The following is a 175,660-nucleotide window of genomic DNA, read 5'->3' on the forward strand; positions in this document are numbered from 1 at the left end:
CCAGACCTGACGGCCTCGATCTCACAGATGAGCCGGCTTATGGCGACCCTTGATGAACTCTCGCGCAAGGTCAGAAAGATGTTACGGGCTTCGTCGTGAGGGTGCAGTCGCAAGCCTGGCTGAGGTCATGCGGTGCCTTGGCCACATCCAGAATGCCTTTCTGGCTGGGCCACTTGGATGCCCTTCGTTGAACCGGTGCGGTAGAAGGCTTCGAGCTAAAGGAGCAACAGCAAAGTGACGGCTCACCGCCTCTTCATCGGGCTTTTGAAGTTTTCCGCAGCCGCGGCTGCGGTTCGGTCGGCATAACTCGTTTGGGGAATGGCGCGCGCAGCGATGGAAGTTTAAAGACTGGCGCACGGTGGCAGCCGTTGGGATATTCGATGCGTCGGCACGAGGCGACGCTCGAATATCCCTCGCCCATCATTCCGGCTCACGCGCCACCGCGGTCGTCAAGCCAAGAGCGCAGCCGCGCACCCTTTGCGGTGTCACGGCGACGTCGCCCACACCATTTTGTCGAACGCAAGGTGCCGATCAATGAAATAGCGCGCCCACTCGGTCGGCATCGATTGACGATCGATTGCGAGATCAGCGCAATACACTCCTCGATCGCGAGCTGCCGGGATATAGCGGTTACTTCTCGACGGTTGCCGACGACATCAGCAAGAGCGTCGGCGGTGCCCAGACAAGCCTCATCGATCGCCAGCCCCTGCCTTGTGCAGAGCTGTCGCCCGGCGCTCGCGGAAGCGAGCCTCAACATCAGCATCCTCGACATCGGGTCGCGTGTCCTCGAGAGCCTGCAACACCTTGGCGCGGAACCAGGCATCGTGGGCGTCACTGCTACCAACCATTTCCAGCGGTAGTGAGCCTTCGTTCGCCGTCCGAGTTAGAAGGATTCCAACAGCATCCGAGACGGTCAACCCCATGTTCTGTAGGACGGCCGTGGCGCGGTCCTTAATATCAGCATCAATCCGCGTCTGGACGAGTGCATTTGCAGCCATCACATATCTCCTTCCCAAAGCATCAATGTAGTGCAACTGCATGACATATCCGGTAGCGTCGCGAAGAGTGAAACGCGCGGCCTCGGCGATCTCGTCAACGAAGCACGAACCGAGAACATTCGATCTTTACTATTTGGCGAGAATGCGCGTGTGCTCGCAGCAGTGGTGGATGATGTGGGACAATAGCCCGCAAATTCCCGTCCGAGGTAGGTCGACGCTTCTCTGCAGGCAGAGCCTGTATTTCTCCTAATGCTGCCAAGATTCGATGATGAAGAGGTCGGCGAGACTGTTCAAACAACCGATCTCGTGGTGCGCTCGATGAGACTTCGTCCCGGTGACGATGTCCGGTGCCAGGCTCAGGGTTACCTCCGCGCTCTCGCGGGCGGCGTCTGTCGGAGACCAAGAAGCGGATCTGGTTGTACAGGGCGCGAGCTGCCTTGCGGCGCGCAAACTACGCGAGAAACTACCTGCGCTTCTGGTCGAGATCGTCGGACCCGGGAAAAACGCTTTGGTCTTTGATCCCGGAGAAGCTGTGCCCGCGTTGAAGGGCCATTTAACCGACGAAATCATAGAGAACCTCGGAACGTGCACCGCGCTTCATGGGGCCTTGCTCGCAAACCGCAGTGGTGCGGTTCTTCTCTGTGGGTCGCCGGGCTCTGGCAAAACGACCTTGGCATTCGCGATGATGCAACGGGGATTTCAAAGTCATGCGGACGGAGCGATAACGGGTGAAAAGCGTAGCAGCGTACGCGGTAGAGCCCTGCGCGAAAGGCACTTCTTTTCAGCATCTATATCGTCTGATATATTGTGAGAAAGAAACAAACGCATTACTTTCTCAACCATGTTTATCTTCGATTTTTGTAAAGCCCGGCCCGGTCTAGATAATAAAACCGTTGGGAACGATACTTTTCGAATGCTTCAATTATTTTGGACGCCTCATTTCTATGAGGGGGAGAGAAATGAAGAGAACTGAAAGATACGATAAAAGTACGGCGGACTCGGATGGTCGCCGAGAGTTTCTTAAAAGCTGCGGCCGTTTCGCGGCGGTAACTCCGCCGACGGTCATTCTTCTCCTTTCAACGAGTCTCACTTCGAACGCTATTGCAAAATCTGGAGGAGGCGGCGGACATGATAGTGGAAGTGGCGGGCACGATCGGGGTGGCGGCGGACATTGATGCCTCGTCCGCTCTCAGTAAGTACACGATCAACGCAGGAAATGATGTCAATCCGGGTGCTTGCCGCCTTTTCCTTGAATGGCGTGGCTCGGCTTGTTTGGACAGGCCCTAGCATGTCCGGCTGGCTTTAGCCTGTGTTTCTGTGTGCAAATTTGGCTCTGACCTTCGGTGGTCGGCGTCGGCGAATGACGCCAGGCGGCGCAATCATCGCTGCGGCACGATCATGTGTCGAAGCGTTGGGTGCTAGGAGAGAATTGAAAACCTTAAAAAGCGCAACAATGCCGGACGCCTTTAGCGGGGTCTGCGGTTGCCCTGCCCATCCTCTTGGCAAAGGCAGATATGATCCGTGTTTCGCTGTTCAATTGGAATAATCCGCCGCGCAAAATCAGGAGAGTGGCATTTTCGGTTCGGAGTGGCAGCGCTGTTTGGCATTGAAAATGTCCAGGTCGCCGCGCATCTCATGCCAACGAAGCCAATCGGCTTCGCGGCATCAGCAAAGAATGAGCGTACCGAGCGCCGGCAGCAGCGCGGTCAGAGCCAGTTCGCGCGCGGTTTGACCCGTTAAAGCCTCGTCTCGGAGGATCAACATCGCGAAGGCCAACGGCGACTCGGGAAGCCTAGGCCCGGCAAGTAGCCCCGTTTGATTGGGGGATCGCAGACAACGAGGTTTTCAGAACCTCGCCATTTACATGCCCTCACCGCTCCCCTGAGGAAGCAGTCGATTGAGCCCATTGAGTCGGCGTTATTGGAGCACGCCACTTACACTTCGTGGTCTCTCATCTTCAACTGCAGGGACACCACTTTTCTGAACCGTGATCGAGGCCGGGTACGGCAAGACCACCTTGGCCGCACGAAGACGACGACGAACATGTGATCTTGATCCGCCGGCCAGTGACGGCGTTGAAACGGGGGATCGATGAAGCCGGCCTCAACGACGGGGCGGTGTTCCGACGCATTGAAGCGGCCTCCGCAGTGGAGGCGCAATGCCAACGTCTCAGTCTACAACGTTTCCAGCTGCGGCGGAATACCGGCCCCTAACAGCCAAGCATCATCGAAGTTACCCGCTCGGCTATGATACGTGCACAACTACTCAATTTAGTTGCGATGAAATCTAACTTCGGCTGCGCTACACTCTCCCGTGAAGTATGATGGAGGACGTTTTGCCATTCAGGCCAATTTGGGCGTGCTGTCTGGGTCTGCTAACCGGAGCGATCCTTGGCTATCTGACTGGATTTGGCGCGGGTATGGGAATGCCGGAATTAGGGCCAGAGTTAGTCGGACTAATCGGCGCAATCGCCGGAGGTATTGCAAGCGTGGTTGCCATCGGATGCCTTGAGGAGAAGTGATCAAATGTCCCTCAGAACTGCGCGTGTTCAGATCGGACTAGGCTGGGCCCTAATGATTATCGGTGCGCTCCTGAGCGTAAACTTAATGACAGACATGGGTTTGGTTATCTGGGGCATTGGATTGGTCCTACAGATCGTCGCCTCGATTATGTATCTCGCTTCGAAGACCGGCGGGGGCCGTCTCGGGGGCGCATGAATCAATCGCGCCCTCGGTTTTGGCATTTGCAACCGCGCGTTAGCCATCGTGCAAGCAAACAATACATCTTCACTAAGCGGGCCTCGGCCTAAATCATAATCGTCGCATTTCGAGATCAGTGCATTGCGATACGGCTGCAAGATCCGTATCGCCTGGCATGAACCGGCGAATGCGCTTGTTCACGTTTTCCACCGCACCTTTCTGCCAAGGCGCACTGGAGTCGCAAAACCAAACCTCATCCAGCTTGCAAGCCATCTCAACGACCAGTCGCCTTCGTCCGACCTGACCTAGAGATACCGATTCGGCTGTCTGCAACCTCTGTTGCATGGTAGTATCGTCTCGTTTCCCCTGAAAGAACGGACCAGGGAGCACGGCCATGGAAGCTAAGGCCCTCCGACTGCTAATCGGTTTGGCTACCTGCAGCCTTGTTTTTCCCCATTCAGTCGGCGCGCAGGAGGCGATCTACATCGTTCGGCACACTGATCCGCCGTCAACACTGAACCTCGATGAGATTCGCGACGAAACCCCACTGTCGGAGTCCGGACAAAAACGGGCCAAGACGCTAGCTGAGCGATTGAAAGATGCAGGCATCACCGTCGTCTATGCCACGCAAGCCAGGCGCACGGTCGAGACAGCCGAGCCTCTGGCGAAGGCCCTTGGACTCGAAATCCGTGTTCATTCCTATGAGGACAGTGGCGGCTTGGTCCGACTACTTCGCTCAGAGCACGGCAAGGACAAAGTGCTTGTTGTGGGGCATTGGAGCACCATTCCAGAGATTCTCGCGGCGCTGGGAGATTCCGAGGAAATCAAGATTGAACGAAGTGCGTTCGACAATCTGTTCGTGGTTATCCCGAAAGGGGAGCAAGCGCCGGTCGTGCTGCATCTTCACTACTGAAAACTGAAGCTAGAAACATCAAACCCTCAAGCGAGCGATTTCACGGGAGGTGGCGTCCCGGACTACACCCCGCCGTTCTTCTTGCCCGCAGTTCGCTGATCTTCGGATGTCTATTGTCGGTCCGAAATTGTTGGCCTGGAAACTCCTGCCGAAGACTCGATCGGCGGCTGGCGACAATGCTTGGTCCAACAGCGGCGACAAGGCATCATCGAAGCGTCTACGCCGCATCCCCATACACGTTGCATTGGCGGCAACGTTCGGCATCATCATCGCAGTCACCGCGGCAGCGCTGGTCCTCGCCCTGGAAAGCGGCCGCCAGAACACAGTCGCGCTCGTCCGCGACCGCAGTGAGCGAATTATGGACACGATTGTGGAACGGACCCGATTGCACCTCGATCCAGCCCGCGACCAGTCCGAATTCTTGGCCAGACTTTACCTCGACGGCGAAATCGACCCGCAGGACGAAGATGCCTCTATGAGCCAACTTCGGGCGGCACTCGCCGGCCTCCCGCAGATCGCTGCGCTCGCCGTCATCCGCACCGATCTGACGCAGCTACGCGTCGAGCGCAATGGCGACGAAGTCGTCTTGCGAAAGATCGACATGCGTACCGTGCCCGGCCTGGACGATGCGTTTGAGATGGCGCGGCGCGCAGGCCGCCCGGTCTGGGGAGAGCTTCTCTGGAGCGAACGGCTGAAGCAGCCTCTCGTCAATGTTCGCACCCCGTTGTGGCATGAACGTTCTTTTCTCGGGATCTTGTTGACCACGGTCACGGTCGCAGAGCTTTCACGCTTTCTCGCCGAATCGCCCGCGGGGTCAGATGCCGGCGCATTTATTCTTCTCGGCCGCAATCATGTCCTCGCCCATGCAGCACTTGCGCACAACCCTCAGCTATTCAAGCGCGACAAGCCCCTTCCGGAAGTGACCGAGATCGGGGACCGGGTGCTGGCGTCGATTTGGAACGCGGAGACAGAGGAGAGCGCGGCTCCTTTCGTAGGTTCGTCGAAAAGCCATATGGTCACGGTCGATGACACCTCTTATGTCTTTATCTACCGCGACATCCCCGGATACAGCGATCAGCCTTGGCTGATCGGCCGCTATTTACCGGTCGACGAAGTTGGCGGCGAAGTGCGCCGACTTGAGCAAGCGGCCTGGCTGGGGCTCGCGGCTGTGCTTGCTGCCGTCACTTGCGCCTGGATTGTCGGCTACGCGATCGGAAAACCGATATTGCGCGTGGCACGCGCAACGTCCGCAATTCGCACGCTCGATCTCACGGCTGCCCGCCCCCTCGCCGGCAGCCATCTTCGTGAACTGGACGAGGCGATCCGAGCCTACAATGCGCTCATAGCGACCTTGCACTGGTTCGAGACCTACGTACCTCGACGCCTGGTCAAGCAACTCATGGCACAGGGCGAACAGGCGACAGCCCTTGTAGAGCGGGAAGTCACTGTGCTGTTTACCGACATCGTCGACTTCACAAGCCTCGCCGAGCGGCTAGCGGCGTCCGATGCGGCGGCGTTCCTCAATGACCATTTCCGGCTCCTCGCCGCATGCGTGGAGGCGGAAGGAGGCACCATAGACAAATACATCGGCGACTCGTTGATGGCGTTTTGGGGAGCGCCTGAATTGCAACTGGATCATTCCGCCCGAGCCTGTCGCGCCGCGAACGCTATCGCAGTGGCGATTGTCGCCGACAATCGGAATCGACGAGAACTTGGCCTTCCGCCTGTGAGAATCCGGATAGGCATACATGCTGGCCCCGCGATGGTGGGAAACATCGGGGCTCCGGGGCGCATAAACTTTACGCTGGTCGGGGATGTCGTGAACACTGCGCAACGTCTCGAGGAGGTCGCCAAAGAGTGTATGACCGACGATGACCAAGCGGTCATTTTGGTCAGCGACATCGTGCTGCGATCTGCCGGTTCCGGATGCTTGGCGCGATCTGTCGGCCAGCATGTGTTGCGCGGCCGCCATGAAGTGACGAACGTTTTCAGGCTAGGACTCGGTGAGTGATCCCTGTGCGTCTCAAAAACGAACCAAAGCATGTGTAATCGGTGGCGATCTGCATCATTGACCATGATGGGAAGGTTCGACTTGAGCGATCCGTCCCATCTCACCTGCCGGACTCAGTTCACTGCCTGCACGAGTTTGGCGAACCAATTCACCAGGTAGGGCTGGAAGCTGACACGCTGACCCAACATCTGACCTACGGGGCAGGGTTCGACGTGGTGTGCATGGAGGCTCGCCAAGTCAATGCCGCTCTTTCAGCCATTGCGCGACAAGACCGACAAACTCGCGGCGAAACCGGACAAGCTGTTTACGGGGGCCTTCCGACAACAATATGGGGCATTGTGCTTCCGCTTCTGTGACGAAGGCCCGGATGTCCAGGTGCTAGTGATTAAGTCTCGCGACAGCCGGCGATGTGTGATCCCCAAGGGATGGCCGATTAAGAAGAAAAAGCCCCATGAGGTCGCAGCAATCGAAGTCTGGGAAGAAGCCGGAGAAAAGGGGTAAGCGCTAGAAGAACCAGTAGGCAGATACACCTATCTGAAATAGCTAGACAATGGTGATGTCGCCCCCGCCATTGTGGATATCTATCAAATACCAGTGTTTGCTCAGACTGATGACTTCAAGGAAAAAGGTCAGCGTGACGCCCGACGAGGCAGCTCGACGAGTGCGCGAAATCGAGCTCAAGTCTTTGCTAGTCGAATTTAAACCAAGTTCGCCTCGCCCGCCGCCTGTGCGTTCGGCCGCGCCCCGAAAAACTGATGGCTAAATTGCCGGCAGTTTCAGTCGATACATTATGCGATCTTCTTGGCCCAAAAAGTGAACATCACAGCAACAAGGCTTGCAGGGCTCGTGGAAGCACTGTTCTGTCCGGCCCGTAGGCGTCCACGCTTAGGTCTGCAAACGACAGCATTGCGCCCTCATTTCGGCCGCTGGCGGGATTGAAACGCAATCCTGATCCCAGACCGTCTGGATTCGCGCACCGTAATAAGCTCGCCTAGCCGCTCGTTGGAGGTGATTGAGCGACAGTCCGCTTCAAGCTATCACGGTTAGTGAGCGGGCGCTGCCCTTGCTCGCGCCAAGCTTGCTGCTATCAATCGCGGTATAATAACAGCGTCCGCTTAGTTAGCGCGCTTGACCAATATTTGACTGCCGAGGTGTTGTCAAAGAAATGCCTGAAGGAGGTCGATTTGTGTTCGCTACTCGATGGAGAGCTCACCGAAGAAGAGCTTCAGCTTATTATTGAAGCCACACTATCCAAGCACGGCCGTATCGCCAAGCGCGGTGGCGGGATGTGTGGTTCTGTCTATTTCTTCGACCAAGGGGAGAGTGTTCATCCCCGATGGGTGGTCGCCAAGGTACCTAGATTCCCGCGTGGAGATCTGTTCGAGCGCAACCGACGTTTTCTGCGGGAAATTGAAATCCAACATCGCACCTTTTATCATCGATTCGTATGCTGGCCCTTCGATTACCGAATGATCCTTGACACTCCCGTGGCGCTCTATCGAGCTTGGGACGACGACCTCGCGCAATGGATCCCACGTCCAGAGTTCTCGGCCGTAAGCCGGCTCGCCGTCCTTTTTTACCTGTGCTCGGCACTCCGCCACTGCCGAAGCCGAGGCATCGAGTGCCACCAAGACCTGAAACCTCAGAACATCCTAATGTGGAGTGTCGGTGATGCTCTCCGGGAAGCCCCCGGTTCCGACGTTTTCAATTTTCCGCTGCTCTCTGACTTCGGCCTAGCCAATGCTGGGATAGACTTTCAGAACGCCGAGGGTGCAAGGCCGTACATGGCGCCCGAGCAATGGATCGAGAACATCGCTACCGGTTCGTCCGATGTGTTCGCGCTGGGAGTGATCATTTTCGAGGTCATGACTCTGGGATCGCACCCCTATGGCGCCAAAACACGCGAATGGTGGCCACACCCCATTGAAGGCGCATCCAAGAAGTGGCTGCGGCCGGAAACTTGGGAGAAGTGGGCCAAGGCTGGCAATCCGATCGCTCCCGCAACATTCCTCGCCAACGGCGTCGAGGAGATCGCGCGTAGGTGCATGGCACCAAACCCCGCTGACCGGCCACCGTTGGACCTGATCCAAGCCGAGCTACTTACCGCCCTTGCCGCGCTCGATAATGAAGCTGGCAGGCAGGCCTCGTTCCAGGCGATCCACGCCGACAATCATCCGATTAATAGTGAGTGGCCATACCGCGATATGCAGCTGGAAAGGCTACGCAGGTCAGTTTTGGATCTATCCACGGCACCGTGAGAAGCCCCAGCGTTTGTCAGCGGGTTTCGCTGGGAACCAGCCGATAAGAGACATTCCCGACAGGGCCTACACACAATGCTAGGCAGCTCTCTATGCACTCAATGACCGGCTCACCCTATCGGCGGCGGCTAGCAAGGACCAAATCGAAGCGCAAATGCGCGATCACATCATTGCCGGAACCGAGCTAGTCGGCACCTATGGCAAAACAGGGAAGTGACCGATATGCGTCGACCGATGTACTCGATCAAACCTTGTCGCCGATTTATCAAAATGGAGAACGCCGCCGCGCCTTCTGCCCGTCAGATCCGGTGCTGGACGTCGCCTCCAACGAGTTTTTACGTCCCTATAGGCCCGCAAGGGCCTGAGCCGTGAGTAACCGAGCTACCAAGCGGTACTGTTCGACGAGGAAATTATCATTGGTGAACCACTCGGCGTAGGGTGCCATGCGAACTCCCTTCGTTTCAGAATCCTTGATTTGGCTCTCCCCGGCGAAACCGTTTGCCGTCCGATGAACGAACCATCTACTCAGTCATTTCGGCCCGCTCCGCGTCGATTTCCGACACGCACAACGGATGGGCCTACGGCTTCCGCGACACGCACACAGCGCGCGAATAGGCATCTATGGGATGGTCAGCGGATGACCGTCATCAGAATGACTGTCAATTGGAAGTGTATCGAGCATAATAAAAGCGCCTTCACAGATGAATCACGCCGCGCCGCGCGGCGTGGGCGACCGCATCGGTGCGGCCGGTGGCATCAAGCTTGTCGATGACGCGGCCGACATGAAATTTCGCTGTATCGACAGAGATGCCGAGTTTGCGAGCAATCTCTTTATTCGAAAGGCCTTCTGCGAGAAGCGCCACGACTTCGCGTTCGCGGGAAGTCAGGCCCGCCTCCTCCGTGGCGGCCCGCGCCGTGGAGAGGACCAGCTCGGACATCTCCCCTTCCGGCGCCAGACGCACCCAATCGACTGACGTCAGCAACTCGCTCAACCGCTCCGCAAGCGCCGGATCGTCGATGCGCACCGCGATCGTAACAGGGCCCGTGTCACTCATTGGCGGGGCCGGGTCGCGATAGTGACCGCCGCCTCGACATCAGCGCCCGCACGCCTGATCCCCAAGGAGACCGATCGGCCAATCGATTGATGATCAAGGGTCCGCACGAGCGCATTGACCGAAGGAACGGCCTCACCGTTCCAGTGGACGATGATGTCTCCTTGCAGGACCCCACCAATAGCACCGGGTCCATCGGGGTCAACACTCATGACCATCGCCCCCTGGCCGCCACCGGTAACGGCGACCGGATGGAGCCCGAGGCCGAGATAGCCACGCGGGACTTCGCCATGTGCGGGTTTCGGCAAAGTCCGGACAGGGTTTCCGGTAATCTCCGGACACCGTTTTCAGTAATTCCCGGACAGTGATTCCGCTAAATCCCGGACAGTTTTCCGGCGGCGGTTTGGCGGTTGGTTCGCGGCTGCGCCGTCTTGTTGGTTAAGCCTCTCACGACAACGTTGAGAGGGGCCGATGGCGAGACGGAAGCAAGCAAGACGAACGACAGTGAGGGATATCCGGACGATTCTGCGCCTGACCCACGAAGAGGGTCTTTCGGTGCGCGAGATTGCCGAGCGGCTGAAGATCGGCAAGAGCTCGGTATCGACCTATTTGCTTCGAGCTCGGGAGGCCGGGCTTTCGTGGCCGTTGCCAGTCGGCGCGGACGAGGATGCAAAGCTGGAGCGGCGGCTGTTCGGCCGAGCCGGTCGACCGCCGCGCGATCTCAGCGAGCCGGACTGGGCGGTGGTGGTTCGAGAGCTGAAGCGCAAAGGGGTGACGCTGACGCTTCTATGGCAGGAATACCGTGCCAACCATCCCGATGGTTACGGCTTCACGTGGTTCTGCGAGCAGGTTGCCGCCTTTAGGCAGCGCACGAGTGTAGCGTTCCGCAATCGGCACGCGGCGGGCGCCGTGATGCAGACGGACTATGCCGGGCCGACGATGCCGGTGATCGATCCGGCGACCGGTGTCATCCATCCGGCCCAAATCTTTGTCGCGGTGCTGGGCGCCTCCAACCTGACCTTCGCCCATGCCAGCTTTAGCCAGCAGTTGCCGGATTGGATCGACGGCCAGGTGCGTGCTCTGACCTTCTATGGTGGGGTCACCAAGGCAATCGTGTGCGACAACCTCAAATCGGGGGTGGCCAAGGCCCTTTGGTTCGAGCCGACGTTGACTGCGACGTTCGCCGCCATGGCGGAGCATTACGACACCACGATCCTGCCGACACGCAGCAGGAAACCGCGCGACAAAGGCCGGGTCGAAGGCGCGGTGCTGATCGTGGAACGCTGGATTCTGGCCCGGCTCAGGAACCGCACCTTCTTCTCGCTTGCCGCCCTCAACACGGCGATTGCCGAATTGCTCGAGGAGCTGAACAACCGGACGATGCGCCACGTCGGCAAAAGTCGCCGCGAACTGTTCGAGGAGATCGAGCGGGCAGCATTGAAGCCTTTGCCGGTGATGCCGTTCGAATATGCGGAATGGAAGTCGGCGAAGGTTCACCCGGACTATCATGTCGAGGTCGACAAGACCTTCTACTCTGTGCCGCATCGACTGATCGGATGCACCCTGCAGGTGCGGCTCACCCACCGGGTAGTCGAGATCTTCCACGATCACCAGCGTGTCGCCAGCCATGTCCGCCGCTCCCAGCGTTCCGGCCACGTTACCATCAACGACCATATGCCCAAGGCACATCAGCGCTATGCCAACACCACGCCGGCCAATCTGATCGGCCGTGCGACCCAGATCGGCCCCAATGCCGCCATCCTGGTCGAACGCATGATGCGCGACAGGCCGCATCCGGAACAGGGATACCGCTCGGCCATGGGCATTCTGTCGCTGGCCCCGCGCTATGGATCGCAGCGCCTCGATGCGGCCTGTGAGCGGGCGCTCACCATCAATGCCGTCACCTATTCCTCCGTCGCCTCCATCCTCAAATCCGGCCTCGACCGGGAAAGACCGCAGGCTGAACATGCGGCCCCCACGCCTGCGCATACCAATATCCGTGGCCGATCCTACTATCAGTGAAGGAAGCAAGAATGCTGACAAACCCCACCCTCGACCAGATGCAGGCCCTCGGGCTGACGGGCATGGCCGCCGCCTGGCGCGAATTGACCGAGCAGTCCGGCACCAATGAGCTCAGCCGCGATGAGTGGCTCGGCCTGATGCTCGACCGCGAAGTCGCCCTGCGCGCCGACAAGCGCATCCGTAACCGGCTCGCCTCCGCCAAGCTACGCTTTGCCCAGGCCTGTATCGAAGATATCGACTTCGCCGCTGCCCGCGGTCTCGACCGGCGCAACACCATGGCGCTGGTTCTGCCCCACGTACCCCAGAAGTCGAGAGGGGAGTTGCAAATTCACACACTGTTAACCATCTGAATTGACGTGCTAATTTCCACTAACGGAAATCAACTGTCGCTATTCTTCCGTCATCCGAACGCCTATTTTCTCGACCCGTCACTATCGATAGGTTTCAAGTATCGATAGTGAGAGGGTGCGACATACCTCTAGTGGATACGGCCCCTTTTTAGTCGGTCATAGCGTTTGCTCTCACCGAGATTTCAGCACAGTGCTCCATGAGCACCGCGAAAGGCTCGGCGTTCGCCAGAAAAAGGCCATCCTCGACCATTCGAGCGTAATCTTCCTCCAGTGCCTTTGCGCCGTCGCCAGCTGGAACCAGCTGTAAACCGCCGTTGACGGCTGCGGCATAATCAACCGGGACGCGATCGGCCGCCTTCTCGGCGAAGAACATCGCCTTGTGTCGAGCAACGGAGCCCGCCAATTCACGATCCACAAAGGCGGAGGCCGCGAAGCCGGCTTCGTCTAGGCGGGCAATGTCATGCCAGTGCCGTGCGAAGCGATCGCCGCGCAGCCGCTCCTGCAGGCAAAAGACGTGGATTGCCGTCGCCTTCTCCCAAAAGGTCCGCTCCGCATGCATCACCCGTGGCCGGGCGGTTGGAAAATCTACCCCGTCGACCAGGCCGGCGGCATCGCAGACGACGTCGCGAGAACTGGCTGGCTCGCCCGTCGAGCGCGCTCCAAATTCGAGCATTATAATGGGGGCGACATAGCCGGAGCCGGTCGTCGTTGCCTCGTAATCGATGAAAAGCTTATCGTCTTCGATGCGGATCGCGGCCACGAGCGACTCGCTGCCAACGGCTTCGGCAACGACTGGCTGCACCGTACCCGCTATCCACTCTGGAAGTCGCTTGCGGACTTCGCTGGACCAGCGCTTTTCCTCACTACGGGTCTTCGGTAATGCCTCGCCTTCTTCGCCAACCAGGTCAGGGGCAAGCGCGCGGATATCATAGGTGAGATCGACGTCTTCGGAAAATCGATGGATGACTCCATAGGCTTTCGAAAGCGATGTGCCGCCCTTGAACACGAGGTGCTCACCCAAATGCGAGCCATAAAGGGTGGACAGCGCCCAGACGACCCAGGCATCCTTTTCGAGGAGGTGCGCCGGCCGGCCTGACCGATCAGCTGCAATTGCCAGAACTTCGCGGCGCTCCGCGGCTGGAAGGCGGAGGAATGCTTCAGCCATGCGCAGCCTTTCCCACACTCCGCGCGAGCCAAGTCGGAAGCTGCGGCGCCGCCGCCACCAGCTCGTTGAAGGCGGTCTGCGGCAGGTTGCGTTTCAACGCCTTCAGCGCCACCTCGGCGTTCTCAGGACCAAGCCAGGCCAGCGCGCGAACGGCCTCGCCAGCGGGCCGATGGGCCATGGCGAGTTGCCAGCGCGGTGCATGCCGCAACTCGACCACCTGCTTGCCAAAGTTCATTTTCCGCGTGCGGCCCGAGGTCAAATAGACCGAGCGAACCGGAACCTGCGTCGTGAGGCCAAGGCTGTTGGCGGCTGCAGCACCGCTGGATACGATGACTTCGCCTCGCTGGCTGGCGAGCGCCTCGACTGCCTGCTCCACCGAAGGCGACCGCGTGCCAAACCGGCTCGTCACAGGGCGCAGATAGACGCCGCGGCCAACGCGGATCAGCTGACCACGCTCCGCCAGACGCGACAGCGCCTGGTCCACCGCAGCTCGATTGCCGAGGTGGAGCAAGCTCTTCGCAGACACGGGCGTGCCCTCGGGCATTCCCTCCGCATATGCCAAAATCTGTTCGCTCAACCGTTGCATGTTTGTCTCCTGTCAGAAATATATGCAGTTTTCTGACAGTTTGCAAACGGCGAGGCGTCCACCCCTTCGATTGCGTTGAAATGCTGACAGGCTTCGGTGTCGCGATTTGCCAGTTCTGGCAGGATGCGGATTACATCTACAAGGAGAGCCTTGAGCAAAAGGATTCCATCTTGCAAGCAAAGCTCGAGCAGGAGACGCTCGAAAGCCAGCATCAATGCATATCAAGGAACTTTAGGATACCCTGCGACCAGGAACGACGCTTGCACGCATCAGCGCCATCAACACCGGCCCGAGCGAAAACTCCCCTCGCCTCGCTTTGTCGGTCAGATTGCGCAGATATCCGCCGGCGGAATTGATGTGCCCTGCCCTTTCGAGAATGCAGGCCATTGTCGCAGCCGCATTTTCCGGCCCCATGGCCCCAGGCATCCTGGTAGGGTCACCGTATCGATAGTGACCGATTCGGGATGATCCACTGATGACACCGCACACAGGTGATGGTCGATTGGATCCCGCATCCGATCCTCCGGGAGATTGCAACCAGCTATGTCGGAAGAGCTTGACCCATTGTCTCTCCGTGTCATCGTGATGTGATGATCAAAGGTGTGCTCTTGGATCTCGCCGGCGTCATCTATGATGGCGAAGATGCCGTGCCCGGCGCGACTGAAGCAGTGGCGCGCCTGCACGAGGCCGGTCTCCTCGTTTGCTTTGTGAGCAACACCACCCGCTCAAACAAGCAAGCCGTACTCGACCGGCTCGCCAGGCTTGGTTTTTCGGTTACAAGCGACGAACTCTTCACTCCGGCGCAGGCGGCGCGCAATTGGCTTCGCAAGCACGAGCGATCGCCACATCTTCTGTTACACCCCGATCTAATTCAGGAATTCCAAGGCCTGGAAGGCAGTCGCGGGAAGGCGATCGTTGTTGGCGACGCGGGAGACGCATTCGACTACGAAGCGCTGAATGCGGCATTTCGAGAGCTGGTCGAGGGAGCAGAATTGCTCGCTCTCGCAGCCAATCGGACGTTCAGGGATTCCGACGGAAAACTCAGCCTTGACGCGGGAGCGTTCGTCGCTGCACTGGAATTCGCAAGCCAAAGAGACGCCATTGTCCTTGGGAAGCCGGCTCCGGCATTCTTCCGCTCGGCACTCGCCACCATCAACTGCACGGAAGGAGAGGCCGTGATGATCGGCGACGATGCGGAAACGGACGTCGCTGGGGCCTTGAGGATCGGTTTTGCCCATGCGCTGCTGGTGCGCACCGGAAAGTATCGCCACGGCGACGAAGGCCGTTTCGAGCCTGCACCGACGGCGACACTGCGCGATATTTCCGCCGCGGTCGATTGGATTCTGGCAAAGCGCAGAGAAGCGGGGTGAGTGGAATAAGCGGGCGCGCTGCCAGACAGCGGACATCAGAGCTTGGGGTTGTGGCTACTGGCTTTTCAGCGTCTAACTGAAAAGATTCCAACTCCGCGGTCGCTGGTGCGCTCTGTCTGCGCCGAGAGCATCCGGGGTGCCGCTTAGCTACCATTGAAATTCACGCAATCAATGACGAACTGCAATCAATGATGAAGGAGAGGTGCCAATGGCCAGCATGACGATCCGAAATCTCGACGATGCGGTTAAACAGCGTCTGAAACCCCGAAGTGATGGAATCTGGTGCCCCATCTAGCGGCGCAAGGCAGATCGCCCGATCAGCCAGTTCGATGGTAAGATCGCCTCCAGCGCGCTTTCCTGTGGCGCCTCATTGGCAACATAGAATGTATCGGACTTCGAGCGGTAGGCTTGGCGGTCAGCTTGCTGCGCTTCTGACCGACGACGATGTCGCCACGCTCAGCATCTCGCCAGCGACTAGCTCGTTAGCCGCGGTCGAATGGTTTGTTGGAGTGTGGTCCGCCGCTGAAGTCCCCATCACAACTTAAGCTGCTTCTTGAAGCGAACACCCACGCCGCCACCGTTTTCAGAGATGAACTCGATGCCGGCGCCCTCAAGGGCAATTCGGATGAGCTTTGAATTTGCAGCAGTGATTGTCGGCAGCCCGTCTTCCGCTTCTGCGCGTCGTATCGTTGAGATACCGACACTTGCTGAATCGGCTAGGTCTTCAGCGGTCCATCTAACTAAGGCCCTTGCCGCGCGAATTTGAGCTCCCGTTATTTCGTTCATAAAGTTCGTTTTCCGGTTGAACTTTTTTCGTTCATATGGCACTTAAAGGTTCAGATCGGCCGTGCCGGTGCTCGCACCACCTGGCACAGCCTGACCACAACCTAAGCTGTAGGGAGCTCGGATCATGGCTGATTCCGACAATAGCAGAACTTTGTCTGCGGTCACGATGGAAGACTGCCCTTCCCTCGGATCGACGGCCCCTTTACCCACATATCAAGAGCTTTCCGCGACCAAGACCCCGACCTTGGGACCATTCGATGACGATCCCGTACTCGCGGTTTGGCATCAATGGCGCATTGCGTGGCAGCGTCTGGACGAATCACAGTTGCGTCAGCAGCGACTCGAAACGTCACTCCTCTCGGTTGCCTCAGCAATCCGGGACGCATCCGGATCCGCGCCAACGGCGGCTTCGCGGGCTTACGACGAGGCCCTCGAAGCAGAGGACCGTGCGTCTATTGCAGAGGACCGAGCAGCGGAGGACTTATGGAATACTCCGGCGCAATCTGTTGCCGGTGCAACGGCCAAGCTCCAAGCCGTTGTCACCAGGTCGCAACCGTCCCCCACAAGCCAAGAAGATCCATGGCCACAAATCCGCTCCGTCATCGCCGATCTCCTGAAGATCAATAGCGCCTCGGCCGGGGCACAGGCGCATTCAGCTGTTGTCGTCCCAGCGCCTGTCGATGTTTCAGGGCGGCTGAACAGTGATGTCCCAAGTGCGCGTGTGATCCGCGGTTCGCCGTCAGTCTGACAGAAGACCGCGCGACCACGCCTTGCATGCGTTTCGCCCTGGAAGCCACGCGTTGGGGAGTACTCCATCGCGGCGTTCCGACTCTATCAAGAACCAAAACAAGGAACCGCACATGAAACTGGGAAGCCCCTTTCGCCGACGCCTATTTTCGACACTTGTGATCTCGATCATGCTCGGAAGTGCTCCGTTGACGCCGGTCCAGGCACAAGACCTCGGAGAGCTGCGGATCGCCACGTCCTAAAAGCTGATGACGCTCGATCCGCAATACGCCAATCTAATCTCAACGAGAACACCTCGCTGCTGTCGCACATCTACGAGCGGCTCGTCTATCAGGACGAGAAGCTGGAGCTGAAGCCTGGTCTTGCGACGTCCTGACGACCACTGTCTGGACACCCAGTGGGAGTTCAAGCTCCGCGACGACGTCCGCTTTCATAACGGCTCAGCGTTTACTTCGGACGCTGTCGTCTACACGATCGAGCGCATTCGGGACTTTCTCAAACCGCCCAGCGGCGGCTTTCGCTCCTATGTGAGCGCCATCAAATCGTCTCGGCACCGGATCCCCTCACCGTCGTCATCGAGACCAATGGCGCCGTTCCCAACCTACCCTCTTTTTCTCCTCCATGTTCGTGATGAACCGGCCCTCCGAGGGTTTCCAGACGAGGGAAGACTTGAACGCAGGTCGTAGCCCCATTGGCACAGGACCGTACAGGCTCGAGAGCTGGAGTTCGGGCGAAACGTTGCAACTCGTGCGAAACGACAGCTACTGGGACGGTAAGCCTGACTGGGCGAAGGTCACGTTTCGGGTGATCGAACATCCCGCCGCGCGCGTGGCGGCGCTCAGCACTGGTGAAGTCGATGTAGCCGATGCCATTCCGGCTCGCGATGTTGCTTCCGTGAAACAGCGCGACGCGAAGGTTGCGAGTGTGGGAGCTGCCCGCGTCAACTTCGTGCAGTTCGATGTCGCACGAGAGGTGCTTCTCGTTGTGACGGCTAAGTCGGGCGAGCAGATCCCCAATCCATTCAAGAAACCCTTGGGCGCTTGCGCTGGCTGTCGACCGAGGCATTCTGATCGACAAGATCCTGGCGGGCTATGGCACGGCGGCAGCACAAGTGTTCCCACTGGCCTGCCGGGCACGTCGGCGAAACTGCAGCCGCAGGAGCCGAACTACGACGAGGCAAAGGCGCTTCTGGCCAAGGCCGGCTTCCCTGATGGCTTCAATCTTATCCTCGCCGGACCCGCCGGTCGCTATCCCGGCGACGCTGAAAGCCTTCAGGCTGTCGCACAAAGCTGGGCCCGAATTGGCGTGATCGCCCAGCCGGCAGCAGCACCCTTCTCGGTGTTCAACACGAAACGGGCGGCCGGCGACTATGCCGTCTGGTACGGCGGCACGCGGCCGGATTGCTGCGGCTACCGATCTTCCGGATCATCTTCCGGCATTTGCTGCCCAACAGCATCGCGCCGGCGGTCACCCATCCCGATCGAGGTCGGTCACGCTGTAGCGCTTGAGGCAACGCTCTCCTTCCTTGGCCTCGGTGTTCCGATCGACAAGCCGTCGCTCGGATCCGCGGTCGCAAAAGGGTTCCAGTATCTCCTGACCGGACAGTACTGGATCAGCCTGTTCCCGGGCCTCGCACTCTTCGGCCGGATCGCATGCATCAATCTAGTCGGCGAAGACATTCGCCGCAGCCTCGATCCAAGGAGCCATTCGCGATGAATGCCGACACACATAAAGCCCGCGCCGACGTTTGGATTGCGAGACATAAAAATTCAGCTTGCGCGCGGCACTGTCACCGGCATCGTCGGCGAGAGTGGAAGCGGCCAAACGACGATCGGGCGCATCATCGCAGGCTTGAACAGTGCCCAAGCTGGCACGGTTGCCATCGATGGAATCGAGTTTGATGTCTCGAAGAGCGGCCGCCGCGGCCGCCTGCTTGGTCGCGTGCAGATGATCTTCCAGGATCCCTCCGTATCCTTGAACCCCAGGATGAGCGTCGACGAGACGCTTGGCGAGAGCATTCGGTTCGGCGCAAGGATAGGCCCCAGGGGAGCGCTCCCCGACCTTTCGACCATCATGGATCGGCTGGGTCTTGCCCGAAGCTTGCTCAACCGCAATCCGAATCAGCTCTCCGGCGGACAAAAGCGCGCGTTTGTATCGCCCGGGCCTTGCTGGCTAGACCTCAGATCATTGTTGCGGATGAGCCGACATCAGCGCTCGACGTGTCCGTTCAGGCCGAAATCGTCGCGCTTCTGAAGGACACGATCGCCGAGCGGGACATGACGATGATCTTCATCTCCCATGATCTGGCGGTCGTCCAGGAGGTCTGCAGCACCGTCTACATCTTCAAGGATGGTCAGGTGGAGGACTTCGGGCCCGCCGCGAAAAGTCTCTGGATGTCGCGTTTGAGGTTTGTCTACTAGCAGCTGCCAACCCACCGCCCCCCTGGCGACAGGGGCAGGTTCTCGACACCGCTGGCGCGGGCCCCCTCGCTTGCTGACAGTAAATGCTCGCCGGTTCGACAGCTCTGGCGGGGCGGGTCAGGATCCCATGCTCTGGAAACCCTGACAGCTGTCAGGGTTTTCTGTGAGATCATGGCAATGCTCCGTGATCATGAACGCCGCGAGAGCTAATACCTTTCGCCCTCAACAACGACATCAAAACCGGCCCCAGCGAAAATTGCCCTCGTTTTGATTTCGAAGTTAGAGCCCGCATGTATCCGCCTGCCGAGTTTATGTGCCCTGCCCGCTCGAGGATGCAGGCGATCATGACAGCCGCATTTTGCGGTCCGATCGCATCGCACGCTTCCTGATAAGCCGATGGAGTAACACCAAGCATCGACCTGACGATGACGGATGCCGACGTCAGATCCCGCCAGCTGGCTACCCGCCCATTCGGGCCGTATGCAACGATTTCAGGGCATGCCCGCAGCACCATGTCCAACGGAAACACCTTCAGCGCTATGTTAGCCGGTTCCCTGTTTTGGCAAGGCATAGCTCGCTCTTCGACATCAGAGCCCGGTTCAAGTTCATAGAGGGATTCGGTATTTGAACTCTGTTTGTGGTGCTCATTGTGATCATCATTGGCGCTCAAAAATTCCGCTTTTTGCTTTATATCCAATACGTTGAGGACTTCTTCACGCAGCATTTCCATTTCCTCAAGAAGGCCATGAAGATCGGACAAGAGGGGTGCACGTGGGATTCGGCGCACGAGCTCGAGGTAAACGGCCTCCAGCTTCTGCCAGTGGCCGTCGGCCCCCTCTCCGATTGCCGCGGAGATGAGCTTGCGGACGTCACGCCGGCATATCGTGAGATCTTCCTTGGCCCTGCGGTATGCGATCCTGTCCGCGCAAACCCGCTGCGCCATCTGGGCGAGCTCCTCCGCGCGCATGAGCAGCGGCGATAAATCGAATCCAAAGGCACTCTCGACCGAGCCGCTCTTGTTTTTGCGTGCGTAGCGCTTGCCGTTGGCACTGTCCCTTCGAACAATCAGCCCAGCTTCGACGAGCAGCGCTAAGTGCCGACGAAGCGTCGCGCCCGCGATGCCGTGGGCTCTGAGGGTCAGTTGCGCGTTCGACGGAAAAACGACAAGTTGGCAACCCTGCCTTAATTCATTCTCGGGATAGAAACTGAGGAGAGCTTCCAGGACCGCCAAACTGCGATCCTGGACGCCGAGGAATTTCCGCGCCTCGGATGCATCCCGCAAGACCTTCCACTTGTCTGTCGTTTTGTCGGATCTGATTTCTTTCGTCGCTATCTGCCGGCTCACCAAGGCAAGCGTTATCGGCCGCCGCCCAAAGGGCGTCGTCACATGTCTGCTCTCCATTTTCTTTCACCTTTCAAGAGGCAAAAGAAATCCGCTCACCAAATTAACGGTGCCAAGACTCTTGACTGGGATTCGGGGAAATGCGATTCTCGAGTTGTCACACTTTGAGAGAGGCTTCCACGACGGCAACGTTTAGGGGGCCTTTTTCTTTTGCAGCGCTTCCTTTCCTGTTACGTCTCGAAACCCTGACAGCTGTCAGGATTGCTCCTGTTCATGTTCACTGGCAAAGCGCTCAGCAAGGCTGGGCAACTCCGCCTGTAGAAACTTCAGAAACTCAGTCCCCAGCGATCCCTCGGCTGCAATTCGGACCTCTTTTGGAGACGCCACCAAGGTGGCAAGCCGCCTACCGCGTTTATCCGATATCGCCGGCGCAACCCTCCTTGGAGGGACGGGCTTGACGGTGTTCAGAAGACGCTGGAAACGCTGATCGGAGGTTTCAGTCGCGTCTAATTTCTCCACCAGCACAGCCCGGAGTGTTTCGATGGCTGTCGGGACGTCGCTAACTGTCTTGGCAAGTTCGAGCCAACGTGGCCGTCCGATCTTTGGGGCACGGCCGATAGCCTCGATGATATCGGCAGGAACGACCCTGTATACGTTTCGCATTCTCGCCAATTCGGCGTCTTCTATCGCCAGAGCAGCGTAGATATAGCGCGGTTTGATCCCTGCCTGGTCCATCCGCGATGCAAACAACGCCCGCTCGATCCAGGTGAGATCCTGGCGGTTCGCATTTTCTATGCCTTGTGCGAGGACAAGGTCGAGATCCGAAATTTCGACTTCGAGGGCCAGTACGGGCCTCCCAAGCTGTCGAGCAGCAAGCCAACGTCGATGGCCGTAGACAATCTGAAAGCGATCGGGACTGGAGGGATGCTTGCGGACCTGAACCGGAACCTTCTGTCCCTCGGTTTCGATCGAGCGCTTAAATGCCTCGAAGTTCGCCCCATTATCATCAGTCAGTCTGTCCGGGTACGGGGAGGGATCAACGAGTGAGGGATCCAAGTGCCGAACAGCGGCTGCACCCGACTCAATGAGGGCTCTCAGCCGGTCTCGTTCTGATCGGATGTCGTCGATTGCACGGTGCGCCGCGGCGACGACACCGGCTCCGACACGATTACCGCCTGACGGCACCGGGGTAGCCGGCTTTTGCTCGACCAATTCGGTTTCCAGCTCCGATGATAGCAGCCCAAAACTGGCGACGATTGATTTGCGAGGAGATTTGCTCATGTCCGTCCCCAGCTGTCATTGATCAAGCGAACGATTGCCTCATTTACTGCGTCAACAGCTTCACGGGCACGCTTTTGCGTATCGCGACCAATCTGTCCCATCTCGAGTTCATAGAGGGAGCGCTTTGCAAGCCCGGCGGCCTCAACCGCGGTACTCTCAATAGCGGTTGGCAACAGCACGTCGGAGCCGAACAGGTGCCTCAGCATCGCGACGACCTGGGACTGCGGGGCGTCATTGGGGTCATGCCGTGTTATCAGGTATCGAATGAAATCCTGATCCAGCTGGGCTCCGCTCTCGTTCAGAACGCTGATGAGATCGCCCATCATCAGAAGGAACTGGTTCATTGATGCGACATCGAGCATGGCTGGATGGACAGTTATGATCATGCTGGTCGCGGCGTATATCGCGCTCAGCGTGAGAAACCCGAGCGACGGCGGCGTATCCAGAATAACGACGTCGTAATCTGCCTCGACCTCGGAGAGTGCAAGCTTCAATCGCTCGAAGAAGATGGCGCCAGAACCCGATTTGTTTGCCAGAACGCGGGGTGTCTCGTGCTCATACTCCATGACCTCCAGGTTTCCCGGGATCAGGTCGATGCCATCGAAGTATGACTTGCGGATAATATCGCGGATTGGCCGACGTTCGGCCTCATCATAGCGAAGTGCGGCGTAAATTGTTTCGTTTGGCCCCACATCGACCTCCGGCTGCGCGCCGAACATGGCCGACAGGGACGCCTGAGGGTCCAGGTCGAGTGCAAGGACGCGGTAGCCGTGGAGAGCCAGATAATGACATAAGTGGACGCAGGTCGTCGTCTTTGCGCTGCCGCCTTTGAAGTTGGCAATCGCAACAACTTGGAGATGCTCCCCGCCACGGCGGCGTGGGAGGAACCGCAAGGCCTCCGCCGGCTTCTGCTTGGCGAACAATTCCCGCAGCTCGTTGATCTGGGACAGCGTGTAAACGCGATGATTGTTCTCGAGCCGATTGGGCACCGGTCCACGTCCTTCGGTGGACAGGAGCTTGAGGGTGGAATCGGGTATGGACGTCAGTTTCGACACTTCATTGGTGAGGAACGAACGCAGGGCCTTTTCCGACTTTGGCGGATACATGCGAGTTCTGAGCTGCTGCAATTGCCCGGACAGAATCCCGGCATGCCGCATGATTTTGTCGCCGGCATCTTCCTTGGTGCCCACGACGGGTTCTACTCGGTTTGCTATCGCCATTTTTACCTCTTGGCGGCCTTCGGTCGGTTTGAAGGCCGTTACCCGCCAAGGATAGACATGTTTCTCCGAGGCGGTCCAGAAGTTTAGGGTTAACAAAAGGTTAACGACACCGGCCTTCTGGCGCAGGACTGCAGGTGGACTTTCTGGTCTTTCCCTAATCTTTTCCGTTTGTTAGCGCGAAGACGCTGCCAATTGTTCTACTGTGAATCATGCACGAGCGAAGGTCATCATCGAGGAGCGACAGAGATCTCTTCGCACCGCTTTGGGACCCGAACACCTGTTTGGAGCCTGTATAGTCCAACCACAGCGCAGCGATTCTATTTCGTGCTCATCTCCACCGCGATTTCCGTAGTCCAGAAAGGCATGCGGGTCATCGCGATTTCGGAAGAGCAGGGCACGTCCAAACAACAACTACTCGACGCCCATCATCGGCTTCGAGCTAAGGTGTTCTCGGGCAGACTAGGTTGGGAAGTCGCTGTCACCGATGGTCGGGAAACCGACGCATTCGACGCACTTCAACCGGACTATATCCTTGCGCTGTCGACGAGTGGCGAGGTTGCAGGATGCGCTGGACTTCTGCCCGCGCTTGGGGCCATCGCTTCTGCCAAGCGGGAGGTCGGACGCCCACCCTTTCATGGTCGAGACCTCGCGTTTCTGCGTCGACGCTGCCCCGGCGGAGGGAAGAGGGGCGTCGACGGGGCAACCCGCAGGCATCATCGAGTGGTGCGTGGCCAATGTTGCATCGAAATCGCCACCGTGACACCGATCTTCGTTTCGAGCGCCTTCTTGCGCGCGTTGGATGGCCCTTACATCGCTTGGACGGGCCCATCAGTGAAACGATGGCGGTCGCCGGGATACTGTCCACCAATATCGAAGCTCCGTCCTTCTGGATACCGTTCTAAACTGCCACCCCAGCAGATAGCATAAGGAGAAATGCGTGATCCCGCTTCGCGCTCATCCCGCTTGGCCCCGAACTGTTCATCGAGCGCTTCGGTCACGCATTGCACTGGAGGGCTATCGTCAAGGCTGGTCTGAGATACGAAACAGGGTGCTCCCCCTGGGGGGCCTGATCAACACCCGGAAACAGCGGAATTACATCTCGAAACATTGCCGTTTTGCGACCGTCGAGAGAGACGAGGTAAGCCGCAGTTTTCGAGCGAAGGGATCGCCGCGGACCGGCAGGTTGGCCCGGCGGATTCGGCATTTCGTCAGTTCTCCACGGATGGCTTTTCGTCGGCCGGTCCTCCCCGTTCCAGCACGGCCATGGTGAAGCGAGCGGGCCGATTGCCCGCTGCGGCATAGGAGTGTTCCTGATCCGTGACCAGCCGGGCACCTTCCCCAGCATTCAGGATCAAGGTTTCAGCACCGACGCGAACGCTGAGGCTGCCTTCAGCAACGGAAATCAGCTCGCGTGTATCCGGGCTGTGTGCATCGGCTCGATACTCCTCACCCGGCATAATGGTCCACGACCACAACTCGAACATGGTCCGGCCGGTCGTGGACACCTGAAGCTGTGCCTGGCTGCCATTGGTGCTGCTCCACAATATCTTTGGTGTGGTGCGCTCAAGCGGACTATCGGGCGCGTCATTTACCTGATTGCTCAGGAGATCGGAGACAGAGAGTGAAAAGGCCGCAGCCAGCCGACACAAGACGGCGATACTGGGGTTCGCCTTGCCTTTTTCGAGTGCCACCACGGTGCCTTTGGAGAGGCCGGTGAGCTTGGCAAGTGCGTCGAGGCTCAGCGTCCGCTCATGCCGGAGATTCTGGATTCGGCTCGCAAGCACCGAGCCGAGCTGTTGTTCCGTCTCAGCCACCATCATCATATCGGTCATTATATTGACTTTCACTCCTCATGCCGTATACGGTCACTATAATGACCGGCGTCGCAATCTTCAACTTCGCCGTCGAAATCCAACATGGAGGTTCGCGGATGCGTATCGAGACAAAGGCAATCCATATCGGCCGCAGCGTCGATCCGGCGACCGGCGCTGTTTCGCTCCCCTTGCACACGAGTACGACCTTTCAACGCGGCGTTGACGGTACGTTTCCCTCCGGCTTTGAATACATCCGGGATGCGAACCCGACGCGCAACGCCTTCGAGGCTGCGATGGCCTCGCTCGAAGGCGGGAGCGCGGCTCTGGCCTTTTCGTCTGGCATGGCGGCGATCACCGCCGTGTTCGAGGGGCATGCGACCGGTGGCCGTATCATCGTTCCGGACGATATGTATTTTGGTATCCGCTCGCTCATTGACGAGACGGACATCGGCAAGCGTTTTGAATTCAAGCCGGTCGATATGCGCGATCTCGATGCCTTGCGTGTCGCGGTCACGGTAGCGCCGACAGGGCTTGTTTGGATCGAAACTCCGTCAAATCCGCTGATCCGGGTTGTCGATATCCAGGCGGCATGTGCGATCGCGCACGAGGGCGGCGCGCTTGCCGTAGTGGACAACACATGGGCGACACCGGTGCTTCAGCGTCCGCTTGAACTGGGCGCGGATGCCGTCATGCACTCGGCGACAAAATATATTGGCGGGCACTCCGATCTCATGGCGGGTGTCGTCGTCGTTCCCGAGGGATCGCCGCTGGAGCGACCGTTGCGCATCATCCAGCGACACAAGGGAAGTGTGGCTGCGGCCTTCGACTGCTGGTTGGCTCTGCGGGGTTTGCAGACTTTGCCCATCCGAATGCGGGCACATTGCCAGGGCGCGCAGAAGATAGCGGAAGCGTTGGTTGCTCATCCAGATGTCGAGAAGGTGCTATTCCCTGGCCTGCATGACGATCCGGGCCATGGGCTCGCGCAGCAGCAAATGAGCGGCTACGGCGCAATGCTGTCCTTTGTTATTCGGGGTGGGGCCGAGGCCGCAATGGGGGTCGCCGGTCGGCTCAAGCTCGTGACGCGGGCCACAAGCCTCGGCGGGACACACACGCTCATCGAGCATCGCGCATCCGTCGAAGGCCCGAAAACAATGGCGCCGGCGGGACTGCTCCGCCTGTCGGTCGGGCTGGAGCATCCTCAGGACATCATCGACGATCTGATACAAGCTCTGAAGGGCCTTGGCTGAATCCGCCGATGCCTTATTGCGTCCCGGACTGATATTCAGGCCGATAGTAACAAAGATAAATCATCTGCAGTACGGAATTTGCCATGCGCATGTATCAGGTCGACGCTTTCACCGACCGCCTCTTCGCGGGGAACCCCGCGGCCGTTCTTGTGCTTGACGACTGGCTACCGGATGAACTGATGCTGGCGATTACACAGGAGAACAACCTGGCTGAGACGGCGTTCGTCAAAGCCCGCCCCGATGGGGCGTGGGATCTGCGCTGGTTTGCCCCGGCTCATGAGGTCGATTTCTGCGGGCACGCCACCCTTGCGACAGCGCATATTCTGTTCACCAAGGCAAAGGCGGACACACAGCTCGTCTTCCACACCCGGGTCGGAGAACTGCGTGTATCGAGGGAGCCGGGCGGATACCGGCTCGACATTCCGTGTCTGACGCCCGAGGACACCGGCACTCTGCCGCCGGAAATAGCAGGGATTTTCGCTGAACCGCCCGTCCGCATCTTCCGCAATTTCGAGAACATCTTTGCCGATCTCGGCAGCGCCGATGCCGTGCGCGGTTTCGTTCCCGACCATGCAGCCATTGCCAACCTCGGCCCTGTCGGCCTTGTTGTGACGGGGCAGGAAGCCGAGGGCGCAAAGGCGGATTTCGTGTCGCGCTACTTCGCCCCCGGCGCGGGCATACCCGAAGACCCGGTTACGGGGTCAATCCACGCTACGCTCGTGCCCTATTGGGGTTGCGCGATTGGGCCACGACAAGCTCATGGCCTATCAGGCGTCGGCACGCGGCGGATGGCTAGACTGCGAACTGACCAATGACCGCGTTAATCTTCGCGGCAACGCTGTGACCTTCATGGAAGCCACGCTTTCTCTGCCCACATATCGATTGGCGCGCATATCGAGAAGGCAGACGCATGAAATTCGATACTTCGATGAAGACCGGCACCTTCGTTACCTTCCCGGGCGGTGCCCCACCGGACAAGGCGGACCAACCCGCCGATCTAGGGCAGGTCATCTTTGCGGATGGGAAGTCGTTGAGATTGCAGATGCCTGGACAGGCTTGGTCGATACTGACGCCGGCGTGCTTTTGATTGGGGAGGAAGCCAAAACCGTCAGGAAGGGGGAGGGCGAATGGCAGGGCGTGGTCATATATCGTTCAGTCAGATCGCGACCTCGGCGCCTATATCAGTGAGGACGTACGCTTCGCGGTTGAACCGCGCAGACGTAAGCCACTTTCGGTCACACATACGGCGGCGCATCTTGCCGCGTTGGCACTGAATGCGGCTTCAGTTCCGTTCTGGACCAAGGACTTTGCGGAACTCGATGGGTTTGGGCGGCCGAATCTCGACAAGGCGGCAATAGAGAATTCCTCGATCGAACCGGCTATATCCACGGATCTAACCGGCGCGCCGCCGAGGCTGGCCTTTGGGCCAAAGGCGAGTTCGTTTCCAGCAATACCGTGCCGGCCGCACCGAAGGCGCCAGGGCAACGACCGCTCAAAGCGGGAGAGATCGAACTGGATATGAGCTTCGATCACAGGTAGTCCCAACGGGCGAATTGCAAAAGTTTTCAACCTAGAGAATGCTGAGCTTCACTCTCAGGAGGCAAGCTGGTGGGTTGGACAGGCTTTATCACATCGATTTGCGTCATCGCCGTGCTGTGGGCCAGCCTGCTTACAACGACGTCCATCTCTCGAAACGACCAGTTTTTGCTGGGAACCGCTTTGTTGGTCGCCACGTGGGTGTGGGTCTACTGGCACCGCAAGTTCAGCTTTCCCTTTTTTCGGTGGGTCAGCGGAGGTACCTGTGTAGCTGCAATGGCGATCGGCGCTTTCGCGCTCCTTTATAAAGACGGCGACCTCGGTTGGATTGCTGGATACTTGTTCATCGCAAGCATCGTATCAGCGGTCATCACCAAGGTCGCTGACGACACACCCTTCCCACCAAAAGTGCGTAAAGCCAGCCGCGCGCCCCAGCCCAGGAGGCGCGTGCAGAGGCAAGTATTGGTCACTTGCACCACCTGTGGCGGCAGTGTTCTTTACGGTGACTGCCCTACCTGCAGCAATGTTCGGTGGTGGTACGAACTCCGCTACGTAGACGAATAGCGCCGCGCCGGGCTTCGCAGACAAGTGCGACAGACGCTCACATGAAACGGATACCGCCGGGCATGCAGCGTCAAAGCGGATAATTGCGCGGAACAAATCGCGAATTGCACGGCTTGCACGTGCACAATCCGTGCAGTCGGTCTCGTTTTCTCTGTCCCACCAGGCGTGACCTGAGCCCGCGCCTCTTCCTCGCTGGGTTGCCAGTACCACGAAACTCAGTTCGGCCACCTGAATATCGCGCGGCGCGATCCGGCATGGGATCCGCCGTTGGCCCAGGAGGCGGTTTCTTTCTTAACGTTTTAGCCATGACGCATTAACGCACGACAGGCGGAAAACGTCTAAGCTGCAAAGATCCCAAGCTGAGCGCCCTAAGGAACCATTTTCCTCACTCAAGGTTATTTAACCGATATCTAATTTAGTGAGGTCGAAATGAACGTGGTACGTGAGCTTCTAATAAGCACCGGTCTGGCCGTGGTGTCGGCAGGTTTCTTAACAATAGCCGTCCCGGCGCAAGGGCAAATCACTGAGCGCTCCATTTTCCCGGGTCAGTGTAGCGCGCGTGGAGCGGCCAACATCATCAATGATGGCGGAGGAGAAAAATGTCAGCCGATCCCGGCGATAAACGCAATCGCAACATCGAATGGTAACACGGGTCGGACCCGCACCAGTCCGGGCGGCGGCGGTGCCGGCGGTCCGGGTACTGGCGGTGGTGATTCCGGCCAAGGCGGTGGCGGCGATCCTGGTACTCGCGGCGGTGATTCCGGCCACGGCGGTGGTGGAGATCCTGGTACTGGCGGCGGTGGTGGAGATCCTGGTACTGGCGGCGGTGATTCCGGCCACGGCGGTGGTGGAGATCCTGGCACTAGCGGCGGTGATTCCGGCCACGGCGGTGGTGGAGATCCTGGCACTGGCGGCGGTGATTCCGGCCACGGCGGTGGTGGAGATCCTGGTACTCGCGGCGGTGATTCCGGCTTCGGGGGTGGCGGCGATCATGGCAATGGCGGCGGTGATTCCGGCTTCGGCGGCGGCGGCGATCCTGGCAATGGCGGTGGTGATTCCGGCTTCGGCGGTGGCGGCGATACTGACAATGGCTCCACGGGTGATTAACTAGATAGCAATCAGAAACTCACGCCCTGGGCGACGGGTTTGAAGGCCCTCCGTCACTACAAAAACAATGCGCCTGATTGCCTCGGCGAAACTCGCGCGGAGAGCCATCGCCGCAATACCGGTGAACCCCGAGCGCACCGACCCATCAGCTTCCAACGCTTCACGTCATCGGTGACCGGTTTCATCTCCGCAACGTCGGCAACAATCGTTGCCGTTGACGTTTGGAGATGACCAACGCGACCGACAAGCTCATCCATGCGGCGATGCACGCCCGCGCGACTTTCGGCCGCCTTATCCTCGGCGCGGTCGGCGCCCTCTTCGATCCGGCGCAATGTGTCCTGCAAGGCGCGCGTTCCTGCCGTCAGTTCGCCAAGCTGGCGATGGACCGTCGCTGCTGTTTCTGTGGCTGCCATTTACTGCCCTTCCCCGTGCCTTACACATTCCGCATTCGTCCAGACGCCGCCAGCGCAAAGGCCGACCCATTCGAGAGGGCAGGCCGAACCTTGCCCGAAGCCGAGAAATGCTCGCCAGCGCGAAATGTGCTGAAAAAACGGGCCTCTTCAAAAAAGATGAAAAGGCCAGCTTTCAGAAACATGATGGAGTGCCACCAAAACCATTGAACACGCCGATGTTCCGAAGACGCACCTTTTGGGTGGGGGAGAAGCCTTGAGCGGTCGCTACGGCGCCATCGCAAGCGCAACTAACCATGCGGCCAGAGCCACCAGGAGCCAAAGCCTTGCCTGTCTGTATCGCCGGCGGCGCGCACCTTCCCAATCGTAGGACATGATGTTCTCCTGTAACGCGGCGGGAGAATGCCTCAATCTAAACGAGAAAAAAAGATCAGAAGCCATGCTGCGTGTGGATTGTTGTCTCGCTAAACGTAAAAGACGCTTTCTTATCGCCAGGCCGCTGCGTCGAAAGCGCCAATTGGGATTTTCAGATGCGGCCTGCCGTCGCTTCCGGGCTCGGGAAGGCGGCCCGCGCGAAGATTGACCTGAAGGGCGTGAAGGATGAGCTTCGGCAAAGGTAGCTGGGCGTCCTTTTCGACGCGAAGTTTAACGAAGTCTTCAAGCGAAAAACCATCGAGATGAATGTTGGTCTGCTTTTGCTCCGCTACCGTGCTTTCCCACCGGGGAGCGCGCCCGTGGGCCTGGTAATCGTGCCCGGTAAACACCCGCGAAGCCTCTGGAAGAGCTAGGATTCGTTGGATCGACTGCCATAGGGAGCTCGCATCTCCACCTGGAAAATCGGTGCGAGCCGTGCCGCTATCGGGCATCAGAATGGTGTCGTGAACAAAAACGGCATCACCAATGATATAGGTGACGGAGGCTGGGGTGTGACCTGGCGAATAAAGGACCCTGGCATCGATCGAGCCGACATTGAACGTTTCGCCGTCCGCAAACAACCGGTTCCAATGCGACCCGTCGGCAGACAGGTCCGGCCACTCGTAAATAGTTCTCCAGATTTTCTGAACCTCGACGATCCGATCGCCGATCGCGATTGGGGCGCCAGTCTGCCCTGCGAGGTAATAGGCGGCCGAGAAATGATCGGCGTGGGGATGAGTGTCGAGGATCCACTCGACCGAGAGCGCGTTTTCGTTGACGTATTGGAGGATCGCATTGGCATTCATCGCGCCGATTGCGCCCGCCTTTTCATCATAGTCGAGGACGGGGTCGATAATGGCGCAGCTACCCGTCTCAGGGTCGGACACAACGTACTGGATGCTGCAAGTGCGCTCGTCGAAGAAACCCCTGACGTTGGGTCGCTGCGCGAAATGGTTCTCCAACCAAGCGGTAGCTTCGGTCAAGTCAAAACCATGCAGATGGCCGAATTCCTGGACCTCGGAGCGACGCATGCGGCCGGCGAGGACCTCGCCGATCGCGTACAGATGGAGGGCACGCCTTCCTGACTTACAATGTGCCACGACCGGTCCCTCGGCTTCATCAAGAGCTTCTTGAAATGCGGCAACCTCGGATTCTGTTACCGTGGGGAGGGTCACGGGGATGAAGGTGTAGGACATCCGAGCTTTCTTCGCCGCGGCGGCTTCCTGCTCGCTGCCCGGCTGCTCCTCGTCCTCTCCATCGGGCCGCACATTGATCAGCCCGGTAAAGCCCTGATCTGCAAACGACTGGAACTCGTCCGTCGCGGGCTGAGCCATGATGCTGAGCTTTTCATTGACCTTGGTAATGATCATGAGGTCCTCCTGGAATCCGATACAAGCTGAACGCCGCCAGGGCTTGTGTGTTCCTCGGTCGCTCCAGGGTTGCCATCCGTGGCAGCCGAGCCAAAGTCCGGAGGCCCAGAAATACGGTCCAACGGCTGAAACCCGTGTCCGCGGCGGTGAAAAACGCCTCTAGCTGGATTCTTTCGAACGGTATCGCTTCACTCGGGCATATGTCCCGCAGATGTCGTCCGAGCACCAATGTCTTCGGCCGGATCGCGAGTGATCGAGAAACAGCCAGCCACAATTGTGACCGGGGCACTGCTTGATCGAGCGACGGGCGTCGCGGGTTGTAAACAGGTCAACGGCAAAGCATGCAATCTTGGAAGCGATGTCTTGGGGGTCTTGCACGGATTCGCTCCAGGCGATCTGTCCATCCTGTCGCATCAGGATGGATCGGCCGGCAAGCCATCGTTTCGCCATGCGACCGATCAAGTGCAGGTCCTTTTCCGGCGGTGCTTGGCCCCGGACTTCGGCCAGCGCGATTGCGTAAATAGCCTCTCGTAGGGCCCGTGCCTCTTCAAATGCTTTTCCCGCGATTTGTGGATGCGCCGCAGCTCTTGAACCGAGCTGAGCTGCGTCGGCGGTCCCTATGAGTTCAAGCCGAGTCGCCCACTCGATCAAATGATTGAACGAGACGAGAGCATCGGGCCCGATGCGATCCTTGCGGCTGTCCACGGTGTTGACGTAGTCGAGCACGGGATGTCCACCAAGGAGACGCAGTTCGGCGATCGGTTTGGGTTGCATCCATCAATTATCGAACTTGGGAACAAAATTGGCAAGATGAACATGTAACGGTATAACATGATTTTAACCGTTACAGTATCCATATGACTTCGCAGCGAACCTCATCGGTTTTCTTATCCTGTGCCTCATTTGGGGATCCACATGGATCGGCATATCCGCCGGCGTCGTACCGTGCCGCCGGTGTTTTTCGCAGGCACGCGATTCGCAGCGGCAGGTGTTTTGCTGCCCACAATCGCCACCTTCAGGCACGGGCTTCATCGTTCCGGCTGCTGGCGAATGCTCGCGGTTGCTTGCGGCCAGTGTGGACGCGCCGCACTGAGACACCGACCGGTTTCTCGGGAAAGCGCTCTCGAACCGGGTCTCCAAGTGATCAGGGAATGTCCATGAGGCGCAGCAGCCAGCGTTTCCTGTCGCGTTTTGCTCGACCTGCTTCCGTTTCGGCAATGGCGACTTTGAGTGCGCGCGCCACAAGCTCATCAGCCTCGTCTGCATCCGGGAAATGGATGCGCGCTGAGGCCCGCAGCGTGGCGAGTAAGGCGCTGTCTTCGTCTGAAGTCATCTTCATCTTATTAGAACGTGAAGAAGCGGCGCGAGTTCCGAACGACGTCCATTCGCGAGCGCGCAGGGTCTCCGGCTTCGGGCTGGATGGTAAATCCCGTATTGCGTGGAAACCGGCAGAAGCTTACCTGCGGGGTCACCGGGACGCCTCCGATCACGTCATCGTACATTTGATGTAAGGGGAGGCCGAAACATACGAAGATACGGTTCAATGCTGTTTTCGAGCTCACGACAAACACGTTCGTATTCGTCAATCAGGAGCACATCAGGGCAGCTACAGAAGCGGAGTCTATCCAGCTGCATCGATGCCTCTGCGTAAGCGATGCAGATTTCGGTTAATGCCGGGCTTCTCAGCTCCGACAGCACATGCCGGAACGATGGCAAGCGGAGCTTCAACCTTGCTTTGCCAATCTTCTCCAATTTCATAGCCAACTCCCGGCCCGCCACAAAACGCTAGTCGAGAGACGAACCCCCTTGCCTCAAGAAGGTTCCGCAAGCTCGATGCCAGCACTCCCATCCGATGAACGGCATATCAGCTAACAAAGAAAGGGCCCCACGTAGGGGCCAGGAGTGGATGAAGACTTTGCCTGTCCATTGGACGCTATTTTTGGCAGCACTAGGCCGCTCTTTGCGGACTGTCGTCATTGCGCTTCGATGTTCGCAGATGCTCGAACCTTCCGGTGGCCGGCATACTAGCTTCCAGGCATGCAGCAATAAACGCTTCTCGAGCCACCGCTATTGGTGTCGATCTATTGAGCGCGCCGCGGCAGGTCCTAATCGCCCGTTCGTAGTGTTGTCCACGTCGAAGTGGCCATTCATTCTCGAGAAAATCGAGTGCATCGTAGACCGAGGAGAAAACTCGGCTCGTACCGTTTTGCAGCCGCACCAACAGCGGCCCCGACCATGGCATCTCCGGAATGTGCATTGGTTCCTCCTTGACATTCTACCGGATGAAAAGAAGACCAAATCGATATTGGAAACGCACATCGCCACTTCAAGGGCATGAAAAAGAAGACGTCGAAAAAAATCTTGTTGCCGCTTGGCCGCCCCCCTTTCTGCTCGGGCGGCTTCATCTCCCCGGCCGTGGCATTCGCCCTTTCGCGCGAGTTGCCCGCGTCGCTGACGATCTTGGGAGCCTGACGCCGTTGCGATCGGGGCCTGACGTGGTTTCAACGCAAATCCGCGAACAGCGGTCCCCGCACCCTCGACACCCAGCATTAGCAACCAGGCGCCTACTGACTGCTAACGATATTACCCTAGTTGACGATGAAGCCGTAAATAGCGAAGGCACCGATCGCCACCCCGACAATCACCGCAAGCCCGCGACCCGCCAACAGTTTTCGTCTTTTCTGCCAGGGCATGTCTGCGGAGGTGGGAAGGTCTGTGGGTGTGTCGCGCGGATCCATCGCCCCTACTTGCTTTGATCAATCGCATGAGGCGCTGGCTGGCCCTCTGGCTCAGTTGGCGTCCAGAACACGAAATATGCTCCGGCGATAATGAGCGCGAGCGCGAATATTGCCGCGACGAACGTTATCATGCCGGTTTTTGCCTGTTCTTCCGTGCTCTTCATGAAGCTACCAACTTCGTTCACTAGGGAATGTTCCGAAGCCCGGGTTTTCGCACTGCCCTCAGCGCAATTTTCCAACTCGCGCCTCGGCGATAGCCGCGATGAATGCAGACCGAGCCTGCTTCCAGGGGTATGTGCCGAACACAGCGTCTGTGCAGCGATTAAGCGCCGTTCCATAGCGAAATCCGCACTGAACTGGCCAGCAATCGGTAAGGAGACGGGCTGCGTGCGCCGGGTCCCACACGATCTGAACGCCGTGGCTGCTGCAGCTCTACAATGACGCATTCTTCCCAGGTTTCGCGCATGTTCGGCCTCCGGAACTCGTCTCCTATCCGGTGTGAAGGGGGATGCTGTGGTGTAGGTTCTGCTCCCCGTGAGCGCTCCCGATTGTCAACCTTCGGAACGACAAATGATGCCGGCGAGTTATTAGCGTTCTGGCCAATCCGAACGGGGAACGGACGGTTCCAAGCATATCGAGCGCGAACGCGGTTGAACGGCCATCCGCCTTCATGACCTGCGCTCCTGCCCCTGGGCCTGTTAACACCGCCTCAATTCCGGAGTTGTACATGTACAACCACCCGGGAATGACTTTTGCCCTGATAAAACTGGCGTAAACTGAGTTGCGGGACAAAACCGCGCGCAAACGCGCAGTTCTTGGGCCAACTATACCGGTCCCAACCCTTTGATATAATTGATACTTATACGTATACGGAAACTAATAGCACGTTACGTTCCGTCAGTCGGACGTTACGGCGGCTTTCGATTCATCCATTTTTTGGCGCATCGAAAGCCAGGACTCACTTTCTAACATACAAGAGGTGGCCACGCCACCCGTGAGCGGGTTGCCTGCAACGACGAAACAAGCCTGCGAGCAATGTTGCCTGCGCTCAAAGGAAGGCTCCCTGGCAAAGGCGGATCGCGCAAACTCGCATAACTGTCGGCAACGTAGGCTAGCCGCGCATGTTCCTTGGACAACTCCGGTTGGATTTTGCGCCAGCTACTGAACAGAATGGGCATCCGCCGGGGCAAAAATTCAGGCAATGGACGCATCGAAGAAGTATTCGGCTCCAAACACCGACCCGCCTGCCGAACGCAACCTCGTGCGAAGCGAGCGGGCGCTGTCCATTCTGCTGCCGTCTGTTGTACACGTACAACTGCGCAGGCGTGACCCAAAGGAGATTGAGATAAGTTGTACATGCACAACGCAACCGAGAGGGTTGCAGCCCATGTTGGAATCGGGTTACTCCTGATCAGCGCATATTTCCTTCAAAACCGCAAATAAGCGCGGATAGGACAAAAGAGAAACCGATGCTCAACAAACCTCTGAAAGCCGCTGGTGGACTACGCTCCCTAATCGCTTCTGACGCAGAGGAATTGTCGCGTCAATTGCAGGCGCATCAGCAACGCACCTTCCCACCGACCGCACGCAAGACGATACGCAGCTTCACACCCGCCGAAGCCGCCGACTTCATCGGAATTCATCAAGGTTACCTCAGGCAGATTGTTTCGGAAGGGCATGGCCCAGAGCCGCTCCCCAACGGCAGACGGTTGTACAGCGTCGAAGATATTCAGGAGCTGCGCCGTCTGCTGGACGAGGGCGGAAAGGGACCTCGCCGCTATATCCGGCATCGCCAGGATGGCGAAAAGCTCCAGGTCATTTCCGTCATGAACTTCAAGGGTGGCTCGGGTAAGACGACCTCGTCTGCCCATCTCGCACAATTCCTTGCCCTTCGCGGCTACCGCGTACTTGCAATCGATCTCGACCCGCAGGCATCGCTATCCGCGCTCTTCGGTCATCAGCCAGAGCTCGACGTAGGCGAAAACGAGACGCTTTATGGCGCAATCCGCTACGATGAAGAGCGAAGAGACATAACCGAAATCGTTCGAGCGACATATACGCCCAATTTGCACATCATTCCGGGGAACCTGGAATTGATGGAATTCGAACACGAGACCCCCAAGGCTTTGATCGCTCGTGGTCGCAGCGATTCCATGTTCTTTGCCCGCATCGGCGAATGCCTGGCCGAAATCGAAAGCGCCTACGACATCGTCGTTATCGACTGCCCTCCCCAGCTTGGGTTCCTAACACTGTCGGCGCTCTGCGCGGCGACCTCGGTTCTCATCACGGTTCACCCGCAGATGCTCGACGTCATGTCCATGAGCCAGTTCCTGCACATGACAGGCGACCTACTCGAGGTCGTCGAGAACGCCGGCGGCACGATGGACTACGACTGGCTGCGTTACCTCGTGACGCGCTACGAGCCAAATGATGGCCCTCAGTCGCAAATGGCGGGCTTCATGCGCTCGATCTTCGGAAATCGCGTTCTCGAAAATGCGATGGTCAAGTCGACGGCGGTATCGGATGCCGGCCTTACCAAGCAGACGTTGTACGAAGTCGATCGAAACCAGTTTACCCGCGGCACATACGATCGTGCGCTCGAGTCACTGACGGCGGTAAACGCCGAAATCGAGGAACTCGTGAAGCAGACCTGGGGAAGGAAATAAGCGATGGCGCGCAAAAATGTCTTCGGAATAGAACAGGGGGATCTCCCCTCGTCGCCCGATCTGCAACATGAGCGCCCGCTTGCCGAACTGCGCCCTTTGGCCGGTTTTGAAAAGCCGTTGAAGCGCGCTTCACCGGTTGGCGCCATCTCGCAATCTCTCGGCGGCATCAACGAACGCGCGCAACGCGTCGAGGACCTGGAAAAGCAGTTGGCCAAGGGCCAGGCCGTCGTCGAACTGGACCCAGAACTGATCGACGTTTCCTTCGTTTCGGATCGATTGGGCGTTAGCCAGGACGATCAGGATCTCCTGGAGGCTCAGATTCGCGAGCATGGCCAGCAGGTCCCAATCCTCGTCAGGCCGCACCCGACAAGCGATGGCCGTTATCAGGTTGCATACGGCCATAGGCGCCTAGCGGCCGTTCGTCAGATCGGCGGTACGATCAAGGCCGTCGTCAGGGATCTGAGCGACGAGCAACTGGTCGTCAGCCAGGGACAAGAGAACAACGCGCGCACCGATCTTTCCTTCATCGAGCGGTCCTTTTTCGCTTCGCGCCTTGAGCAACGCGAGTTCAGCAGGGACGTCATCATGTCGGCCCTGGGCGTCGACAAGGCAGCGCTCTCACGCATGATCGCCCTCGTCACACGGCTACCGGGCACCCTCATCGAGGCAGTAGGGCCAGCTCCGGGGTTCGGCCGTACCCGTTGGGCCGATATTGCGGATCTGATGGAAGATAAGCCAAAGCACCAGGCAGCGTTGAAGCTGATCGAAGAGCCAGCTTTCAAAAACTTCTCGTCAGATGACCGCTTTCTCGCCGTGTACAACTGCCTGAAGCAGGTGCCAGAGCCGGCTAGAAAATCGGTGTGGAAAGACGGTTCGGGCGAGAAGGCCGTGCGGGTTTCGGAAAATGGCGAGCGCCTGAGCATCGTATTCGACAAGCGCGTAGCAGCCGACTTCGGTTCATTCGTCGAGCATAAGCTCGATGAGTTGTACGCGGAGTTCCAGCAAAGTCAGGCTTCAGGAGGCTGATGGATAAAGAAAAAGGCCCCAAACGTTTCCGTCGTGGAGCCCTTCTCGATCTGTAGCAAGGTGAGATTCGCATTTCCACGAGATTCAGTCAAGAGTCTTCAGCATCCCTTTGATGCCTGAATTCGTTGAATCGTGCTCTGTCGCCTCACAAAAATGCGGCTTTCGCATCGATTGGTCGCGCCTTCACGTTCTTGACGGGCACCCCGGCAATGGTCAGCAGGGGTGTCCGCTCACGGTCGTTGCCAATGTTCAACGCTCTAAAGCAGCAGCGATCTGACAGTCCGAGCAGCGGTCGCTCCACTGATAGTGGTGCCGAAATGGCAGTAGCAGATCACCTCGTGCAATTGCTCGGCACTGACTTCGAAAAAGCGCCTTGCTTCGCCGAAGGTATCGTTTTTCAACCCGGCCGAGCGCAAAACGGGGCCTTCGGACGCAACCGAGATGGCGAGTTATCGCAACGCATTTTGTCGCGCAGACGAGACGGCTGATACTCGATTTCGGACGGCGTGGAGAGTAGCTGCTGCGGCTTCTGCTCAAGAAGTCCCGCCCAGCGCTCCAAGCGGTCGTTGCGAGAAAGGGTCATTTGCTGCAGGCCCTGCTCGACCTGCGCTACTGCGGATAATTGTTCGCGTGTTTGGTGCCTCATGTTCGCCTCCATTCAGACGATCAAACCGGCGCCAGCGACGCGGCCGATGCGGGCTGGCCAACGGAAATAATCCATTTCAGTTCGTTTCAGATCGAAAGTGAGACGGCAATTATGAGGCGAGTAAAGACTTGCGCATGAATGAGGGAACCTTACTGGCAATTAACTTCCGTTTGGGGAATTTGCGGTGATACTTCAGTGGGTTTATGCTTCTTCCGATTTCAACTGAAGCGCCATGCTGAAAACCCACGTTTCATACCCGGAGCAGGGGAGGGGCAAAGCCCCGTGTGGGGCGGTCGCGGCGGTGCATATTTGCGGCTCATTTCGACCGAAGCGTGCACTAGATGCTTTTGCACATAACGATTGTCGACCCCGTCGAAGACGCTAGACCCGCGCGCCGCGAATGGCCAAGGAATTTAAATCCTCGTTCGACCTCGGCCGGGCCGCCACCCGCGACGGCGGCAATCGCGGTTCGCTCGACTAGGTGCGCCACCTCCTTGCCATTGAGGCGATCCCGTCCGACATCCCTGATTTTGCCGCCCTAACGGGTCATCTCGTCAGATTGATAAATGTGCTACTGAGTACCAAGTTAAGCTCAAAGGAGTTGAACCGATGAGTGTCAAATCGTCGATCTCGCTGACAGACCAGCAGGATGCGTTTGCCCGTTCGTTGGTTGAGAGCGGCCGGTATTCCAGCATGAGTTCCGTTCTTCAGCAAGACCTCGAACTGCTTCGGCAAAAGACGGAAACTGAGGCCGTTGAAACGGCAGCGCTTCGGGAATTGGTCCAGCGGCGATTGAACGGACCGATGATTTCTGCGACGGAAATGGAAAGCCGCGTCGCGGCAATGATTGAGCGGAAGCGACGGGTTGTTCGCGTGGGCTCTTGAATATTCTGAGGATGCCGAACGCGATTTCGAGTTGATCTTCGATCATCTGTTCGACGCCTATGTCGAACTGGGGGACCCGCCTGGCGAGGCTGTGGAACGTACGCTGAACGGATCGGCAATTTGCGTGTCGAAATCGATCGCCTCGACGATACGCCCTATATCGGGACTCTGCGGCCCGATATTCATCCCGAGATGCGGGTTCTTCGGCGGGACAACACGGCTATTTGGTTTCTACCGGTAGAACATAGCCGCACAATTATTATCGCGGCTGTCTTCTACGGTGCGCAGGACCGCATCAGAACTATGCTCGCACATATGCTGGCGGGATAAGGTCCGTAAGCCCCGCGGCCTTCGTCACATTGAACCTAAATCCGTCGCGTCGGAGCTGGGATTTGCTCGCATGGCCGATCTGCTTTTGCACATGACGCTCATCGACCTCGCCGAGGGGGACCAGGCCGCGCGCAGCGAATGACCGGAGAATTTGGCCGCAGGCTCGTTCTCACTGGGGTCGCCATGCAGGCCGGCGGCCAGGGCCGCGGACTTGACAAGGCGGGCGCCTTGTCATCGAGGCGCTCCAGTCCAACGTCTTTGCAGCTTGCGGTGACGCGGCGGAATAACTTGGCCATCGCCGCGGTTATGGAAGCCTCCTTAAGTGGCCCTTTCCAAGCTGAGACTTATGCACGCATGTCGGGACTGGTCGTGGGCAATACCGGGAGATCCAATCGTAATCTATGACAAGGTAACGAAACTTGTCGTTCGAGGTGGGCCAAAATCGCCGCCAATCACTCGGATAACATGTTGCTGGATCGCCGCTGCACTGGCCTTCGCTGATTTCGAAGTAACGTCCAGATCCTTAGTAAAGGGGTGTTGGGGATCGAAGACCCGAGCTTTTCTGCTTCTCTGTCTGGAGGCTCTTGTGTCAATCGACTTTAGTTGCTCACGACGTGTGGGAGTGGAAACACGGCGCGCCAACTCGTCCTCATCGCAAAGCAATCTTATGGGAATGAGCGACGCCGAACTTTGCTGCGCCGCGCCGGCTACCTGTTCAAACGTGCGAATACTACCTTGATTACCTTCGACAAGGGCCTGCGTGAAGATGAAGCTTGCCGAAGTGGGGCTGTAGGCCACAATCGCGTCCAGAACTACCTGTCGGATTCTTCCAGTGTATTCCGATATCCCGTTCGGGAGGGGCGTAATTCCGTCATCGTCCAGGAGGCGGAATATCGGATTGTTGAACCAATGGTTATCGATGACTTTTGCAGAAACGAGGGTGCTTAGTTCATTTGCAATTGTCAGCTTCCCGACGCCAGGGAAGCCCATTAGCAAAACGAAAACGCGCATATTAGCATCAGCCTCATAACGGTGTTCCACGACAACAATAGGTAATTTCAAGAGCACCGCAATCTCGTCCGCGCCATCAAACATGCCCCAGTTACAATTTTTTGGCCGCAGCTAGAACGGAAGCATCTCACAGCCCCGATTGAACAATTGGACACTGAAAATAGGCAGTGGTGACCTAACCCGGGCTCCGTCTCATTGCGGCTGAGCAGAGACAACCTACGCAGATCGTAGCGGTGCGGCGGCGCTCACCAAACAGCAGACCCAGCGCGGCCTGAATTCTGGTCGCATGGATCACGCTCAGTTGACGTACAGTGCCTTGACCGATTGCAATCTGGGCGCGATCGCAGCAACGTCGGCGGCTGCAGTCCAGTATGACTTGACCGCAGGCTCGTTGAATTCGAAAAGCTTTGATCGTCGCGCGCAGCGTCGCCAATCCAGCGCGATTGCGACACATGAAGCACCAACTTTTGGCCAATAGAGCCACTTTCTCTGCGCCCCTGCGAGGCAGCATCTCGGTCGGAACAAAGATCTATCTAAGCCGTTGAAATGATGGAAACTACAACAACGGATGAGCAGCAATGGAAAACTTGTTCACGCGCTTCGCCAACACGATTGCCCATTGGGCTGGGAAGCCTGTTATCTTCGTCGCGGCCGTGCTTTTAATTGCTGCGTGGGCTGTAAGCGGGCCCTTTTTCGGGTTCTCCGAAAACTGGCAGCTTGTTATCAATACGGGCACTACCATCATTACGTTTCTGATGGTGTTCGTACTGCAGAACACGCAAAATCGCGACAATGAAGCAATTCAAGCGAAGCTAGATGAACTCATTCTCACGAGCCAAAATGCTGAGAACCGGTTCATAGGTATCGAGAAAAAAGCAGAGCGGGAAATCAGCGATGTAATTGCCGAGGTTGAAACTGCAGCTTGCCGATCCGCCTCCTAATGATGGCGGAAGGAAGCGCCGGGTAGCCGGCCAATGGTTCAGGCGCTCGTCATTTGCAGGCTGGTCTCTCATAACGCGATGGCCGTTGCGTCGACCATCTGAATATAGAACCAGCGGCCCAAGTTAAACGTCCGCGCCGGACCCTCGTCTAACGATTTGCGGGGCGATGCTTCGCCCGCAGTTTCGGCACCATCTCGGCAGATGCCCCCTACTGAAGATCGACACCAGGGCGCTGGTCGTTCCCCTCATCGCTGATTTTATGAAAGTGCTCGGAAAAGACGCGCGTTCATGTGCTTGCCCGGTTCCGCGCATGATGAACTGAAAGGTAAGACATCTATTACCGTTGCCGGGGCACTTGACCAAATGGACGTGCCATTCGTGGTCGGGTGGACTTGGACTTACGCGCCTTCGAGCATTGGAGCGGGTGACCTCGAGGGGACAAGCGTCCCGACGACCCGCTCGAGGCGCCCTTATTCAACGAGGGAAACACGCGTAAATAAGAGAGCCTGTTCGTCTCCGCCCGAAACGCTTTGCACGCGATTGTTCTCGCCAATCGTCAGATTTAGCTGTATATTTAGGTATTGCTGATATTGCTGCGGCCTTCTTAGCCACAGAACTTCCAAAGAAGGCCGCTCTTTTTCACGTGTCCCGGCGGGGAGTCGGCTACGCTCTCACGTAGCTCGCCATCAGCTTCAGCGCAGCCTGATCGTGAATGCCGCTTTGAAAAAGGCTGACCAGCCGTGCGAGCGCGATTGCTTCTTCGCCATTAACCGCGAGGTCCCTTTCCTGAACCATTTCCCGAAAGACGAGGTTTATTTTCTCGAAATCGTCAGGCGTTACCATCTCTGTGCGAGATCCAACCGCTTTGCTCATACCCTAATCCCAGCCGGCCCAGGGCTGAATAGGCCGACGTTAGCCACTTCGAGTATGCGCCGGCGGAGGCGGGATTCAACTGTGAAACTGCGGGGGAGATCCAGACGGTCTTTGGGGTAGAGGGTAGCCAGACCGTCCGGACTCCGCGTTGGGTTGCCCACATTCGCCAACGCTTATGCAATTAAAACGCGGGTCAGAGGGCATTGTTCCGTTTGCTAATGTATGGTGACTGTGGTGGGCGAGGCGTCCCCTAATGGGTTATGGCTAAAGTATCCGCCCACGGTTTTCGACCAAGGCCTGCTTTACAACGGCATTGAAGGTGTTGCGAGGCCAGCCGCACAAGCTGTGCGCCCCGATCAGCCTCGTATGCCATTTGAGCCCATGCCCGAGCGTGTCGAGCCCTGACTCGCTGTGTCTGCCAAAAGGGTTCCGGACGCTGGCGATTAGGCATTCGAAATCAAGTGGAATGGATACCACCTGCGCGACACATATCGAAGCGTATCGCGCATCCTTACGCGTGGCGGCCATGACCTGACGAGAGACGGCGGCGAAGGGCACTCGCCCCCACGACCATGATCCTCGACGGCGAGGCCGTCGTACTCGATGGGACCGGCCGCTCGAACTTCGGGGCTACAGGGGCGCTGCGCGGCCGTGGAACTGGCTGGGCTAGACATTCTCGAGGCGTGGATACGGAGCCTGCCTCTATCATCTGCTGCCATGGCGGCAGGCTGATTTAGACACTGTCGGCCCTGCAGCGCTCGGTAACATCAGCCGGTGAGGCAATAGGGTGCAATTTCTCATTTCGCCTCACACCTCACTCCAGGATCGTCGTCGCGAGCTCAAAAAATAGGCCCCCGGGGCAGGGGCCTTGGAGAGATGTACATTCGTGGGCGTTTGCATAACTCCCCTGCGGGTTAAATGTTCCGCCGCCGCTGCGAGCGTCTGTCCTTCGCTGGCATCCGCGTTGCCAGGCATGACGCATGCTAATCAATAGAGTGTCGTTTGAATAAGCGGTAATCGAAAGATGCGATGTCTGGATATGGCTACACAGCCTTGGTTTGCGCCCCGCTCAAAGAAGGAACAAACGCACATTCTCATCAGTTGAAGGACAATAGACGCATAGGAAAAAAAGGCGTTGGATCGGATCGCTCGCATGGAAGCACCGCCACTTGAGAGAAAGCTCGCAGCCATTCTGGCGGCCGATGTTGAGGGATATTCCCGGCTGATGAACGCCGATGAAGAACAGACGCTGGCGACGCTGACGTCGCATCGCGCTGTCGTTGATGGGCTCATTGAAAAAGCTCACGGTCAAATATTCGGAACGGCTGGCGACAGTGTATTGGCTGAGTTTCCCTCGATCCTCCATGCCTTCAATTGTGCTGTAGCCATTCAGCAAGCGATGTGGCGCGCCAACCAAGATCTCGCAGACGATCGAAAGATGAATTTTCGCATCGGAATAAACATAGGCGACGTTCTGGTGAAAGACGGCGACATCTTCGGCGACGGCGTCAATATCGCCGCCCGCCTGGAGAGCCTCGCGGACGTGGGCGGTATCTGCGTTACAAGGGGTGTACGCGATCACCTGCGTGATCGCGTCGATGCTACCTTCGAGGATATGGGAGAACACCGGATCAAAAACATTGCCCGCCCTCTCCGCATCTTTCGCGTTATATTCGACCGGCAAGGAGAGCCAAGTTTTAATTGGGAGCCGCTTCCCCCAGAGACGCCGGAGGGCTTCTCTTCCGTTGAACAAGCATTCTCCCAGGACAATGACAGCAATGATGAGGCGCGCAGCGTAGAGATCGCCTTTTGGGCATCGGTGCAGGAGAGTGATGATCCAGCCGAGTATCTTCTTTATCTGCAGCGGTTCCCGAACGGCCAGTTCGCTGAACTGGCAAGCGCTCGCGTCGAACAGGGTGGATCTGGGGAACCCGACCCCGGTATCGAAGTCTCCTTCTGGGAAACCGTGCGCGACAGTGGCAATGCGGAAATGATCAAAGCTTATTTGACCAAATATCCGCGTGGCCAATTCATCGATCTCGCCAAGATTATGCTGGCTGAAACGCAGCGAAATTCATAGCGACTCAGAACTTCAACCTCGAGGCGGCAAATGCGTCTTGTCCTCGAGGTTGCCGAATGCTGCAAGGCGGACATCGACCACGTCGCGTCCAGTTCGAATAACGGTGGCGACCGCTGGCCGGCTCAGGAACGGGAAAACGGGAACGAAGACACGTCCGACGCGTTAAATCCCAGGGAGTTTGCATCCTCGATTATTGTGATCGATGGCGACAGGACACTCCCAGGAGGTTTCAAATGGATATCACCACCTTGCTCATCATTGTTCTCATTGTTCTCGTCCTAACCGGTGGCTTTTACGGACGCGGGCGCTGGTATTAAGGCTTTGCGACGAAGGTTGTTGAAACCTAGTGCAGCGAGGCGGCATGCGGAAGAAACCGCTGAGCGGGGTAGGCCGCGTTTCAGTTCCGTTCGGCCAGGATCTTCTGCATTCGGGCTAATTTGCTTTCTGCAATCTCAAGTCGCTGAAGCAAAACGTTCGGTCGTTCGACGCCGTCGTCTTGAGGAAAATCGCCGATGATTTCCATTGGGTGAGCATCCAATACGGTGCAGACTTGAATGAGAGTTGGCACCGAGATGCGGTTCGTGCCGCGCTCATACTTCTGAAGCTGCTGGAACGTCAGGCCAACAGCAGAAGCGACCCTCTGCTGGGAAAGCCCCCGTGTCTGACGAACTGCTCTGAGCCGCTCACCGATCTGCTGGGACAACCCCATTGACGTTTCGGTCAATATCTTACCCACGTGCGCGCCCTCCCTTGGGACCCGGCCCATATGATAGCATACATCTTGGCCCGCAACTCATAGTTCTGCAGGAATGCCACCGAGGCTCGCAATGATCGGCAACGGGGCGGCCATATCTTTGAGTTTAACTACGCCTGCCATTTCCGGTCGAGGTTTGCTGTAATCAGCTCTGTCGTTCAAAGGTAGTTGAGGGTATCCGCCTTGGCCAACCCGATCAACCGCTCGTGGAAGTCGACCGGAGAAACTGGCACACGACAGTCCGAGGCTGCGCGGCGGCAATCAAGGTGAGACGTATTGACGGCGGCCTGGCGCAAAAGCGGGGAATGCGCCCGAGGGCCTGGACGGCGATATTGACGAGCGCGGCACCGTGCTCAAAAAACGAGAGAATCTGAGCGCTGGCAGCTGCTGGCAAGGAAATCGGCGGTTGTGTCGGCCGACTTCTTCAATCTTCCGAAAGCGGTTGACCCGGAATCAGGGATCCGATGCCCTTGGCGCTTCGTACTCGCTCTATGCGCTTCGCATTATGCACGACGGTCCGCTAACGGATCATGCCTGGCTACATCAGCCAGAACCTTAAGACTATCGCCTTCCAGCTGTTGGCACAGCGTTTCGTAATCCTCTAACATCTTTGGATCTGGCTTGCGCTGCCCGCGCACCTCATCGCGGCTCAAAACCGCGATACCGTAAGCTTCCATCAGATCATTAAAAGCTGGAAAGTTGGCGTCGGAAATCTGCTTGCTATGTTGCGGCCACCGGATCATCAGGCGGGCTCGCCCAACGTTCTGGAAATCCATCATCTGCTCCCTAATGGAACGCAAGAGACCGTCGCGTTGCTTGGCCGGAGCCTGGTGCGTTCGACATCGTGTGGGCGAACTAGACATAGAAATGCCCCGCCAAGGCGGGGCAGGTCAAGGATCACCAATCCTGACGTCCATACCAATTGTCTATGTCTTGGCGGACCCGGTCTTTTTCGAGACCGTAGCGTTCTTGAATCTTGCCCTCAAGCTGGTCGCGCTTGCCGGCGATTTGATCAAGGTCGTCATCGGTCAACTTGCCCCACTGTTCTTTTACCTTTCCCTTAAACTGTTTCCAATTCCCCTCGACGCGATCCCAGTCCATTTGTGGTTCCTCCAGTTGCTGCACGATTGGAAAACGCTTGCTTTCGGTTTTTGTTCGCACGGGTCGGCAAATAAACATCAGGACTGTGCGACGGATGCATTCGTTCATGGACCGACAGCGCCCGATCTTGCCCAGCAATCGCGGCAGCCTTGTTCGACGCCCGGCCAAATTTGAGTTGGTTCTCGAAGTCGCTGCTCGATGCCATTGAATGTCGGAAGCGACGTGACACGGCAGGGGCGCTCGGCTGCGCTCATCGTGTGCCAACGGCAACGACGCCGATGCGCGCAGTTGCGTCGCTCTGCCAAGAAGCAACTCTGCGAACTGGCCAGAGGAACAAACACCGCACTCGAGAATTGCCATCTGAGAACGTGGAGTTATTCGGTGGCGGAACGCTCTCCTGAAGAAATTGAGAAACGGCGAACACGGCGTGCGGAGCGTAGGCAAAAGCAGCGGAGTGCCAATGTCGAGCGCGCGAAGAAAATGCATTCGGCCCGTCTTGCCAGGGAGGGTAATGCCGGCTCTGATTCCGTTCAGCCCCCATTGAACGGCCTCCATATCGGTTGCTCCGGCTGGTATTACTGGCACTGGAAAGGGAAGCTTTATCCGGCGGATGCACCTTCGAAAGAATGGTTCTCCATTTACGCTCAGGAATTCGACACGGTCGAGCTCAACGCGCCGTTCTATTCCTGGCCCACACTTGCGACAGTCAGGACCTGGCTGCGCCAAGCGAATCCCAAGTTCATTTACACGGTAAAGGTCTGCGAGCTCATCACCCACGTAAAGCGGTTTGATGATACCCGCATCTTAATTGCGGACTTCGCTTACATTGCCGATCTGCTCGGCCCACAGATGGGCTGCTTTCTTTTTCAGCTGCCTCCCAGCATTCGCTACTCCCCCGAGATGTTACGCACCATTATTGATCAGCTCGATCCTCGGCAGAGAAACGTTCTGGAATTCCGCCACAAGAGCTGGTGGAACGCCGAGGTTTTCAGCGCTTTCCGAAACGCGGGGATTATCTTTTGCTCCTGCAGCGGCCCTCGATTGCCCGAGGAGCTCGTGCAAACCACCAATGATATTTATATACGCTTTCATGGAGTCAAGCAGTGGTACCGACATGACTATAGTGACGCTGAACTGGCGGTATGGGCAGAACGCATCCGACAAAGCAACGCGAAAACTGTTTGGGCCTATTTCAACAACGATCGCGATGGCCACGCTATCAAGAATGCAAAGCGGCTATTGCAGCTGCTGTGGTCATAGACGAGACCCGGTTGACGCTGGCGCCTGCCGTGCACTGGAATAGAGATATCTCAATGGAAATCGGCGGGGCACTCAGGCTAGGCGTGCCGCGCCAATTCTCATCTTGCTCAGTGATGGGTATGCTGCTCGTTGCGCTTGCGGGTCGCAGCCGCTTTTTAGCGGACGCTGAACGCGCTTCCTTTGATCTTGCAGCCGAGGCTTTGCCGCCTTTTCTACCGCCCTTCTCTGACGAGGCATGACTTTCCTCGTGACCGCGACCAGAACCGGACTTGTTGCCGCCACCACTTTCCTTGTTGACAGTAGCCCAGGCCCGCCGCTCCGCTTCGTCCTTCGAAACACCGCGGTCCTCATAGCCTTCTTCGATATGCTCAGCCTTGCGCTTTTGCTTGTCGGTATAAGCGGATTTGTCGCCGCGAGGCATCAGATTTCTCCTTTTCCGGTTTCGTTCTTTTCCTCGAACTGCGAACGGCCGTTAAGGTTCCCTCTCGCCGTCCTCCGAACATGTTACCTATTGGCCGGGTTGGGGAAGCGCAGTTAGCTACGATTTCCAGTTTTTGGACTGGCTTATTACGAGCATCAATGTGTCGAGTCTTGATCGCATTGGCCCGAACCGCTCGTAAAGTTCGTGCGCACGCCCAATGCCCAGATCGTAGACGGCAGCGAACTCGTGGAGGGTATAGATGTCGCGAGCCTGCGGCAAAGCTGATGTATCCGTCTGAGCTATCGTTCTCATTCCCGAAGAACACCGAAGACGGATGGAAGTTCCACTGGTTCGGCTCGTAGAAATCAGGGCATACCCGGTGGGATCGCTTACTTTCAGCCGCCGCGTCGATCCCGTTCTTGCCTGCGGATGGCAGATTGGTACCGGCGGCGGCTTGCTGTCCGCGCAAGAATCCATTTAAGTGTGCTTTCCCCAAAGAGCAACCAGAGGAGGCGGCCCAATGCTTAAATCAAACAAAACAACAGCGCTCGCTGGTTCCGAGCTAGGCTCTTTGCACTAGGCTTCTCAAAGCGAGCACATCATCTGCACCGCGTATTTGGCAAAGCCCCGAAACCGAGGCTGACGGCTGCGCGTGTTCAATCCTCTCGATATCTTGGCGCTGTTGTAGGCGCCGCAGAGAAAGTGCTTTCATGCAAGACTCTAACCCTATTCAAGTCACAACCTCGATCGTCACCGTTGAAAGGATCAAGCCGGAAGATCACACCTGCGTGCTGGCCTTACAGCCGCATTCTCACCAACTTTCCTATGTGGCAAGCAACGCCGCTTCGTTGGAAGAAGCCAACGAAAACCCCGCTTGCACGTCGTTCGTCATCCGGGCACATGGTGAGCCGGTCGGGTTTGCCATGCACGCCCTGGATGAAGACGACGGCAATTACTGGGTCTATCGCCTCATGATCGACGCGCGTTTTCAGGGTATGGGATACGGCCGTGCTGCCCTGTCCAGAATCATCCAAAAGCTCGCGGAGTTGCCTGACTGCTCATGCATTGTTCTCGGTGTAAAACCCGAAAACGAGCGCGCACGTCGTCTCTACGAGAACGCCGGTTTTCAGATCACCGGGGATGGCTTGGGCGAGCATATGCTCGCCCCGCGAGAGAACGCTTCCAATTGGCCAGATCCTTAGAGTTGGTTGATCTCCCTGTCCCTTGGATAGCCCACGGCTTTATCTCGTTGGCGCGTATAGGTGTCGTATCGTGGAAGGATGTCCGACAGCTGGAACCAGGGAAACTTCATGCACCAGTATCCATGCGCGCGAGGCTCAAATCTCACAGGATTGTCCATAAACCCATTCGTCAGCCAAATCTCATCTTTGAGTCCGTCGTCTGCATACGAGATGGACGTCCCGCAATCGGCGCAAAACGATCTCTCAACGCCAGGTGTTTTGGAGAAGGTGGTGGGAACACCGCTGGCGAACCTAACCTGGTGCCGCCGATACCCAATCCAAACGGCTAGCGGACTTCCAATTGCTTTTCTACAATCGTCATCGTGGTCGTAGTTTATCCGACATGGCTCGCCCACAATCTCGGCGGTGATCATAATCACGCCAAGAACCGTGACGCCGACCGCTGCCAAACCGTTTCTGTTGGCGGGCCACGCATAGCCATGGCCAAGGCGCCATGTTCAGGAAGCTAAGCGTCACCGGCAGCACAGCAGTAAGCGAGACCGCGAGGCGCCAGCGCCGTACGGAATCGCGAACCTCGCCGAGCTGTTAGTGCTGTCAGAAGCTTAAGAAAGTTACGCTGGCTACTAGATGGTTCAAAGCGGGTTTACGTTCTCCGCCTTCGACTTTCCGGTCTTTCGGTCCTGACCCAGTTCATAGCTGACTTTCTGGCCTTCACGCAGCAGGTCGCCCGTTGCGAGCGCCGAAACATGCACGAAAACATCCGTGCCGCCGTTGTCAGGCGCGATGAAACCAAATCCTTTGTCTTGATTGAAAAATTTAACAGTACCGGTTGGCATGAAATGTCCTTTTGAATGGTTCAACTTGCTCGGTACAATCTTACCGCTGAAGGAGGAAGGCGGCAATGCTGCTACTACCCTGGTGCAACAATCACGGTTTGATTCCCATAACAGGGCGGTACGATCTCTGAAGAAGGGTTGCTCGGTCTCGAGTTGTCTTTGTCAAGCCGCCGCCTTCAGAAAAGAGCTGTATTTTCATAAAATTACCATTCCCGTTTTCACCGGATTGGAGGATCGGAGGGCTAGGAAAGGTCAGTGACACTATCTTGGGAAAGAACCAACTATGCAACCGACCCATGATGTGGCTGTCTGCGTAGACGAAGCCATGGGGTGGCTCGCTCAAAGGCTGACAACACTGCTCCACGCGAATTACGGCGGTAAAACGATCTTCGACATGCTGGTCATTGAGGCGACCCCCTGTTTCCCTGCGCTGAAGCAAGCAGATATACGTTGTGTGGTCCACTACCTCATCGAGGACCGCCTCGACCGCCTTATCGCGTCAAATCGCTGTTCGCCGCTCAAGTTCGGGGCCAGAATCATTCCGTTCCCGCCCACACGTGAGCGAAATCACCGGAGTACAGGCTAAAATCTGAGCGTAGCAAGGAGGGCAGGTCATCTTCTGGTGCGTACGCACCACCGCCTGGGCTTCCTGTGGGGCCTGCCTCAACATAACTCCAACACTCACATGGCGATTGTTCGTATGTTCTAAGCGCGTTGGCTAGTGGCCCGAGTTGGCGGGGACTCCAAGTTCCTTCATTTTCCGGTCGAGTTCAGCTTTTTGGGGACCGAATTTGACGAAGATCTCACGGGCGGCGAGCGGTGTCAGGTGATAGGCAGCGATGAACTCTTCCAGATCGTAGCGATCGGACCAGGGACCGACGAGCTTGCTATTTTGATGGCTGGTATTATCACCTCGCATCATGGGTCTCCCAATTCGGGCGCACTCGGAATCGGCAGACAATCCGCTCTTCATCCTAAGCGCGGTTAGCCTTCAATCACGGTGAGAAAACGTCCTAGCAAAGGCTGAGACCAGAGTGCGCGATTTGATTACCTTCGTTAACACAGATAATCGTACATAGTTCCGATATTGCTAATATAAACGCCCAGCTCGCTCAGATTGCTGCGTTGTGCCCAGACAATGGACGCTCCAGGCCCTAGTGAATTGATCCGAGCTCTTTTGGGACTTCCCACGTTACCGACGTTCGGGTCTTCAGGATGCTGACTGCTTCATCTGGCCACTCGAACCTGGCCGATCACAAGCGCTTGTAGGGGATTGTTGACGACCGCTACAGCCTAGAAACACGTCAGACGGGCCTATCGGGCTGGCCACCCTGATGCGTTGCACGGCGGCCAGCGGCTCAATATCCTCGAGGGCCTTTTTGCATGCTCACAAAACGCCGCGACGGGCGCCCTTCCACGACCGGGTGGAGGTTTTTGCGCAGTCGCAATACTCCATTGTCGCGCTAATTCGAGATGCGTCGCCGGCCTCATGCTCGTTGCCGCCCGTCGGCCCATATTCCGCGACGAAGCGCGGGCAGGCAGGCAAGATATAACGTGGCGCCTGCAACCCACGCCCATCCATTCCACGTTGAGGTCGAGGCCGCGTAGATCGATGTGAAGATTAAGGGTCCAACGATCGAGGTCAGGCTCGTCAAGGCGCGAGCGATCCTTGAAGCTGTCCCTGATGCTCCCCGTCTACTTGCTTTGACAACATGGCCTGAAGCGCGGGCATTCCTATTCCCCCGGCAGCGAGCAGGATCATGATCGGGAACACCATCCACCCTCGTGTGGTCATAGCGAGCAGGATGTAGCCTATGCCGTCAGCAAATACAGAGACCATGAACGCCCGTCTTTCGCCGAAACGAGCAACGAAGGGGCCGGTAATCGTAACCTGCGCGATTGAATGAATAGTCCCGAATACCGCAAGCGAAACGCCAATCATCGTCGCATCCCAGTGAAAACGATCCTCGCTGAAGATGACCCAAAGCGCGGCGGGCACTTGTCCGACGAGTTGCGCCACGAAGAACACGGCCATGAGGGCAGTAACTGCCCTCATGCCTCGCGCCCAGCGAAAGCAGGTGAGCGGATTAAGAGACTTCAAGCGAATCGGCCGGCGTTTGGCTGTATGGGATTCTGGCAACAGGAAGCAGCCCATCAGGAAGTTGAGCCCGTTCAGGGCTGCCGCTGTGAAGAACGGCGCATGCGGGGAGACGCCTCCCATCAATCCGCCTAACACAGGTCCCGCGATCATACCGATCCCGAAGCAGGCGCTCATAAAGCCGAAGTGCCGCGCGCGCTCATCCCCATCGGTGATGTCGGCAATGTAGGCTCCGGCCACAGCGCCGGTTGCGCCGGTGATGCCAGATAAGATGCGTCCGATGTAGAGAATCCACAGGACCGGTGCCATAGCCATGAAGGTGTAATCGATTGTTGCTCCGGCAAGTGAGACGAGCAACACAGGACGGCGGCCGAAACGATCCGACAGAGCGCCAAGTAGGGGTGCCCAGGTAAATTGCATCACTGCGTAGAGCGCTAGGAGAATGCCATAATGGGCGGCAACCGCACTTGATTGGCAGACATGGCGCAGAAGACCCGGCAACACGGGCATAATCAGGCCGACGCCGGCAGCATCGAGCGCAACGGTGCCCAATATGATGGCAAGGGCTTTATTGGATTTCATGTCGGGATTTCCGGGCCGCGGCCTCGATCGAAGGGAAATTATTTATCAATGATAAGGATTTGCAAAGTAATTTATCGATGATAAGGAGTCAAGCATGACAAAATTGCGGAAGGACGCGATAATCCGTACTGCCCTTGATCTCCTAAACGAGGTCGGCGTCGACAACCTTACGACACGGAAGCTGGCGGAGCGCCTGGGCGTTCAGCAGCCCGCGCTCTACTGGCACTTCAAGAATAAGCGCGCACTGCTCGACGCGCTGTCCGACGCCATGTTGGCAGAAAATCACGCACACTCGGCGCCGAAGGAGAAAGACGACTGGCGTTCGTTCTTGGTTGGCAACGCACGTAGCTTCCGGCTGGCGCTACTGGCTTATCGCGACGGCGCGCGCATTCATGCCGGCACCCGGCCAAGCGCGCCGCTATTGGGAGCGGCCGAGGCGCAACTTCGCCTCCTGTGCGACGCCGGCTTCTCGGCCAGCGATGCGGCCCATGCCTTGATAACGATCAGTTACTTCACCGTTGGGGCGGTTTTGGAGCAACAGGCCAGGGAGAAGGACGATGGCGAGCGTGACGGCGTCATCAGTTCGATGGCGATGTATCCGCTGCTTCGGTCAGCGATAGACATCCTCGACGAGGCAGGCCCTGACGCAGCGTTCGATCATGGCCTGGCAGTGATTCTGGATGGATTGGAGGAAAAATCCCTGCCGCCGGGGAATAAGAACGTTCACCGATGATCGGGCCGGAAGTTCGCGCAACGCCCAAGTGCATAATCTGTCGAACGGAAATTGGTGCGGAACGCCACCGGCCCCTCAGGGAGACCTTCACCAGGTTCGGACTGAATAGTCTGATTATGCCGAAGCCCGGAAGACGCCCATTGGCGGCATTCCGATTGTTCCATCTGTTGGGGCGATCATGTGCCTACCGAGTAAACTGATGGCGGCGCCAATCACATTAGCGCACTCAAGGTAAAAATCTTTCTTGTTTACAGGTTACCGGACCATCGCCGCTCGAACTAGCGGCCGCGCCAGATGTTGCCAGAATCGCAGCCGGCGGAGTTGGAACCATGGAGGAAGTCTGAGGTTTGGGGGAAGCCGCCCTAATGGAGCCTCAAGCCACCGGAGATTTCAGATGACCATGACACTGATAAGCCCCGCTTTTGCGGACGGCGAGTTGATACCTGAAACATATACGCGTTTGGGTGAAAACATTATGCCAGCGCTCAAGTGGACCGGCGCTCCCGAGGATGTCAAAAGCTTCGCGTTGATCGTCGAAGATCCGGACGCCCCACGAGGCGTGTTCCGGCACTGCGGTGTTTTCAACATACCCCGCGACTGGAGTGAACTACCGCAAAGTTCCGACACCGCACCTGGCGGTGGCCCGAGTTTTTGTCGAAATGATTTCGGCAATTCCCGTTATGATGGTCCCGAGCCCCCAAAGGGTCACGGCCCCCACCGCTACAGGTTCTGCCTCGCGGCTCTCGAAGTTCCAAGTTTGGCAGTGCCTGCCGTGGCGGGTATCGAGGCGATGTGGATCATGGCTCAAAAACACGTCCTTTCCCAAGCAACTCTGACCGGTACCTACGAACAGGCGTGAGCAAGCCCTCAGAACATGCTGGAAGAAAATGAGCTCAACGACGCACTGGTCCTGGATGGACACGACGCGAACTATGTCGCCAGTGTCCGCATTCGCCTCTCGGTATTGCTCAGCCGTTGAGTCTCACAGCCCGTTTCAGATGGGTTCTGAGCAGAGCCCGCAGTAGCACACCCACCGAAACTGTGACCAGCATCGTCAGCGACGGCAGCCACCATATCGCGCAGCCTACCGTCCGTGCTGGCACAATGTTGGCGGATAAATTGGAGGCGCTGAAAAGCTCGGCTTGCGCTCCGCCTGAAGCGGGGCATACAATGCGAGTGTCTGTGAATTCGAACGCTCAGACGGGGCCTCTTGTCCTATTCGTAGGAGAAGGGGCCTTTTACGTCTCAGCGCTCTCGTCACAACCTGCGCCGCGTGCTTCGAACAGGATCTCTCAGTATGAAGATTGCCAGCTAGTTCGAATCCGTATGCGACTTCGAAGAAGGCCACTTTCATGGGATGTGGCAGACAGGGAGTTGTTGACCGGATCGGCGTGGATCTCAGTCAGACGCCGGGTTACCTCCTCTTCGATCCCTCTGCTTGCCACCTCGTACTCGAATAGAAGACTTTGGTCTGGCTGCTCTGGCTCTCGCAGTTCGGCCAACCGTTCGGCTGCGAGTGCATACGCCTCAAAAAGGTCATTCAGCTCCGCCGAACGGGTCCCAATTTCGAGCGCGCGTCGAAACTTCGGCAGTCTCGCCCACAGACGACGACGTCCTAGTTCGCTAAGTTTCTGCATTTTCCTCTCCCTTTCGGTGCAATCTAAGATGGCGCCACCAAGGAGGGTTAAACCGAAATTTCAATTGCGAGAGATCTTGCCATCAAGCCGACAGGGCAAGGTGATTATGCGCAAGCATCAGAACGGCTGGCGGCCTGCCGCCACCTCGCGTTCTTTCCGCCATTCATCATGGCAACAGCGTCGGCCTCCCTTGCGCGGCACATGGTCTCGTATTCGGCCAGCAGCTCAGCTCGAACAGGATATTCCTTGCGTATATCGTCGATCATCAAAACCGACGCGGCATAGAACTCGCAGAGATTGAGGAATACCACGGTGTGGATCGACTGTAGCTTTTCACGATAGGCTGGGAGAGCGAGCCGGAGCCGTGCTCTTCCTACACATGGCCAGCCCTGATCTGGCGATTCCCATCAAGGACATTGCTATAAACTACCGCCAGATCTTGCTCGCGTTAAATGTTCGCAGCAGTCGATCGACCTCGCTTTCGATTTCAGTGCAGACGGCTTCCAAACCGTCGAGATCGACGGGGTCATGACTGACCGCAGCGGTCAATTCATCTATAGCCATGGCGGCGAGGGCGTATTCTTCACATAACGCACGAAAGGCCCGGCTCTGCTGCGCATCAATCAACGCTCGCAACGCTGGAAGCTTCAATTTCAGACGGGATCTACCGATCCTTTCAAGGTTCATAACGGTCTCTCCTGACCGTGCCTTCCCGCCTATCAACTATCGCATGTTTCCCTGAAAACAAAAGAGGTTAACACCATGAACCGACGCATCAAGGCGGCGGGCCTTGCGCTCGTCAAGCAGTGGGAAGGCCTGAAGACGAAGGCCTATCGCGACGTAGGCGGAATTTGGACCATCGGATATGGCCACACCAGCGCGGCAGAGGTGAGGCCCACGATGGTGATCACCGAGGCACGCGCCGAAGAGATCCTGCGCGCCGGCCTCGCCCATGTTTGAGGAGCGAGTTGCGCGCCTCGTCAAGGTACCGTTGACCGGCAATCAGCACGCCGTGCTCGTGTCCTCTGATTTCAACACAGGCTCGCTCGGCAAGTCGACGCTGCTGAAGAAACTGGACAAAGGCGACCACGACGCCGTGCCGGCCGAGCAGATGAAGTGGGTGAAGGGTCTCGTCAACCGGCGGGCGGCTGAGGCTGGTCTTTGGGCTAAGGGAGAGTTCGTCTCCAGGAGGATGGCGCACGATCAGTCACCAACGCATTCGAGAGGCAAAGCAATGCGGCGGCACATTCCGCGGTCGATGCCGCTCTGACTATGACACTTGTCCTGACGGGCTGTGGGACTTCGCAGCCAGCAAGTGTCGACGGCCTGCGGCGGGTCGTCGGAACTGACCTGGTCAGCGCGCGCGGGGCGACGCCGGCAGATCAGCGAATGGTAGACCGGACCGTCGTCGGCCTTTGCGCCGGCGGCGTCTGGACCAATGCGGAATGCGTGAGGCATGGGAAGGCAAGATTCGATCAGACATTAGAGGAGGGGCAGTAAGATCTGAAGACAAGGCTGCAGCGAGCCGGGCCGGCGTTCACACCCGTATGGATCAGCTGGTCGACCGGGTCGGTGATGTCGAGGCGTCGGTAGCGTCGATCGGCGCGGACGCGCGGAGATGAAACCGGTCACCGATGACGTAAAGCGCTGGAAGCTGATGGGCATCGGCGCACTCGGGGTCGCCGGCATTGCAGCGATGGCGCTTGGCGTGAGTTTTGCCGAAGCCATTCGACGCATCGTGTTGGTGATCATTGGGAAGGTTTGACAACAACGGAGTGCAGGCAAATTGTCTCGCATCAGAGCGAATGCGGGTGTATCCTTGAGGTGTTGAAGGCAATTCCCATTGCGGCTTCCGAGGCCCTCCGCTCGGCGGCCGCATTTTCTTTGCGATCGCCTTACGCAAGTTGCCGGATAATAATTCTTGCGACCCCACCTGAGATGTCTCTCTGATTATAGGGACGGGTGATTGTCCTCCGCATCAATCCGGTTCGGCGAATATTTTCTGCATCCGCGCCAGCTTGCTTTGTAGAATCTTCAGCTTGCTTTCTGCGGCGTCAATTGCAGCAAAGCGTTTACTCTCTTGTTCCCTCCATCTTGCGGACCTTCACCGATGATATCCATTGGGTGTGCGTCCAACACCTCGCAAATTTGCATCAGCACTGGAATGGAGACGCGATTTGTCCCATTTTCGTATTTCTGAACCTGCTGAAAACGACAGGCCGATCAAGCTTCCGAGTTTCCCTTGGGAATACCCTCGCATCATACGCATGGCTCTGATGCGCTGGCCCATCTGCCTGGAAAGCGCTTTCCCCGCATCTGCCGTCGTCCGACCCATATGTATCCCCCTGTCGCTAGCACCTGTGTGTGTAATATGCGCAGCCGCTGGCGCATGGGAATTCTCACATATGAGAGTTGAGAAAGTGCAGTAAGCAGCTTGAACTGAAATAGGTTCCTGCGGAAGGGGTCGTGAGAGTGGGACAGTGCTGCGGGACTGCTGGCGTAATACGCACCAGGCAACTGGCTTCTCACAACTTTTGCCCTCCGCTGGATTTCAACCCTTCATAAGCTTTCGGTGAAGCTTGGCTGATAGATGCGGTATTCCGCTACACCTAAAATCGTTATAAAGTTAGGTACTGGGTACGCATAGATTGCGGCCTCCACAGCGGGGGCCGCTTTTTTGAGGGGCGAGGGCGCTGCGTTATCCGCGCATGAGCTTTCGGGCGGCGGCAGCTCTGCTTTTGCGGCGGCCGCTATGGATGTCCACCATCAAGCTGTAGAGCCATCGGCGCGTATCGGCTTTTGGTGCGATCTGGTCGAGGTCGTTAATCGCGAGTTCGAGCGTGTCCTCGACGAGCTCATCGGCCAGTTTTTGCGACGAACGCAACGAATGAGCCCATGCTCGAAGCTCCGGCACCATTTCGGCCACGGTGGTCGCCCGTGTTTCGATTTTCATGGCTTGTCACTCCGTAGAATTGTACGGGCAACGGTCACACCAGCGGGATGTTCCGAATATACCTACAAGTAGCTAGCGAACCTGGTGAAGAGCATCCTGATCGCCGGTTATCTTTGTTTCGAACCGAGGAATCGTGCAGTTTCAGTCTTTCGTCCTTGCGTTGATTCCAGCGGATTGAGGAATTCGGAACTAGATGCGATGCAGGTGCTGGAAGGACGGCTTCGGGTGGATAAGCTTGCCGACGGGCGGGTGTTTGCACACAGCCTCAACCAACTACTCGGACACGGGTGAAACCCGCTTTTTTCTGTCAAATGGTCCGGTAGCCACAGTCAACTAGCCATCAACTTCAGCGCATCATGATCGTGGATGCCGCTTTGAAAAAGACCGATCAGACGCGCCGCGAGCTCAATAGCTTCCTCGCTATCAACGGCGAGGTGCCTTTCCTGGACGATTTCCCGGAAAACACATTCTATCTGCTTGAAGTCGTCAGGCGTAATTATCTCGCTGCGAGATCCAACCACTTTGCTCATCGCCCTAATCCCAGCCGGCCCGGGGCGGAACAGGCCGACGTTAGCCCCGCGTTAAGTATGCGCCGTCGCCGGGGGGTTTCAACTCCGGAATTTCGGGGGAGATCCGCACGCCGTGGGCGGCCGTTGTCTGTAAGCCGTAGTTTGTGTTCCAGGCGGCCGCCGGAGAGGAAGGTAGCGACCGCCTGGCTGTCTAGAGGGGCGGAGAGGAACTGTCGAGAGGTCGGTTTGTTCCCAATTAGTCTTAATGCCCAAGATTAGATTTTCCTGCTGCTCTTAGCTCGGCGACCTTGCGATCGAGGTCGATTTTGTACGGTCCGAATTTCTCGAACAGTTCGCGTGCGACAAGGGGGGTGAGCCGGTGCGCGCTGATGAATTCTTCCAGGTCATAGCGCGTGTTCCAGCCGCGAACCACCTTGCTATATTGTTGTCTGGTGTCTTCATGTTGCATGGCTGTAGTCTCGACGTTGGGGTTTCGCAGCACGTAACCGGACTGCTTGATCAGCAAAAATCGCGTTTTGTGAAAAAGGTTCCCGTGACTCATTGCGGAATGTGCGTTTAATAAGTCATGCCTAAAGTACCTGCGAAAGCCAAGCGCCCGAAGCAATTGCTCCTCGCTGATGACGCTGTGCTGCACGGGCAGCCGAAGAGGCCGCGCGACCCTCCGTGCCTGTCTTTCGATCCCATGCCGGACCGCGTCAAGCCCTGCCTTGCGCTGCTAGCCAAGAGGGTGCCAGCCGCCGGCGACTGGGCGTTTGAAATCAAAAGGGATGTGTGTGGATGCCCCGGAAGATGAAACGAAAACTTACTTCGGTATAGACGAGTGGTCAGGCGCTGACATGGTCCGGCCTCATGTGGCGAGATTGACGCCGTAGGCCATTATGGAGTTCGTGGTTTAGATCCCAATCGGCTACACGTGTTTCTGAGCACTCATCCCACTGCTGGTTAATCCAATCCCCTTCTCTAACTGATTGCCCATAATCCTCCGTTAGACCTCACCACATCCCCGACGTCTCACGACTTCTGGCTGCTGCGTTGGGCAGGTCCAAGGGTCGGAGCTCGCCGGGGGCCATAAGAGCCCAGGCGATACGCGCCAATTTGTTCGCCAAAGCGACTGCAATCAGCTTTGTCGGTCACGACCTGCGCGACCATGGAACAGCGGGAGCGCCGGACGATGCTCGAGGATGCGATTGACGAGGGCGGCTCTGCCTCCACAGCGGGGGGGCCGCTTCTCTGTGGGAAGCTGTCCCGACGAGCTCTAGTGGCTAAATGACGGGCCTAGGAAGTTCGCATCTTGGATGCCGCTTTGGTCGAGGCCGATCAGAAGGCGGCAAGCGCGTCAGCCTCTCGCTTTCCAATGCGGTGCCCACTTTAAAGTGTGTCGAAGTCGCAGGCTCACGCACTTCCCGGACTATTGTCTTAAAGGCCCGCCAGACTAAGGTCGAAACCCCATGCGACTGAAGTCTGGCCATCGGAACGGCAACAGCCCAGAGGCGTTGGTAAGAAGTTCCCGCATTGAGAGTGGGAATACAACAACCAGCCTGGAGAAGAAAATGAGGAAACTTGTCAGCTCAGCCGTCACAGGACTGCTTCTGCTCGGCGCTTCGAGCATCGCCCTGGCTCAGACAGTCATTGTCACCCCAGAGCAGGAAACGGTCGTCCGCGAATACGTGAAGAAGAAGCCCCTCGCTTCCATCAAACTTCCCGGAGTGGAGCTCAATGTCGGTTCGACGGTTCCCGAAACGGTGGAACTACACACCATTGATGCACCGGACATCACCTACCGATATATGGTCGTTGACAACCGCACGGTGCTGGTGGACCCGGGCACCCGCAAGATCGTTCGGGTTATCGACTAGCCCTGATAGACGGCGTCCCTTCCCCTCCGGGGAGGGGGCAGCCTTGACGCTCAGACTGAAGTCCCATGGCGGAACTTCTCACTTTGTGGCTGGTTCGGTATCCTCGCGGTCGCATCGCCCAGGCGCCGGCGCGATCGCTGGCGTCGGACAACGCGGGCTGACCAGTCCAACGATAGCTTGCCCATTGGAGTGACCACCCTTGTCGAGCCCCGATCCCAACTTCGCCGAAATCCAGTTTCTCGAAGAAGCACTGCACCGACCATCGGTCAGGCATTCGAAGCTAGCGGTCGAAGCATTGCTTGCAGAAGAGTTCGTCGAGTTCGGTGCGTCGGGACGCGTATATCGTCGAGCAGAGGTCATAGATCTTTTGACCAAGGAGGAGGATCACACCGACGGCATTCTCCGAACGTCCAACTATGCTCTCGCGCCCATTTCCCAAAATGCGGTACTTTTGACGTACGAGAGCCATCTCACATATCGCGACGGGTCTGAACGATCCGCTTTGCGAAGTTCAATCTGGAAGCATGACGGGAAGAAATGGCAGATACTCTTCCATCAGGGTACAATGCAGCGGCCGTGATACTGTGCGCCGTCAATCGACTCCCTAGTGTAGTCTTCTCGCGAGACGGACAAGGCCAGCACCAAGCTCCAACATTTCGAAACTGCATCCATGAGGAAATAGTTGTCTGCCAGCTCCGTTATCGCCATCGCGACTTCCTCGCGTAACCAACCGGCTTGGTGCGCTCGATCGCCAAGCGACAGGAATTCGGCCCCCAACGCCTCCTGGCAAAGGAGGACGCGATCTGGGTGTCCTTCAGGAAGCGTCGGCGCGGCAATCTTCGACACGGCGTGTCCTCCTGCCGAAGAGGATAGGGCGCACTTTGCATTCTACAAGGCTTCGCTAATTTAACGAGCGACTGTCGACTAACGCACCTATCGGGTCTAGCCGTCCGATAGACTCGCCGAGCACGTCGCGCAGATAGCTGGGCGTAGATGAAAGAACGGCCCCCTGTTGGGCCGGGAGACGGAAAGCTCCGACAGTCATCGTTCATGCCGACGTGTTTGAGCTAAAAAAATAGGCCCCCAGGGAAAGGGGCCTAGAGTGTGAGACAGCGGCTGCGGGGGGGTGGCCGGCTGTCACGTGGCATGTCCGTAAAAAACGCGCCTCTAAGAGGATTGTTCCTTGTAGATCGACGGCCCCATCCCCCGGTATTCGGGTTGAAGGAATGTGAATTCGTAGCTCCGGGTCAATGCTTCGACCAGCGCATTGACGATGGCTGTACGGGCGACCTCTTTCCTGTTGGCGTCAATGGCGACGAGGTCTTTCGCTACTGCGTTAGGCAGCTTCCAAAGCTCGGCCGCGACGAGCGCGACAACTTCGGCATCGTCGACCGCAGTCCCGGCGCGCTCGATACGGTGGTTGATGCGGATATGCCTGACGAGTTCCTCAGCGATTGAGCGGGCGCTGTCTTGTTCGCGGCGGCGCGAAACGCCTGTTCCTGCGAAGCAGGCGTTTGGTCGATTGGTCTATCACCGCCAGATGGATGGCCACGAATGAGGATAGTTTGGCGTGGTCGGTCACTTGCTGAACCCCAGATAGCATTCTTCCGTGCCCGATCGTCGATCGGGGCGAGTTGTGCCGCATGTCTGAGATTGGCGCCCGCCTAGCGCCGGGGATCAGGATCGCTTAGCCGGTGGCCCATTCGATCTGGTGTTCGAAGCAATACCAGTTTGGCGCCGCCCGTCCGTGGGCGTAGCCGAAGCTGCCCCACTTCTTGCAACTAGGATGTTCACACAGGTGCTCGACCAGGCCGCTTTCCGCTCTCTTGGTAGCGCCAACCTCGTCGCTCATGCTCAATGCCCTCTGAGTAAACTGTTCTACAAATGTTCTCATTGGGGCAGAGAGTCAACTGCCGACTCTTACCCGCTCGATGGTGCAGACCGACCAGCAAGCCCCAAGCGTCAGTAGCCAGAACAGGGCGTCAAGGCCAATGCGGATGGTTCGGTGGATGTCTACTTCGGACCGAAAGCCCCGGCGGGAATGGAGAACAACTGGGTGCAGACAATCCCGGGCAAGGGCTGGTTCATGATCCTTGGCCTGTACGGTCCGCTGGAGCCGTGGTTCAACAATTCCTGGCGGCCTGTGAGATCGAACTGGTGCAATAGGGGAAAACAGTCGAAACGAGCGGATGGTTCACCATCCGCTCGCTCGATCGTCAGGCGTAGCATAGGGCAAGGCGACGTGGTTAAATCAACAACATTTGCCACTGGTCTTGAACCAGCTCGCCTCTCTCGATTTAGCGAAGTGCTTAGTGCAGCTTCCTGGCAAGCCGGACGAGGCCGGCACCAAGCTCGAACATTTCGAGATCGGCATTCGCGAGGAAATAGCCGTCTGCCAGCTCCATCATCGCCATCGCGAATTCCTCGCGTGACCAACCGGCCTGGTACGCTCTATCGCCAAGCGACAGGAATTCGGCCTCCAACGCCTCCTGGCAAAGGAGGTCGCGATCTGGGTGGCCTTCCGGAAGCTTCGGCGCGGGTATTTTCGACATGGCGCGTCCTCCTGCCGAGAAGGATAGGGCGGACTTCGTATTATACAAGGCTTCACTAATGTAACGATCCGCCGTCGATCACTTAGCCTATGCGTCCAGCCGCGCCGATAGGTCTAGTCGAGCGTCGCGTCACATGTCGTCGTCGGAAACCCAATTCGCTTGAGCAAGCCCACATTACCGAAAATCGGACGGATGCGCCATTTCATGGCGAGATCTAGGTATCCGCCGATGTTACGATTGAGGAACTGATCAAAGCCGAGCAGGTCTTTCGTGACGCCGGTGCGCGTGGCGTAGCGGCTCGCTGACGGAACATGAATTGAGATCGGGTCCAAAGCCCCTTCGTAACAATAGCCCTACCTGACGGGTTGACGGATCTCAAAGAGAGGCAGAGTTCCCCGAACGACCTGGTCGCAATAGGTGCCAAAATCGCCTATTCGGGTGCCGTTGCCGTCAGCGGATTTCTCGACATGTATGGTGCAAATGATTGCCTGACGGTATCGAGTTTCCTGCCGTGGACTTACGGGCGTGTCACCGTGTCGTCATTCACAGGATCGGCTTGCCACCGGTCACCCCGATCATGGTGCCCGATACATAGCTTGAGAGGGGATCGGCCAACATGACGTAAGCGGTGGCGAGTTCGGCCGGTTGCCCCGGGCGTTTCATCGGAACCTGCCTACCGAAACTTGAGACGGCTTCCTCGGGCATGGTCGATGGAATCAGCGGAGTCCAGATCGGACCGGGTGCCACCGCGTTCACACGGATTCCCTTTTCGGCGAGCATTTGGGCAAGGCCGGCGGTAAAATTCTGAATTGCGCCCTTCGTAGTGGCGTAGGCAAGCAGCGTTGGATTAGGCATGTCCGAGTTAACCGATGCGGTGTTGATGATCGAGGCACCCTCTTTCATGTGTTTGACGGCTGCCTTTGACAGATAGAACATTGCATGGATATTGACCCTGAAAGTCAGCTCCCATTCTTCGTCGGGGATGTCGCCTATCTCCTTAAACGTCGACTGATGCGCGGCGTTGTTGACAAGGATATCGATACCGCCGAGATCGGCCATGGCACGGTCGACGATGTACCGGCAGTGGTCGGCCGATTGAATGTCGCCTTTGACGAGAACGGCTTTCCGGCCAGCCTCCTCGACATGCTGTGCTGTCTCCCGGGCGTCCTCGTCTTCTTCGAGATAGGAGATCAGAATGTCCGCACCCTCACGAGCAAATGCTATCGCCACCGCGCGCCCAATACCGCTGTCTGCCCCGGTGATTACGGCCATCTTGCCTGCGAGACGTCCCGACCCCTTGTATGACTGCTCCCCGTGGTCGGGAACCGGATTCATCTTTCTCGTGAGGCCAGGCATCGGCTGTTTTTGGGCGGGAAAGGGAGGCTTGGGATAATCAGACATTGTGTTCTCCTGTGTGAGACCTAGCGCGAGGACGAGAGCGACCCTGCTGGGTGCGTAGCGGCGGCTGACACGTTCAGTGAAACAGAGGGAGAGCTTCGCTGCAGCTTTGCGCGCAAGCTTCGCACGCGCGGGCGCAAATTTGGCAATGCTCGTGCATCTCAACATGCTTCGCGCATTCCGCGGCGCAGGCCCGACACGCATCAGCACAGGTCGAAACAAGATTGTGGGCGACATCCATGTTGGTGCCGGTCCTGCGCGTGGCAACCGACCCGGTCGCCACGCAGATGTCGGCGCAATCGAGATTGAGCCTAATGCACTGAACGAGTTCACCGACGTTCGTCTCGCCAAGGCAGGCGTCTGCGCAACTCGTGCAAACTTGAGCACAGCTGTAGCAATGCTCTATGCAGCGCATCAGCGCGTCTGCCGAACGCCCGTGTACATCAGGATGGCTATTCATCATTTCACGTACAAGCATCGGTTTCCTCGCAGCTTTTCGGGTGTGTCCCTCCAACAATGGCGATGGCGAAATGTTCCGAGCACGGAACGCTTCTCGTGAACCGGCGTATGGAGCGCAGTTTCTGCAAACAATGGCGTGGGTATGGTTTCATCAGTTGCATCGCGGCTTGAGCTTGAACGCAAAGCCGCGGACAATGTCACGGCGTCTCCAATGCCCTGGGCACGACATCCAGCCAAACCGCAGCCCGGCATTTGTCACTGGACGAAAAGGCAGCATCAGGTGTTGCCGTCGGCATCTTGGCCACCGAAGCCGCTTTTACAGATCACCCCACAGGGCACGCAGCGGACCGCCCGGACCGTAGATCGGGTCACTTTGGGGAATGGGCAATGTGGCGATGATTTTCAAATCGCCTGGCGTTGCGGCAGCCGTTTCGATGTCGGCATGCTGGCCGGCAGGATAGGCGCCGACGACAAGGAAATCGTCACTGGCAGAGTTGCACATGTGCCCAGTGCCGGAAGGCAGAACCAAGCAATCCCCAGCGCTGACATGAAGAACGGAGCGGCCCGGTCCACCGATCAAAAGCTCGGCCGTGCCTTTAGCGATGCCGAGCACCTCATGTGCCCTGACATGATAGTGCTGGTAGGAGAAAATTCCATTGCGCCAGAGCCCCTGCCATCCCGCGTCCGAGAAAAGCCGTTCGAAAACAGGAGCGCAGTCCGTTGGCGCGGGTGCGAGGATGTTGCGGTAGAAGAGTACGGGCAGAGAGGGATGATTGGGTACCCAGTCGCTTGGCGTTAAGAAAAGCGTTTCCGGTTGTCTGATCCTCAACTCATTTGCCATGTTTCGGTGCCTTGCCAAAATCCTTGCGCAATTCGTCCTTTGCCTTTTCGAGGGTCGCGCGGCGCCCTTTGGAAAGCAGGATGCCAGCGCGATTGATATAGAAGGTCAGCATGGACATGGCCGAACGCAACGGGCTTGATTTGCGTCTGTTGCTTTTCTCTGCCGACTCCTTGAGCGAGTCCGCTATTTTTTGGCGCTCCGTTGATTGAAAATTCCTTCCTTGAGGTCCAGTGCGTCACTGTTTTCGGTCACCTTTTGCGACCATTTCTTCTTCTTTGCCATATTCAGGCTCCTTCGCAAAATAATGCTAGGCGCTCCAACCTTACGCGTCAGACTTGACCCTATTTTGCGTTGCCGATGGCCAAAAGGCACACCGCAAAAAAATTAAACACCGCGCTGACTGCATGAGAATATTCCCATCCACGGCGCAACTGCGTCCAGTTTTCTGGAAGCAGAGTCCAGTTGTCGGTCGCCTGATTTGCCGGGAAGGTAAAAGTCCAGAATATGGCTTGCGTAGCAACAATGCACGCAAGAGCGGCTATGGCGGGGATCGCCGGTTCCCCCGCTCGATAGAGAGCCATCGAAAGCCAGAGGAGCGCAGCTATCGCGCCAACGACAATGAACGCGAAGAGGTTCCATCCATCGTATGCGCGTTGCGCAGCAAGATAATCTTCGCCCGACAGGCGCATCTTGCTGGCGAGAGAAAACAAGTGCGCACCCGCTGGCACCAAGGCCAAAGATGCAAGAACGAGGCTGACAATGCGTAACCAATGGGTCATCGAATTGAACCGGAACGAAATCATGACTACCAAACCGCAACTACCGCCGGAGGTTCCGAATTTTGCGTTCAGAGCCGCTCGTAGGTGACGCGCCAGCCTTCCTTGGGATCAGCGGGCGTGATCGTCAGTTGGTCGGCGTCAACCTTGAACTTGCGTTCCATGCGCTGGCCAATGAGATTGCGGACGAGGGACGATTCCACGGTGATGGCGAATGTCTCTTTGGCCTCGTCGACTTAAACCGGTTGCGCTGCAGCGTCCGGATTCATCGCCTGGACGGAGAGCGTTCCGCCAGTGGAGAAGATAACCTGGCCGGAATAGGGGATTTCTGTCCGATCGCCGCTCGCGTCGGTGACCTGCAACGACGTCATGCGCCACGCGCCGGTTATCGAGGACTTGCTGTTGTCAGCGAACGCAGCGGAGGATGCGGCCAGCGTCAGCGCTACGAGCGCGATCTTGAAGTTCTTCATCCGTGTGGTCCTTTTCGAATGGGAGGGTAGTGGTTCAAATCCGTTCGATGCGCACGGGATACTCGCCGCGAACAAGTAGAGGCTCGAAACCTCCGTCGAAACGGCCGAGCCGGATCAGCCCGTCCCAGCGGTATTCGTCGTAGAACAAGGCGAGATTGCCCCATGGCTTGAAGTAGCAGAGGTCGCCCGGCCGCTCGTTCCCGAACGGACCGCTGCCGTCCTGCGTCAGCTTGCGCGGCAGATGGACGATCTTTTACCTGCTTCATCCTCCTGGACCGGCCGCCGTCACTTCGGCTCAACCAGCAGCCGGCGAAATGACGATGACTCGATTCATACCTGCGTTCCCGCGCGATCTTCCTCCTGTCAATCCAACAACGTCATGGTTGACTCCGCGTTTCACTCAGCGGAAAACGATTCTTGGCTGCAGAGGGAGAAAACTGATGGCTGATGAAAGCAATACGGGTACTACAATCGAAGCTGTAGAGACCGACGCACCGGCAAAGACGCCGGTACCGAAAAAGCAGCGAGCGCCGCGGCGCACGAAAGCAACTGCAGAAGCAACGGGCACCACAACGGTTGCGAAGACGCCGAGAGAGCGCAGGAAGCGCACCGACGAGGGCGTAGTCGCAAAGCTTGCGCCCGTCAAAAAGCAAGTTGCTGAAAAGACGACTTCCGCCCTCAAGACCGGAAGCAAGAAGACGTCGAAGCTCGACGGACCAAAGGCTTCGTCGTCCGTCTCGGCGATCGATGAAATGGCCGACCTCATCCAGCTTGAAGAAGAGAATAAAATGCTCCGCAAGGAACTGGCCACCAAACTGCGGGCGGAAAATTCGGAACTGCGCAAGCGGTTAGGACTTGATTGACCGTGACCGACAGCAGGGGCCGGTTGCGAGATCGACCTTGGCCCCTACATTCCTCGTAGGACAGACATTCACCGAGCTCACGTGAGAGTTTCGGATCGCTCGAGGCTGACGATCGATGAAATCACCATGGAACCTATTTGCTCGACTGACATCGCGGGGACGGTCGGCAGAACCACGCGAGATTTCGATTGAGCACGACGCCGATAGCCAAGCAAATGACACGCAAGAACAACAAGTCCGCGGCGCTCAGTTGAGTTCAACGGATCCAACCGGGGCAGTTCAGGATCGTGGGAATGGATCGGATGAACTCAAGGAGGCTGCATCTTCGGATCTGACCGAACACCAGGATGATAACGCCCAAGCCGTCTCTACAGACGCCGCCGTTGAAGAGGCACCTACGCCGGAAAATCAGCGAATTGGCGAACTGCCTCCAAAAGAGTCAGCCTCGTTGCCTAAAAGCAAGCAATCTCCTAAGGCGCCACAAATTCAAGCGCGCGCTAAGAAGTCCGGAACCGGGAACATTAGGAAGTTCCCTTCGAAAGCGAACACGGATCCCGGCGCACAGTTATCAGCCCGGGAAGCATTTTTTGAGGAAGTGGCGGATTTGGACGACGAGATTCAGCAACTGAGAACCCTGTTGGCCGAAAAGCTCCATCTGCAGAATCTCCACCTCAGAAAAATGCTCGAGCGTTTTGACCGGTCGTGAGCCCGAGCCCAACAGCCTATGCGATTTGGCCAGTCCCGCGTCTGGCTCCTCGTCGATCTCCGGCGGGCTCAATTGTCGCCTGCGATGATGAAGAGATCGGGCGGATGGACAGCAGAAGGCAGCCGGACGGCAATTTGTCCAATCCCTGATCAGGCATAGGCCGTTACCTTAAATGCTGGCAGGGGCGATGTTACGATCGCAGACCAGGCAGGGAAGCTGACACGCCACCAGGCTTCGCATAGGGCGCATCTCAACATAACCTACTCAGGAATAAAACTGCTCCCTGGCGACGCAGAATTTCGCCTGCAAAAAGCGATTTTGGTGTAAAATTATGCGTCCTTAAAAAAGGCAGCGGTTGACGCGCCGACTTCGACGCTCTGCGCCGCAAAGGAAGGGTAAGCCAATGAAAAGGTTTGCAATCGTTCCCCTGTCGCTGGTGATGATGGTTACAGGCATTCCGCCTGCCATGGCGTTTCCCACAATAGCGACGCCGAAGATCGACGCGGGGCAAGCGCAATTGGTTCAATACGCACGATATCGCGGCGGCGGGTACTATGGTGGATACCATAATAATGGTGGTGATGAGTGGGCCTGGGCACTAGGTGGGCTTGCCGCCGGCGCAGTTATCGGGGGCCTCCTGGCGCAGCCCCGATATTATCAGCCCTATGGGCCGGGATACTACGGGTCGGGATACTACGGACAGAGATATTACCGGCCAGGCTATTATCCACGCAACTATTACGGCCGGAGCTACTACGCCCCGCGCTATTATGCACCGCGTTACCAACGCCAAGTCTATTACGGCGGAAATGCTCATACGCGTTGGTGCTATGGACGATACCGCTCCTACAGGGCCTACGACAACACGTTCCAGCCCTACTATGGCCCGCGGCAGGCGTGTGTCTCGCCTTATTGAGCGAGAAGGCAATGATGATCATGGTCCGGATTTGAAAGGGCGTCGCGTCGCCGACAACGTCGCCTTCGCAGCGCTTTCCGCGACGCAATCTAGCCAGTGGCTTCTTCCGGAACCTGCCGCACAAAGTCGACAGTGATTGGGAAGGCTTTGCCTAACGCATGGCGCTGCGCAGGATTACATGGAGACATGAGCAATGGTGCGGCGATCAAAACACCGCAGGAGGTCGCCGAGCATTAACCGGCACGGCTTCAGAGCCGTGCCGGTGCGTGCTCCTATTTGATTGGCCGCGAAGAGGCTTTGCCGAGCTTTATCGATGGCTCACGTCCCCACACGCGAAGCTTGCCGAGCTCTGATACAAAGCTTGGAAGCCCTTCGTCGCCAGGAAGGGCAATAACGCCTTCGTCGGCCGCTTCGGCGATGCCCGCTTTTTCCAGCAGAGGGAGAGCGGATTGATCGTAGCCGATGAACTTGCAGTGCTGAAACGCATCGGCGACAAAATCGCGAACCGTTGCCTCTCTCAGCAAGTCATCCATCGCGGCTTCTGAAGTCAAAAGGGCGACAGCATCAAACAGAACCGATGGGCCGCCATCGATCATATGGTGGGCTTCGACCCATGTACCGTCGGATGCAGTGACCCCACCGACCTTTGGTGCGATCAGTTCGACCGTGGCTTTTTCCTCAATGATTGCCCCGGTCAGTTCCTTCAAGAGCTTGGCGTTAACGCCATCGGATACAAGAATGCCCAGCTTGCGGCCTTCAAAACGTTTCGGCCCGCGTTCTATAATGCTCAACGCGGGCGACGGCGTCAGATCCTGGCGGGTCGGCATAGCTGCATCGGCGGGCTTTGGCATGGTCTGAAGACCTAGTTTTTCGGCAACGGTGGTCGCAAGGGTCTCATCGATATTGAGAAGATGAGCCACCATGCGCTCGCGAATGACGGGTGTTTCGACCTTACTGAGTTCGAATGTCAGCGCCATTGCAATATGCCGCTGCTCCGGCGGGGTCTGGCTGATGTAGAATTGCCGGGCCTGGCTGTAATGGTCAGCAAAGCTCTCCGGGCGAAGGCGAGCTTTTTGGCCTTGCTCTTCGGCAGGGAAATGTCGGTATCCGCGCATCGGAGACTCCCTCGGTCCCTCCCCGTGAGAATTGGGCTGGTAGTTCGTCCGCCCCACGGGATTGCGCATGGCCATGTGCCCGTCCTGTTGGAAATGGGCAAAGGGACACTTTGGAGCATTGATCGGCAGGTGCGTGAAGTTCGTGCTGCCAAGTCGCTTCAACTGCGTGTCAAGGTAGGAGAAGTTCCGGCCTTGCAACAGCGGATCGTTACTGAAGTCGATGCCTGGCGGAACGTTCTGCGTCATGAACGCTACCTGCTCGGTTTCCGCGAAGAAGTTATCGGGCATTCTATCAAGCACGAGGCGACCGATCGCCTTGACGGGAAGGATCTCCTCCGGAATGATCTTTGTCGGATCAAGCACATCGAAGTCGAAGCGGTCGGCGAACTCCTGATCGAAAAGCTGAACACACAGCTCCCATTCGGGAAAATTCCCCGACTTGATCGATTGCCAAAGATCCCGACGGTGAAAGTCCGGATCAGCGCCGTTGATCTTGACAGCTTCGTTCCAGGCGACCGACTGCAATCCCAGCTTGGGTTTCCAGTGAAACTTGACGAACGTGGACTCGTCCTTGGCATTGATAAAACGGAACGTATGGACTCCGAAGCCTTCCATGAAACGGAAGGAGCGCGGGATAGCACGATCAGACATGACCCACATGACCATGTGCATGCTTTCCGGTGTTAGGCTAATAAAGTCCCAGAAATTATCGTGTGCGGTTTGAGCCTGCGGAAATGCTCTGTCCGGCTCCTGCTTGGCAGCATGGATCACATCAGGAAACTTGATCGCGTCCTGAATGAAGAACACTGGGATATTGTTGCCAACAAGGTCCCAGTTCCCTTCCTGAGTGTATAGCTTGACCGCGAAACCGCGAACGTCACGCGCGAGGTCAGCCGAGCCTTTGTTGCCGGCGACCGTTGAAAAGCGAACAAAGGCAGGCGTCTTCTCACCGGATCGCTGGAACAGATCTGCTCTAGTGTATGCCGCGAGAGATTCGTATGTTTCAAAAAATCCGTGGGCGCCATAGCCGCGGGCGTGAACGACGCGCTCGGGAATTCGTTCATGGTCGAAGTGGAAAATCTTCTCGCGGAAATGGAAGTCTTCGATCAGCGCTGGTCCGCGTGCGCCGACCCGCAGCGTATTTTGGTCGTCAGCGACCGGGCCGCCTTGAGCGGTCGTGAGGACGGGTGTGTCGTTTTCAGCGATCTGGTGAAGTTCGCCGCCCTGGCCGCGTCGCAGTTTTTGATCGTGTATTTCTGCGATTGTCGCTTGTTGTGCTGACGGAACGCTTGTCGTCTTCTTTGCCATTGGATATCTCCTGGAAAACTCGGGTTTGGATTGTTGCTGGCGATCAGAAGCAAGGGGTCGTTTCCGAGGGAAGTGTCGGCCCCGGTGTAACTAGCTTGTTTTCTTGCGGAAGCCTCTTGGATTGGCCGATCGATCGCCGAGCTTTGACCGTGCCGCCTCTGAGATCATAGGGCTGTAGCGCACCGGCTTGCCAAAGATCTCGACTAGGAGTTCGACCTGGCCTTCAGTTTTGCCGCGGTGCTGGAGGAAACTACCCCTGCGGTTCTCAGCCAGGGCGAGGTGCGCTGTTCTTGGCCGATCCCTCAGGACGTTCTTTTCAACTAAACAGATGTCCTGGTGGGTGTCTTGAAAGGGATCGAGGGTTTTTCCCGTAAGCATCACAGCTCCGATCACGTTCGAGGGATGACGAGGGCCGAACGTCGAGGCGGGGTCAAAGTTCCTCTATAGAGCGAAAAACTGTCTCAGTTTGATGAGGGGAACCAGCGAGCGCGTTCGCAATCCGCGCGAGGCTGAGCTTCTTGTTGCCGATCTGCGATCCTGCTCCATTCCGGTGGTCGGCGTTTTGGGAAATCACGATTACGAATGTGGCCATGTGGAGGAAGTCAGGGCGATCATCAAAAGCTCGGGGATGCATCTTCTCGAAGGACAAGCGGTGGACCTAAATGGCGTCGGCTTCGCCGGGGTCAAAGGCTTTGCAGGGGGGGTTTGGTCGGTTCATGCTAAGCTCTTTCGGCGAGCCCGCAATCAAAGCCATGGTGGCCGAAAGCGTTGAAGAGTCGATGCGGCTCGAAAACGCCCTTCGCCAGATCCGATCGGAGCGGGCGATGGTCGTGCTTCACTATGCTCCCATCGTTGAAACAGTGGAGGGCGAGCCAATTGAGATTTATCCCTTCCTCGGATCATCCCGCCTTGCTGAGACCATCGACCGATTTCCCGTCTCTGCAGTCGTTCACGGTCACGCTCATCGCGGAAAGTACTCTGGTAAAACCCCAGGAGGCGCGCCAGTTTACCATGTCGCATCTCACATCGAAAAACCGACCGGAAAAGCTTATGCGCTCCTCGATTTGTAGGGCCGTCAGCGGATGTTAGCGGTAAGCAGCCGCATGCGGCCCAACAGCGGTTTTGCAGAAGAGAACTTATGGATGAAACGTTTTTTGAGAACTTTTCGCTTGAGATGATGACCGTGACGAATGGTACCTTGCGTGTGCGTCACGGGGGCTCTGGTCCGCCCCTTGCTGCTCCACGGACATCCACGCACACACATGACTTGGTGGCAGGTCGCAAACAAGCTTTTTTCGAAGTTCACTATTGTTTGCCCGGATCTGCCAGGTTTTGGCCAATCGTACTTGCCAAGGGACACGCCAGATCATGCCGGATCCTCGAAGCGGCGCGAGCGATTGCATGGAACTCATGGACTATCTCGGCCACCACCGCTTTGCCGTAGCTGGCCATGACCCCGGCAGCTATGGCGCCTATCGTGCCGCCATGGACTTTCCCGATCGTGTCGAACGGCTGATTGTGATGGACGGCGTTCCTATTCTCGAAGCGTTGGAGCGCGCCAACGAGAAATTTGCCCGTCTCTGGTGGCATTGGTTCTTCTTCGGCACTTCGCATCGACCTGAACGCGCGATTGGTGCCGACCCTGACGCTTGGTATGTTGGCTCGGCGCAGTTCATGGGCAAGGAGGCTTTCAATGACTATCTGGTCGCAACGCGAAACCCGCAAGTAATTCATACGATGATCGAAGATTACCGAGCAGGCCTTGGTGTCGACAAGGCTCATGATCTTGCTGACCGGGAAGCCGGAAAGACGGTCATGTGTCCGACATGTCTTTTGTGGTCGAAGCGCGATGACCTGGAAGAATTGTATGGTGATCCACTTTCGATCTGGCGACCTCGGGCACCAGGTATCGTTGGTCGCAGTATCGACAGCGGCCATCACATGGCTGAGGAAGCTCCACACGAAGTTGCCGCGGCGATCATCGCCTTCCAGCATGGATCAACGCCATGAGCTCCCTGACCTGACGAGGCAAACAGTCCGTTGACATTGAGCGTGAGACTTCCATCGCCCAGCCTTCGGTCATGCTGGGCGACGACACGAACGCTTTTCTGCCAAGCACATCGGCTTCCTGCAAGTGCTGACTTGCGTAGCAGCAACACTTCTGTCTACCGCAGAATCGCCATGCTGAAAAAAACAAAAAATATCAAAATGGGAACCAGTCCTTTTGCCCGAGGTTAGGGCGGCACGTCACGTAGAATACAACGGTTTACCGGAGGAAACAGGACACGGGTGATCAGCAGCAAGGTGGCCAGGCCAGGGTGGCCACAGAGTGGTAGCCAGGGCGGCCAAGGCGGTCATCACGGCGGCGGTCAAGCGTACAGCAGCGTGGCAAGCGGGGAGGTGCCAACGCTATCGCATCTTCCACCGTGGCCTGATTTACTGAGGGGTCTTTCTCAGCTGACGCGTTCGGTAATCACCCAGTGCCAATGCAGCATTGCCGCAGAAACGAGGTGTGATGGCAAAACAGGTTTCGCAAACAAATCTGAACTTTGGAATATCGATAGAAACCGAACCCATGGAAGCGCGTTCAGCGGATCAACTCCCATCAGGAGAGGGTTGGCAGTATGAGCCGAAGTGGGACGGTTTCCGATGCCTCGCTTTCAAGAAGGGTCGTGAAGTCGACTTGCGGGCAAAGTCAGGCAAGGGGCTCGCCCGCTATTTCCCGGAGATAGTGGCATTCCTCGCTGCGCTGCCAGCTGATCAGTTCGTGATCGATGGTGAGCTTGTCATCGCGATCGACGGGGAACTTTCTTTTAACGCCTTGCAAATGCGACTCCATCCAGCGGAAAGCCGCATCAGGACATTGTCGATCAAGACACCAGCAAGGCTAGTCGCCTTCGACATGCTAGTAGACACAAACGGTATGTCCCTCCTCGCCAAGAGCTTAGGATGCCGCCGCGCCAGGTTGGAAGCACTGGCGAAAACCGTAGCGGACGGAGAACATCTCTTGCTGTCGCCGTCCACCAACGACGTCGCTGAAGCCCGCCGATGGTTGTCCGACGCAGGAGGCGACACAGACGGCGTGATATGCAAGCGCATCGATGCCCCCTATCTGCCTGGTGAGAGGGCAATGACGAAGGTTAAGCGGCTTCGAACGGCCGACTGCGTTGTCGGCGGTTTTCGATATGACGGCAACGGCAAGCTGGTCGGATCCTTGTTGCTCGGGCTCTACAATGACAATGGTGAACTCGACCATGTCGGCTACACCTCCACGATAAGGAACGACGAAAAACCAGAGCTCACAGCAAAGCTTGAGGCCTTGCGCGAGGCACCTGGCTTTACAGGCAAGGCTCCGGGAGGTCCGAGCCGTTGGGCTACAAAGCGCACTTCGCAGTGGCAGCCCCTTAAACCTACTATGGTGGTCGAGGTCAAATTCGATCAGATTACGGGACGCAGATTTAGGCACGGGACAAAGCTCCTTAGATGGCGCCCAGATAAGAAGCCATCCCAGTGTGATTTTAGGCAGATCGAACCGGCTGCGGTCATCAGCGCCCAGGCAACAATGCCCGCAGGCGTCCAGACCGCCACGAAGCCGTCGAGCCGTAGAGCGCAACGCGGCTGATTATCTTCAGCCAAACTGCTCTCGACTTACCAGGGCGAAGCCTGGAACTTGTTTCGATTTCGCGGTTTGCACACCATCGAGATCAATCAGGATCACGATCAAGGGAGTAATGAGAAATGGCAGCAACAAGCAAACCAGGTGCAAAGTCGGCAGGTAGGAAGGACGCTGCCACGAAAAAGAGCACGTCCTCGGGCAAACAAGGCGGAAGTCACGAGCAGAACGCGAAAGCCGGCCAGCAGAGCCACAAGAACACAAAATAAGCGAACAAGAGCCCGTCCTGAATACGGGCTCTTGTTCACAACGAGCTTCCTCGACCGAGATTGCCTATGTTCGCGCGGTGCCTCCGCCGAACGCCTCCACCTCCGACCCCAAGCCTGTTCACAAGATCACATGCTCACTCGTGAACAGGAATTCTTGTCAGCCGCTGGAGAGCTAGCCCACCGCGTGGCTCACGAGAACGTGGGAACGCCAAGGTGAGCGCGGATATTCGTTGTTAGCTCAACACCTTCGCCGCTCCCTCACAACAGCGATACTGGTGAACAACTCGCCAGCTTCGTCCAGACCGCCCACAGGCTGTGATACCGATCGCAGCACCAGCGCGACCGTTCACCGTGGATGGCGCGATTAGCGCTAACGGTCCGTCTTTACTTGTTCAACTTCTTCCATGACGCGATCCCTGGCGACATTATGAACGTCCGAGGCGACGTGGACAGCGGTCTCGTAGACATCAGATGCCATCTCCTTGCCTTCTTCGACAAGTTCGGAGGTTTGCGCGGCGATATTGGTCTTTACAGCATCTGCCGCCTCTCCGAGAACTTCGTCTTCCATGTCAGTATGCGGTAGCGAAGCACCGATGGCGGCTCCGACGGCAAACGCCAGTGCCCCACCAACAAGCGGCTGGTCGCGGAAATGCGTCAGGATAGCATCATTAAGGCGATGGGACTGGTCTTTGAGAGTTGATCCTGCCGCAGATGATGAACCGACCACGGCGCTAGCCGTGTCCATGGCTCTTCGAGCAACATCACCAGCCGTGTCCTTGACCTTGTTCCAACTCGCAGACGCCCAACCAGTAGAGGCATCGAGCACCGCACCGGCCTCATCGGTAATATTCGAGATCTGCTTGCCAGTGGCATCTGCAAACCCCCGATAGGCCTTTCCGCTTGCGTCAAGAAAGTTGCCGGCACGGCGACCCGCGCTGTCGGTCAGAGCCCGGAAACGCTGTCCAGCTTCGTCGGTGAAATGGCTGTAGCGTTCCTCGCCAACCATTTCCGGCGGACCAACGCGCCGCACGGATCCATAGGCGGTATAAAGCGGATAAGGTTCTTCGAACGGTACTGCATCTCTGTCCGGGGCTGACCCTTGCTTGGCCATCAGCCAGGCGAGGCTCACCCCCAACAGGGCCACGGGCAAGGGGTTTGCTTTCAACGCATTGCCGAGGTTGCTGACATACTCGGCCCCGCCGCTGCCCTTGGCATAGGCAATCACTTCATCGACGAGCTGCCCGGGGGACATACGCTCCTGGATCGCACCTATACGTGCTTCGATCCGTTGACGGTCGGCGTCAATTTCCTGCTGAATGTCCGCCGAGGATTTTTCTGACGATTGGTCCATCACATTTTCTCCTTGACGACATCGACATCGCGGCGAAGCGATGCGGTCGTGCGGTCAAGCTTGAAATTGGAGCCCCGCAATGTTGCGAGACCTTTGGAAATGAGCGCCCAAGCAATCAGGCCAACCACCAGGCCGACGACTAGGGCGGACGTCGCATTGGCGGTGACCTCGTTCATTCCGTTGCTGACGAGAGACGCGGCAAGACCGCTCACCAGCGCACTCAGCAACACTCCAACCGCGCCGATCGCAAAAATCAGCCCAATCATGAGGACTTCGACGCCGCCGAGGGCCTTTGCCACCTTTTCGGAGGCCTCGGTCTTTGCAAGATCAATCTCCTTCCTCAAGAGGCCTGAGACATCTGAAACAAGGCCGCCAACAAGTTCGGAAAGGGGCATCTGATCGGTCGTTTTAGCCATCGTCACGCCCTCCTACTTGGGAGCCCGCCCCAGGGGACTGAAAGTCACCGGCAGCCGATTTGCTGGCTGCAGCATGACTGGAAGCGCGTCGTGCAGACGCCGCCAGGAACCTGCTCGCAGCGACCCCGGCCAGTGCAGCCAACCCCAGGAATGCGACCGGCTGCTTGCGGCCAAAATCTTCCGCCATTCCGGCTATTTCACCGAGGTCTCGGCCTTCCATATTCCTTGCAACCGCTGCGACACTTGCGCCGATCTGCTTTGCGTATCGGCCTACTTCCGGCTGATCACCCTTTTCGAGCTCAGCACCCACTTTCTTTAGAGCAGTCGCGATCCCCGCCGTTTGACGCGCCGCGAACGTCGTTTGTTGTGCCAGGGTGTCTTGCACCCTTTCCATCGCCGTGTTCGCGCTGTCCTTAACGGCATTCGTTGCAGCGCTTAAATCGTCGCTCACCCTCGCTTTTAAGTCGCTGAGACTGGCGGGTTTTGCTCCATCTGTGGTGCTTTCGGCGAACCCGGGTTCGGCTGGGGGCATAACGTCCCCCTGTTTGATCTGGTTGGTTGGGTCTGGCATGGCTTCCTCACGAGGTGTTTCAGGCAGCGACTGCTGCACTTTGCGCTCCAACCACAAGGCAATGCCTTTGTTCCGTCACCTCGACGGCAACTGCGTGGAATAGGATTGTTCTGGTTCGGAGTGTCGCAACCATTCCTGGAGCAGGTAACTGGCCGCCACCAACGAGCGGCAATACCCATCCCGTAAAGGGACCATAACGCATATCTAGCGGTCATCTGCTCGCTGGACAAAGCCTTGCCCCTTGCACACTTGCCACCATGGCCCCGTGTGCGCTGCAGCAAAGCCTCAAGGAATGTCATCCTCAATGGCGCAGGATAAGGAGCCTGCCCCAATCATCTGCCGCCGGACCGGTTTTGCAGGTCGCCTAACAATAGCTCTCCTCGCAAGAACCAAACACTCGGCCAGCCAGGAACTTTCATCGCCTGAGGGGCTTTATCTAGCTAAGGCAAGTCTCCCCCGGAAGGTCCATTTAATGTCAGTCGAGGGCGTCATGGCGAGTGAGAAATTATCCAGCTACCGACAGAAACGCGATTTCGAAAAGACCCGTGAACCAAGCGGTCAAGCGGAGGTAAAGCCCTCTAATCGCCGGCGCTTTGTCATTCAGAAGCATGACGCCACGCGTTTGCATTACGACCTCCGCCTCGAGCTTGATGGCGTATTCAAATCATGGGCCGTGACGAAGGGGCCGTCGCTCGATCCGCACGATAAACGCCTGGCCGTAGAGGTCGAGGATCATCCCCTCGACTACGGAGATTTTGAAGGCACCATCCCCAGGGGTCAATACGGCGGCGGAACGGTGATGCTGTGGGATCGCGGCTACTGGGAACCGGAGGGGGAAGAGGCTCCGGACGAGGCCTTAGCCAACGGTGACTTGAAGTTCACGTTGGAAGGTGAACGTCTGCAAGGCAGCTTCGTGCTCGTGCGCATGCGCAACGATCGCAATGGCAGCAAACGCACCAACTGGCTGTTGATCAAACATCGCGACGAATATTCCGTAGACGAGAACGGTGCGTTTGTCTTGGAGAAGAATGGCCGTTCGGTTGCATCAGGCCGCACCATGGAAGCCATCGCGTCAGGAAAAGGACGACAGCCTACGCCCTTCATGTCGAAAGACGGAGGATTGGAGGCCGACGCTGTTTGGGACAGCAAGCACGGATTGGCCGCAAAACAGCAAAAAGCCGGTCGTAGGACGAGCAAGAAGCCAGCAAGCAGCACACGCGGACCCGCACCAGATTTCATCCCGCCGCAGCTCTGCGAAACATTGGCACGTCCGCCCTCGACTGAAGGCTGGGTTCACGAAATCAAATTCGATGGCTACCGTATCCAAATGAGGGTCAAAAACGGCGACGTCACGCTGAAGACCCGAAAGGGCCTGGATTGGACCGCAAAATATCCAGCCATTGCCAAGGCGGGAGCCTCTCTTCCCGACAGTATACTTGACGGTGAGGTCTGCGCGATCGATGAAAATGGGGCGCCCGATTTCGCGGCTCTCCAGGCAGCCCTCTCAGAGGGGAAGACTGATGACCTGGTCTACTTCGCCTTTGATCTCCTGTTTGCCGAAGGCGAAGACCTGCGGGCAAAGCCACTTACAATCCGCAAGGAACGACTAGCTGCGATGCTGTCGAAAGCTGGCGATGATCCGCGCGTTCGTTTTGTTGAGCATTTTGAAACGGGCGGAGATGCGGTCTTGAAGTCGGCCTGCCGACTTTCACTTGAAGGCATTGTTTCTAAACGGGCGGACGCGCCCTATCAATCGGGCCGAACCGTTACTTGGGCGAAATCAAAATGCCGTGCGGGACATGAGGTAGTGATCGGCGCCTATTCAACAACCAGTGGCAAATTCCGCTCCTTACTTGTCGGCGTTAATCGCGGTGACCATTTCGTTTACGTCGGGCGGGTTGGCACGGGTTACAGTGCCAAGACAGTTAAGAGCATCTTGCCCAAGCTGCAGGCGCTTGAGGCGGCGAAATCTCCGTTCACCGGCATAGGGGCGCCCAAGAAGAAACCCGGTGTCGTGTGGCTCAAGCCCGAGCTTGTCGCCGAGATCGAGTTCGCCGGCTGGACGGGAGACGGGCAGGTGCGCCAAGCGGCGTTCAAGGGTCTTCGCGAAGATAAACCGGCCCGAGAGGTCGAAGCGGAAGTGCCCGCCTCCCCGAAGAAGGCGAAGGTTGCGGATCCCGAAACACCAGCAGCATTGCCGACACCTCCTCGCAAGAAAAGCAAAGCCGAAGTGATGGGGGTGCTGATTTCCAACCCTGAAAAGCCGCTATGGCCGGATAGTGGTGATGGCGAGCCAGTGACGAAGGTCGATCTTGCCCATTATCATGAGGCTGTGGGCTCTTGGCTTATCGAGCACATCAGAGGACGCCCCTGTTCGATCATCCGAGCGCCCGATGGGATTAATGGTCAACAATTTTTCCAACGGCACGCTTTGCCTGGTACCTCGAACTTGCTCGAGCTCGTCACGGTCTTCGGTGACAAGAAGCCATATCTCCAGATCGATCGGGTCGAAGGCCTTGCCGCCATCGCTCAGATAGGCGGCATAGAGCTGCATCCTTGGAACTGCGAACCCGGTGAACCCGAGGTGCCCGGACGCCTTGTGTTCGACCTCGATCCCGGCCCCGGAGTGGCGTTTGATCGCGTCATCGAAGCGTCGCGAGAAATCCGCGACCGCCTGGAAGCACTCGGTCTTGTCAGTTTTTGTAAGACAACCGGAGGGAAGGGACTGCACGTCGTCACCCCCCTCGCAGCAGCCAAAGGCAAAGCCCTGAACTGGTCTGTGGCCAAGCAGTTCGCCCACGATGTCTGCGAGGAAATGGCGCGCGACAATCCAGATCATTATCTGATCAAAATGGCAAAGAACCAGCGGGAGGGACGCATCTTTCTCGACTATCTGCGAAACGACCGAATGTCGACAGCAGTTGCGCCGTTGTCGCCCAGGGCCCGTGACGGGGCAACCGTCTCGATGCCCCTGAATTGGAACCAGGTAAGAAAGGGCCTTGACCCGACACGCTACACCATCCGCAGCGTGCCAGACCTATTGGCAAAGAGCACCGCCTGGCAGGACTATTGCAACAGTCAGCGCTCGCTCGCAACGGCGATCGAACGGTTGGGCGGTACGGCTCGGTAAGCGTAGCGTGGGATGGGCAGAATCTCACAAGATTGGACCGCTGAACAAGAGCTGGTCTCCCAAGGGGCCATCCTTGGAGCCAATACGCTCGTCGAACACTCGCTTTCAACGAGTGCCTTCGCGCTGGAACGTCCCGATAACCTGACCCTTGGCGAGTACGTGTCCGTTCATGGCTGTAATCAGGGCGTCTCTTGTCATCCCAGGATCGAGCCCTAGCGTCTCCACGTCCAGCGCAAAAATTTGGAAGTGATAGTTATGAGCAGGATCACCGACCGGCGGTTTCGGACCGATATAGCCGAGCGATCCAGCCGAATTCATGCCTTGCTTTGCATCTTTTGGGTGCGAGAGGACCGGATCATTCGGCAGGCCCTCCCTCAAGTGATTGAGATTGCCTGGCAGGTCATAGGCTAACCAGTGAACGAATGGCTTCGGCGTTGCAGCATCGGGATCATCAACGATAATGACGAAGGATCTCGTTGCCTCGGGCGCGCCGCGCCAGCCCAGCGTCGGCGAAGCACTTTCACCGTCTGCGGCATAAGACAGCGGGATCGGTTTCTTGTCAGCGAAAATTGCGTTGAGTTCTATTGGAGCGGGGGACTTCGCCACAAGCAGCTCGATCGCGATTTTCGATGGAGGAAGTTCGCGGTAAGTATTGGGGGTGTTCATTAAGCTTGACTGCGAGCCGTTGACTTCGCCCGAGTATGAGACCCGGTATACCAAGCCATTCGAATCATCGGCGACGAACAAGGAACCATCCTTGCCGACCGCAATGCCGGCCAATCGTCCGAGGTAACCGTATCTGCCGTTCTCCTGGCATAGCAAGAAACCCTGGAGAAACTTTTCGAAAGCTTTCGGCTGGCCATCCTCAAAGTTGATGCGAACGACCTCATAGCCGCTGGGAGGACGGCGGTTCCACGATCCGCGCATTGCCACAAAGGCGTCTCCCCGAAAATCCGACGGAAACATAGTGCCCTGATAGAAGGCCATCTGCATCGGCGCGCTGTGCGCAGTGTAGCCGAGCACCGGCTCAGTCGATAGCGCGGCCCACTTTGACAGGGTTATACCTTCCGCAGGATTGATATGAGGGTTGAATTCGCCGGCGCCGAATATGTATGGCCAGCCATAGCGCTTGCCCTGCTCAAGGTGGTTGAGTTCTTCGATCTGCACCTCATCACCCAACCAGTCGATACCGTGATCAAACCCATAAAGAGCCCCCGTGGTCGGCTCCCAATCGAACCCGATCGTGTTGCGCAGTCCGCTGGCAAATATCGATCTCGAGATTCCATCCTTTGACGCCCTCAATATGGTGGCGTTTTCAGCATTACTCTCCTGACATTCGTTGCAGGTACTGCCAACGGAAATGTAAAGCATGCCGTCGGGCCCGAGACCCAACGTTCGGTTCGCATGTTGGCCGGCATCGGGAAGATCGTTGATGATACGCGTCAGAGGTCCGAAAGTGCCATCCTCTTTGACCGGAGCAGTGTAGACGTCATTGACGGTGATCAGAAATACGTCGTTTTCATCGAAAGCAATGCCGTGCATGCCGGGTCGGCTGGCAACCGTCCGTACCGTTTCCGCTTTGCCGTCGCCATTGTCGTCTTTCAACATGATTACGTCCCCAACGGACCGACGAGTTGCATAAAGAACTCCTGACTTGGAGACTGCAAGCATACGGGGGTTCACCAGGTTCCTCGCAAATACTTCAACCGTGAAGCCTTCCGGCGCCTTGATTAAAGCTGTGAGCTTCTTGTCGTCCGGCACGGCGAGTTTCTCCGGCTCCAGTACGGAGCTTTCGATTGTGACATCCGAGAACTCTCCTGCCGTGCCTTTCATCTGCGCCGAGGCAGTCGCTGACAGGTTGAGGGCGGTAGTGAGAAAGAGCATCTTACTGAGGTGAGTTGCCAATGGGGAACGCATCAACATCCTCCTGCTGTCCTGGACAAACAACCAAGGGACCGCCTTGTTCCGCAAAGTTCGCCTATCTCTCAAAGACTGTAGGCTCGATCATAACCAGTTGCATCTGCCGCAGGGCGCAGAGCCGTTTCTCACACGTTGATGATAAGTGCTCTCACGACCCGACAGCGAGGCGAACTGGGAGCGCCGAACGGTCCACCGGGGGCTGGCGCGGTGAGGGAGTTGGACCGTCCGGCTTCTTGCGAACACCCAACATCTGCTGCGGGTGTATGTTCCGCCTCAAAAGACTTTTTGTTCGAGTTTCATCCGACCTCCCCAGAGATACAAGGAGAAGGCCGCGCTCCTCTTTCCAATGAATTATCGTTGCAAGCTCCACCAAATCACTCCGCCCGAAGCAGGCGTATGCGTCGTGTTTCGCCGTGCTCTCCAATAGGTGTCCGGCAGGAATAGCGGCTAGTGAATTCGCCCTTAGGCCGGTCTTCAATCGCAAAATACGCGTAGAACGAACGACGGCCGCGATTGCTCACCTCGCGGCAATCCTCGCGCCACGCGAACTCCGCCACGTACCAATCGAAGCACTTCAACGAAAACCGATGGTGGATGCCGACGTAGGCCCGTTGCACCCGCGAAAAGAAGCTCTCGACCTAATTGGTGTTTGTTGCAGTCGTCGGCCTGATAGACCGTTGAGTGGTTGACGCGCTGCAGCTCGTTCAGGCCAACCAGGTCGTTATGGCTGCCATGCTCGTCCGCAAATTCCGTTGCCCCCGCGACACGTGATCTCGTACGGCCGCCAAGGCTGCGTTGCCGTCTTGGTCGCGGATGATCCGGGTGAACGTCTGCCCTCCCGGCCCGCGTTGGCGATCGCAAGAGCGCACAGACGCTCCATGTTCTGGTATTTCTTGCGGCGGCGGTCCATGCGTTCCTCGACGACCGTTTGCTGTCGATCCAGTGCGACCCCGTTGGCCACAGTTGGCCCAAAGCCGCCGCTGGAGGTCTGGCAAGGCATTCCGTGATCCCGGTGTATCGAGGATGAGTACAACTGTTCGAGGCTATCGCGCCCAATGTCCCTGCGGCTGTCATGGCGACGCGTCAATGCCCTTCAAGAGAGTATCGACTCCATTTTTCAATGTGGTAGTGTTTCGGCGTTGCCAGAAAGCAACCCTAGACTGATGCCGGGGGGACTTATGAAGAACCTACTCGCAGTCGCATTTGCCAGTGCCGTTATAGTTTCCATTCCAAGTTTAATGTTCGCAGAAACCCTTCAGGTGCCGATACCGAAAACCGCGGCCGAAGTTCCTGGGCCAGTACCCGGCAATACGATGACGAACGAGTATGTCCAGCTCGTCGGCCGAATGGCCTATGTGTGGGGTTACCCATTGGTCAACGCACACAACCGCCGTGAGGCCTTTCGGGCAGCGCCCGAACCTGGACTTCTCGGAGGAGTAGTGCCAGTAGCCCCGGTCGGCTTCAACCAGATGCTGACGGGCTACGTCCAGCCCGACCAGACTTTCATCGTCTGCCCGAACCAGGACGTCGCCTATGGCGCGGGCTTCACCGCGCTCGACAAGGAGCCGACGGTGATCCAGGTGCCGGACTTCGGCGACCGCTTTTATGTCTACGCGATGTATGACCAGCGGACGGACGAGATCGGGCGGATTGGCCAGCAATACGCGACCAAGCCTGGTTATTATATGATCGTCGGGCCTGACTGGAAGGGTGAACCTCCCGAGGGTATCACGGCGATCGTCCGCTCCTCGACCAACCTCGTCTTCATCATTCCGCGGGTCTTCAAGGACGCCACGCCTGAAGATACCGCGGCCGTTCAGCCGGTCATCGATCAGATCGTGATGTATCCGCTCAGCCAGTTTGACGGCAAGATGAAGACGAAGGACTACAGCAAGTCATCACATTTTCCGGTTCCGGCGTCATCCGGCACGCCGACGAAAGGCGAAAGCAAGTGGGTCAAGCCCGAAACTTACTACGACGAACTGTCGGTGGTCATGAAAGAGGTACCGCCTCTGCCCGGTGAGGAGTCGCTCTATCGCTGGATCGCGTCCGCCTGGGATGCCGCCGCGAAAAACCCGGAAACCAAGAAAGCGCTGAACGCATCCTTCGTTGCCGCCGAAAAGGAGCTTATCGAGCCGCTTTTCCAGTTCCAATACAACGGTCGATCGATCGGCAACGGCTGGACGGTACCGGCGAATGCCGCGCAGTGGGGAACTGACTACCTCAACCGCACCGCCATCAGCAAATCGAGCATGTACCAGAACACGTCGGCGGAAACGCAATACAATCTGCGCGAATTTGACAGCGACGGGAACTCGTTTGACGGAAACAAGCAGTACACCATCACCTTTGCGAAGGGAGAAGTGCCACCGGTCAAAGGTTTCTGGTCATTGACTCTGTACAATGAGGAGAAGTTCTTCTTTCCGAACGCGCTGAACCGGTTCTCTCTCGGCACAAAGAACAAGGACCTCAAATACGCGGACGATGGATCGCTGACCCTTTACCTTGGTGCGAAATCACCGGGCAAGGAAAACGAAGCGAACTGGATTCCAGCACCAGAGGGCCACTTCTCGCTGATCCTTCGGCTTTACTGGCCTGAGGAAGCCGTCTTGAGCGGCGCGTGGCTGCCGCCAGACATCAAGAAACTGAACTAGATATCTGGTGCGGATACTTCCGGCAGGGAGGCATCAATGACTATCACGGCACACGCAGGTGTCGAGGGAACGTTGGCAACACCTGCTGACGTCGGCATCAGGTACATTCGATGGGGCCTCGGCCTATTTGTCTTCGGCCTCGTGATCGGCTTTGTTCCCTTGGCGCACTACATGCACGGCTCCTTCGAGCCGGTGGAGGAGACGTTCCTCAAGAACGTCACGCTCTGGTGGGGCTGCGCCTTTACGCTGGCGGTCTATGTCGCACAGCTCGGCAGCCTGGCGATGGTCGTCATCGGTCTTTGCTACATCGTGTTGGCACGCGATGGCGCAATGACGTCGGCTACGAGCATCGAACGCCTAGCGCCCACTCTCTGCGCCGTCGGCATCCTTGCGGAATTTCTGGCCGGGTTCGCCGGCTACTACGCGGTCGCGGCGGTCTGGCCGAATTTCTATTATGCTGCAATTCCACACGGAAAGGTCACCTGGCTTGCCGTTCAAGGAGTCTGCATCGCCATCTATCTCCTCGGTGTCATCTACGCCTACGGCGGCATCCGCAAGGCAGCGGGGCACCGATGACACACCTTTCCAGTCGTTTGCTGACTGACAGCGCAGCGGTCCCCCGGCGGGCTCACTCGGCCGTTCAACCTGAGCAACCATCGCTGCCGAGGTTGCTGTGGCAAGAGGGTCGCTGGCCTGCGCTGACCGTGCTTGGTGGGCTCATGGTCTGGGCTTTCTGGATTTACTCAGGACTTCCGATGATTTGTCATTAGGCTACTCTATAAGGGGGAAACATGAAGATCGCTCGCACACCAACACGCTTCGCAATGGCGCTGCTATGCGCGGCCGTTGTCTCGCACGCCAACGCGCAGGAGCCTCAGAAGCTGCCCGAACAGATTGTCACGCCGGATAGAGTGGAGAGCAGCATCGGCACCCTGCAATTCAAGGACGGCGCTCCGAGCAAGGAGACGGTGGAGAAGGCCTACGATTATCTGGACCTGATGCATGGCGTCGAAGCCTTCGTGAACGCCTACCAGGGCGCTTCCGTGGCTGCCATCTTCAAGGGTGTGCAGGATATTGGCGTTCCCAACAACACCGCCTTGATCTTCTCCGAACTGATGGACGCCAAGTCCCTGTTTCTGACGGCGAACGCAGACACCATCTATTTTTGGGTGAACCTGGACGTCACCGATGGGCCGATGGTCGTTGAGACGCCACCGCAATCGCTCGGAGTGGTCGACGACATGTGGTTCCAGTGGATCACCGACTTTGGTTTGCCGGGTCCCGATCGTGGCGAGGGGGGCAAGTATTTGTTCGTTCCGCCCGGCTATGAGGGCGAATTGCCTGAAGGCGGCTATTTCGTTCAGAAGATGCGCACGACGCGGGCGACGCTGCTCGGACGGTCGTTCCTCGAAAAAGACGACCCGAAGCCGGTCGCCGCTCTGATCAAGAAGACGCTTAAAGTGTATCCCTATGTGCCTGGCGGATATGGCACCAGCATCGGCTCGGCGTTGCAGGGTAAGGCGACATTGGCCCGCACCCCGGACCACAAGCTGGACTGGGAATTCCTTCGGCCCAAAGAGCCGGTTAAGTTCACCGAAGGCACTGGCAAAGTCATCAACACGATACCACCAAGCGACTTCAGCTACTTCGAGATGCTGAATGACGTGGTGCAGAAGGAGCCGCTCGGGGCGCTCGACCCGGAGATCATGGGATCGCTGGCCGCCATCGGGATCGTCAAGGGCAAGCCGTTCGAGCCGGACGCGCGGATGAAGAAAATCCTCACCGACGCGGCGGCAATCGGTAATGCTGCGGCGCGGACTCTGAACTTCAAATGGCGTCCGTCAGACGGTGGCTATTACTACCCGAACTCTACATGGTTCAACCCGCTTTTCCTCGGTGGTTACGATATGGAAACGCCGCCGCCAGAGGTTAGCCCCGAGGGCGTGATTAGCGTCAACCCACCCACTGGTGCTCGCACCTTGAACGTCCGGACGACAATGTTCTTCGGATATACATTTATTACACCCGCGATGATCATGCGGCTGACCGACATTGGCTCGCAGTACCTGGTTCAGACCGTCGATTCCAAAGGCGAGTATTTTGACGGCAACAAGACCTACAAGGTCTCCTTGCCCGCAAACATTCCCGCCGGGAAATTCTGGTCCTTTACCGTCTACGACAACCAGTCGCGCTCGATGCTCGACACGCCGCAGCGGTATCCTCGCGCCGGCAGCCAGAGCTACCCGTCCTCCGCCGCCGTAGCGGCCGCCGACGGCTCCACGACGGTGTATTTTGGTCCCACGAAACCGGAAGGAGTCAGTGATGGCAACTGGATCCAGACCGATCCAAAAAAAGGCTGGTTCACGATCCTGCGCCTCTATAGTCCACTGGAACCGTTCTTCACGAAAGCATGGAGGCCGAGTGAAATCGAGTTAGTCAAATAATCAGTTTCCGACGGGCGGCCGCCAACCAGTGGCCGCTCCTATACCCCCATCCCCGAGCGACGCCCATTATGACCGCATTGGGGCACTTTCCGGACGAAGCCCGACAGCTCACACGCAAGCTGCCACTAGCGCGACCAGCTTCAGGCGGAATTCCCCGAAACTGGAATTTCCCTTCTCATTCAGATGCGTAACCCGGGTTTGGTGTCTTTGCTGCCCAATGCCGCACTTAACCCATCCCTTGTCCATTTGCCCGCATCAGCGCCATGATCATTGGACCGAGCGAAAACCTTCCGCCGCGAGCCTTGGCGGTCAGGTCCCGAAGGTAGCCGCCGGCGGAAGTGATGTGACCGGCTCTCTCGAGAATGCAGGCGAGGGTCGTTGCGGCATTCTCCGGGCCCATCGCCTCGCAAGCTTCCTGATAGGCAGACGGACTAACACCGAGCATCGAGCGCACGGTCACCGCCGCCACCATCAAATCGCGCCAACTGGATATCGTCCCATAAGGTCCGTAGGGAACAATCTCAGGGCATGCTTTCAGCACAACCTGAATCGGGAAGATCGTCATTTCCCCCTTTTCACGGGGGTTGGTTGGCTCGGATTTCGCCTTTGGCTCATTTCCAGAGCCAAGTTCAAGTTCAGATAGGGAGTGGGGGTTTGAATTATGTAAGTGCCGATCAATATGATCGGCATTGCCGCTCATATCCTTCGATTTAAACTTCAATTCCAGCCGGCTGGTGACCTCTTCTCGCAGCATCTCGAATTCCTCAAGCGCGTCCTCCGCCTGCTGCCTGGTCGGGCGTCGAACAAGCGCCTGGGTCATAACTCGCAATCGCTCTTGGACCGCGAACCAGTCTCCTGGTGCCCCCTCTTCCAGCGCGACTACTATGAGCTTCGAAACGTCACGGCGGCAGATGGTCAATCGCTCGCGCAACCGCCGCAGTTCTTGCCTTTCGTTTGCTACTGATATGGCAATCGCTGTGATCTCTTCGGCACGCACGAGAAGCGGCGCGACAGAAAAGCCAAACGCTTCGCTGATGCCACCCGACTGGTCCTTGCGTGCGTAGCGCTTTCCGTTGGCACTATCCTTTCGAACCAAGACGCCCGCGTTGATCAAGGCAGCGAGATGTCGGCGCAAAGTCGCTTCGGCCATCCCATGCGCCCGACGAGCAAGCTGCGAATTGGAGGGAAAGACTACAAGCCCGTTTTCTTCACTGATCTCGTCGTGTGGGTAGAACGTCAACAAAGCATTCAGCACCAGCAGCGAACGCTCACTGAGGCCGAAATGCAACCTTGCATCGCATAACGACTGGAACAGCTTCCACTTTCCGGCCGTTTGTCCCGGTTCAATTTGTCGGGAAAGCACTTGGGTGGCCAACATGCCAAGCGTCATCGCTCGCCGCCCGAAGGGCGTCGTTACAGCATCTCTCTCCATCGTCCATTTCACCTTGCTAAAGGCAAAAGAATGCCGCTCACCGGAACGTGCCGATGCTGCACTTGATGCAACTTAATGTGGAGAGTTCTTTCTCTTTCTCGCTACAGATCGAGAAGGGCTCCACAACGGAAACGTCTGGCGGTCTTTATTCCTCTGCGTTCCGACTCCTGTTTCATCTTCTCCGCACAAATCCGGCCAACGCCAGTCTTAAGCGAAGCACTTTGCCACATCGAACTGGCCGCGAGGTCGACTTTTCCGCCCGCAGTGCAGCCAATGGGCTCCAATTGCCGATCACACACCGATTCTGTTGGCGTCAGCAAGGCCCGTGCAACTGGCAATTCGGGCTTGCCTTGTCGGATTCACGATTCTTTTGGCATCGCACGGACTTCCGGCTCGCAAATTCCAGCAGTTCAAAGAGGTGACAGAGGAGCGAGGCGAGAAACGAGAGCTGGTTCGAACCTAGATCTACTATTCGCAATCACGGTGGAGAGGGGGAGGATAGGGAGGCCTTTTATTTCAAAGGCGCTGATCCCAACGCATGCCGGCACACGCGTTACCGTCTTTCTATTTTTCTGGTAAAGCGCCAGAAGTCGCCTATCTTAGTGCAGGCTTGAAAATTCTAGCGCTGGTGCCAGCTCTTCGGCGGCCAGTTCACTTACGGCTACGAGTACCTCTCCTGCCGCGTAACCTGATCTGATTGCTCGCTCGATAAGCTCGTGAAGTTCGATCTCCATCATGTCCCTGCAATCGGCCAAGCGCTCCGCGTCGATGATAAGTCTATCCACGGTCTGCATAAGCGCTCCTTTTTTCGATCTTGCGACCTCGCCTAGCCAGGTCGCGGGAAGGGACCATGCCCGGTGCTAATCAAACGCTTGCTTGTCACGGAAGTTCCTAGGGCGGACACCGCTGGAGATCACCCGCCGCTTCACGACGAAGGGGAAAGGATCCCATCCGGGATGCTTGGCCTACCAGGTCTTCTGATCGCTGATTTGGTCGGTACGCCAGGATAGGCCGCAATCCCCCGCGGCATCAAAGTGCATGGGTACCAATTACCGGCGGAAGGGCGCAAAGAAAAACCGATACGGATAGACGCACAACCGTCCAGAAATCCTGCTGTTTAAGTCGAGATATACAAGCGAAGCGCATATCCAAGCGCTCATCTCGCGGCACCAAGAAAGCGGCACGCATAACCGTCGCCTCCGCCCTTTCAGTCGCGCGGAACCGACGAGTGTACTGATAGTCAGTTTGAGCGCCGGGGAGTTGCTCCCCCGGCAAATCTTGGCAGATGCGGGACGCGACAGTTTCAAGCTTCGCATCCCGCGTCTGTCGGGCTCAGCGAACGTATATGATCAATGCGCCGTCCGCGGCCTGTTCGGCGCCTGCGATGTTTTCCATCTCGATTTTTTGCGATTTCAGCTGCTCGGCAAGGGCCTTATTGCCTTCGACCGCCGTGAGCAACGCTTTGCGTTGTTCGGGAGTCGCTTTTTCCACCCACATGCGCGTCTGGTTCGCTTCCGCCAGCGTGCTGACCTGAACAACGCTAACCTTGTCGCCCTTGAAGTCAGTCACCGTTTTCTCGATGTTGGCCGGCCAGTTCATTTCGGCACCCTGGGCATAAGCAATTTCGCTGATGCTTAAGACGGAGAGGGCAACAATCGCGGATAAAGTCGCAATGCGGTTCATTATATGCTCCTTCCTTGGGGGTTTGCCTGGCCGGTTGGCCAAGCGCGTGGTGCAAAAGGGTAAACAAGGCTCAAGATCCACAGCTCGGCGGACAACCGGGCTGGGTCGGGTTATATTCTAAGACGTTTTTCGCCCGAGCCCTGCAACCCTAACATGATAGTTGCTCGGCGGATAGTGCCCCGATACGGCCGGGAGGACGAAGAAGTGAACAGCAAAACCGAAACAGCAACTCTCACATTTGTATGCCAAACGTCACTGCCGCATCCTCACGCGGCGAGCTTGCGCGCCATCCGTCGACGCTTTTTCGCTTTTGACAAGCAACTCAATTTACTTATTCATGCCCTCGACCATTTCAAGGTGATGCTGGAGCGCTGGTCTGGTCTTTTCAGCCCAAGCTTTCAGTTCGGGATTGTCACCCTCGCTCCCGTATCGGGCAAAAAGATCCACCGCATCCTCATGCGCGTCTTCCTGCTGGGAGAGGTATTCCTTGGTGAAGCCAGCGCCCTGCATGGATTTTAGTTCATTGATCGCTTCCACTTGATCGTCTGTCATCGCGGTTGGAAGCTCCGCCTTCACCTTACTGGACGTGAGCATTTGCTTAAGTTCAGACGACGTCTTGGTATGATCTGCAACCATCTGCTCCGCGAAGCTCTTGATCGCTTGATCGCCCCGCTCCACGGCAAGCTTGCTCGATTCAATTTCATACATGTCACTTGTGGCTGCCTCCTTGACAAAATCCTCTGTTTTAGGCGGCACGCCAAGCGCCGTATTGATACCCGATTTCTCAGCCGCGGACTGCGCCATGGCGGAGCCCCCCAAAAGCAGTGTCGCGGTAGCAAGGGCAATGTATTTCATCGTAAGCTCCTTTGTATCGTCTCTCAATCCATACGTGCGGCTCCAACCCTTTGAGCCCCATTGTGTTCCGAGTCTTCAGCCGGCTTTTGTTTGGCGATGTCTCCGGAGATCAACCGTGGCGCTCCGAGGCTTAGATGAGTGCTGCCGCAGATTCGGCTTCAAAGTGACCCGGTTAGGTCCCGGCTCACGACATGCTGGGGCCGCTCGGCAAAGGGTTCAGCCACCAAGGTCGCCTGGTTGCGGAGCCCAGGTAGCTCTCGTTCAGATACTTGTTGCAGATCATCGTAGGCCTGCCGATCTGGCCGGGAGGAACGCAATCGCGATCATTCGATGACGCCGCGATCGCTGAAAACGCCTTACGATATAGCGCATCGAGGTGCAGTCGGTGCCATAGGGTGTGCCGTACTTGCCGGGATCTCCAGTTCTGTTCCGAAATGCAGGCGGCGCTGCGCTGCGCAAGACGTCAGCGGCTTCTGTGATGCGGCCATCCTTGAGGGGCTTGCACGGCTAGAGCGCGCCTCGCAATGCGTGACGCCGGGGCTATAAGATCTCGCGGCGCCGCCATTCACGGTAAGGAGCCATGAGTTGACCTGGAAAACGTCTTTCGATTTCGGTTTCCACAAGCGCGATCGTTGCCAAGACGGCTTGGTCTGGTACCGATTGTCGCTCACTTTCCTTTTCCAGTTCGCCCATGCGGGTAAACAGTTCGTCATCCGTCATCGCTCGAAGCTGTTCGGAAAGCGCTACTACATCTCTATCGGCAGATTTCACGACTTCTCACCTGTTCAATTCAAGGGGAGGGAGCACGCCAGTGTGCGGATTGTTTTTTCCTTCCACGCCGTCATTGCGCTTTCACCTCTCCGGTCCCGGTAGTTGGAGCCTTTCCATTCCGATTTTCTCTTTGTCTTGACGACATTCGTTTGTTCACCCGACTTCCCTTTTGCAGGGATGACGTTCATACCAGGAACTAACTGCTGATCCTGACAAAGGTTCCCAGCCGCGCGACCAGTCGCTTCTTCTCTTGATCGCACTACGACGGGAGCAGGCAAGACCACCGAACTTGCCTCGACGATGCAGCAGGTGGCAGCGCAGGCCCATCACGGAGCGTGCTGCAGCAGTGGAACGAAAACAGTGCCGGTTTGTTGGGTCTTGACTGACGGCAAGTGCATGTGATGCGACGGGCCGATACCACAACACCATGTCCCGACGGAGGTTTGAATCATGGTGGCCGTAATATTGTTAACCGTTGGGTCCCTTCCCATTCTTGCGGCTCTCTGGCTCCTGTGGTTTGGTCCAGCCTGGACGCCCGACCGACAAATACATTAGAGCCTGGAATATCCTGCACCGTCTCGTTGCCGCGGATCCGCAAGAGCATGCGTCGCCATGAGGCCCTCTTGGTGAGCCCCGAGCTTAGGCGACATTACGCTGGTCAGCGTCTATGCCAAGCACCCTTCCAGGCAGAAAACAGTCAGATCGGATGCCGCAGGAAGTGCGGTGCCAGCTAGCGTCCTTGGAACTTGCCTCAAAGTTCACGGTTAGGCTCCATCACTCTCCCTTCGAGTGATGCCGGCTAATGGAGGATGTAAGATGAGTCCGAGTGCGCACGAGGCACTGATCAGCCGGCGTTTTCCCATTGGGGCAGAACCGATGCGGGAAGGGGTATCCTTTCGAGTGTGGGCGCCGGCGCGCAAGCGCGTTTCGGTCGTCACCGATAATGGACATTACCCACTCCACGCTGAATGGAATGGATATTTCTCTGGCCTCGTAGCTGGTTTGGGCATCGGGACAAACTATCATTTGGACCTCGATAATGACGGGGTCCTGGAAGCCGAACCTGCTTCCAGGTTCCAGCCACTCGGACCGACGGGACCCTCGCAGGTCATCGAACCGTCAGATTTCATCTGACGCGACCAGGGCTGGACTGGGGTACCCCCGCAAGGCCAAGTAGTCTACGAGCTACACGTCGGCATTTTTACGCCAGAAGGGACCTGGACAGCAGCGCGACAACGGCTGCAACATCTGCGCAATCTCGGTGTAACGGTGATCGAGATGATGCCAGTGAACGAATTCCTGGGCAGCTTCGGCTGGGGCTATGATGGCGTTCTACTCTTCGCTCCCACGCGACTTTACGGCACGCCGGACGATCTGAGGTCGTTCGTGGACGCCGCGCACGCTGTCGGCATCGGTGTTATTCTTGATGTCGTCTACAATCACTTCGGGCCCGGGGATCGATTTGATCGATTCGCTGCATCGTATTTTAAGGGCGAACGCAACGAGTGGGGCAGATCGCTGAATCTGGACGGTGACGGTTGTGATGCAGTCAGGACCTATTTCATCTGCAATGCTGTCTGCTGGATCGAGGAGTTTCACTTTGATGGGCTGAGGATTGATGCCACTCAGGCACTTGAAGACAAAAGCGAGAAGCACATTGTGGCAGAGATGGCGAACGCCTGTCGACGGGCAGCGGGCGTGAAGAAGCTGTACCTGCTCGCCGAAAACGAACCTCAGGACGCGAACTTGGTCCGAGACACGGAACGAGGGGGCTTGGCATGAACGCCGTTTGGAATGGTGATTTCCATCATTCGTCCAAGGTTGCGCTTACCGGTCGGCGCGAGGCCTATCTCTACGACTATCGGGGCCAACCGCAGGAATTCGTGTCGGCAGCGAAATATGGTTACCTTTTCCAGGGCCAAAGATACAACTGGCAGAACAAGGCACGGGGCAAGCCAGCGCGCGATCTGCTTCCGGCGAATTTCGTGCATTTCCTCGACAATCATGATCAAATCGCGAACTCGGCGAGCGGAAAACGCATCCATCAGTTGACGAGCGGCGCACGCCTCAGGGCAATGATGGCGCTTCTTATTCTCGGACCTCAAACGCCGATGTTGTTCCAAGGGCAAGAGTTTTCAGCGAGCACACCTTTCCTCTACTTCAGCGACGCTGCAAAGGACAACAGCTCGAGCGTACGAGATGGGAGACTTGCTTTCCTGTGGCAGTTCGCGAGTTACAGGGACCAGCAAATCAGACGGAACATGCCCGATCCGTGTGATCGATCAACATTCGAGCGTTGCAAGCTTGCTTGGGATGACGCCGGGCGCGATGGAGACATGCTCGCACTGCACACAGACCTGATCGCCCTACGGCGGTGCATTCCGGTCGTTGGCGAAGGGGAGCCGCCGGCAGCGGTGGATGGAAGTGTTTTGAGCGATCGCTGCCTCTTATTGCGATACCTCACCGCGCAAGGCAAGGATGATCGCCTTCTGCTCATAAATCTCGGTCGTGATCTGGTGATTGCCAGCCTGGCCGATCCTTTATTCGCTCCTCCGGAGTTTCACCAGTGGACAATAGTCTGGTCTAGCGAGGATGTTCGATATGGAGGAGGCGGGCAACAACGGCCCGCCGATCTTGATCGACGCTGGGTGCTACCTGGCAACACAGCGCTGTTACTAACGCCCGAAGCGAGAGGGCCCCAACGGGTTCCGTCAGCAAAGGATGTTGCGGACTGGCAGGAGCATCTCATCGGCTAGTGTTGGCCATCTCCTTTTTGAACCAGCTCGAGGTTTATGTTCCTCGGCCCTGTCGCGACTCAAGCAAATCGGAGAGCGTGTCGTTGCCGGTGTCCGACCAGTTCGTGTTCGGAATTATTTCCAAGACGAGCCGCATTTCCAGCAGCAAAATACGGTCCTCGTTCATGACCTGCACGCTAATCATCGACACGGGATCTAGCGGCAGTCCATCTGCTGCCATTTCAGCAAGTGTTACCTTCGCCTCCGCGAGAGCGGATTTTTCGTCAGGGAACTCGAAGCCACGATCATCGGCGCTAAACCCCTCTTGATCGGTCGTCCTGAAATAAAACAACGGCATGCCTAATCTCCGCCCGATAACGGCGTTGTTGGCGAGATGTCGCCATGGTGGCTTGGTTGTAGCCTCTCAAGATAACTTCATCGCGAGAGATAGGTTCCGAATGGTCCCGTAAGCGGGAGGCCGGAGAGCCAGGCGGTGATCGAGCTGCCGGAACTTTTTGCTGCAAGCCAGGTTAGAGTATCCTCAACCAAGGAGGAACACATGGCTGAAGCAAATCTGGAGAAGCTTTTTCACGAGACTCTGAAGGATATCTACTACGCTGAACGTCAGATCTTGAAGGCGCTGCCGAAGATGGCCCGTGCCGCCCAGTCAAGTGACACCAAGGCCGCGTTCGAGAAGCATAGAGACGAGACGGAGGGGCATGTGGAACGGCTCCAGCAAGTCTTTGAACTCATCGGGAAACGTGCCCAGGGCAAGACCTGTGAGGCGGTCCAGGGTCTGATTGCTGAGGGAGAGGAGATCATCGAAGAGTTCAAAGGCTCACCGGCGATCGACGCTGGCCTCATCTCTGCTGCCCAGGCAGTTGAGCATTACGAAATCGCCCGATACGGCACGCTGAAAACCTGGGCCCAACAGTTGGGTCTTAAGGACGCAGTCGCCTTGCTCGACGCCACCCTTCAGGAGGAAGGCGCTACGGACAAGAAATTGACCCAGTTAGCGGTTAGCGCGGCAAATATGAAGGCAAAGGCAGCTTAACCTGCAACTACGGTGAGCCAGTAACCGCCGTGCCCCGCTCTAACACTGGGCGCAGTGGTGCTGGCTCACCGGCCAAGCTTGGGCTATGGGACACTTCTCCCAAATGTAACCGAGCTTGGCGCTTTGCGTCAAAGAACCCGGACGGGTGGCGGGGCGAACAGAGAAACCTCAATCGCCTGATGGGGGTCGGCGATCCTCCCAATGTTGCTCGGCTCCGTCAATCGGAAGCAACCATGGTTCGCGGCGTTTGACCCAGAGTTCATAAGTGGGAAGATATGAAGTTGGCGCATCGGCCAGCGTACCCAGTTTGATCTCGACTTCATTCCCCTCACAGCTGAACATCCTGGAGCCACATCGAGGACAGAACCTTCGCCCTTCGTAGAGCACTGTATTACCAGCTGCGTCGAATTCACCAAAGAAAGTGAACGCCGAGCCGCTTTCCTGTCGACAATCTGTGCAATGGCAAATCCCGACCCGCAACGGCGGCCCGCGGACTTCGTATTTGACCTGACCGCAACGACAGCTACCAAGCCGATTGATCATCGAAGCAACCCCAGTCTCACCGAGGGCGCAAAGCTTGGCTCATGCATCCGTCATTCGTCCCGTCCAGATTCGAAAGCTAAGCCAAACGCCGTTTGGTTCGTTGCCGCGTTGGTTCGGTCGACGAGCTGGCCTTTCTCGCTTTTACACCAGCGATCTCCGAACAACGGCGTTCGATGTTCAATGTTCCCTTTCCCAAAACTTAGCTGACCATAGTTCGCGAGAGACCAATTGCGAGGTGGTTTCAGCCTGCTCGCGGTCGCCCCTCGACGTAACCCGCTGTTTGCAGGGTGGGCGTCACTAAGTGAAAAATCAAAGGCACTCGGCTTGAGCGATTTTGGTGCAAGGCCGGCTCGCTACCCCCGCACATTCTCAGGGAACGATCATACACAAATTGAGTTCGAAGGATGATGCGCCGGACGACCGCCGGCAAGCTCGGAGGGAGATTTGAACTTGGCTCGTAACTGGAAGCATCTCTGCATCGACATGCAACGGCTCTTCAATGAGGACACGCCGTGGAGAGTGGAATGGATGTCCAGGGTACTACCCAATGTCGCGGAGGTCTCCGCCAATTTTCCAGAGCAGACCATTTTTACCCGTTTCATCCCACCGGAACGCGCGCAGGACGCACCGGGCATGTGGGCTCAATACTACGCAAAATGGTGGATGATGACAGGGGAGCATCTGCCCAGAGAATTGTTGGAGCTTCCAGCTTGCTTGGCCCGACTTGTTCCGCCGGCAAGGATCATCGACAAACGCATCTACTCACCTTGGCTCGAAGGCCAACTTCATCAAACACTGCGACAATGCGGGGTGGATACGGTGGTGCTGACGGGTGGGGAAACGGACGTTTGTGTCCTCGCGACTGTGCTCGGCGCCGTCGATCTCGGCTACCGGGTCCTTGTGCTCGAAGATGCCGTTTGTAGTGGCGCTGACCAGACACATGATGCCGCGCTTCGCTTGTTAGGCGAACGGTTCTCGGCGCAGTTGACGCTCTGCACGACCGCCGATTTCCTTCACTCGAAAGGTGACGTTCGTGCTCTTACTCCGCCTTCGCGTTAAGGTGCTATTGGCACCTTCAACTCACAACACGGGCACGTGGTTCACGATGGGGCCTACGTCTCAATGGTCGATCCGCGCTGCTGCAGGATCTCAGCGATGACCTTCGATGGCACGGGGCGAGATAACAGAAAACCCTGTAGGTCGTCGCATCCCAAGCGGCACAGCGCCTCTTGTTGCTCGATTGTTTCGATCCCTTCGGCGGTCGTCTTCAGCCCCTTGGCGTGCGCCAGACCTATGATTGCCTGAACAATTTCCTCGTTTCCCCCCGGCGTTCCGAAACCACTCACGAAAGAACGGTCAATCTTTATACGGTCGACTTCCAGACGCTGTAGGCGCCCGAAGGAAGAAAAACCCGTGCCAAAATCATCAAGAGCGAAGCGAACGCCGTCCGCTCTAAGTGCGCGTATGTTCTTCTCGCACTGCCCGTCTTCATCGACAAGCGCTGTCTCGGTGATTTCGATTTCCAGTCTCTCCGGCTTGAATTTCAGTTCATTAAGAACGGCCAGCACATTGCGGGCATAGTTCGGGTTCCGCATCTCAAGCGCCGAAGCGTTGACGGAAAGTCCGAGGCCCTCCCATGGCAAGGCGGCAGTGCAGGCCTCCTTAAGGACAAGGGAGCCAATCTTTTCAATAACCCCAATTTCCTCTGCAAGACCGATGAACATATCCGGCGGTATCAAACCTTTGAGAGGATGCCTCCACCTTAGCAGGGCTTCGACGCCCGTAATCTGGCGGCCCAATGCGGAATAGACCGGCTGGTAATGGATTTCGAACTGATCCTTTGCTTCGAGAGCAGCGCGTAGATCTCGCTCGAGCTCGCGGCGCATTTTGATCAGTTCGTCCATGTGCGCGCCAAAGATGGCATAGCAGTTCCGTCCCGCGCCCTTGGCGTGATAGAGGGCGATATCGGCCTCGCGCATCATTTCGTCCGCCGATTTGTGTTGGGTGCCATGCGCACTTCCCAACATGGACACGCCGATGCTGAGCCCAATTCGAATGGGATGCCCCTTGACCTCGAAGGGTTCCTGGATCGCGTCGATCAGCCGCTGACATTGTTTTTCGACATCCTGCCGGTTTGTATGGGCTATGATTGCAGTGAATTCATCTCCACCAATGCGCGCAATTGTTTCGGCAAGTCCGGCGGCCTCATTCAATCGTTTAGCCACCGCTATGATCAATGCGTCGCCGACTGGGTGTCCAAGCATATCGTTGACCTGCTTGAAGCGGTCCAGATCCATGTACAGAACTGCAAGTTCACGCGGCTTGCTCGCGCCGTTGAGCCTTTCAGCAAGGCGTCGGTGAAACGTTCGCCGGTTGGCCAACCCTGTCAATCCGTCGTGAAAGGCAAGATGGTTCAATTGTGCCTGGCTCGTTTTCAAGCGCCGTGACCGGTTCCAGATTGAGGCACCCATTGAGACTGTCAAAGCCAAAATCAACGCTGTGGTCGCTGCTAGGATGGGAGTGGTCGCTCGAATCAAGTCGGCTCCGGGCGAGAAAGGTGACCAAGAAAAGTAACCGGCCACCTGACCCGAACGTGTGGTCAACGGTGCCGTCGCCCTCGATTGATCACCAATAATTCCATTGTGGAACTGTAGATCATCGAAAGCATATTCTTCACCAAGCGTCGTTAGATAGCGACGATCCAGGTAGCGCACCGCGACATGAAGGTAGATCTCATCTGGCGCCTGCGTGCGATTGCCCGTATCAGAAACGATGGGTTTGACACTGATCACCGCCGGCCTTGCATCAATCACTACAAAGTCGCTCTCCCCGATGGAAAGGACTTGTTGCGTGATGCCGCTCTCGTCGCCTGCGGCGAGCCTCGATTTTAAGTTTCTGATCAAGGGCATGGCGGCATCGGCGACTTCGTCAAAGGCCTCTGGCCCGCGCCGTTCTGCGCGCCAGAAAGCATAAACGGGGCGCCCGGCCGATGACAGTACGAAAGCACCATCGTGTCCGAAGTACGTGTGCATCCACCGCCCGAGGTTCATGTCCAGCCATTCCTGGTCTTTTGTTTGGGCGGTTACGGCATCAATGGCCTCGTCCCAGACCGTCACGCTTTCCTGTTCGTGAGCAAGCTCCATCCTCAGTTTCGAGATCACCAATTGGAACAGGCGGGTCTGGCGCGCGGCTGCGACATCATCGGCGCCGCCCGCCGACCAGTACACCGATGCGTAGATCGCAGCCATCAGGAAAGCACCGGCTACGACAGGTAGAACGAGTTTAAGCGCCAGCTGGATTTTTTCAGATCGTGTGAATGCCAACCCCGCATCATTCGATCCTGTCGTCTCAACCAAACTCATTTCCCCATCTCCAAGCAGGGCTGCACATTATACAAGGCCTGTTAGGTTAATTGAGCGAAACGTGATGGGGTCTCGTCCAAGGTCTGGTCTCCCCGATTCGCATTGACCCGCCATATATCGGCTCACACGGGGTTGAACCAGTACTTATCCCGGGAACGTTTCCGGCTGAACACGGAGGGCGCGAACCCGATCGCGCCCTCCGGTATCGGTTACATCGCATCCATGCCTTTGACCGCATTTCCAAGATGCGACTTGCATTTTTCAATGTCATTTGCCGCCATAGCTTCCTTGGCCATCGTTATCTCTTTTGCCGATTCAATCTTTTTTGCCCCGTCGGGAATTTGACCAAGTCCCTGTTCAAGTTTCATGATTGAAGCTTCGTCGCACACGATGTCCTGCTGGGCCACCGCGGGGGTCACGGCTGCAGCGACGAACACTATTGCGGCTACTGATCGAAGTAACATCGTATTTCTCCTTTGGAATCGGCAAAATGCCGTTCTAAACATCTGTCGAACTCAATAGCGCTCTATGTGTTCCAAGGAGAAATGCTGTTGTGGGGTGGGAACCTCCTGGCCGTTGCGGCGTTGGGTGGCAACCATGTTGTTTCCCGCGTTACCGCGGATCGAGCCCTCGGAGCGACAAATGATCTATACCGAACTCATATGGTCCACACCGCTTCACATAAACTTGCCGCATGGAAAAGAGCATACGGTTTCGTCGGTCAACGAGGCCTTCGCTCTCGTTCAGGACGGGTGGCCGCGGGTTGATGGGGAGCAATATAGGCAGTGCTGCCTCACCTGCCGGGCCGCTCTTAATGGTAGAGCTCCTGCTGCTGTCGCCCGCGAACACTTCATCGCTGCCTGCCTGGAGGCGGGCGCAAAACTTGCGGCGCTCTCTCCAGTGCCCCCGCGGGTAACGGATGGTACGGCTCTTTCCTCACAGCATAAATGATCAAGGATAGGACAATGGCGAAACCAACGCGGATCGGAGAAACCATACCAAAGGGTATCATCGACACGGCTTCAGGATCTGTGGGCGAACAAAAACCCATGAGCCAGGCAAAGCAAATTCAGCACTTGCGTAGGGAGCTGGCCGATCTTCGGCAGAAGCTCAAAGAAGCCGGATACGATGTTGATGTACCGTCTGCCCGGGTCGATCCTCGCGCATCAACACTCCTTTTCGGAGCTGCGGCCGCAGCCGCAGCATTTGCCGTGCTGTGGGCTGCGCAACGCAGCCGTTCGGTTCCCTCTCGTTCCTCGGTCATCGGGAGTGCAATTCTGGCTGAGATTGCCCGAAAGTGGCCCTCCCACTTAACCCGAGGTGTACTTAGCAGGGCGCCCGGGAACAACTTCAAGCCAACAAGGTTGTGGTAGATTCGGCAGCTAGATGCGTGTTCAAGGTTTGGTGCCATGACAGACGATGGAAAAAAGTATCGAATTATAAAACAACTCGCTGAGAGCGAACGAGAAGCCTATTTGCGTCGTTCATCAATACGTTTCTTGGAGTGCGCAGTTCACCTTTGCGCTACCCACATGCCGATAGACGACGTCGCGAATTTACTTGAAGAAGAAGCCGACCAATTAAGGCGATATTTTTAATACACGGCCGTTGTCTTCATCGCCGAGTGAAGAAGCGATGGGAAACCGGTGTTTTTCCGATGAGTGCATCTATATTCAAAGCGGGCGACAATTCGAGATCGCGGACAGGATATCGATCCTTGTCGACGCTGCAGATTACTTCAAGCAGGTGCGCAGCGCATTTGAACGCGCTCGAAGGGAGATTTGGATCCTAGGCTGGGACTTTAATCCCGACATCATCCTAACCAGTACAACGCGCTTCCAGACGCCTTTGATTGCACTGAACGTCCAGTGGATGATTTTTCAAGCACTCCTCGCAGTGCTGCCCTTCGATCTTTCCCGCGATGCGATAAATGGTCTGCAAAAACGGTTCACAGCCTACTTGATAAAAGCGCCTCGCGAGGCAAAGGTCGCTACGTCATGGGAGAGCGTGAAAGTAGCCTATGAGGCGCAGCTCTCCGACTACGTATCGGCGTTGCTCGCGACTGATAATGCTACATTCCTGCGGGAGTTTCATGACTTCTGCGAACCTTATGCTCGCCGGCCTTGTAAATTCGCTCAGTCTCACCTTGATGAAGTTGACCGTACCAGGGATCCCAGATTTCTATCAGGGGAGCGAATATCTGCAGTACGCGCTCGTTGACCCAGACAACCGGCACCCTCTTCAAACCGGCTATCCGCACACTGGTAAAAATCCATCAGCTCCAGCGACAGCCAAGTTTCAGCTGATTGTCAAGGGCCTTCGCCTCATGTGCATATGGCCGGCATTATTTGCCGAGGGGGACTATCTGCCATTGATCCCGGTTGGGGAGCGAAAAGACCATGTAGTTGCGTTTGCGCGCTGGAACACAGATCACCAATAGCTATCGCCTTAGTGCGGATGCTAAATAACGTTGAGCCCGTCACCTTAACGGCCGGAAAAGATTTTTGGGGCGATACGTCAGTATTGCTGCCGAAACGATTTCATCCAGAAAGCATTGACCTCCTGACCGACCGATTGTTTGCTGGCCATACACTCCGCATCGGCTCGCTTCTGTCGAACGGCCCAGCGCGCTTCTGACTCCCAGCAAAAAGACCTGAACTCAAACAAGCGAACCCGGGTCAGTGGTCTCGATTGGTTGGCTCAAAGAGCCCGCGAGCGATATTCTCGAGCTCTATTGGCTTGTCGCAGAGAACATACCCTTTGAAACGCTCTGGTATGGCGGACGATCCGAACGCGCTCGCAAAGACAAAAGGAATACCGCGTTCCCTGAGACGCTCGGCGACCGGAAAAACTTCGACACCATCGAGCAGGATATCAAGGATTGCGACGTCGATCATCTGCCTGTCGATGAGCACCAGCGCTGCGGTGACTTGCGGAGTCGGACCCACCACGATCGCCCCCAATTGTTCGAGTTGGCGTCGGGTTTCGTCGGCAAGCAGGAACTCGTCCTCAACGACAAGGACACGCTTGCCAGCGAAACTCGAACTCCAAGGCACGGACGTGTTCAACACGGCTCTCCTTTGCGCACAAGGCGTCGATTGTTGTACGCCGCGGCGGGATGGATCAATCTTCCCATCAATCGCTGCCGGCCGCGCGCCTGCGCATGAGTGGAATAGATAGATGTACTCCCCAACCAGTTAAGGCGAAGTTTGTTTCGCACGAGCCGATCGGATTTCTTCAACATGCATACGGAGGGAAGTTCATCGCCTTTATGGGAGGGCCCACAAAACTGCGGTCCGCCCAAATTTCGCGGGTTCGCTGCATTTTTCGCTAGTTCGTATATAGCGACGCTCCGTGGCAACGGCCAAGCCCCAAGCGGCGCTGAAGGACAACTGCGCTTACCCAAACTGAAGGTTTCCCTACCTCCTAATTCCAGGCAAACAGCCTGCGGCCTGACCAGATGATCAATCCCACGTTAATCGGGATCTGAGTTTGTCATTCCGGCGCCAGGTCGGAACCTTCGGTCATTGAGGTCGTTTACGCACATGCTGGAACACATTGATGCGGCGGGACACTCGGGCGATCGATTGATATGCACTCGGAAAGAAGCGAAACTCACGTCGATGCCACGGAACTCGATCGGGCCAGACTGGCTGCGATTGTCGATTCCTCGTTCGATCCGATCATTAGCAAAGACCTCGATGGCACCGTGCGCACCTGGAATAGGGCAGCCGAGCAGCTTTTTGGCTACAGCGCGAATGAAATGATAGGAGCCCCGATCTTCAAGCTTATTCCGCCCCATCTTGAGGAGGAGGAACGCGCGATCTTGGCGCGAGTCAGCCGAGGTGATCGAATTTCGGCATTTGAGACGGTGAGGCAGCTCAAGAATCGGACTTATGTTGCGATCTCGTTGACCGTGTCGCCGATTAGGAACGCTGCGGGCAATATCGTCGGCGCATCTGCGATCGCGCGCGATATAACCGCCATTAAAGATCGTGAACGGCGCATTCGCATTCTTCTGCGCGAGGTCAATCACCGCGTCAAAAACCAGTACTCCATCATATTGTCTATGATCCGTCAGACCGCACAGGGTAATTACGACCGCCCAACTTTCGAGCATCATATCACGCAGCGGATAATGGCACTTTCAGCATCACACGACCTAATCGTATCGGCGGATTGGGAAGGTGCCACGATGGCTGATCTTGTCGCCATCCAGCTCAAGCCCTTCGGCCGGGCTGAAGCGCTTATGTTTGTCGGGCCCGCCATCATGCTAACACCAACCGCCGTCGAAAATCTCGGCATGGCGCTCCACGAACTGGCACTAAACTCTGCGCGGCACGGCGTGCTGAGCGGCAAATCTGGAAAGATCGAGATATCGTGGCAGGTTGAAGTGCCCGACAACGTGCCGTCTTTCAGAGTGTGTTGGGACGAACAAACATTGGGACAGTTCCCGTCTTCAGGTGAACTCCGTTCCGGGTTCGGCTCCGTCGTTCTCAGGAGAGTTGCACCGCAGGCGCTCAACTCTGTCGCCGAGGTTGTTTACGAAAAGTCCCGATTTCTCTGGTCCCTGCATGGGCAACTGGGCGGTTTCACTTTGAAAGGTAACCCGCTTGCCGACTGAACTTTCTGGGAAACCCTTCGCGTGAGATTCGAGCGCGAGAGCGATATCCGCGTGCTTTGGAGGCCCTTGCATTTTGCCCGAGCTCAAACCGCAGAAAGACGAAAAGGTTCTGTCGATTGTCCGATGACGATAAATCTTCGTACCGTTCCCAGACAACAACAGGAGCCGACGACAGGATCCCTAAGTCGCAAGGCAGCTTAGCGGTCCCTTATGGGATCTTGAAGTGCCAGATGACGCACGACATCTTCCACGATTTCACGACACGCGACGTCGTATTCCCTTAGGAGATTGGTCGGCACCCCTCTTTGCACGCAATTCAGCGCGGAAGATGGCCGCTTGGGCGTAAGCCACGCATAATTGTTTGAGCGGGGAAGTCGACACGCTCATCAGTGCACCGCGCCGGTCGGGTACACGCGCCTCTCGGTCTTCAACCGGCAATCTCGGACCGGAGCTGAACCGGTAACTATGAGGTGCGTCGAGAGTGCGAGCATCAGCATCCAGTCCGGTGGGCGCTTCACAAAAGGCCCCAACCGCGCAGATCTCGGAACCCTTTGGCGAGCTGAGGGTTGAGCTTGAGCGGTGATCTTGCTGACAATCTTTGAACCAAGCGAACGAGGCTTCACCAAATGTCGCTGAATGCAATCGCCCTGAATTGTACCCTGAAAACAAAGCCGTCAGACGGCTCCTCAACCGAACGCATGCTATCACTGATTGCCGACGAACTGAAAAAAGAGGGCGTCGAGACAGAAACCATCAGGCTCGCCGATCATGCCATTCTGCCTGGAGTAAAATCCGACGAGGGCAAAGGTGATGAATGGCCGCAGATTCGCGAAAAGATCCTATCCGCCGAAATACTAATCGTGGGAACGCCTATATGGCTCGGACAGCCCTCGAGCGTGGCCAAGCGGGCACTTGAGCGCATGGATGCGTTTTTGGACGAGACTGACGAGCAGGGACGTATGGTGTCCTATGGGCGTGTCGCAGCCGTGGCAGTCGTCGGCAACGAAGACGGAGCTCACCATGTTTCGGCTGAGCTATTCCAGGCGTTGAACGATGTCGGTTTTACAATCGCGGCGAATGCTGTCTGCTACTGGGTCGGCGAAGCCATGGGTAGCCAAAACTTCATAGACCTGAAGCAAGTTCCAGAGGCCGTGCAAATTATGGCGGGCATGCTCGCGCGCAACACTAGCCATCTTGCTCGTTTGCTGTCCAACGCACCTTACCCCGGCGAAGGCGACTGAGCCTGCCTGCGGATATGCCCCGGCGTTCGAACGCCATAAATCGTAAGAGGATGTGCAAATGCTGCAACAGAGAACCCACCACCCAGTCGTCGTCATCACTGGCGCATCATCCGGCATTGGACAGGCGGCCGCTGAAGAATTTGCTCGCCGCGGTGCTCGATTGGTGATCGCGGCGCGAGACGCATCAGCACTCCATTCTGTGGCCTCGCGATGCCGGAAACTGGGAGGCGAGGTTTTGGTTGTACCCACCGATGTCACCAAGGCGGATGAGGTGCGCCAGCTCGCACAGAAAGCTCTAAGCTTCGGCGAAATCGACGTCTGGTTCAGCAACGCGGGGGTCGGTGCGGTGGGAAAATTTGACGAGACGCCACAGGAAGCCCATGAGCAGGTGATCCGAACGAACCTCATCGGGCATCTCAACGACGCCTATGCAGTAGTACCAATTTTCAAGCGCCAGAAGCATGGTACATTCATAAATATGATCTCGCTCGGCGGGTTCGCCTCAGCGCCTTATGCTGCTGCTTATTCCGCCAGCAAATTCGGACTCAAAGGGTTTACCGAGTCGCTGAGAGCCGAGTTAGCGCCCTATCGCGACATTCATATCTGCGACGTCTATCCGACGTTTCTCGACACCCCTGGAATCGCGCACAGCGCTAACTATACGGGACACGCGCTGACCGCACCTCCACCTGTCTATGATCCGCGAAAAGCCGCTCGCTCGATCGTGCGACTTGTAGATCGTCCGCGCGCTTCCTTGACTCTCGGCAGTGCCGCCAGATTGGCGCGGCTTGGCCACTTTTTAGCTCCCAATAGTACGGCACGAATAATGGCCGGTGTCCTTGCCAGATATCTGAAGGGCGCACCTCTCACAGAGATAACCCACGGCAACTTGTTTCGCTCTGCCGCAAATCCGGGCGGCGTGGAAGGCGGCCTGCGAGTGAGCAGGCCGCTACCCACCTCCGCTATTCTCACAATCGTAGTCATCGGGTTTGCAGCGATCGCCTTGGCTCGCACACGTCGCTGATCAACCGCCACGATGAAGTGGGTAGGAAAGAAGTTCCTCATGAAAATGACCAAAAAAGCAAAAAAATCGATCGAGCCGGCTAAGCAGTGAACGAGCTCTTCTGAACAAACAGCGAAATTCTGCCGAATGAGATCGCCAACGTAGATGCCCCGCGCAGAGCCGCACGTCAGCACGTTGATAATTACATCGTTAGGACTGACCTTGACGTCGCCGAACAGCGCGAGGCGGCGCCCGGAACGCGAGAGCAACCTTAGATTCTGAGAGTTGACCTCAGTCAAAAATGGCGCCCTTTGCTCCCTCGTATTCCCGCGCTAATCGCATCACCGCATTGCCGATCTCCTCGCTGCCCCAGCCGGCGGATTTCGCGGCTTCGATAACAGAATCCAAGGCAGTATCCATTTCGAGGCTGTTTATCTTTCCGTTCAGTGCAGAGATGAGCGCTTCAGGCTCGGCGGTAGCGATATCAGCCACCAAAGGCCTAAGTGCCGCCGTACAGTCCGCCGCCCGACCCTCGTAATTGCCAGGTTGACGCGGCGGCGAGATCTTGTGAGGTAACGACATCGTTGTCTCCCTATGGTTGAGTAAGTATCGAGGTTCCCCGAGAAACCGTTGTTTTGCCTAATAGTTCCCAACACCGCACCATTCTGGAACTTCCAGTTTACCTGCGCCGGCCGGGTGCGATAAGAAATCTGCAGAAGTTGCGGGAACGATGAATTTCGGCCACTTCCTGATGCGTTCGCAATCACCGCCCCCTTTACTGCGTAAACCACCACAGCGCACGTTCGCTCAAAGTAGTTACGTTGTTTCGAGAAGCCGTAGACGCCGTTCGGCTAAAGCGTAAAGGCGAAGCCGGCGATTATGCGGAACAGGCCCTGCGCGCATTCCTAATGGACCCGCTTCACCGAGTGCCCGCTCGCGTCTGATGCGCGCGAAAGCCCCTCTACTGAATGGATAGCAGTGGAGGCATCATCCCGTGTGTACTTAAATTTACCGCGAATGAACGAGTTGAAGAAGCGGCCTTTGGCGAATGCGAGCTTAAACTGTTCCGCTGTTTCCGGCGGAACATCGCAGTAGTCATACCGCTTTCCCGACGGCAAGAGCCATATCGACAATATATTGCTTGTCGGTTCATAGTTGAACTTGTCGATGAGGGAGGAAGGCATCGCGTTCTCAGATTCTGGTTGAAAGTCTCGCTATACTAACGAAAACGCCTGGGACCGACGGTCCGTTCCCTCAACCTGGCGCTAGTGTTGGCATGGGAAGCGCGAACGCGTATTGTCGTTTAGTGGCGCCATGTGAGCGCGACCAATATAGGCGACTTTCATGGCACCACAAAAAAAAGGCAGCGCCGGTGGTGAGGATTTTTCCTCCGCCCTCCTTGAGGACGAGGTCCAAGGTACCGCCAACCTGTTGATCGATGATTCGCCTGACAGCTTGCTGGTGCTGGCGAACCGCCTGCAAAAAGCACTCGACGCACGAAATAGCTCTGCAGGCTTAAAGAACCAAAGCCGCGTTAAGAAGCATTAAGCTTCAGGCGCCTTGAGGAGGAAACACCGCATGCCAACCCGCCAACCGTTGCGCGTTTTGGTCGCGGAATACCGGCAGGAACGATGCTGACACATCGAAGTGGCTAAGCGTTTTCCGCCATAAACGGATCTGCGCAGGATAAATGTCATGGCGACGAGTGACATCACCAATGCGAACGCCCGGTGGATCGGCTTCAGCCAATATCGCTAGCTTCGCTTCCTTCGACCACCGCCGCCTACACTCAACGCCGGAAATGATCTCCATGCGAGCCATGCCAACCTCTCAGATCTGATATTAGTGTCAGCACTAATGCTGGTTCTAATGCCAGAACATCGCCTAACTGGCTCGTTCAGCAAAATCCGCTCACCGGACGCTCACGCCCAAATGGATCTCGCGACTGACGCCGCTGGCCGTAAGGGGTTGGTTCTGTCGCCACTAACGAGTTGGAGCTCACCGCCGTGCGAACTCGAATGCCCAAATCACTTTGGAACGTCGGACTGCGCGACGACGAGGGTGGCTGTCGCAGCCAACGGCCCGCAAGCGGACCGATCGCTGGCTCCGCGAAAGCCGGGGGCTAGGGACGAACGCATCAGACAGCTACCCTACCAGATCTGGGAAGAAGAAGGGCGACCGGACGGTCGCAGGAAACCAGGCACTGGGAAGAAGCAAGTCGGCAATTTTCGTCAGAAGAAGAAAGCCGGGATAGTTTTGTCGAGACCGAGGGATCCACCGGCGCGCTTGGCGGGTACAAAGACTCCCGCGTGCCCAAGACAGCAGGCACGAGCCCTTCGAAACATCGTCGAGGTCGCGTGGGACCCATACAAAAGTGAGATGCTTTAGGCGGCTCCAAGTCAAGATCTGGCCGCTGGCCCCTTTTCGATGAGGCAACCCGCTTCAATGCAGCGGGTTGCCTTGCATCTCGTGGGCTAGCTCATCGCGGGCCCTGTTAAGGCGGCTCTTGATTGTTCCGATGGCACAATCACAAATATCCGCCGCTTCCTTATAACTTAAACCATAGCCAGCTACGAGTATTATGACATCTCGGTGTTCAGGGGACAGGGACTGGAGCGCTTTGCGAAGATCCTTGTTCAGCACGTGCCAGTCCTGCGGCGCTGCCATGGGGATGGGCATCTCCGCACAATCGACCACCCCAGGGGCCTCGCGTTTACGCACCTTATATTGCGTACGGAAAACATTGTGCATGATCGTGAAGAGCCATGATTTCAGATTAGTTCCCTCTTCGAAGCGATCAATGCTGCGCAACGCACGAAACAGAGTTTCCTGTACAAGATCATCGCCCTCGTGGCTGGCCGAAACAAATGTGCGCGCAAAAGCGCGTAGAGCCGGGATAAGATCGACGACCTGATCTTGGATTGTAACCTGATGTTGGCCGGAGGGTACCGTGGACATGAACGACGCCTTTCATCTAGCCAGACGTGAGATCAATCTGTGGAATGCTCTCGGCTAAACAAAGTTCCGACCCAAACTTCAAATCCCGGGTCTTAGGCCGATTTTTCGATCTTTGTGTTATAGTTAAACCATCTCGGGTCGATGGCACTCCCTGTCAAGCGCGGATTGTTTGATAAGGTAGTGAGGTACCGCACGGATTCTCGAAGCTGCGCACGAGCCCTGCGCGAATGCGCCGCGGCTTCCAAGCCTTCGTAATCAGCGCAGTAAACCCTGGCCCCCATCTACCCAGATGGGGCTTCCGGTCACGTGCCGCGAACCACGCGAGGCTAAGAACCAGACCACCTCGGCCACATCGTCAGGCCTTCCGGGGTCTCCGCCGGTTATGGGGACATCGCCCTCCGGCTCCGCCTCCGCATCCTTTGAGGTGCGGCACGGTCAGGTGCAGCGTAAGATAGGTGCCGCGCAAATTGACGGATCCCACTCGGAAGGTTGCAGGTCGTCAATGGGGCCCAAACGCCGTTTATGCCGGCATTGGCAACAACGATATCGAGGCGCCCGGTTTCATCAACCAGTTGCTGTACCGCTCTTCTCATCTGTTTTTCGTCTGATATATCGGCCACCAGCACAATCGCCTTGCCGCCATCAGCTACAATCTTGTTGAACGCCTTAGTTCACTCTCGCTGCGTCCCAGAACACCAACGGTGACGTTCTCACGGGCAAGCCGCTCCGCGACTGCTGTGCCGATACCCGAGCCGGCGCCGGTAACAAGCGCTACGCAGAAATGCGACATATTGATATCTTTCTTTTGAAGGCGTTGAGCAGGCGTGTTTCAGCGCCCCACGACGTGAATGGCCAATGCGAACACAAGAGGGCTCGCAACGGCGTAGGTCGCCGAAGATAACCTGCACTGTGTAGAGCATACTGCTTGCCCAGATGTACGTGCATTCGAAGCGGTCATCCCATTCTATACTGGCTACAGGCTTCCAACAGCGCCCACGCAGGCCTGTTCCAAGTTTGTCAAAAATTGCTTTGCGAGACCGACGTATATTTTAAAGGGAGAAGCTTTCCGGATCGGACAAAACCGGGGCCAGGCTCGTCGTGGCAAGCCCGGATACGCGCATGGCGCAACATTCGGGAACAGTTTGGCTTTCTGGCTGTTTTGTTATGAGAACGAAGGAGTGTGACATGAACCAAATCATCTATCTCGTAGGCCTCGTTGTTGTGGTCATCGCTATTTTGTCTTTCTTTGGCCTAAGTTAGAGAGAGATGTTAATTTAACTTATCAGGTCTCTTGCGACGCCGGAGCGCATGGCGGGAGTGACCGGCGAGTGCTGCGATGACATCCGCCTCATTCCGCGCGGAGCGGAGACGCTCCAAAAGTACTATTGGCGAAGATTTTCGAATGGCGTGCGAGTGAGGGAAGGAAGCCCTGCTGACGGAATGCAAGCCAGATCATCTTCACAACGATAACGACTGCTGTGAGGGGGTTATGTGGGTCGAAAAGCACAGGCTCGCGAAGCACCACCAGAAGCTTCATTGGCTCATGTAGCGTTGTCATAAATGCATGAGGCAGTGCGAAGCCTGCTCCAGTGGCAGTAGAGCCGAGCTGCTCCCCCAAGGCGATAGTACCAGCCTCGAGAACGGTCTCAACATCGTCTGCCACCAAGCCCATCATGATTGCGTCCAGTGAGAAAAACAAACTCTCCTTCATGGCTATCTCCACGTGTAGGCAGTTGTCCGTTTCCGCCAGTACAATTCGCCAAACGGGCGCGTGGGAAAAATCACCTACGCGTTGACTGATCTTACTCAGAAAGACCTGGAAGAATATTATCAAGGCTTTGCCAATCGAGTGCTTTGGCCGATCTGCCACTATCGACTCGACCTCGCGGAGTATGAGCGCAAGGAAATGAGCGGCTATTTTCCCGTCAACCGATTTTTCGCCGAGCGTCTAGCCTCCCTGGTACAGGAAGGGGATCTTGTATGGGTCCATGATTACCATCTTATTCCTCTCGCAGCGGAGTTGCGAAGGGCCGGGCTTCGCAACCGTCTCGGTTTTTTTCCTTCATATCCCTTGGCCGCCTCCCGACGTCTTTTTCGCCATGCCTATTCACGCAGAAATCCTGAAAGCCTCTGCTCCTACGATGTGGTCGGTTTTCAGACAAAGTACGACGTTGAGAATTTTATGGGTTGTTTGCAACGGAGTGGCCTCGCCAGACACGTAGGCGGGATAATCACCACGACGGAAGGCAAATCACTCAGGGTAGGGGCGTATCCCATCGGAATTGACACAGCTCGCTTCAGCACTCTTGCTGCACAATCCGCGACCAGCCGGCCCCTGCGCAAAGCAGCCGAGAGCCTCAGGGGCAGAGATCTTATCGTCGGCGCCGACCGTCTTGACTATTCAAAGGGTATAACGCAGCGCATCGATGCTTTTGAACGTTTCATTCGCTCTGAAAAGCACATGCAAGGAAAAGTCACCTACCTACAAATCACGCCCAAATCACGCTCCGAAGTCCCTGAATATGAATGGATGCAGCGCGTGGTTGCCGAACAGGCTGGGCGGGTGAATGGTGAGCTAGGTACGCTCGACTGGGGTCCCATCAGGTACATCAATCGTTCCGTGCCGCATAATCTTTTGTCCGGACTTTATCGCTTGTCGAAAGTAGGCCTCGTTACGCCTTTGCGAGACGGCATGAACTTGGTGGCAAAGGAATATGTGGCCGCCCAAAGCGAGGACGATCCAGGAGTCTTGGTACTCTCTTCATTCGCCGGCGCGGCCAGGGAACTCGATGGCGCGATCAAGGTCAATCCCTACGACGTGGAGGGGATAGCCCAGGCTCTCTCGACAGCTTTGACGATGTCGCTTGAAGAGAGGCGGGAAAGATGGAGATCTATGTACGACCATCTGCTGGAACATGACGTCCAGCATTGGTGCGAATGGTTTTTGGACGACCTGGAGGGGCCGCCCTTGCAATAAACACCGACCAAAGAGACGCGCCTGCTCATGAAGACCGCTACGCGTTATTCTGAACGGAAGCATGTACTGGGCATTCGTGGGGCGCCTTACTAGCAGCCGATGACCACCGACGACAGCAAGCTACCGTTCGCACGCAAGACACCTGCACTGGATGCCGCCCTGCGCGACCTGGTTGAAAACCCCCTTGCTTGGGCGCTCTTTTTGGACATCGACGGGACATTGCTCGATTTGGCACCAACGCCCGATGCAATTCACGTTCCCGCGGAGCTTCCCGAGAACCTGCACCATCTCTCTACCCGAATGGATGGCGCGCTTGCGATTGTGACGGGACGCGCGCTCCTGTATGCGGATGAGCTTTTTCGCCCTATTGAGTCCCCCATCGCCGGATTACATGGCGGTGAAATGCGCGGTACTGATGGTCATCTCCTCCTTTTAGAGGCGCCGACAGCTTTCGCCATACTGAAGGGGAACCTACTGGCTGAAGCGCAAAACATGCCGGATGTCCTTGTCGAGGATAAGGGTGCCCCGGTCGCCCTCCATTATAGGCTCGCGCCGAGTTTTGAGCAGGAAGTCGAAGCGTTAATGAGGCGTTATGCTGAGAAAGCAGGACCAGACTGGACCCTGCAAATGGGAAAAAGGGTGTGCGAACTCGCCCTGCTGGGACTTCCAAGGCCGATGCCCTTGAGCGCTTCATGACCAATCCTCCATTTCGTGGCAGGCGGCCACTTGCAATCGGTGACGACCTCACGGATGAAACGATGTTTGCGACAGCTAACGCGATGGGTGGTTACTCGATCCGAATCGGGCGCCCATCAGCTGTTTCATGCGCACGCGGTACGATCCAGTCGCCGCAAGATCTGCGCGATTATTTAGCTTTTGCCATGGAGAATAGCTGACCGCCGCCGGCAGCGTCACAAAGCAAACAGGAACTGATCATTTCTTCGATGGCAGAAAGCTGCGGAAGCAAAATCGGCGAACCGCAGAGGCACTTTCCGTGCTATGATCCGATTGCAAAGCCTCGGGCGGGAAGTTTTTAGACCGCGCGAGTGCCGCTGCCTTTTTTGACTGAGCCGGGCCAGGAGGTTGTCCATGCCCATGAGCAGCGTCGACCGCCCGCTGCAGCCGGGTGACCGGGCGCCGAATGTCGTGCTCGATGCGATCTCGGGCGACGGCAAGATCGCGCTCGAAGATTTTCGTGGCCGTAATCCATTATTGATTGGTTTGTTTCGAGGCTTGCACTGTCCGTTCTGCCGGCGCCATGTCGCGGCGATGGCACAGCTTAACCCGGCCCTGCGTGAAAAGGGCGTTCAAACTCTAGCGGTCGTAAACACCCCGGTCGAACGCGCCCGACTCTATTTCCGTTACCATCCGATTCCCGAAGTTCTTGCAGCGTCCGACCCGGTGCGGGCTTCGCACCATGCTTTCGGCTTGCGTGAAGTCGGAATGGCCACGGTCATGGCGATACGGATCGACCTCCCGGGCGAGTTGCCTGAGCCAATGGACGTGATGGCAATGGACGAGTTTATCAATAAGAGGGAAGGATATGAAATTACCGCAGCCGATCAGCAGATGATGACTTCCGACCAGGGGCAACTTGTCGGTCAGTTCCTGATTGATCGGGAGGGCATCATACGCTGGAGCTTCACTGAAGTTCTGAAGGGTGGCCTCCAAACATTCAGCGCGCCCAATCCCGAGGAATTGATGTCGGCAGCCTCCCAGGTGGCCCATTAGGCTCCGCGTCCTGAACTTGCATTGAAAGCGCGCCTGCTCTTCTTCGAAGAGGGGAATGAATCTGGGACGCTTTTTCTTCCGGGCCTTGTCAGCATCCCCGCTATTGCCGCCAAACATTTCCGAGCTACGTGTCCGAATTATTCGTGACCACCGAAGCTATGGTCCGGTTGAGTGTCTGATTTCCCACCCACTCCACGGGCGGGGATCTCTGAAAAAATAGCCGCGCTGAGCATTGTCGCGGATTACTCGCATCAGTGTTTCCAACGCCATTTCGCACCCAGTAGCCGGTAGGGGAGGAGCGCCGGAGGCATCAAGATCCGCAAAGTCCGTATGTGAACTTTTTGGCGCGTACTTCGTATCTTCAGGCAGATGAAATTTCCGGCATTATCAGACGAACCGGCGCGATAGTGGTTGGCCCTTTTCCCTCCGTCCATTCTTGCCTGGAACAAATCGCCACCAGTCAGATTTCGGGGGCCGTAGTTGACATCAACATGGGCAAAGGCCCCTGTTTCGAAATTGCCAGGTGGCTCAAGGAGCGAGCAGTCCCGTTCTTTTTCCTGACAGGTTATGCTCACCAGATCATACCATCCGAATTTTCCACTATGTTACGGCTTCAAAAACCTGTCGCGGAAGACGAGCTTGTATCAACATTGCACTTGATGCTCCAGATTTCAGCGTCGCAAACCGTCAGGCAAGTCTTCAACGGCAAACCGGAACAACCCGGGCAGACACCGAGTTCGATTAGTAGCGTCGATCACGGATTTGCCCGTCAACTCACGGATAGCATCGGCGAGGGGTCGCGTTGCTGCGTTCAAGTGGCGGCCTCACTTGGTGCGATACAACCTCAAACGAAGGACGAAGGTTGGCTACGGTGTCGGGCAACGATCTTCCCTCACACGCGTTTCACCTGATGGCTCGAGAAGTTCGGCGCAAACTGGCCAGTTTTTCGAGGTCCGCACAGTGGAAAGGCGTTGATGACTAAACACCGCTTCTTTTTCTATCTGCTTCTCGCCCTGGTGACGGTGGCTTTTGCTGCCATTGTGGCTCCATTCTATTCGGCGATTCTTTGGGCAGTTGTGTTGGCGATCATGTTCCATCCCTTACACAGCCGCGTTGCCCGCATGCTCGGTCCACACTCAAACGCGGCGGCAGCAATCAGCCTTAGTATCTGTGTCTGCCTGGTCGTCGTTCCCGGACTGGCTGTCATCGTTTCGCTGTTTAGGGAAGGTGGCAAACTCTACACTCGGATAAAAAGCGGTGCGATCGATCTCGAACCCATTGCGCGCAAAATCGAGGATGCTCTTCCTGCATCCGTCGGCAGGTGGTTTCAAGGCTTTGAGTTTAAGAGCTTCGACGAGCTGAACGCGTCATTATCCTCAGGCCTGATGGAAGGTGGGAGTTTCTTCGCCGAAAGAGCCTTGAGCTTCGGGCAGGGGACTTTTGGGTTCCTGGTCTCGGCGAGCCTTATGCTCTATCTGTTGTTCTTCTTCTTCCGTGATGGTCGCGATCTGGTCGGAGCCTTTCGCCGCGTCGTTCCGCTTAGCGAGGAGAATACACGCCAGTTTTCTGTCAAGTTTACTTCAGTTGTGCGCGCAACGGTGCGTGGGACCCTAGTCATAGCGCTGGTTCAAGCCTTCATCGGGGGACTGGCCTTCCGGCTGCTGGGCCTCGAACCAGCCTTGCTTTGGTCTGTCGTAATGTTCTTTGTCTCGTTAATCCCAATACTGGGCACCTCCCTTATATGGGTACCGGCGGCCATCTACCTCGGTTTGATCGGACTCTGGTTGAAAGCCGTTGTGCTCGTCGCAGTCGGCCTCCTGGTAATCGGGCTCGTGGACAATCTGTTGCGTCCCCGGCTTGTCGGCAAGGAGACCAGAATGCCAGATTATGTGGTGCTGCTTTCAACGCTGGGGGGCCTATCTGTGCTTGGCGCCAATGGATTTGTTATCGGTCCTTTGATAGCCGCCCTTTTCATATCGGCGTGGGATATCTTCACGGAGGAGGCGCAAGCAAAGACACCGAAGTTGTAGTTCTTGCATGACGGCGACCTCACGCAAGCTCTCTTCAGGAGACGACCATAGGGACGGCGCCAACCCGCTTGCGCCTGTTTCATTTTCAATGACCAACCACATCGGATCTCCCGCATGGAATTTTCTGTTCTGACATATAACGTTCACACTTGCATCGGCACGGATCGCCGACTGGACATCAAGCGCGTCGCAGAGGTGATTGCCACTTGCGATCCTGACGTGATTGCCCTCCAGGAGCTGGATGTGGGCCGCGCGCGTACGCAGACCACCGATCAGGCAGAAGCTATAGCCGAACATCTTCGGATGAAATCGCACTTCCATCCGGCCCTACATTTGGAAGAAGAGCAATATGGAGATGCCATAATGACAGCACACCCTTCGGAGCTGGTGCGTGCAGGGCCCTTGCCGTCGATTGGGGAACCTCGCGGCGCATTGTGGGTGGAGTCCGTTTTGGCGATTCCCGACTGAACGTTTTAAATACCCATTGCGGCCTCAGACAGAGGGAACGTCTCGCACAGACCATGGACTTGCTGGGACCTGACTGGCTGGGTAATCAGCGTTGTCGAGACAACCCGACGGTCTTTGTTGGCGATCTGAATGCGCTTCCCGGTTCGCGCGAATTGCAACGCTTCAAAGAGGTCCTCGTTGCCCAGACCGGGTCGCGTCGTTCGTTGGCAACTTTCCCGTCGCTCTATCCTCTGTTGCGGCTCGATCATGTCATGCACTCGGGCGCACCTGAGCTCCTATCGCTTGAGGTGATCACTGCGCTCCAGCAAGACGCGCGTCTGACCATCTCCCGATCCTTGCACGCTTCAACTTGAACTCTTGAGATGGGTGGTCGGTTGATCCGTTTGGACAACGACCGTCAATTATATAAACGCATTGTCAAGATATCTCACTGCTGCCGTCGGATCGCGATCTGAGGCGCGATCCGCACTGCTTGCGCACAGTGATTTGGGACGATCACATCGGGTCATTTCCCTTCATTGCGTTCGACATGTGGGTCTTGCATTTGTCAGCGTCATTCGATGCAAGGGCTTGCTTCGCCATCGCCAACTCCTTGTTGGCGTAGTCCTTTTTCATCTCATCGGTGATGGCCTTCACGTCTGTCTCAAGCTTCGTCATGGCCGCCTGGTTACAGGTGATATCGGACTGAGCAAAAGCAGAAGGCGCCACGAGAACGCATAAAAACGCTCCCACTAAAAGTTTCCTGAGCATGATGAACTCCTGTTTAAAAAATGCCTTGAACACCTTGCCAAACTGAGAACCGCCAACAACGTTCCGCATAGCTAAACACATCGTCGTGATGATTGGGTGCATGGCCGGAACGTGCAGCCGGATCCTTCGAACTGCCCGAAGCAATCTTTTTTGATCTATGCGGAACAGGACCGCGATTGCGATGTTTTGGCAGATCAAAAGGAGGAACTCGCGATGGCAGAGGATCGTTACGAACGCGAGGAACGTTACGGGCGCGACTATGAAGCCCAGCGTGACGATCATCCGGGGATGGAAAGGGGACGCCGCTATCTATCACCCGAAGGCACGCCGCGATGTGACCCACGGTTTGGTTTCGACAAATGCGATCCCAGCGCTTGGAGCACCGACGAATTGGGATACAGTACCCGCGGTAGCTATGCCCAGAGTAGACGCTCTTCCTCGAATGAGGACAACTATCCTCTGAGCGGGCGACGCTACGACGAAGAACGTGGATTTTCAAACAGGGCTTAGCATGAGGGAAGCAAGGTTCAGCAATGGAGCTCAATATAATTCGTCATCATCCCGACGACGCGGGGCTGATCGGAAGCGTGCATCTTTTACCTCATTGGATGCTCAAAGGGCACCAAGCGATCCTCGCTGTGGACATCGGTGGAACCAATATTCGGGTTGGTGTCGTCGAACTGAACACGCAAAAGGCTAAGAATTTTGCTCATGCGAAGGTTGGCAAATCGCACGTATGGCGGCACGCCGACGATGAGCCGAACCGGACCACGTGCGTTGAAAAGGTCGCCGCGATGCTCAGGCATATGGTGGAATATGCGCGAAAGAAAAAGCTCGATCTCGCTCCAGCAGTCGGCATCGCCTGTCCCGGGATCATCGAAGAAACGGGCTCGATTACCCGCGGTGCGCAAAATCTGCCGGGGGGCAACTGGGAGAGCGAAAGCTTCAACCTGCCCGAGGTCTTGCGACGTGCGGTACCGAAGATTGGAGACCAAGACAGTTTTTTCGTCATGCACAATGACGCCGCCGTCGTACAAGGGTTGTCGCAGCTTCCCTTTCTCGATGATGCACAAAACTGGGGCGTATTGACGATTTGAACAGGCTTGGGTAACGCGCATTTCTCCACGAAGCCTGAACTCAATAAAGTGGCATAGGTTACATCAGAGGTGATGCCGAGGCCCGTTGTCGCTCGACGTGCCGCTCATTATTAACTTGTCGATAGTAATGGGAAAGTCGCGGAAACGAGTCCCTGTTGCGTGAAATATCGCATTTGAAACGGCAGCGGCAACACCGATAATGCCGATCTCGCCCAGTCCTTTTGCTCCGATGGGGCTCACCTTGTTGTCATCCTCCTCGACAAAAATCACCTCAAGCCCGTCGATATCGGCATTTGTGGGCACGTGATACTCCGCCAAGTTATGGTTGACGATCCGGCCGATGCGGTGGTCGATCATCCCATTTTCATGCAACGCCATGCCAATTCCCATCACAATGCCGCCCAGAATCTGGCTTCGAGCGGTCTTGGGATTAAGGATGCGGCCCGCGGCAATGGCGCTGACAACTCGCGTGACGCGAACAACGCCGAGATCAGCATCCACCTTGACCTCGGCAAACACGGCTGAATGGGTGTAGGCAGCAAATGTCTTGGCGAGTTTCTTGTCTGGCCCGGCTACTCCAAGTTCTTCGATGGCCGAGACGCCAACAAAGCTCATGATGTCGGACAAAGCCAGACCGAGCTGGTGATTGGTCTTGAGAACGAGGCGACCCTCGGCAATTTCGACTTCCTTGGCTGCGGCGTGTTTTAGCGGCGTGCCAGACATGACATGCGCATGCTTGAGGAGAGTTTCAATGACACGCTTTGATGCTGCCTGGACGGCAGTACCAGATGATGCAGCTGTGTAGGATCCGCCTTCGACGGCCGTCTTAGGAAGAGAAGAGTCCCCGATCTCCACGGTGACGTTGTCAATTGGAACATCGAAGCAATCAGCGGCAATCTGGCCGAGGATCGTATAGGTGCCGGTCCCGATATCGGAAGCGGCAGCCGAGACGTAGACCTTGCCATCAGAAGAAACCCGCACTTTGGCTTGAGCTGGCGACATTTTAGCTTCCCATAAGCCCGTTGCCATTCCCCAACCCACAAGGTCATTTCCCTCGCGCATCGAGCGCGGTTCTGCCGAACGCCCTGACCATCCGAAGCGTGAAGCGCCTTCATGGTAACAAGCCATCAACGCCTTGGAGGTGATTTCCTTGTCTTGGTTCTGGTCCCGATGGGCGAAATTGCGGATGCGGAAATCCAATGGGTCAGTTCCTGTGGCGAAAGCGAGTTCGTCAAATGCCACCTCAAGGGCCGTTACACCTGTTGCCGCCCCGGGCGCGCGCATATCGCCTGGAGTAGAAACGTCGAGCTTGACGATTTCATACGTAATCTTGACGTTTTCGCAATGGTAGGCGAGGCCGGACCAATTAGCGACGTTTTCCTGGTAATCTTCATGACGGGACGTCGAATGGACGGCGTGGTGCATGACCGATATCAGGTTTCCATTTCCATCGGCTGCAAGGGAGACCTGTTGGAAACTAGAGGGCCGCCAAGTCAGGTAAAACATCTCGCGGCGGCTCATCTCGACCTTGATCGATCGTTTCAGATCAAGGCTCGCCATCACAGCCAAAAAGAGTTGGTACTTCGGCCGCAATCCCTGCCCGAAAGCACCTCCTACGAAACTGTTCTTCACCGTTAATTTTTCGGACGCTAACCCGAATACATTGCAAATGTACTCGTGGGAGTTCTGCGAGCCCTGGGTTTTGTCATACACGGTCAAATCGCCGTTGCCATTTCGTATCACTGTCGTGGCGAACAGTTCCATCGGATTGTGATGTTCACCATCCATCCGGTATTCGGCGGAAATCTTGTATGGCGCGGCTGCGAAGGCAGCGTGCGCATCGCCGCGAGGCGGCGGCGGCATAGATTGCTCAGAGCGGGGCACTGGCGGCACGTAGCTTTCGTCGAGATTGCGCTCAAGATCAGTTTGCGGACGGTTGGGCAGATAGTGTACCCGGACGCAGCTCGCTGCATCTCGTGCCGCCTCGTAGCTGTCGGCAACCACAAGTGCCACGGGCTGACCGTCGAAAAGTATGCGGTCATTTTCTAGAGGGCGGAAGGGATGACCGGGCAGTGCGACCTGATCCTTCCACTTGCTATTTCGGTAAGCGACCGCCGGGCGGTTTTCGTGCGTGAAGACCTTCACGACGCCGGGCATGCAGGCCGCATGGTCTATGTCGATCGAGGCAATCTTACCCGTTGCAATATTGGCGGACACCACGCATCCAAACAGCAAGCCTGTGTCAAAATATTCCGCGGCATACCGCGCCTGACCGGTTACCTTTAACGGGCCATCCACGCGTGAATGTGGCGCGCCGACCGCTTTGTTTTCGCGTAGCATGTAAAAGCCCTTTACTATCGTGTCTGTCGCGGCCCATTCCCCTGAGATTGGGACGGACGCGTCGCCGCCTCGGTCAGTGCACGCGCAATGGCACGCTTCGCCAACACTATTTTGAAATCGTTGTCACCGTATCCTTTGGCGCCGGTCAACAGCCTGTCGGCAAGACGGCGGAACGTTGCATCTTCCGCCATTTCCCCAGCGAACTCCGCCTCAACCAGAGGGTCTCGCCAAGGTTTGTGCGCCACCCCCCCGAGGGCCAGCCTCACATCAACGATGCGTCCGTCGGATAGATCAATTGCTGCGGCAACGGAGACGAGCGCAAAGGCATAGGAGAGGCGGTCACGCAGCTTCAAATAGCTGTTGTGCGCGACGAAGTGGTTAGGCTCGAGTCGGATCGCGACGACGATTTCGCCAGGTTCCAATGAGTTGTCCCGGTCTGGCTCCTGGCCGGGAAGCCGGTGGAAGTCGGCCAGCGCAATACAACGTTGGCCTTTCGGTCCTATAACCTCGACTGTCGCTCCCAGGGCGGCCAGGCCAACGCACATATCCGACGGATGAACTGCGATGCAGCTTTCGCTCGCACCAAGGATAGCGTGATTTCGATTAAAGCCGCCGCGCGCAGAGCAGCCCGAGCCGGGACGGCGCTTATTGCAAGGCGTGGCAGGATCGTAGAAGTAGTAGCAACGGGTTCGTTGCAGAAGATTACCACCGGTCGTAGCCGCGTTTCGCAATTGTGGTGATGCACCAGCCAGAATGGCGCTTGTGAGTAGGGGATAGCGATTTATCACTCGTCGATCATGGGCGAGCGCCGAATTGCTGACCAGCGCGCCGATCCTCAGCCCGCCATCGGGCAACTCTTCGATGTCTTTCAACGGCAGGCGGTTGATGTCGATGATCGCTTCTGGATGCACAACATCGTATTTCATCAAGTCAACGAGATTGGTCCCGCCCGCGAGGACGAAAGCGCGCGGATTGGCTGAAAGCGCGCGTATCGCATTCTCCACGGATTCGGGCCGGGTGTAGGAAAACGGCTTCATCGTCCGGATCCGTCCGATTTATGCCGACCATTCGACTGCAAGACTGTTTCGATGGCGTCGATGATGTTGGTATAGGCGCCGCACCGGCAGAGATTACCGCTCATCAGTTCACGGATCTCGGCGCGTGAATACGCTCGGCCTTCATTGACCAGGCTTATCGCGGAACAAATTTGCCCTGGCGTGCAGTAGCCGCATTGAAACGCATCGTGATCAAGAAAAGCCTGTTGCATCGGGTGCAAAGCATCCGGAGTGCCGAAGCCTTCGATCGTCCTTATATCAGCCCCATCCAGCGATACGGCGAGCTTAAGGCAGGAATTTATGCGTTCACCATCAATCAAGACCGTGCATGCGCCGCATTGTCCATGATCGCAGCCCTTCTTAGTGCCCGTAAGCTCGAGCGGACCGCGCAGCAGATCCAGCAGCGTAATCCATGGGGCGATTTCGACGTTTGTTGTTTGGCCGTTGACCATGAATGATACCGCGCACTTTGGTGCGTGCATCGACGAGCGTGTGATCACGGGAAACCCTTTCACTGCTGCTCTGGGCCAAACGGCAGTCGCTTAAGAATGTTCCAATAGGCCAGACGAATGTTTCCCCGTCGCGCCGATGTCAACAATCATCGGTTTTCCGCGAAAACAGCAGTATCCTAGTGATTTTCAACAAGTTCCCTTGAAAACATAGCCCTTCGCGGACTTCCGGCGGACGATTTTCCGAAGAAGCACCAAAGCGTCCGTCTCGGATGCAAAGTGGTGGCTCATCTCCTGGCCGCGCGTACCGATACGCCCCCAAGCTCGAATGAGGGAAACTTCGCCAAACAGCGTCGGCTGTATCGACAACATATAATAGCGCGCCATGTTGCGGCTTGGATCTATCCGTTGAAAGTATAGGTTGGAGCACTGCTGGGTCATGAACACAGCATCACGTGTTCAAGATTCCGCGTCCAATCAGACTTTTGAATCGGTTGGGGCGAACTGATTCACGTTGTTGATGTAAACGCCCGTTCAGAAACAACGGAGAATCTAATGCGCCGGTGCAGCGATGGAGAACGGGACCGCGGCAGCGAAACCCTTTCTTCCGGCGGAATGAATGTGTTGCGGGCGCTTACTGATCAGAATTCATACACAAACTTTGGACCTAGGAGAGCCGATGCCCGACGAAAGCGTGATCCGCGCCTGAGCGTCGCCAGATAATCTTGGATTCAAAAAGATTGTTTAGGTTGAGGAAATCAGCCTGTCCAAACGGATGCTTTTGGATCGAGCAGGTGTTCTTGGCGGTCACGATGACGGTGTCGCGGGCGGCGATGGATCCGACCTGACACAGCGACGAAGACGGACATCGCACTGGAGCGGTCCTATCGGCATCGGCAAGAAACTTGCCTCGTATGGCGATCGCAGCCGTCGTCGGATCGAGGAGATCGGGCGCCTTGATACCAGGTTGATGGTGCATATTGATCGGATTCTTCGGGAGCGATTTGAGAGAGCGACAGCAATCCTTGAAGGGCATCTGCGTGCGTGAAGCTGGCGGCTTGGTCTTGCGTCTCGAACTCCCCGCCTGGAAGTCTTGGACCGCTTGACCAAGACAGCAGCGGTAAGGGCTGGATCTGGTATGCGATTTCGAACCTCGGGCTGGTAGGCGCACCTACGAAATCAAGATTTCTGGGTCGGCGAACAGCCGCCGCCCGTGAGAGTCCAGGACTCCGGGGAAGGGGATTCGCGTCATGCTAATCCCGGAGATCCGCCTTCTCGACGTCAGATCGCATGAGGGAGCTATGCGGTCTTCGTCGTGTTACGCCGAAATCGGTTGGTCCTGGGCCTTTCCGGTCACCCGGTCGCGCACGCTCTCCAGAATCTCGTCGGACAAGACGGGATCGTTCACCGCCCGGGACATGACGAGAGCGCCGACGAAGCTTGCGACATCCGCGATCGCTTGGCTGCGGTCAGGCTTGAAACCACTCTCCGTCTGCCAGTTCTCCATATGGGCGATCAACCCGCGGATATGATCTGTCACCGGGCCTCGCTCCGCCTCCGGCAGTCTTGCGAGCTCCGGCCCAAGAGCGGCCACGGTGCATCCCGCTCCAACGGCGGCGCGATGCTCTGGTGAAAGATAGGATTTCGCGAAATCGTCCAACGATCCACTGAGGGCATCGGCGCCCAGCATGTTCTGCATCGCATGGGCCAGCGCTTGCTCTGCAAGATCGCTCTTGGATTTGAAGTGGCCGTAGAAGCCGCCATGGGTGAGGCCGGCCCCTTTCATGACGGCATCGACACCGACGGCATGGATGCCATTCTCGCGAAACAGCTTTGCTGCCGTATCGAGAATCCGCTGCCGGTTATCCTTTGCCTGTTCCTTGGTCGGACGCATGCGCAACTCCTTTCGGAAAATACCCTTGACAATTTATATGACGACCGTCATTTAAATGCAATGCATGACGATCGTCATTTAAATAAACAAACCGGGCGGAAACGCTTTTTAGAAGGATGAAGCACATGAGCATGCGTTATAGAGTTTTCGGCCGCACCGGCCTTCGCGTTTCGTCGTTGGCGCTGGGCACCGGCAATTTCGGCACCGGCTGGGGCTACGGCGCGGACCGAGAGACTGCGAAGCAGATATTCGAGGGTTACCGCACCGCCGGCGGCAATTTCATCGATACGGCCGACCAGTATCAGTTCGGCCACTCGGAAACGCTGACCGGCGAATTCATCACTAGCGAGCGCGACGATATCGTGCTCGCTACAAAGTTCTCGCTGGGCGATGCGCCGACCAGCGGCTTGCAGCGCACTGGCAACAGCCGCAAGGCGATGATTCAATCCGTGGAAGCCAGCCTGAAGCGCCTGAACACCGATCGCATCGATCTTCTCTGGGTGCATATGCCGGATGCCGTCACCCCGATCGACGAAATCGTCCGCGGCCTTGATGACCTCTCCCGTTCCGGCAAGATCCTCTATTCCGGCCTGTCGGACTTCCCAGCCTGGCGCGTCGCCACCGCCGCCACCTTGGCAGACCTGCGCGGCTGGTCGCCGATCTCGGCGCTGCAGATCGAATACAGCCTCGTGGAACGCACCGTCGAGCGCGAGCTGATCCCCATGGCCAATGCCTTTGGACTGGGCACCGTTAGCTGGTCACCGCTTGGCGGTGGTCTCCTCACCGGAAAATATCGCAAGGGCGAGACGGGCAGGGCGCAAGGGCTCGGCGCGGTCATCCATGGTGAAAGCGACGATCGCAAGACGGCAACCGTTGACGTGGTTCTGGCGATTGCCGAGGAAACCGGACTTCCTGCCGGTCAGATCGCCATCGCCTGGGTACTAGCCAAAGGCTCAACGCTGCCGATCATCGGTCCGCGCACCAAGGAGCAGCTCGACGACAATCTTTCAGCACTCAATGTTCGCCTGACCGAAGAGCAGATCGCCCGCCTCGATACCGCCAGCGCCATCCCGCTCGGCTTCCCCTACGATATCGTTACCGGCAGTCGCGGTCGTCTGGCGGGCGGCAAGGAGGATGTGATGGACTGGCCGGCCGCTGCGGTGAAGTGAGGCCGTTGATCGGCCGAATTTTCCATCCGTCATGCTCGGCCCGGGGCGAAGCTTCCGTTTTCGCGGGGTGAGTCCTCGGCTCACCACCCGGGGATGACGGAGTGGCTCCCGGACAGAAGCCCAATGTCGCCGCGACGATGTCGAAGCAGCCCTCCATGGACGTGTTCTTTCGACGTCGGCAAGGCTTTGCCGTTGTCGCCCTGGGACTAGGGAAGCGTAAGACTGGGACAGTGAACGACGGGCGTCAAGCTTGGCGAGAGGTGTTCGCGCCAGGAGTGCGGTTGTTACCGTTCTATGTCATGTTATTTCATTACATAAAATCAGATAAGAGTAATTATGGAACTGGACGGTCATTTGGGCAGTGTTGCTTTTCTGGATTAGCCGAGCGCCTTCAAAGCCCTGTTCCTCCTGGCCCTGGTGACGATCGAGCGAAAGCGAAAAAGCAACAAACCGCCCATTTCCGCTCCTGCAACAACTAATCCTGTGCGCGAGGTCGCCAAAGCATTGTCTTCCAAAGCAAATCTTTCGCTCACTCACCCAGCTTCATTGCCGAAACGGCATTCTTTGGAACATGGCCACGGTTTCGTCCGTGTTGCCTTTTGCGCTTAAATCGCCGTTGAAGCCGCCGTGAATTCCTCGATATAGTACGGTTTCGGCTATTGCTTTTCCGGTAGAACGTCAGAGGCGCGCTCGTCAGGACAAGCGATTTCCCGATGCCAGTCAATCTTGTTTCTTCCTCGCTGCCAGTGACGATTTCCGGAATGGTCATCGTCGGTTTTTTCGGCGCTCCGCATTCTGGGCCACGATCTGAGCGATGTGCTGGAGCCTTCGTTGGAGCTGTCTTTCAACCAGCGCTGAATATTGCACGCCGGATCACAATCCAGAGTCGATCATGTTCGCCTCGGGACGCCAAATCTCCCTTCGGACCGATCACCAAGGCGTGCGTCCCGAGGGTTCCTAAGTGTCATCGTCTTCGGCGTCGCAATCCAAACCATCCTTCACGCGCTGAACTGCTTCCGCCACAGCGGCTTCCAGATACGAAACCTCGTCATCGGTCAGCTCCCCGAACAGGCCGCGTTTCTTTTTCGAGATGCGGCCGTTCTGTAGGCACAGCTTGACGAACAAAGCCGCCCTGCGGTTGGGCATATCGATTACATCGGTCAAAGCTGTGTAGCCGGCATCGAAATAACGAATGTAGTCGAGTTCCTCCTTGAGGTCTTTCTGCACCGTCTCGGCGATCTTCTGATAGATGAACTCCACCGATGGAGTGCCATCGAAATATCGATAGAGGTGGGCGGTGTCGTTCCTGACGATGATGTTGTGATCCCTGTCCCATCGCCAGTCCGTTCTTTCCAATGCGGGACGCGAGAACGTATCAAGCGTGGCCCCGTATGCTTTTTCGTCACGGATGATGGCGGCGGATACCGGGAAGAGAAAGTCGGGGGGGGTGAAGCCTTCTCTGGACAGGACGTTGTGGATCAGGAAGCGGTGGATTCGCCCGTTGCCGTCTTCGAACGGATGTATGTAGACGAAAGCGAAAGCGACAACCGTCGCCGCGACCACAGGGTCCGACATGCCCCTGAGCCGCTTGGTCAGCAATGACCAATCGGCCATCAACGGTTCGACATCCTCGGGTTTCGGGCATATGAAATGGACCTTTTCAAATCCGGGGCCGATCGTCTGCCCGACGAAATTCTGGAAATCGCGGAAATCGTTTGCCGCATATCTCGGATCGACGATCGTATTCTGCAGCTCGACGAGATCGCGTTTGCTCGCCGGATCGAAAGCCGCGGTATTCCTCAGCGCGGCAACGAAGCGTTCTGCTCTCTGCGCGGTGGGCTCTTCGCGCTCGATCTCAAAGGAGGATTTCGTCTCCTTGGTGAACAGGTACTGGATCGCTCTGGCAAGGAGTGCTGGGTCGCAATCGTTTACGATGTCTTGAGCCTGCCTGTTGATTTCCGACGCTCTTGCATCGGCTATCAGCCTCGTGGGACGTACGGTGACGCATAGTCCCGGCACGCCGAGCATGTTGTCGACAACCTTGTGGCGTTGTGAGAATCTGCCGGCCGCGCCGATGTTTTTCTTTTCATCCAGCGCATGGACGTAATTCACGGTACCCGCGTCTGGCAGAGAAAGCCGTGCTCCAGTGAACCATTCATAGAGAAACCATGCCCGGCGGGCGAACGCACCTTTTGGCTCGGTTTTGACCCAGGCTTCGATCTCTGCCGGATCGACCTTGTTCATGGTCTGGGCTATGACGCCCATGTCGAGTGTTTCATTCTTCAGAGCGAATTTGAGGTTTCCTGCAGTGCTTTCTTCGGGAGCATAGACAAGGGGGTACTTTTCAATGACTCTCCCCTCTTCTACATATGTTTTCCGAGACGTCTGGCCGCACCAGGACTCGACGGCTGGCGCAGGGCAATCCAAGCCCAGATGCGTCTTCAGCCAATTCTGTCCGACTGGGAATTCGCTCATCGTGGAACCCGCCCGTTCAAAAACGCATTCGCTTGTTAAGATTCGTTTTATTTTACCTTCTACCGTCAAAAAACGCTATATGGCCAAGCATTTTCGGAAGAGCGCCCTCAAAAATGCATTCGAGCGTAAAAAATGCGATGCAAAAATGCCTTAGCGTCGAAAAACGTATTCGAGATTGCATCAACGCCGAACAATCCAAGCCGGATCACACCCCGTGTCGCAGGCGGCAGGAGGAAAGGCGGCGAGCGCCATAGGCTCCGCAGCTATGAAGAAAGCAACAAAGGCTCTAAACGGTCCGCGCTACACCGTCCACCTGTGTTGCGAATCCGGTCTGGAATAAAAGCAACAAACAGAGCGCGTGTTGCAACAAGCAGGTCAGGCATGACGGTCCAAGAACGCCTTTATTGTTGGGCCATCGATATACTCACTCACTCAGCTACAGAGCCGAAACCGCACTCTTGAAACTACAAATATGCCGCTGATGAGGCTTTGAGGCCGCCTTGCGAAGCTTCCGAACTGGGAAGACACCCAACGGCAAATAACGCCAACTGGACGCCTTCGATGAAGACAAAACGTCGCCTGCTGGGAACGCCTCGTTGACTCTACTCTTCTCCGAACTCCAGAGGCATATCGGGGCTTCATGCAGAATACTTAGATGCGAATCCGATCCGCCGCCACTATGCAGGCGGCCATGTAACGTGTGCGCAAAGAGGTATTGCTCCGGTGGACGAAGTAACGGATTACGACATGTCGGAGCATCGCAGATAATTATAGGTGCAACTTTACATTGTATTCAGACAAAATATTGCTTCTATGCCCGATCCATTCAAAGATTCTCACTTTGCTAACCATTTTGCATCACGTTCCCTCAGCCACCCGACGATGATCTCGGGAATTGCACTTGTGTGTGACATGACTTCATGACGTCAGAAATGAATTCGGCGCGCCAGAAGAGACATGTCCACGTTGAGAAATGTCCATCATGAGAATCAAGAACCAATTCATCATCCTGGCATCCGCCACCGGTGTCGCTATTACGGGCCTGGTCGGTAGCCTGTGGGGATACGACGGCGCTGCCACGGATGTGACAAAGGCCTACGACCAGAAGTACCGATCTTATCTGCTTGCCGATAATTTGCGCCAGTCGTCCGACGACCTCACTCGTCTGGTGCGGACATATGCCGAAACCGGCGACGTTTCTTTCAAGGAACAATACAATGCCGTCGTAGAGATCAGAAACGGTACACGGCCGCGCCCGCAAGACTATCACCGGATCTATTGGGACTTCGTCGCAAGCGGAGAGACCAAGCCCCGTCCAGATGGTGTCGCCGTTTCCCTAAACGACCTGATGAAGCAGGCCGGCTTCACGGACGAGGAATTCTCGCTCCTTGACGAGGCCGGCAAGCGCTCCGACGCCCTGATCAAGCTGGAAACCGAGGCGATGGATCTCGTGGACAATGCCGCGACGAAGGGGCCGGAGTCCCAGCGCAAGGCGACGCAGATGCTTAACTCGCCGGACTACCATCGCTATAAGGCCGAGATCATGAAGCCGGTCGATACCTTCTTCGTCAAACTCGAAGCGCGCACCCAAGCCGCAGTGGATGAGGCGAACGCTGACGATCGCTGCCATGTCCGCTCTCGTTTTGATGCTTGCCATTGTCGGTCTCGTGACCTTCAAGCGGATCATTGGCGGCATGTACAAACTCGGTGCGTCGATGGGCCTCGTCGCAGGTGGGCAGTTGGACGCCCAGATCGATCTTGCAAAGAACAATGACGAAATCGGCGACATGGGCAAGGCGCTGGAAGTTTTCCGGCAAGGCGCGATCGCCAACAGGCGATTGGAGAAAGAGGCGGAAGAAAATCGCAGGCGTGCGGAGGCCGAGCGGATCGCGACGCAGGAAAAGGCCGAAGCCGATGCAGCCGAACGCCTCCGCGTTGCGACCTCCGGACTCGCCGCCGGCCTGAAGCGCCTCGCCTCCGGCGACCTGGCTTTCCAGCTCAACGAGGCCTTCGCGCAGGATTTCGAAGCCTTGCGCCGCGACTTCAACCAGTCCGTCTCCCAGCTGGGGACGACGATGTCCGAAATATCGAACTCGATCTCTGGGCTCGATACCGGCACCCGCGAGATCGCCGACGGTACGGACGACCTATCGAAGCGCACCGAGCAGCAAGCGGCCTCGCTCGAGGAAACGGCCGCAGCTCTTGACGAGATCACTGTCAACGTCGCCAATTCCAGCAAGCGCACCGAAGAAGCCAAGAATGTCGCGAGCCGCGCCAATCAATCGGCTGCCGAATCTGCGCAAGTTGTCTCACATGCTGAAGAGGCCATGCGCAAGATCGAGGAAAGCTCACAACAGATTTCCAACATCATCGGCGTCATTGACGAGATTGCTTTCCAGACCAATCTCCTGGCGCTGAACGCCGGGGTGGAGGCGGCACGGGCGGGCGATGCCGGCAAGGGCTTTGCCGTCGTAGCCCAGGAAGTGCGGGAACTCGCCCAGCGGTCCGCCCAAGCGGCCAAGGAAATCAAGGGGCTCATCCATAACTCGTCTACAGAAGTCGGAAACGGAGTGAAACTGGTTCGCGATGCCGGTTCGGCATTGAAAACCATCAGCGGCTTCATCGTCGAGATCAACGCGCACATGGAATCGATCGCCACATCCGCGAAAGAACAGTCAGTGGGGCTTGCCGAGGTCAACACGGCTGTCAATTCGATGGACCAGACGACGCAGCAGAATGCCGCAATGGTGGAACAATCGAACGCGGCATCAAACACACTTGCCTCGGAAGCCGTCAGGCTGCGGGAACTGGTCAGCCAGTTCAGGCTCGAAGGCATGACCGCGACGCATCCCGGCTCACCGCGCGTTGCCCGCAGCGCTGATTCCGCAGTCGCCTCCCCTGCCCGCTCGCTCAACCGTAAGGTCGCGTCCGCATTCAGCGGCAATGCGGCGCTGGCAACCAGCGACTGGGAAGAGTTCTGAGAGGTTGATATTTAGCATTTCGTCTTGGACGCGCTCGCGAGCAACGGAGCGCGTCCAACGATGGCCTTTAGACGCACAAGGCTCGCCACCATCGTAGTCTCTCTATTTCGTAAAAAGCGAGGAGATCAACCCGCAGGGACAACCGCGCTGCTTGCTCGGCTCACGGATCCTTGTCTCAGCCGATCGCTACTTCAAGCAACGCATCGCGCCGGCATCGAGGCAGCCATGACCGAGATCAAGGGTGAAACTTTCAAAGAAGGCTTTAACTTCTCTTCACGCAAAGGAACGTGGCCGATCAATCCAATAGGCCTTTGATCGTCGCGACAGGCAAAAACATGCGCATCGGCATCGATGGCAACGACTGGAAGCCATACCCAGCGTAGAGTTCGACGCGACGCCTCGTCTTTTCCTCATTGCCAGATTCGAGGACGTCAAGGAGAACAACGGCGATCCCGATCTGGTCGGCAATTCGGGCAATCCGTTTGAGACAATCGGCAAGGAGATCGCCACCGTAACCGCCACTCCTATAGCGCTCATCGCGCCCCACCATCGAGATATAGGCTGCAGGAATGCTGCCCGGCCCGATCCGTACCACGCACATCTCCTGTTCGGTTCCTATTGCTACGCCCAGGCATGGCGCATCCGCACGGAGAAGCTCGCGCGCGAGATCAGCGAGGATCGCTGGTGGGCAATCGAGATGGTGTGGTCCGTCGGCTCGGCCCATCTGCTGAGGGCGCTTGCACTTTCGGCCCGACCCGCACTCGCCGCAGCAAAGATGTCGAACCTTCACGGACCGTTCGGTGAACCGGCATGGCTGACGGCCCTTGCGGCGGCGCGCTCACAGGCCGAACAGATATCGCCTAATTGACACCCGTCCCCGATAGTCCGGGGGCGAGGTTAGCTGGCTTTCTTCAATCCCGCGACCTTTCTAAGATCGTCGTTCAATCGACTTTGCCAGCCCTTGCCGCAGTTGCGCTTGTAGTGCTCGATGATGTCGGGGTCCAACCGAATGGATATCTGTTGCCGAGGTTTTTCGATAGCCGGGCGCCCTCTAGACCTCTTGATGCTTTCAGCCAGGTCAGGGAAAGCTTCCGCAAACGGCCTTGCTTGAGCTAACTGATCATCTGTTGCCTCTGGCGCGTCGGGGTCACTGGCTATCTTACGTTGGATTTCAGCCTCTTCTTTATCGGAGAGGTAGCGAACCTTGCGGGGTTGGTTGGTCATAGTAGGTTCCTTTCCTTCTGGCTGGCGTCACGCATGGAAATGATGGAAATGCCTTCGGTTCCAAGGTGGGCGAACACGACTGCGATAACGCCGTTGCGCAGGACGCCGATTGCCATGAAGCGGCCTTCCTTTGCCGGGATCACGAGAGACGACATGAAGAACTGTCCAGATCGTCAAAGTCATAGCCGTGCTGGCTATGTTGGACTGGCGCTTGTGGTTATCGTAGGTGATCTTCATGCATTTATGTATCACATTTATTCATTAATGCAAGAATAAACGTGATACGTTTAATCGAGGAGATGAACCACAATTTCGCATCCGACGCTAAGGCCGCTCGACTCTTGAATTACGACGTCGTGCTGAATAGCGACGATCCGAAGATGCTTGCGAAAGCTTTAAACGCTCTGAAACCAGACGGCCACCTCGTTTCGATTTGAGGCCCCGCCGGATGCGGCATTCGAACGGATTTCCAAGGCCTCAGGAAGATACCCAATGCTAATCTGCGCAAGTGCCGAGTATTGGCGTCATAAGCTTTATGTGGGCATCGACTCGTTCCAGCACTTTTTCAGGAATAACGGCACGTTCAGGCAGGGACCACCAAAGCTGGTTTACACATTCAACCGTCTCGGTCACCGCTTTGAGCACAGCAGCTTCCGGCAGACGTGAACGGTTAGCGAAGGCCTTCCACCGTTGTGCATTCATTGCCTTGAAGGAGCGGTCGCCGGCAAGCGGCAGCGCCATAGCATCAGCCGGAATATAGGGAACCGTCGAGAGCACGTCGTAGACCGGTGCAAGTGCCGGCTTGTCGCCGGCGCTGCGATAGATCAGCGACCAATTTTTGAGGTGCATGTCACCATTGCCAGTGATGGCGGCCAAAGCCAACCGTCGGACGAATTCCAGCGCGGCCGAAGAGGAAACCGCAACGCCGAGTGCAGCGGCGATATCGTGATAGGCCGCGCCTTCGTATTTGCGCGAAGGATAGATGCCGAACACCTGAGCAAAATCCTCGACATGGATCCGCTCACCATCCACGCCGCGATCGAAGCGTTTGACGAGCAAGACTTTCCCGTCGGACAGCGTATTGAATTCCTCCGGAATACCCGCGAATTCCGATTGTTCGACAAGCTCACGTTCCGGCACATCCATGCCGATCGCATCGGCCAGAGCTAGATTGGCATATTCGTTCTCCGAGACGCCCGGAAACGAAGTCGAAGGAAACTTGGCGATATAAGCCCCCTGCTCATCCCCGAGCGGGATGGCCAGGCCCCCACCCTTGCCCGTGTTCTTGACGACCGAAAGTTTCATCTGCACACCCGCGAGCGAAAACCGGGCCTTCGGTTCGGGACGTGACAGAGCGTCGGCATTAGCAACCACTCCTTCGCTTGGTACGACGCGGACAGCACCTGGTAAATCCGACCCGAGGGCGACAAGCAGATCGAAATCGTTCCCAGCGCGAACACTGCCTGCGTGGTGCTTTTCCATCGCCTCGCGCAGTTTGTCATCGGGAAGAAGATTGGCAAAAAATGCGGGCAAAGCACTAGCTACAGGTTTTGGATCCTTGCGCAATCCTCCGGTTGCCGCGCGAAAAGACAGACTGAGCACAGGGAAACCACCCGTAGCGCGATAGCTATCCTCGAAGCTGAACGCGTTGAAATCGCCGGGTGTCCTGACGATCGTGCCGACCTTCAGATTGTTCAACAACACCTCAAGCGATGAGACCGATTTGGGATTTAGAGACGAATTAGACATCAGTGTCACCGTCGGGACGGGACATGAAGGCGGGCAAATCGTCGTCGTCATTCGGTCGTAGCAACGCATCAACGGCTGGGACTATCGCCTGAGGGATAAGCATAATTTCGAGACCGAGGGCGCGAGCAATGTTGATCAGCGTCGTCGTACGGGCCGCGGCGCTCCCCGTCTCGATTTCGCGATACCGAGGACGCGATATGCCTGCCATCTCGGCAACTTGCTCTTGTGTGAGCCCCAAGCCTTTACGCTTCGTCTTTAACAATCGACCGATTTCAAGTAGAGCCTCTGATCTCATTTTTGATACCTAGACATATCATACCATTCGAAATGATACGTATAAATATCTACCCCCACAGTCAAGAGGAATGAAATGTATGGGGACCTTTGCAGATAAGTGATCCGTTTACGGATCGTCTTTCTCAGCGATTAGGCAGTTCCCAGATCGAGCGCGCGGCTCCAGCGGCGCGGAGAAGAGGTGAGAGGAACATCGCCCGAGTATCGACGTTCAACTGAAATCGGAAACTGTGTTCCTGGTCGAGACCTGGCGTCCACCGTTGTGGGAACAAAACTCTGGAGATTGAAAATGAAAGAGGCCAAAAAACCAACGCCCGCAGGCGAAGAGTCGGCCAAAGGCTTGAAAGAAAGCGCCGAAAAGGAGGAGAGACGGGTGGAACGACAGAAAGGAAGCCCGCTGGCAAAGGGCGAGGACCGATTTGAGGAGCGTTCCAGAAGCTCTGACGGTAAGAGCGCTGGAGACAAACAAAGACCCTGAAGTCGATGCCGAAACATGAAATTCCAAAAGCGCCGCTACGCGCACCTGTGAGGCGCCGGGAAACTCTCGGTCGGCTGGAGATGTCGCTGTCGCTGAAACCATTCATCATCACGGAAAGCGGGCGCACGCAAAACTCGAAATCGTGGGTAGTGACGCATTCGACGCTTAGGTTAAGTCTGCGAGACGAGTGAATTGACATGCTCTTCGAGTGTGACTTTCCCACGGATCGGCTCGTTAGGCAGTTCGGCACCGTCAATCGTCGCCATGGTCATGCGGGCATAGGAGCGGGCGGCGGCCTCGGAAAACCCCTGCTCTCGGAAGCTCTTTTCGATCCGTTGACGGGCTATCCCTTGTAGTGCGACAGGAAGACCAAGCGCGTTTGAGAAGGCTTGCGCCACTTCCGTAAAAGTGTATCTGCGGGGGCCCTCGACATACTTAATACCGACGTCATTGTTGGTGCTTGAAAGTCGTATCGCCGCTACCTCTGCGAGGTCCGCAGGAGAGACCATCGGCAACACAAGATCTCCGGGGAAAGGCGACGACAGATGTCCCTCTTTAGCTGTCTCCAGCAGATTATCCAGATTGGTGAAGTAATAGGCCGCCCGGTTTATCGCGGTCGGTACCCCAGTTCCTTGCACAAGCTGCTCAAATTCGTAAAGGACGGATAAGTCACCAATGCCGTCGCCAGCCTGAGCGCCATAAGAGGATGCAACGACGACCTTCTCCAGGTCTGATCCTCCGACAGCTCTCGCGATGCTTCGAGCGGTTTTGAGTTCCTCGCTGTTGGTATCGGAAGCTCGGCTTGCCGGCGGATTGAGAAGGAAAGCGCGTTTTGCCTGCCTGAAAACCGCGTGAAGCCGATCCTCATTTGCCACGTCAGCGATAACTACTTCGACGTTGTTTCCTTGGATAGTTTTCGCCTTTTCCGGATCATGAGCGATGGCGGTAACGTGCTCGCCTGACGAACCGAGAGCCGCGACAACGCTCGAACCGACATGTCCGGTGGCTCCCAGGACGACGTACATGTTTATCTTCCTCTTAAGCTAAAAATGCTGCCCTCGGGGAAGCCCGTCGGCAACTCAAGCAAGACTCGATTTCGCTGCATCACTCAGCGCTGCGATCCGCTTCATCGAAGTGTTGACTTCAGCCTCGTTCCACGAATTTGTTGAAACGGCTGAGGTTGCCATCGCTTGTCTTATCTTGGTAGAGGAAGGCGAGCTTCGCCTCGTCGAAAATCCTGAAGAATTCCTCCCACTCGACTTCTTCAAAAGCTTCCTCTTTTTCTCCGAAATCGATACGAAGCACGCCGCCCTTTCCTTCCGTGCGGATGACGGAAGGGGTTCCACGCCGTTTTTCAACCCATGATCGGATCGTGTCGTGGTCCGTAGTACTTTCTGAACTGCTCATAACCCACTTCCTCCCTGGATCGTTCACATAGTGACCTTGGCGTTGTCGCCCATGTCCGGCCGGACATGGCTGACTGCGGCCGCAGCCATTTTAATGTAGCTAACGATCGTGCCCGGACTGTCCCAGTATTCGGCGAAATCAGGGGTGACCTTGAGGACACGGATCGACGGATCGTCTGGGCTATCCCACCAAGCCTTGGCAGGCGTGGCCCACAGGTCGCGAATTTTTGATCGATCATTTAGCACTTCAGCGGCGCCGGAAATCGAAACGTATTTCTGCCCCTTGGATTCTGCGAAAGCGAGGCAGACGGAGCGATTTGTCTCGATCTCGTCATCCTTGTGACTTGCGACGTCCGTGAGGAAATAAAAAGCATTTTCGCTCGCCTGTGGATGTGCAGACATTGGTCGGGAGCGAATGCTATCGCCGACCTGGGTAGCAAGCATGCAGAATCCGATCTTCTCAGCAAGGTTCCAGACTTTTGCCTGCTCATCTTTGTCATGTGTCATAGAAACTCTCCTCTAGAGGTCTGCCGTTCCATAGGCGACGCTCGGTCCTGGCTATCACGACACCTATGTCCTCAGCCGCAAACTAGCGGCGAGCGACCATTAAAATTGTCGCCATCGCGCACCCTGACTGCGCTTTGCCTCAGACTTCGTTTCATGGGACACAGCGGACCGGCCCGGCGCCGGAGACGACAAACGGAAAAACCGTTTGTCGGTCGAAAGGTTCCCAATGATCAGCGGTTCTGGCGCGGCAAGGCTTGCCGATGCGCTTCAATCAGTCGTCTTCGCTCTGCCGGAGTGGCTGTAAGGAGCTTACCGCGAGCGCTCTGCATATCGTGCTGAGATCAAAAGACGATCCTTAACGGCTCCTGCTCACGGAGCCCTCTTCCGGACGGCTAAAGAACCGGGTCAGCGGCTGCCTACCACTGGGCGACACAGAAGCGGTCGAGAGCCGCGGAGTTCATCTCGACAGCAGCCGGAGAAGCTGGGGGCACATTGGGCGACAGCACAGAGCAGCTAGTTCTGTCATAGCATCGGACACTTGGATCCCACCCGCCCGCCTTGCGGCGGTAGGTGGGCTTATGTGGTGATCACTTGAATCTTTGGAGCATTTTCTGCATCTTGAGATTCTCGGAATGGAGCTTTTCAGCTAGCAATCTCTTCAGCCACACATTCTCGTGTTCAAGTTTATCTAGCTCAACACGGGAGGCAGAATCGAGACCAACTTCAGTGGACGCGTTGTGATTGAGGCGCGGCAGATTATCCAATACCTCTGCCGCCTGCTCTCCAAGAGCCGCCTGTTTTTGGGGCGGTAACGTTCTTATTTTCCGGGGCAGTTTAATTTTGCGGTCGTCCGCTGCGATGGCCTCTCCTTCAAGCTCTTTTGCGCTTGCGGTTAGATCCCTAGTGAACACGGGCAATGAACTTACGGAATTGTCAGCTGGCGAACTGGCCTCGACGAAAGGCTCGTCCAGATGTGATGCATGAGGCAAGAGAACTTCCACCTCGCGAGCAAGCGACTTAAAATCTGTACCACCCCAAATCGACGTAGGCTGGGGCTTTGGGCGCCGCCGAGACGATTTGAACTCCACGACGAAACTTCTCTTACTTGGCTTCATATGAGCCTTCACTCCGCAACGAACTAGCAATGAGAATTAGCGACCCGAAAGGAGCACCCATCGCCGAGTGCGGTTCGCTACGAACTGATCCTTATGATCGATCGAATGGAACAGCGCCCCATGAGAACACCGACGCTTCCCGACCGGAGCGGCGTTGTGACGCCGCCGCCCATGAGCCTAGTGTTTAGTCCAAACCAAGCCGTTTGCGCAACACGGCATTTTCCGAGCGCAGCTTTTCAGCCAGGTTCTTGCGAAGTCGCAAGTTCTCTTCTTCAAGCTTCACCAAATCTTCCAGATCGTCGGGCAGAGCCTCATTACTCGGCTGCATTACGACCTGGGCACCGGCCGCCTTTTTCCAGTTGTAATAGGTCTGTTCGCCAATACCAACATCCCTTACAGCATCCTTGAGCGTGGTTTTGCGTTCGCGCATCAAGGTCTCAATCCGATTGAGCTTTGCTGTTTTCTCCTCCTGCGAGTGCCTGACAGACCTGCCTGCGGGAGCCTTGGCTGGGGATGCCTTGTCCTGGCTTTTAGATGCCGCGGGCTTCCGTGTCATTTTATCGCTGATTGTTTCGCCGTGAACTGCGGGTTGCTCGATATTACTCTCATCCACCATGTTATTCTCCCATATTGGACTATTCGCTTTTCCCGCGTAGAGCCTCAGGGCGTCAATGTCCAGACGTGCATCCACGCATTATCGTCAGCTACGGAGTGAGAGGTTTGGAATATCCAAGCCGATAGTACACGTCAAGCGGAGCACCCTGTCGATATTCAGTGTCCAGATCCAGCAATATCAGTACCGGCCGGAGAACTGGTACGGGCCGAGGAAGCACAGCCAATCCGCTGTTATTATGATATACTTTTGCAGCCGTCAGTCCACTGATAAGGAGGCTGCGATGCGGGATATTGCGGGAAAAGCCAAGCAGGTGAGCCCGGGCGAATTGAAGTTCCTGCAGGGCGTTTTCGATCGGGGTATGCATGTGGTGTGACGTTGCGCGCCCTAGCGAGCGAGCGGACCGTTTAGCTCGGTTAATTCCACGGAACCAACGACGAGGTGACGCTGCTTGCACACACTATGGCGTGAGGCGTGGCTCTCTAGAATCCGACCGCAGGAAACTGAAGATGTCAGTTTGAGACGCTCGGGCAAAATTTGTTCCCAAATGCTGGAACCTTCTTCAGCGATCGCGATTGGATGGTCGTCAGCGAAGTCTGACATTGCACCTTGTGACCCCGGCTCCTCCGATTTTTTGGCAACCGGAGGGGCCACCTAATCTCGCCGGCTCACTTGACCAATCAACCGCTCCTTTCCACCCACGAGACATTCTCTCGGGCAAACCGATTTTGCCTTTCGATCAGCGGATCATAAGTTGATCTTCGCCAAGGATGCGAGCCATCGCAGCCGTCGCGGACCACCCGAAACCCTGCAAAGCCTTCAACTGTATACTGCCTTCATCGCTTGGAATTGGGCATCAGAACCGTCGATAACAGCGCTCAAAAGCAAAACCGCTGTGGATCAATTTTAAGGAAGCCGGTTGACTGCGCCAGCACTGTTGCCGCGACAACATTATACAACACCATGGCTTAGAGGTATAAAGTTCGGCCGCGGCAGTGGCATGCTTGCGATCGCCACAACATTCGAGACGGCCATTCCGCCGAAGATATCGAACCGCATGGGACCTGGAGAACTTTGATGAGCCGTCGCGTAACGGTGAGGGCATTTGGTTAGTCCAATCTTTCAGCAACGCGCGGCTATCGGTGATCTGGCCCTTTGGAACTTTCAAATCCGCTCGTGGTTAGTCTCGATACCTGCGCTACGATCTTGCAAGACTGAAGGACGGAGGAGTTTCGACGTAGCAGCGGTAGTTGCTCGTAAACGGCCACTGGCCGACCACCCACGCAATTTCGACTGCAGAGGATCGAACCAGTTTCCCACCAATCCGTTTAATCAAAGACGGAAGCTATCGACGGCGAGAGGGGAACCCAAGAGTGCCAGAGAATAACGCCGAAAACGACCCAAAGGGCCGAGACGCCAAATCGCCAGGGCAGATACCCGCGAACGGATTGTGGGATGTGGCCTGGCGAGTTTACGTCAGCTTTACCGAAGACAGGGTTGCGATGATCGCGGCCGGTGTGACCTACTACCTATTACTCGCAATTTTCCCCGCATTGGGCATCTTTGTCTCGCTCTATGCCTTTGCCGCCGATCCAGCAGATCTCTCAAGGCAGATGGAATTCCTCGTATATGTCGTGCCATCGGAGGCCCTGAGACTGATCATGGACCAATTAGGTACACTTGCATCGCAGAAACCCACCACGGCAGGCCTTGGACTACTGATTAGTTCAAGCATGGCAATGTGGAGCGCACATAACGGGATCGCGGCGGTTTTTGAGGCAATGAACATTGCTTACGGCGAAAGCGAGAAGCGGAGCTTCCTGCACCGCACCAGTCTAGCTATGGCTTTCACCGTCGGCGGCATGATCGCAGCTATTTTGGCAGTCCTGGCGGTCGCGGTGTTACCTGTCTGGCTGGGCTTCATTGGGCTCAAGCGATGGGCTGAGCTGCTTGTCGATTTCGCTCGATGGCCGATTCTGCTACTGATGTTCACGGGAGGTGCCGCGATGCTCTATCGGTACGGACCAAGTCGTGAACCGGCGAAGTCTCCGTGGCTTACCTGGGGGGCTGCCTTTACCACCCTTATGTGGTTGTGCACATCACTGCTGTTTTCATTCTACCTCAACCATTTTGCAAACTATAATGCAACCTACGGCACACTCGGCGCGTTTGTCGGTTTCATGGTTTGGACCTGGATCTCAGTCATCATCCTCATCCTTGGGGCGGAAATAAACGCCGAACTTGAGCATCAAACGATGTGCGATTCCACAACAGGTAGCCCTCTTCCAATGGGCGAACGAGGGGCTTATGTCGCAGATACTGTGGGCGACTCGGCTCCCCCTTCCAACTGAATTTGTTACCCATTACGAGCCCGCAACATCGCTGAACTGCAGGGGCGGTGTTACTTGCTGCCGATGGCGAAAGCTCTGAGTGATCGTGCGCCGAGATGAGGGTAGCATTTGTTCTACCGCAGATCGGCGCGTCGATCCGCCCCACACCAAGTCAGCAATCCGTCAGCCGCCATCGAAGCACTTGATCAGGCGGGTACGCGCAAACACGGCGGTACCATGTTCCACCTCAAACTGCCAAAACATTGCTGAACCAACGTCAATAACCACGGTCGGGCACGAAGAGGCAGATCGTTTTTCCCTGGTTAAGACCGGCTGGGGTGCACCAATGGTATTCACCATCGGGTGACGAGCGTATCCTCCGATCTTTGTAAGGTGTGACCTCTCCGGTTGCGTCCATTACAAATCCTTGTGGTCGCTCGCTCACGGCTGCGTGCGACACTTCGCGGCAGTCGAGGTTCGAACAACAAGAACTGGGGTAAACCCAGCCTGCAGGGCGTCATGTGCGAGTGCCAGGGTCGGCGTCACGCACATAAGCAGGAGGAAAATGTCACGCATTGCAGATCCTTTCTTGCCAAATTTTTCAACACTGCTCCTCCACCCATCAACCCGCCGTACTTTCCTTGGGTTGCCCAACCATCGAACGCCAGGAATGATCCCGCTCGTCAGTCAGGTCAGTGGGCGAAAGAAGATGTGCTCGGGTGAAAGTGCCCGCACGACGGAACTTTGTTTTTTGGCCGCGTGGGTGCTGACGCCGAAACGTCAACAAAACTGCGTGTCGCTGTCAGAGTCCCACTGAACCGAAGAGCTTTCCTCGGTGAACATGCGTGATAACGGGGAAATCACCTCCAAAACGCCCCTGCCCGCGTTTGCAACAACTCTCATAGCGTCCGCGGATAGCTCACACGCGCTGGAGAGTGGAACGAACATCCTGCTGCAACCCAGCGCAACCAACGGGAATGAAGAATTCAGCAAAGCCGACCGAGCTCCTTTGACAAGGCTGTCTCATCAGACTTGGTCCTCCTCGGTCACTTGTCTTCAGATCGCCGGCACCCATTTCCAGAATACTCCCTCCTTGCGGTCCGGATAGTACTTGAATTCACACTCGAAGCGCCAACCGTAGTCCGCTGCCGCTTTCAATGCCTCATCGGAGGGCGGGCTCATACCTGTGCCCGGCGCAAACCAGTCTTCAAGCAGGTCGCACGGCACGTACGCTCCGATTCGGAGCGGCAACTGTTTGAGCACTCCATCCATATCTTTCGGGGGCGACATCGTAATTCCTCATCATGAACGGCTAGTACCGAACCCGGGAAAGTCGAAAGTTAACAAGAGGTAAGCTGCCTACAGATCGCAAAAGCGCAGTTCTTGGCCGAAGCTCCGTTCTGCAATTTCGCCCGGACGCGAGTGCGTCCGCAATAACGGCCGTCCGAAACCAATTTGCCCACAGCGCGCTTTTGCCAAATAGATCGAAACGCCGCCAGCCTTTCACAGTATCCCGGCAAAGGCGCACAAACGTGTCTCCGCAGGTCATGCTCAAATCCGCGCAAGCCTCGCCAGCGTTGTCCTATCGCCGCGGCCGCCTTGTTGCACGGGCATCATATCGTATTTACGCCATTGATTACCGCGATGGGAAAGAGTGCTCTAATAACGATGCCTTCGCGGCGCCACTCACGCATGATCTGGCATTTAAGGTTGGTTTCCAGCACCGTTTCCAGGCGACTCCCAAAGCCGAGGGTGCCAAGGGCTGCATCCGGCGGAGACACTTGGGGGCCGCCGGATTCTCGCCACGTTAGCTGCAATGTGCCGCAGAGAAGTTCGCTTTCGACCGAAATATCGCCCGTATCGGCGGAAAATGCCCCATATTTTACGGCATTGGTCATAAATTCATGCAAGAGGAGCGACAGACTTGTCAAACTCCCAGCACTAATTTCGACGTCGAGGCCTGACATGACGCATCTCGGGCGCGCCTCCTCCTGGTAGGGCGCCGTCAAGGTTTGCAAGAGACGGAAAAGCGTCGTGGTATGTTGCGCAGGGACGCTGTCCATTTGGAGATTAGGCAAGGTGATCTCATGTGCCTTGGCCAAGGCATTCAATCGCTCCCTCAACCCGTGTGCAAGTTCGGAGGGCGTCTCAGCATTCTTTGCTGCAAGGGTCACCAATCCACCCGCCAAGGCAAACAGGTTCTTCACCCGATGATGCATTTCGCGGAGCAGCAGGGATTGTTGTTCGGCATGACGTTTACGCTCGGTGATATCCCGCGCGATCTTGGAGGCCCCGACGATCTTGCCTTGCGTATTACGGATAGGTGAAACCGTCAGCGAAATGTCGAGCAAAGTACCGTCCTTGCGACGTCTAAGTGTTTCAAAGTGATCGACACGTTCTCCCGCCTGAAGTCGAGCCAGAATAGCAGGCTCCTCATCCAGCCGATCGGTGGGAATAAGAATGGTGACCGGTTTGCCAATGACCTCATCGGCGCTATAGCCGAATAGCCGTTGAGCTCCTTGATTCCAGCTCGTGATAATCCCCTGCAGGCTCTTGCTGACTATTGCATCATCAGAGGATTCTACGATTGCAGCGAGAAGAGCGCCAGCATCCGGTCCCTCAGGACAATCGCCTACCGGGGGCACGGCTTCACCACGCGACGCTTCAACACAAGAATTAGAAGACATATTCACTCTCACGAACCATGCTGGGACCGCGCCATCCTTGAACAAGAAAAGCGGCGACGCAAGTCCGTCCCCTCTCGTGCGAGTTGAAAAAATCCATCGAACGCTGCTAAATTTTCACGCGATAAGCACCGGGCGACGCATCGCATTACACCCGCGAACACCATGTCGGTATGTTTCCGCGACCGTTACGCCAGGCTCGGCGAAACAATGGCTCAAAAGTCACCTGAACCATTAAGGACGGCCCGCGTTTCTCCTTGAATGGTGAGGTGAGGTCATGTCTCGTACCTTCAAAACCAATCGAAGCCGAGCTCATTTGCTCAATACCGGCCTGGTCGCGTTCGCTATGTTGACCATCGCTATAATGGTTGCATTGCTTTAGTCGCGGGACCTACTTGGTCTTCTCGGTTCCGGTTGGCGTCCTGATCTCTGACGGACCACCAGTTCCAGACTCGGCGGTCGGATCGCGATCGACAGGGGCAGTTTGCGCGCTCCCATTTTCTGAAGAATTGTTGTCGACGACGCCTTGGTTGCTCGGAGTTACTGCTGGTTTTTCCGTTGTGACCTGTTCTGGGGCGGTCGCGGCGTCATCGTCGATACCTTCACCGTAAAGACCCGCTATGCCCCATGCGACCATGGCAAGAACAAGTCCACCGACAAGCACAGCGAGAACCGGAACGCCAAGAAAACCTTGGCGGGCTCGGACCGCGGGAATTGGCGCGGCGTCGTGTTGTTTGGTTTTTTTGTTGTCGAGATAGCTGGCCATGGAACTCTCCTGTCGCGTTTGTCTCTCATAAACCGAGCTCATGGTCCAAGGTTCCACTAGATCCGGAAACGCGAATGTCATTCTTGGCAACATCGTTGCCACCTGGCCCCTTTTTTTGAAAATGGAAAGACGAACCCGACATCGCGTCTCGATGGCGCATCCCCGTTCAATCGCCGCCGTAAGCCAATACGATCAAAGTGCATTGATGACGACCCTGCTGGCAACGGCTACGAGCAATCCTGCCAAAGCTACCGCCGTGCCATATCGCGCCACCCTCATCCGCCGCCAGCGAGCGCCATTCCAGTCATAGCTCATCAGTCAACTCCGACATTTCGTTCGGTTCTGAAAGTTAACCCAAGTCCGTTATGAAGAGTTTGCGGGCCATGGCTCAGGCTTCGGGGAGCAATTCGTCCGACGAGCCGTCAGCGCCAACTTCTTCAGTCGCACGATCTTTCAGATCCGCCAGCTCGTCCGCCAGTTTTCGCAGCTTCAACGAAATGTCTTGAAGTGCCAATGCGCTAGGCATCTCATCAATCGAGCCGCGCTGATCGTTGTGGTCATTCATTAGAAGCTCCTCTCTTCCAAGTTTAGGAAACTAGGTCGCCGGTGCGTTCCGGCAATGTCCAAATCGTCGCGACAACTCCCGGCCCATTTCCAGTCCATCACCAACGCAATGAGAGGGTTTCAAAGTCAGCTGATTCACTCCGCTTGCGCTCACTAGCAGCTACCTTGCCGTCGGCCATTACTTTTAAGGCGCCTCTAATTAAAGCAGAGCCCAATCGGACTGTCACGCCCTTCATTGGGGAGCCGACCCTACACGGCGGCGAACGCTGCTCGTCCCGCCGCCGGTTGCAAAGCTGCCTTACGGCCGCGACGATTTACGTCGTGCGTCCTACCTACAGTTGGATCCTGCCGCTTCAAAAATTACACGCTTCCGGTCTTAGCCATACGTCTCATTGGGCGATGACTGGGTCTGGGAACGCCCAATTTCCATCCAATAACTCGGCATGCGGGCGGTAGAGCCTGACCGTATAAGTCCAGCCAGGCATGATCGGCAGGCAATTGACCACCTTACCATCGCAGCCGCCAAACTGGATGGTTGGTCGAACCATCGGCACCTTTCTTCGCTGTTAAGTTGTTGAGCGAATAGGCGTTCAGGTCGTTCTTCGGGAAATAGCCATCGGCATTGTAGAGGCTGATTGACCAGAAGCCATCGACCGGAACGTTGCCGACGTGAAGCTTGTAAACGGTCTTGCCATCGTTCTTGGGCGGCGTGAAGTTGAGTAGATTGCGTCCTTTCGCGGATTGCAGCCCCAGGTCGTGGCAGCCGAGATGAAGTGCTGTATCGGTCCACCTGGTCCTTCGTACCGAAGGACGCAAACCTTCTGCGTGCTATTGCTGAGCATGCCCGAGATCACGGCATTCTGCAGCTGGAACTTGCGGTGGGTGCGCACAACGCGGCGGCGATCCGCTTCTATGAGCGCCATGGGTTCGTAAGGGTTGGGCGTATTCCAATCGGCCTGTTGGGCCACGATACGGAAATCGACGAGCTCATCATGGCTTTGCGCCTAGAGTAGCATGGCGCACTGCGAAAACGGGAACAAATCTGCATCCTGCAATCCTAGAACATCGTCTCATCGCCATCTGATGAGACGACATCCGTCTAGGTCCGTTTGCCTGGCCGTTGTCGCTAAAGCTCGCCAATGCCCGTAGTCGCATCCGCAGTGCGAACGCGCAAATTGTTTTGGACATGCGAAACGCCAGTGACGGCGTCGGCGCAGTCCTCCGCACGCCGCTTATCCTGGCGTGACGAAACCAGCCCGGTGAGCGTTACCTCGCCGCTCGAAACCACCACCTCGATATCGGAAACATCCAGCCACCCGTCATCCGTCAACCGATCGTTGACATCGTCTCTGATGCGTTCGTCGGAACGCTTATATCCCCGTGGGCCCTTGCCGCGAAACTGATCCATCCGACGGCGATATTCCGCATCCTCATCGCCAAGCCAGGACGCAACCTCGTCTCCAGCCATTTCGAGAAATCCACGCTGTTCGTCGTAACGGCGACCGCTTTGCGCGTAGCTATCCTCATTGGCGGCGTAGCGTCGACGCTGGCCGTAGCCAGCCCGATCTGCGCGCTCGGTATAGCCTAGATCGTCGGTGCTCCAAGCCTCGGGACTGCCGCGCTCGAAATCGGCCCCGGAACTCGGGCGGGCTCGTCCTTGACCCGATAACGGGCGTTGATGGCTGCGCTCCCGCTCAGGTCTGCGGTTACCATCGCGTTCAGGGTCGTAGTCACGGCCATACCGTTCCTCGCGTTCATATCGATCTTCTGCCATGGTGATGATTCCTCCTTGTTGCCCCAGAACAACGCTCGCGCGTTCCTGTTCCAGGCCAATGGAAACAAATCGCCTCAACGACACAGATGGTCTCGATAATCGAGTCGTACGATTTATTGAGAATGAACCCGAGCGAAGAAGGTCTGCCGGGAGCCAAGAATGTCTCGTTCCGTACTTGATTTGGCGAGCCTTTTCTTTTCGCCACGTGACCTGCAAGACGACCCAATCCATGTCGTTTTTTTCTCTTCGACTGTTATGGGTCGTAGCAGTTAGGTTGGTTCGTCTATCGCAAATCCGACAGGCACTGTTTAGACTTTTTTGAATTACACCCAATAGGGCGCAATCCCATAGTAGTCGTAAACCTGTCGGCCTCTCTCGGCACTCCAATCAAAATCCTGGTCCCGCGGATATCTTGGAGCTCCCTCGAGTTGATCCTTTGTGATGCTTACCTGGAAGCCGCCGAGGCCGGGATTATAGTCGAGTACGTCCCACGGAAGGGGATAGTGGTCATCTCCAATTCCCAAAAGGCCGCCGAAGCTCAGCACAGCATAGGCAACGCGTCCACCACGCTTTTCGAGAATGATCTTCTCGATAGATCCTATGTGATTGCCGGTCCGGTCGTAGACGTACGTCCCCACCACCTTGTCGCTGGCAATGAGGTCATGAGATAGACGCATATCAAGGGTACCCATTTTCATTCCTCCTTTGACCGGAGAACTGCTGTTTTTGAAAGTTGTTCCCTGCCTTTCGGAAGGAAGACACTCACGACAGAAATCCGCGCCAGAACGGTGTCTCATTCCCCGCGTTGGGCGGATGTTACCCGCCAGATGACGTTGCCCACGTCGTCGGCGACGAGCAAGGCGCCCGTCTTGTCGAAAGTCACCCCGACCGGGCGGCCCATGGCCGTATCGCCGGCGCCGATGAAGCCCGTGAGAATGTCCTTCGGCCGGCCGGCTGGTTGGCCGTTGCGAAACTGCACGAAGATCACTTTGTAACCGCTATGCACGCTTCGGTTCCATGAACCGTGCTGGCCAACGAAGGCACCGCCGCGGTACGGGGACGGAAGGGATGATTTCTTGTCAAAGGTTAATCCCAGGGAAGCAGTGTGCGAGCCGAGCGCATAGTCGGGCTTGATTGCCTTGGCGACGAGATCCGGGCGCGGCGGCTTGGCGCGGATGTCAATGTTCTCGCCGAAGTAACTGAAGGGCCAGCCATAGAAGCCGCCTTGACGCAACGAAGTCATGTAATCCGGCACGAGGTCGTCACCGATCTCGTCGCGCTCGTTGACGACCACCCAGAGCCTGCCGCTGTGCGGATTCCAGGCAAGTCCATTGGGGTTTCGTAAGCCCGAAGCGAAAATCCGTGTTTTGTGGCGGGCGGGATCTACTTCCAGCACCGCGGCACGGTTTTTCTCCGCCGCAATGCCATTCTCGCCGACATTGCTGTTAGATCCGACGGTAACGTAGAGCTTCCCACCGTCGCGCCCGGCGATCAGATCCTTGGTCCAGTGGTGATTGATGTCTCCGGCCGGCAGGTCGACGACCTTTTGCGGCGCCGCCGTTATCCGGGTTTGACCGGAGGAATAAGAATAGGCGACGACGGCGTCGGTATTGGCAACGTAAAGCTTTCCGTTGACGAGCGCCATACCGAACGGCGAATTGAGCCCCTCGATGAAAGGTCTGCGCAGATCGGCAGCACCATCGCCATCCGTGTCCCGCAAAAGCGTAATGCGGTTGGCGCTCTCCGTCGCCGCGCCCGCCCGCTTCATGGCCTGCGCCATGAAGACCTTGCGCAGGCTGAATCCGCTGTCCTTCTTGGCGGGCGCGTTTGTCTCGGCCACAAGCACGTCGCCGTTTGGCAGGACATGAATCCAGCGCGGATGATCGAGGCCCTTCGCAAAGGCGTTGACCTTCAGGCCCTTCGCCGGCTTTGGCCTCGCGCCGCCGTTCCACCCTTTTGCTTGGGCGATGTTGATGGTCGGGATCAGTGTGGGTTTCGGTTTCGGAAGCGTCGGATGAGCGCCGTAGCCGCCGTTTGTCGGCGCCGTTGCGGTTTTTTGCGCGGTGGCGGCGAGGCAACCTGCCGTGATCGCTCCGAGCAAAATGACCCCCGGAATACCAAGAACGAGCGGAACTCTGCGAGAATTCATGATCGTGGTCCTCAGCAAAACGTTGCCAACTGGGTATAGCAAGACACAAGGGCGTTCCGAATTATTCCCTATCGCCCAGCTAACGGCAGGCTCGATGATCGGACTGAACACCCAGCCGTCCAAGTATGTGCTCGGCCGCAGAGACGAGGCAATGCGTGAGGCAGCTCTTTTCATCGCGACGACACCGAACTTCACGATTGCTCACTGGTCTGCTGCACAACCCGCCCGCGACATGGAGACGGTCCAGCGCTTGGCTGAAGGTTATCGGATGGCCGGATTGCCGGAATGAACGGGGAGCCTGTTGAGCTCTGCGCAAATGGAGCGGCGACGCCTCGTTCCTACTTGTGGATTTGCTACATAGTTTTGCAAAGTGCGAGCACCAATCTGAAATCGTGTGTGATCAACAGGCAACCGCCTCTCGCACTGGACGCCATCACTAAGCTAATTCTGAACAGGTGGCGGGGTTCGGATTGAGCTACCAGGAAGCGACCGCCATCTGCCGATACCCTGTCGGCCCGATCTGGAGAGGGCGGCTAAGTCCCGCATGGGCTTGTACCTGCGATGGGAATCCCTTGCATTAAGCGTCAACGCGCTCATTGCTGCGCGCGGATCAATCCGATTGGCAACCGAATTCGGCTTCAAGGATCCGCAGTCCATCGAGGTATTTATGCGTTTCCATCCCGCTCGCCAGCGCCTGTTCCAAATTGTCCAAGAGATCTGCATGCTTGACCGGGAGGGCAAGTGGGTTTGACGCCGCCCGCCTTACAAAGGCTGGTTCCGGCTCGGCCGGTTCTTTTGTCAGCGCCACGACAGCGCCAACGATCACGGGATCAAATCCTTTTTCCAGCAATCGCTGAGCCGACCAGCCCGGTCCCTTCTCCAGGACGTCGTGTAAATAGGCCACGACCTTGGCATCCATCCCGTCCACGGCGTTCGCAACACGCTGACAGTGCCTGAAATACGGTTGCCCCGTTTTGTCCAATTGCCCCTGAAGGGCCTCAGCAGCAACTTCGCTGGCGAGAAGCAATGCATCGTGGGAGCTCAAGACACCGCTGTCCATCGGTTCGTTTTCGTTGCCCGGCGTCTCAGGCATGGGCCTATTCCTGGTTATGGGCGCCACCAGGTGCCGTCACGCCCTGCAATCCCGCACCCGCGAGCGAAGGATCTCTGCGGGCGGCGTCTGCAAGAGACACGACGCCCACCAGCCTTTTGTCGCGATTGAGCACTGGAAGTCGTCGAACCTGAATATCGCCCATGTTACGGGCAACGTCGCCGATTTCTTCATCTTCAAAGCAGTATTTGACGTCCGCCGACATCACCTCAGCCACTGTCGTATCCCCGTCGCGGCCGTCGGCCACGCACCGCACGACGATGTCCCTGTCGGTGATCGTGCCGACGAGGCGGTCATCTTGTTCGACAGGAAGAAATCCAATGTCGTTGTCAGCCATATGGCGGGCGACTGCAGCCACGGTATCATCCGGGCTAACGATGTGCACGTTCTTGGTCATGATCTGGGCAATTTGCATGCTCTAGCTCCTATCTTTAGCTCCTATCTTTGCTGGAAAACCGCGGTTCCCTCCCATGGCAGTCGAGCCGCCGGGCGGCAAACGCGCCGAAGCTGATCAATCATGCTCAGGGAAGCACGGGCGGCGGAATCGTTTCGATTTCCATTGGGATTCCTTCCGCTGTGATGTTGTTTGCTAACGGTCGGCCCTCTCCTTTGTTCCGCTCATTCGTTGCGACGTTCGTGATCGATTTCTCCTGGGCGATCGGAACCGATAGTCGATTTTAAGGTTTGGGATGGATCGCGAGGTTCATGAGGTTCATCATGCCGACGCTGATCAGGTTCGTTATTTTGAATGTGGGCGTGGGGTTTCTGCTTGGGGCAGCAACCGCCGCTTCGATCGCAATAGTCGCTCCGGGCGCCCTCGGGCACGGCGAGGGTTTTGATCCGCTTGCATTCGGGCTCCAGGTCTACGCTTTCGGCGCATCCTTTGGCCTCGGTGCCCTGGCGACGGCTTTGATGATGATTGCCAAGGATTGATAGATCCCAAGTGCGATCGACGATTGAAGCGGCTTTGCGCCCATCGAGATGATCGAACCGTGGCCGTTCCTTATCTGTTCCGTGCTGGCCGTGGAACCAACTCTCCCGCGAGAGGCTTACACCAGGCTTCTTGAAGTAGATTGTGTTGAACAATCCCCAAGGCATTGGCGTGAAATAAAAAAAGTGGGCCGTCGAGCCATGTCCAGAGTGAAAATCGCTGGCATTCTGTGGCACGATGGCATCACTTGGCTTCGGGTAGATCCAGCGGGCAACCAATGCGGACGATCACGCGCTCGGCCCCGGCAATCTCCTCGGCTATCCGTCGAATGGTGTCTGAAGCGTCTCGTTCCCGCAGCACGCCTTCAATAATCACCACATCGCCGAGCAAACGAAAACAAAGGCCTCCTGTTTCGAATGTTGTCTCGGAACTCACGGCGCAGCGTATAGAAGCCAGGAGCGCGGCTGCGTCTGCGCTGCGTTCATGAGGTCTGCCACCATCGGGCGCGATCAGGACCATTGCGAAACTCCTCTCATCTCTTCATATGAGCAAACCCTAATTATTTAGGATTGTTCCCTCTGGGCGTTGTGAAGTTTCTTCAAAACCGCCACCTTGGGGCGGTTTCGGCGTTTATGCGATCGTCACGCGCCAACGGCTGCGACGCATAGTAATCGGCAAGCCGGGCCACATCCTCAACGGTTAGATGGCGCACCGCTCGGCTCATCAATTGAGCCGTTGGACTGTCACCGCGTAGATCCTGTTTGAACAGGAGAATTTGCTCTATCAGGAAGGTGCGGGACTGGCCGCTAAGCAAAGGATAAAGAGGATTTCGGCCGTCATGGCAGGCTTGGCAGGCAGCGATCTTTTTCACGGGATCGCCGGTTTTCACCAGAGACAATGTGCGCTCGTCGCCGGAGCGAGCTCTCGGCGTCGATGACAGCAACCCATCCTTGCGGGCAAAGTCGCCGGCCGTGGCATCGATGTCCGCATCCTTCAACCGCGAGACGACGACCTCCATGAACCCACTTTCACGGCTCCCTTTGCGGTAGGCCCGAAGGGCTTCAGCAAGATAGGCGTTTGATTGCCCTGCAATGACTGGAGCTATCGGGTCATTGCCTTCGATACCTTGCTCATGGCACGCCAGGCAGCCGGATAGCGTATCGCCGCTTTCGGTATCCTTCGCACCGGAAAGCTCTTTGTAGCGGGCCGGGCTCATCATCTGCAGCTCCTTTAGAAACGCAACCATTGCCCAGACCTCACCGTCGCGCCCAGCGCCGGGCCAGGCGGGCATCCCGGTATAGCGCAGACCGTCGCGCACGATGACGAACAGTTCCTCGTCCTTCCAGTTGCCAACAGTGTCCCTGAGGTCGGGCGGTGGCGGCAGCATCGCGAGCATTTCCGGGGAGCGGCGGCGATCCGGAGATCCATGGCATTCGGCACAGCTCATCTGGAAATGCACTGCCGTGACCTTGAGGTGTTTGGCACTTTCGAAACCGGAAGGCTTTTTGATGCCGAGCGCCGCAGTTCTCACGGACGAACGCATTGTCCAGTGCAGGAACCACTCGGTGACTGCCCAATGACCGCCGGTTGCACCAACATGAATGATGCCGAGCCAGGCGATCAGCAAGCCGGCAACGGGCGCCAGGGCGGCGGCGGCAGCCAAACATTTCAGACAGCGCTTCACGGTGCCTGCCCTTCGGTCGGTTTCGCAAATGGCGCACGCAAGAGTCTCGCGGCCAGGCCAACGCCACCGGCAAGATAGGCAACTGCCCCAACAAACAGCATGACGATGCCGCCAAGCTGCTGATCTTGGCTCGCAGTCATGGTCACGCCAAAGCAGGTCACATCAGCCACGCCATAAAGAGGGCGCGGAGCCATCGTCAGCAGCACTGCGAGAAGCGTCATATGCATCGAGGTGAGAAGGAGTGCGACAGCCCCGCTAAGCCCTGCATCTGCTTTCCTGCCGGCTCCAAGACACGCAAGCCAGAGAAAGCCGCCCGCGGCCAGGAAAATTGCAAGCTCAGCCAGACGCATGCCAATCGAGGTTTCCGCCAGATCCCGCATCGCCGGGACATGCCAAACCCAAACGACGACGAGCTCGACGAAGGACAACAGAAGGCCGGCGCCAGGATGCCAGTGGCTGCTCGGGTCCCATCGTGTTCCCGAGACAGCGAAAGCAGCGAGCGGGGCGACCACAGCAACGAGCGCCATGTGCGTCCCCATATGTCCGGAAAATGCCCGTGGGTCGAAAACAAACAGAGATGTGCATACCGCCGCCACCAGCAAAATCATAGCAGCGATGAGACTGGCCCATCTCATGAAAAGCACCCGTTGATCAGCATGATCGGGGTCGCCACGAACAGGACGGCGACGAAACTCAGGGCCGATAGAAGCATGGTTGCAAAGCCCTGGAAGAGTCTGCGCGCCCGATCCGTCGGTTCATCATGCGGTGGGTCCGCCGTGCCAAATCCCCATTGTCTCCAAGCGAGATAGGCAGAAATCGCTATCGTTACGAGTGCCAGCAAAGTTAGGGCGCCAAGCATCCACTGAAGGCCGACATATTGTTGCGCGCTTCCTCCCTTGGCGCAGAAGATCGCCGCCGTCAGATAACAGACGAGGAAATGCAGCGCCCAGACAATCGGCGCCGTAAACAGCGTCCAAAAAGTCTCGATCTCTCGCGGTAATAGCCGCATAGTTCCTCTCACATCATTGCCGGGAACAAACCGATGACACCCAGGGTGGTAAACGCGGTGATCGTCAGAAAGTGCCAATATAGAACCACATTGACGAGATCGATGTCATGAGCAGCGGTCAGGTGACCGAAAAAGCTTCGCGCCAGGCAATAGACCTGCATCACCACGCCAACGCTGGCATGACAAACGAGCCAAAGCACCAAAACCCAGACGATGGCCGGATAGACATGCTGCGTCGGATCCATCTGCGAGAGCCACGGCCCGGCCAATGTAGCGACACTGCCGAGAAGCGTCAGAGCAAGTGCCCACAAGACAAGCAGACGCATCGCAACTCTCTGACCCCTGCGGTTCACCGACCGCGCCGTAACCATTGCAAACCAAGCTACGAGAAACAGGCAGAGGGACGCCATTGGCCATCCGATACCAGGTCCGGAAAGGCCGGCCGTGAAGTCGCGATGGATGGTCCAATAGAAGAAGTAGCCGAAAACCAGGCTACCGAACGCCGTTCCGTCACCAACCATGGTGATGAACATCGCCCACCAGCCAACCGATGCGGGTCCAGAGACGTAGAGTGGCAAGGAAAGGCCAAGGCCGACATTTTTTCCCGCTTTCTCGGGCACGGTCGCCGTGCCGGTCCACAACCAGCTGACCACGAAAACAAGGAAGGCGGCGGCAAACAACGTGGCCAGGAGCCACCAGTGAAAGGTAACGGCCACAAACACCCCGCCTAGCGCGGCCGCACTGAGGATGGTCAGATAGGATGTACCGCCGACGCGCAGACATTGGATCGGTTCGGCATCGAGCACAGAAGTGACGAGCGTCTCGCGAAAGCCCTCTGCTGCATCGGGCAGATAAAAGCGCGCGTTGTCTATATCTTCGCGAATTCCCGGCTGGTCCCAAAGCGGGTAGCGACTGCTTATGATCGGGATCGAGCGCACACCCCAGTTTTCCTCTGGTTCGGATATCCACTCGAGGGTTCCGGCATTCCAGGGATTAGCCTCGCCCCTGGGCTGGCGATGCTTTGGCCTCAAGACATCGACGACAACAATGAGGATGCCCGAGGCGAAGACGAAGGCGCCCACCGTCGAGATCAGATTGAACCAATGCCAACCGACATCGTTTGGATAGGTAAAGACACGCCGGGGCATGCCGCGCAATCCGGCGAGGTGCATCGGAAAGAAGGCGAGGTTGAAGCCTGAAAACATCAGCCAGAAAGCAATCTTGCCCAACCGGTCAGAGAGCTTCCGGGCATTGATGAGCGGATAGTAGTAATAGATGCCGGCAACGACGGGAAAGAGCATGCCGCCGATCAGCACGTAGTGCAGATGCGCGACGACGAAGTAGGTGTCGTGCGCCTGCCAGTCGATCGGTACGAGCGCAACCATGACGCCTGTCAGGCCACCGATGACAAAGATCACGAGACCGCCGCCGCCAAAGAGCATCGGTACGGAAGGGATCACGCGCCCTGCCAGCATCGTTGCTATGAAGACGAATATCTGGACGCCGGTCGGAATCGCGACGGCCTCGGAGGCCGCGGAGAAAAAGGCAAGGGAGATTTGCGGCAGGCCCGTGGTGAACATGTGGTGGACCCAAAGGCCGAAGCTTAAGAAACCGGTTCCGACCGCCGCCAGCACGATCCAGGAGTAGCCGACGATCGGTCGTTGGGCGAAGGTTGGAACGATCATCGCCATCAGGGCGATCGCCGGCAGGAAGATGATGTAGACCTCCGGGTGACCGAAGATCCAGAAAAGATGCTGCCACAGCAGGGGATCGCCGCCGCGCTCGGCATCGAAAAATGGCCAGTCGAACATCCGCTCCATTTCGAATAGGATGTCGCCGGCGATAAGAGGCGGGAAGGCAAAAAGGATCATACCGGCGACAATCAGCAGATACCAGGCAAAGAGCGGCATCATGTTGATGCGCATGCCCGGAGCGCGGCATTTCATGATGCCGACGATCAACTCTACTGCTGCGGCAATCGAGGCCACTTCGATAAAGGATAGCCCGAGCAGCCAGATGTCAGCGCCAATACCCGAATACTGTTTGTCCGTGGCCAGCGGTGGATACATGAACCAGCCCGTATTGGGTGCTGCGTCAAAGAAGATCGAGCCGCATACAAACAACCCGCCGAGCAGGAAACTCCAAAAACCAAACGCCGAAAGCCGCGGAAAAGGTAGTTCGCGCGCGCCGAGCATCGGCGGCAAAAGGAAGATCGCCACAGCCTCGAAGATCGGCACGGCAAACAGAAACATCATGACGGTTCCGTGCAGGGTAAACGCCTGATTGAAGAAATCCGCCGACAGGAAATCGTTTTCGGGTATGGCGAGCTGCGCGCGCACGAGCAACGCGAGGACGCCAGCAAACAACATGAAGATGAAGGCTGTGCCCGCATACCAAAGGCCGATTTGGGTATTGTTGACCGAAGTCCAATAGCGCCATCCCGACGGATTGGCCCAGACAGCTCGAAGCTGCCGCTCTTCCTCGCTCTTCGACGCCTGTTCGCCAAGCCGGTCCTCGGTGGTGGTCATGTTTCACCTGCGAGGTAGTCGATGATTTCGTTCAATTCGTCCTGCGGGATCATAGGGAATGCCGGCATTTGGGCGCCGGGCTTGACAGAGGAAGGATCACGAATGAAACGGGCGAGGTTTTCCGGCGTGTTGGCCAGCGCCCCTGCTCCCACACGCTTGCGCTGCCCGAACCCTGTCAGGTTCGGGCCTGTCAAGCCTTGTGCCTGTGTCCCATCAAGCGCGTGACAGGCCGAGCAGCCATGAACGAGAAAAGCGTTTGCGGCGTCGTTTCTTGTTGATCGCCTTTTCGCGCGGCTTTGTTGCCATGCCTGAAAATCTTCTGCGGACAGAACGTCTGCGGTAAGGTTCATGAGGGCATGCGACGTGCCGCAAAACTCCGCGCATGGCCCGCGATACGAACCGATGCGGGTCGGCTCCAGCCAGAGGGTGTTGGTTCGCCCGGGCAACATGTCCATCTTGCCCGCAAGGGCGGGGATCCAGAACGAATGGATGACATCGTGCGCCTTGAGCGAAATCCGGATCCGTCGATCGACGGGCAGTGTGAGTTCGTTTGCGGTTTCGAAAGCAATCCCCCCTGACTTGTCGAGGTATCGAATGCGCCACCAGAACTGTTCGCCCGTGACCTCGATCGCCAGGTCCGCCTGCTGCCGATCGAACCATGGTCTCGTCGCCGGCATGCTCCACACCGCATAGGACAGAAGCGCAAAGAGAGCCGCCGTCGGCGCTACCACGCCGCCCCAGGTGATAAACCTTTGGGCCTGCTCTTGGCTCAACTGGCCCCGGCGCGCACGGCCGGCGTAGATCAGGAGGGATATGACGACAAGCCAGACGAAGGCTGCACCGACCACCGCTACCGTGATCAGGTTCTCGATTGCCGAAGCCTCGCGGCCAGCCGCTGCGAAGGTGGATTGCCGATCGCCGCAGCTTGCGAGCGGCATGGAAAGCAGGAGGGCGACGGAACCGCGAACGCCAATGACAATGTGACGGTGGATGAAACTACTCTTCTTTTTGCGAACAAGACTACGCATCGCCCAGCGGCTGCATCGACAGGTCAAATGGCCCTCCCCTTCCCTGATGAGATGGAAACTGCGACCTTGGCGGGAAGTTCCTTCCGAAATCACGTTTCGGCGCATTTGGCGACAAGCGATGAAACGAACGACGGATTGGCGAGTTAGACGGCTGTCAAAGTCTTCCGAGGAGTGTCAGCATGCAACGCGTTCTGATATCGATGGCGGCATTGTTCGCCGTCCTTCTGATTGTCGGTGCAGCGCTTGTTTTCTTATCTCAAGAGCAGGCGAAACTAACGGCTGAACAGGGTTACGGAACAGCCCCGCTACTGCCAGAACCCAATCCCACCCTTATCCCCACGGTTAATGTGGCGGAGGCGTCCCACTGGGCCCCAGGCGAAAAGCCGACGGCTGCCGATGGGCTCGTTGTCGGCGCTTTCGCCGAGGAACTCGATCATCCGCGTTGGCTTCACGTCCTGCCAAATGGCGACGTTCTTGTCGCGGAAACGAACAAGCCAGAAAAGGAAGACACAGGTTTCAGCTTGCGCGGCTTTGCCATGGGACTGTTCATGGGGCGAGCCGGGGCAGAGGTTCCGAGCGCTAACAGGATCACGCTGTTGCGCGATGCGGATGGCGATGGCGTTGCAGAAACCCGGTCAGTCTTCCTCGAAAACCTCAACTCGCCATTCGGCATGACCCTGTCGAACGGGGTCCTCTATGTCGCCAACACCGATGCCATCATGGCGTTCGACTACAAGGATGGCGACACGACGATAACGGCACAGGGCCAAAAAATCGTCGATCTGCCTGCCGGTCCGATCAATCACCATTGGACCAAGGACGTCATTGCCAATCGGGAAGGAACCAAGCTTTACGCAACCGTCGGCTCCAACAGCAATGTCGGTGAAAACGGCATCGAGGCGGAAACCAACAGGGCAGCCGTGCTGGAGGTCGATCTGGTGAGCCGACAACTCCGCCTTTTCGCATCCGGACTGCGCAATCCCAACGGGCTTTCATGGCAGCCCGAATCCGGCGCGCTTTGGGTTGCCGTCAATGAGCGTGACGAAATCGGAAGTGATCTCGTCCCTGATTACATGACCTCAGTCAAGGACGGCGGGTTCTACGGCTGGCCGTACAGCTATTTCGGCACCCATGTCGACGTCAGAGTAAAACCGCAAAGACCCGATCTCGTCGAAAAGGCAATCGTGCCGGACTATGCACTCGGACCTCATACAGCTTCCCTCGGATTGACGTTTTACACCGGCGAGCTCTTTGGAGAGCAATATCGGAATGGGGCTTTTGTGGGCCAACATGGCTCTTGGAACCGCCGACCGCGCAGCGGTTACAAGGTAATTTTCGTTCCCTTTGCCAACGGTCAGCCGTCCGGGCCGCCAAAGGATATTTTGACCGGGTTCATCGGAGGCGACGACAAGGCCCGCGGTCGTCCCGTCGGCGTTGCCGTTGACCGGCAGGGTGCGCTTCTCGTCGCCGACGACGTCGGCAATGCGATCTGGAGGGTGACGCCCGCCAAATGAGAGACCTTTCGATAATACGGAACCGGTTGCCGAGCGCGCCGTTTCTTCCTGACAGGGGAATTCCGACCCCTACCTACTGATCAACCGCGGCCGAACCCCGAAGGAGATAAAAATGTCCAACAATGTGCAGCGTGGTGGCGACGTGAAGTCCACCGGCGAGAGCGATACGGAGTTTGGCAGATCAATGGAAAGCAAGGCACAGTTTGCCGATGCGCGGCGCCAATCGACCGATTTTGTCGGGGATGGCGAGACGTTGAACGTCTATCGGCTGGTGCCGGTGGCCGCACCCACGGACCCGCGGTGGCAGAATGCCCTCAATCAAGGTGAGGTGCTGGTGGCCGCTCGTTCGTCGGGCGATGCGCGTGTCGTCGCTTCGGGATGCGAACTAGACTACATGGAGGTCGATGCCGCACCCGCCGAAGGCGTCAGCACGCTGGATGCAAGCGCGTTCCGTGACGAAAAGCTCTACACGGTCATTGAGGTCGAGCATGCAAAGCCAGGGCTTGTGCGCGGCCTGATGGAAGGCGACATATCGGTAGCCACTATAAAGCCGGTACAGATCTGAGTGTCACGCTGGGAGACGCTCGGTCTGTTTGACGATGGCGGCAGTCTGAATGCTTCAGCCTCTATTCTCTTGATGGCTCGGTCTCTGACGGCGGCTCCCAGCCGAAGACACTGCGTCCGCCAAGTGAGGCGGAGTTTCGGAATTCGCCGGCAACGATTTCCTTCAGGTCAGGGCCGGTCACGTAATGTTCAAGGCGACGCGCCTGCTCGTCAAGGCGCCGAAGTGCGTCGAGCTCTTCCGTGTTACCGAGCTTGCCTCTTGAAACGGCGGACTTCATCACCTTGAGTGTTTCGTCATACACTTTCAACGGAACGGGGAACGGATGACGATCCTTGCCGCCGTGAGCCAACGAAAAGCGTGCAGGGTCGGAAAAGCGGCATGGTGCGCCGTGGACGACTTCAGCAACCATGGCCAGTGCTTCGACGGTTCGCGCGCCGACGCCAGGCGTCAAAAGCAGCTCCTGAAAATCCTTCGGTCCCCGCTCGGCTGCAGAGGCGAGCGCTGCATGCAGACGTCCCATGTTGACGTCCTTTTCGCGCACGTCGTGGTGAGCCGGCATGATCAGATGCGGGAGCGACAGTTGATCTGGAAGAATTTCGACAACGGGCCCTCCCCGCCGCACGGCGAGGGCCTCGCGCACGATGCTGTCCGGTCCCATATTTGCAAGCAGGTCAAGCTGTCCTTCTCGCGATCGCTCAGCGCGTCGGTCGGCGAGGTTGACGATGATGCCTTGGGCGTTTCCTTCAATGGCAGCATGCGGGGAATCGAGAAAGCTTTCCAGGTTTTCCGACAGCCAGTGATAGCGCCTGGCCTGTCGTTGATCGCCGTTCATACCCTGCTGGACGACGACCCATTGTCCATCGTCGGTGACGATGAAACCGTGCAGGTAGAGATCAAATCCATCTTGAACCGCGGCACTGTCGATCTTCGCGACGAGGCGGCTGGTGGTTACGAGACGGTGAGCGTCGAAGCCGACCCGATCACCGATCGCAAGCAGTTCCGTGGGAGTTTTACGTGACTGCGCACCACGCCCGCCGCAAACATGAATTCCAAGTTCCGCGGACAGCGGCGTCAGTCCGCGCTTCAGAGCGCCAATGACGCTGGTGGTGATACCGGAAGAGTGCCAGTCCATGCCCATCACGGCGCCAAAGGACTGAAACCAGAAAGGGTGGGCCATTCGACGCAGGAATTCGTCTCGTCCGTAGTGCAGGATGACAGCTTCGGTAATGATGGCACCGAGCTTCGTCATGCGATCTCCGAGCCACTTCGGCACGCGCCCGCCGTGGAGGGGAAGATCGGCACTACCGGAACGTTTTACCATGAGCTTATCCTGTTGATCCGCAACGACGGATGGCGCGTTTTAGCATTTGCGGTGCCGGATTGGGAAGTTTGCGCTTGAGGCGGACGGTCGCAGGCTGGACGGGTAAGAAGCTCGACTGCCGTTTCGTTGGCCAAAAGGTGAAAGCGGAAAAACCCTGATGTTCTCCATCCCCATCGCGTCCGCTTGGCACAGCCTGTGACCTTTATAGCGAATGCACCCGGTGCTGGGATGTTCCACCGTCATTCCCTTCGATGGATTGATTGTGACGCCGGCGCGTCGATTTCCGACAAAACGGTCGGGTCTGGAAAACTCCGGCTTAGAAAACCAGAACCCCTTGCGCCGAATCGCCACGGCAGATCGACAGCCTTGCTGATGCCAACACGCGGACCTCGGCAAACCTCGACTGCACTGCTGCCGGCGGAAAGCCTGAAGGGGGCCGAAAAAAGTGACAATCCGTCGAACTCCTGTGACACAGCCAGTGCCTGGCAAAGGCGCCCGGGGCCTGCACATAAAAGAAATGTGTTGGCGCCGCTGCGTCGCTGTCGCATCGATTCGATGCCAGTGGTCGGTTCGATCGCCCGGATCAGCACAGCGCTGCCTGCTTCGCACACGAAGTTCAGGCACCAATGCAGCCCATAGGACCTGTAAACGTAGGCATTGCCAGCTGCAGCGAACATGGAAGCGTTGCGTTTCGTCGGGCCTTTGTGACTATGGGAAGCGGGATCTTCGATTGTGTAAGCTTCTGTTTCGACGATTATGCCGCCGACGCCGTCGACCTCCAGGACGGTCCCGATCAGCGCTTTGGCAACATCAACAGCGTAACGATTGAAAAACGCGTGCGAAATCACTGCTGTTCCTCCTTTCTCCGGTGGCCTTGTGGGCGACGAAATTGGGCCGTTCCCAACAGAAGCCGCCAGCGTCTGGCGGCCCAGATCGATAGGCAAGCTCAGTCGACCTTTCGCTGACGCCTTACGCAACCCGTCCTATGTTTAAAAGCGGCACGCTCGTCTCAAAAGGCAATAACTTGCAATGGACGAAACACCGGTACAAATCCTCGCGTTCGCTTAGCGTTGGAACACATCCGAACCTTTCTTGGATGCCAGAAGCGCGACGGCATCATAAAGAACCGAAGATCGACCATCGCGATCAAGCTAGCCGGCTGGTACGTGTTTACCTTTTCGATCACGTGAGCGATCAACATCGAGCGCGCCGGATCAACGGCATGATCTGGAAGGCAGAGACGATCATTAGCGCCGTCGGATAGACGCCCCCCAGAGGTATCCTATGGCGGCGGCCGCAATCAGAACGGGGGCGAGGTGGTCCCGGATCCGGTTCTGCGTTGTTTCAAGTGCGACGACAGCCTCAGTCGCGGCCAACCGGGAGGTCCCCGCAACGATTGCGGCGAGCTCCTCGCGCAGGTTCACAATTTCTGTCCGCAGCGCCTCAAGTTGGGCCTGTCGTGCCAGTCTGGCGTCATTTTCTGGTGCCGTCTCGAGTGGCTCGTCGACGACCCCGACTTTTGCGAAATCGTCATCGCTTTCGTAGCCGGTCTGATCCACCATCGCTATTTCCTCTCACATGAAGGCAATGCCATTCAACGGTGAAAACGTCGTGTTGTTCCATCGGAAACGACCGCGGCGAGCATTTACAAATGCCAGCCCCAATGGAGCGTTCGTGACGAATGAACCTGTGGCGTTCGTGAGCGTTAGGCTCACCAGATAGTATTTTACGGTGACGACGATGCCTAAGCCCAAGGAAAGGTCTGATAGCGAACCCCGTCGTGGCGCCACAGCGAAATTCGCCTACGACAGAATGACGGTGGAACGCTTCCGCAATGCGTTCCCACGCGCTCGCTGGAACGAGGAGCAACGCAGTTGGTTCGTGCCGGGCAAGACCGCCGGCAAACGCATTGCACAGTGGCTGGCGCGCGAGAGCGAAAACCTCGATTTATATGCGGATGTCAAAGGCCGCGATGCGTACGCTTTCGATCCTATTTCCAGTCAATATCTTCAAATCGAAGACGATATCCAGATACGCACCCCTTATTCCAGGGACGTTGTTGAGCAATTGCGGTTGATCCCTTGGGCTCGGTGGGATGATGAGATGCACGCTTGGCGGGTGCCGTTCCGATCCTACGAAGCACTGCGACGTTCATGGCCTGATATAGACGCAGCTGCGCGCGCTAGCGAACCTGAGGAACGCAAGCGCCGGAAGGAAGCGGAAAAACATACGGCGAAGTACGAGCGCGCGAAATTGCGCTATGCCGAACGGCGCCGCCGGCGTTATCCGGTTCCAGCCGGGGCGCTACCACCGATCGGTCAGGCGGTGACGACATGTTCCTACGGCGTGGTGATTATAGCCGAGGTGGCCGGAGAATACGCCGAACCGGATGATATCAAGCGCTTCTATCCCCATGCTGCAGGCGATCCGCACGATTTTATCTGGGTTCGTTGGCGCCCGGCGACGCTAGCCGAACTGGTGGCAACCTGGCCGGCGCGTGAGAAGCCGAACGCGTTCGAGAAGGCGCGGGGCTGGTGGCGGCCAGTTCTGGACGAGCTGCGTGAAGCGCGATCGGAGGCGCGCCGCCTGGAGCGAAAAAAACAAAGGAGAACTGCGCGCCCCAGTGAGAAGGCCCGTGGTGCTGCACACGAAGGCACCCGTTGAGCATGTCAAGCATTTGGAAGTGTACGAGAGCGTGAACGTCGTTCTGCGGAGGCAGCGTGCACTGATGCTCGTCATCCTCGGGAACAATGAGGGCTTTTCCTGCTTTTTCCTTTCGATTGGAGGTTTGATGACGCGCTATTTTTTCGATCTTCATAACGGTGACGGGGAAACACGAGATGAGCAAGGCGTCGAGCTTGGCTCGCGGGATGCCGTGATGCAGGAAATCCTCATGGACGTTGCTCGGGATGAACTCCCAGATCGCAACCGCACAGACATATCCGTTTTGGTTCGTACCGACATCGGCAAAGCCGTTTCGGTCGCAACGCTCACGTTTCGCAATCAATGGCTCGATTGATTGTCGCGACACGGGGAAGTTTACGGCGTCGCTCGACCAGCTCTTAGGATTTACCGCCTTGCGCCTCGGAGATTGCGATTTCGGAACTATCTTGATCCGGTCGCGGTTAGTGGCACATCCAAATGGAGGAGCGTGACGTGCGTTTTCTACGAGACAACAGCCTGACGATCGTCCTCGTGACCGCGACACTCATGACCATAGCCGGCATGTACATAGCCGGCTGGCTGGCGAACAATGAAGAGTTGGCGGCCCACGGATCGCCGGCGCTGACATTGATGCAGTATGGCTTAAGCGGCGACTTTCTATCCGCCGTCTTCGAGAACTGGGAAAGTGAATTTCTGCAAATGTCGGTCTATGTCGTGCTGACCGCCTATCTCTATCAAAGGGGCTCTGCGGAATCCAAGGATCCTGACGAGAGGTCGCCTCAAGACGAAGGACTTGCGCACCGAGAAGAAGATCCCGAGGCGCCGTGGCCAGTCAAGAGGGGCGGTATGGTGCGGCTGCTTTATGCGTACTCGCTGGGAATTGTTCTCACCGGTCTCTTCCTTGCGAGTTTCGTACTCCATCTTGTCTCCAGCGCCAGATCGGAGAGCGAGACGGCGCAATTGCATGGCCAAGCGACAACGACGGTCATGCAGCATCTCGGCAGCGCACAATTCTGGTTTGAATCCCTTCAAAACTGGCAATCGGAATTCCTGTCAACGGCGCTGATTGTTGTTTTGTCGATCTTCTTGAGGTACCGGGGCTCTCCTGAATCCAAGCCTGTAGGCGCGCCTCACCGCGAGACCGGCTCATAAGAGCAGCGGTTGGCCCGCGCGTGCGCCGATACGGTGCGGATAGCTGATAGTTGGCCGGGCCGATCGCGGTCAGGAGTGCCCGAAAAAATGTCTTGGTGCGGCCGGCCAATGGATATGCCGAGGCAGTAGCTATGTCGGACACAGCTTTTCCGCAACGACCGGCGTGAAGCGCCACTCTTCTTGCACCGTTACAGGCCGGGCTCGGCAATCATCACAACCGGCTCGGTCACGGGTCTTGACGGCGAAAAAAGCTGTTTGACTATTCGATGGACAAGGGAGGTGTTCCCAATGGATAGCCCACTATCGTTATTGGCCAGATGCATGGATGATCACGTCGCTCTGAAGCAAAGTAAACAAATAAGAAAGGCCGCCCACATGGACGGCCTTTTCGATGTTCTGTTTGGTTAGATCAACGTTCCGCGGCTAGCGTATCGTGTGCGTTCCTCTTCAATCTGCGCCGGGCTATAGGGATCGAGTGTCTCATCGAATCGGTTCCAACCTTGCTCGCGATAAGAGGAGCGCCGCTCCTCGAGATCCACCCAGTTCGATCGCCTGAGGATCGCCTCCGCCTCGGCAGCTTCGCTGTCGGCAACGCGCGCTGTTACCAATGTGCCGCCTCGGCGCACCCCCTCGGCGTAGACATGCGCATCTTCTTCCGGCACCCCGGAATCCGTCAGCGCCCCGATAATCCCGCCGACCGCACCACCGGCAACCGCACCGGCAGCAGCACCCGCAGCAGTCGCCGCAAGCCAGCCGGCAGCAACGACCGGGCCGACACCCGGGATCGCCATCAGCCCGAGGCCGGTCAGAAGACCGCCTGCGCCGCCGACTGCAGCACCGATGCCAGCACCGGTACCCGCCCCTTCGGCCGCACCTTCTGTGTCGTCAACCTTGTATCGGCCCTCGCCGTTGCTCGCGACCATGCTGATGTCGTCATCGGGAATGCCGGCGGCTTTCAGCGCTCGTACAGCTTCAGATGCTTGGTCATAGGTGTCGAAAAGTCCAGTCACGGTTTTCATGTTGGTTTTCCTTCGATGGGTTTGCTGAGATATCAACTTCAGTTGGCGACGATGTTGCCCTGGTAGTCGAGGGTGACGGTTACGGGCTTTCCATCCTTGGTGGCAGAGGCGTGCCATATGCCCTTCTCGTCCAACTTCAGCCCGGTCACCGCGGTGTAGCCGTTCTCCTGAAGTCGGGCGCGCGCCTGCTCTTCGGTGAAGCTGTTAGCGCCCTCGACAGGCGCGGTCGGATTGGTGGTGTCGGGCGTGGCGATTGCCGGCGTTTCAGGGTCCGGCGACGTTGTTGCGGTCTGTGCATAGGCACTGAATGCGCTTGCCGCCAGAAAGGCTGTCGCGACGATCATTTGTCTCATTGTTGTCTCCTCGATGCGAAAATTGAACGACGCTGAGACAACGCGACCGCTTGGTTATGGTTCCTTTTCCCTCACAAAGAAGATTGTAGTTATCTATAAGTTACAGTGACTTACAAAAGCCGTTCGTATGCCAACCACCCTTCCTAGGTGAGGCCGAACTCCTTAAGAATTCGCTCGATGACGAGACGCTTCAATCAAACTTCGGCGCGATCTGAAAGTTCCCCAATTCGACCGCCGAGGCGCTCAATTCGAATGCTGAGGTTGGACGTGCGGGTTACCGCAAACCGGCGGCTGAATTTGCGGATCACGTACTCCAAGTCACGATGAACGACGAAGCGCTTGGCGCTCGTTACAGCCAGGCCGCTCGTACTCGGTCTGTATAGCGATCGCGGCCGGTTGGCATCAACGCTTTTCTTCTGCCCTTTCTCGCACTAATTTCTTAGAAGGAACAATATCGCCGGCAGGAAATGACCCACTCCGCTGACAGCCCAAATCAGACCGATGATGAAGACACCAATTCTTCGACGATTGGGGTCGAACCAGAAACCAATCGGGCAGCGGTGGAGCCGGCTGTCAGCTCTAGCGACAACACCGCTGCGGTTGCATCGTCAGACGAGAGTGAGCCGCACCCACCCGCCTTTACGGAAAGCAAGCGCGCACTTCGCCATCTTGCATCCGCTTTTCGCCGCGATCTCGGCACAGTCGGACAGCGTTGCCTCGCAGGTTCGCCCGCGCTGATCAAGAAGCTCAAACTGGTCGCGAGAGCTTCGCGCTCCTCATTCCCCTCCAATTTTCGACAGAGGGCGGCATCAGCCACGGCCCCCCTCCGCAAAGGAATATCCGGGGCAGTAGGCGTCGTCTCCACGCCGGCATGGTTTCCCGCCTTGCGACTTCAGCCTCGCTCATGGAAAACCGGGATCTTGATGGTGACGTTCACCTTTGCGATCTTCGTGATCGGAATGCTGATCTGGGCACTGAAGGATGTGCCGTGGCGAGAAATCGCCGACGGCTCCCTAAAACCTATCGTGGTCCTTGAAGCCGCGGACGGCCAGCCAATCGTAAGACAAGGTCCTTTCCAGGGCCCCTACGCCCGATACGAGGAATTTCCAGCGCATTTGGTCGATGCCGTACTTTCAATCGAGGATCGGCGGTTCATGGATCATTACGGAGTCGATTTGAAAGGCATCATGCGGGCCGTATTGAGAAACTTCCAGGCCGGCTCGGTCGTTCAAGGCGGCAGCACGATTACCCAGCAACTGATCAAAGTGCAGTACCTTGAAAGCGATCGCACGCTGAAGCGCAAGCTGCAGGAACTTGTTATCGCGTTCTGGCTCGAGTGGAAGCTTGGCAAGCGGGAGATCCTCACGCGATACTTGAACTCCGTTTACCTCGGGTCCGGCGCGACAGGAATGCCCGCGGCAGCCCGGATCTATTTCAACAAGGAGATTGCCGCACTCAACGTCCAGGAAGCTGCGATGCTGGCCGGACTGTTGAAGGCGCCGAGCCAATTGAATCCGATCGACAATTTCGAAGCCGCACGCGAAAGGACGACAACGGTCCTCGATGCGATGGTGGCAAACGGCAAGCTCGCAGCGCAAGATGCGTCCGCCGCCAAGGCGAAGTTTGCCGAATTGCATCCGACCACGCCGACGCCGCGCTCGGGCAGTTGGTTTGCAGACTGGATTTCGCCCCAGGCCGGCGAAATTGCAGGTGCCTCTCCAGGTTCGACGACAGTGCGCACGACGTTGGTGCCACGCCTTCAGCAGCTTGCCGAAGATGTCGTCGCTCGCAATCTTGATAAGGAAGGGAAAACTCTGGGTGCGTCACAGGCCGCACTGGTCGCAATGACGCCAGATGGAGCGGTGGTCGCGATGGTCGGCGGACGCGACTACAAGGCCAGCCAGTTTAATCGCGCCGTTGCCGCGAAGAGACAGCCTGGCTCAACGTTCAAGCTTTTCGTCTTCTATGCCGCATTGAAGAACGGACTTACTTTGCGTGATCAGGTCTTCGATGGCCCGATTGAAGTCGACGGGTGGTCGCCGGAAAACTCGACAGGCCGCTATCATGGATGGGTAACAATTGCGGAAGCCTTCGCCCGATCTCTCAATGGTGCAACGGTTGCGCTGGCGCAGGAAGTGGGCATCGAGAATGTTGTAGCGGCAGCAAGAGAGCTCGGAATCGATGCTCCGCTAAATCCCGTGCCGGCATTAGCGCTCGGATCATCCGAAGTCAGTCTGCTTGACCTGACCGGCGCCTATGCCTCGATCCGCCTGGGAAAATCGCCGGTCGAACCTTGGGGCGTAATCGATTTTCAGGCGTCGACCCAAACCAAGGCGTTCCGCGTCGGCCCGCTCACAGCCGCTTCGACCGATCTCGCCACCTACCAACAGGATCTGGTGAGCCTATTACAGCTTGTGGTCGAGCGCGGCACCGGACGTGATGCTTTCCCGGGTTCATTTGCAGCCGGAAAGACCGGCACCAGCCAGAACAACCGTGACGCCTGGTTTGTAGGTTTTACGGAAGATCTTGTTGCCGGCGTCTGGGTCGGTAACGATGACGACACGCCTATGAAGGGCGTCACCGGTGGCGCGCTCCCGGCGCGCATTTGGCGGGATTTCATGCAAGCGGCAATGGCCCAACCTGAACCTCAGATTGATCCAGATACAGGGCTGATGACAAGCCAAGAAGGGCCAGCAGCGTCCTGCAATATTAGGGCTTGCGCGCGGAGCTATCGATCGTTTCGAGCGTCCGACTGCACCTACCAGCCTTATCGGGGAGAGCGCCGGCTGTGTGAGCGGTAGCTGTTCGCGATACGATCATATTTTCAGACGAATTATGATTTTTGCTCGATTGGCAGTCTGTCGGGGGCCTCGAGGGAACATCTGCCGTCTGAAGTGGTTCTCCTTATCACTCAACGGAGATAGCTATGAACATCATCGGACAACAGGTGCTTTCCGACCCAGGGGGCGTGATGACTGTTGAATGGGTCGCAGAAGGTGGCAACGTGATCTCGGTTCGGCTGCAGGACAGCGAACACGATCTGGACGTTGATAGTGCCGTCGCAAAAGCTAAGGCGCTCATGGTCCAGGTGGCCACGTTTGAGAAGGTCGCCACCGAGGTGGAGCCAGAGACAGATCCCCAGGTATCGCCCGCTGTAGAATCATTGCGCAGCGCGCGCACCGCCAAGGACACGGGCACATTGGAGGAACAGCTTGACGAAGGTCTGAAGGCGTCTTTTCCAGCAAGTGATCCGCCCGCCGCCACCGTTAGCACGATTCCCACGGGAAGAACTGATCATCCTGACGCCAAATCATGATCACAAACGGTGACGTGGGCAATCGTTCATCCACCGGAGGATGCGCGGAACGGGAATTTCGTCATTTGCAACGAAAGTGCAGATCGCCGCACTACCGCGCAGGGGTTGGGCATGCCGAATAGCGATGACACTAATTTGGAAGTTGATCTTGTCCCCAGAAAGGGAAGCCCAAGTCCGCGCCTCGATGAAGGAGAGTTCAAAAAGCGCTTTCTGCAACAGTTTCAGGATAGTTCCTATGGCGAGTTGGATGTCGAACTTGAACGGATTGCCGAAGCAGCCTGGGATGCCTATGCCCATCAGCGGAAAAGTCCAAGGGTACGAAAAGCTGGACAAGGGTTTGCCGACCCCAACTACGATCTCGCTGTGGACTGGCTCGATGCACGAGACTCGATCGCGAAAGCACAAATGAGGCATGAAGACGACAATGGGCCTTTCCGCATCCTGCTGATCAACGGCTCTTCGCGAAGCGAGCACTCCTGTCCTGGTGAAGTTTCAAAAAGTTTCCGCATGATCGAAATAGCAAAAGCGGTGTTTGACGATGCTTCCGAATTCGCGGTGGATGTGCTCGATCTTAGCCGAGTGGCATCTGAATATGGCCGCCACATCCATCCCTGCAAAGCGTGTTTTTCAACGTCAGCCGCACTCTGTCATTGGCCCTGCTCGTGTTACCCCAATTACTCACTTGGGCAGACCCAGGACTGGATGAACGAGATTTATCCTTTGTGGGTGCAGGCACACGGGATCATGATCATCACGCCGGTTCATTGGTATCAGGCGACATCAGCGCTCAAAGCAATGATTGACCGCCTAGTTTGCGCAGATGGCGGCAACCCCGATCCAACAAGCACACACGGAAAACACCCGGAGGAAGCCAAGCGGTTGGAAATGGCGGGCTGGCACTATCCGCGCCATCTTGCCGGTCGGCTTTTTTCCGTCGTTGTTCACGGCGACACCGAAGGGGTTGAAAACCTTCGTCGCAGTCTTTGTGACTGGCTAAAGTCGATGGATCTGGTGTCCGCCGGCACGCCCGCAGAAGTGGACAGATACATTGGCTACTGGCAGCCTTACGCCACCAGCCATGACGCCTATGACAAAGATGAAAACTTTCAGGAGGAAATGCGAAACGCTGCGCTCACACTGCGGGATGCAGTGACGGCTCAACGTTTAGGAAAGCAGGTCGCAGCTGGATCTCAATTGGACAGGCCTCGACAGAAGTGAGTCGGGACCGCGAAACTCGACTAGCCCGGTCCGCTACGGCCATTCGCGGCTAAAGCAATACTATGCGCGATGTCACTCCTATTGCTGCCGGGGAAGCGTTAAGAAGGTTCCGCGACCTTGCCCCCGTCGATATCAACGTGTTTGTTGGGCTGTAGCGCGGCTCGGGAGTGCCGACAGGACGTCTCTTGGTGTTTTTGAAAGCCTCGGCTGGTTTGGCGAGCGCTTCCACCCGAACCTTCGTGCCGATGCCCTTCTGTTTCCAAACTGGTCGCGCTTGAGCCGGCATATGTTCAGCGCCAACCACCACACTCGACATGCAAGACTTCGAAGGAATACGTTCAGCAGCCATGGTCTATGACCAGCAACGCATCACGGACCGATATCGACGCATCGATGACGCCACGATTTTTGGTATGAAGTCGGTCCAAGGCAGCCCTCGGCCCTATTCCTCCCTGACGCGTCAGGAATAGCTTCAGCTTACGGGTGTGGTTGGCGCCCCATCGCTCGCCCCATGCCTCCCGTCCCGCTTATGTTCTTCTTGTCGGGCACGTCGGGGAACGCTGGCGGACCAGCTGCGTTTTGTCGCTGCGAAGGGAGATTGGGAATGGGAAATCACGCTGTCACGCATCGTCATCTTCAAGTTGGCAACTTCCAACTTTTTGTCCGTGAAGCTGGGTCATCGAATGTGCCGGTGCTTTTACTGCCCCATGGCTATCCATGCTCATCGTTCGAGTTTCGTCGACTGATGCCGGCGCTTGCCGACAAGTGGCGCACGATCAGTTTCGATCTGCCCGGGTTCGGCTACAGCGACACGCCTGCCCTGTCCGATTTCGGCTACGACTTCACCGCTTATGCGGACGTTCTTGGCGATGTGGTGAACACGCTTGGGCTGGACCGTTATGCGATCTGGCTTCACGATTATGGGACCTGGATAGGGCTTAAGCATGCGATGATCCATCCCGATAGGATAACAGGCCTCATCATTCAGAACGGCGACATCTACGAGGATGTCATGGGCCCCAAGTATGCGGCGCTGAAATCCTGGTGGGCGGATCGCACGACCGAGACGCACCGGGTGTTGGAAGACGCGGTATCGGAAGCAGGCTTTCGCGCGGAATTTGTGGGTGAAGTGTCGGCCGAGGTTGCCGCACGAGTTCCACCGGATTTGTGGAAACTGCACTGGCCCTTGATGAATACGCCCGAAAGGCGAAGGATTTCAGTCCGGCTGATGGAAATCTGGGAAGAGAATTTTACCTGGTTTCCCCGCTATCAAGCCTATTTGCGGCAGAACCAGCCTTCGACTTTGATCGTATGGGGACCAGAAGACGGCTACATGCCGGCCCAGTCTGCCCGAGCCTATTTGCGTGATCTGCCGAATGCGCAGCTGCATCTGATCGCTGGTGCCGGTCACTGGCTGCTGGAAACCCACTTCGATGAAGCACGAGTGCTTGTGCGCGAATTTCTTTCTCGGCTGTCCGCATGACTTCGGGGCAAGTTGCCGCACTTGAGCCTGCCGCACGCTTCGGGTTTTCACAGCCCGGTAGGATGATTGCGGCGATCGACTACTTGGGTATCCGGTCGATCACGCCTGCGTGCGCCTTACAAACTGGAATGTGGAGGAATTGGTAGCCATCATCATTCGATCAACCGGGCGAAGATCTCGCTGATGCCGGGGATTGTATTCAACAGCTTCACATTGCATTGGCTTTGGTAATCGCCAGGATCGTTACCAACTCCCCGCCTGAATGGCGATCGACGATGATTAATCGGGCGAAAGTCCGTCAAGGCGGGGCGAACAAGCAGCGAACATCCACAGGACATACCATGTATATCTGGTCTGGATTAGCTTCCCCGGAGTAGGAATGAGTTGAGGCCCTGTTCGGCCTAGACGGCCGGGGCGAAATAACACTGGCACTTTCGTCATCATCGTTAAAGTACACCCGTGGTCAAAAATTCAAAGCGATGCCGTGATTCATTCTGCGCTCATAAGCAATGCCGATAACGAGGAATCCGTTCATTGCCAGCGGAGCCAGGCCAGCATCAGGTAAGTCCCGCCGCGCCAAAATTCCGCTCGAGATACTCGACGCCAAATTCGACAATGTCCTTGGCATCGAACAGGTAGCTGTGCGCACGCGCCACCGGGCCTTCGCGATGCCGACCCAAGAGCACGTACGCATTTGCAATCGTTTCGACGGCATCGGGCTCTCCATCGATCGCAAAGCAACTCAGGATGCCGTTCGAATCGAAGTCTTCCGTATGCGCCCAGATGGTTTGGCCTTGCGGGTCGAGAAGCGGCATCTCATAGGTCACGCGGCGCTTTCCAGGAATTTCGGCTATTGCCTCGGCATAGTGTAGGACAGTGACGGCATCCAGGGGAGCACCGAGCAACAGCACCTTTCCGCCCCGCTTGACAAAACGCTCCAAGGGAGACCCTTGACCGAATGCCCGTCCGAGAACATGCGGCTCTATCATCTCTCTTGCAAGCGATCCCACCGCGACCATGGATGCATCCGGGTGCGCACTGCGCAGAGCATCCGGCGTATCGACGAGGTACTGGTTAAGGACGCCAAAGCCGCGGTATGTTCCCGCCGTCTCGGGGTGGAACGGTGGCCAATTCCGGCGTCGCTCCTCGCTCAATTGGGCGCCGTTCAGAGTCTCGTCATAGGGTGATCGATCCCATGAGGCATAGCCCATCAAAGTGCCGTTCGGCCCGACGGCCTTAAGGATCGATGCCACAATGGCAGGCGGGCCACCCTCCACGGCGCCGATAGCCTTCAGTGATGCGTGCACCATGAGTAGATCGCCAGATTGAACGCCCAGCGCTCGAAGGTTGCCGGTGATTGTCGCTTTGTCGTTCATCTATCGGCTCACCCCTCACGCGTTCACCGACTGCCACCCAGCATCGCGATCTGGATGATTTTCAAGCCAATGGGCCTCGCGCATTGAGAATTCAGCACCGAGAGGAAAAGCAGATGGCGCAGAACCATCAGCGACCCGATTCAACGCTTTCCGCTCCTGAACTCGAAAATGCTGTGCGAGGCGATCACCCAGGCGCAGCGAGAAGATTAAACAAATAGACAATATCAGAACTCGCCGATAGTGCGATTGAACACCCGAAGCTGGCCCGACCAACGGTCGGACCAGCAGGGCTGAGCGTCATTCAAGGACTTCGACCACGGCGCGGGTCTTCGGATTGACGAGTACGCGCTTGTTGTTGAGGATGACGTAGCTGTATTCGGGCTGATCGGGGATCGTATGGATCTCGACCGTCTCAGGCAGTGCCGTGCCAACAGCGAGGTCACCTTCAAACGTGAGTGACGGGGTCTTCTGCTCAAGTACGTAGGTCCTGACCTCTCCAGGGACGGTCACCACGGTTGTCTGTGCACCAGTGACCGAGCACAGCGCCAGAAATAGGGAAACAGTGGGAACAACCAATCTTCTCATATTTTCCTCCTATGGATTTCGGTCCGCGCTTAAAACTGCGCCGCTGATACAATGTTCCGCGCTGGCCTTACCGGCAGCCATGACTGCGGCGAGTTACATGAACCTCCGGCAAACCATAGCAAGCGCCGGCGATCACCTCGGCTTTGCGCGGTCGATGAGGCGAATACTTCCTTCGCCCCGATGGCGTGTAGGCCCTGGGCGATATCTAGCCGGTCAACTAGGAACCGAATGACCAGCACCAGGCAGAGAAATTCATGGGGTGGCATCGTCCCATCGACGAGATGCTCGTGCAATGCGCGCGAGACGCACCCACAGACCGCCCGTAAAGCGCGAGCGGAACGTGGACCTCATATCTCGCCAAATAAACCCGCTGCCCGACCTCGGCGATACCCTCCCGGCCCCTTCAGCAAGGTGCCTTTTCTTTATGCGCTGCTGCGTCCTCTACCAGAAGCAGTCCGCCGCCATAATAATCTCAACTTTTGCTCACTTGGAGCCAATTAGAGATTTCGCTATCTTTTCTCCCCGGTGAAAGCGATAGCTCATAGAGGGAGGTCTATATGGCTATTCAGTTTGACCAGTCAGGCTTTGAACTCGCACCCCAGCAGATCGGCACCCTGCAAAGGATATTTGATCGAATTTGCTTCGAAGCGAGAATCCCCCGCCAAGACATTCGCGCGGGCCGCCTCGCAAAATTCTTGATGGATGAATTCAGGTTCGGCAATACTGATGAAGTGGCATTGACCGAATGCGGCCGCTGGTTCGTAACCGCCCGATTGGCACCGCCTGCCGGATAGCGCCTTGATGGCCTAAGACACGTGCTTAGCGACGTCGTTAGCGACGTGTCTTAGGCGAGGGTATGG

Annotated in this window: 166 protein-coding genes and 31 pseudogenes; 82 read left to right on the forward strand and 115 right to left on the reverse strand. The window is 57.0% G+C overall.

All coding sequences use genetic code 11. The features are described from left to right. Nucleotides 1-422: 422 nt before the first annotated feature. Nucleotides 423-675: pseudogene (locus tag ASD00_RS41410) on the forward strand (hypothetical protein); the annotation flags it as partial. Between the two features lie 14 nt (nt 676-689). On the opposite strand, the gene ASD00_RS05305 reads toward ASD00_RS41410, so the two are convergent. Together ASD00_RS05305 and ASD00_RS39740 are read right to left on the reverse strand one after the other, a co-directional pair. Beyond that, nucleotides 690-998, reverse strand: coding sequence for a type II toxin-antitoxin system RelB/DinJ family antitoxin (locus ASD00_RS05305; RefSeq protein ID WP_057205573.1), 309 nt, complete (start codon nt 996-998; stop codon nt 690-692). Between the two features lie 2,840 nt (nt 999-3,838). Further along, a pseudogene (locus ASD00_RS39740) lies at nt 3,839-3,946 on the reverse strand (IS30 family transposase); the annotation flags it as partial. A 145-nt stretch (nt 3,947-4,091) separates the two neighbouring features. Here ASD00_RS39740 and ASD00_RS05325 point away from each other — a divergent pair. The 4 genes and pseudogenes from ASD00_RS05325 (at nt 4,092) to ASD00_RS05340 (ending at nt 8,879) form a co-directional block, all read left to right on the forward strand. Further along, entirely contained in the window at nt 4,092-4,610 is a 519-nt protein-coding gene (locus tag ASD00_RS05325; RefSeq protein WP_057205203.1) for a histidine phosphatase family protein, read from the forward strand. Nucleotides 4,611-4,716: 106 nt separating this feature from the next. After that, nucleotides 4,717-6,621, forward strand: coding sequence for an adenylate/guanylate cyclase domain-containing protein (locus ASD00_RS05330; RefSeq protein ID WP_057205206.1), 1,905 nt, complete (start codon nt 4,717-4,719; stop codon nt 6,619-6,621). A 240-nt stretch (nt 6,622-6,861) separates the two neighbouring features. Further along, a pseudogene (locus ASD00_RS05335) lies at nt 6,862-7,384 on the forward strand (NUDIX hydrolase). A 376-nt stretch (nt 7,385-7,760) separates the two neighbouring features. Beyond that, nucleotides 7,761-8,879 (forward strand): protein kinase, encoded by a 1,119-nt coding sequence (locus tag ASD00_RS05340; protein ID WP_057205208.1) that lies wholly within the window; start codon nt 7,761-7,763, stop codon nt 8,877-8,879. A gap of 695 nt (nt 8,880-9,574) precedes the next feature. On the opposite strand, the gene ASD00_RS05345 is transcribed toward ASD00_RS05340, so the two are convergent. Both ASD00_RS05345 and ASD00_RS38315 read right to left on the reverse strand, forming a co-directional pair. Continuing rightward, nucleotides 9,575-9,934, reverse strand: coding sequence for a helix-turn-helix transcriptional regulator (locus ASD00_RS05345; RefSeq protein WP_057205211.1), 360 nt, complete (start codon nt 9,932-9,934; stop codon nt 9,575-9,577). Further along, a complete protein-coding gene (locus ASD00_RS38315; RefSeq protein ID WP_162249711.1) occupies nt 9,931-10,239 on the reverse strand; it encodes a PDZ domain-containing protein in 309 nt (102 codons plus the stop codon). The genes ASD00_RS05345 and ASD00_RS38315 overlap by 4 nt, the downstream gene beginning before the upstream one ends. A 163-nt stretch (nt 10,240-10,402) precedes the next feature. Here ASD00_RS38315 and istA point away from each other — a divergent pair, with 163 nt between their 5' ends. Continuing rightward, nucleotides 10,403-11,953 carry an IS21 family transposase gene (istA, locus tag ASD00_RS05355; protein ID WP_025428901.1) on the forward strand — a complete coding sequence of 517 codons (1,551 nt, stop codon included), beginning with the start codon at nt 10,403-10,405 and terminating at the stop codon, nt 11,951-11,953. Nucleotides 11,954-11,964: 11 nt separating this feature from the next. Beyond that, nucleotides 11,965-12,237: pseudogene (istB, locus tag ASD00_RS05360) on the forward strand (IS21-like element ISRsp2 family helper ATPase IstB); the annotation flags it as partial. Nucleotides 12,238-12,451: 214 nt separating this feature from the next. Here the strand turns inward: istB and ASD00_RS05365 are convergent. The 4 genes and pseudogenes from ASD00_RS05365 to repC (ASD00_RS38320) all read right to left on the reverse strand — a co-directional run. After that, a complete protein-coding gene (locus tag ASD00_RS05365) occupies nt 12,452-13,468 on the reverse strand; it encodes a nucleotidyl transferase AbiEii/AbiGii toxin family protein (protein WP_057205217.1) in 1,017 nt (338 codons plus the stop codon). Further along, the gene (locus ASD00_RS05370) at nt 13,461-14,054 is read right to left on the reverse strand and encodes an AbiEi antitoxin N-terminal domain-containing protein (protein WP_057205220.1); all 594 of its coding nucleotides are present in this window, start codon (nt 14,052-14,054) and stop codon (nt 13,461-13,463) included. The genes ASD00_RS05365 and ASD00_RS05370 overlap by 8 nt, the downstream gene beginning before the upstream one ends. Further along, on the reverse strand, nt 14,042-14,266 hold the full coding sequence (locus ASD00_RS05375) for a hypothetical protein (RefSeq protein WP_057205222.1): 225 nt from the start codon (nt 14,264-14,266) through the stop codon (nt 14,042-14,044). The genes ASD00_RS05370 and ASD00_RS05375 overlap by 13 nt, the downstream gene beginning before the upstream one ends. Nucleotides 14,267-14,285: 19 nt before the next feature. After that, nucleotides 14,286-14,468, reverse strand: a pseudogene (gene repC, locus ASD00_RS38320) (replication initiation protein RepC); the annotation flags it as partial. Nucleotides 14,469-14,644: 176 nt separating this feature from the next. On the opposite strand from repC (ASD00_RS38320), the gene ASD00_RS05385 reads away from it, so the two are divergent. Both ASD00_RS05385 and ASD00_RS41420 read left to right on the forward strand, forming a co-directional pair. After that, entirely contained in the window at nt 14,645-15,424 is a 780-nt protein-coding gene (locus ASD00_RS05385; protein WP_057205575.1) for a TIGR01458 family HAD-type hydrolase, read from the forward strand. Nucleotides 15,425-15,719: 295 nt separating this feature from the next. After that, nucleotides 15,720-15,806, forward strand: a pseudogene (locus ASD00_RS41420) (VapC toxin family PIN domain ribonuclease); the annotation flags it as partial. 152 nt (nt 15,807-15,958) lie between these two features. On the opposite strand, the gene ASD00_RS05390 reads toward ASD00_RS41420, so the two are convergent. After that, nucleotides 15,959-16,210 (reverse strand): transcriptional regulator, encoded by a 252-nt coding sequence (locus tag ASD00_RS05390; protein ID WP_057205229.1) that lies wholly within the window; start codon nt 16,208-16,210, stop codon nt 15,959-15,961. Nucleotides 16,211-16,334: 124 nt separating this feature from the next. Here ASD00_RS05390 and ASD00_RS38325 point away from each other — a divergent pair, with 124 nt between their 5' ends. The 5 genes and pseudogenes from ASD00_RS38325 to ASD00_RS05405 form a co-directional block, all read left to right on the forward strand. Continuing rightward, nucleotides 16,335-16,958, forward strand: a complete 624-nt coding sequence (locus ASD00_RS38325; RefSeq protein WP_244496006.1) for a hypothetical protein — start codon at nt 16,335-16,337, stop codon at nt 16,956-16,958. A 361-nt stretch (nt 16,959-17,319) separates the two neighbouring features. Then, nucleotides 17,320-17,643: an ABC transporter substrate-binding protein gene (locus tag ASD00_RS42245; protein ID WP_280137488.1), complete on the forward strand. Its 324-nt coding sequence runs from the start codon at nt 17,320-17,322 to the stop codon at nt 17,641-17,643. Next, a pseudogene (locus ASD00_RS05395) lies at nt 17,588-18,292 on the forward strand (ABC transporter substrate-binding protein); the annotation flags it as partial. The gene ASD00_RS42245 and the pseudogene ASD00_RS05395, both read left to right, overlap by 56 nt. A gap of 56 nt (nt 18,293-18,348) precedes the next feature. Continuing rightward, nucleotides 18,349-18,673 (forward strand): annotated as a pseudogene (locus tag ASD00_RS05400) (ABC transporter permease subunit); the annotation flags it as partial. Nucleotides 18,674-18,697: 24 nt separating this feature from the next. After that, nucleotides 18,698-19,332: pseudogene (locus tag ASD00_RS05405) on the forward strand (ATP-binding cassette domain-containing protein); the annotation flags it as partial. A 214-nt stretch (nt 19,333-19,546) separates the two neighbouring features. Here ASD00_RS05405 and repC (ASD00_RS05410) read toward each other — a convergent pair. The 3 genes from repC (ASD00_RS05410) to repA (ASD00_RS05420) all read right to left on the reverse strand — a co-directional run bounded on the left by repC (ASD00_RS05410) (nt 19,547) and on the right by repA (ASD00_RS05420) (nt 23,220). Further along, nucleotides 19,547-20,779 (reverse strand): plasmid replication protein RepC, encoded by a 1,233-nt coding sequence (repC, locus tag ASD00_RS05410; protein WP_057205232.1) that lies wholly within the window; start codon nt 20,777-20,779, stop codon nt 19,547-19,549. 195 nt (nt 20,780-20,974) lie between these two features. Continuing rightward, nucleotides 20,975-22,000 (reverse strand): plasmid partitioning protein RepB, encoded by a 1,026-nt coding sequence (gene repB / locus ASD00_RS05415; protein WP_057205236.1) that lies wholly within the window; start codon nt 21,998-22,000, stop codon nt 20,975-20,977. After that, on the reverse strand, nt 21,997-23,220 hold the full coding sequence (gene repA, locus ASD00_RS05420) for a plasmid partitioning protein RepA (RefSeq protein ID WP_057205239.1): 1,224 nt from the start codon (nt 23,218-23,220) through the stop codon (nt 21,997-21,999). The genes repB (ASD00_RS05415) and repA (ASD00_RS05420) overlap by 4 nt, the downstream gene beginning before the upstream one ends. 363 nt (nt 23,221-23,583) lie before the next feature. Between repA (ASD00_RS05420) and ASD00_RS38330 the strand changes: the two are divergent. Next, a pseudogene (locus tag ASD00_RS38330) lies at nt 23,584-24,147 on the forward strand (acyl-homoserine-lactone synthase). A gap of 281 nt (nt 24,148-24,428) precedes the next feature. Here the strand turns inward: ASD00_RS38330 and ASD00_RS05425 are convergent. Next, nucleotides 24,429-25,052 carry an XRE family transcriptional regulator gene (locus ASD00_RS05425; RefSeq protein ID WP_057205243.1) on the reverse strand — a complete coding sequence of 208 codons (624 nt, stop codon included), beginning with the start codon at nt 25,050-25,052 and terminating at the stop codon, nt 24,429-24,431. Between the two features lie 98 nt (nt 25,053-25,150). Here ASD00_RS05425 and ASD00_RS05430 point away from each other — a divergent pair, with 98 nt between their 5' ends. From ASD00_RS05430 to ASD00_RS41125, 4 genes are all read left to right on the forward strand, one after another. Beyond that, nucleotides 25,151-26,281 (forward strand): PLP-dependent aspartate aminotransferase family protein, encoded by a 1,131-nt coding sequence (locus ASD00_RS05430; protein ID WP_057205577.1) that lies wholly within the window; start codon nt 25,151-25,153, stop codon nt 26,279-26,281. A gap of 83 nt (nt 26,282-26,364) precedes the next feature. Then, a complete protein-coding gene (locus ASD00_RS05435) occupies nt 26,365-27,096 on the forward strand; it encodes a PhzF family phenazine biosynthesis protein (protein ID WP_063963224.1) in 732 nt (243 codons plus the stop codon). Between the two features lie 95 nt (nt 27,097-27,191). Beyond that, nucleotides 27,192-27,368: a hypothetical protein gene (locus ASD00_RS41425; protein WP_156408530.1), complete on the forward strand. Its 177-nt coding sequence runs from the start codon at nt 27,192-27,194 to the stop codon at nt 27,366-27,368. Between the two features lie 1,695 nt (nt 27,369-29,063). Continuing rightward, on the forward strand, nt 29,064-29,492 hold the full coding sequence (locus tag ASD00_RS41125; protein WP_156585463.1) for a hypothetical protein: 429 nt from the start codon (nt 29,064-29,066) through the stop codon (nt 29,490-29,492). A gap of 52 nt (nt 29,493-29,544) precedes the next feature. Here the strand turns inward: ASD00_RS41125 and ASD00_RS05450 are convergent, their stop codons facing one another. Beyond that, on the reverse strand, nt 29,545-29,832 hold the full coding sequence (locus ASD00_RS05450) for a DUF1515 family protein (RefSeq protein ID WP_244496014.1): 288 nt from the start codon (nt 29,830-29,832) through the stop codon (nt 29,545-29,547). Here ASD00_RS05450 and ASD00_RS41430 point away from each other — a divergent pair. Then, entirely contained in the window at nt 29,716-30,108 is a 393-nt protein-coding gene (locus tag ASD00_RS41430) for a hypothetical protein (protein ID WP_244496017.1), read from the forward strand. The two genes, ASD00_RS05450 and ASD00_RS41430, sit on opposite strands and share 117 nt — an antisense overlap. 275 nt (nt 30,109-30,383) lie before the next feature. Here ASD00_RS41430 and blh read toward each other — a convergent pair whose 3' ends face one another. From blh to ASD00_RS38350, 7 genes and pseudogenes are all read right to left on the reverse strand, one after another. Further along, entirely contained in the window at nt 30,384-31,682 is a 1,299-nt protein-coding gene (gene blh / locus ASD00_RS05455) for a bifunctional sulfur transferase/dioxygenase Blh (RefSeq protein ID WP_057205256.1), read from the reverse strand. A 159-nt stretch (nt 31,683-31,841) separates the two neighbouring features. Then, nucleotides 31,842-32,456, reverse strand: a complete 615-nt coding sequence (locus tag ASD00_RS05460; protein ID WP_057205259.1) for an ABATE domain-containing protein — start codon at nt 32,454-32,456, stop codon at nt 31,842-31,844. Nucleotides 32,457-32,826: 370 nt separating this feature from the next. Further along, on the reverse strand, nt 32,827-33,015 hold the full coding sequence (locus ASD00_RS05465) for a hypothetical protein (RefSeq protein ID WP_156408527.1): 189 nt from the start codon (nt 33,013-33,015) through the stop codon (nt 32,827-32,829). A gap of 615 nt (nt 33,016-33,630) precedes the next feature. Further along, a complete protein-coding gene (locus ASD00_RS38345; protein ID WP_082523446.1) occupies nt 33,631-33,939 on the reverse strand; it encodes a DUF982 domain-containing protein in 309 nt (102 codons plus the stop codon). A 331-nt stretch (nt 33,940-34,270) separates the two neighbouring features. Next, complete coding sequence (locus ASD00_RS39750) at nt 34,271-34,420, reverse strand: hypothetical protein (RefSeq protein WP_156585465.1); 150 nt, start codon at nt 34,418-34,420, stop codon at nt 34,271-34,273. Between the two features lie 5 nt (nt 34,421-34,425). Then, a complete protein-coding gene (locus ASD00_RS40865) occupies nt 34,426-34,584 on the reverse strand; it encodes a hypothetical protein (protein ID WP_164474984.1) in 159 nt (52 codons plus the stop codon). A gap of 58 nt (nt 34,585-34,642) precedes the next feature. Then, a pseudogene (locus tag ASD00_RS38350) lies at nt 34,643-34,886 on the reverse strand (DUF982 domain-containing protein). Nucleotides 34,887-35,889: 1,003 nt separating this feature from the next. Here ASD00_RS38350 and repA (ASD00_RS05470) point away from each other — a divergent pair. Both repA (ASD00_RS05470) and repB (ASD00_RS05475) read left to right on the forward strand, forming a co-directional pair. After that, nucleotides 35,890-37,086, forward strand: coding sequence for a plasmid partitioning protein RepA (gene repA / locus ASD00_RS05470; RefSeq protein ID WP_057205266.1), 1,197 nt, complete (start codon nt 35,890-35,892; stop codon nt 37,084-37,086). A 3-nt stretch (nt 37,087-37,089) separates the two neighbouring features. After that, nucleotides 37,090-38,112, forward strand: coding sequence for a plasmid partitioning protein RepB (gene repB / locus ASD00_RS05475; protein ID WP_057205269.1), 1,023 nt, complete (start codon nt 37,090-37,092; stop codon nt 38,110-38,112). 257 nt (nt 38,113-38,369) lie between these two features. Here the strand turns inward: repB (ASD00_RS05475) and ASD00_RS41130 are convergent. Continuing rightward, nucleotides 38,370-38,758, reverse strand: a pseudogene (locus tag ASD00_RS41130) (hypothetical protein). A 609-nt stretch (nt 38,759-39,367) separates the two neighbouring features. Between ASD00_RS41130 and ASD00_RS05480 the strand changes: the two are divergent. Continuing rightward, nucleotides 39,368-39,643 (forward strand): type II toxin-antitoxin system ParD family antitoxin, encoded by a 276-nt coding sequence (locus ASD00_RS05480; RefSeq protein WP_057205272.1) that lies wholly within the window; start codon nt 39,368-39,370, stop codon nt 39,641-39,643. Next, a pseudogene (locus tag ASD00_RS41440) lies at nt 39,624-39,973 on the forward strand (type II toxin-antitoxin system RelE/ParE family toxin). Before ASD00_RS05480 ends, ASD00_RS41440 begins: the two are co-directional and overlap by 20 nt. Here the strand turns inward: ASD00_RS41440 and ASD00_RS41445 are convergent. Next, nucleotides 39,945-40,260, reverse strand: a pseudogene (locus tag ASD00_RS41445) (hypothetical protein); the annotation flags it as partial. The pseudogenes ASD00_RS41440 and ASD00_RS41445 sit on opposite strands and share 29 nt — an antisense overlap. A gap of 112 nt (nt 40,261-40,372) precedes the next feature. Beyond that, nucleotides 40,373-40,984: a chloramphenicol phosphotransferase gene (locus tag ASD00_RS05495; protein ID WP_057205580.1), complete on the reverse strand. Its 612-nt coding sequence runs from the start codon at nt 40,982-40,984 to the stop codon at nt 40,373-40,375. Between the two features lie 578 nt (nt 40,985-41,562). Between ASD00_RS05495 and ASD00_RS05500 the strand changes: the two genes are divergently transcribed. Next, the gene (locus ASD00_RS05500; RefSeq protein ID WP_057205278.1) at nt 41,563-41,925 is read left to right on the forward strand and encodes a low affinity iron permease family protein; all 363 of its coding nucleotides are present in this window, start codon (nt 41,563-41,565) and stop codon (nt 41,923-41,925) included. Between the two features lie 663 nt (nt 41,926-42,588). Here the strand turns inward: ASD00_RS05500 and ASD00_RS05505 are convergent. Next, on the reverse strand, nt 42,589-42,798 hold the full coding sequence (locus tag ASD00_RS05505) for a hypothetical protein (protein ID WP_156585467.1): 210 nt from the start codon (nt 42,796-42,798) through the stop codon (nt 42,589-42,591). Nucleotides 42,799-43,951: 1,153 nt separating this feature from the next. Here ASD00_RS05505 and ASD00_RS05510 point away from each other — a divergent pair. Continuing rightward, nucleotides 43,952-44,878, forward strand: coding sequence for an adenylate/guanylate cyclase domain-containing protein (locus ASD00_RS05510; RefSeq protein ID WP_057205283.1), 927 nt, complete (start codon nt 43,952-43,954; stop codon nt 44,876-44,878). A 397-nt stretch (nt 44,879-45,275) separates the two neighbouring features. On the opposite strand, the gene ASD00_RS05515 is transcribed toward ASD00_RS05510, so the two are convergent. The 3 genes from ASD00_RS05515 to ASD00_RS05525 form a co-directional block, all read right to left on the reverse strand. After that, nucleotides 45,276-45,614 carry a helix-turn-helix transcriptional regulator gene (locus ASD00_RS05515; RefSeq protein WP_200951434.1) on the reverse strand — a complete coding sequence of 113 codons (339 nt, stop codon included), beginning with the start codon at nt 45,612-45,614 and terminating at the stop codon, nt 45,276-45,278. A 521-nt stretch (nt 45,615-46,135) separates the two neighbouring features. Next, entirely contained in the window at nt 46,136-46,408 is a 273-nt protein-coding gene (locus ASD00_RS05520; protein WP_057205288.1) for a hypothetical protein, read from the reverse strand. A 121-nt stretch (nt 46,409-46,529) separates the two neighbouring features. Continuing rightward, nucleotides 46,530-46,733, reverse strand: a complete 204-nt coding sequence (locus tag ASD00_RS05525; RefSeq protein WP_057205291.1) for a CsbD family protein — start codon at nt 46,731-46,733, stop codon at nt 46,530-46,532. 381 nt (nt 46,734-47,114) lie between these two features. On the opposite strand from ASD00_RS05525, the gene ASD00_RS05530 reads away from it, so the two are divergent. Further along, nucleotides 47,115-47,993, forward strand: coding sequence for a DUF72 domain-containing protein (locus ASD00_RS05530; RefSeq protein WP_057205293.1), 879 nt, complete (start codon nt 47,115-47,117; stop codon nt 47,991-47,993). 107 nt (nt 47,994-48,100) lie between these two features. On the opposite strand, the pseudogene ASD00_RS38360 reads toward ASD00_RS05530, so the two are convergent. Beyond that, nucleotides 48,101-48,414: pseudogene (locus tag ASD00_RS38360) on the reverse strand (plasmid stabilization protein). Between the two features lie 710 nt (nt 48,415-49,124). On the opposite strand from ASD00_RS38360, the gene ASD00_RS05545 reads away from it, so the two are divergent. Then, nucleotides 49,125-49,616 (forward strand): GNAT family N-acetyltransferase, encoded by a 492-nt coding sequence (locus ASD00_RS05545; protein WP_057205303.1) that lies wholly within the window; start codon nt 49,125-49,127, stop codon nt 49,614-49,616. Here the strand turns inward: ASD00_RS05545 and ASD00_RS05550 are convergent. From ASD00_RS05550 to tet, 4 genes and pseudogenes are all read right to left on the reverse strand, one after another. After that, complete coding sequence (locus ASD00_RS05550; protein ID WP_057205582.1) at nt 49,613-50,029, reverse strand: GFA family protein; 417 nt, start codon at nt 50,027-50,029, stop codon at nt 49,613-49,615. The genes ASD00_RS05545 and ASD00_RS05550 overlap by 4 nt on opposite strands. 219 nt (nt 50,030-50,248) lie before the next feature. Then, nucleotides 50,249-50,452: a cold-shock protein gene (locus ASD00_RS05555; RefSeq protein ID WP_057205306.1), complete on the reverse strand. Its 204-nt coding sequence runs from the start codon at nt 50,450-50,452 to the stop codon at nt 50,249-50,251. A gap of 718 nt (nt 50,453-51,170) precedes the next feature. After that, complete coding sequence (locus tag ASD00_RS05565) at nt 51,171-51,371, reverse strand: hypothetical protein (protein ID WP_057205314.1); 201 nt, start codon at nt 51,369-51,371, stop codon at nt 51,171-51,173. A gap of 568 nt (nt 51,372-51,939) precedes the next feature. Then, a pseudogene (gene tet / locus ASD00_RS05570) lies at nt 51,940-53,132 on the reverse strand (Tet(A)/Tet(B)/Tet(C) family tetracycline efflux MFS transporter). A 94-nt stretch (nt 53,133-53,226) separates the two neighbouring features. Here tet and tetR point away from each other — a divergent pair. Both tetR and ASD00_RS05580 read left to right on the forward strand, forming a co-directional pair. Beyond that, complete coding sequence (gene tetR, locus ASD00_RS05575; RefSeq protein WP_057205317.1) at nt 53,227-53,865, forward strand: tetracycline resistance transcriptional repressor TetR; 639 nt, start codon at nt 53,227-53,229, stop codon at nt 53,863-53,865. A 394-nt stretch (nt 53,866-54,259) separates the two neighbouring features. Beyond that, nucleotides 54,260-54,724: a YbhB/YbcL family Raf kinase inhibitor-like protein gene (locus ASD00_RS05580; protein ID WP_057205321.1), complete on the forward strand. Its 465-nt coding sequence runs from the start codon at nt 54,260-54,262 to the stop codon at nt 54,722-54,724. An 882-nt stretch (nt 54,725-55,606) separates the two neighbouring features. On the opposite strand, the gene ASD00_RS05590 is transcribed toward ASD00_RS05580, so the two are convergent. Continuing rightward, nucleotides 55,607-55,813 carry a hypothetical protein gene (locus ASD00_RS05590; RefSeq protein WP_057205327.1) on the reverse strand — a complete coding sequence of 69 codons (207 nt, stop codon included), beginning with the start codon at nt 55,811-55,813 and terminating at the stop codon, nt 55,607-55,609. 115 nt (nt 55,814-55,928) lie between these two features. Next, nucleotides 55,929-56,189, reverse strand: a complete 261-nt coding sequence (locus tag ASD00_RS05595; protein WP_057205331.1) for a hypothetical protein — start codon at nt 56,187-56,189, stop codon at nt 55,929-55,931. A gap of 75 nt (nt 56,190-56,264) precedes the next feature. On the opposite strand from ASD00_RS05595, the gene ASD00_RS05600 reads away from it, so the two are divergent. From ASD00_RS05600 to ASD00_RS42435, 4 genes and pseudogenes are all read left to right on the forward strand, one after another. Then, complete coding sequence (locus ASD00_RS05600) at nt 56,265-56,462, forward strand: lysozyme (RefSeq protein ID WP_057205334.1); 198 nt, start codon at nt 56,265-56,267, stop codon at nt 56,460-56,462. Next, the gene (locus ASD00_RS05605) at nt 56,455-56,772 is read left to right on the forward strand and encodes a lysozyme (protein WP_057205338.1); all 318 of its coding nucleotides are present in this window, start codon (nt 56,455-56,457) and stop codon (nt 56,770-56,772) included. The genes ASD00_RS05600 and ASD00_RS05605 overlap by 8 nt, the downstream gene beginning before the upstream one ends. Nucleotides 56,773-56,774: 2 nt before the next feature. Then, a complete protein-coding gene (locus ASD00_RS41450; RefSeq protein WP_057205341.1) occupies nt 56,775-57,002 on the forward strand; it encodes a hypothetical protein in 228 nt (75 codons plus the stop codon). Then, a pseudogene (locus ASD00_RS42435) lies at nt 56,948-57,267 on the forward strand (DUF1515 family protein). The gene ASD00_RS41450 and the pseudogene ASD00_RS42435 overlap by 55 nt, the downstream one beginning before the upstream one ends. Before the next feature lie 933 nt (nt 57,268-58,200). On the opposite strand, the gene ASD00_RS05615 reads toward ASD00_RS42435, so the two are convergent. From ASD00_RS05615 to ASD00_RS39760, 3 genes are all read right to left on the reverse strand, one after another. Next, nucleotides 58,201-58,455, reverse strand: a complete 255-nt coding sequence (locus ASD00_RS05615) for a hypothetical protein (protein WP_057205344.1) — start codon at nt 58,453-58,455, stop codon at nt 58,201-58,203. Between the two features lie 329 nt (nt 58,456-58,784). Continuing rightward, on the reverse strand, nt 58,785-58,985 hold the full coding sequence (locus ASD00_RS05620; protein WP_057205347.1) for a hypothetical protein: 201 nt from the start codon (nt 58,983-58,985) through the stop codon (nt 58,785-58,787). A gap of 241 nt (nt 58,986-59,226) precedes the next feature. Further along, nucleotides 59,227-59,433, reverse strand: a complete 207-nt coding sequence (locus ASD00_RS39760; RefSeq protein WP_057224872.1) for a hypothetical protein — start codon at nt 59,431-59,433, stop codon at nt 59,227-59,229. A gap of 1,102 nt (nt 59,434-60,535) precedes the next feature. Here ASD00_RS39760 and ASD00_RS05630 point away from each other — a divergent pair. Both ASD00_RS05630 and ASD00_RS38060 read left to right on the forward strand, forming a co-directional pair. Next, on the forward strand, nt 60,536-60,841 hold the full coding sequence (locus ASD00_RS05630; RefSeq protein WP_057205353.1) for a DUF1236 domain-containing protein: 306 nt from the start codon (nt 60,536-60,538) through the stop codon (nt 60,839-60,841). A 199-nt stretch (nt 60,842-61,040) separates the two neighbouring features. Next, nucleotides 61,041-61,421 carry a DUF4440 domain-containing protein gene (locus tag ASD00_RS38060; protein WP_063963225.1) on the forward strand — a complete coding sequence of 127 codons (381 nt, stop codon included), beginning with the start codon at nt 61,041-61,043 and terminating at the stop codon, nt 61,419-61,421. Here ASD00_RS38060 and ASD00_RS05635 read toward each other — a convergent pair. After that, a complete protein-coding gene (locus tag ASD00_RS05635) occupies nt 61,397-61,687 on the reverse strand; it encodes a hypothetical protein (protein ID WP_057205355.1) in 291 nt (96 codons plus the stop codon). The genes ASD00_RS38060 and ASD00_RS05635 overlap by 25 nt on opposite strands. A gap of 372 nt (nt 61,688-62,059) precedes the next feature. Here ASD00_RS05635 and ASD00_RS05640 point away from each other — a divergent pair, with 372 nt between their 5' ends. After that, nucleotides 62,060-62,299, forward strand: coding sequence for a hypothetical protein (locus ASD00_RS05640; protein ID WP_057205358.1), 240 nt, complete (start codon nt 62,060-62,062; stop codon nt 62,297-62,299). 229 nt (nt 62,300-62,528) lie between these two features. Here the strand turns inward: ASD00_RS05640 and ASD00_RS40875 are convergent, their stop codons facing one another. Next, entirely contained in the window at nt 62,529-62,693 is a 165-nt protein-coding gene (locus tag ASD00_RS40875; protein WP_164474985.1) for a hypothetical protein, read from the reverse strand. A 135-nt stretch (nt 62,694-62,828) separates the two neighbouring features. Here ASD00_RS40875 and ASD00_RS38370 point away from each other — a divergent pair. Next, nucleotides 62,829-63,007 (forward strand): annotated as a pseudogene (locus ASD00_RS38370) (DUF1214 domain-containing protein); the annotation flags it as partial. A gap of 143 nt (nt 63,008-63,150) precedes the next feature. Here ASD00_RS38370 and ASD00_RS05650 read toward each other — a convergent pair. The 10 genes and pseudogenes from ASD00_RS05650 to ASD00_RS05690 form a co-directional block, all read right to left on the reverse strand. Beyond that, nucleotides 63,151-63,393, reverse strand: a complete 243-nt coding sequence (locus ASD00_RS05650) for a hypothetical protein (RefSeq protein ID WP_057205365.1) — start codon at nt 63,391-63,393, stop codon at nt 63,151-63,153. A gap of 113 nt (nt 63,394-63,506) precedes the next feature. Continuing rightward, on the reverse strand, nt 63,507-63,725 hold the full coding sequence (locus tag ASD00_RS05655) for a hypothetical protein (RefSeq protein WP_057205368.1): 219 nt from the start codon (nt 63,723-63,725) through the stop codon (nt 63,507-63,509). Between the two features lie 211 nt (nt 63,726-63,936). Further along, the gene (locus tag ASD00_RS05660; protein WP_057205371.1) at nt 63,937-64,794 is read right to left on the reverse strand and encodes an SDR family oxidoreductase; all 858 of its coding nucleotides are present in this window, start codon (nt 64,792-64,794) and stop codon (nt 63,937-63,939) included. A gap of 73 nt (nt 64,795-64,867) precedes the next feature. Continuing rightward, nucleotides 64,868-65,269: a four-helix bundle copper-binding protein gene (locus tag ASD00_RS41455; protein ID WP_082523447.1), complete on the reverse strand. Its 402-nt coding sequence runs from the start codon at nt 65,267-65,269 to the stop codon at nt 64,868-64,870. A gap of 297 nt (nt 65,270-65,566) precedes the next feature. Next, a complete protein-coding gene (locus ASD00_RS05670; RefSeq protein WP_057205378.1) occupies nt 65,567-66,091 on the reverse strand; it encodes a cupin domain-containing protein in 525 nt (174 codons plus the stop codon). Then, a pseudogene (locus ASD00_RS05675) lies at nt 66,081-66,373 on the reverse strand (DUF3175 domain-containing protein). The gene ASD00_RS05670 and the pseudogene ASD00_RS05675 overlap by 11 nt, the downstream one beginning before the upstream one ends. A 59-nt stretch (nt 66,374-66,432) precedes the next feature. Next, nucleotides 66,433-66,894: a hypothetical protein gene (locus ASD00_RS05680; protein ID WP_244494330.1), complete on the reverse strand. Its 462-nt coding sequence runs from the start codon at nt 66,892-66,894 to the stop codon at nt 66,433-66,435. A 44-nt stretch (nt 66,895-66,938) separates the two neighbouring features. Next, entirely contained in the window at nt 66,939-67,070 is a 132-nt protein-coding gene (locus ASD00_RS42260; protein WP_272953782.1) for a hypothetical protein, read from the reverse strand. Nucleotides 67,071-67,103: 33 nt separating this feature from the next. After that, nucleotides 67,104-67,337 carry a hypothetical protein gene (locus ASD00_RS41460; protein WP_244496007.1) on the reverse strand — a complete coding sequence of 78 codons (234 nt, stop codon included), beginning with the start codon at nt 67,335-67,337 and terminating at the stop codon, nt 67,104-67,106. 34 nt (nt 67,338-67,371) lie between these two features. Continuing rightward, a pseudogene (locus tag ASD00_RS05690) lies at nt 67,372-67,590 on the reverse strand (cyclophilin-like fold protein); the annotation flags it as partial. Between the two features lie 187 nt (nt 67,591-67,777). Between ASD00_RS05690 and ASD00_RS05695 the strand changes: the two are divergent. From ASD00_RS05695 to ASD00_RS38380, 3 genes are all read left to right on the forward strand, one after another. After that, the gene (locus tag ASD00_RS05695) at nt 67,778-68,200 is read left to right on the forward strand and encodes a hypothetical protein (protein WP_057205386.1); all 423 of its coding nucleotides are present in this window, start codon (nt 67,778-67,780) and stop codon (nt 68,198-68,200) included. Between the two features lie 115 nt (nt 68,201-68,315). Then, entirely contained in the window at nt 68,316-68,906 is a 591-nt protein-coding gene (locus ASD00_RS05700) for a hypothetical protein (protein ID WP_057205388.1), read from the forward strand. 403 nt (nt 68,907-69,309) lie between these two features. Then, nucleotides 69,310-69,822, forward strand: coding sequence for a BA14K family protein (locus ASD00_RS38380; protein ID WP_082523448.1), 513 nt, complete (start codon nt 69,310-69,312; stop codon nt 69,820-69,822). 272 nt (nt 69,823-70,094) lie between these two features. Here ASD00_RS38380 and catE read toward each other — a convergent pair whose 3' ends face one another. After that, nucleotides 70,095-72,245: a catalase C gene (catE, locus tag ASD00_RS05705; RefSeq protein ID WP_057205390.1), complete on the reverse strand. Its 2,151-nt coding sequence runs from the start codon at nt 72,243-72,245 to the stop codon at nt 70,095-70,097. A gap of 90 nt (nt 72,246-72,335) precedes the next feature. Next, nucleotides 72,336-72,623, reverse strand: a complete 288-nt coding sequence (locus ASD00_RS05710) for a hypothetical protein (RefSeq protein ID WP_057205392.1) — start codon at nt 72,621-72,623, stop codon at nt 72,336-72,338. A gap of 121 nt (nt 72,624-72,744) precedes the next feature. Here ASD00_RS05710 and ASD00_RS05715 point away from each other — a divergent pair. From ASD00_RS05715 to ASD00_RS05725, 3 genes and pseudogenes are all read left to right on the forward strand, one after another. Next, a pseudogene (locus ASD00_RS05715) lies at nt 72,745-73,315 on the forward strand (metallophosphoesterase); the annotation flags it as partial. A gap of 68 nt (nt 73,316-73,383) precedes the next feature. Then, nucleotides 73,384-74,255: pseudogene (locus ASD00_RS05720) on the forward strand (alpha/beta hydrolase). A 505-nt stretch (nt 74,256-74,760) separates the two neighbouring features. Beyond that, the gene (locus ASD00_RS05725; protein ID WP_082523449.1) at nt 74,761-75,867 is read left to right on the forward strand and encodes an ATP-dependent DNA ligase; all 1,107 of its coding nucleotides are present in this window, start codon (nt 74,761-74,763) and stop codon (nt 75,865-75,867) included. Nucleotides 75,868-76,497: 630 nt separating this feature from the next. On the opposite strand, the gene ASD00_RS05730 is transcribed toward ASD00_RS05725, so the two are convergent. Genes ASD00_RS05730 through ASD00_RS05740 form a run of 3 tightly spaced genes read right to left on the reverse strand, consistent with a single transcriptional unit; the run spans nt 76,498 to nt 78,504 of the window. After that, entirely contained in the window at nt 76,498-77,478 is a 981-nt protein-coding gene (locus tag ASD00_RS05730; protein ID WP_057205394.1) for a DUF3618 domain-containing protein, read from the reverse strand. Then, nucleotides 77,478-77,894, reverse strand: coding sequence for a phage holin family protein (locus ASD00_RS05735; protein WP_057205397.1), 417 nt, complete (start codon nt 77,892-77,894; stop codon nt 77,478-77,480). Before ASD00_RS05735 ends, ASD00_RS05730 begins: the two co-directional genes overlap by 1 nt. Continuing rightward, nucleotides 77,887-78,504 carry a nutrient deprivation-induced protein gene (locus tag ASD00_RS05740; protein ID WP_210265404.1) on the reverse strand — a complete coding sequence of 206 codons (618 nt, stop codon included), beginning with the start codon at nt 78,502-78,504 and terminating at the stop codon, nt 77,887-77,889. Before ASD00_RS05740 ends, ASD00_RS05735 begins: the two co-directional genes overlap by 8 nt. A gap of 451 nt (nt 78,505-78,955) precedes the next feature. On the opposite strand from ASD00_RS05740, the gene ligD reads away from it, so the two are divergent. Then, the gene (gene ligD, locus ASD00_RS05745) at nt 78,956-81,595 is read left to right on the forward strand and encodes a DNA ligase D (RefSeq protein WP_057205587.1); all 2,640 of its coding nucleotides are present in this window, start codon (nt 78,956-78,958) and stop codon (nt 81,593-81,595) included. 105 nt (nt 81,596-81,700) lie between these two features. Here ligD and ASD00_RS05750 read toward each other — a convergent pair whose 3' ends face one another. Next, nucleotides 81,701-83,512, reverse strand: a complete 1,812-nt coding sequence (locus ASD00_RS05750; RefSeq protein ID WP_162249712.1) for a YbhB/YbcL family Raf kinase inhibitor-like protein — start codon at nt 83,510-83,512, stop codon at nt 81,701-81,703. 515 nt (nt 83,513-84,027) lie between these two features. After that, nucleotides 84,028-84,162, reverse strand: a pseudogene (locus tag ASD00_RS41465) (transposase); the annotation flags it as partial. Between the two features lie 408 nt (nt 84,163-84,570). Between ASD00_RS41465 and ASD00_RS05755 the strand changes: the two are divergent. The 3 genes from ASD00_RS05755 (at nt 84,571) to ASD00_RS05765 (ending at nt 88,613) form a co-directional block, all read left to right on the forward strand. Continuing rightward, complete coding sequence (locus ASD00_RS05755) at nt 84,571-86,169, forward strand: DUF1254 domain-containing protein (RefSeq protein ID WP_244496008.1); 1,599 nt, start codon at nt 84,571-84,573, stop codon at nt 86,167-86,169. Between the two features lie 36 nt (nt 86,170-86,205). Next, a complete protein-coding gene (locus ASD00_RS05760) occupies nt 86,206-86,745 on the forward strand; it encodes a hypothetical protein (protein WP_057205406.1) in 540 nt (179 codons plus the stop codon). Nucleotides 86,746-86,960: 215 nt separating this feature from the next. Continuing rightward, on the forward strand, nt 86,961-88,613 hold the full coding sequence (locus ASD00_RS05765) for a DUF1254 domain-containing protein (protein WP_057205409.1): 1,653 nt from the start codon (nt 86,961-86,963) through the stop codon (nt 88,611-88,613). A 226-nt stretch (nt 88,614-88,839) separates the two neighbouring features. Here ASD00_RS05765 and repC (ASD00_RS05770) read toward each other — a convergent pair whose 3' ends face one another. The 5 genes from repC (ASD00_RS05770) to ASD00_RS38390 form a co-directional block, all read right to left on the reverse strand. Further along, complete coding sequence (gene repC / locus ASD00_RS05770) at nt 88,840-90,045, reverse strand: plasmid replication protein RepC (protein ID WP_057205412.1); 1,206 nt, start codon at nt 90,043-90,045, stop codon at nt 88,840-88,842. A gap of 599 nt (nt 90,046-90,644) precedes the next feature. After that, nucleotides 90,645-90,839: a hypothetical protein gene (locus ASD00_RS05775; protein ID WP_057205415.1), complete on the reverse strand. Its 195-nt coding sequence runs from the start codon at nt 90,837-90,839 to the stop codon at nt 90,645-90,647. A gap of 538 nt (nt 90,840-91,377) precedes the next feature. Beyond that, entirely contained in the window at nt 91,378-91,728 is a 351-nt protein-coding gene (locus ASD00_RS05780; protein ID WP_057205418.1) for a hypothetical protein, read from the reverse strand. A gap of 327 nt (nt 91,729-92,055) precedes the next feature. Then, nucleotides 92,056-92,583 carry a DUF4142 domain-containing protein gene (locus ASD00_RS05785; RefSeq protein WP_057205422.1) on the reverse strand — a complete coding sequence of 176 codons (528 nt, stop codon included), beginning with the start codon at nt 92,581-92,583 and terminating at the stop codon, nt 92,056-92,058. 540 nt (nt 92,584-93,123) lie between these two features. Beyond that, entirely contained in the window at nt 93,124-93,354 is a 231-nt protein-coding gene (locus tag ASD00_RS38390) for a hypothetical protein (RefSeq protein WP_309239243.1), read from the reverse strand. Between the two features lie 1,269 nt (nt 93,355-94,623). On the opposite strand from ASD00_RS38390, the gene ASD00_RS41135 reads away from it, so the two are divergent. Together ASD00_RS41135 and ASD00_RS41140 are read left to right on the forward strand one after the other, a co-directional pair. Further along, the gene (locus tag ASD00_RS41135; RefSeq protein WP_244494327.1) at nt 94,624-95,136 is read left to right on the forward strand and encodes an alpha-amylase family glycosyl hydrolase; all 513 of its coding nucleotides are present in this window, start codon (nt 94,624-94,626) and stop codon (nt 95,134-95,136) included. Further along, nucleotides 95,133-96,110 carry a DUF3459 domain-containing protein gene (locus tag ASD00_RS41140; protein ID WP_200951438.1) on the forward strand — a complete coding sequence of 326 codons (978 nt, stop codon included), beginning with the start codon at nt 95,133-95,135 and terminating at the stop codon, nt 96,108-96,110. The genes ASD00_RS41135 and ASD00_RS41140 overlap by 4 nt, the downstream gene beginning before the upstream one ends. A 34-nt stretch (nt 96,111-96,144) precedes the next feature. On the opposite strand, the gene ASD00_RS05800 is transcribed toward ASD00_RS41140, so the two are convergent. Beyond that, complete coding sequence (locus ASD00_RS05800) at nt 96,145-96,447, reverse strand: hypothetical protein (RefSeq protein WP_063963227.1); 303 nt, start codon at nt 96,445-96,447, stop codon at nt 96,145-96,147. Nucleotides 96,448-96,648: 201 nt separating this feature from the next. Here ASD00_RS05800 and ASD00_RS05805 point away from each other — a divergent pair, with 201 nt between their 5' ends. Continuing rightward, the gene (locus ASD00_RS05805; RefSeq protein WP_057205427.1) at nt 96,649-97,143 is read left to right on the forward strand and encodes a ferritin-like domain-containing protein; all 495 of its coding nucleotides are present in this window, start codon (nt 96,649-96,651) and stop codon (nt 97,141-97,143) included. Nucleotides 97,144-97,311: 168 nt separating this feature from the next. Here ASD00_RS05805 and ASD00_RS38395 read toward each other — a convergent pair whose 3' ends face one another. Beyond that, entirely contained in the window at nt 97,312-97,686 is a 375-nt protein-coding gene (locus ASD00_RS38395) for a GFA family protein (RefSeq protein ID WP_082523453.1), read from the reverse strand. A gap of 483 nt (nt 97,687-98,169) precedes the next feature. Between ASD00_RS38395 and ASD00_RS05810 the strand changes: the two genes are divergently transcribed. After that, a complete protein-coding gene (locus ASD00_RS05810) occupies nt 98,170-98,745 on the forward strand; it encodes a cysteine hydrolase (RefSeq protein ID WP_057205589.1) in 576 nt (191 codons plus the stop codon). A 53-nt stretch (nt 98,746-98,798) separates the two neighbouring features. Here the strand turns inward: ASD00_RS05810 and ASD00_RS05815 are convergent, their stop codons facing one another. Together ASD00_RS05815 and ASD00_RS05820 are read right to left on the reverse strand one after the other, a co-directional pair. Next, a complete protein-coding gene (locus ASD00_RS05815; RefSeq protein ID WP_082523454.1) occupies nt 98,799-101,048 on the reverse strand; it encodes an EAL domain-containing protein in 2,250 nt (749 codons plus the stop codon). A gap of 209 nt (nt 101,049-101,257) precedes the next feature. Further along, entirely contained in the window at nt 101,258-101,512 is a 255-nt protein-coding gene (locus ASD00_RS05820; protein ID WP_057205430.1) for a hypothetical protein, read from the reverse strand. A gap of 1,171 nt (nt 101,513-102,683) precedes the next feature. On the opposite strand from ASD00_RS05820, the gene ASD00_RS05825 reads away from it, so the two are divergent. Continuing rightward, nucleotides 102,684-103,268, forward strand: coding sequence for a hypothetical protein (locus tag ASD00_RS05825; RefSeq protein ID WP_057205433.1), 585 nt, complete (start codon nt 102,684-102,686; stop codon nt 103,266-103,268). A gap of 458 nt (nt 103,269-103,726) precedes the next feature. Here the strand turns inward: ASD00_RS05825 and ASD00_RS05830 are convergent, their stop codons facing one another. Further along, entirely contained in the window at nt 103,727-104,116 is a 390-nt protein-coding gene (locus ASD00_RS05830; protein ID WP_210265405.1) for a response regulator, read from the reverse strand. Nucleotides 104,117-104,640: 524 nt separating this feature from the next. Here ASD00_RS05830 and ASD00_RS05835 point away from each other — a divergent pair. From ASD00_RS05835 to ASD00_RS05845, 3 genes are all read left to right on the forward strand, one after another. After that, nucleotides 104,641-105,672 carry a PAS domain S-box protein gene (locus tag ASD00_RS05835; protein WP_057205439.1) on the forward strand — a complete coding sequence of 344 codons (1,032 nt, stop codon included), beginning with the start codon at nt 104,641-104,643 and terminating at the stop codon, nt 105,670-105,672. Nucleotides 105,673-106,298: 626 nt separating this feature from the next. Next, nucleotides 106,299-106,913: a flavodoxin family protein gene (locus ASD00_RS05840; protein ID WP_057205442.1), complete on the forward strand. Its 615-nt coding sequence runs from the start codon at nt 106,299-106,301 to the stop codon at nt 106,911-106,913. Between the two features lie 58 nt (nt 106,914-106,971). Further along, a complete protein-coding gene (locus ASD00_RS05845) occupies nt 106,972-107,937 on the forward strand; it encodes an SDR family oxidoreductase (protein WP_057205445.1) in 966 nt (321 codons plus the stop codon). A 270-nt stretch (nt 107,938-108,207) separates the two neighbouring features. Here the strand turns inward: ASD00_RS05845 and ASD00_RS05850 are convergent, their stop codons facing one another. Next, nucleotides 108,208-108,498, reverse strand: a complete 291-nt coding sequence (locus tag ASD00_RS05850) for a hypothetical protein (protein WP_057205448.1) — start codon at nt 108,496-108,498, stop codon at nt 108,208-108,210. Nucleotides 108,499-108,821: 323 nt separating this feature from the next. After that, nucleotides 108,822-109,100, reverse strand: a complete 279-nt coding sequence (locus ASD00_RS05855) for a KTSC domain-containing protein (protein ID WP_063963228.1) — start codon at nt 109,098-109,100, stop codon at nt 108,822-108,824. Nucleotides 109,101-109,260: 160 nt separating this feature from the next. Between ASD00_RS05855 and ASD00_RS05860 the strand changes: the two genes are divergently transcribed. Beyond that, a complete protein-coding gene (locus tag ASD00_RS05860) occupies nt 109,261-109,464 on the forward strand; it encodes a hypothetical protein (RefSeq protein WP_057205450.1) in 204 nt (67 codons plus the stop codon). Between the two features lie 3 nt (nt 109,465-109,467). On the opposite strand, the gene ASD00_RS05865 is transcribed toward ASD00_RS05860, so the two are convergent. The 4 genes and pseudogenes from ASD00_RS05865 to ASD00_RS05875 form a co-directional block, all read right to left on the reverse strand. Further along, nucleotides 109,468-109,737 carry a transposase gene (locus ASD00_RS05865; protein ID WP_082523457.1) on the reverse strand — a complete coding sequence of 90 codons (270 nt, stop codon included), beginning with the start codon at nt 109,735-109,737 and terminating at the stop codon, nt 109,468-109,470. Between the two features lie 621 nt (nt 109,738-110,358). Next, a complete protein-coding gene (locus ASD00_RS05870) occupies nt 110,359-110,874 on the reverse strand; it encodes a sigma-70 family RNA polymerase sigma factor (protein WP_057205453.1) in 516 nt (171 codons plus the stop codon). Between the two features lie 255 nt (nt 110,875-111,129). Beyond that, nucleotides 111,130-111,664: pseudogene (locus ASD00_RS38420) on the reverse strand (SDR family oxidoreductase). Between the two features lie 558 nt (nt 111,665-112,222). Further along, nucleotides 112,223-112,585 (reverse strand): PTS sugar transporter subunit IIA, encoded by a 363-nt coding sequence (locus ASD00_RS05875; protein WP_057205455.1) that lies wholly within the window; start codon nt 112,583-112,585, stop codon nt 112,223-112,225. Nucleotides 112,586-112,645: 60 nt separating this feature from the next. Here ASD00_RS05875 and ASD00_RS05880 point away from each other — a divergent pair, with 60 nt between their 5' ends. The 5 genes and pseudogenes from ASD00_RS05880 (at nt 112,646) to ASD00_RS42440 (ending at nt 118,433) form a co-directional block, all read left to right on the forward strand. Next, entirely contained in the window at nt 112,646-113,851 is a 1,206-nt protein-coding gene (locus tag ASD00_RS05880; protein WP_082523459.1) for a trehalose-6-phosphate synthase, read from the forward strand. A gap of 147 nt (nt 113,852-113,998) precedes the next feature. Then, a pseudogene (otsB, locus tag ASD00_RS05885) lies at nt 113,999-114,747 on the forward strand (trehalose-phosphatase). A 193-nt stretch (nt 114,748-114,940) separates the two neighbouring features. Beyond that, nucleotides 114,941-115,582, forward strand: coding sequence for a peroxiredoxin-like family protein (locus ASD00_RS05890; RefSeq protein WP_057205458.1), 642 nt, complete (start codon nt 114,941-114,943; stop codon nt 115,580-115,582). 974 nt (nt 115,583-116,556) lie between these two features. After that, nucleotides 116,557-117,612: an AI-2E family transporter gene (locus tag ASD00_RS05900; protein ID WP_057205464.1), complete on the forward strand. Its 1,056-nt coding sequence runs from the start codon at nt 116,557-116,559 to the stop codon at nt 117,610-117,612. A gap of 114 nt (nt 117,613-117,726) precedes the next feature. Then, nucleotides 117,727-118,433: pseudogene (locus ASD00_RS42440) on the forward strand (endonuclease/exonuclease/phosphatase family protein). A 142-nt stretch (nt 118,434-118,575) separates the two neighbouring features. Here the strand turns inward: ASD00_RS42440 and ASD00_RS41480 are convergent. After that, a complete protein-coding gene (locus ASD00_RS41480) occupies nt 118,576-119,112 on the reverse strand; it encodes a hypothetical protein (RefSeq protein WP_244496012.1) in 537 nt (178 codons plus the stop codon). A gap of 251 nt (nt 119,113-119,363) precedes the next feature. On the opposite strand from ASD00_RS41480, the pseudogene ASD00_RS05915 reads away from it, so the two are divergent. Further along, nucleotides 119,364-119,927: pseudogene (locus tag ASD00_RS05915) on the forward strand (ROK family protein); the annotation flags it as partial. Nucleotides 119,928-119,990: 63 nt separating this feature from the next. Here the strand turns inward: ASD00_RS05915 and ASD00_RS05920 are convergent. The 6 genes from ASD00_RS05920 to ASD00_RS05945 all read right to left on the reverse strand — a co-directional run bounded on the left by ASD00_RS05920 (nt 119,991) and on the right by ASD00_RS05945 (nt 125,665). Next, nucleotides 119,991-122,267, reverse strand: coding sequence for a xanthine dehydrogenase family protein molybdopterin-binding subunit (locus ASD00_RS05920; RefSeq protein WP_057205469.1), 2,277 nt, complete (start codon nt 122,265-122,267; stop codon nt 119,991-119,993). A gap of 14 nt (nt 122,268-122,281) precedes the next feature. After that, nucleotides 122,282-123,304 carry a xanthine dehydrogenase family protein subunit M gene (locus tag ASD00_RS05925; RefSeq protein WP_057205472.1) on the reverse strand — a complete coding sequence of 341 codons (1,023 nt, stop codon included), beginning with the start codon at nt 123,302-123,304 and terminating at the stop codon, nt 122,282-122,284. Further along, nucleotides 123,301-123,804 (reverse strand): 2Fe-2S iron-sulfur cluster-binding protein, encoded by a 504-nt coding sequence (locus ASD00_RS38425; RefSeq protein WP_082523460.1) that lies wholly within the window; start codon nt 123,802-123,804, stop codon nt 123,301-123,303. The genes ASD00_RS05925 and ASD00_RS38425 overlap by 4 nt, the downstream gene beginning before the upstream one ends. Nucleotides 123,805-123,960: 156 nt before the next feature. Continuing rightward, nucleotides 123,961-124,212, reverse strand: coding sequence for a WGR domain-containing protein (locus tag ASD00_RS05935; RefSeq protein WP_057205477.1), 252 nt, complete (start codon nt 124,210-124,212; stop codon nt 123,961-123,963). Nucleotides 124,213-124,438: 226 nt separating this feature from the next. Continuing rightward, the gene (locus tag ASD00_RS05940) at nt 124,439-124,807 is read right to left on the reverse strand and encodes a hypothetical protein (RefSeq protein WP_057205479.1); all 369 of its coding nucleotides are present in this window, start codon (nt 124,805-124,807) and stop codon (nt 124,439-124,441) included. Nucleotides 124,808-125,089: 282 nt separating this feature from the next. Next, nucleotides 125,090-125,665, reverse strand: a complete 576-nt coding sequence (locus ASD00_RS05945) for a TetR family transcriptional regulator (protein WP_057205481.1) — start codon at nt 125,663-125,665, stop codon at nt 125,090-125,092. A gap of 125 nt (nt 125,666-125,790) precedes the next feature. On the opposite strand from ASD00_RS05945, the gene ASD00_RS05950 reads away from it, so the two are divergent. Then, nucleotides 125,791-126,834 (forward strand): aldo/keto reductase, encoded by a 1,044-nt coding sequence (locus tag ASD00_RS05950; protein WP_234908117.1) that lies wholly within the window; start codon nt 125,791-125,793, stop codon nt 126,832-126,834. A 957-nt stretch (nt 126,835-127,791) separates the two neighbouring features. Here the strand turns inward: ASD00_RS05950 and ASD00_RS05955 are convergent. Beyond that, complete coding sequence (locus tag ASD00_RS05955; RefSeq protein WP_063963229.1) at nt 127,792-129,309, reverse strand: Fic family protein; 1,518 nt, start codon at nt 129,307-129,309, stop codon at nt 127,792-127,794. A gap of 1,631 nt (nt 129,310-130,940) precedes the next feature. Between ASD00_RS05955 and ASD00_RS05965 the strand changes: the two are divergent. Beyond that, nucleotides 130,941-132,290: pseudogene (locus ASD00_RS05965) on the forward strand (methyl-accepting chemotaxis protein); the annotation flags it as partial. A 295-nt stretch (nt 132,291-132,585) separates the two neighbouring features. On the opposite strand, the gene ASD00_RS41485 reads toward ASD00_RS05965, so the two are convergent. Then, nucleotides 132,586-132,885 carry a hypothetical protein gene (locus ASD00_RS41485; RefSeq protein ID WP_244496013.1) on the reverse strand — a complete coding sequence of 100 codons (300 nt, stop codon included), beginning with the start codon at nt 132,883-132,885 and terminating at the stop codon, nt 132,586-132,588. 9 nt (nt 132,886-132,894) lie between these two features. On the opposite strand from ASD00_RS41485, the gene ASD00_RS41490 reads away from it, so the two are divergent. Beyond that, entirely contained in the window at nt 132,895-133,158 is a 264-nt protein-coding gene (locus ASD00_RS41490) for a DUF4034 domain-containing protein (protein WP_244496015.1), read from the forward strand. A 29-nt stretch (nt 133,159-133,187) separates the two neighbouring features. On the opposite strand, the gene ASD00_RS05975 is transcribed toward ASD00_RS41490, so the two are convergent. The 4 genes and pseudogenes from ASD00_RS05975 to ASD00_RS05990 all read right to left on the reverse strand — a co-directional run bounded on the left by ASD00_RS05975 (nt 133,188) and on the right by ASD00_RS05990 (nt 135,558). Beyond that, nucleotides 133,188-133,514 (reverse strand): BrnA antitoxin family protein, encoded by a 327-nt coding sequence (locus ASD00_RS05975; RefSeq protein WP_025431031.1) that lies wholly within the window; start codon nt 133,512-133,514, stop codon nt 133,188-133,190. Then, a pseudogene (locus ASD00_RS05980) lies at nt 133,511-133,751 on the reverse strand (BrnT family toxin). Before ASD00_RS05980 ends, ASD00_RS05975 begins: the two are co-directional and overlap by 4 nt. Nucleotides 133,752-134,009: 258 nt before the next feature. After that, nucleotides 134,010-135,263, reverse strand: coding sequence for a HipA domain-containing protein (locus ASD00_RS05985; protein ID WP_057205493.1), 1,254 nt, complete (start codon nt 135,261-135,263; stop codon nt 134,010-134,012). Further along, nucleotides 135,256-135,558 carry a helix-turn-helix transcriptional regulator gene (locus ASD00_RS05990; protein WP_057205496.1) on the reverse strand — a complete coding sequence of 101 codons (303 nt, stop codon included), beginning with the start codon at nt 135,556-135,558 and terminating at the stop codon, nt 135,256-135,258. Before ASD00_RS05990 ends, ASD00_RS05985 begins: the two co-directional genes overlap by 8 nt. 288 nt (nt 135,559-135,846) lie before the next feature. On the opposite strand from ASD00_RS05990, the gene ASD00_RS05995 reads away from it, so the two are divergent. Beyond that, nucleotides 135,847-136,035 carry a hypothetical protein gene (locus tag ASD00_RS05995; protein ID WP_057205499.1) on the forward strand — a complete coding sequence of 63 codons (189 nt, stop codon included), beginning with the start codon at nt 135,847-135,849 and terminating at the stop codon, nt 136,033-136,035. Nucleotides 136,036-136,205: 170 nt separating this feature from the next. Here the strand turns inward: ASD00_RS05995 and ASD00_RS06000 are convergent, their stop codons facing one another. From ASD00_RS06000 to ASD00_RS06020, 5 genes are all read right to left on the reverse strand, one after another. Beyond that, complete coding sequence (locus tag ASD00_RS06000) at nt 136,206-137,060, reverse strand: NmrA family NAD(P)-binding protein (RefSeq protein ID WP_057205502.1); 855 nt, start codon at nt 137,058-137,060, stop codon at nt 136,206-136,208. A 118-nt stretch (nt 137,061-137,178) separates the two neighbouring features. Next, entirely contained in the window at nt 137,179-137,442 is a 264-nt protein-coding gene (locus ASD00_RS06005; protein WP_057205504.1) for a hypothetical protein, read from the reverse strand. Nucleotides 137,443-137,465: 23 nt separating this feature from the next. Further along, nucleotides 137,466-137,948, reverse strand: a complete 483-nt coding sequence (locus ASD00_RS06010; RefSeq protein WP_057205507.1) for a pyridoxamine 5'-phosphate oxidase family protein — start codon at nt 137,946-137,948, stop codon at nt 137,466-137,468. A gap of 587 nt (nt 137,949-138,535) precedes the next feature. Further along, a complete protein-coding gene (locus ASD00_RS06015) occupies nt 138,536-139,063 on the reverse strand; it encodes a hypothetical protein (protein ID WP_057205508.1) in 528 nt (175 codons plus the stop codon). Nucleotides 139,064-139,247: 184 nt separating this feature from the next. Beyond that, complete coding sequence (locus ASD00_RS06020; protein WP_063963230.1) at nt 139,248-139,679, reverse strand: transposase; 432 nt, start codon at nt 139,677-139,679, stop codon at nt 139,248-139,250. A 1,370-nt stretch (nt 139,680-141,049) separates the two neighbouring features. On the opposite strand from ASD00_RS06020, the gene ASD00_RS06030 reads away from it, so the two are divergent. Next, nucleotides 141,050-142,027 (forward strand): YihY/virulence factor BrkB family protein, encoded by a 978-nt coding sequence (locus ASD00_RS06030; RefSeq protein WP_057205512.1) that lies wholly within the window; start codon nt 141,050-141,052, stop codon nt 142,025-142,027. Between the two features lie 256 nt (nt 142,028-142,283). On the opposite strand, the pseudogene ASD00_RS42445 reads toward ASD00_RS06030, so the two are convergent. The 6 genes and pseudogenes from ASD00_RS42445 to ASD00_RS06050 form a co-directional block, all read right to left on the reverse strand. After that, nucleotides 142,284-142,582 (reverse strand): annotated as a pseudogene (locus ASD00_RS42445) (hypothetical protein). Nucleotides 142,583-143,062: 480 nt separating this feature from the next. Beyond that, complete coding sequence (locus tag ASD00_RS06035) at nt 143,063-143,296, reverse strand: hypothetical protein (protein WP_057205514.1); 234 nt, start codon at nt 143,294-143,296, stop codon at nt 143,063-143,065. A 323-nt stretch (nt 143,297-143,619) separates the two neighbouring features. Then, nucleotides 143,620-144,693: a PAS domain S-box protein gene (locus ASD00_RS06040; RefSeq protein ID WP_082523465.1), complete on the reverse strand. Its 1,074-nt coding sequence runs from the start codon at nt 144,691-144,693 to the stop codon at nt 143,620-143,622. Between the two features lie 388 nt (nt 144,694-145,081). Further along, nucleotides 145,082-145,456, reverse strand: a complete 375-nt coding sequence (locus ASD00_RS06045; RefSeq protein ID WP_057205516.1) for a hypothetical protein — start codon at nt 145,454-145,456, stop codon at nt 145,082-145,084. Between the two features lie 388 nt (nt 145,457-145,844). Further along, nucleotides 145,845-146,021, reverse strand: a complete 177-nt coding sequence (locus ASD00_RS39775; RefSeq protein ID WP_156585473.1) for a hypothetical protein — start codon at nt 146,019-146,021, stop codon at nt 145,845-145,847. Nucleotides 146,022-146,527: 506 nt separating this feature from the next. Continuing rightward, entirely contained in the window at nt 146,528-146,836 is a 309-nt protein-coding gene (locus ASD00_RS06050) for a DUF1214 domain-containing protein (protein ID WP_348272061.1), read from the reverse strand. Here ASD00_RS06050 and ASD00_RS38445 point away from each other — a divergent pair. After that, nucleotides 146,833-147,033 (forward strand): annotated as a pseudogene (locus tag ASD00_RS38445) (GNAT family N-acetyltransferase); the annotation flags it as partial. The gene ASD00_RS06050 and the pseudogene ASD00_RS38445 overlap by 4 nt on opposite strands. A gap of 113 nt (nt 147,034-147,146) precedes the next feature. Here ASD00_RS38445 and ASD00_RS38450 read toward each other — a convergent pair. From ASD00_RS38450 to ASD00_RS06075, 3 genes are all read right to left on the reverse strand, one after another. Continuing rightward, entirely contained in the window at nt 147,147-147,794 is a 648-nt protein-coding gene (locus tag ASD00_RS38450) for a BON domain-containing protein (RefSeq protein WP_082523466.1), read from the reverse strand. A gap of 323 nt (nt 147,795-148,117) precedes the next feature. Continuing rightward, entirely contained in the window at nt 148,118-148,486 is a 369-nt protein-coding gene (locus tag ASD00_RS06070) for a PRC-barrel domain-containing protein (RefSeq protein ID WP_057205524.1), read from the reverse strand. Between the two features lie 101 nt (nt 148,487-148,587). After that, nucleotides 148,588-149,943, reverse strand: a complete 1,356-nt coding sequence (locus ASD00_RS06075; RefSeq protein ID WP_057205526.1) for a sorbosone dehydrogenase family protein — start codon at nt 149,941-149,943, stop codon at nt 148,588-148,590. On the opposite strand from ASD00_RS06075, the gene ASD00_RS41495 reads away from it, so the two are divergent. Continuing rightward, nucleotides 149,942-150,232 (forward strand): hypothetical protein, encoded by a 291-nt coding sequence (locus ASD00_RS41495; protein ID WP_057205528.1) that lies wholly within the window; start codon nt 149,942-149,944, stop codon nt 150,230-150,232. The genes ASD00_RS06075 and ASD00_RS41495 overlap by 2 nt on opposite strands. A 321-nt stretch (nt 150,233-150,553) precedes the next feature. On the opposite strand, the gene ASD00_RS06085 is transcribed toward ASD00_RS41495, so the two are convergent. Further along, the gene (locus ASD00_RS06085) at nt 150,554-151,003 is read right to left on the reverse strand and encodes an HD domain-containing protein (protein ID WP_057205601.1); all 450 of its coding nucleotides are present in this window, start codon (nt 151,001-151,003) and stop codon (nt 150,554-150,556) included. Nucleotides 151,004-151,040: 37 nt separating this feature from the next. Then, entirely contained in the window at nt 151,041-151,469 is a 429-nt protein-coding gene (locus ASD00_RS06090) for a CBS domain-containing protein (protein ID WP_057205530.1), read from the reverse strand. Between the two features lie 302 nt (nt 151,470-151,771). Here ASD00_RS06090 and ASD00_RS06095 point away from each other — a divergent pair, with 302 nt between their 5' ends. Further along, nucleotides 151,772-151,987: a hypothetical protein gene (locus tag ASD00_RS06095; RefSeq protein WP_057205532.1), complete on the forward strand. Its 216-nt coding sequence runs from the start codon at nt 151,772-151,774 to the stop codon at nt 151,985-151,987. Between the two features lie 241 nt (nt 151,988-152,228). Here the strand turns inward: ASD00_RS06095 and ASD00_RS06100 are convergent, their stop codons facing one another. The 6 genes from ASD00_RS06100 to coxB all read right to left on the reverse strand — a co-directional run bounded on the left by ASD00_RS06100 (nt 152,229) and on the right by coxB (nt 158,054). Next, nucleotides 152,229-152,504, reverse strand: coding sequence for a hypothetical protein (locus ASD00_RS06100; RefSeq protein ID WP_057205534.1), 276 nt, complete (start codon nt 152,502-152,504; stop codon nt 152,229-152,231). A 79-nt stretch (nt 152,505-152,583) separates the two neighbouring features. Further along, nucleotides 152,584-153,612 carry a c-type cytochrome gene (locus ASD00_RS06105; RefSeq protein WP_210173871.1) on the reverse strand — a complete coding sequence of 343 codons (1,029 nt, stop codon included), beginning with the start codon at nt 153,610-153,612 and terminating at the stop codon, nt 152,584-152,586. 53 nt (nt 153,613-153,665) lie between these two features. After that, complete coding sequence (locus ASD00_RS06110; protein WP_057205537.1) at nt 153,666-154,304, reverse strand: cytochrome c oxidase assembly protein; 639 nt, start codon at nt 154,302-154,304, stop codon at nt 153,666-153,668. Continuing rightward, nucleotides 154,301-154,678, reverse strand: coding sequence for a hypothetical protein (locus tag ASD00_RS06115; protein ID WP_057205539.1), 378 nt, complete (start codon nt 154,676-154,678; stop codon nt 154,301-154,303). The genes ASD00_RS06110 and ASD00_RS06115 overlap by 4 nt, the downstream gene beginning before the upstream one ends. Before the next feature lie 8 nt (nt 154,679-154,686). Continuing rightward, entirely contained in the window at nt 154,687-157,206 is a 2,520-nt protein-coding gene (ctaD, locus tag ASD00_RS06120; RefSeq protein ID WP_057205541.1) for a cytochrome c oxidase subunit I, read from the reverse strand. Next, complete coding sequence (coxB, locus tag ASD00_RS06125) at nt 157,203-158,054, reverse strand: cytochrome c oxidase subunit II (protein WP_057205603.1); 852 nt, start codon at nt 158,052-158,054, stop codon at nt 157,203-157,205. Before coxB ends, ctaD begins: the two co-directional genes overlap by 4 nt. Here coxB and ASD00_RS41500 point away from each other — a divergent pair. The 3 genes from ASD00_RS41500 (at nt 157,959) to ASD00_RS06135 (ending at nt 160,313) form a co-directional block, all read left to right on the forward strand. Then, nucleotides 157,959-158,381 (forward strand): hypothetical protein, encoded by a 423-nt coding sequence (locus ASD00_RS41500; RefSeq protein ID WP_244496018.1) that lies wholly within the window; start codon nt 157,959-157,961, stop codon nt 158,379-158,381. The genes coxB and ASD00_RS41500 overlap by 96 nt on opposite strands. A gap of 32 nt (nt 158,382-158,413) precedes the next feature. Beyond that, the gene (locus tag ASD00_RS06130) at nt 158,414-159,748 is read left to right on the forward strand and encodes a sorbosone dehydrogenase family protein (protein WP_156585475.1); all 1,335 of its coding nucleotides are present in this window, start codon (nt 158,414-158,416) and stop codon (nt 159,746-159,748) included. A 112-nt stretch (nt 159,749-159,860) separates the two neighbouring features. Beyond that, on the forward strand, nt 159,861-160,313 hold the full coding sequence (locus ASD00_RS06135) for a hypothetical protein (protein WP_057205543.1): 453 nt from the start codon (nt 159,861-159,863) through the stop codon (nt 160,311-160,313). Nucleotides 160,314-160,374: 61 nt separating this feature from the next. Here ASD00_RS06135 and ASD00_RS06140 read toward each other — a convergent pair whose 3' ends face one another. The 3 genes from ASD00_RS06140 to ASD00_RS06150 form a co-directional block, all read right to left on the reverse strand. Further along, nucleotides 160,375-161,634 carry a DUF763 domain-containing protein gene (locus ASD00_RS06140; RefSeq protein ID WP_057205545.1) on the reverse strand — a complete coding sequence of 420 codons (1,260 nt, stop codon included), beginning with the start codon at nt 161,632-161,634 and terminating at the stop codon, nt 160,375-160,377. A gap of 239 nt (nt 161,635-161,873) precedes the next feature. Further along, entirely contained in the window at nt 161,874-162,479 is a 606-nt protein-coding gene (locus ASD00_RS06145) for a DNA-3-methyladenine glycosylase (RefSeq protein WP_156585479.1), read from the reverse strand. 402 nt (nt 162,480-162,881) lie between these two features. Further along, nucleotides 162,882-163,196, reverse strand: a complete 315-nt coding sequence (locus ASD00_RS06150) for a hypothetical protein (protein WP_057205550.1) — start codon at nt 163,194-163,196, stop codon at nt 162,882-162,884. Between the two features lie 178 nt (nt 163,197-163,374). On the opposite strand from ASD00_RS06150, the gene ASD00_RS06155 reads away from it, so the two are divergent. The 3 genes from ASD00_RS06155 (at nt 163,375) to ASD00_RS06165 (ending at nt 165,450) form a co-directional block, all read left to right on the forward strand. Continuing rightward, nucleotides 163,375-164,298, forward strand: coding sequence for a hypothetical protein (locus ASD00_RS06155; protein ID WP_057205607.1), 924 nt, complete (start codon nt 163,375-163,377; stop codon nt 164,296-164,298). A 127-nt stretch (nt 164,299-164,425) separates the two neighbouring features. Then, the gene (locus tag ASD00_RS06160) at nt 164,426-164,653 is read left to right on the forward strand and encodes a hypothetical protein (RefSeq protein WP_057205609.1); all 228 of its coding nucleotides are present in this window, start codon (nt 164,426-164,428) and stop codon (nt 164,651-164,653) included. 137 nt (nt 164,654-164,790) lie between these two features. Then, a complete protein-coding gene (locus ASD00_RS06165) occupies nt 164,791-165,450 on the forward strand; it encodes a DUF6766 family protein (protein WP_057205612.1) in 660 nt (219 codons plus the stop codon). A 404-nt stretch (nt 165,451-165,854) separates the two neighbouring features. On the opposite strand, the gene ASD00_RS06170 is transcribed toward ASD00_RS06165, so the two are convergent. Next, nucleotides 165,855-166,469 (reverse strand): general stress protein, encoded by a 615-nt coding sequence (locus ASD00_RS06170; protein ID WP_057205552.1) that lies wholly within the window; start codon nt 166,467-166,469, stop codon nt 165,855-165,857. 38 nt (nt 166,470-166,507) lie between these two features. Next, nucleotides 166,508-166,822, reverse strand: a complete 315-nt coding sequence (locus tag ASD00_RS06175) for a hypothetical protein (RefSeq protein WP_057205554.1) — start codon at nt 166,820-166,822, stop codon at nt 166,508-166,510. Nucleotides 166,823-167,745: 923 nt separating this feature from the next. Between ASD00_RS06175 and ASD00_RS06180 the strand changes: the two genes are divergently transcribed. From ASD00_RS06180 to ASD00_RS06195, 4 genes are all read left to right on the forward strand, one after another. Continuing rightward, complete coding sequence (locus ASD00_RS06180) at nt 167,746-169,623, forward strand: PBP1A family penicillin-binding protein (RefSeq protein WP_244496016.1); 1,878 nt, start codon at nt 167,746-167,748, stop codon at nt 169,621-169,623. Nucleotides 169,624-169,748: 125 nt separating this feature from the next. Then, nucleotides 169,749-170,138, forward strand: coding sequence for a hypothetical protein (locus ASD00_RS06185; protein ID WP_057205557.1), 390 nt, complete (start codon nt 169,749-169,751; stop codon nt 170,136-170,138). A 111-nt stretch (nt 170,139-170,249) separates the two neighbouring features. After that, nucleotides 170,250-171,356 carry a flavodoxin family protein gene (locus ASD00_RS06190; protein WP_057205560.1) on the forward strand — a complete coding sequence of 369 codons (1,107 nt, stop codon included), beginning with the start codon at nt 170,250-170,252 and terminating at the stop codon, nt 171,354-171,356. A 604-nt stretch (nt 171,357-171,960) separates the two neighbouring features. Beyond that, on the forward strand, nt 171,961-172,839 hold the full coding sequence (locus ASD00_RS06195; protein WP_057205562.1) for an alpha/beta hydrolase: 879 nt from the start codon (nt 171,961-171,963) through the stop codon (nt 172,837-172,839). 557 nt (nt 172,840-173,396) lie between these two features. Here ASD00_RS06195 and aac(3) read toward each other — a convergent pair. Further along, nucleotides 173,397-174,215 (reverse strand): aminoglycoside 3-N-acetyltransferase, encoded by an 819-nt coding sequence (gene aac(3), locus ASD00_RS06200; protein ID WP_057205564.1) that lies wholly within the window; start codon nt 174,213-174,215, stop codon nt 173,397-173,399. 297 nt (nt 174,216-174,512) lie between these two features. Next, on the reverse strand, nt 174,513-174,800 hold the full coding sequence (locus ASD00_RS06205) for a DUF1236 domain-containing protein (RefSeq protein ID WP_057205566.1): 288 nt from the start codon (nt 174,798-174,800) through the stop codon (nt 174,513-174,515). A gap of 557 nt (nt 174,801-175,357) precedes the next feature. On the opposite strand from ASD00_RS06205, the gene ASD00_RS06210 reads away from it, so the two are divergent. After that, nucleotides 175,358-175,594, forward strand: a complete 237-nt coding sequence (locus ASD00_RS06210) for a hypothetical protein (RefSeq protein ID WP_057205568.1) — start codon at nt 175,358-175,360, stop codon at nt 175,592-175,594. Nucleotides 175,595-175,660: the final 66 nt, after the last annotated feature.

This window comes from Ensifer sp. Root31, from assembly GCF_001424825.1.
Lineage (GTDB): Bacteria > Pseudomonadota > Alphaproteobacteria > Rhizobiales > Rhizobiaceae > Ensifer > Ensifer canadensis.

Bases quoted from the DNA above. Each gene is read 5' to 3' on its own strand.
- ASD00_RS06035 (WP_057205514.1), bottom strand. From the start codon at position 143,296: ATGTCGCCCCCGAAAGATATGGATGGAGTGCTCAAACAGTTGCCGCTC.
- ASD00_RS05955 (WP_063963229.1), bottom strand. From the start codon at position 129,309: ATGAGCGAATTCCCAGTCGGACAGAATTGGCTGAAGACGCATCTGGGC.
- ASD00_RS06150 (WP_057205550.1), bottom strand. From the start codon at position 163,196: ATGGTGGATCAGACCGGCTACGAAAGCGATGACGATTTCGCAAAAGTC.
- ASD00_RS05695 (WP_057205386.1), top strand. From the start codon at position 67,778: ATGGCTGATGAAAGCAATACGGGTACTACAATCGAAGCTGTAGAGACC.
- ASD00_RS05605 (WP_057205338.1), top strand. From the start codon at position 56,455: ATGTTTGAGGAGCGAGTTGCGCGCCTCGTCAAGGTACCGTTGACCGGC.
- blh (WP_057205256.1), bottom strand. From the start codon at position 31,682: ATGATCATTACCAAGGTCAATGAAAAGCTCAGCATCATGGCTCAGCCC.
- ASD00_RS05925 (WP_057205472.1), bottom strand. From the start codon at position 123,304: ATGAAGCCGTTTTCCTACACCCGGCCCGAATCCGTGGAGAATGCGATA.
- ASD00_RS41430 (WP_244496017.1), top strand. From the start codon at position 29,716: ATGACCAACGCGACCGACAAGCTCATCCATGCGGCGATGCACGCCCGC.
- ASD00_RS05370 (WP_057205220.1), bottom strand. From the start codon at position 14,054: ATGCAACGGTTGAGCGAACAGATTTTGGCATATGCGGAGGGAATGCCC.
- repB (WP_057205269.1), top strand. From the start codon at position 37,090: ATGGCGCGCAAAAATGTCTTCGGAATAGAACAGGGGGATCTCCCCTCG.
- repA (WP_057205266.1), top strand. From the start codon at position 35,890: ATGCTCAACAAACCTCTGAAAGCCGCTGGTGGACTACGCTCCCTAATC.
- ASD00_RS05520 (WP_057205288.1), bottom strand. From the start codon at position 46,408: ATGGATTTCCAGAACGTTGGGCGAGCCCGCCTGATGATCCGGTGGCCG.
- ASD00_RS05875 (WP_057205455.1), bottom strand. From the start codon at position 112,585: ATGAAGGAGAGTTTGTTTTTCTCACTGGACGCAATCATGATGGGCTTG.
- ASD00_RS05680 (WP_244494330.1), bottom strand. From the start codon at position 66,894: ATGATTTCGTTCCGGTTCAATTCGATGACCCATTGGTTACGCATTGTC.
- ASD00_RS05425 (WP_057205243.1), bottom strand. From the start codon at position 25,052: ATGACCGATATGATGATGGTGGCTGAGACGGAACAACAGCTCGGCTCG.
- ASD00_RS05850 (WP_057205448.1), bottom strand. From the start codon at position 108,498: ATGTCGTTACCTCACAAGATCTCGCCGCCGCGTCAACCTGGCAATTAC.
- ASD00_RS05670 (WP_057205378.1), bottom strand. From the start codon at position 66,091: ATGGCAAATGAGTTGAGGATCAGACAACCGGAAACGCTTTTCTTAACG.
- ASD00_RS05725 (WP_082523449.1), top strand. From the start codon at position 74,761: ATGGCAAAACAGGTTTCGCAAACAAATCTGAACTTTGGAATATCGATA.
- ASD00_RS05775 (WP_057205415.1), bottom strand. From the start codon at position 90,839: ATGCAGACCGTGGATAGACTTATCATCGACGCGGAGCGCTTGGCCGAT.
- ASD00_RS38345 (WP_082523446.1), bottom strand. From the start codon at position 33,939: ATGCACATTCCGGAGATGCCATGGTCGGGGCCGCTGTTGGTGCGGCTG.
- ASD00_RS05345 (WP_057205211.1), bottom strand. From the start codon at position 9,934: ATGAGTGACACGGGCCCTGTTACGATCGCGGTGCGCATCGACGATCCG.
- ASD00_RS06135 (WP_057205543.1), top strand. From the start codon at position 159,861: ATGTCCAACAATGTGCAGCGTGGTGGCGACGTGAAGTCCACCGGCGAG.
- ctaD (WP_057205541.1), bottom strand. From the start codon at position 157,206: ATGACCACCACCGAGGACCGGCTTGGCGAACAGGCGTCGAAGAGCGAG.
- ASD00_RS05900 (WP_057205464.1), top strand. From the start codon at position 116,557: ATGACTAAACACCGCTTCTTTTTCTATCTGCTTCTCGCCCTGGTGACG.
- ASD00_RS05430 (WP_057205577.1), top strand. From the start codon at position 25,151: ATGCGTATCGAGACAAAGGCAATCCATATCGGCCGCAGCGTCGATCCG.
- ASD00_RS05435 (WP_063963224.1), top strand. From the start codon at position 26,365: ATGCGCATGTATCAGGTCGACGCTTTCACCGACCGCCTCTTCGCGGGG.
- ASD00_RS06185 (WP_057205557.1), top strand. From the start codon at position 169,749: ATGAACATCATCGGACAACAGGTGCTTTCCGACCCAGGGGGCGTGATG.
- tetR (WP_057205317.1), top strand. From the start codon at position 53,227: ATGACAAAATTGCGGAAGGACGCGATAATCCGTACTGCCCTTGATCTC.
- ASD00_RS05330 (WP_057205206.1), top strand. From the start codon at position 4,717: ATGTCTATTGTCGGTCCGAAATTGTTGGCCTGGAAACTCCTGCCGAAG.
- ASD00_RS06205 (WP_057205566.1), bottom strand. From the start codon at position 174,800: ATGAGAAGATTGGTTGTTCCCACTGTTTCCCTATTTCTGGCGCTGTGC.
- ASD00_RS41455 (WP_082523447.1), bottom strand. From the start codon at position 65,269: ATGCTTGTACGTGAAATGATGAATAGCCATCCTGATGTACACGGGCGT.
- ASD00_RS05975 (WP_025431031.1), bottom strand. From the start codon at position 133,514: ATGACCAACCAACCCCGCAAGGTTCGCTACCTCTCCGATAAAGAAGAG.
- ASD00_RS05785 (WP_057205422.1), bottom strand. From the start codon at position 92,583: ATGAAATACATTGCCCTTGCTACCGCGACACTGCTTTTGGGGGGCTCC.
- ASD00_RS05840 (WP_057205442.1), top strand. From the start codon at position 106,299: ATGTCGCTGAATGCAATCGCCCTGAATTGTACCCTGAAAACAAAGCCG.
- ASD00_RS41450 (WP_057205341.1), top strand. From the start codon at position 56,775: ATGACACTTGTCCTGACGGGCTGTGGGACTTCGCAGCCAGCAAGTGTC.
- ASD00_RS05595 (WP_057205331.1), bottom strand. From the start codon at position 56,189: ATGAACCTTGAAAGGATCGGTAGATCCCGTCTGAAATTGAAGCTTCCA.
- ASD00_RS05820 (WP_057205430.1), bottom strand. From the start codon at position 101,512: ATGTTACTTCGATCAGTAGCCGCAATAGTGTTCGTCGCTGCAGCCGTG.
- ASD00_RS05385 (WP_057205575.1), top strand. From the start codon at position 14,645: ATGATCAAAGGTGTGCTCTTGGATCTCGCCGGCGTCATCTATGATGGC.
- ASD00_RS38450 (WP_082523466.1), bottom strand. From the start codon at position 147,794: ATGGCAGAAGATCGATATGAACGCGAGGAACGGTATGGCCGTGACTAC.
- ASD00_RS41425 (WP_156408530.1), top strand. From the start codon at position 27,192: ATGAAATTCGATACTTCGATGAAGACCGGCACCTTCGTTACCTTCCCG.
- ASD00_RS05755 (WP_244496008.1), top strand. From the start codon at position 84,571: ATGTCCCTGCGGCTGTCATGGCGACGCGTCAATGCCCTTCAAGAGAGT.
- ASD00_RS05650 (WP_057205365.1), bottom strand. From the start codon at position 63,393: ATGTCGAAAATACCCGCGCCGAAGCTTCCGGAAGGCCACCCAGATCGC.
- ASD00_RS06210 (WP_057205568.1), top strand. From the start codon at position 175,358: ATGGCTATTCAGTTTGACCAGTCAGGCTTTGAACTCGCACCCCAGCAG.
- ASD00_RS39750 (WP_156585465.1), bottom strand. From the start codon at position 34,420: ATGGATCCGCGCGACACACCCACAGACCTTCCCACCTCCGCAGACATG.
- ASD00_RS06140 (WP_057205545.1), bottom strand. From the start codon at position 161,634: ATGGTAAAACGTTCCGGTAGTGCCGATCTTCCCCTCCACGGCGGGCGC.
- ASD00_RS06160 (WP_057205609.1), top strand. From the start codon at position 164,426: ATGACGCGCTATTTTTTCGATCTTCATAACGGTGACGGGGAAACACGA.
- ASD00_RS05860 (WP_057205450.1), top strand. From the start codon at position 109,261: ATGGCACCACAAAAAAAAGGCAGCGCCGGTGGTGAGGATTTTTCCTCC.
- ASD00_RS41495 (WP_057205528.1), top strand. From the start codon at position 149,942: ATGATCGTGGTCCTCAGCAAAACGTTGCCAACTGGGTATAGCAAGACA.
- ASD00_RS38380 (WP_082523448.1), top strand. From the start codon at position 69,310: ATGAAAAGGTTTGCAATCGTTCCCCTGTCGCTGGTGATGATGGTTACA.
- ASD00_RS05995 (WP_057205499.1), top strand. From the start codon at position 135,847: ATGAAAGAGGCCAAAAAACCAACGCCCGCAGGCGAAGAGTCGGCCAAA.
- ASD00_RS05760 (WP_057205406.1), top strand. From the start codon at position 86,206: ATGACTATCACGGCACACGCAGGTGTCGAGGGAACGTTGGCAACACCT.
- ASD00_RS06010 (WP_057205507.1), bottom strand. From the start codon at position 137,948: ATGACACATGACAAAGATGAGCAGGCAAAAGTCTGGAACCTTGCTGAG.
- ASD00_RS05550 (WP_057205582.1), bottom strand. From the start codon at position 50,029: ATGATCACCGCCGAGATTGTGGGCGAGCCATGTCGGATAAACTACGAC.
- ASD00_RS05765 (WP_057205409.1), top strand. From the start codon at position 86,961: ATGAAGATCGCTCGCACACCAACACGCTTCGCAATGGCGCTGCTATGC.
- ASD00_RS05580 (WP_057205321.1), top strand. From the start codon at position 54,260: ATGACCATGACACTGATAAGCCCCGCTTTTGCGGACGGCGAGTTGATA.
- ASD00_RS05985 (WP_057205493.1), bottom strand. From the start codon at position 135,263: ATGTCTAATTCGTCTCTAAATCCCAAATCGGTCTCATCGCTTGAGGTG.
- repA (WP_057205239.1), bottom strand. From the start codon at position 23,220: ATGGCGATAGCAAACCGAGTAGAACCCGTCGTGGGCACCAAGGAAGAT.
- ASD00_RS05505 (WP_156585467.1), bottom strand. From the start codon at position 42,798: ATGAGCAAAGCGGTTGGATCTCGCACAGAGATGGTAACGCCTGACGAT.
- ASD00_RS38425 (WP_082523460.1), bottom strand. From the start codon at position 123,804: ATGCACGCACCAAAGTGCGCGGTATCATTCATGGTCAACGGCCAAACA.
- ASD00_RS06100 (WP_057205534.1), bottom strand. From the start codon at position 152,504: ATGGTCCTGATCGCGCCCGATGGTGGCAGACCTCATGAACGCAGCGCA.
- ASD00_RS05835 (WP_057205439.1), top strand. From the start codon at position 104,641: ATGCACTCGGAAAGAAGCGAAACTCACGTCGATGCCACGGAACTCGAT.
- ASD00_RS05305 (WP_057205573.1), bottom strand. From the start codon at position 998: ATGGCTGCAAATGCACTCGTCCAGACGCGGATTGATGCTGATATTAAG.
- ASD00_RS06175 (WP_057205554.1), bottom strand. From the start codon at position 166,822: ATGAGACAAATGATCGTCGCGACAGCCTTTCTGGCGGCAAGCGCATTC.
- ASD00_RS06020 (WP_063963230.1), bottom strand. From the start codon at position 139,679: ATGGTGGATGAGAGTAATATCGAGCAACCCGCAGTTCACGGCGAAACA.
- ASD00_RS05935 (WP_057205477.1), bottom strand. From the start codon at position 124,212: ATGACCCAGCAGTGCTCCAACCTATACTTTCAACGGATAGATCCAAGC.
- ASD00_RS05780 (WP_057205418.1), bottom strand. From the start codon at position 91,728: ATGAACCGCATTGCGACTTTATCCGCGATTGTTGCCCTCTCCGTCTTA.
- ASD00_RS05500 (WP_057205278.1), top strand. From the start codon at position 41,563: ATGGAAAACTTGTTCACGCGCTTCGCCAACACGATTGCCCATTGGGCT.
- ASD00_RS05710 (WP_057205392.1), bottom strand. From the start codon at position 72,623: ATGCTTACGGGAAAAACCCTCGATCCCTTTCAAGACACCCACCAGGAC.
- ASD00_RS41460 (WP_244496007.1), bottom strand. From the start codon at position 67,337: ATGAAGAACTTCAAGATCGCGCTCGTAGCGCTGACGCTGGCCGCATCC.
- ASD00_RS39760 (WP_057224872.1), bottom strand. From the start codon at position 59,433: ATGCAACATGAAGACACCAGACAACAATATAGCAAGGTGGTTCGCGGC.
- ASD00_RS06155 (WP_057205607.1), top strand. From the start codon at position 163,375: ATGCCTAAGCCCAAGGAAAGGTCTGATAGCGAACCCCGTCGTGGCGCC.
- ASD00_RS06195 (WP_057205562.1), top strand. From the start codon at position 171,961: ATGGGAAATCACGCTGTCACGCATCGTCATCTTCAAGTTGGCAACTTC.
- ASD00_RS05825 (WP_057205433.1), top strand. From the start codon at position 102,684: ATGGGAAACCGGTGTTTTTCCGATGAGTGCATCTATATTCAAAGCGGG.
- catE (WP_057205390.1), bottom strand. From the start codon at position 72,245: ATGGCAAAGAAGACGACAAGCGTTCCGTCAGCACAACAAGCGACAATC.
- ASD00_RS06015 (WP_057205508.1), bottom strand. From the start codon at position 139,063: ATGAAGCCAAGTAAGAGAAGTTTCGTCGTGGAGTTCAAATCGTCTCGG.
- ASD00_RS06095 (WP_057205532.1), top strand. From the start codon at position 151,772: ATGCCGACGCTGATCAGGTTCGTTATTTTGAATGTGGGCGTGGGGTTT.
- ASD00_RS05870 (WP_057205453.1), bottom strand. From the start codon at position 110,874: ATGTCCACGGTACCCTCCGGCCAACATCAGGTTACAATCCAAGATCAG.
- ASD00_RS05815 (WP_082523454.1), bottom strand. From the start codon at position 101,048: ATGAGTTTGGTTGAGACGACAGGATCGAATGATGCGGGGTTGGCATTC.
- ASD00_RS06040 (WP_082523465.1), bottom strand. From the start codon at position 144,693: ATGTCTTCTAATTCTTGTGTTGAAGCGTCGCGTGGTGAAGCCGTGCCC.
- ASD00_RS05620 (WP_057205347.1), bottom strand. From the start codon at position 58,985: ATGAGCAAAGTGGTTGGATCTCGCAGCGAGATAATTACGCCTGACGAC.
- ASD00_RS40865 (WP_164474984.1), bottom strand. From the start codon at position 34,584: ATGAAGAGCACGGAAGAACAGGCAAAAACCGGCATGATAACGTTCGTC.
- ASD00_RS05845 (WP_057205445.1), top strand. From the start codon at position 106,972: ATGCTGCAACAGAGAACCCACCACCCAGTCGTCGTCATCACTGGCGCA.
- ASD00_RS06115 (WP_057205539.1), bottom strand. From the start codon at position 154,678: ATGCGGCTATTACCGCGAGAGATCGAGACTTTTTGGACGCTGTTTACG.
- ASD00_RS05525 (WP_057205291.1), bottom strand. From the start codon at position 46,733: ATGGACTGGGATCGCGTCGAGGGGAATTGGAAACAGTTTAAGGGAAAG.
- ASD00_RS05800 (WP_063963227.1), bottom strand. From the start codon at position 96,447: ATGCCGTTGTTTTATTTCAGGACGACCGATCAAGAGGGGTTTAGCGCC.
- istA (WP_025428901.1), top strand. From the start codon at position 10,403: ATGGCGAGACGGAAGCAAGCAAGACGAACGACAGTGAGGGATATCCGG.
- ASD00_RS05555 (WP_057205306.1), bottom strand. From the start codon at position 50,452: ATGCCAACCGGTACTGTTAAATTTTTCAATCAAGACAAAGGATTTGGT.
- ASD00_RS38395 (WP_082523453.1), bottom strand. From the start codon at position 97,686: ATGATCAATCGGCTTGGTAGCTGTCGTTGCGGTCAGGTCAAATACGAA.
- ASD00_RS05390 (WP_057205229.1), bottom strand. From the start codon at position 16,210: ATGAACGAAATAACGGGAGCTCAAATTCGCGCGGCAAGGGCCTTAGTT.
- ASD00_RS05460 (WP_057205259.1), bottom strand. From the start codon at position 32,456: ATGCAACCCAAACCGATCGCCGAACTGCGTCTCCTTGGTGGACATCCC.
- ASD00_RS06090 (WP_057205530.1), bottom strand. From the start codon at position 151,469: ATGCAAATTGCCCAGATCATGACCAAGAACGTGCACATCGTTAGCCCG.
- ASD00_RS05810 (WP_057205589.1), top strand. From the start codon at position 98,170: ATGCAACGGCTCTTCAATGAGGACACGCCGTGGAGAGTGGAATGGATG.
- ASD00_RS05660 (WP_057205371.1), bottom strand. From the start codon at position 64,794: ATGTCTGATTATCCCAAGCCTCCCTTTCCCGCCCAAAAACAGCCGATG.
- repB (WP_057205236.1), bottom strand. From the start codon at position 22,000: ATGAGCAAATCTCCTCGCAAATCAATCGTCGCCAGTTTTGGGCTGCTA.
- ASD00_RS05325 (WP_057205203.1), top strand. From the start codon at position 4,092: ATGGAAGCTAAGGCCCTCCGACTGCTAATCGGTTTGGCTACCTGCAGC.
- ASD00_RS40875 (WP_164474985.1), bottom strand. From the start codon at position 62,693: ATGAGCGACGAGGTTGGCGCTACCAAGAGAGCGGAAAGCGGCCTGGTC.
- repC (WP_057205412.1), bottom strand. From the start codon at position 90,045: ATGGAGAGAGATGCTGTAACGACGCCCTTCGGGCGGCGAGCGATGACG.
- ligD (WP_057205587.1), top strand. From the start codon at position 78,956: ATGGCGAGTGAGAAATTATCCAGCTACCGACAGAAACGCGATTTCGAA.
- ASD00_RS05945 (WP_057205481.1), bottom strand. From the start codon at position 125,665: ATGCGTCCGACCAAGGAACAGGCAAAGGATAACCGGCAGCGGATTCTC.
- ASD00_RS05990 (WP_057205496.1), bottom strand. From the start codon at position 135,558: ATGAGATCAGAGGCTCTACTTGAAATCGGTCGATTGTTAAAGACGAAG.
- ASD00_RS05365 (WP_057205217.1), bottom strand. From the start codon at position 13,468: ATGGCTGAAGCATTCCTCCGCCTTCCAGCCGCGGAGCGCCGCGAAGTT.
- ASD00_RS06075 (WP_057205526.1), bottom strand. From the start codon at position 149,943: ATGAATTCTCGCAGAGTTCCGCTCGTTCTTGGTATTCCGGGGGTCATT.
- ASD00_RS05855 (WP_063963228.1), bottom strand. From the start codon at position 109,100: ATGCCTTCCTCCCTCATCGACAAGTTCAACTATGAACCGACAAGCAAT.
- ASD00_RS05375 (WP_057205222.1), bottom strand. From the start codon at position 14,266: ATGCTGGCTTTCGAGCGTCTCCTGCTCGAGCTTTGCTTGCAAGATGGA.
- ASD00_RS06085 (WP_057205601.1), bottom strand. From the start codon at position 151,003: ATGGACAGCGGTGTCTTGAGCTCCCACGATGCATTGCTTCTCGCCAGC.
- ASD00_RS05890 (WP_057205458.1), top strand. From the start codon at position 114,941: ATGCCCATGAGCAGCGTCGACCGCCCGCTGCAGCCGGGTGACCGGGCG.
- ASD00_RS05565 (WP_057205314.1), bottom strand. From the start codon at position 51,371: ATGCGAGGTGATAATACCAGCCATCAAAATAGCAAGCTCGTCGGTCCC.
- ASD00_RS05920 (WP_057205469.1), bottom strand. From the start codon at position 122,267: ATGCTACGCGAAAACAAAGCGGTCGGCGCGCCACATTCACGCGTGGAT.
- ASD00_RS41480 (WP_244496012.1), bottom strand. From the start codon at position 119,112: ATGATCGTCACGCTGGGCTTCATAGTCGCGCCCGTAACGTTCCTCGCG.
- ASD00_RS06180 (WP_244496016.1), top strand. From the start codon at position 167,746: ATGGTGACGTTCACCTTTGCGATCTTCGTGATCGGAATGCTGATCTGG.
- ASD00_RS05730 (WP_057205394.1), bottom strand. From the start codon at position 77,478: ATGGACCAATCGTCAGAAAAATCCTCGGCGGACATTCAGCAGGAAATT.
- ASD00_RS06045 (WP_057205516.1), bottom strand. From the start codon at position 145,456: ATGGCCAGCTATCTCGACAACAAAAAAACCAAACAACACGACGCCGCG.
- ASD00_RS05545 (WP_057205303.1), top strand. From the start codon at position 49,125: ATGCAAGACTCTAACCCTATTCAAGTCACAACCTCGATCGTCACCGTT.
- ASD00_RS06110 (WP_057205537.1), bottom strand. From the start codon at position 154,304: ATGAGATGGGCCAGTCTCATCGCTGCTATGATTTTGCTGGTGGCGGCG.
- ASD00_RS05940 (WP_057205479.1), bottom strand. From the start codon at position 124,807: ATGCCCTTCAAGGATTGCTGTCGCTCTCTCAAATCGCTCCCGAAGAAT.
- ASD00_RS05805 (WP_057205427.1), top strand. From the start codon at position 96,649: ATGGCTGAAGCAAATCTGGAGAAGCTTTTTCACGAGACTCTGAAGGAT.
- ASD00_RS06190 (WP_057205560.1), top strand. From the start codon at position 170,250: ATGCCGAATAGCGATGACACTAATTTGGAAGTTGATCTTGTCCCCAGA.
- ASD00_RS05750 (WP_162249712.1), bottom strand. From the start codon at position 83,512: ATGCGTTCCCCATTGGCAACTCACCTCAGTAAGATGCTCTTTCTCACT.
- ASD00_RS06170 (WP_057205552.1), bottom strand. From the start codon at position 166,469: ATGAAAACCGTGACTGGACTTTTCGACACCTATGACCAAGCATCTGAA.
- ASD00_RS38325 (WP_244496006.1), top strand. From the start codon at position 16,335: ATGGCTGATTCCGACAATAGCAGAACTTTGTCTGCGGTCACGATGGAA.
- ASD00_RS06005 (WP_057205504.1), bottom strand. From the start codon at position 137,442: ATGAGCAGTTCAGAAAGTACTACGGACCACGACACGATCCGATCATGG.
- ASD00_RS05630 (WP_057205353.1), top strand. From the start codon at position 60,536: ATGAGGAAACTTGTCAGCTCAGCCGTCACAGGACTGCTTCTGCTCGGC.
- ASD00_RS06000 (WP_057205502.1), bottom strand. From the start codon at position 137,060: ATGTACGTCGTCCTGGGAGCCACCGGACATGTCGGTTCGAGCGTTGTC.
- ASD00_RS05495 (WP_057205580.1), bottom strand. From the start codon at position 40,984: ATGCGCGTTTTCGTTTTGCTAATGGGCTTCCCTGGCGTCGGGAAGCTG.
- ASD00_RS05735 (WP_057205397.1), bottom strand. From the start codon at position 77,894: ATGGCTAAAACGACCGATCAGATGCCCCTTTCCGAACTTGTTGGCGGC.
- ASD00_RS05700 (WP_057205388.1), top strand. From the start codon at position 68,316: ATGAAATCACCATGGAACCTATTTGCTCGACTGACATCGCGGGGACGG.
- ASD00_RS05865 (WP_082523457.1), bottom strand. From the start codon at position 109,737: ATGGCTCGCATGGAGATCATTTCCGGCGTTGAGTGTAGGCGGCGGTGG.
- ASD00_RS05510 (WP_057205283.1), top strand. From the start codon at position 43,952: ATGGAAGCACCGCCACTTGAGAGAAAGCTCGCAGCCATTCTGGCGGCC.
- ASD00_RS05480 (WP_057205272.1), top strand. From the start codon at position 39,368: ATGAGTGTCAAATCGTCGATCTCGCTGACAGACCAGCAGGATGCGTTT.
- ASD00_RS39775 (WP_156585473.1), bottom strand. From the start codon at position 146,021: ATGAATGACCACAACGATCAGCGCGGCTCGATTGATGAGATGCCTAGC.
- repC (WP_057205232.1), bottom strand. From the start codon at position 20,779: ATGGAGAGCAGACATGTGACGACGCCCTTTGGGCGGCGGCCGATAACG.
- ASD00_RS06130 (WP_156585475.1), top strand. From the start codon at position 158,414: ATGCAACGCGTTCTGATATCGATGGCGGCATTGTTCGCCGTCCTTCTG.
- ASD00_RS05615 (WP_057205344.1), bottom strand. From the start codon at position 58,455: ATGAAAATCGAAACACGGGCGACCACCGTGGCCGAAATGGTGCCGGAG.
- ASD00_RS41140 (WP_200951438.1), top strand. From the start codon at position 95,133: ATGAACGCCGTTTGGAATGGTGATTTCCATCATTCGTCCAAGGTTGCG.
- ASD00_RS05465 (WP_156408527.1), bottom strand. From the start codon at position 33,015: ATGACTTCAGACGAAGACAGCGCCTTACTCGCCACGCTGCGGGCCTCA.
- ASD00_RS05600 (WP_057205334.1), top strand. From the start codon at position 56,265: ATGAACCGACGCATCAAGGCGGCGGGCCTTGCGCTCGTCAAGCAGTGG.
- ASD00_RS06070 (WP_057205524.1), bottom strand. From the start codon at position 148,486: ATGGGTACCCTTGATATGCGTCTATCTCATGACCTCATTGCCAGCGAC.
- ASD00_RS05950 (WP_234908117.1), top strand. From the start codon at position 125,791: ATGAGCATGCGTTATAGAGTTTTCGGCCGCACCGGCCTTCGCGTTTCG.